Source organism: Streptomyces sp. GB4-14, assembly GCF_022696125.1.
Taxonomy (GTDB): domain Bacteria; phylum Actinomycetota; class Actinomycetes; order Streptomycetales; family Streptomycetaceae; genus Streptomyces; species Streptomyces werraensis.
In genome coordinates this window covers 3,525,703-3,750,037 of sequence record NZ_RZHO01000002.1, presented here as the reverse complement: position 1 = coordinate 3,750,037, position 224,335 = coordinate 3,525,703, and the positions used below count along the sequence as shown (strand labels likewise).

Below are 224,335 nucleotides of genomic sequence, written 5' to 3'. Positions count from 1 at the left end.
CGGGGGCGGCGGGGCCCGTGGCGGCGTCGGCGGAGGCCGCCGCCGACGCCGCCACGGAGTCGTCGGGGGCGGTGTCCGCACCCACGGAAGCCGCACCCTCGGAAGCCGCACCCTCGTCAGCCGCGTTCCCAGGAGCCGCGTTCCCGGCAGCCGTCTCGGGAGCCGTCGCCTCCCCTCGGATCAGCGCCGCCGCGTGCTCCGCGTCGGTCTCCGCGCGCAGGGCGTCCGTGAACTCGGTGTTCATCAGCCGCCGGGCGAGGGCGGACAGCAGGGTGAGGTGGGCGTCGTCGGCGCCGGCCGGGGCGGCGATGAGGAAGATCAGGTCGGCGGGCCCGTCGGGGGCGCCGAAGTCGATGCCGGCGCCGCTGCGGCCGAAGGCGAGGGTCGGCTCGGTGACGTGTGCGCTGCGGCAGTGCGGGATGCCGATGCCGCCGTCGAGGCCCGTCGGCATCTGGGCCTCACGTGCGGCGACGTCGGCCAGGAAGCCCTCCAGGTCGGTGACCCGGCCCTGGGCCGCCATGCGCTCGGCGAGGGCGCGGGCCGCCGCTTCCTTGGTGTCGGCGGACAGGTCGAGGTCGACCAGGTCCGCGGTGATGGTGTCGCTCATCGCGGGCTCCTTCGCACGCGTATCGCCCGAGTGGCCCGTACGGCGGGGCGGGCGGGGGTGGGGACGAGAGGGGGACGGGGGAGCTCGTAGGAGAGGTCGTGAGACGTGGGGTCGGTGGGTGTCATCCGGCCGCTCCGTCCAGCGGCCGGTCGGCGGGGATGTCGGCGGTGACGGTCACGGCGGCGGGGTCGAGGTCGTCGGGGGTGGGCATGACGCTGCCGGGGAGGCGTACGGCGGCGGCGCCGTGGGCGACGGCGGAGGCGAGCGCCTCCGGTCCGCGCCCGCCGGCGACGAGGAAGCCGGCGAGGGAGGCGTCGCCGGCGCCGACGTTGCTGCGGACGGCGTCGACGGGGGCGGCGCCGTACCAGGCGCCGTCGGCGTCGACGAGGAGCTGGCCGGCGGAGCCGAGGCTGGCGAGGACCGCGCGGGCGCCCGTCTCGCACAGGTCCTCGGCGGCCTTGAGGGCGTCGCCGACGGTGGTGAGGGGGCGGCCGACGGCCTCGGCGAGTTCCTCGGCGTTGGGTTTGACGACGTCGGGGTGTTCGCGGAGGGCGGCGAGCAGGGCGGGTCCCGAGGTGTCGAGGGCGATGCGCAGACCGGCGGCGTGGACGCGGGCGACGAGTTCGGCGTACCAGGAGGGGCCGAGGCCTCCGGGGAGGCTGCCGCAGCAGGCGATCCAGTCGGCGCCGGCGGCGTGGCGGCGGACGGTGTCGAGGAGGTTCTCCTGCTCGGCGGGGGTGAGGTCCGGGCCGGGTGCGTTGATCTTCGTGAGGACGCCGTCGGCCTCGGCGAGGGCGATGTTGGAGCGGGTGGCGCCGGTGACGGGGACGGGGGCGACCTCGATGCCCTGGGCGTCGAGGAGGCCGGCGACGAGGGCGCCGGGAGCGCCGCCGAGCGGCAGGACGGCGACGGTGCGGCGGCCTGCGGCGGCGACGGCGCGGGAGACGTTGACGCCCTTGCCGCCGGGGTCGACACGTTCGCCGGTGGCGCGGACGACCTCTCCGCGGTCCAGGGACGGCACCTCGTAGGTGCGGTCCAGGGACGGGTTGGGGGTGACGGTGAGGATCATGCGCGTACCACTTCCGTGCCGCCGGCCTCGATGGCGGCGGCCTCCTGCGGGCCGAGCCCGGTGTCGGTGACGAGGAGGTCCACGTCGTCGAGGCCGCCGAACCGGGCGAAGTGCTCCTGGCCGTGCTTGGAGGAGTCGGCGAGCAGCACCACGCGCCGGGCGGCGGCGATCGCGGCGCGCTTCACCGCGGCCTCGGCGAGGTCGGGGGTGGTGAGGCCGTGCTCGGCGGAGAACCCGTTGGCGGCGAGGAACAGCACGTCGGCGCGGATCTCGGCGTACGCGCGGAGCGCCCAGGCGTCGACGGCGGCGCGGGTGCGGTGCCGTACGCGTCCGCCGACGAGGTGGAGCTGGATGCCGGGGTGGTCGGCGAGGCGGGCCGCGATGGGCAGGCTGTGGGTGACGACGGTGAGCGAGAGCTCCGGGGTCAGGACGCCCGCGAGACGGGCGGCGGTGGAACCCGCGTCGACGATCATGGTGCCGTCGGCGGGGACCTCAGCGAGGGCGGCGCGGGCGATGCGGTCCTTCTCGTCGGCGGCGGTGGTCTCGCGTTCGGCGAGGTCCGGTTCGAAGTCGAGGCGTCCGGCGGGGATGGCGCCGCCGTGGACGCGGCGGACGAGTCCGGCGCGGTCGAGGGCCTTGAGGTCCCGGCGGATGGTCTCGGCGGTCACCTGGAACTCCTCGGCGAGCGAGACCACGTCGACGCGTCCGCCGTCACGGGCGAGACGCAGGATCTCCTGCTGCCGTTCCGGTGCGTACATGACCGCTGCCTCCCGGTTCCGTCCGCGCCCGCGTCTTCCGTGGCGCGTCCGTGTCCGAACGTGTGATTTCCGGTGGGAGGCTACGTCGGGATGTCCGGAAAGTAAACAGTCGAAGCCAAGAAACGGGCATGATCGGGCGTCCGACCATGCCCGTTTCCGGGTTGAGGCATCTCAGCGCGGCCCCGTCAGGGCACCAGCTCCGGCTTCTTCTCCCCCGTCACCGGCGCCTCCTCGGCGCCCGCGGCGCCCGCGGCGCCCTCGACGTGCTGCGCCGGCCGCTTCGGCAGGGCGAACATCAGCAGGAAGATCGCGCCGAGCACCGCGGCCACCCAGCCCAGGGCGTGGGTGAAGCCGTCCACGAAGGCGGGGCCCACCTCGGCGGGCGCGAGCCGCTCGTCGATGACGCCGAAGAACACCACGGACACCAGGCCGAGGCCGAGCGCATGGCCCATCTGCTGCACGGTGTTGATGAGTCCCGACGCCGATCCGGCGTGCTCGCGCGGCACCTCGGACAGCACCGCGTCGGTCAGCGGGGCCACGATGAGGCCCATGCCGGCGCCCATGACGACCAAGGGGAGCGCCATCTGCCAGGAGGTGATGCCGAGCCCGTAGTGGTCGGCCTCCGCCAGGTAGATCAGCACGCCGGCCGCCATGACCAGGGCGCCCGCCTGGAGCACCTTGCGGCCGAAGCGCGGGACGAGCTGCTGCACGGACATCCCGGCGGCCACCGACACCGCGACGGAGAACGGCACACCCGTCAGTCCGGCGCGCAGCGCGCTCCAGCCGAGCCCGATCTGCATGTACAGCGTCCAGACCAGGAAGAACACACCGAGGCCTACGCCGAACACCGTCTGGACGGCGATGCCCGCCGCGAAGCTCTTCACGCGGAACAGCGACAGCTCGATCAGCGGGGACCCGTCCCGGGCGCCCTTGGCCCGCTCGTACGCCACCAGGGCCGCGAACACGACGAGCGCGCCGGCCATCGACACGTAGCCCCACACCGGCCAGCCCAGCTCGCGGCCGCGGGTGAGCGGGTAGAGCAGCATGAGCAGGGCGAGGGTGACGAGGGCGACGCCGGGCAGGTCGAGCTTCAGGGCGCGGGGCGCCTTGGACTCGGTGATGAAGCGGCTGCCGAGGAACAGGGCGGCGACGCCCACGGGCAGGTTGATCAGGAAGATGGGCCGCCACTCGAGGCCGAAGAGGTTCCCCTCCGTCAGCAGTGCGCCCAGCAGCGGCCCGGAGACCGCGCCGAGGCCGACGATCGCGCCGAACAGGCCGAACACCTTGCCGCGTTCGTGCGCGGGGAAGGTGGCGTGCACGATCGAGAGCACCTGCGGCACCATCAGCGCGGCCATGGCGCCCTGGAGGATGCGGGAGGCGACCAGCATCTCGGGGTTCACGGCGAGCCCGCACAGGGCGGAGGCGACGGTGAAGCCACCGATGCCGACGAGGAAGACCCGCTTGCGGCCGTGGATGTCGCCGAGCCGCCCGCCGGTGACCAGCCCGGCGGCGAAGGCGAGCGCGTAGCCGGCGGTGATCCACTGGATCTGGCTGAAGGTGGCGCCCTCGTCGCGCTGGATCGACGGGACGGCGATGTTGACGATGGTGACGTCGACGAGGTCCATGAAGGCCGCGGTCATCACGATGGCCAGCGCGAACCAGCGCCGGCGGTCGCCCGTGGCGGGCTCCGGTGTCGGTGCGTGAGCGATGTCGGTGGAGTGCATGTCCGTGACGCTAGAACCCCAGTAGGTCAGATACGGTCCTAGTGGTGAGGCATGCTCGACGCATGACGACGGACACCCCGGCACGGCTGCTCCAGTTGCTCTCCCTCCTCCAGACGCCCCGCGAATGGCCCGGCGGTGAGCTGGCGGACCGGCTCGGTGTCTCCCGGCGCACGGTCCGCCGGGACATCGAGCGGCTGCGGGACCTCGGCTATCCCGTGCAGGCGACGATGGGCTCGGACGGCGGCTACCGGCTGGTCGCGGGGAAGGCGATGCCGCCGCTGGTGCTGGACGACGAGGAGGCGGTCGCGATCGCGGTCGGCCTGCGGGCAGGCGCCGGGCATGCCCTGGAGGGCGTGGACGAGGCGTCGGTGCGGGCCCTGGCGAAGCTGGAGCAGGTGCTGCCCGGCAGGCTGCGGCACCGCGTCAGCGTGCTCCAGGCCGCGACGACCCCGCTGACCAGCGGGGACGGCCCGACAATCGCCCCGGAGACGCTCACGGTGATGGCGTCCACGGTGGCCGGGCACGAACGGCTGCGGTTCTCCTACCGCGCCGCCGACGGCACCGGGTCCCGGCGCCTGACCGAACCGCACCGGCTGGTGTCCACCGGCCGCCGCTGGTACCTGGTCGCCTACGACCTCGACCGTGCGGACTGGCGCACCTTCCGTGTCGACCGGGTCAGCGACCCCTTCGCCACCGGCGCCCGCTTCACGCCGCGTGAACTGCCGACGGGCAGTGCCGCGGAGTTCCTGCGGCGGTCCGTGAACCGCGCGCTCGACTCCTACGAGATCGCCGTCACGTTCGCCGCGCCCGCCGCGACCGTCGCGTCACGGCTCCCGCCCTGGATGGGCGCGCCCGAGCCGCTGGACGAGGACAGCTGCCGGCTGCGGGCGACGGTGAGCGGTCCGAAGGACTGGATGGCGGTACGCCTGGCCATGATGGGGCACGCCTTCACCGTGCAGGAACCGCCGGAACTGGCGGAGGCGGCACGGGTGCTGGGCGCCCGGCTGACGGACGCGGCGCGCGCCGTGGAGTGACTCCCGGGCTCGCCGGTCCCCCACCCCCGTACGGCACGCCGGTCCCACCCCCGTACGGCGCGCCCGTCATCGCCCCTGCGCCGTCACCACCGCGTCCCACGGGAAGTTTCGCAGCGCGGCCAGACTGGCGGCGGCCAGTTCGGCGGGGCCGTCCGGGCCCTGCGCGGGGCAGTCGGACGCCGCCCAGTTCTCCATGGCGGTGCGGACGGCGGCGCCCGCGACGGCCGCGGCGAAGCACAGACGGGTGCGGGCGGCGACGTCGGCGTCCGGCTGCGGGGGCGGCCCACCGGTCAGCCGGTGGGCCAGCGCCTCCGCCAGGTCCCGTTCCGAGGCCCGGCACGCCTCCGCCCACACCCGGCCGAGGGCGGGGTTGTCCGCCGCGAGCCGGATGAGGGTGCGGACCCAGTTCCAGGACTCCTCCGCGACCCCGAGTCCGGGGGTGAGGGTGTGCCGCGCGGCCTCCTCGAGCACGCGCGGCAGGGGCGTCCCGGCGGGGGCGGTGCGGACCGCGTCCACCCAGCGCCGGGCGCCCAGCGCGTAGAGGGGGCCGACGGCCTCCTCCTTGGTGGGGAAGTACCGGTAGAAGGTGCGCGGGGCGACGCCGGCCGCCTGGGCGATGTCCTCGGCGCGGGTGGCGCGCAGGCCGTCACGGACGAACAGCCCGGCGGCGGTACGGGCGATGTGCAGGCGGGTCTGCGCCTTGCGGCGTTCGGTCAACGAGCCGTCGGCCGCCGGGTCTTCGGGGAACGGCGGGGTCGGCGTCGGGGTGGTGCTGCTCACGTTCGGCAGGCTATGCCCATGTGGCACAATCTGCCATCTGGCGGGCCACCCCGGGGTTCAGGTCCGGGGTGACCCGCTGTCGGCGCGGCTTCGCGTCCCGGGCCGGAAGTCCGTACCGGTCTCGGTCCGGGCACAGAAAGAGCCGGGCCCGGCGCCCGGGGGGACAGGCGCCGGACCCGGCCTGGGAAGTCCCGGCGCCGGGGGGGTGGTGCGTCGGGACGTGGTGCGTGGGCCGGCCCGGGGCCCGAGGCCCCGGAGCCTTCCGACTGCTGGGTTCTCACGTCTTGTTCCCTGGCCCCGCCGGGTTGAAGCGGCGGGGAACAGCCATGTTTGCGCGGTCTTCCGCCACCCGGCGCACGCGGCCCGTGCCCCTCACGCGACCGCGCGGGGCACGCCCGTCACGCGGGACGGCCGCGGCGCGCGCACGCGGGGGCGGGCCGCCGCACCGGCGGACGGACGCTGCCGTCACGCCGCCGCGTCGAACCCGGTGGAACGGGCCAGCTTCTTCAGCTCCAGCAGGGCGTGCTTCTCGATCTGGCGGATGCGCTCGCGCGTCAGACCGTGCTCCTTGCCGACCTCGGTCAGTGTGCGCTCCCGGCCGTCCTCGATGCCGTAGCGCATCTTGATGATGGAGGCCGTGCGCTGGTCGAGGCGGCCGATCAGGTCGTCGAGCTCCTCGCTGCGCAGCAGCGTCATCACCGACTGCTCCGGCGACACCGCGGAGGTGTCCTCCAGGAGGTCGCCGAACTGGGTCTCGCCCTCGTCGTCCACCGACATGTTCAGCGAGACCGGGTCGCGCGCCCAGTCGAGCACGTCGGTGACGCGCTCCGGCGTGGAGCCGAGCTCGGCGGCGATCTCCGCGGGCTCGGCGTCACGGCCGTGCTCACGGTTGAACTCGCGCTGCACGCGGCGTATCCGGCCCAGCTCCTCCACCAGGTGGACGGGCAGGCGGATCGTGCGCGACTGGTCGGCTATGGACCGGGTGATGGCCTGCCGGATCCACCAGGTGGCGTACGTCGAGAACTTGAAGCCCTTGCGGTAGTCGAACTTCTCGACCGCGCGGACCAGGCCGGCGTTGCCCTCCTGGATCAGGTCGAGCAGCGGCAGACCGCTGCGCGGGTACCGCCGGGCGACGGCGACGACCAGCCGGAGGTTGGAACGGATGAAGATGTCCTTCGCCCGCTCGCTCTCGTCGACCAGGGCCTGGAGCTCCTCGGGGGTGGCTCCGGCCTTGTTCTCCTCGAGGCCGTCGAGGATCTGTCGTGCGAACACACCCGCTTCGATGATCTGGGACAGCTCGACTTCCTTGGCGGCGTCGAGCAGCGGTGTGCGCGCGATCTCGTCGAGGTACATGCCGACCAGGTCGCGATCGGCGATCTCGCCGCCATGGGCGCGAACACTGCTTGCCGAGTCGACCGTCTCGCCGGAGGCGGACTGACGACGGGCGACGGCACGGGTTGCCATGCGTGCTCCCTTGCGATGATGAGGTCAGCGGGTGGTCCTGCGGACACTCGGCACGGTCTTCAGGGTCTCGTCCGGACTCTGCTCGGGTGCCCGCATCCGTAGGAAACAACGACTGGAATCAGGACAGAATTCCCAACCCGCTCCCCGATTTTTCTGATCATGCAGTACCCTGTCCGGCCACGCAGGGAGGTGCGATGCCATCGGATCACGCGGAGGTGCAGGTCAGACCGGGGGACGAGGGTGACCTCGCGGCCCTCACCGACCTCTACAACCACTACGTACGTGAGACGGCCGTCACGTTCGACACCACGCCGTTCACTCCGGCGGAGCGACGCCCCTGGCTGCTCTCCCACCCTGTAGACGGCCCCCACCGCCTGATGGTTGCCACGGACGCCGGGTCCGGCAGGATCCTCGGGTACGCCTCGTCGAGTCCGTTCCGCGCGAAGCCCGCCTACGCGACGTCCGTGGAGACGACGGTGTACGTCGCCCCGGACGCCGGCCGGCGCGGCATCGGCACCCTGCTCTACCAGGCTCTTTTCGACGCCCTGGCGGACGAGGGGCTGCACCGCGCCTACGCGGGCATCGCGCAGCCGAACGCCGCCTCGACGCGGCTGCACGAGCGGTTCGGCTTCCGGTACGTCGGCACGTACCGCGAGGTGGGTCACAAGTTCGGCCGCTGGTGGGACGTGGCCTGGCACGAGAAGGAGATGTGACACCACTCCCTCGGCGGTCCGACGCCACGTGTGCCCGTCTCAGCCGAACTGCACCGACCGCTTGGCCAGCCCCATCCAGAACCCGTCGATCACGGACTTCTGTTCCCCGAGCTCGCCGGCCGCGTCGGCGGCGCCCATGGTGACGAAGAGCGGGGCGAAGTGCTCGGTGCGCGGGTGGGCGAGCCGGCCCGCCGGGGACTTGCGGGTGAAGTCGAGCAGCGCGTCCACGTCCCGTGCCTGGAGCGCCTCCCTGCCCCACGCGTCGAACTCGGCCGACCAGGCGGGGATGCCGCCCTGGCGCAGCGCGGCGAGGTTGTGGGTGAAGAAGCCGGAGCCGACGATCAGCACGCCCTCGTCGCGCAGCGGGGCGAGGCGGCGGCCGATCTCCATCAGCTTCACGGGGTCGAGGGTCGGCATGGACACCTGGAGGACGGGGATGTCGGCGTCCGGGTACATCTCGACGAGCGGGACGTAGGCGCCGTGGTCCAGGCCCCGGTCGGGGACGTCCTGGACGGGGGTGCCGGGGGCGCGCAGCAGCTTGCGCACGGACTCGGCGAGCCCGGGGGCGCCGGGGGCGGGGTAGGTCACCCGGTAGTAGTGCTCGGGGAAGCCCCAGAAGTCGTGGACCAGGGGGACGGTCTCGGTGGCGCCGAGGGCGAGCGGGGCCTCCTCCCAGTGGGCGGAGACGACGAGGATCGCCTTGGGGCGGGGCAGGCCCGCGGACCAGGCGGCCAGCTCGCCGGGCCAGACGGGGTCGTCGGCCAGGGGCGGGGCGCCGTGGCTGAGGTAGAGCGCCGGCATGCGCTCCTGAGTGGCGGCGGTCATGACGGCGACTCCTTCCAGCGGTGCGTGCGTCGTCCGGTGTGCGGTGCGGCCGAGCGATCTACTTGAACTCTCAACCTTCACTCACGACTGTACGCCCCTTTTGTTTAACGTTCAAGAAGAACGCCCGTACAGTGGAGTGCATGAACACGGCACCCGCATCATCGGCAGCCGCCGGGGAGCCCCGCTGGCTCACCGACGAGGAACAGCGCGTCTGGCGTGCGTACGTCGACGCCACCACGCTCCTGGAGGACCACCTCGACCGTCAGCTCCAGCGGGACGCGGGCATGCCGCACGTCTACTACGGCCTGCTGGTCAAGCTGGCCGAGGCGCCCCGCAGGCGGCTGCGGATGACGGAGCTGGCGAAGGACGCCAAGATCACCCGCTCCCGTCTGTCGCACGCGGTCGCGCGGCTCGAGAAGAACGGCTGGGTCCGCCGGGAGGACTGCCCCTCCGACAAGCGCGGCCAGTTCGCCGTGCTCACCGACGAGGGCATGGAGGTGCTGCGCCGCCACGCGCCCGGCCATGTCAACGCCGTACGGCAGGCGGTGTTCGACCGGCTCACCCCGGAACAGCAGAAGTCCCTCGGCGAGATCATGGGGATCGTCGCCGAGGGACTTCAGCCGATCGAAGCGGGTGCGGACCTGCCCTGGCTCCGCTGACGCCGCGGAAGCCGGGGCAGGTCCTTCGGAACCGCTCGGAAGGGGTGTCCCCTTCCCCTCCCGCGCGGATGGCTCCGGGAGGCGGGCCCGTCGGTCAGTGCATGGCCACCGGCACGGCGGCCGCCTCGGTCTCCGCGGCCGCGTCCGAGGACCCGGCGACCGCCGTGGAGCCCGGACGGCCCGCGTTGATCAGGGTCAGGGCGACGGCCGCGGCCACCACCAGGATCCCGACCGCGAACCAGATGGCGCTGGTGTAGCCCTGCACCTGCCCCTGGAGCTGGACCAGCTGCTGCTGGGCCCGGCCGGAGGCGCCGCCGATGTGGTCGGCGACGTAGGCGGTGGTGGCGGAGGCGGCGATCGTGTTCAGCAGGGCCGTGCCGATCGCGCCGCCCACCTGCTGCGAGGTGTTCACCATCGCGGAGGCGACACCGGAGTCACGCGGCTCGACGCCCAGGGTGGCCAGCGACATGGCCGGCATGAACGCCGTACCCATGCCGAGACCGAGCAGCAGCATGCCGGGCAGCAGCACGGCCGCGTACGAGGTGCCGATCTCCAGCTGGGTCAGCAGCAGCATGCCGACCGCCGCGACCAGGAAGCCGGGGCCCATCAGCAGCCGGGGCGCGACCCGGGTCATCAGCCGGGTGCCGATCTGCGTGGAGCCCGTGATCATGCCCGCGATCATCGGCAGGAAGGCGAAGCCGGTCTTCACCGGCGAGTACCCCTTCACGACCTGCAGGTAGTAGGTGAGGAAGAGGAACAGGCCGAACATCGCGATGATCGCCAGGCCCAGCGACAGGTAGACCCCGCCGCGGTTGCGCTCGGTGATCACGCGCAGCGGCAGCAGCGGCGCCTTGACCTTCGCCTCGACGGCGACGAACGCGGCGAGCAGCACGGCCGAGGCGACGAACATGCCGATCGTGACGGTGTCGCTCCAGCCCTCGGACTCGGCGCGGGTGAAGCCGTAGACCAGCGCGACCAGGCCCAGGGTGGACAGGATCACGCCGGGGACGTCCAGCGGGGAGCGGTTGCGGCCGCCCTTGGGCTCACGGATGACGAAGTAGGCGCCGGCCGCGGCCACCACGGCGAACGGGATGTTCACGAAGAACGTCCAGCGCCAGTCCAGGTACTCGGTGAGGAAACCGCCGAGGATCAGGCCGACGGCGCCGCCGCCGCCGGCGATCGCGCCGTAGATGCCGAACGCCTTGGCGCGCTCCTTGCCGTCGGTGAACATCACCGCGAGCAGCGACAGCGCGGCGGGCGCGAGCAGCGCGCCGAACGCGCCCTGGAGTGCGCGGGCGCCGAACATCATCGCCTCGTTGGTGGCCGCGCCGCCCAGCGCGGACGCCAGCGCGAAGCCGCCGAGACCGACCACGAAGGCCCGCTTGCGCCCCCAGAGGTCGGCGATCCGGCCGCCGAACAGCAGCAGTCCGCCGAAGGCCAGGGCGTAGGCGGTGACCACCCACTGGCGGTTGCCGTCCGAGATGCCGAGGTCCTGCTGGGCGGAGGGCAGGGCGATGTTCACGATGGTGGCGTCCAGGACGACCATCAGCTGGGCGATCGCGATGAAGACGAGCGCTTTCCAGCGGTTGGCGTCCGGGCCGCCTGCGTCGGCGCGGCCCGGGGCCTTTCCGGCCGGGGAGACTGTTTCAGACATGGAAGTACCCACTTCGGGACGTGTAGCGGAATGAATGTGTGAGTAACGAAAAATCGGGCGTGTTCGGCTAACGGCGCGTCCCCGTCGACGGCCGTCGGTGCCGGTGCCCGTGGTCAGGACGGGCGGCCTGAAGGTGTCAGGAGTGGCTCAGCGGCGCAGATCCTCCACGGTCACGGCCGAACCCGGCAGGACGGAGGGGGCGGGCGCCCGCATTCCGTCCAGGAACAGCTGAAGGTGGCGGTGGACGAAACGGTCGGCGTTCATGCAGGCGGTACCGGCCGGGGGCCGGCTCAGCTGCGCGACGCCCACCATCAGGTCGCCGTACTCCACGTCGTCCCGCAGCTGACCGGCCTCACGGGCGCGGTCCATGAGCTGGGCGACGAGGCTCTCGACGCGTCGTCGCGCCTCCTCCAGGTCGGGGTGGCTCTGGTCGAAGGTGCTGGAGATCATCGGGCACAGCGCGCTGATCCGCTCGTCCCCGGCCGTGTGCGCGAAGCGCTCCAGCGCCTCGAAGGCGTCCCCGGTCTCGCTCAGCGCCTGCTCGGCCGCCCGCACCGTACGGTCCATGACGGAGCAGACGACCTCGCGCACGAGCGCGTCGCGGTCGGGGAAGTTGCGGTACACCGTGGCGTTGCCCACGCCGGCCCGGCGGGCGATCTCGTCGAGCGGGACCTCGGGCCCGAACTCGGTGAACATCTCCCGGGCGGCGGCGACGATCCGCTCCCGGTTGCGCAGGGCGTCGGCGCGGGGCCGGGGCGCCTTGCGCGTCACGGGGGTCTCGGTCGTCGCGGTCACGGTGCCCTCCTCGGAGTGTTGCTCTGACGTCTGTACTGCGTCTGCGGCGAATCCGGGGATTGTGTCCCCGGATCGTGCGGACACAGGCGTAAACGGGGAGACGATCCCCGGTTATTTCCCGCACGGGAAGTTTTTGTTGTGACGCAGGCCACACTTCGCTTCCCGCTGATGCCCACGATCGGACCACCCGGCGAGCGCACCCCCGACCCGTGACGCAGGGTGATCACGAGGGCGCAGTCGGAGACGGCGGCTGCCGTGGAGCGGAGGTCCCCCCATGCAGCCGAGCCGAGGCCGGATATCCCCGCGCCGTCTGGCCGCCCTGGGTTCCGTCGCCGCCCTCACCCTCGCGGTCTGCACCTCGGCCGGGAGCGGCCACCTCTCCCCCGCCACCACCGCCCCCGGCGCCGGCCCGAGCGCCCTCTCCCGCAGCTCCGTCCACGGCCCGTGCATGATCGGCAGCGACCGTGAGGTCCAGATGTCCGAGGGCATCCCCACGGACCCCGGCTACACCCGCTCCACCGGCACGGTCCGCGCCCTCACCCTGATGATCGACTTCTCGGACGCACCCGGCGAGGGCGACGCCCTGGACCGCTACCGCGAGTTCTTCCCGCAGACCCGCGAGTGGTTCACCACCAGCTCCTACGGCCGCCTCGACTACCGCCCCGAACTGCCCGTCCCCGAGTGGCTGCGCATGCCCAAGTCCTTCCGCCAGTACGGCATAGAGCGCGGCGCCCCCTTCGACCCCGGCTACCGGGAGCTGATCCGCGACATCGTCTCCGAGGCCGACACCGAGGTGGACTTCCAGGCGTACGACCTGGTCAACGTCCTCGTCACCCCCAACGCCGGCCCCGCAGCCCTGGACACCGTCCTGTCCGTCACCTTCGCCGGCAACGACGAGGCCCCCACCGCGGACGGCCGGCCCGTCTCCAACGCGTCGTTCGTCTACTCCCGCCAGGACGACGGCTCCGGCTCCTACGCCCGCACCGGCTACCGCGTGCTGCCCCACGAGAACGGCCACGTCTTCGGCCTGCCCGACCTCTACACCGCCGAGGGCGGCGGCGCCGTCGGCCACTGGGACATCATGAGCGAGGACTGGGGCGCCAACAACGACTTCCTCGCCTGGCACAAGTGGAAGCTGGGCTGGCTGGACACGTCCCAGGTGAGCTGCGTGGCCGAGCGCGGCTCACGGGAGTACGTCCTGACGCCGCTGGCCCGCGCGGGCGGCCCCAAGCTGCTCTTCGTCCCGCTCGACGCGCACTCCGGGTACGCGGTCGAGCTGCGCACCCGCGACGGGAACGACGAGGCGGTGTGCCGGCCGGGCGTCCTGGTCTACCGGGTCGACGCGGACGTGGACACGGGCATGGGCCCGATCACCGTGCACGACGCGACCCGGGACAGCGGAGGCTGCACCCGGGCCCCGAACGTGCACGCGGAACTGTCGGACGCGACGTTCAGGCCGGGGCAGAGCTTCGTGGACCCCGAGGAGGGGATACGGGTGGCGGTGCTGGTGGGGGACGAGGACGAGTACCGGGTGAGGGTGACGCGCACGTCGCCCCGATGAAGGGCCGGGGGCTGACCCCTCCCTTACAACTCCCCCCGCTAGGTTGCTCCTTGACAGCTGCCGGCCAGCTCTGGGAGGACCTAGTGACGGAGATATCCGCGGCATCGCTCGAGGCGCGCAAGCGCATCAGGACCGACCAGCCGCACACCGCCCGCATCTGGAACTACTGGCTGGGCGGCAAGGACAACTACCCGGTCGACCAGGCGGCCGGCGACCAGATCCGCGAACTGCACCCGGGCATCGGCGACTACGCCCTGGCCGACCGGCAGTTCCTCGGCCGCGCGGTGCGGTACCTGACCGGGCAGTGCGGCATCCGGCAGTTCCTGGACATCGGCACGGGTCTGCCCACGGCCGACAACACCCACGAGGTGGCCCAGCGGGTCGCGCCCGACTCGCGGGTGGTCTACGTCGACAACGACCCCATCGTGCTGGCCCACGCGGAGGCGCTGCTCACCAGCACGCCGGAGGGCAGCACGGCGTACCTCGACGAGGACCTGCGCAACATCGACGCGATCCTCGAACAGGCCGCGAAGACCCTGGACTTCAGCAAGCCGGTCGCGCTGGTCCTGCTGGGCGTGGTCATCTTCATCGAGGACGACGAGGAGGCGTACGGGGTGGTGCGCCGCCTGATGGACCGGCTGCCGTCGGGCAGCCACCTCGTCCTCTCCCACACGATCACCCGCCCGGACATGCCGGACGTGGACGCGGCGGTGGCCTTCTGGAACGAGAACGGCACGCCGAAGCTGACGCAGAGGACACCGGAGGCGGTGTCCCGCTTCTTCGAGGGACTCGAGCTGCTGGAGCCGGGGGTGGTGTCCTGCAACCGGTGGCGCCCGGACGACGCCTCGGGGGAGCCGGCGGCGGAGGTGGCGATGTTCGGAGGGGTGGGGCGGAAGGCCTGAGGCGAGGCGAGGGTGGGGGTGGGAGGGGACTGTTCGATCTTCGGGCCCTCCCCGACCTCCACCCACCCGGACTCCGATCCGGTACCCTGTGGATCGAGCGCCCCGGCGGTCACCGCTGTCCCCTCGACCGGGCCTGCGGCCCCGACCAGGACGCTCACGGCACGGTTTCACCGCCGGCCACGCCTTCGTAGCTCAGGGGATAGAGCACCGCTCTCCTAAAGCGGGTGTCGCAGGTTCGAATCCTGCCGGGGGCACCAGGCAAAAGGCCTCGGATCGATCATGGTCCGGGGCCTTTGACATCTTCCTTCGACATCAGCAACCGCGGTCCCGGATGCGGCTTCCCCTGGTCATTCAGGAGGGCATGAGGGCCATGCGTCTGCCAACTCGAAGGAGACAACCGTTCCGCCGAAGCGGCTCGGCCCGGAGGACCAGGACGCGGCGATGGAGTCGACCAGGAGCAGCCCACGTCCGTGAGCGTCGTCGGCGTCCGGCCGCCTGAGGCGCACGTTCGCGGAGATTCCCGGGTTGTGCACCTCCACGCGCAGTGACGACCCCTTGCGTGACCACTCGACACGAACGACCCACTCCTCGTCGGACTGTCCGTAGAGGATCGCGTTGGTGACCAGCTCCGAGATCAGCAGAAGGCAGTCATCCACCGAACAGGCGGGCTCGTACGGGGCGATGAGCTTCCGGAACCAGCGCCGCGCCCGCGGGACGGACTCCGGCGTCGGGTCCAGAACCATCGACCCGAGTCTCGGCGATCCGTCACAGGGATCACGGTCAATCGCAAACGCCATCAGCACTCTCTCCTCGCTCCTGGAAGGGAAGCCACCGCAGTCCGCATGAGGACGCCCTCGCCCAGACACGGACACGGAGATCCGAGCAACCTCTCTAGACATCCAGACCATCCCGACACATCTCTAGAGATGTCAAGCATTGAGACTGAGGACTGCCGGAACGAGGGATCGGACGGCTACACGCAGCGAGCCCGCTCCTGACCTATGGCCTAAGGTGTCTAGAGAAGCGAGGAGGGTTCCGGAATGGCTGCTACCGACGACCGTCGGCCCAAGTACCAGCGGATCGCAGACTCTTTGCGCGAGGCGATCCGGTCGGGCGAGTACGGTCCCGGTGATCGGCTCCCGGGAGAGAACGACCTCATGGCCGCGCACGGCGTGGCCCGTATGACGGCCCGGCAGGCGATCGGCGTCCTGCGGGACGAGGGCATCGCCGAAGCCCGGAAGGGGGCCGGAGTGTTCGTCCGGGCCTTCCGCCCTCTCCGCCGACGCGGGATTCAGCGGCTGGCCCGCGACCAGTGGGGCAACGGCCGCTCGATCTGGTCGGCGGACATCGAGTCCAGGGCGTTGGAGGTCGACCAGGTCTCCGTGTCCGAGGAGGCGGCTCCCGCACACATCAGTGCGGTGCTGGACCTGGCCGCCGAAGACGTCATGTGCGTGAGGCGTCGGCGCTTCGTCGTGGACAACAAGCCGGTCCTGCTCGCAACGAGCTACCTCCCGCTGTCCCTTGTGGCCGGCTCCGCCATCACCCAGGAGGACACCGGGCCAGGCGGCACCTACGCCCGACTCGCCGAACTCGGCTACGAGCCTGTGCACTTCCGCGAAGAGATCCGCTCACGCATGCCATCGCCGGACGAGCTGACGCAGCTGAGCCTGGCCCCGGGCACCCCGGTCATCCTCATCTGCCGCACCGCGTTCACCGACGAAGGCCGCCCCGTCGAGGTCAACGAGATGACCCTGGACGCCGCTTCCTACGTCCTGGAATACGACTTCGACGCATAGGCCCCGGACGCCGACACAGCACCGCTCCACTGAGCCTGATTCAGGCTATCCCTACTGGTTCAAGGCGGCTCGCTCCGCTCACCGCGCGCGGCCCGGCCCCCGGCCGGGCCTGCGCTCCTGTCTCCGCCCCGCTCCAGCCCGGCCGGCGCCCGTGCCACGCGGCAAGGGCTTTAGAATTTGACTCGCGTGAAGATATAGGTCACGAATTCACTACTTTTCGCATTCTTCTCCATGGAGCCAGCCTTTGCCTTTGCGTAGTCTCCGTAATACATCCTGAGCTCATCCAAGATAGCGTTGAGATCGAGGCTACCAAAATCCTTCCCATCTGTAGACAATTCTCGGAGTTGAGTCGGATTGTATACGCGTTTCCCGAGCAGCTTGGCTACAGCAAGCATGGACAGGTGGAATCGCAAGTTGGTCCGCTCACCTGCGGATGTCTGATGGTGTGTCGACAAGAGAAATAGATCAATCTCTTTCTGTCGACGGGCCACCCAAAGGTAGATGGGAAGATCGATCTTCTTTGAGAAGATTCGGGAGTACTCGTCGTTTCGCTTGAGCAAGCTAGATGGCCTAGCGCGAGAATTGTGCGGCTGACTAAGACCCATCGCCATGACCGCCTGCGCCAGGAGCGGGATGCCTACGATCCGCTCGGCACTCTTGCCGATATTTCGATAGTAATTCTTACGGCGATCGTAAAACCAGCCGTTGGCGAGGAAGTAGGCTTCAATCTCTCGCTGAATCTCATCAGTCGCACGTAGTGAAGCAGCAGGAACCGCAGTCTGGCGATTGGTAGCCCTGATAACCCGGTCCCGCTCCCCAGGGTCAGTAGTTACGAGGATCCTCACCAGTACTGATCGAGAAAACGCGGGGTGGTCATCTTCGACTTGGGACAATGCCCTGAAGACCGTATGTGAAGTTTGCAGGCCATTAACGATCTGCACATCGTCGAGGATGTACGTCTTCCCTACGATGGAAGTTTTCGAGCAAACGATCGTGACACCGTTGTTGAGCCACCAGAATTCTGCACCGTCCCGATCCAGCAGAGACTCCCGGATCTCTTGGTTTACCTCAACATCCCCTTGATAATCTCTCACATTCCAGTCAAAAATATGACGGCGAAGTGAGCCCATGTCATCGGTAAGGAAAGCCAGGTAGTCCTTCAGGGTAACCAAGGCGACATGACTAGTGCCGCTCGTCGCATTTTCCAGGTATGTAAGTTTTAGAGTGTACGAGGGCACGCGACTGGCGGCCTTCCAAAGCTCAGCAGCGCCTACGAAATCAACTTTCCCGATAGCGTCTGGGACGAGGTTCGAAAACTGAACCTCGAGATCCTTTGCTTTAGCCGCAACCTTGGCGTTGACGTCAGCCACCTTTCCACGAGTGACGTAGGAGAATCGCACTTCCACCGCTGGATGCCGAATGGCCAGCTTCTGTAGCGCTTTCCTGAAAATGGCAACTCGGTCTACGACGGCATCAGAATAGAGAAGCTTGAGATCCTCTTCAGATTCGCCCAAATTCAGCAATCGAGAGGTTGAGGAGGCCACGAGGTCGATAGCGGTTTCAGTAAAGGATTCCTCCTGCTTGGCCTGCACTAGCCACAAAAGAAGCCGAGTTCCCACCGCTACACTCGACGGGGAAAAGTCGGCGTCAAAGACATCGCTATCTTCTTCAAGCAGGGAACCGCCAAGGAATACGTAAGCACCGTCGATAGCCCCATCGTTTCCACCGCCCACTACCCCGCCGCTTACCTCGTCTGCAGACGGATCGAGATCTCGCAATGCCTGCTCGCACGCGAAGAGTTCGAATGCTTCATCTGCGGGAAGTGGTGTAGCGCGTTCCGCCTGCCGCTGCTGCAAAATTTGGTCCAGCAGCACGAGTTCGTTGCTTGCCATGGTTTGGCCTACCCCGCTCATCGCTCACCGTGCAAGAAGTGACCTCTAGATGCTAGGCCAGCGGGAGTTACGAGTCGCCCAAAACCCGAACTTCAACGCCAAGGAGGCAAGCGCGTCCTGGTCGCGGATCCTCCATCAGCATCCGAACTTCCCAAGCTGAGGGCTCAGGCACCGTCATCACGTGCTCGCCGTCTAACTTGCTCTGGTCGACGACGCTGGCAGCGTGGTGAAGGCCGGTGGGGGTGCAACGAGGCACACGCGCGCCTGGTCGGTCGGCGCACCCGCCATCGTGGCTGACTGTCGTCGGCTGAGGTTCGTGCCACAACCGTGCCAGATGCAGGGGTCAGACACGGTCAACGCCGGTGCCCCGCGGTCGAGTAGCCGCCCGCTTGCTCGGCCGGCGTAGCCGCAGCTCAGTACGCAGATCTCCCAGCCGCTTTCCTAAAGTGGTTGTCCAGCCCCGTGACTGAGTCCGCACCGCTTCCCCGTTCACCGTTGAGGCCCTGATCCTGGCGGTACCGTCTCGTGACTGACGCGGGAGGGAGCGGGATGACAGGTGATCTGCAGTTCAGCTGGGAATTGGGTGGTTCCGGGTGGGCGACGTATCGACTCGCCGACGGCACGTCGGAGAGAGTGGACACCGTCAGCTATTGCACTGACGCTCTCTCCGACCTGTTGCGCGGAGTGGCGGATCTCTACGGAGCAGCCGACTCCCAGCGGGTCTCCTTCGACCTCGAACCCGCAGAGGTGAGGTGGCGGCTCCGACGTCGGGGGGAGGACGTGGAGATCATCATCTACCGGTTCCCGGACATGTCCACGAGCTGGGACGCCCCCGATGACGTAGGAGCACGCTGCTGGCACTCCGCGCAACCGCGCAGCGCGCTTGGCCATGCGATCGTGGAAGCCGCCGAGGCTGTGTTGCGGACGCACGGCGAAGCTGGCTACAGGGAGAAGTGGGTACAGCATTCCTTCCCCAGCGCAGCTCTGAACGACCTTCGGCGACTGCATCTGCAAAACGACGAGTGCCGGCACGAGAGCTGCCAGGTCAGCGCTGATTCCTGACATCAGCGGCTGACATCAACGAGGCCGGACGGCGACATACAGCAGCATCCCGGCCGACTGCCGGACCAGCCCCCGATGGCTCCCGGAGCGGTTGTTGAGAACTCTCATAGCGGGTGTCGCAGGTTCGAATCCTGCCGGGACACAGCCAGAAGGGCCAGCTTAGGAAGGGTTTCCTCGCAGGCTGGCCCTTCGTCGTGTTCGAGGCCGTACCACGTCGGCTTCGCTGTCAGTCCTGACCTGTACGGTCCCGCCCATGGCTGAAAGACCGACTACGTGCTGGCGTCAAGGCATAGCGGAGGAAGCCGCGGAGATCGCCGCCGGCACCCTGGACCCCGAGTGCGCCTGCATGGCAGGGCTGTTCCCCGAGAAACTGCTCACGGCAACCGATGCAGTCCTCGACACCTTCGAGGACCAGCTTGCCGGACTTGACGATGCCAGCGACGAGCAGGTCTTCGCTGTAGTGGAGCGCGTCGTCCTGGCCCTCAACGCGGTGGATGAAGCGCACAACGGAAGCGCCTTCGAAACAGACGAGCGCGAGGAGCTGTGCGACTACATCGACCAGTCGCTCACCGAGCACGGCGTCGACGTCGTCGCACTGACCGCCCGCCACGGACTGGGCCGCTACCAACTCACGGACAAGTGGCGGAAGTGGTAAGGACGCGGACCGAGCTGGGCGTCGTACCACCGCCGCACCACAGACGCACCGGATCGAGCGGAGAACAGCGGGGAACCACGGTGAAGCCATCGGATGCGAAGAGCCTGCACCGATGCCGTTCCAGGTCATCGCTGGAACCAGCCGCAAATGATCCCAGCTTGTCAAGCTGGGTCCCGGCCGCACGACTGCGCTAGGGGCCATAGGGTCGCTGCGGAGGAGGGGAGATGTCGTCTCTGACGATCACATGGACGCTGCACAGTCACGGCTGGGCCCTCGTCAAAGTGGTTGACGAGCACGGCGAGGCAGAGGCCATCGCTTCGTACGTCACTGACGCGCCTGAGCAATTCCTCTACGCCGTTGCCCGGCTCGCCCTCGGTGACGAGAACACACGGGCAGAGTTGGAGGGAGAGCCACAGGTGTACCGGTGGTTTTTCCACAGAGACAGGGCTGTGGTCGATGTCCGCCTGGTCCTGGCCGACGACGCCCGGGTCCCGGACAGCTCGGGGGCGGTTCTCTGGTCGGGCCGCCACACCGTCATGGCACTCGCACGGTCGGTCGTCCGGGCTTTCGACCGGATCGATTACGAGCAGGGCGAAGAGTCCTACGAGGCCCAGTGGGGCCGGCCGTTCCCCCGGATCGAGCTCGAAGCCCTGCGAACCGCGATGCGGGCGCATCGGAGAGCCACTGCGGCCGCGGGCACGCCTCCCGCAGCGCCTGATGAGCGGAAGTCTGGGCTGTCTCTGGGCCGTCCGAGGCCGCTCGACAGCGGCCGATGACGACCAAAGGCGACCACGAGGCGCCCATGACGAGCTCAGCCCCGCGGATCTAGGGGCCCATCCTGCAAGCAGGGGGAACATCCGATACGGCTTCGGCGAGGATGACTGAGGAGAGGCTCTCCGCAGGAGCCACACCAACCCGAGGGGTGAGTGTCTGACTGCGTGACAACGCCCACGACCATCCGCGGACGTCTGCGGACCATCAGCCCCCACGTGGGAGTCGCGCCAACCCAAGGCGGCAGCCCCGTCCAGGTTGCGTCGGCACGAAGAGGTCGCGGGTTCGAATCCCGTCGTCCCGACAGCTGAAGCAGCAGAGATCAAGGCCCGGTTCCCTGGCCCTGATGCGTTGTGCACCCCTTGTGCGCCCTCCTCAGCCGGGGAGCTTCGCCAGCTGCGCCTCCAGAAGGGGCCGCGGGAGCGTGTCCGTGATCACCATCATCGTGGTGAGGATGTTGTCGGTGCGGACGACGGCGTAGGTCGCGGGACTGCTTACGCTGGAGAGGCTGGTGGTGAACCGGAAGCCGACGGATTCGTCGCCGAGATTCGGGGCCTGGGCTGGTTCGAGGCCGCGGTAGACCATGGGGGCGCCGAGAACCTTGAAGCTGCCCGAGCACTCCGTGAGCGCCTTGCGAATATCGTCGATCGCCGAACGGGCATCGTCTCCCCGATGCACAGTCACCCACAACCCGCCGACGGCGGAGTTCGACCCGCCAGGGCCCGAGAACTCGCGGACGGCCCGGGCGGTCGCGGGGCGCGGCGTATCGGTGAAGGCCAGCTGCGCAATGGGGAGGCACTCGTCCTTGTCGGACCGGTACGAACCCTTCGGAAGCGGGTCCTCGGCCGGCTCGGTCACCCGGAGGCCTGCGACGGTCCCCACCATGGTGAGCTCCTCAAGGGTGGCGTCGGGCAGGGAGGGCCTGGCTGCGGTCCCGCCTGCAGGGCCGCTGTACTCGGCGCTGCTGCAGGCAGTCAGGAGCAGAGCGATCGAAAGAGCAGCACCGGCAGCGGTACGGCGAAGGCGCATGAAGAGTGCTCGGATCTTTGAACCTCGCCTCCAGTGAGAGGCAAGACGAAGGTGGACAGGTCGTGTTGAGTCTCCGGCGGCGGGGCGCTCCCAGATGTTCGACAGACGAAGATCTAAGGCCAGAAGCCCTCAGGCGTCAAAACCTTCGGTAGCGCCTGGCCGTCTCCGACACCTCAAGTGCACCGGGGTCTCTCACCCATGTGCTGCCGTGCTCAAGACGGTGCGGCACGCCCCGACCCACATACGCGATCGGCGAGGCTCCATGGCGGCACAGCAGCGCCGTACCGCAACCCGGTAACCGCTCCCGTCCAGTAGCGTCTGCCTCTGCGGTCGCCCTCACCGTGTTCTCTCTGGAAGATTTGGGCGACACCGCCGCCCCTGGGCAGCCACGTCCCGGCGGGCTACCCCTCTGGCCACGTGCCCCGGCTGGGCCGCGCCCTTGACCTCAACCTTGGTTGAGGCGCAACACTCGGCGCATGGAGATGACGCAGAGCAGCACCATTCTCTTCCGTAACACCATGCGCATCACGGACGGTCACCTCGACGGTTTCCGGAAGGCCATCGCGCGGGCGGTGGCATTCGCTCAGGAGCACGGCCCTCAGCTCATGGTGGAGGTCTTCATCGACGAGGAGCGGATGCTGGCGCACAGCTTCCAGCTCTACCGCGACTCCGATGCCGTCCGCGCCCACTGGCGGCTGTCGGATCCGTACATCCGCGAGGTGATGGAGCACTGCACCGTGCAGCACTTCGAGGTGTTCGGCGCCCCGGACCATGACATCGTGGCGGCCCTCAGGACCCCCGATGGCGCGTCCTTCCCCTTCGTGGTCCTGCCGCGTCTCGCCGGCTTCGACCGTCTTCAGGAACCCGGCTCGGGGGAACCACGCCCTTGGCGGTGACGCGCCACTCTTGCCCTGCTGATCCGTGGCCGCGGGACTCGCCGCGTCCTGGCTTCGCGGGCGCGGGCCGGACCCGCTCCTCGTTCGCGCGCCGAAGCCCTCCGGCCGCGCCCGCATCCGACCTGCACGCCCAGTGCGCCGTCTCCCTCTCCGCGGTGCGCCTCCTCAGACGGCCGCGGTGTGCTCGCGCACCGCGATCCGGGCGAGCTTCGTCAGCATCATGCCGTTGCGGACCCTGACGAAGTAGTCGACGGGCAACCCGTGCATGCGTGTGCCGGGGCCTCGGAGGGGGTGCCAGTCCAGTGTGAAGAGGGTGTGCTCGCCCCAGGGCGTCAGCTTCATGGCGATGCGAGCTGCGCCGAAGGGCCCCGCCTTCGCCTCCAGTTGCAGGCGGCGTCGCGGTTCGCAGATGCGGACGACACAGGTGTCGTCGAGCGTCAGAGAGCCGGCGCCGACGCGTACCTTCAGTCGGGCGCCCACCTCCGGCCAATGCGGGTCCACTGCGAGGACCTGCTGAGTTCCCGTCACCCATTCCCCGTACCGGTGGCCGTCGGACAGCAGGCGCCAGACTTCGGCGGGCGAGCTCTGGATCAGACAACGGTTCCGGGCCACGGTCACGCTCCTGGGAGATGGGCAGCACGAAGGCGGGAACCCGCCCCCTCCGGGGCTCGAGGGGGGTCCGGTGCGACGGGTCTGCCTTGCCGGCCGTCCTGCGGGCTTGAGGCCCAGCTTCCGGCGCCTCGTGCCGCGTGCCCAGTCCGAGGGATCCAGGCGGGTGAGTGGCAGCACGACTCACTGCTCCGGACGCCGGTCGACGGCCCGCGTCGGACCGGCGTCGGGCGGGCCGTGCGCTCAGGTCGCCGGCCGACGGCCGTGAGGCGCACCTCGGAGGAGGAAGGGGCAGGGCTCCGGATGTCCGGGCCCGGTGCCGTCCGGGACCTCCGCGGAACGTGGCTGAGGGGATGACGCCCTCCTCGGGCCCGGTGACGTGTCGTGCCGTCACCCCAGCGGGTTCGTCGTGTCCCTCAGGGTCGTCAGGACCTCCGTGTACAGGCGGGACTTGATCGTGCCCAGCGTGTTGCCGGCCTTGCCGGAGAGGGACTCGGCCAAGGCCACGGCCGTGGCCCGCACATCCGCCTCCGGGACCGCCCGGTCCACGATCGACGCCGCCGCCGCGTCCGCTCCCCCGTACCGCCGCGCCGTCGTCATCGCCTCGTGCGCCGTCTGCGGGGTCAGGCGCGCGCGGATGAGGGCCGACATGCCGGGCGTGAACGGGATGTCGATGTCCGCCTCCGGGAGGCACCAGTAGCCGCGGTCCGCGCGCATCACGCGGAAGTCGTGCGCCAGGGACAGCATCGCCCCGGCCGCGAACGTGTGGCCCTGGAGCGCGGCCACCGTGATCACCGGCAGCGACAGCATCCGCGCGAACAGCTCGTGCACCGAGACCACGTAGGCGTGGTAGTGGTCCGCGTTGGCGAACAGCCACTCCAGGTCGAGGCCGTTGGACCAGAACTTGCCCGTCGCCGCCGTCACCAGGGCGCGCGGGCCCTCCGCCTTCTCCACCTCGTCGAGCGCGGCCCCGACCGCGGCGATCCAGTCGGGGTGGAAGCGGTTCTCGCCGTCTCCCAGGTCCAGGACGAAGACGTTCTCGTGGCGGTCCAGCGTGGGCATGGCGGCGCTCCGTTCACCTGTGGCCTACTGGTCGGTAACTTAAGGGGCCGGTGCAGGGAACGCAAGACGCCGCCGAACGTCGGCGTGCGTCAGGAGTAGCTGAAGTCGCCCACCGTCCAGGCGCTGACGTCCTCGATCGCCACCCGGTACATGCCGCCCGTCTCCGGGACGCCGACCGTGCCCTGGATGATCCGGGCGACGTGGAAGTGGAGGTGGGTGGGCGGGCCTTCCCGCTTCACCGGGGCGTCGAAGACGGAGGCGAACTCGGCGAGCCGGTCCGAGTCCTTCAGCACCTCCGCGACCCTCTTCCGCCACACGGATTCGGGAGCCAGCCGGCCGGTGATGACGGCACCACCGGTGACCACGGTCAAAGACATCTGGCTGCTCTGCCCCGATTCCACGCGGGCGGCGATGTCTACGATCAGCTCGTCGGGCTTCACCATGGCCCGGATTCTATGCGGGGGCGCTCCCCGGCGCGCCGCCCCCTGTCCGGGACACGACCACGGCACGCCTCTGACCTGCCCGGACAAGGTCACGGCTGTCCGGGACGGGCCCTTCCCGTTGAGTCCGGCCGCCGCCGTCCGGCAAGGTCGAGGTGTCGGCGGGGGGCACGGGCCGTGGTGAGGGGGAGACCACGGCCCGTCACCGCCGCGACGGGCCGGCACGCGCACGGTCGCGGGGTCCCGGCATGCGCGCGCCGCATGGCGGGTTTCCCCGTTGTTCAGCGTGCAACGACCGCAGCAGGATGGCACGCATGGGGAACCTGCGTGAGTCGTCTCCGTACGCGGCCGAGGATGCCGCCGGTTTCGTCGAGTCGATGAGGCGGCTCAAGGAGCTGTCGGGGATGACCTATCGCGAGCTGGAGGAGCAGGCCGGCCGGAACGGGGACGTGCTGGCGCGCAGCACCCTGGCCGACGTCCTCCGGCGTGACCGTCTGCCCCGGCCCGACGTCCTGGCCGCCTTCGTGCGCGCCTGCGGGGACGGACAGCGGGTCGGGGACTGGCTGGACGCCCGGGAGAGGATCGCGGAGGGGAGCGCGGGACGGGGCGGCGGCACGTCCGCGTCGCCCCCTGCCTCCTCCGCGTCCCCTCCCGCGCCGCGCGGGGACCACGAGGAGGTGAGTGCGGTGGGGCAGGACCGGGAGGCCGGCGCCGCCAGGACGCCACGGCGGCGTCGGCAGACCCTGCTCGCGCTCGCCGCCGTCGCCCTCCTGCTCGTCGCCGGCGCCGGTGTCCGGGCCTGGCAGTCCGGGGACGAGGACACCCGGGACGACACCCCCGTCGCCAGGGGCGAGCAGCGGGCGTCCGTCGACGGCTGGGTGACGATCCGGCCCGCCGGGCGGACCGGCCTGTGCCTCACCGACGGACGCGACCGCCACGGCGCCTACGGCAGCGCCGTCGCCGTGCATCTCCCCTGCGCCGGGGCCCCGGTGCCGCGTACGTACCTCGAACCGGCCGGCGCCGGGCTGTACCGCGTCCAGTGGCACCATCCCGAGCTCGGCAAGGGGTGTCTGACCGTCATGGACACCGGCCCGGTGAAGGGCATGCTCGAGCCGCGGGACGACTGCGCCGGCGCGACCCTCTTCCGGCTCGAGCCCGCCCCGTCCGGCGCGCCCGGTGCGTACCGGTTCCGTACGGTGCCGGGCGCGCGGTGCGTGGGCACCGCCGACGACTCGGTCACCGAGGGCGTGGAGGCCGTCCAGGAGCCCTGTGCGGACTCCCCGGACCAGTCCTTCGTCGTGCGGCCGGACTGACGTCTCAGGAGACGTTCACGCGCACCGGGTCGCCCAGCAGGCCGTCGGTGTACGTCACGTACTTCGGGGTGAAGGTGCCCTTGCCGGTGACGGTGCCGGAGATGTTCTCGCCGGGGGCGAGGTCCACCGTGTCGATCTGCTCCTCGTCCACGCCGAGTTCGACGGTGTGCTTGGTGCCGTCGGTGTCGGTGATCGTGAAGTACAGCGGGTTCACGCTCACCTCGTCGTCGCCGTCGTTGACGACGGTGACCCGCACGCTGGTGTAGTCGCTGCCGTCGGCCAGGATGCTCTTGCTGAACTCCGCGGGCTCCGCGCTGAGCTTCACCGGGCCGCCGCCCTGCTCGGGCTCCTTCTTCTTCGCATCCGGGCTCTTCTCCTTCGCCCCGGCGGAGTCGCTGACGGAGGAGCCGGCGGCCTTGTTCCCGCCGTCGTCGGAGTCGCCGCCGCTCGCCGACAGGGCGGCGATCACGACGACGAGCCCGAGAACGCCCGCACAGCCGAAGCCCGCGGACCTCAGGAAGCGGCCCCTCCTGCGGGGCGGCGGGGGCGGGGTGCCGGGGAAGCCGTACCCCGCGGGCTGCGGATACGGCTGCTGGTTCATGTGGGGCGGCTGCTCGTTCGAGTGGTTCGGCTGGGTCACCGGGATGGATCCCTCCTGGTCGTTCGCTCCGTGCGCGTAGGTGACCTGCGAGGTATGCGACCCGTTGCCCTGTACCGGACGGATTCACCCGATCGTGGTGCGGCGTCCCCGCCGCGATAATCGGGGCATGACCTCACCTCCCCTCGGCGTGGACGCCGTGCACGAGCGGCTGGCGGCCGATCTGCTCGCCGTCGGTGCGCCGTACGGCCTGGTCCTGGCCGGCGGTGAGGCCGTGCGGGCGCACGGGCTGGTGGACGCCCGGGTGAGCGAGGGCGTGGATCTGGCCACCGAGCATCCCGCGGGCATGGCCGAGATCGCCGGGGCGGTGCGGGCGGGGCTGGAGGAGCGCGGGTGGCCCGTCGAGGCGCCGACGGCCGATCCGCTGGCGGCGCGGCTGGTCGTCGGGGACCAGGAGACCGGGGCGCGGTGGCGGGTCGACCTCCGCAAGGAGGTGCTGTGGCGGCCGCCGGTGACGACCGCGGCCGGTCCGGCGCTGTCGCTGGAGGACCTGGTCGGTACGCGGGTGCGGGCGCTGGCGGACCGAGGGCTGCCGCGTGACCTCGTGGACGTGCACGCGGCCGCGGACCGGTGGAGTCCGGCCGAGCTGGAGGAGCTGGGGCGCCGGCACGCGCCCGACACCTTCGACCTGGCCGAGCTGCAGTCCCGGCTGACCGGCACGGAGTGGCTCGACGACCGCGGGTTCCGTGCGCAGGGGCTGGACGCGCCGGAGATCGAGGAGTTGCGGCGCTGGGCACTGGCCTGGGCGGACGACATCGCGGAGCGGCTCGTGGAGGGCGAGGACCCCGAGGAGTGACCCCGCGGCCAGGGTCAGGGAACGGTGGATTCCGGTCAGGGCGGCCGGATGGGCGTCGGAGCGCGGGGCTAGGGTCGGCCCCATGACGACTACCGAGAACAACAGCGCCTCGCCGCTCGATGTCGAGATCGGCGCCCTCACCGGCGGTCCGGCCGACCTGTCCCGGTACGCGGGCCGTGCCGTGCTCGTCGTGAACGTGGCCTCGAAGTGCGGTCTCACCCCGCAGTACGAGGGTCTGGAGCGGCTGCACGAGCGGTACGCGGAGCGCGGGTTCACCGTGCTCGGCGTGCCCTGCAACCAGTTCCTCGGTCAGGAGCCGGGCTCCGCGGAGGAGATCGCGGAGTTCTGCTCGGCGACGTACGGGGTGACGTTCCCGATGACCGAGAAGGTCGAGGTGAACGGGGACGGCCGGCACCCGCTGTACGAGCGGCTGGTGGGCTTCGCCGACGCCGAGGGGCACAGCGGTGACGTCCGCTGGAACTTCGAGAAGTTCCTCGTCGGCAGGGACGGCGCCGTCGTGGCCCGTTTCTCCCCGCAGACGGAGCCGGAGTCGGCGGAGGTCGTGGCGGCCGTGGAGAAGGCTCTGGGCTGACGGTTGACCTTGCCCCTGGGGCAGGGCCGAGCGTCTCCGTCACCGGGCGGAGGGACCGCCCGGTGACGGAGAATGCCGACGTGGACGAGGAACTGCTCTCCATCGGGGCGTTCGCGGCCCGCAGCCGCCTGTCGGCGAAGGCCCTGCGCCTGTACGACCGGCTGGGGCTGCTGGCGCCGGCGCGGGTCGACGCGGACACCGGCTACCGGTACTACCGGGCGGCCCAGGTCGAACGGGCCCGGATGGTGGCGCTGTTGCGGCAGCTGGACATGCCGCTGGCGCGGATCGCCGAGGTGGTGGACGCGGGCGACGGGGCGGCGCGGGCGCGTCGGCTGGACGCGTACTGGGCCGAGGTCGAGGCGCGCCACGCCTCGCAGCGGACGCTCGCCGGCTATCTCCGTGGACGGTTGTCGGGGAGGAGCCTCGAGATGTACGGGAAGTTCACGGTGGAGACGGTGGACGTGCCGGAGCAGGTGGTGATCACCGAGTCTCGGCACATCCTGGCGGACGAGCTGCCGGCGTGGATCGGAGCGTCGCTGGGACGGCTGGAGGAGGGCGCCCGCGCCTGCGGCGGGGTGACCGGGTCCCCGTTCGTCGTCTACCACTCCGAGGTGTCGGTGGAGAGCGACGGGCCCGCGGAGGCGTGCGTGCCGGTCGCCGACGAGGCGGCGGCCCGTGCGTGGGCCGCGGAGCGGGGCCGGGCGCGGGGGACGACGGTGCGGGTGGAGCCGGCGATGCGGCTGGCCCGCACCCGGATCGCCAAGGCGCAGGTCGCGCACCCGCAGATCCTGGCCGCCTTCGAGGCGGTGGAGGCGTGGATGCGGGAGCAGGGGCTGACGTACGCGGGCCCGTGCCGTGAGATCTACTTCGCGGACTGGGACGCGGCAGGCCCGGAGGACCCGGTGTGCGACGTCGCCTTCCCGGTCGCGGAGGCGTAGGCGACAGCGGGCTGAGCGACGAACGCGGTGACGTGCGGCCGGTCGCGGGGTTCCCGCGGCCGGTCCGCCGTCTCCCGGTGGGCCGGGCCGGGGGCGCCCTGCGGGCGTGGGCCGGCCCTCTCGGCAAGGACGGCGGACTCGTCGAGAGGGCCTGTCGGTGGTGCTGCCGCCTGCCGCCGGAGGGCGTCAGGACTACTTGACCGAGGCTACGAAGGCGTTCCACGCGTCGGCCGGGAACGCCAGCTTCGGACCCTCGGGGATCTTGGTGTCCCCGAGCTCCAGCGCCTCCTCGGTGGTCGACCTGACCATCACGCACGCGCCGTTGTTGTTGGTGTAGGAGGACGTCGTCCACGTTTCCGTGGCGCCCAGACGAATTGCCATGTTCGCTCCGTAGCCAGATGCTGAGTTGCTGTCACCGGCCTGCGCATTCCGGCGTGGACCGCAGAACGGATTGCGCCAACCGTCGGTGCTGGTTGGCGTGATCGACGCTACTCGTCACCTTCGGCGTCCGGAGGTGTCGTTCACTCGACCGGATGGCATATTCCGAGCGGGGCTTACGGCCGTACCTGCCGTCGGTGTATCATTCGCCGCTCCCGTAACGGGAGTTCAGCGTGCGTACTCCTTGGCGAGCCGCTCCACCAGCCGCCGCGACTGCTCCACGTTCAGCGACTGCGCCCTCAAGTGCTCGTACATCACCGTGTACTTCTGCACGTCGTGCGGCTTCTCCAGGTACAGGTCGCTGGTGACGCCCTCGATGTAGACCACGCTGGAGTCGGCCGCGTCGGCGAACTCCAGGATGGAGTACTGGCCGTTGATGCCCGCGTGCGCGCCGACCTCGAACGGCAGCACCTGCACGGTGATGTGCGGCAGCTGGCTCAGCTCCAGGACGTGCTCGAGCTGTTCGCGCATCACCTGGCGGCTGCCGACGACGCGGTGCAGCGCGGCCTCGTCGAGCACCACCCACAGGCGCAGCGGGTCCTGTTCGGCGGTGATCCGGCTCTGCCGGCGCAGCCGCACCTCCACCCGCTTGTCGTTGTCCTGCTCGCTGGACTCCGGCGAGCCGCCCTGCACGATCGCCTCGGCGTACGGGCGGGTCTGCAGCAGGCCGGTGATGATCTGCGGCTCGTACACCCGCAGCGACTCCGCGTCCGTCTCCAGACCGATGTAGACGCTGTACGGGATGTCGCCGAACGCGTGCCACCAGCCCTGCTGGCGGGAGTCCTTGGCCATCTGCATCAGCGAGTCGACGATCCGCTGGTCCTCGACCTCGTACACCCCGCACAGGTCGCGCACGTCGCGCTGGCTGATGCTGCGGCGGCCGTTCTCCAGCCGGCTGATCTTCGACTGCGACACCAGCAGCCGCTCCGCGACCTCCTCGGCCGTCATGCCCTTCAGCTCACGGAGCCGGCGCAGCTCCTGGCCGAGCCGGCGCCGCCGGACGGTGGGATTGACATTGGACGCCACGGGACGTGCACCTCCGGCTGCGTGCCTCGTACTTGCACTGTGTACCTGGACTTCGTACTGCCACTTTGTGTGTCTGCTCGATGACTCGACGACCCGTTGAGCAGACTGCCACCAACGTGCGTACTACCGCTGGGAAATGGTGGATATACGACCGGTACACGCCAGTTCACGGCCGTGCGGCCGCGCTTCGGCGTGCCCGCGGGCACGCCGAGCGGGGCGGAGAGAGCCCGTGTGTTCTCTCCGCCCCGCTCGGACAGCGGCTCCCGTGACCGGGTCTGCGGTGCCGTGGATCCGGTGGTGCGCCCTGCCGAGCCCGGGGGACGTACGGCTCAGTGGGCGACGGCGCGTGCCATGGATCCGCGGCGTGGTTGCGCCGGAACGCCGCGGGCGGGCTCCGGTGCGCCCCTGCCGCCGGGGGCCTGCCGGCCCGCCGGTGCGGAGCTGCGGCGCGGCTGGGTCGCGACGCCGTTCTGGACGTCCATCACCGCGTGTGCGACGAGTCCGCCCATCGGGTCGTGCCGGATCAGGTCCCGCAACCGGGAGCGCGAGGACCGGCCCTCGTTCCCCGGGTACAGGTGCTTGCCGAGGCCGACCGCGTGGGCCAGCGCGGCGAGCGCCGCGGTCCGCGGGTCCGGCGGGACGCCGGTGCGGATCGCGGAGTCCAGCCGGGCCCTGATCTCCCGGCTGATCTCGGTGTCCGTCGCCTGGTACCGGGTCGTCGGCAGCACCCCGCACATCTGGCCGGCCACGGCGTGCACCATGCCGCAGCGCTCCAGATGCGAGAGGTAGGTCTGGCGGAGCCCGAGACGCGGCCCGCCGATCCAGTGGACCGCCCGTACCGGAGCGCCGCGCCTTCGCAGCAACTCCAGTGCGCAGTCCAGTGTTGGGTCTCCAGTCGGCCGTGGCACCACCACGGCGATACGATCCCCGTCTGGGGCTATCCGTCCGGCCAGCGCCAGCTCCACTAGCTGTGCTCCGGCCAGACCGAGGTCGAGCGACTGCGGCTGTGCAGTGGTACCCGTGGCCGGGTCCAGTGCCAGCAGCAGAAGCTCCTCCGGAAGTGTTCTGCGGCTCCTGCCCATCCATGCCTCCCCGCGTGGATGAATGACAGGGTGACCCCTCTCACATTGGTCTGTCGAGGGTGCGTGACCGGTTCGTAGTGGAACCGGTAGGTATGTCGTTCTCGTCTACCGCGTGGGGTAAGCCCGCACACAGGACACTGGTACATGGTTCGGACAGCGCTTCGGAGCGGTGTCACGGGCGGGCGGTTCACGGTTCGGTTGGCGCACGCGGGGCGTGCGGCGCATGGAGGAGGCATCGGTGGCGGGCGAGTCCCCCGACAGGTCGAAGCAGCGCGAGTCGTCGGCAGAACAGACGTCGGGGAGCGCCGGGCCGGTTCCCGAGAAGCAGGATCCCCGCCTCGCGGTCGCCCGCGGGGAGGGCGACTCCGGGAGCAGCCGCAAGGCCGACACGGCCACGCGGGTGCTGTCGGTGCCGCAGGCCGCCAAGGGCCCCGATGCGGATGCCGAGGCCGGCGACGACGTCGATGCCGAGGGGCGTGGCGAGGGCGCGGGGGACGGTGGCGGACGTCTGCGGGAGGCCGTCGCGGCGTGGGTGCGGACGGCCGAGCCGAAGTCCGGGGACGCCGCGGAGGGCTCCTCGGACGCCTCCGGCGTCGACGGGGACGCGGAGGGCGTCGAGCCCGCCGCGAGCGACGAGAGCCCCCGTGAGGGCGGTCCCGCCGGTGAGGACGGGCGTCCGTCCGGTGGCGTGACCGAGGACGCCGCCCCGTCCGGTGACGCCGCCGCCGAGGACGACGACCAGGGCGACGGCCCGGAGGGCGAGGCGCCGAAGGGCGCGACCTCCGAGGACGAGAACGCCGAGGGCGCGGACGCCGAGAACGAAGCCGGCGAGGCGGCAGCTGCCGCGGACAAGGCCGACGAGGGCAAGGCGGCTGCGTCCAAGGCCGACGAGGGCAAGGCGGCTGCGTCCAAGGCCGACGAGGGCAAGGCGGCTGCGTCCAAGGCCGACGAGGGCAAGGCGGCTGCGTCCAAGGCCGACGAGAGCGACGCGGCTGCGTCCAAGGCCGGCGAGGGCAAGGAAGCCGCGCGCGCGGCAGGCGACGAAGCTCGCGACGGCAGGGAAGCCACGGCCGAGGCCGGCGAGGGCAAGGGCGACGGCAGGGGCAGCGGCAAGCCCGCCGCCGGTGTGGCAGCCGCGCCCGGCCACGGCGAGGCCGGTGACGGCGAGGCCGATGCCAAGGGGACCCCCAAGACCCGCGACGCCGGTACCGACGGTGGCGAGGTCGACGCCAAGGACTCCGACGCCACGCCTGACGGAATCGGCGCCGGCGCCCGGGGCGACGACAGGACCGACGCCGGCGGGAGCACCGGCAGGACCGCCGCCGGGGCTGCCGCGGCCAAGGCCGACGCCGGCGAGAGCACCGCCCAGGACGCCGACGGCACCACCGGCGGCGGCAAGGGCACCGACGAGACCGGCGACGCCGGGACCGACGGTGGCAAGCGCGACTCCGAAACCCCCGACGCCGACCGCGACGAGGACGGCCGCACCGGCGACGACGCCCCCGTCGATCAGCCCACCGCCGTGTTCCGGGCGCCCCGGCCCGCCGGGCCGGCCGTCGACCAGCCGACCACCATGCTCAAGCTGGGCGACGCCGCCGCGCGTACGGGCGCCGGTGCCGGCGAGGCCGAGCGGACCAGCAAGTTCGTCGCGCTGAAGCCCGACCCCGCCATAGGGGCCCCGCGCCAGGGCGGTCCCGCGCCGGCCGAGTCGACGACGTTCCTGCCGCAGGTCGGCCCGGAGCGGACGACGCAGCAGCCGTTGCCGCCGAAGCCGCCGCTGGACCTGCTGGCCGAGCTGACCAACACCCCGCCGCCCCCGCAGACCCCGCTGCGGACGGCCGTGCGGCGGATCAAGATCTGGACGCCGCTGGTGATCCTGCTGCTGATCGTCTTCGCGATCGTGCAGAACGTCCGGCCGCTGCCCGCCCCCACCCTGGCGCTCACCGCGGAGGACACCCACACCTTCGACGGTGACCCGGTGAAGCTGCCCTGGCCGGGCGAGGGACAGGGGTGGATGAGCGGCGACGGCATCGGCACGATGGACCACTTCGGTGAGCAGAAGCCGGTCGCCATCGGCTCGGTCGCCAAGACCATGACGGCGTACATCATCCTGCGCGAGCACCCGCTGAAGCCCGGTGAGGAAGGCCCGAAGATCGAGGTCGACGCGAAGGCGGAGGAGGAGGGCGGCTACGACAAGGACGGCGAGTCCACGCTCAACACCGTCAAGGCCGGTGACTTCCTCACCGAGAAGCAGGCGCTGTCGGCCGTCATGATCCCCTCCGCGAACAACATCGCGCGTCTGCTGGCGCGTTGGGACGCGGGCTCCGAGGAGGCGTTCGTCAAGAAGATGAACGACACCGCCAAGGAGCTGGGGATGACCAACACGACGTACACCGACCCCTCGGGGCTGAAGGAGACCACCGTCTCCACCGCCGAGGACCAGACGAAGCTCGGCATCGCGGCCATGAGGAACCCGGCCATGGTGGCCATCACCAGCGCGGCCAGCTGGACGGACCCGAGCGGGCAGTACTGGAGCAACTACAACGAGCTGCCCTACACGATGGGCGCGATCGGCATCAAGACCGGCTCCACCACCAAGGCCGGCGGCAACCTGCTCTTCGCCGCCCGCAAGAAGGTGGGCGGCCAGGAGGTCACCGTCGTCGGCGCGATCCTCGGCCAGCACAAGGGCCCGTCGATCCTGGACACGGTCAACGAGGTCAGCAAGCCCGCGCTGCGCGCCGCCCAGGACGCGCTGACCTCGGCGAACATCCTGAGGAAGGGCACGGTCGTCGGGTACGTGGACGACGGTCTCGGCGGCCGTACGCCCGTCGCCGTCACCGAGGACGTCAAGGCCGTCGGCTGGGCGGGGCTCGAGGTGAAGCTGACGTTCGCCGGGACGGAGCTGCCGCACACGGCGAAGGCCGGGACGAAGGTCGGCACGCTCACCGTGGGCGACGGCGAGAACGGGGCCGTCAAGGTGCCGGTCGCGCTGAAGGCGGACCTCGTGGAGCCCGGCTTCACGGACAGGCTGACCCGCGTCGCCTGACCCGGCAGCGGATCGACGAGGGCCGCACCCCGCGGGCCGCCGCCCACCCGGGCGGACGGTCCGCGGGGTGCGTGCTAGCGTCACGAAACGGGCAGTGAACGGGCGATGAACGGGAACACGGGGAGTGCCGAAGGTGGCGACAGCGGAGCCGACACGCGCCGACGACGCGCGCCCGGGCCCGGGAGCCGGCCCGCGAATACCCGCAGAGCACGAACCCGAGCGCGCTCCCGAAGGGACGCCGGACGGGGACGCCCCTCCCGGTGCTCCTCCGGGGGGTGACCCCCCGGGCCGGAGCGGGCGGGCGAAGGCCGCCGTCCTCGCCGTGCGCGCCCGCATGCTGCGCCACCCCGTGCTGTCGGTCACCGCGCTGTCCGGGCTGCTGCACGTCGTCTGGTTCTTCACCTTCGCGAACAGCGGCGGCGACCTCGCCGCGCAGGACGCGTGGGCCGAGTTCGTGGGCCGGCACCCCGACTCCGCGTACAACCTCGCCTGGTACGGCGGCATGCACCCGGTGTCGTACAGCGTGGTGTCGCCGTACCTGATGTCGCTGCTCGGCGTGCGGACCACCATGATGATCGCCGGCACGGTGACGGCGGGTCTGCTCACGCTGGTGCTGATGCGCAGCCGGTCCGTGCGCAATCCCCTGTGGGCCGCGCTCGCGGGCGTCTTCGCGCTGCTGTGCAACGCCGCGTCCGGCCGGGTGACGTACGGGCTGGGCACGATGTTCGGGCTCGGCGCGGTCGCGGTCGTCTTCTGCTGGCCGTACCGGTGGCGGTACAAGCGGTGGGCGAAGGCGCTGTGCGCGGCCCCGCTGGCGGCGCTCGCGACGATGGCCTCGCCGGTCGCGGGCCTGTTCGTGGGCCTGGTGGCGGTGGCGCTGTTCCTGCAGAAGCGCCGGCCGGGGGCCTGGGCGCTGGGGCTCGCGCCCAGCGCGGTGGTCGCGGTGTCGGCGTGGCTGTTCCCGTTCTCCGGCACGCAGCCGATGGGCTTCGGCTCGGTCGTCCTGCCGTTCGTGTACTCGGTGCTGGTGTACGTCCTGGTGCCGAAGGACTGGAAGACGGTCCGGATCACGGCGGCGGTGTACGGGCTCGGGGTGCTGCTGGTCTGGCTGATCAGCTCCCAGATCGGGTCGAACATGACCCGGCTCGCGATGCTGTTCGGCGGTGTGGTGCTGGTGGCGGCGCTGCCGTTCGCCGAGCCCCGGTCCCGCAGGTGGTACGCGCTGGTCGTCGCCGTGGTCGGCTTCACCTGCTGGATCGGCGTGAAGTCGGTGAACGACGTGGTGAACACGACGCCGGCCGCGTCCTGGGCGCGTGAGCTGGCGCCGCTGGTGAACGAGCTCCAGGAGGTCGGCGCCGAGCGGGGCCGGGTGGAGGTCGTCCCGGCCCGCTCGCACCGCGAGGCGTCCGCGCTGGCGCCGTACGTGAACCTGGCGCGCGGCTGGAACCGTCAGGCCGACATGGAGCGCAACCCGCTCTTCTACGACGACACCCTCAACGCGGCCAACTACCACGAGTGGCTGAAGCGCTGGGGCGTGCACTACGTGGTGCTGCCGAAGGACGAGCCGGACGGTGACGGCGGCCAGCGCGAGCGGGAGCTGGTGCAGCGCGGGCTGCCGTATCTGAAGCAGGTCTGGGGCGACGCGAACTGGCAGCTGTTCGAGGTGCAGGCGCCGACCCCGCTGGCGGAGCCCCACACGGTCGTGGAGCGCGCCGAGCAGGGTGAGTGGACGCTGCGGGTGGAGAAGCCGGGCCGGATCCTGATCCGCGTGCCGTACTCGCCGTGGCTGGGTCTGGTCGACGCCGAGGGCAAGGCGCTGGACCCGCCGCAGGAGACGGAGGAGTCCGAGAACCGTCCCGACGGCGAGCCGAAGACGTTCGAGAACGTGCACGGCTGCCTGATGGAGACGGAGGAGGACGCCAACGGCGACCAGTGGACGGTGCTGCTGGCCCCCGAGGCGGGGACGTACCGGCTGGCGGCGCCGTACAAGTGGGGTGAGCGGGGGACGCCGTGCCCCGAGGAGCTGCGCTGAGGCAGGCCCCGGGGAGGGTTCCCCGGGGCTTCTTCTTGTGCCTGCATCGTTCAGGTCAGTGAACAGAGGTCAACTTGTCGAACGTTTTTACCCTGTCTTGACCTTCCGTTTTCTTGTCGTGCTCCCGCCACAGCGCCCACGATGAGCGGGCACTTCGCACCCTTCCGATTTCCTGCCCCGCTCAGGCGAAGTGCCAACCAGCTGAGCGGTGTTCACAAGGCGGACCCTGGAAGGGGGGACATGAACGGTCTCGACTGGGCGGTGCTCATCGGCTACTTCGCCGTGATGGTCGCCATCGGTGTCTGGTCGCACAAGCGGGTGGACAACGTCAGCGACTTCTTCACCGCCGGCGGCAAGATGCCCTGGTGGCTCTCCGGGATCTCCCACCACATGTCGGGCTACAGCGCGGTGATGTTCACCGGGTACGCCGGCATCGCCTACACCTACGGCGTCACCTCGTTCGTCACCTGGTCCTTCCCCATCGCCCTCGGCATCGCCATCGGCTCCAGGCTGTTCGCCCCGCGCATCAACCGGCTGCGCTCCCGGCTCCACGTGGCCTCGCCGCTGGAGTACCTCAAGAGCCGCTACGACCTGCGCACCCAGCAGGCGCTGGCCTGGTCCGGGATGCTGCTGAAGATCGTGGACGTGGGCGCCAAGTGGGCCGCCATCGCGACCCTGCTGTCGGTGTTCACCGGGGTCTCGCTGAACCAGGGCATCCTCATCACCGGCGCGGTCACCGCCGTCTACTGCACCATCGGCGGGCTGTGGGCGGACGCGCTGACGGAACTCGGCCAGTTCGTCATCCAGCTGCTGGCCGGCATCGCGATGTTCGTCGCGGTCGTGCTGGAGCTCGGCGACCACGGCGGCTTCCTCGGCGCCTGGGACCAGCCGGAGCTGAAGGGCCACGGGGAGCCGCTGGTGGGGCCGTACGGCACGGTGTTCCTGCTGGCGTTCCTCTTCATCAAGCTCTTCGAGTACAACGGCGGGATGCTCAACCAGGCCCAGCGGTACATGGCCACCTCCGACGCGCGGGAGGCGGCACGGTCCGCACGGCTGTCGGCGGTGCTGTGGCTGGTCTGGCCGCTGGTGCTGTTCTTCCCGATGTGGATGTCGCCCCTGCTGGTCGAGTCGCAGAAGGCGGACGGGTCCGACTCCTACGCCCTGATGACCGAGCAGCTGCTGCCGCACGGGCTGCTGGGGCTGGTCATCGTCGGGTTCTTCTCCCACACGATGGCCATGTGCTCCTCCGACGCCAACGCGATCGCGGCCGTGTTCACGCGGGACGTGGCGCCGGTGCTGTCCGCCCGGGCGCGGGCGTGGGGCGAGCGGTCGGGTCTTGTCGCGGCACGGGTCACGACCGTGGTGTTCCTGGGGCTGTCCATGGCGGTGGCCACGCAGGTGGACTCGCCGACGTTCAAGGACATCATCACCGTGGTGATCAAGTGGGTGGCCGGCCTGATGGGGCCGATCGCCATTCCGATGATGCTGGGGCTGTTGCGGCCCTTCCGGCGGTCCGGGCCTACGGCGGCGCTGACCAGCTGGGGGCTGGGGCTGGTGGCGTTCTGGCTGGTGAACTATCCGGTCAACTGGTCGGTGGAGGGTGGGGTGCCGTTGGAGTACCAGGTGTCCGTTCCGCTGGCGGTTTCGCTGGTGCTCTATGTGGTGGTCGGGTTCGTGAAGCCGGAGGACACTCCGGGGAGGATGGCGATCATCGAGCGGGTCAACACGGACGACGACGACTCGGGTGCGTCGGCAGCGGTGCCGTCCCCTGCGGCGGTGCGGGACAGGACGTAGTTCTCGCCCCCGCCGCCCCTTCCCGTTCCCGTCCACAAGGGGTGCTGCCCCTTCGGCCCCGGACCTGCGGGTGGGTGGGTGGTTGCTCGCGCAGTTCCCCGTGCCCCTCGAGGGGCACGGGGAACTGCGCGAAAACCCCCGGCTCAGGCGCCCCGCGGATACCGCGAGAGCCAGGCCGGGGACGAGGTCGCCGGGGTGTGGAGGGCGGGACCCTGGGTCATCTCCATCGCGAAGTCGTCGGCCAGCTCCAGGACAGTGGGGCGGCCCTCCAGTTCGGCCAGCCAGGCCGGCGGGAGGGCCGTCTCGCCGTGCAGGGCGCCCAGCAGACCGCCCGTCAAAGCGCCGGCCGCCGCGCTGGGACCGCCGTGGTTCACGGCGAGGCACAGCCCGTGCCGTACGTCCTCCCCGACCAGCGCGCAGTACACGGCGGCCGACAGCAGGCCCTCGGCGGTGGCGTTGCCGGCCAGTTCCGCGACCCGCTCCGCTCCGGGCATCCCCTGCCGTACGGCGCCCAGCGCCCGCTGGAGGGCGTCCGTCACCGGCTGGTGGCCCGGCCGCGCGGCCAGCAGGGCGAGCGTGCGCTGCACCGCCGTGTCCAGGCTGTCGCCCCGGGCCACCGCGTGCACCAGCACCGCGTACGCGCCCGCCGCGAGGCAGGCGACCGGGTGGCCGTGGGTCTGCGCCGCGCACTCCACGGCGAGCTGCGCCACCAGCTGCGGGTCCCAGCCGACCAGCAGCCCGAACGGCGCCGACCGGGCCGCCGCCTCGGGGCCGGCCTCGCCGGGGTTCTTGGGCGCGTCCAGCGTGCCCATCGTCGCGTCGCCCAGGCCGAGGAGCAGGCTGCGGGCGGGGGCGCGGCGGGCGTACAGCCACTCCTCACGGGCCAGCCAGCCGTCCTCCCTGCGCCGCTCGTCCGGGCCCCAGTCCCGCTGCGTGGTGGCCCAGCGCAGATACGCCCGGTGCAGATCGGTCGGCGGGTGCCAGGCGCCGGTGTCGCGCCGCACCTGGGCGCGGATCAGGCCGTCCACGGTGAAGAGGGTGAGCTGGGTGTGGTGGGTGACGGCGCCGCGCCGGCCGTAGGCGGGGGCGAGGTCGGTCAGGCCCTCCGCGCCGTGGGTCCGGCGGATCGTGTCGAGGTCCAGGGTGTCCACGGGCGCGCCCAGCGCGTCGCCGACGGCCACGCCGAGCAGCGTGCCGCGCACCCGGCTGCGGAAATCCTGCTGCTCACGGCGCCCCCACACGGGCCCGGCAGTACCAGCCACCAAGACCTCCCCGGGACCGTCCGTACGTACGACGCCCAGCACTGTAATCGAACGGGGACGGTGGGCCGCGAGGCCCGATCGCCTTCCCGATCGCTCCAGGAGTGTGACCCGAGCGGCCGGGAGTCGCCCGTTCTCACCCGTCGCGGTCCTGTAGGACCCCGTCGCGCCGCTCGCGCGCCCAGGCGTAGGACGGGTTCAGCTCCAGGGCCCGTTCCAGGTCGGCGAGCGCCTCGTCGAGGTGGCCCAGACGGTGGTGGGCCGCGCCCCGGCTCGCGTACGCCGACGCGTACCCCGGGTCGAGGGCGAGGGCGCGGTCGTAGGCGTCCAGGGCCTCCCGGTCGCGGCCGGCGGCGTGGAGGGCGTCGCCTCGCTCGCAGTGGGCCCACGCGGAGTCGGGGTCGGCGGCGACGGCACGGTCGAGGGCGGCGAGACGGCCCTCGGGGTCGCCCAGCTCCCGGGCCACGCGGGCGCGGCGGACCAGCGCCCAGGCGTAGTCGGGCTCGAGGGCGAGGGCGCGGTCGAGGGCGGTACGGGCCTCCTCCGGGCGACCGAGGGCGAGGCGGACGGTGCCGAGGGAGGCCCAGGCGTAGGCGTCGGCGGGGTCGAGGGCGGTGGCCCGCTCCAGGTCGGCGACGGCTTCCGCGTGGCGCCCGAGGGGGCGCAGATACTCGCCGCGCAGGGCGAGGGTGCGGGGGTCGTCGGGGGTGAGGGCGAGAGCGTGGCCCAGCTCGACGACGGCGGCCGGACGGTTGTGCCGCGCGGCGTGCGCGAGGGCTCGGTCGCGGTGGATGCGGGCCAGGAGGGGGGCGGGCAGGGTGATCCGCGAGGGGATCGCGCCGTACACCGGCAGGCTCCGCGGCCACGCCTGGGTCTGCCGGGGCGGCGCCCCGTAGCCCGTGTCCCCGGCCGGCACGGGTCGGGATCCCGCTCCGACGGGCCGGTACGCCGCGCCCGGCTGAACCGGTCCGGCGCCCGGCTGCGCCGGTCCCGGCGAGGTCGGCGGGGTCCCCGCCCAGGTGAGCACCGTGTCGAGGACTCCCTCCGTCCCGCCGGCGGCGAGGGCGCCCGCCAGTTGTCCGCCCCACGCGACGGCGTCGAGCACACCCGCGTCCCGGCCCGCGTCCTCCAGCACCCGGATCCAGCGTCCGGCGAGCGCCTCCCCCTGGTCGCACGCCTCCACCAGGTCCTGCAGCGTGTCGGGGACCGCCGTGGGGTCGTCGGCGCACAGGCGGTGGTACAGCTCCCCGAGCCGCAGCTCGCACCAGGTCTCGTCGAGCCACAGGGTGCCGGTGTCCCGGCCGCTCTCCGTCTGCTCGCGCCACCGGCGGAAGGCGCGCGCCAGCCTGCCGTGGCCGTCCGCCCAGCCGCGCGGGGAGCGGCCGCGCTGGAGCCGCAGCATGGGGGCGCGGACGATGTCGTGGTAGCGGAGCCGGCCGCCGAGCCGGTCGGCGAACGGCAGGGTCTCCACCCAGGTGTAGAGCTCCTCGGCGCGGTCCCGGTCGCAGTTGGCGGCGACCGCGAAGACGTCCACGTCGAGGAGCCGGGGCAGCGCGCCCGCGAGGGCGGCGAACCGGCGGCCGGGGTCCTGCTCCCACTTCAGGAAGCGTTCGACGGCGGTGGCGCTCGGGTCGGTCACGTCCTCGGGTCCTGCGGGGCGGGTGCCGGCGATCGTGGACAGCAGCACCGGGAGGCCGCCGGTGAGGCGGAGCGCCTCGGCGACGACGGGTTCGGCGGTGACGCCCCGCTCGGCGAGCAGTCCGCGCGCCTCCGCCTCGGTGAACGGCTGGAGCGGCAGGGAGGTCATGAAGTCGGCGAACGTGCCCCAGCGGGCCGGGTCGGCCGGGTGCTGTCCCGCGGTGACGACGACGACCGTGTCGGGCAGGGCGCCGTGGCGGTCGGTGGTGAGGAGGTCGTGCAGCCAGGTGTCGAGGAAGGGGCCGGTGCGCTCGTAGGTGTCGAGGAGGAGGACGATCCAGGGGACGTCGGAGGCGACCGCGTCCAGTTCGTCCGCGAGGACGGGGGTGAGGACGCTCGCCGGGTCGAGGACCAGGCGGACGTCCTCGTGGCTGCGGAAGCGGGCGGCGAGGACGGAGCGCAGCCGGTCGGCGCCGTGGGCGAGCTGCTCGGGGTCGAGGACGGCGGTGAACGGGGCGACGCCGGGGACGAGTCCGAGTCCGGCGAGTCCGGCGCGGGCGAGGGCCATGCCGCCCGCGGAGGGGGGGCCGTCCGGGGCGGGGGCGAGGGCGGCGAGGGCGGCGGTCTCCGCCTCGTGCCGCCGCTCACGGTGCGTGGCGAGCGTCCGCTCCAGGTCCTTCAACCGGTGTCCCTGGGCGGCGAACTGACGGCACACCGCTTCCAGCACCTCGGGGACGGAGCCGGAGGTCTCGTCGACGTATGCCGTCAACGCGCCCTGTTCGCGGGCGAGATGCTCGAACTCCTTGACCAGCCTGGTCTTCCCGACGCCGGCGGTTCCGTGCACATGGAAGAGGAAACGGTGCCGTCCGTCGTCGGGCGAGGTGTCGAAGTTCCGCCGGAACAGCTCCCGTTCGGCACTGCGGGCAACCAGTCCGGCCCGTGTCCGCCGCCGCACCCGCTCCTGGAGAGAAACCCGGCCACGCGTCACCCGAACGTCCCTTCCCCCGCGTCACGACGGGCTCATTCTGTCGCACCTCGGTCCGGTCCGGCAGGGCGACGGCAGCCGGCCGTTCACTCCGGGTGACGAAGCGCGGCGACGACGTCGCGCCCCCGCCGGTGGAGGGTGAACGGCGTCTGCGCTTCGGGGCGGACGAGGCCGCGAAAGGGTGAAGCAGCGCGCCGGGGCGGCTAGTCCACCACGTGGACCGTGGTCCCCGCCGTGCCGAAGGTCCAGAGGGCCTTGCCGTCCTGTTTGGCGACGCGGATGCCGCCGGTCCGGGCGCCCGGGTCGGCGGGTGGGGGCGAGGAGCCGTCGACCGCGTTGGAGAAGGCGACGAAGACGCCGGACTTCTGGGCGAAGTACATGATGTGCTCCACCGGGACGCCGTCGCTGCCGGTGGTGGCCTCCGTGCGGGTGCCGATCGCGTAGGAGCCGGGGTCCGGGGCGACCGTGCCGGGCCACACCGGGAAGGAGCTGCGGGCGACGTCACTGGCGTCGACCAGCCAGACGCGCTTCTGGCCGAGGGAGTAGACGATGCGGCGGCCGGTGCCGGAGTCGGCCGGGACCGCCGGCGCCGTCGGCTTCTTCGACGGGGCGGCGGACGGCTTGGGGTCCGCCGTCGCCGTGGCCTTCGGCGGAGTGGCGGCGGCGACGGGCTTGGTGCCCTGGTCCGCCTGGACGCCCAGGACCGCCACCACGGCTATCGCCCCCGTGGTCAGCCCGGTCACCCAGGCCCACGAAGGAAGACGGGCAGACACCGGTACGCACTCCTCAGCTACCGAAAGCGGGTCGGATCATCGTACTGCCAGCCGGCACCGGTCCCGGAGTCAGTCGAGGACCGGCAGCAGCTCCGGCAGATGCCCGTCGGAGGCCTCCGCCGCGCGTCGGCGCTCCTCGGGAACCTCGCCGTACAGGGTCGTGCGCGGCTTCGCCGGGCGGCCCGCCGCCTCCGCCACCGCGATCAGGTCCTTGACCGACTTGTAGGAGCCGTAGGAGGAGCCCGCCATGCGGGAGATCGTCTCCTCCATCAGCGTCCCGCCCAGGTCGTTCGCCCCGGAGCGCAGCATCTCCGCCGCGCCCTCCGCGCCCAGTTTGACCCAGCTCGTCTGGATGTTGGGGATCCAGGGGTGGAGCAGCAGGCGGGCCATCGCCGTGACCGCGCGGTTGTCGCGGACCGTCGGGCCCGGGCGGGCGATGCCGGCCAGGTAGACGGGGGCGTTGGTGTGCACGAAGGGCAGCGTCACGAACTCGGTGAAGCCGCCGGTCCGCTGCTGGATGCCGGCCAGGGTGCGGAGGTGGCCGAGCCAGTGGCGGGGCTGGTCGACGTGGCCGTACATCATCGTGGACGACGAGCGGATGCCCAGCTCGTGGGCCGTCTCGACGACCTCGGTCCAGGTCGCCGCCGGCAGCTTGCCCTTGGTGAGGATCCAGCGGACCTCGTCGTCCAGGATCTCCGCGGCCGTGCCCGGGATGGTGTCCAGGCCGGCCTCCTTCGCCGCCGTGAGCCACTCGCGGACGGACATGCCGGTGCGGGTCGCGCCGTTCACCACCTCCATCGGGGAGAAGGCGTGCACGTGCATGCCGGGGACGCGTTCCTTCACGGCCCGCGCGATGTCGAAGTAGGCGGTGCCGGGCAGGTCGGGGTGGATGCCGCCCTGCATGCACACCTCCACCGCGCCGACGTCCCACGCCTGCTGGGCGCGGTCGGCGACCTGCTCCAGGGAGAGCGTGTACGCGTCGGCGTCGGTGCGGCGCTGGGCGAAGGCGCAGAACCGGCAGCCGGTGTAGCAGACGTTGGTGAAGTTGATGTTGCGGGTGACGATGTACGTCACGTCGTCGCCGACCGCCGACCTGCGCACGTCGTCCGCGATCCGGCAGAGGGCGTCCAGGGCGGGACCGTCGGCGTGCAGCAGGGCCAGCGCCTCGGCGTCGGTGAGCTTCGTCGGGTCGTCGGCGGCCGTGCGCAGCGCCTCGCGCACGTCGGTGTCGATCCGCTCCGGGACCATGCCGGGCGCGGCGGCCTCGCGCAGCGCGTCCCAGTCGCCGTACACCTCGTCGAAGTCCTCGCGCCGGTCGCCGGTGCGGCCCTCGGTGTCGATGGTGCGGTGCAGGTCGGTGCGGCCGGTGGCGGTGAACGCCTCGTCCGGCTCCTGCCAGGGCAGCCCCTCGGGCAGCGCGTCCGGGCGGGCGAGGCCGGTGGCCGGGTCGGCGAGCGCGTCCACGTGCGGGCGCAGCCGCGGGTCCAGCCAGGGCTCACCGCGCCGGACGAACTCCGGGTAGACGCAGAGGCGTTCGCGCAGTTCGAAGCCGGCCGCGCGGGACTGCTCGGCCAGTTCCTCGATCTGCGGCCAGGGCCGCTCGGGGTTGACGTGGTCGATGGTGAGCGGGGAGACGCCGCCCCAGTCGTCGATGCCGGCCGCGATCAGCCGCCCGTACTCAGCGTCGACCAGGTTGGGCGGGGCCTGCAGGCAGGCGGTGGGGCCGAGGACCAGTCGGGCCACGGCGACCGTGGCGACCAGCTCGTCCAGCTCCGCGTCCGGCATGCCGCGCATCGCGGTGTCCGGCTTGGCGCGGAAGTTCTGGATGATCAGTTCCTGGATGCCGTGGTGGGCCCGGGAGATCCTCCGCAGCGCGAACAACGACTCGGCGCGCTCCTCGTAGGTCTCGCCGATGCCGATGAGGATGCCGGAGGTGAAGGGCACGGAGGAGCGGCCGGCGTCCTCCAGGACCCGCAGCCTGACGGCCGGTTCCTTGTCCGGGGAGCCGTGGTGGGGGCCGCCGGGCTCGGACCACAGGCGGGTCGCGGTGGTCTCCAGCATCATGCCCATGGACGGCGCGACCGGCTTGAGGCGCTGGAAGTCGGTCCAGGACATCACGCCCGGGTTGAGGTGCGGGAGGAGGCCGGTCTCCTCCAGGATGCGGACGGAGATGGCGCGGACGTAGGCGATCGTGTCGTCGTAGCCGTGCGCGTCGAGCCACTCGCGCGCCTCGGGCCAGCGGTCCTCGGGCTTGTCGCCCAGGGTGATGAGGGCTTCCTTGCAGCCGAGCGCGGCGCCCTTGCGGGCGATGTCCAGCACCTCGTCCGGCGACATGAACATCCCGTGCCCGGCCCGGCGCAGCTTGCCGGGCACGGTGACGAACGTGCAGTAGTGGCACTTGTCCCGGCACAGCCGCGTCAGCGGAACGAACACGCTCTTGGAGTAGGTGATGACGCCGGGCCGCCCCGCCGCCTCCAGGCCCGCGTCGCGGACCCGGGCGGCCGAGGCGGAGAGGTCCGTCAGATGCTCACCGCGGGCCTGGAGCAGGACCGCGGCCTCGGAGACGTCGAGGGAGACGCCGTCGCGGGCGCGCCTCAGCGCGCGCCGCAGGGAGTTCTCGGTCGGGCCGCCGGTTCCGGACGTCGCGGAAATCGTCATTCCTTGAGCATACGTTCGGCGTGGTCAGGACCCCTGCCCGTCCACGAAAGGCTGGAGCGCGTCCAGGGCGCGGAGCGCCTCCGTCTCCCCCGCCGGCGGCAGCTGCGCCACGACCTCCTCGACGCCCAGCTCCGCGAAGTGCTCCAGTTTGCCCGCGCTGGGACGGACCGCGTACGGCACGACCTGGAGGGCGGCCGGGTCGCGGCCCGCGTCGGCCCAGGCGGCGCGCAGCGCGGGCAGCGCCTCGGTCAGGCCGCGCCCGCCGATCGGCAGCCAGCCGTCGGCGTAGGCGCAGATGTCGGCGAACAGCTTCGGTCCGGCCGCACCGCCGACCAGGGTGCGCGGGCCGCTCACCGGGCCGCGCGGCTTCTGCACCGGCTTGGGGTACGCCACGCTCGCCCGGACGCTCGCGAACCGGCCCTCGTAGGCGGTGGGTTCGTCGGCCCACAGGGCGCGCATCAGGCCGATCCGGTCCCGTACGAGCGCGCGCCGGGTGCGCCACTGGACGCCGTGGTCGGCGGCCTCCTCCACGTTCCAGCCGAAGCCGACGCCCAGGGTGAACCGGCCGCCGGAGAGGTGGTCGAGGGTCGCGATCTGCTTGGCCAGGTCGATCGGGTCGTGCTGCGCGGCCAGCGTGATGCCGGTGCCGAGCCCGAGCCGTTCGGTGACGGCCGCGGCCTGGCCGAGCGCGACGAAGGGGTCGAGGGTGCGGCCGTACTCGCGGGGCAGTTCGCCGCCCGCCGGGTAGGGGCTGGTGCGCTCGACGGGGATGTGCGTGTGCTCCGGCAGGTAGAGCCCGGCGAAGCCCCGCTGTTCCAGCTCCCGGGCCAGCCGGACCGGGGTGATCGTCTCGTCGGTGAGGAAGATCGTGACGGCGATGCGCATGGGCGGCCTTTCGTACGCGGACGACGCCCCATGCATACCCGCCCGCTCCCCTCCTGTCCATACCGACCGGTCGGCATTGCGTCGGGCGCGGCTCACGAACCCGCTCCGAAATCCGTGGATTCCCTTCCCTTCCACGGCAGTTCACTGCTCAATACAAAGGTTGCACCGCACCACCCCTGCGTCACCCAGCCCTGTCCTCACCGACACCCGGGAGCAGCAGCATGTGCGAGGAGCATCGAAGCGGCGTCGGACGGCGCGCCGTCTTCCTGACGGGCGCCGCCGCCGCGCTTACGTTGGGGAGCGTGAGCTTCGCCTCCGCGGCCGAGGGCGGCCGCAGCCAGAGCAGGACCGTGCGGGGCGCCCTGGAGCCCGGCGCCCCCGACTTCGTGTACATCCCCGTCGACGTGCCGCACGGCGTACGGGAGATGAGGGTCGCGTACAACTACGACCGACCCCAGGTCCCGCCCGGCACCGCGGGCAACGCCCTGGACATCGGCGTCTTCGACGAGCGCGGCACCGGCCTCGGCGGCGAAGGCTTCCGCGGCTGGTCCGGCGGGGCGCGCACCGAGTTCTTCGTGCGCGCCGACGAGGCCACCCCCGGCTACGTCCCGGGTCCGGTGCGCGCGGGCACCTGGCACATCGCGCTGGGTCCGTACACGGTCGCCCCGCAGGGCCTGTCGTACGAGATCACGGTGACGCTGACGTTCGGCGAGCCGGGCCGGACGCCCCGGCCGGTGTACCCGCCGGAGCGGGCCAAGGGGCGGGGGCGGGCCTGGTACCGGGGCGACTGCCATCTGCACTCCTGGCACTCCGACGGCCGCCGCACCCCCGGGGAGATCGCCGCCCTCGCCCGCGCCGCCGGGCTGGACTTCGTCAACTCCAGCGACCACAACACCCATTCCGCGCACGCCCACTGGGCAAAGGCGGCGGGCGACGACCTGCTGGTGCTGCTCGGCGAGGAGGTCACGACCCGCAACGGGCACGTGGTGGCGCTCGGCACCGACCCCGGAACCTTCGTCGACTGGCGCTACCGGGCCCGTGACAACCGCTTCGGCCGGTTCGCCCGGCGGATCCGCCGCGCGGGCGGCCTGGTCGTGCCCGCCCATCCGCACGCCACCTGCATCGGCTGCAACTGGAAGTTCGGCTTCGGCGAGGCGGACGCCGTCGAGGTCTGGAACGGCCCCTGGACGCCCGACGACGAGGTGGCGCTGGCGGACTGGGACGGCATGCTCGTCGCGTCCGTGCGGGACGGCCGCGCCTGGATCCCGGCCATGGGCAGCAGCGACGCGCACCGCGACCCGGACGTGGTCGGCCTGCCGCAGACCGTCGTCCTCGCCGACGACCTCAGCCGCCGCGCGATCCTGGACGGCATCCGCGCCGGCCGCTGCTACGTGGCCGAGTCCGCGGCCGTCTCCCTCACCCTGACCGCGGCCGGCCCGCGCGGCGAACACGCGGGAATCGGCGAGCGGCTGCGGGTGGCCGACGACTCCCCCGTCGTGGTCCGCGCCGAGGTCACCGGCGCCCCCGGCTGCACCGTCCGGCTCGTCACCGACCAGGGCGTGCTGCACACCTCCGCGCCGCTGCCGGCGAGCGGCGAGGGGACCGTGGAGTGGCGGACCACCCCCGCGTACGCCGCGTACGTGCGCGCGGAGGTGCGCCACGAGGCCGTCGCCCCGCCCCTGCCCGGAAGCCTGGCCGCTTTCACCAACCCCGTCTTCCTGGGCCGCCGGTAGGCTCGGCGCACGATGACTTCTCCCGCCGAACGCAAGTACCGCGTGGCCACGGCCCTCCAGCGCCGCGTCGGGAACCCCCTGCTGCGCCGGATGCCGTTCCAGACCCTGCTGGAGACGACCGGCCGCGTGTCGGGCCTGCCCCGCACCACGCCGGTGGGCGGGCGGCGCGCCGGCGACACCTTCTGGCTGGTGTCGGAGTTCGGCGAACGCTCGCAGTACGTGCGGAACATCAAGGCGGACCCCCGGGTGCGGGTGCGCATCCGGGGCCGCTGGCACACCGGCACGGCCCACCTGATGCCCGACGACGACCCCGTCGCCCGGCTGCGCTCGCTCCCTCGCCTCAACAGCGCCGCCGTCCGGGCGATCGGGGCCGAACTGCTCACGGTACGGGTGGATCTGGACGGATGAGGTCGCACATGTGTGGAGTCCGTGGCGGCCCGTGGCTCCCCGTGTGATCGGTGTCTCGCACGGCTGACTCCTGCGTCAGGAGAAGGCAAACTGGCGTAGTTGCTCGGAATGCATAGGGGGACTGCATGGACGGTGTGCCGCGAGGACCCGAGCAGCGGGGTCCCGGCTCCTCCCCGGAGCCGGCGGCGCTGCGGTTCGGGGTGCTGGGTCCGGTGCGCGCCTGGCGTGACGACGTACCGGTCACCACCGGCAGTCCACAGCAACGCGCCCTGCTGGCCGCCCTGTTGCTGCGCGAGGGCCGCACCGCCACGGCCGCCGAGCTGATCGACGCCCTGTGGGGCGAGGAACCGCCCTCGCAGGCGCTGGCCGCGGTGCGCACCTACGCGTCCCGGCTGCGGAAGGTGCTGGACCCCGGCGTCCTGGTCAGCGAGTCCGGCGGCTACGCCGTGCGCGGTCTCGCCGAGGGCGCCCTGGACCTCGCGGCCGCGCAGGAGCTGGCGGCGCAGGCGGACAAGGCCCGCGCGACCGGTGACCTGTGCCACGCCCGCGACCTGCTCAACCAGGCGCTGGCACTGTGGGACGGCGAGACGCTGGCCGGGGTGCCCGGCCCCTACGCGGAGGCGCAGCGCGTCCGCCTGGAGGAGTGGCGGCTGCAACTCCTCGAGACACGGCTGGACATGGACCTGGAGCAGGGCTGCCACGCGGAGGCCGTCTCCGAGCTGACCGCGCTGACCGCCGCCCACCCGCTGCGGGAGCGGCTGCGCGAGCTGCTGATGCTGGCGCTGTACCGCAGCGGACGCCAGGCGGAGGCGCTCGCGGTGTACGCCGACACCCGCCGGCTGCTCGCCGACGAGCTGGGCGTCGACCCGCGCCCGGACCTGAGCGAGCTGCAGCAGCGCATCCTGAAGGCCGACCCGGCCCTCGTCGAACCGCCCGCCAGGCTGCCCACCGCGGAACCCGCAGCCGTACGCCCGGCACAACTACCGGCTTCCGTGCCGGACTTCACGGGCCGTGCGGCGTTCGTGCGGGAGCTGGGCGAGGTCCTCGCGTCGGCCACCGGCGACCAGGCGCAGGTGATGGCGGTGTCCGCCGTCGCCGGCATCGGCGGCGTCGGCAAGACCACCCTCGCCGTGCACGTGGCGCACACCGCCCGGGACGCGTTCCCCGACGGCCAGCTCTACGTCGACCTCCAGGGCGCCGGCGCGCGCGCCGCGGAGCCGGAGACGGTCCTCGGATCCTTCCTGCGCGCTCTCGGCACCGCCGACTCGGCGATCCCGGACTCCCTGGAGGAGCGTGCGGCGCTGTACCGCTCGGTGCTGGACGGCCGCCGGGTGCTGGTGCTGCTGGACAACGCGCGCGACGCGGCGCAGGTACGGCCGCTGCTGCCGGGCACGGCGGGCTGCGCGGCGCTGGTGACGTCCCGGGTGCGGATGGTGGGCCTGGCCGGGGCGCACCTGGTCGACCTGGACGTGATGGCGCCGGAGGAGGCGCTGGCGCTCTTCACGAAGATCGTCGGTGAGGAGCGGGTGCGCTCCGAGCGGGAGGCCGCCCTGGACGTGGTGGCCGCCTGCGGCTTTCTGCCGCTGGCCATCCGTATCGCCGCGTCCCGGCTGGCCGCCCGCCGCACCTGGACGGTGTCGTTCCTCGCGGCGAAGCTCGCCGACGAGCGCCGCCGCCTGGACGAGCTGCAGGCGGGCGACCTGGCGGTCGCCGCCACCTTCGAGCTGGGTTACGGCGCGCTGGACGCGGCGCAGGCCCGCGCGTTCCGGCTGCTGGGACTGGCCGACGGGCCCGACATCTCGGTGGCCGCCGCCTCCGCCCTGCTGGACCTGGAGGCGGACGCCACGGAGGACCTGCTGGAGTCCCTCGTCGACACGTCCCTGCTGGAGTCGGCGGCCCCCGGCCGCTACCGCTTCCACGATCTCGTCCGGCTCTACGCGCGTGCGTGCGCCGAGCGGGACGAGCAGCCGCCCGCCGAGCGGGAGGCCGCCCGGTCGCGGCTGCTGGACTACTACCTGGCGACGGCGGTGCGCGTGTACGGCATCGAGCGGCCGGGCGACCGGACCGTGGCGCACCTGGAGAAGGGCCGTTTCGAGGGCGAGGAGTTCGGCGGCGCGGCGAAGGCGCTGGACTGGCTGCACACCGAGGCCGGGCCGCTGCTGGCGTGCGTGCAGCAGTCGCTGGACGCGGCCATGGTGCGGCGGGCCGTGGACCTTCTGGTCGCCACCATCGACCTCGCCGAGTCCGGGGTGGACTCGCGCCAGTACCGCAAGACAGCGACGGCCGCCTGCGAGGCGGCGGCCGCCCTCGGGGACGCCCGTGCCGAGGTGCGGGCCCGTGTCACCGTCGCCCAGGTGCTCAGCCAGGCGGGCCGGTTCGAGGCCGCCGAGGAGGAGACACGGCGGGCGGACGCGCTGCTGCGGGAGGCGGACGACCCGTGGGCGAACGGCACCGCTCCGAACCAGCTCGGCATCATCGCCCTGTGCACCGCCCGCTACGCGGACGCCGAGGGGTACTTCCTGCGCGCGATCGACGCCTTCCGCGCCGACGGCAACCGGCCCGGCGAGGCCAGCGCGGTCTGCAACCTCTCCCGCACCCTCGCCTCCATGGGCCGCAGCGGCGAAGCCGTGGAGCTCGCCCGGCGGGGCGTGGAGATCTACGACGAGCTGGGGATGTCGATGCGGCTGGCGAACGCCCGGTACGCGTCCGGGATCGTGCTCAGCCAGGCGGGGCGTTCCTCGGAGGCGCTGGCCCAGCTCGACGAGGCGCTGTGCATCTTCGCGGAGAACCGTCAGTCGCTGTGGGAGGGCACCACCCACTACCGCATCGCCGAGGTGCACCTGCGGGCCGGACGCCCGGCGCGGGCCGCCCGGCACGCCGAGCAGGCCCTGGCGATGGGCTGCATCGGCGGCGACTGGATGCGGGCCAACGCCCTCACCCTGCTCGGCCGGGCGCTGGACACCCTCGACCAGGGCGACCGGGCGCGCGCCTGCTGGCGCGAGGCGCTGACCCTGTACGACGAGACGGGCTCCGCCGAGGCCGGCCAGGTACGCCGGCTGCTCGCCCCGCTGTCGGTGGCCTGAGGGCGGTCCCGCCGGAGGCGTTCATCGAACGTTTATGGCGGGCTGCCACTCTCATGGAACGGATGCGTCGCGTCGGGGGGCAGGCGGATCCGAGGGGCTCATCTCTACTCTGAGACCCGCTGGAACACCCGTTCGGCGGCCTTCGGGGGAGTCGCCGAACGGGTCGTTCAACCGCACGGCCCAGTCCACCAGTTGGGGGTAGCACATCATGACCGAAGCCACGAGCGAGCCGGAGTTCACCACGCAGGACCAGCACGCGCCGACGCCGCCGAGCAAGGACGACCCGGAGGTCACCACGCTCGACCAGCACGCGCCGGCCCCGCCGAGCATCGGCGAGGTCACCACACTGGACCAGCACGCGCCGGTCCCGCCCGCCCTGGACCGGGACGGCCGCTGAGCCTTCTTCCCGCACGGGGACCGGCCGCGGCGGCACGGAGGGGGAGCCGCCGCGGCCGAGGCGTCGAGAGGGGCCCTGTTCCCGGTGTCGCAGACACCGGGAACAGGGCCCCTCTCAACGTGTTGTCCGGTCAGGCCGCCGGGGCGTAGGAGTCGAGCGCGCACTCCTCGATCAGCGGCACGCTCTCCGTGTCGTTCACCGGGATCCGCACCGGCGTGGTCCCGCCCGCCGGGACGAAGACCTCCTCCGTCCCGCTGTCGAGCTCCTCACCGGCGGCGTCCCTGAAGGCCACCGTGACCGAGAAGGTGCCGTCCACCGTGTCGGTGTTGGCGACCTCGACGGTGGCGTACGGCGTCTCCTCGGACGCGCAGTCGACCAGCGTCACCGTGGCCGCGTCCGGGGACATCGACGCCTCCGTGCCGCCGGAGCCGCCGCTGCCACTGCCGTAGTCGTCGTCGTAGTCGTCATCGTCGTCGTAGTCACGGTGCGAACCGCCGCTCGACGAGTCGTGGTTCTGGCTGGAGCTGCTGCAGCCGCCGCCCCCGCCGTCGCCGCTGCCTCCCCCGTGTCCGCGGCCGGTGGAGAACCCGGTGAGCGCGAGGACGACGAGCGTCGAGACGGCGGCGAGCCTGAGTGTCTTCCCCCGAGAAGTCATGACCGTCAGGCTAGCGATCTCCCTGTCACGACCATGTCACTGCCTGGCGACCGTCCCGTACCCGGCGTAGCGTCGGCCCTGAGGGCGGCGACCCTCGCCGCCCCGCAGCGGCGGCCGCCGTCCTGGCCCCTTCCGTGCAGCCGGCACGACGGCCGTCCCGCGCGTGGGCCGGGGACGGCGCGTCTCACGCCGTCCGTGCCGTGCCGGTGCCCTTCTCCGCGTCGAGCGCGTACACACAGCGGTCCTTGCTGCACGCGTACACCACGCCGTCCCGCACCACCGGGGAGCCGGTGATCTCCCCGCCGGTCGCGAGCTTCCAGCGCAGCCGGCCGTCGTCGGCCTTCAGCGTGTACAGCAGGTGGTCGCTGGAGCCGAAGTGGATCCGGCCCTCGGCGACCGCGGGCGCGCCCACGATCTCGCCGCCCGACTGGAAGCGCCACTTGGGCGTGCCGGTGACCGCGTCCAGCGTGTAGAGGCCCTTGCCGCTGCCCACGTGGACATGGCCCGCGGCGACCAGCACCGGCTCGACCGAGGAGCGCGCCTCGGTGGCGATGCGCCAGCGGTCGCGGCCGTCGGTGGCGTCCAGGGCGTACACCGTGCCGAGGTAGTCGGCGAGGTACACGCCGCCGCCGGTGACCGCGGGGCCGGGCACGAAGGAGGGCGGGCACAGGAAGACCGCCGGGGCCTCGAAGTGCCAGCGGACGTGCCCGGAGGCCGCCTCCAGGGCGAGCACCCGGGTGCCGGCGCAGACGTACACGTAGCCGTCGGGCGCGGCGGTGAGGCGGACCGCGACGCCGCCGCAGGAGGCCGCGTCGCCGATCGGGTACGACCAGCGCTCCTCGCCGGTGCGGGCGTCCAGGGCGCGCAGCCGGGCGTCCTGCCAGACGTAGGCGGTGCCGTCGAAGAGGGCGGGTCCGGCCTCCGGGGACTCGAAGTCGGTCTGGCAGCCGGTGAGTTCCCACAGCTTCTGCCCGGTGGACGCCTCCCAGCCCTGGACGCCTCCGCCGCGCGTGCCGGTCAGGACGGTGCCGCGGTCGGCCTTGAGGGAGTACACCCAGGCGTCCGTGTTCAGCCGCCACAGGTCGCCGCCCTCGCGGGCGTCGAGCGCGTAGAGGGTGGGCCCGTCGGAGGCGTGGATGCGGCCGTCGGCGACCGCCATCGACCAGGCGACGTCCCGCGTCTTGAAGCGGCGCCGGCCGGTGGCCACGTCCAGGGCGTGCACCTCGAAGGAGGTGACGTACACCAGGTCGCCGGCCACGGCGGGCGTGCCCCACACGTCGTTGGACATGCGGAACCGCCAGGGACGCCAGCCGCCGGGCTGCTCCGGCTGCGCGGCGGGCGCCGGGGGCACGGGCGCGGCGGCGGGCTCGGCGCCGTTCACGCCGGGGCGGGGCTTGGTCCAGGTCGCGGCCAGGGCGGCGGCGGGCGGGGGCGCCTGCACGGCGGCCGCGCGCGTGTCGGCGACGCGCGGGCCGGGACCGATGGGCACCGCGGCGCCCGCCAGCCTGACGGGCCCGGTGCCGGGCGCGCCCACGGGGGCAGGCCGGGGCGGGGGCGGCGGGACGACCGGGTCGTGCGGCGGCGGAGGCGGGACGTGGGGACGCGCGCCGCCCCCGCTGCGGCCGCTGTTCTGCGGCGGTCTGGCGGGGCGGCCGCCGCGGCGCGCCTCGATCAGGGCGACCGCCCGCTCGGGCAGCCACGCGGACGCCGTGCCGCTGTCGTCGGAGCCGGAGCCGAACAGGTGCGGGGCGAGCTGCGCCTGGAGGTCGGCGGGGTTGGGCCGGGCCGTGGGGTCCATCTGCATGCACGACTCGATGAGCGGCCGCAGCTCGTCCGGCAGGCCCTCGAGGTCCGGGCCCTCGCGCAGCAGCATGAAGACCGTCTCGACGGGGTTGGCGCCGTGGAACGGGGGGTGGCCGGTGGCGGCGAAGACCAGCATGGAGCCGAGGGAGAAGACGTCGCTCGCGCCGGTGACGCTGCGGGAGTCCTTGGCCTGCTCCGGGGACATGTAGGCGGGGGTGCCGACGGCGACGTTGGTCATCGTCAGGCGGGTGTTGGACACCCCGGAGGCGATGCCGAAATCGATCACCCGGGGGCCGTCCTCGACGACCAGCACGTTGGACGGCTTGAGGTCGCGGTGGACCAGGCCCGCGCCGTGGATCGACTGGAGCGCCTCGGCGACGCCCGCGGCGAGCCAGCGCACGGCCTGCGCGGGCAGCGGCCCGCACTCGTTCACTATCTCCTCGAGCGAGGGGGCGGGGACGTAGGCGGTGGCCAGCCACGGCACCGCGGCGCGCGGGTCGGCGTCCACGACGGCCGCCGTGTAGAAGCCGGAGACCGCGCGAGCCGCCTCGACCTCGCGCGTGAAGCGGACCCGGAACAGCTGGTCCTCGGCCAGCTCGGTCCTGACGGTCTTGATCGCCACCCGCCGACCGGACGCCGAGCGCGCGAGATAGACCAGCCCCATGCCGCCGGCTCCCAGCCGTCCCAGCACCTCGAACGGCCCGATTCGCCGCGGATCGTGCTGCGTCAGCTGATCCACCACTTGCCTGCCACCTCCCCGTACGCGTCGCGCCACCACCTGTGCGCGACCGTAGTGCAGCGTCTCACCACCGCACCGCCGTGGCGGCACGCACCCCGATTCTTCCTGTCCGGGCCCCCTGGTGCGAACCGGCCGACAAATCGGGTGTCCAGGTTTGCATATGACTCGAATGGACGGTCGGACGGTGTACAGGAGACGGACCGCCGCGGCGCACCGAGCGTACGGTCAGCGGCGCAGCAGCGCGAAGGACGCCCCCTGATTGTCGGTGACGACGGCCGCCGTCCCGTACGACGTCTCGAAGGGTGGAACCTGCGTGCGGCCGCCGAGCCGGGTGACCTGCTCGAGGGCGGGCTCCAGCTCCGTCACGCCGAAGTGGACGAGGAGGTGCGGCGGCATCTCGGGGGCGAAGACCTCGGCAACGGGCGCGCGTCCGAAGTCGGGGTCGGCGCCCTCGCCGAACAGGGCCTCGTGGAAGAGGTCGCCGTAGAAGACGTTGGCCGTCTCCGTGTCCCGTGCGTAGAGCTGGACCCAGGCGAAGGTGCCCGGCTCGTGGCGGCGTCCGAAGCCGGTCGCGGTCCCGGGCTGCCACAGCGAGAACACCGCGCCCTCGGGGTCGGTGACGAGCGCGGTGCGGCCGAGGTCGCCGAGCGGCGCCGGGGGCGCGACCACCTGTCCGCCGGCGGCGCGGATGCGCGCGCACAGGCCGGCGGCGTCCGGGGTGAAGAAGGACACCGTCCACACCGTGGGCAGCCGTCCGTCCGTCTTGTGCGCCAGGGAGGCGACGGGGTCGCCGTCCTTCAGCGCCCGGACCGTCCCGGTGGGCGGGCCCTCGAAGGTCCAGCCGAACAGCTCACCGTAGAACCGCTTGCCCGCCTCCAGATCGGGCAGCTGCGCGTCCACCCAGCAGGGGGTGCCCTCCATGTACTCCGATGCCCTGTTTTCGGCCATGCCGACAACGTAACCGTGCCGCCCGCACCCCGCCGACCAGGCACACCAGGGTTCCTCGGGCCCCGCACCCCATTTGCAGTCGGCCGAATCGCGCTCCCGAACCCCGTCGGTAAGCTGACGGCATGACAGGACAAGTGCGTACCGTCGACGGCCGCGTGGCCGGCAGGCGTGGGCAGGAGACCCGGCAGAAGCTGCTCGACTGCCTCAGCGAGATGCTCAGCTCGTCCCCGTACCGGGATGTCAAGGTCATCGACGTCGCCCGCCGCGCGGGGACCTCACCGGCCACCTTCTACCAGTACTTCCCGGACGTCGAGGGCGCCGTCCTGGAGCTCGCCGAGACCATGGCGGCGGAGAGCGGCTCCCTGAGCGAGCTGGTCGAGGGACGCTCCTGGAGCGGGCGGGCCGGCTGGCAGACGGCGCAGGAACTGGTCGACGGCTTCCTGGAGTTCTGGCGGAAGAACGACGCCATCCTGCGTGTGGTGGATCTCGGCGCCGCCGAGGGGGAAAAACGTTTCTCCAAGATCCGTCTGAAGGTGCTCAACGCCGTGGAGGCCTCCCTCGCCGAGGCGGTGTCCGAGCTCCAGGCGAAGGGGCGCATCGACAAGGACGTCAACCCCGGCGCGGTCGCCGGGTCCCTGGTCGCCATGCTGGCGGCCGTGGCCTCGCACCAGAAAGGTTTCTCCTCCTGGGGCGTCAAGCAGGCCGAGATCAAGCCGAACCTGGCGCTGCTGGTGCACCTGGGGGTCACCGGGCGCAAGCCGACCAAGTAGCCGCGCACGGCCCCGCTCCTCCCCCGCGACCTCGTCAGTCCTGTCATCCGGGCGGCGGTTCACTCCGGTGGACCACCGCCTGTCGCGTCCCCGGAGGCGTCCGGTTCCGACGGGTGGGGCGCGACGTGCGGAACACGCCCCGGCCCCGGCGGCGTTGTACCGCCCGGCCTCAGGCCAGAAGTGCACGCCCCGACGCCGACGACGCTGGAGGAACCGCCATGGCCCTGTCCCGTGAAGAGCGCGAACAGTTCCTGTCCGAACCGCGCGTGGCCGCGCTGGCGGTGGACGCGGGCGAGGGCCGCGCCCCGCTGACCGTGCCGATCTGGTACCAGTACGCGCCCGGCGAGGACGTGTGGATCCTCACCGGGCTGCACTCCCGCAAGAACCGGCTGCTGCAGGCTGCGGGCCGCTTCTCCCTCCTGGTGGAGCGCGCCGAGCCGACCATCCGCTACGTCTCCGTCGAGGGCCCGGTCGTCGACACCTCCCCCGCCACGATCGAGAAGCTGCGGGAGATCTCCGCGCGCTACCTGCCCGCCGAGAAGGTCGAGGGGTACGTGGACTTCGCGTGGAAGAACCACGGGGAGCAGGTCGTCGTGCGGATGCGGCCGGAGCGGTGGGTGTCGTCGGACCTGGGCTCCGTCTGACACGGCCGACAATCGGCTGCATGGAACCAGACCTTCACGAACTGCTGCGGTCCCTGCGGGTGTGGGACCCGGCCGTCACCGACCTGCGTCCCTTCGATCCGGAGCGGGCCCCCGCCGAGCCGCTGCCGCTGTTCGCGCGGTGGCTCGCGGACGCCGCCGCGGCCGGGCAGGCCGAGCCGCACACCATGTCCCTGGCGACGGCGGACGCGGACGGCCTGCCGGACGTGCGGATCGTGATGCTGCACGGCGCGGACGAGAGGGGCTGGTCGTTCGCCACGCACGCGCACAGCCGCAAGGGCGGGCACCTCGCCGCCCGCCCGTACGCGGCCCTCGCCTTCTACTGGCCGGTCCTGGGCCGCCAGGTGCGGGTACGGGGTCCCGTCACGGCCGCCCCGCCCGAGGAGGCCCGGGCGGACCTCCACGCCCGCTCCACGGGCGCGCTGGCGGCGGCCCTGACCGGCCGGCAGAGCGCGGTGCTCGCCTCTCCCGGGGAACTCACCCGTGCCTCGGAGGCCGCCTGGGAGAAGGCCCGCCGCTCCCCGACGACCCCGGCCCCGTCCTGGACCCTGTACCACCTCGCCCCGGTGGAGACGGAGTTCTTCCAGGGCGACGCGGACCGCCGCCATGTGCGGCTGCGGTACCGCCGGGAGGGGGAGGGGTGGGTGCGGGAACTGCTGTGGCCGTGAGGGAGTCGCCGTGCCCGGGGACGGGACGGTGAATCCGCGATCACGACATCATGTGATCATTCCGCAACCGATTCCGGTCTTGACCGAGACCCATCAATCCCCTGCCGGATTACGCTCGCGGTCATGGCCGACTCCACCACGTCCGCGCAGCCCACCGCGCCCTCCCGGGCGGACCGCCCCGTCTACGTCGTCGGCGGCGGCCCCGGCGGACTGTCCGTCGCGTACGCCCTGCGCGCCCGCGGGGTGCGGGCCGTCGTCCTGGAGCGCTCCGAGCGGGTCGGCGACTCCTGGCGCCGCCACTACGACCGGCTGCACCTGCACACCACCCGGCGCCGGTCGGCGCTGCCCGGCCTGCCGATGCCCCGCCGCTTCGGGCGCTGGCCGTCCCGCGACGACGTCGTCCGCTACCTGGAGAAGTACGCCGAGCACCACCGCCTGGAGATCGTCACCGGCGTCGAGGTGTCCCGTGTCGAGCGCACCGCGGACGGCACCGGCTGGCTGCTGCGCGCCACCGGCGGACGCGAGCTGACCGGCGCGGCGGTCGTCGTCGCCACCGGCTTCAACCACACCCCGCGCGTCCCCGACTGGCCCGGACGGGACGCGTACACCGGGGAGTTGCTGCACGCGTCCCGGTACCGCAACGCCAAGCTGTTCGCCGGGCGGGACGTGCTGGTGGTGGGCGTCGGCAACACGGGCGCCGAGATCGCCGTGGACCTGGTGGAGGGCGGCGCCTCCCGGGTGCGGCTGGCGGTGCGCACCCCTCCGCACATCGTGCGCCGCTCGACCGCCGGCTGGCCCGCGCAGTACTCCGGGATCCTGGTGCGCCGGCTGCCGGTGCCGCTGGTCGACCGGATCAGCCGCCTCCAGGCGCGGGTCGCTGTGCCGGACCTGTCCGAGCACGGCCTGCCCCGCCCGCAGACCGGCCTCTACAGCCGCGTGCTGGAGGGCGCGATCCCCGTGCAGGACGTCGGTCTGATCGACGCCGTGCGCAAGGGGTCGGTGGAGGTGGTCGCCGCCGTGAAGGGCTTCGAGGCCGGCGAGGTGCTGCTGGCCGACGGCGAGCGGATCGCGCCGGACGCGGTGGTGGCGGCCACCGGGTACGAGCGCGGTCTGGAGGGCCTGGTCGGGGGCCTCGGCGTGCTGGACGAGCGGGGCAGACCTGTGGTCCGCGGCGCCCGCACCCCGGCCGGCGCCCCCGACCTGTACTTCACCGGCTTCACCAACCCGATCAGCGGCAACCTCCGCGAGATGGCCCTGGACGCCCAGCGCATCGCCCGCGCGATCGCCCGCGGAGGGAAGGCGTCCCGGCTGCCGGGCGCCTGACCCTCGGGGCGCCTCAGCTCGCGGTGAGAACCGCGGGCCGCCTGCGGATCACCAGCGCCATCAGCGCGGCCGCCGCGCACAGCGCGCCCGACGCGAGCCACACCACGTCGTACGAGCCGAACGCGTCCCGCGCGAGGCCCCCGGCGAAGGCCACGATCGCCGCGCCCACCTGGTGCGACGCCAGCACCCAGCCGAACACGATGGGGCTGTCGTCGCCGTAGTGCTCCCGGCACAGCGCGAGGGTGGGCGGCACGGTGGCGACCCAGTCGAGGCCGTAGAAGACGATGAACAGCAGCATCGGCGGGTGCACGGAGGGGGCGAGCAGCAGGGGCAGGAAGAGCAGGGAGACGCCGCGCAGCGCGTAGTAGACGGCGAGCAGCCGGCGTGCGTCGAAGCGGTCCGTGAACCAGCCGGAGGCCACCGTGCCGACGACGTCGAAGACGCCGATGACGGCGAGCAGGGACGCGGCGGTGGTGATGGGCATGCCGTGGTCGTGCGAAGCGGGCACGAAGTGGGTCTGGATCAGCCCGTTGGTGGAGGCGCCGCAGATCGCGAACGTCCCGGCGAGCAGCCAGAACGGGCCGGTGCGGGCGGCCGAGCCGAGCACGGTCAGCGCGCGCCGGGCGGCCCCGGGCACGGGCGCCGGCTTGGGCACGAACTCCTTCGCCCCGTACGGCTTCTGGCCCACGTCGGCCGGGTGGTCGTGCAGCAGCAGCCAGACGAACGGCACCACCGCGAGCGCGGCGAGCGCCACCGTCACCGCCGCGGGCCGCCAGGAGTACCGGTCGACGATCCACGACAGCAGCGGCAGGAAGATCAGCTGCCCGGAGGCGGACGCCGCGGTGAGGATGCCGCTGACCAGGCCGCGCCGCTCGGTGAACCAGCGGTTGGTGACGGTGGCGGCGAAGGCCAGCGCCATGGAGCCGGAGCCGAGGCCCACCAGCAGGCCCCAGCAGAGCATGAGCTGCCAGGCGGCGGTCATCCACACGGTGGCGCCGGACCCGGCCGCGATCACGGTCAGCGCGACCGCGACGACCCGGCGGATGCCGTAGCGGTCCATCAGCGCCGCCGCGAACGGTGCGGTGAGGCCGTACAGCGCCAGGTTCACGGAGACCGCGGCGCCGATGGTGCCGCGCGACCAGCCGAACTCCTCGTTCAGCGGGTCGATGAACAGCCCCGGCACGGCGCGGAAGGCGGCGGCGCCGATGATCGTCACGAAGGTGACGGCGGCGACGAACCAGGCGCGGTGCATCCGGCGGCGGGTCGGCTCGCGGCCGCTCACGGGCGGCCCGACGGCGGCGGTCTTGCTGGTCGTGGTCACGTCGTACAGCTTCGGGGAAGCATGTCCGCTTCAACGAGTGGCCCGAGGGACAGCATTCGCTAGGATCGGGCCATGCCTTCGGACCCGGTCGCGCCCCTCCGCTCCCCCGCCGGCCACCGGCCCCACCGTGTGGCCGTCCTCGCCCTCGACGGCCTGCTGCCGTTCGAACTGGGCATTCCGCACCGCGTGTTCGGCCGCCCCCGGGACGAGCGGGGACGCCCGCTGTACGAGGTGGTCACCTGCTCGGTACGGCCGCCGGGACCTGTGGAGACGGACGCCGACTTCGCCATTCACGTGCCGCACGGCCCGGAGGTTCTGGCCACCGCCGACACGGTGATCATCCCGGCCTCCTACGAGCTGGGCCCGGTCTTCGAGCGCGGCGAGCTGACGGAGGAACTGGCCGACGCGCTCGGCCGCATCCCGCCGACCGCCCGCATCGCCTCCATCTGCACCGGCGTGTACGTCCTCGCCGCGTCCGGGCGGCTCGACGGGCGCCGCGCCACCACGCACTGGGCGGACGCGGAGCGGCTGCAGCAGCTGTTCCCGAAGATCGACGTCGATCCGGACGTGCTGTTCGTCGACGACGGCGACATCCTCACCTCGGCGGGCGTGGCGGCCGGGATCGACCTGTGCCTGCACATGGTGCGGCGCGACCACGGCGCCGCCGTCGCCAACGACGTGGCCCGGCGCACGGTGGTGCCGCCGCACCGGGACGGCGGCCAGGCGCAGTACATCCAGCGTCCGGTGCCGGACCCGCAGCAGGCGTCCACGAGCGGTGCCCGCGCCTGGGCGCTGGGCCGGCTGCACGAGCCGATCCAGTTGCGCGACATGGCGGAGCGGGAGTCGATGTCGGTGCGCACCTTCACCCGCCGCTTCCGGGAGGAGACGGGGGTCAGTCCCGGGCAGTGGCTCACCCGTCAGCGGGTGGAGCGGGCACGGTACCTGCTGGAGACCACCGAGCTGACCGTCGACCAGGTGGCGCGGGACGCGGGGTTCGGGACGGCCCAGTCCATGCGGGCCCATCTCCAGGCGGCCCTCGGCGTGACCCCCACGGCCTACCGGCGCACCTTCCGCGCGGCCTCGGAGCGCGGGGAGGCGGCGGTCGCGGTCTGAGGTCCGCGCGTCCGTCCGTCCACAGGCTGTGGACGAAGAACGCCCCGCGGCGGTGCGGCACTGCTCGCCCCGAGCACGAGAGCCCCGCACCGCCCTGCGGCTCCGGCGGCCCCGCCAGGTCCCCCGCCCCCGGGAGGCACGCGCCGGATCACGACCCACACTCGTCGAGGACTCCCGTCGCGGTGCCCTCGCCGTCCCCTCGCGGCGAATCGCTGACGCCCAGCGTGATCACCCGGTGACGGCACGTCAATACCGTTTCGACGGACGGTACGGCGTTCGCGGCAATTGCCCTGTTCATCGGCTCGGCGCACGGGAGCACACCCGGCGCACCGGATCACGCACGGCACCGGGACGCCGTCCCGCCGTGCATCCGTGCCTCCCCTCGGACGCGGCAGCCGTCGGGGCGCGGCACGCTCAGACCGCTTCGTACGTCAGCCCGTCGTACCTCACCGCGCCGCCGCCGCGGAAGGCGCGGGCGGTGCCGGACGCCTCGCCGCAGCGGTCGAGCTCGCACCAGATGCGCTTTCCCGCGCCCTCGGTGCTCCAGCCCCAGCGGTCGGCCAGCCCGTCGACGAGGGCGAGTCCGCGCCCGCCGGTCGCCTCGTCGCCGGCGCAGCGCGGCACCGGCGCCCGGCCGCTGCGGTCCGCGACCTCCAGGCGGACGGTGACCTCCTCGGCCGCGTCCGCGCCGGGCAGCGAGAGCCTCAGGACGGCCGGACAGCCCGTGTGCACCACGGCGTTGGTGACCAGTTCGGAGACGAGCAGGATCAGCGTCTCGGCCAGCGGTTCGTCGGCCCCTATGCCGGTCCCGGCCAGCCGTGAGCGGGCCCAGCGCCGGGCCCGCCCCACCTCAGCGGGGTCGGGCCGGATCTCCAGCTGCACTTGAAGCACCTGCACCGCTCACACCATCCGAACCGGCGGACACTTGGACTCGCGCCTCACGAGGGCCACGATCCTAGCCATCTTCCGCATGACCAGAACAATGGCCGGGACCGGGGTCACGGACCGTGACTCCCTTACGGGACAGCATGGTTGACGCACAGTCACCTCAACAAGCGCTTCAGGCATATTCCAGCGCGAAGGAGTACCCGTGCGGCATACTGTGCGACGCTTGCCGCGCGGACTCGCACGAAGCGCGGCACACGGCCCGTTGGCCCCAGGAGCAGCCGCAGGAACGGCGCCTCGGGCAACCGCCCCGAGGGCGGCCCGGCCGCGGCGGACACTCACGAGGACTCGCATCCCGCACAACGTACCGGAGCCGCGCCCCGACTCCGGGCCGTGACGAAGGAAGTCACCCGGCCCGGGCCTTCCGGACGCTCCGTGATCAGGAAAATGCCACGATCGGCGACATGGGCGGGGGCGCGGACACCCGGCGCGTCACTCGGGGACGGTGAAGTAGCGGGCGAACGCGGAGACGATCTCCTCCTCGCCGATCCGCCCGTCGCCGTCGGTGTCCAGCTGTGCGGCGGCCTCCGCGGCGACGCCGCCCTCCACGCCCAGCACCTGGAGCACGCGCGCGGTGTTCTCCACGCCGACGGCTCCGTCCCCGGTGGTGTCCGCGACGGCGAGCGCCGCGTGCAGGAAGGGACGGGCGATCTCGGCGAAGCGCTCCGGGTTGTCCCGCAGCCGCTTGAGCGCGCCGGTCACGAACTCCTCGCGGGTGATGCGCTGGTCGCCGTCCCGGTCGGCGATGCCGGCCATGCCCTGCCAGAACGCCTCGGCGCCGACGTACAGGGCCTGGCCCCGGTCGGAGCGGGCCGCCGTGCCGAACTCGGCGAGCAGCGCCTTGGCCGCCGCCATGAAGTCCTCGCGGTCGATGTAGCCGTTGCCGTCCTGGTCGAAGCCGGCGAAGCGGGCCGCGATCCTGCGCTCGTTGTCGCTGGTGACCATGTCTTGTTCAGGCCGCCTTAGGTCGGAGGGGTCGTCTCGCTGGGAGCGTACGGGGTGAGGGGGCGCGGGGGAGCCGGAAAGCGGCGCTTGGACCAGGACCGGGGGAACACCGGGACACACGTGTGACAGGTGTGAGCGGCACCACGTGCGGACCGCGGGGCGGAAGCGGGTGGGAAGGCGGGGCCTCAGGCCGAGAGCGGGCGGGCGTCCTCGTCGAGGGCGGACGGCACGTCCGGGTGGATCTCGAACAGCCGGCGTACCCCGAGCGCCCCGAGCACCTTGTTGACGTGGCTGCCGTCGGCGGCGCCGCGCGCGGGCAGGATCAGCCGGAGCCGGCCCTGGCAGGAGCGCAGCAGCCGGCGGGAGCCAATGAGCACACCCACCCCGCTGGAGTCGCAGAACCACACCTCGGAGAGGTCGAGGACGAGCCGGTGCCGCCCCTCCGCCACGACGTCGTGCACCCGCTGCCGCAGCACCGGGGACGTCACCAGATCCAGCTCGCCGGAGACCCGGAGGACGGCCCATTCGCCGTTCTCCTGGTCGGTCACTTCGAAGGTCACCACCACGCCCCTCGCTCGCCGAAACGGAAGCAGTACCTACGCTTCCTTGCTGCGCGGCTGCCCACCGGCCGTTCCCTGAAACACGGCCCCAGAAACGGTTACCGAACAGAAGAGGCTTGTTCTGGTCGCAACCGATCCGATTCGATCGGTTCCGATCGACACCCCACGGGGCAGACATGATCCGCACACCGTGCCACCTGCGCGGGCGGCCCCCTACCACGGAAGGCGCCGCGAGGGGCGCACATTGCCACAAAGGGGCGTGCACGCACGTCCATGGCGACTACATTCGTGGCGTCGCCGGTCACACGCCGGACCCGGGAACCGACCACCCCGGGGGTCCGCGGGACGAACAGGGGGTGAGGGGCCGCGTGCAGAAGAAGGACGTACCGCCCCGCTGGGACCGCAAGATGCAGCAGCGGCTCGCCCGCGGGGAGGCGGCCGCCCTCGGCGAGCTCTACGACCGTTTCGCCTCCCTGGTGCACGGTCTCGCCCACCGCGTCCTCGGGGACGAACACGCGGCCGACACCGTCACCCGTGACGTCTTCGCCCACGTCTGGCAGCACCCCGACACCTACGACCCCCGGCAGGGCCCCCTGCGCAGCTGGCTCGCCGCCCTGACCAACCGGCTGGCCGTGGAGCGGCTGCGCACCACCGGGACCGCCGCGCTCGCCCGGGGCGGCCCCGGCACCACCGAGGACCTGGAGCGCAAGGTCCGGCACGCCACGGTGGCCGCCCGCGCCGACTACATCGTCCAGTCCATGCCCGCGCCCCTGCGGGCCGCGCTGGAACTGGCCTACTTCCAGCGCCGGGACTACCGGCAGACCGCCGCCGATCTCGGCGTCACGGACGAGGAGGCCCGCCGCCGGCTGCGCCTCGGCCTCCAGTTGCTGGCCACGGCCCACGACGCCGGGACACCGGGCGCACCGCCCGGAATCGGGGGTGCCGCGTGAGCGGGCGCGGCGCCGGGCCGCACGACGACCGCGGATCCCTCGCCCCCGGGCCGGACGGGCTGCCCCAGGGGCCGGAGCACCAGGTGCTGAAGTCGCTGCTGGGCGCCTGGGCGCTGGCCGCCTGCGCGCCCGCCGAGGCCGACGCCGTCGAGGAACACCTCGGCGTCTGCGGTCCCTGCGCGGACGAGGCGCTGCGGCTGCGCGAGGCCGTGGGCCTGCTCCAGCGCCCCGAGAGCCTCGACCTGAAACCGGCGCTGCGCACCCGCGTCCTGGAGACCTGCCTGGAGCGGCGCCCGCCGCGCATCCCGGTCCCCGACTGGGCCGCCGCCTACGACGTCGAGACCGCCCGGCTCGACGCGCTGCTCCAGGACTTCGGCGACAACGAGTGGCACGCGCCGGTGCGGCTGCGCTGGTACGAGGGCGACGAGGCGAGCAGCCGCCGCACCACCGTCGCCGGAGTCATCGCCCACCTCATGAGCGTCGACGGGCTGGTCGCGGTCGCCCTCGGCCTGGAGGACCCCCTCGGCGAGGTCCGGCCCGAGCGGCCCACGCCGTCCGACCGCACCGAGGCGTACTGGCGGGCCGCCCGCTTCCCGCCCACCCGGTCCGTCCGCGGCCCCTGGCGGGAGCAGAGCCACCGGCTGATCCGCACGGTCTCCTGCACCGGCAGCGACACCGGCCGTACGACCGTCCCCTACGGCGACTTCGCGCTGCCGCTGCACGACGCGATGCTGGACCGGGCCTTCGAGTGCTGGGTCCACGCGGAGGACATCGCCGAGGCGGTGGACTACCCGTACGACCCGCCCGCCGGACGCCATCTGCACGACATGGTGGACCTCGCGGCCCGGCTGCTGCCCGTGGTCCTGGAGAACCGCCGTCACCACGGGCTGGCCGCGCCCGTCGAACGCCGGCTGGTCGCCGCCGGCGAGCCGGGGCGCAGCCTGCGGCTGGAGATCGAGGGGTCGGGCAGCGGGGAGTGGCTGATCCCGCTGGACTCGCCGGCGGCGAAGGGGTCGGCGGAGCACGAGGTGGCTCATGTCGCCCTGGACGGGGCGGAGTTCTGCAGGCTGGCGGCCGGTCATCTGCCGCCGCGTGAGGCTGCCGCCGGGCAGGAAGGTGACCGCGAGGCGATCAGGGACGTGCTGTTCGCCGCGGCGAGCTTGAGCAGGATGTAGCGCACGTGCGGGTGCGTCGTGGTTGCTCGCGCAGTTCCCCGCGCCCCTGAAGGGGCGCGCAGCCGCCGACGAGGCAGCAGCGGCCTGTCTCCTAGGCGAACACCACAGTCCTGCGGCCGTTCAGCAGGATCCTCCGCTCGGCGTGCCACTTGACGGCCCGCGCCAGCGCCTGGCACTCCACGTCCCGCCCGACGGCGACGAGCCCCTCGGGCGTGACGTCGTGCGACACCCGCTCGACCTCCTGCTCGATGATCGGCCCCTCGTCGAGATCCGCGGTGACGTAGTGCGCGGTCGCGCCGATCAGCTTCACACCCCGCGCATGTGCCTGGTGGTACGGCTTCGCGCCCTTGAAGCTCGGCAGGAAGGAGTGGTGGATGTTGATGATCCGCCCCGACAACTGCTTGCACAGGTCGTCCGAGAGCACCTGCATGTAGCGGGCCAGGACGACGAGTTCGACCTCGTCCTCCCGCACGATCTCCAGCAGTCGCGCCTCGGCCTCCGGCTTGGTGTCCCTGGTCACCGGGATGTGGTGGAAGGGGATGTTGTAGGAGGCGACGAGCTCGGCGAAGTCGGTGTGGTTGGACACCACCCCGGCGATCTCCACGGGCAGCGCCCCGGTCCGCGCACGGAACAGCAGGTCGTTCAGGCAGTGCCCGAACTTGCTGACCATCAGCAGGATGCGCATCTTCTCGTCGGCCCGGTTGATCTGCCAGTCCATCTGGAAGGAGTCGCCGATCGCGGCGAAGCTCGCCCGCAGCTTGTCCACCGTGACCGGGGCCTCGGCGGAGAAGTGGACGCGCATGAAGAACAGACCCGTGTCGTGGTCGCCGAACTGCTGGCTGTCCTCGATGTTGCAGCCGGTCATGAAGAGGTAGCTGGACACGGCGTGCACGATGCCCTGCTTGTCGGGGCAGGACAGGGTGAGGACGTACTGGTCGGCGGGTGCCGCGGCTCGGGTGGACTGCTCGCTCATGGGGAAAAGGGTCGCACACCCGGACCGGCGCCGGGCCGGTCGTCCCGCTAAGCGGAACGGGTCATGATGCGCAGCACCTCGAGCGTGCCGGGCGCCGCGTCCGGGTCGTCGCCGTCGCTCGCCGCCATCCGCACGTGCGCGTCGCGCGCGGCGCGCACCGCCTCGGGCCAGCCCTCGTGCTCCAGGTACGCGATGACCGGGGCGTCCGGCCCGACCTGGTGCATGATCCGCAGCACGCGCAGCACGGCGGTGTCGACGAGCGCGGCCTCCTGCGAGTCGCGGAAGATCGTGCCGACGTACTTCTCGGCGGACCAGTTGTCCAGCCAGGTGTCCTCGACCAGCCGGTACACGGCGTCGGTGACGTCCCCGTAGCCGGGCACGCCGGCCAGCCAGACGTCCCGCTGGAAGACGGGGTCGGAGAGCATGTGCAGCGCGGAGCGCACATTGCTGCGCCAGCGCCACCACGGCATGTCGTTGAGCGGCATGCCGCCCATGGTGGAGGAGCGACGGCCGCGACGGGAAGAGTTCTCCGAACCTTGCACGGTCGTCGATCGTACGTTTCCGCTCCGTACGCGCCGGACGGGCCCCCGTAATTCACCTCCGCGTCACCTCCCGTCGACCGAGCGTCACGGAGCGGTTCGCCATGTGAGGGAATGGTGCGGGGACATGACCGGCAGGCGACGCATCCGCAGCACCGTCCTCCCCCGTTCCCTCGTCCGGCCCGCCCGTGCCGGCGCCCTGCCCGCGGGCGCGCTGGCGGCGTGCGCCGCGCTGGTCGCCGGCTGCGGGATCGTCCCCGGAGTCACGGGGGGCTCCGGGGACGAGACGATCACCGTGATGACCTGGGCGCCCGAGAACACCGGCGCGACCAACAAACCCGGCATGCCCGCGTTCGCCGAGGCCTACGGCCGCTGGGTCAACGCCCACGGCGGCATCGACGGCCGCCCGCTGAAGGTGCTGACCTGCGACGAACGCGACGACGCGGTGGCGGCGGCGCGCTGCGCCCGGCGCGCGGTCGCGGAGAACGCGGTCGCCGTGGTCGGCTCGTACAGCCAGCACGGTGACGCCTTCCTGCCCACGCTGGAGGCCGCCGGCATCCCCTACATCGGCGGCTACGGACTCACCCACGACGAGTTCACCAGCCCCCTGTCCTACCCCGTCAACGGCGGACAGCCCGCGCTGCTCGCCGGGCTCGGCCGCACCCTGGCCGACGCGTGCGGACCGGTCGCCCTGGTCCGGCCCGACACCATCGCGGGCGACCAGCTCCCGCCGCTGCTGGACTCCGGCCTCGCGGCGGGCGGCCACGACCCGGCCGGCGACCTGCGCGCCGCCGAGGCCGCGACCTCCTACGGCGACACCGCCGAGCGCGCGCTGGAGCACGCGGCCGCCGGCACCGGGGAGCAGGGCTGCGTGGTGCCCGCGCTCGGGGACCGCACCGGCACCTTCATGGACTCCTTCCGGCGCGCCCGCGCCCGGCACCCCGAGGTGCGCACCGCGACGGTGCTGGGCAGCGTCGACCAGACGGTGCTGGACGCCTCCGGGGGCGCGTCGGGACCGTACGAGGGGGCGTACGTCACCGGCTGGTACCCGGAGGCGGGGGACGCGCGCTGGGACCCGATGAAGGAGGTCATCCGGGCGGAGGCCTTCGGCGACAACCGCATCGACCCGGCGGACGCGGGCGTGCAGACGACATGGATCGCCTACACGGTGCTCCGCCAGGCCGTGGAGTCGCTCGGGGACGGCGAGGTCACCGCCGACACGGTGACCGCCGCCCTGGACGGCGGCCTGAAGGTCACCACGGGCAACCTCACCCCCACCCTCCGCTGGAAGTTCCAGGACACCCTGGCCTCCATCGGCCTCCCCCGCCTGGTCAACGCGAACGTCACGCTCCACGTGGTGGAGAAGGGCCGCCTCACCGCGGCAGCGGAGGGCTTCACGGACGTGACGTCCACTTTGGAGGAGGCGGCGCTGTGAGAAGGGGCGCGGGGACCCGCGCGCCCAGCTCCCACGCGGCCGCAGCCGAGCGCGGCCCTACAGCTGCGTAGGAGTCCGCTCGGTCAGCCCGTACTGCCGAGCGATGGCATTCCACAGCTCGGACGCCTTCTTCTTCTGCTCGGTGGCGGTCCCGCTCTCCCGGTTCCCCGCAGCGGTCTGCTCGGTATTCCGGGCAGACCCCTTCTTGCACCCCTTCTTCCCCTGGGTCTGGTCCGCCCACTTCGCGTAGTGGTCGTCGGCCGAGGCGGACGCCTTCCACGCCTTTTCCAGCGCCTCGCTCAGCGCCTCGTGCTGGGGCAGCTTGTCCATGGAGAGCTGGGACAGGTCGGTCACGAGCTGCCTCCGCTGCTTCGCGGCCTCCCGCAGATCGGACGCGGCCTGGCCGAGGTCACGGCACGCCTTGACGTCCTCCACCGCGTTGATCACGCTGCTGCGGCTGTCGCCGCTGTGCGCGAGCAGCTTGTCCAGCTCGACGGCCTGCTCGCGGGCCGGGTCGGCGCTCGGCGACGGCGAGGCCTCGGTGCTCGCGGGGGCGGTCGCGGAGACGGGCTGGTTGGCGCTGCCGTCGTCGTCCTTGCTGCCGCTGCCGAGCAGGGCGCCCGCGCCGACGCCGACGACGGCGAGGCCGACGCCGACCGCGGCGATCAGCGGCCAGCGCGGGCCGCCGTTGCCGCCGCGACCGCCGCGTCCGCCGCCGTGGCCCGACACGGGCGGGGCGGGCGGTCCGGGCGGGGTGCGGTCGGCCCGGACGGGACGGCCGTAGTCCATGCGCGGCATCTGCTGTGTGGCGCCGGCCGCGCCGTCGTCGTTGCGGAAGAGGTTGTCGAACTCGGCGGGCGGCTGCCGGCCCGCGTCGCCCTGCGCGGCACCGTACGGCTGGGGCGGCCCCTGGTCGGTGACCGGGGCGATGAACTGGGTGGGCTCGGCGTCCGGGTTGCCCGGCTGCGGCAGCGGGCCGGGGCCGGCCGGCGGCTGGGCGATGCCGAGGTTGCGGGTGTGCTCCGCGTCGTGCGCGGCGGGCATCTCGGGCGGCAGCGCGCCCGGGGCGACCGGGGGTATGTACTGGGTCGCGCCCTCGTCGGCGCCGCCCGCGGGGACCGGCGGTATGACCTGCGTGGCCCCCTCGTCCGCGCCGGGCGCGGGGGGCGGCAGCGGGGCGCCGTGGGCGGGCGGGTAACCGTACCCGCCGCCGGGTGCGGCGTAGGCGGCACCGTTCTGCGGGGGCAGCTGGCCGCCCGCGGTGTGCCCGCCGTACGCGGCGCCGCCTCCGGCGGCCTGGCCGTAACCGTCCGCGGCGGCGTACCCGCCGCCCTGCCCGTACGCGTCCTGCCCGCCGTGCGCGGGCGGGTAGCCGCCCTGGGACGGGGCGCCCTCGGGCGGCAGCGGTCCGGGTCCGCCCTGGGCCTGCGCCCCGGCGTCCCAGGAGGGCTGCTGTCCCTGGTGCGGCTCAGCACCCCGGCCGTGCGGCTGCTGGGCGTGGTGGCCACCGTGCTGCTGGTTGCCCCCGTCCCATCCGGACGGCGACTGCTGCCACTGCCCCTCGTCCGGCGAGGGCCATTCCTGGCCCGCGGACGGGGCGGCCGCCTGCTGGCCGGGGCCCCAGGGGTTCCCCCAGGTCTGGCCGCCGGGCGGCGCCGACGCGGGGAACCCGCCGGCGGGCGGGCCGTCCGTGCCGCCGGGCGCGACCGGACCGGACGTCATGCCCGGCAGCAGGGGCTCACCACCGTCCGAGGGCAGCACGATGCCTTCGCGCGCTTGGCGCGCCGAGGGCTCCTCGCCCTGTCCACTCTGCGTCACCGGGACTCCTACCAATGGGGGACCTTGTGAATCGGGCTCACGCTACCGGGTCCCCGGAGCCCGGTGCCACGCAGCACAGAACCTGGCCTCCTGCCCTGTGAGCGCGGTAACAAAACCAGGTCACAGCACGCTGCTTACCTCCCCCTCTTCCCGTCCGCCTCCCGTGTCGCACGGGACTGTCACGTACGTCACGCCGCAGTCTGGAGCTCCATCCGCGCCCCGAACTCCCGTACCACCGGCTCCTCCCGGTACGGCTCGAGACGCTGCTGGAGGTCCTCCAGGTACTCCGCGCCCCGGTTGGAGCGCAGTCCGCCCAGCAGTTCCGCGGCCTTCAGGCCGGTGGCGCAGGCCTGTTCGATCTCGCGCTGCTGCACCTGGGCGGTGGCGAGCAGCACATACCCGATGGCCCGGCGCCTCGCGCGGGTGGGCGGGTGGCCGTCCAGCGACTCCCGCGCGTACCGCGCGGCGGCCTCCGCCTGGCCGAGGTCGCGGTGGCAGTGCGCCAACTCGTCGGCCAGGTACGCCTCGTCGAAGTGCGCGATCCACGGCGGGTCGTCGCCCGAGCCCGGGTCGGCGGCCTCCAGGGCGCCGACGGCCCGCCCCGCGGCGGCGTGCGCGGCCGGGGCGTCGCCCATCAGCGCGTGCCCGCGGGCCTCCGCGGCGAGGAACATCGCCTCCGCGCGCGGTGTCACGCGCCCCCGTGCGCCTTCCTGCGCCGCGCGTGCCAACTGGGCGATCTCGCGCGGGTTCCCGAGCTGTGCGGCGAGGTGGCTCATGGACGCGGCGAGCACGTACCCGCCGTAGCCGCGGTCCCCGGCGGCCTGCGCGAGCCGCAGCGCCTGGATGTAGTACCGCTGGGCCAGCCCCGGTTGGCCGGTGTCGACGGCCATGTACCCGGCGAGCTCGGTGAGTCGGGCGACGGCGGCGAACAGATCGCGCCCCACCGCCTCCCGGTACGAGCCGGCCAGCATCCCGGAGACCACGCTGTTGAGGTAGTGCACGACGACCGGGCGGACGTGCCCGCTGCCGTACTGGTGGTCCAGCGCGACCAGCGCCTCCGTCATGGAGCGCACCGCCGCCACGTCCGACTGGCCCACGCGCGGGCCGCTGTTGCGCGCGACCTGCCCGTCGGGCGCGGAGATCAGCCAGTCCCGGCTGGGCTCCACCAGCGCGGACGCGGCGACGGACGAGCCGGACAGGAAGTCCCGCCGCCCCACGTCGCTGCGCCACAGCTCGCAGACCTGCTCGATGGCTCCCAGCACCGTCGGTGAGAACTGGAGGCCCACTCCGGACGCGAGGTTCTTGCCGTTGGCCATGCCGATCTCGTCGATCGTGACCGTGCGGCCCAGCTTGCGGCCCAGCGCCTCCGCGATGACGGCCGGCGCCCGGCCCCGCGGCTGCTGTCCCCGCAGCCAGCGGGCCACCGACGTCTTGTCGTAGCGCAGGTCGAGGCCGTGCTCCGCGCCGCACATGTTGACCCTGCGGGCCAGTCCGGCGTTGGAGCATCCGGCTTCCTGGATGAGCGCCTGCAGCCGTTCGTTCGGCTGCCGGGCGACGAGCGGCCTTGCGGCCATGGCGTACCCCCTGAGGCTGCGGTGCCTGCCCACGCACCGGGTTGACGTGTTGTCCGCGGCCGTACGTCTCACGTCGTCCCGGCGAGACGTCCGGCCGGGAGGATCAATGCCCCGTCGACATACCGACAATGCGGGACATGTGAGAATTGCCGGGGTATCGACGGTTGCCGACCCCCCTCCTGGTTACCCCGACGCGGTGGCGGATCCCCCCGCGCGCCCCCATGGATGCACCCATGCGCCCCGGAGACGGGCCCGATGCCCCTCCCCCGCGCATACGGCAGGGCGTAACCCCTGGTGACGGGTGAAGTTGTGTTCATCGTGGAAGAGACGATCGCGGGCGCCGACGCCGTACAGATCCCGAAGCAGCGCGGGGAATCGCTGCTGGACACCGCCGTGCGCTATGCCGAGGAGCGCCACTGGGACGTGGTGCCGGGCACCTGGACCGAGGTCGTCGACGGGGTGCACGTCTGCTCGTGCGGTGACGCGGTGTGCTCCGCCCCCGGCGCGCATCCGGCGGAGCCCGGCTGGGCGGACCGGGCGACCGGGAGCGCCGGCGCCGTGCGCCGGATGTGGCAGCAGCGGCCCGGCGCCTCGGTCCTGCTGCCCACGGGGCGGTCGTTCGACGCCGTCTCCGTGCCGGAGACGGCCGGTCTGCTGGCGCTGGCGCGCATGGAGCGGATGGGGCTCGTGCCGGGCCCGGTGACGCTGACGCCGTACCGGCGCACGGAGTTCTTCGTGCTCCCCGGAGCGGCGGCGAAGCTTCCGCATCTGCTGCGCACGCTGGGCTGGACGGCGTCGTCGCTCGACCTGGCCGTGCTGGGCGAGGGGTCGTACGTAGCCGCGCCGCCGACCCGGGTCGGGCGTCACGGGGCCGTGCAGTGGGCCCGCCGGCCGACCCGGGAGAACCGCTGGCTGCCGGACGCGGAGGAGCTGCTGCCGTCGCTGGCGTACGCCTGCGGCCGCGACCGGTGACGGGGGGGGCGCCGCCCCGCTCCCCGGGCCCGCGTGCCGTGGTCCCGTGCCCGTAGGCTCGGGGGTCGACGGAGGGAGACGTGGTGGGCGCTGTTGCCGTACGCGTGCAGGGGCTGTGGAAGCGGTTCGGGGAGCAGGTCGCCGTCGGCGGGATCGACCTGGAGCTGCCGGCGGGGCGGTTCATCGGCCTGGTCGGGCCGAACGGCGCCGGGAAGACCACGACCCTGTCCATGGTGACGGGCCTGCTCCGCCCGGACCAGGGCACCGTCGAGATCGCCGGGCACGACGTGTGGCGTGACCCGGTGCAGGTCAAGGCCCGGATCGGCGTGCTGCCGGAGGGACTTCGCCTGTTCGAGCGGCTGTCCGGGCGCGAACTGCTCGCCTACACCGGGCGGTTGCGCGGGCTGCCCGGCGAGGAGGTCGACAAGCGGGCCACCCAGCTGCTCGACGTGCTCGACCTGGCGGGCGCCCAGCACAAGCTCGTCGTCGACTACTCCACCGGCATGCGCAAGAAGATCGGCCTTGCCGCGGCGCTGCTGCACAACCCCGAAGTGCTGTTCCTCGACGAGCCGTTCGAGGGCGTCGACCCGGTGTCCGCGCAGACCATCCGGGGCGTCCTGGAGCGCTACACCGCCTCCGGCGCGACGGTGGTGTTCTCCTCCCACGTCATGGAGCTGGTGGAGTCGCTGTGCGACTGGGTGGCGGTGATGGCCGCCGGCCGGATCCGCGCCCACGGCCCGCTCGCCGAGGTGCGCGGCGACGCGCCGACCCTCCAGCGGGCGTTCCTCGAACTCGTCGGCGCCGACAGCCGTGACGCCGGGTCCGACCTCGACTGGCTGGGCGGCGGTGCCCGGTGAGCGCGCCCGCCCTCACCCCGGTCGTCGTCCGGCTGAAGCTGTCCCTGCTGCGCAACGGCCTGCGCCAGTCCGGCGGGCGCCGCGCCGCCTGGATCGCGTCCGCCGTCGTCGCGCTGCTGTTCGCCGCGCTCCAGCTGCTCGGTCTTGTGGCGCTGCGCGGCGTCGGGGGCGCGGAGTCGCTGGTGGTGCTGCTGGTGGCGGTGCTGGCGCTGGGCTGGGCGGTGATGCCGCTGTTCTTCCCCGGCGGCGACGAGACGCTCGACCCGACCCGTCTGGTGATGCTGCCGCTGCGCCCGCGGCCGCTGGTGCGGGCCCTGCTGGCCGCGTCCCTGGTGGGCATCGGGCCGCTGTTCACGGTCTGTCTGCTGGTCGGTTCGGTGATCACGGTCGCCCGTGGCGCGGCGGCGTGGGCAGTGGGCGTCGTGGCCGTGCCGCTGGCGCTGCTGGTGTGCGTGGCGCTCGCGCGGGCCGTGGCCGCGGCGAACGTACGGCTGCTGACCAGCCGCAAGGGGCGGGACCTGGCGGTGCTCAGCGGACTGGTCGTCGCGATCGGCGCGCAGGTCGTCAACTTCGGCGCGCAGCGGCTGGGTTCCGGGGGCCTGGACCAGCTCGACCCGGTCGCGGACGTGGTGCGCTGGCTGCCGGGCGCGTCGGCGATCGGCGCCGTGCACACGACCGGCGAGGGTGCGTACGGGGTCGCCGTGGCGCAACTGGTGGTGAGCGCCGGGGCGCTCGTGGTGCTCCTCGCGCTGTGGTCGCGCACCCTGACCCGGCTGATGACCGCGCCGGACGGCTCCACGCTCCAGGCGGGCGACTCCGCGGCCCGCGACCGCCCCTCCACGGGCCTCGCGCGCCTGCTGCCGCCGGGCAGGACCGGCACGGTGATGGAGCGCAGCCTGCGCTACATCTGGCGCGACCCGAAGACGAAGGCGGCGTGGGTGACGTCGCTGGCGATCGGCCTGATCGTGCCGGTGTTCAACGCCTGGCAGGGCACCGGCTCGGTGTACTTCGCCTGCTTCGCGGCCGGGATGCTCGGCATCCAGATGTACAACCAGTTCGGGCAGGACACGTCCGCGTTCTGGATGGTCGCGATGACGATCTCCACCGCCCGCGACGCCTACGCCGAACTGCGGGCCCGCGCCCTGGCGCTGCTGCTGATCACCCTCCCGTACGCCACGCTCGTCACGGTGCTGACGACGGCGATGCTGGACGACTGGGCGCGGCTGCCGGAGGCGCTGGGCCTGTCCTTCGCGCTGCTCGGCGCGATGCTCGCCACCGGCGCGTGGACCTCGGCGCGGTTCCCGTACTCCATTCCGCAGGAGGGCTACAAGAACGTGGCCCCCGGCCAGGTGGGCCTGGCGTGGATCTCCATCTTCGGCGGCATGACGGCGGCGGCCCTCCTCTGCCTCCCGGTCATCGCCCTCACCATCTGGCTGAATCTCAGCGAGTCCGGTGACGCCCTCCGCCTGCTCCTCCTCCCGGCCGGCGCGGCGTACGGCGCCCTCCTCACCTTCGGCGGCCTCCGCCTGGCCGCCCCGCGCACGGCGGCGCGGCTGCCGGAGATCGTGACGGCGGTGAGCAAGGGGTGAGGGGCGCCTTGACGGACCCGCGCATCGAGACCGCGGTGCTGTTCGCGGGGAGCTTCGTCCCGCGCGTGACGTTCGAGGAGGCCCGCCGGGTCACGGTCCCGCTGCACGTCCTGCTCCAGTGGGACGACGAGGGCAACGACCGCGAGGCGTCCCTGGCCCTCTTCGACGCCTTCGCCTCCCCGGACAAGTCCCTCCACGCCCACATGGGCGGCCACACAGGCGTCCCGGCCTCCGCGGCGGAGGCGGCGGCGGGCTTCTTCCGACGGCATCTGACGAAGGCGTGACGTCAAGGCCCCGGGGCCCGCGGGACACCGGGCTCCGGGCCTCACTCCCCGTCGAGCGAGTCCAGGAACGGCTCGATCGCGGCGAGCCAGGCTTCGGGCTGGTCGTAGTGGACGAGGTGGCCGGCGTCGGCGACCTCGGCGTACTGGCCCCGGGGGAGGACGCGGACCATTTCCTGGGCCTCGGCGCGGCCCAGTTCGCCGTCGAGGCCACGGACGACCAGGGCGGGGCAGCGGACCTGGGCCAGTTCCTCCCAGTGGGCGTCGTAGACCCAGGTCTCGCGGGAGCGGAGCATCTGGTCGGGGTCGAAGACGGGGCGCCAGCCGTCGGGGGACTCGGCCATCACCTCGGCGTAGAACTCGCCGCGGGACGGGTTGGGGCGCTCCACCCAGGGGTCGTCCTCGCCGAACCACTTCCGTACGTCGGCGAGGGTGGCGAAGGGGACCGGCCAGGACGCGAACCACTCCGCCCACTCGCGCTGCGAGGCGCCTCCGAGGGCAGAGGCCCGCATGTCGCAGATGACCAGGCCGCGGACCAGGTCGGGGCGTTTCGCGGCCAGTTGCCAGGCGGTGAGGGCACCCATCGCGTGGCCGATGAGGACGGCGGGGCCGAGGCCGAGCTGTTCCAGGGCGGCCTCCACGTCGTCGACGTAGGCGTCGCGGGTGAAGGCGCCCTCCGGAGGCTTCTCGCTGCGGCCGTGGCCGCGCTGGTCGAGGGCGACCGCGCGGTGCCGCGCGGAGAGACGGCGGGCGGTGGACGCCCAGTGCGAGGCGCGGCCCATCAGGCCGTGCAGTAACAGCACGCCGGGCGCGTCCGGCACGGCTGTCTCCCCCGGGTCCGGTCCGGCCTTGGCCGGGTCGCCGAACTCCCAGGCGGCCAGGCGTACGCCGTCCGCCCCCGTCACGTCGATGCGTCGCGCCATGGTCTGGCACCCCCCAAGCTCGCTGCCTGCCCACTGACCCTGTCTGTCGCCGGTGCTCCGGCCCCCGCCGGCCGCCGGACTCTGCCTGTTGCCACTGCCGCACGCTATCGAATGGGTATTCGAAAATGCTCGTCTCTCCGGCAACACCCCTCGTTCGAGTGACCCCGCGCGAGGATTGACCGGCGCGGACCGGGGGAGATCTTCAGCGGGAGGCGGACCGCTCGGGGAAACCGGTCCGAGGGGAATGACCCTGAGAGCTCGGGGCTCCGGGTCAGCACAGGGGAGGACAGGCCCCGGCGCCGTGCGGCGCCGGGGCTCCTCACGTGGTCACGGCACATCGTCCCGCCCCTCCCCGGCCCGGGCGGCCTCCGCGCCACCGGGCCAAGAACCCCTCAGGTCATATGCCTCACGCGACAGCCTCGCACGCCCGCCGGGCGAACGCTGCGATTCCGCGCAACGCAGACGCGGTGGAGCCGGATCCGACGGGTGATTCGGCGCGTTCCCGTCCGGCGGGCGGGAAGCACCCCCTCCCCCGGGAGGCGGCCGGCCGCCGTCAGGGCTTCGCGACGAACACGTGCGAGGCGACCTCCGACTCCAGCTCCGCCGCCTCGCCGCTGCTGCCCACCAGCACGCCGCCCGCGGACTCCGTCACGCTCACCACCGAGCCGGGCTGCACGCCCGCCCGGCGCAGCGAGTACATCAGCTGCGCGTCCGTCTGGATCGGCTCGCCGATCCGGCGCACCACGACCGTCTTGCCCTCGGCGCCCGGGTCGAGGTCGGCGAGCGACACCATGCCCTCGTCGAGGAACGGCACCGTGCCGTCCGTCTCGCCCAGCTCCTCGAGCCCCGGGATGGGGTTGCCGTAGGGCGACTCGGTCGGGTGCCGCAGCAGCTCCAGGACGCGGCGCTCGACGGCCTCGCTCATCACGTGCTCCCAGCGGCACGCCTCGGCGTGCACCTGCTCCCACTCCAGGCCGATCACGTCGACCAGGAGACACTCGGCGAGACGGTGCTTGCGCATCACGCGGGTGGCCAGCCGGCGGCCCTCCTCCGTGAGCTCCAGATGGCGGTCCGGGGCGACGGACACCAGGCCGTCGCGCTCCATCCTGGCCACCGTCTGGCTGACCGTCGGCCCGCTCTGGTCGAGCCGCTCGGCGATCCGGGCGCGCATGGGGACCACACCTTCCTCCTCCAGCTCGAGGATGGTGCGGAGATACATCTCCGTGGTGTCGATCAGTCCGGACATACTTGCCCCTCGATGAGATCTGCGGATTGGCTCTGCCGGAAGGCTGGACGGCTCACCGGCGTGTGCGCTGGCCCGAGACTCAATTCTTACGCATACGACGGACAACCGGGCCGCGCGGCGGAAACGCGTGGCTGCGGCAGGGCCGCGGACGGGCGTCCGGACACCGTATTGACACGGCAGTGGTCCAGACCGCACGGTGATCCGCGACATGTCCGCCCCCGAAGGGAGCCGCATGAGCGACCGCACGCCCGCCGGTCAGTTCCTCGACGCCGCGATCGGGCTGCTGCGGCGGCTGCGCGACGAGGAGGCCGGGCCCATAGCGGCGGCGGGCACGATGATCGCGGACACGGTCGCCGACGGCGGACGGCTCTTCGCCTTCGGCGCGGGCCACTCCTCGCTCGCCGCGCAGGACCTCGTCTACCGCGCGGGCGGGCTCGCCCTGATGAACCTGCTCACCGTGCCGGGGGTCGTCGGCGTCGACGTCCGGCCGGCGACGCTGGGGTCCGCCCTGGAGCGGGTGGAAGGGCTCGCGGGCACGGTGCTGGACTCCTCCCCGCTGCGGGAGGGCGACCTCCTGGTGATCATCTCCCTGTCCGGGCGCAACGTGATGCCGGTGGAGATGGCGACGAGGGCGCGCGCCAAGGGCGTGAAGGTGATCGGCGTGACATCGGTGGCGTACGCGGCGCAGACGTCGCCGCGGAACCCCTCCGGGACGTTCCTCAAGGACCACTGCGACGTGGTGCTGGACTCGGGGATCCCGGTCGGCGACGCGGAACTGACCTGGGAGGGCGTCTCGGCGCCGTTCGCGCCCGCGTCCACGGTCGTCACCTCGGCCCTGCTCCAGGCGGTCATGGCCACCGCCGCGGCGGCCCTCGCCGACCGCGGCGTCGAACCGCCCCTGCTCCGCTCGGGCAACGTCGACGGCGGCCACGCCTGGAACACCCAGGTGATGACGGAGTACGGCGACCGGATCTTCTACCAGCACTGAGCCCGGTACGACCGCGGGTCGCCCCGGGCAGTCGCACGCGGCCCCGCCGCCGGCGTCCGCGCGGCACGTCCGCGCCGGGCGCGAGGGCACGGATCACCCCGCGTGGTTCCGTGCTCGCGTCCGGGCGGTTCGAGGAGGGCGACGCACGGGGGCACCTACGGCCCCGGCGCGGCCGGCCCTCACCCCTCCCCGGGCAGCAGTGCCGCCAGGTCCAGGGCCATGGCGATGTGTGCCGCCACGTCCTCGGCGTACATCGCGTCCGCGCGTTCGAAGGCCGTGCGGTTGGACGTGCGCAGAAACGTCACGGCACCGAGCGTGCGGCCGCGGCTGCGCAGGACCGTGCACAGGGCGTGGACCGTGTCCTGCGGCCACTGGCGGGCCAGCGCCCACTCGCGTGCCGCGTCACCCTTGAGCGAGCCCGCGCCGGCCCGCACCGTCCCGGCGCGCTCCACGCACTGCAGGGCCGGATGCCCGTCGGCGTACAGCGCCGGGAGGCCCGCCCGGCCGTCGAGGCGGCTGGGGCCCGGGGCGCCGGAGGGGGTCCCGGCGATCCGCACCAGGCGGACCCGGTCGGTGTCCGTGCCGCCCTCGGCGACCCGGTCGATCAACGCGTGGTCGGCGAACCCGGCGAGCGCGAAGTCCAGGTGGACCGTGGCCGCCTCGGCCGGGTTCTCGCACTCCGCCGCCGCGCGGGCGGCCCGGTGCAGCTGCTGGGTGCGGAACCGCAGCAGCGACGCCTCCTGCTCGCCCTGCCGCGCCTCGGTCACGTCCTGGAACAGCCACCCCACCCCGAGCGGCACCGGCTCCTCGGCGAGCGGCGACGACAGCCGCACGAACCCGTTCCGCCAGCAGCGCCGGCGCTCGCCCTCGGGTGTCCGCACGGCCACCCACAGTTCGGCGGGCGCGGGCGGGGCGCCCTCGGCGAGCACATGGGTGAGCGCGCTCTCGAGCTCCTCCACGCCCTGCGACAGCAGCTCCCCCAGCGGCCGCCCCAGCACCGACGTACGGCCCGCGCCGAGCGCCCGCGCCGCGTACGCGTTGACGACGGCGGGCCTGAGGTCCGCGTCGACGAGGACGACGCCCCAGCCGGCGTCCTCCAGCAGCGCCTCGCTCAGCGCGATGGAGCGCTCCAGGTCGATCTGCGCGTGGACCTCGCTGAACGCACAGTAGACCCCGGCCGGCTTGCCGTCGGGACCGCGTACGGCGGCGGACTGGGTGCGCACCAGGACCCGGCGCCCGTCCTTGGTGAGCAGCGCGAACTCGTTCACCTGCCGGCCGGGCGCGTCCATGGCCGACATCAGCCGGGCCTCGACCTCCTCGGCGTCCGCGCTGCGCACGGCCCACCCGGCGAACCCGGCGCGCCCGACCGCCTCCTCGGCGGTCCAGCCGAGGACGCGCTCGGCCTCACGGTTCCAGTGGGTCACCACGCCGTCCGCGTCGAAGGCGCACAGGGCGGCGTCCATGCCGTCGAGCAGCGCCGCGAGCAGGTCGGAGCCGGCCGGCCCCTCCCGCTCGGGCTCGGGCCCCTCCGGCCCGAGCTCGTCGGTGGCCCCACTACGCCGGGATGCACTCACCTGAACCCCCTGCAGGCTGTGTCCGCACGTACGGCACGACGATTCGCTCACCAACAATCATTCAACTTGAACGTGACCCAGCGCACATCGAGTTCCCGACAAGATTTGTGGGAATTGTTGCCTGCTCCCTCGTACCCACGCATCCACGAGGCAAAAGACCTCATGCGACGGGGCGGGGCGGACGCCGCGCCATGGGCTCGGAACGAGCGGCCGGCTGACGGCGCCCGGCCCGACGGGACGGCCGCCGACCGCGCTCCGGAAGGTCGGCACAAAAAACTGGTTGATCCTGCGGCGGGCGGTTCTTAGGGTGGCGGTACTTCGGAAAGGAGGTGGTTCGGCAGATGTATGACAACCGGACGGAAGAGGTGGCTGCGGGCTAGTGGCCCGTCGCCGTACTCGGTTCGGCGCCGGACCGGCGTGCGAGTGATGCACGCAACCGGCCCAATCCAACGCAGTCACCCGACCCGCGAGTCGCCGGTATCGTCCGGCCGGCTCCCCCCAGGGGGAACCAGACTCGCGGGTCGCCTGCGTTTCCGAAGGTTCTCCTCCCGGGCAGGGCTCAGTGGGCGAGGGACGCGTAGCCCTCGATCTCACGCGGGTCGCGCGGCCCGGGGCCCACGTAGCGGGCCGACGGGCGGACCAGCCGGCCCGTGCGCTTCTGCTCCAGGATGTGCGCCGACCAGCCCGCGGTGCGGGCGCAGGTGAACATCGACGTGAACATGTGCGCCGGAACCTCCGCGAAGTCCAGCACGATCGCGGCCCAGAACTCCACGTTCGTCGCCAGCACCCGGTCGGGGCGGCGGGCGTGCAGCTCGGCCAGTGCGGCCTTCTCCAGCGCCTCGGCGACCTCGAAGCGCGGCGCGCCCAGCTCGCGGGCGGTGCGGCGCAGCACGCGGGCCCGGGGGTCCTCCGCGCGGTAGACGCGGTGGCCGAATCCCATCAGCCGCTCGCCCTTGTCGAGGGTCTTGCGGACGTACGCCTCGGCGTCCCCGGTGCGCTCGATCTCCTCGATCATGCCCAGCACGCGGGAGGGCGCGCCGCCGTGCAGCGGGCCGGACATGGCGCCGACGGCCCCGGAGAGCGCCGCCGCGACGTCCGCGCCGGTGGAGGCGATGACGCGGGCGGTGAACGTGGAGGCGTTCATGCCGTGCTCGGCGGCCGACGTCCAGTACGCGTCGACGGCGGCGACGTGCTTGGGGTCGGGCTCGCCGCGCCAGCGGATCATGAAGCGTTCGACGACCGACTCGGCCTTGTCGATCTCGCTCTGCGGCACCATCGGCAGCCCCTGGCCGCGCGCCGACTGGGCGACGTACGACAGGGCCATGACGGCGGCGCGGGCGAGGTCCTGGCGGGCCTGCTCGGCATCGATGTCGAGGAGCGGTTTCAGGCCCCACACGGGGGCGAGCATGGCGAGCGCGGACTGCACGTCGACGCGGATGTCGCCCGAGTGCACGGGGATGGGGAACGGCTCGGCGGGCGGCAGTCCTGGCGCGAACGCCCCGTCGACGAGCAGCCCCCACACGTTGCCGAAGGAGACGTGACCGACCAGGTCCTCGATGTCGACGCCCCGGTAGCGGAGGGCGCCGCCCTCCTTGTCCGGTTCGGCGATCTCCGTCTCGAACGCGACGACTCCTTCGAGCCCGGGTACGAAGTCGGACATCAGGCGGCTCCCTCGATAGGTGGGGACAGATGGTGTTGTGGGGTGGGACGACCATGTGTCGTGGCGCGATCGGCGTGGGTCCGGGGATCCGCGGTCGGCTCGGTGAGACTCGCGGTCTGGACGTCACCCCTGTGATGCCCGGCTGGCGGTCACCCAACCGGATCAGTGCCAGCACGATATCCCCGAGTGCCAGTTTTGGGGAGGGTTCGCGGCACTGAGTGCCACCCGTGAGGTTGGGCACCGGGTGTCTGTGACGTGGGCCACCCCGACCTCGCGGCCTGGGCGGATGCGGCAGGATGACGGCGTGACCGACCGAGACGCCGTCCCCCTCGATCTCGCCTCGATGCGCAAGCAGTACCGGACCGAGGGGCTTTCCGAGACCGACCTCGCCGCCACCCCCGTCGAGCAGTTCGCGCGCTGGTTCGCGCAGGCGGCGCGGGAGGGCGGGCTGTTCGAACCGAACGCCATGATCGTGTCGACCGCGGACGCGGCGGGCCGGCCCAGCTCGCGCACGGTGCTGCTGAAGCACTTCGACGAGAACGGGTTCGTGTTCTACACGAACTACGAGTCCCGCAAGGGCCGCGACCTGGCCGCGAACCCGCACGTCTCGCTGCTGTTCCCGTGGCACCCGGTCGCCCGGCAGGTCATCGTCACCGGCACGGCGCGGCGCACCGGGCGCGACGAGACGGCCGCGTACTTCCGCACCCGGCCGCACGGGTCACAACTGGGCGCGTGGGCCAGCGGGCAGTCGACGGTGATCGCGTCGCGGGAGGAGCTGGACACGGCGTACGCCGCTCTCGCGGCACGCTATCCGGAACACGAGCGGGTCCCGGTGCCGCCACACTGGGGCGGCTTCCGGGTCGTCCCGGAGACCGTGGAGTTCTGGCAGGGCCGCGAGAACCGGCTGCACGACCGTCTGCGGTACGTCGCGGAGGCGGGGGGAGGGTGGAGAGTGGAGCGGCTGGCTCCGTGAGCGGCTGCCGCGGTGTTCTGCGCGGTGGGGGTTGTGGTTGTGGGCCTGCGGCGCAGGGTTGCGGTGCGGTGGGGTGCGCGTAGCGCCTACGGAGGGTGGGTGGTGCGGGGCCGCGGCGGGGGCGGACGTCCTCGGTCTGGCGCGATCGAGTTACTCGGCAGGGGAAGGGCGCGGACGCGCCAGCCGCTGCGGGCGCCCACCCCCACCCCGTCCCCTCCCCGCCGCGAGCGGCAGCCTGCCGCCAACGGCGGCGCGCGGCCGGATGACGGGGGCCGCGATGCCGCTAGCCGCAGGCTTTCGTACCTCCCCCCAGGGCGATGGGGGGGAGGGCGCGGCGGCACCTCGTTGGTGCCGAGGTGCGCCAACACCCCCGGCCCGCACCGACGCCGGTGCCTGGTGCCCCTCCGGAGACACACCCGCGTAGCCCCGCGCCCTGCGCGAACCCACAAGCGCCCCGGTGCGTCCTCACAGCTTGCCCCACACCCTCCTCACCCGGTGCCCGCCCAGGGCGTCGGAGAAGCGGGTCAGGAACTCCTCCGTGAACTCGGGCCAGTTCCAGAACTCGAAGCCCAGGTGGGCGAAGGCGAAGTAGTCGTCCGCCCAGCGGTACTCCGGCAGCGGGACGGACGCGGCGCAGGCGGGGCAGACGGCCTCGGCCTCTCCGGTGTCGTCCCAGTCGCGCAGGGCCGCGCCGAACGGCGCCCAGGCCTCGTCGTCCGGCTCCCACGTGTCGGTCATCAGCCGGGTCGTGACCTCGCAGCGGGGGCAGGTCACCGCCTCGGGCTCGCCCTGACCGCCGTTGAAGACGGTGCGTCCGACTTCCACGTCCAGCCCGTCGGACGGCTCCCACTCCTCGTCCTCCGGGGAACAGGCGCGGAGCCAGTTCGGGCCGGGCGGATGGCCGAGGGGCGCGCCCAGGACGCAGTCGGTCCGTTCGGCGCTCACGATGCCCTCGGAGATCAGCCAGGCCAGCCCGCGCTCCGCGTAGGTCGCCGCCTCGTCGGGCCCGGCTTCGAGGTCGACGATCGTCTGGAAGTGGTCACCCATGCCGGACACCGTAGGCCCGGCCGCTGACAGCGCCCTCAGCGCAGCGCGTCGTCCAGGAGGTCCGCCCACTGGGCGACGACCCGTTCGCGGCGGGCGGTGTCGTCGGTGAGGAGGTTGGCGAGGCCCAGGCCGCGGGCCATGTCGAGGAATCCCTGGACGGTCTCGCGGACGCCGGGGCGGGACTCGTCGGCGCCGAGGAGTTCCACGGCGATCCGGTGCGAGTCGCGTCCGACCCGCAGCTCCAGCTCGGTCACCCGCGGCCGCAGCTGCTCCTCGTTGGAGGCGGCCACCCACAGGTGCAGGGCGGCCCGGAACAGGGGCCCGGTGTAGAGGCCGACGAGGGCGGCGACCACCGCGCGGCGGTCGGAGGCCGCGGCGCCTTCGGGGAAGAGGGCGCGCAGGGCGGAGGAGCGTTCCTCGGCGACGTACTCGACGGCGGCCGTGAACAGGTCCTCCCGCGTGGGGAAGTGGTGCTGGGCGGCGCCCCGGGAGACGCCGGCCCGTTCGGCGACGACGGAGACCGTGGAGCCCGCCCAGCCGTGCTCGGCGAGGCAGGCCACGGCGGCCTCCAGCAGCCGCTGCCGGGTGGCCCGGCTGCGGTCCTGCTTGGGGACGCGTCCGGCACGGTCGGCCGTGCTCACCTCGCCCATGCCGTGCTCACACCACCCATTCCGGATCCCGTCGTTCGAGGAACGCCGTCATGCCCTCGCGCGCGGGCGCGGAGGCGAAGAGGCGTGCCGAGAGCGCGGTCAGGGCGTCCGCGTCCCGGTCGAAGGTCTCCAGCACCCTAGCCGTGAGCAGCCGTTTCGTCTCGGCGAGGGCCTCGGGGGCGGACCGGCGCAGGCCGTCGAGGACGGGGGCGAGGGCGTCGTCGACGTCCTCGCCGGCCGCCGTGAGCAGGCCGATGCGGGCGGCCTCGTCGGCGTCGAAGCGTTCCCCGGTGAGGTAGTAGCGGGCGAGGGCGCGCGGGTCGGTGCGCGGCAGCAGCGGCAGGGAGATCACCGCCGGGGCGACTCCGATCCGCACCTCGGTGAAGGCGAAGGTCGCCGCGCGGGAGGCGACGCCGATGTCGCATGCGGCGAGCAGCCCGAGCCCGCCCGCGCGGACGTGCCCGGTGACGCGGGCGACGACCGGTTTGGGCAGCTCGACGATCTGCCGGAGCAGCCCGACCAGCGCGGACGGATCGGGCGGGTCCTTGAGGTCGGCGCCCGCGCTGAACGTGTTGCCGGTGTGGGTGAGGACCACCGCGCGGACGCCGGGGTCCTTCCCGGCGTCGGCGAGCGCGGCGGCGAGGTCGCCGACGAGGGTGGCGGACAGGGCGTTGCGGCGTTCCGGGGCGTCGAGGGACAGCGTCTCGACGCCCCGGTTGCGACCGCGGCCGATCAGGGTCACGAGGGCTCCTTGTGCGCCGCCCGGAGTTCGCGGCGCAGGATCTTTCCGGAGGCGGCGCGGGGCACGCCGTCGATGAAGGTGACGTGCCGGACCCGTTTGTACGGGGCGACGCGTTCGGCGACGTACATCATGACCTCGCCCTCGGTCAGTTCCGGCGCGGAGGGGTGGCGGACGACGAAGGCGTGCGGGACCTCGTTGCCGTCCTCGTTGTAGACGCCGATGACGGCCGCGTCGGCGACCCCGGGGTGGGTGAGCAGCAGCGCCTCCAGCTCGGCGGGCGCGACCTGGAAGCCCTTGTACTTGATGAGCTCCTTCACCCGGTCCACGACGAAGAGCCACCCGTCGTCGTCGACGTGGCCGACGTCCCCGGTGTGCAGCCACCCGTCCCCGTCGATCATCGCGGCGGTGGCGTCGGGGCGTCCGAGGTAGCCCTTCATCACCTGCGGGCCGCGGATGAGGATCTCCCCGGACTCGCCGGGACCGAGGTCCTTGCCGGGGTCGTCGAGGGACACGATCCGCATCTCGGTGCCGGCGATGAGCTTGCCGACGGTGCCGGGCGGGGCCTCCTCCATGAGGTCGAGCGGTACGACGTGGGTGCCGGGCGACAGCTCCGTCATGCCGTACGCCTGCCCGACCGGCGGCAGGCCGAGACGCTGCGCGCAGGCCGCGGCGAGGCTCGCGTCCAGGGGTGCGGCGGCGCTGATGACGTGTTTCAGCGAGCTGAGGTCGTACTGGGCGACGAGGGGGTGCTTGGCGAGGGCCAGCACGATCGGCGGGGCGACGTAGAGGGCGGTGATGCGGTGGTTCTGGACGGCCGCGAGGAACTGCTCCAGGTCGAAGCGCGGCAGCACGACGACGGTCGCGCCGTGCCGCAGCGGGGCGTTCATCAGGGCGGTGAGGCCGTAGATGTGGAAGAACGGCAGCACGGCGAGCACGCGGTCGCCGGGGCCCGCCGTGATCGCCGGCTGGAGCTGGGCGAGGTTGGTGGCGATCTGCCGGTGGGTGAGCATCACGCCCTTGGGGACGCCGGTCGTCCCGGAGGAGTACGGCAACGCGGCGACGTCCTCGGCGGGGTCGATGCCGACGACCGGCTCGGGGGCCGTGGAGGCCAGCATGTCGATCAGTGAGCGGTGTCCGGGTGCGCTGTCGCAGACGAAGATCTCCTCGACGCCGCCCGCGAGTTCGGCTGCTCCGCGCGCGCTGTCCAGCAGGGGGGACACGGTGACGATCCACCGGGCCGCGCAGTCCTTCAGCTGCTTGGCGAACTCCTCGGGAGTGGCGAGCGGGTGCACGGTGGTGACGGAGGCGCCCGCGCGGGTCGCCGCGTAGAAGGCGGTGGGGAAGGCGATCGTGTTGGGGCTGTGCAGGGCGAGCACGTCCCCCTTGCGCACGCCCGCCTCGGCGAGTCCGGCGGCGACCCGCCGGTGGAAGCGGTCCAGCTGCTCGTAGGTGAGGGTGGTGCCGTCGGTGCCGTCGATCAGGGCCGGGGTGCTCCCGAACTCGGCGGCGCGGCCCAGCACCGCCTCGTGGATGGGGAGTTCGACCGGCGTGACGTCTGCGTACGCGCTGCGGAACATGGTTCCTCCAGGACGGCCGGGAGGCTTGCCGGTCGCCTAGTACGACTTGGGCAGGCCCAGGGTCTGGTGGGAGACGTAGTTGAGAATCATCTCCCGGCTGACCGGCGCGATACGAGACACGCGCGCGGCCGTTATCAGCGAGGCGAGCCCGAACTCACGGGTGAGACCGTTGCCGCCGAGGGTGTGCACGGCCTGGTCGACGGCCTTCACGCAGGCCTCGGCCGCCGCGTACTTGGCCATGTTGGCGGCCTCCCCCGCGCCGGTGTCGTCGCCCGCGTCGTAGAGGTGGGCGGCCTTCTGCATCATCAGGCGGGCCAGTTCGAGGTCGATGTGCGCCTGCGCGAGGGGGTGCGCGATCGCCTGGTGGGAGCCGATGGGCGCCTTCCAGACCGTGCGGTCGCGGGCGTACTCGACGGCGCGGGACAGCGCGAAGCGGCCCATGCCGATCGCGAACGCGGCCGTCATGATGCGCTCGGGGTTCAGCCCGGCGAACAGCTGGAGCAGACCGGCGTCCTCGTCGCCGACCAGCGCGCCGGCGGGCAGCCGCACGTCGTCGAGGGTCAGCTCGAACTGCTTCTCCGCCGCGCTGAGTTCCATGTCGATCTTGCGGCGCTCGAAGCCCGGGGTGTCGCGCGGGACGATGAACAGGCAGGGCTTGAGGCGCCCGGTGCGGGCGTCCTCCGTGCGGCCGACGATCAGGGTGGCGTCGGCGATGTCCACGCCGGAGACGAACACCTTGCGGCCGGTGAGGAGCCAGTCGCCGGTGGCGGGGTCGCGTCGGGCGGTCGTGGTGATGCGGTGGGAGTTGGAGCCGGCGTCGGGCTCGGTGATGCCGAAGGCCATGACGCGGGTGCCGTCGGCGAGGGCGGGCAGCCAGTCCCGCTTCTGCTCCTCGGTGCCGAAGCGGGCGATCACCGTGCCGCAGATGGCCGGGGAGACCACCATGAGGAGGAGGGGGCAGCCGGCGGCGCCGAGTTCCTCCAGGACGATGGAGAGTTCGAAGATGCCGCCGCCTCCTCCGCCGTGTTCCTCCGGCAGGTTGACGCCGAGGTAGCCGAGTCCGGCGGCCTCCGCCCAGAGTTCGGTGGCGGGCCTGCCCTCCTCGACCGTGCGGGTGAGGTACTCACGGCCGTATTTGTGGCCCAGGGCGGACACCGCTGCGCGGAGGGCCCTGTGTTCTTCTGACTCGATCACCGGCATGTGGGCTCCTTGGGAGGAGGGGCTGTGAGTCGTGGGGTGGGTGCGGGTTCGTTTGGGCTGGTCGCGCAGTTCCCCGCGCCCCTGGAGGGGCTGTGGCCCTCAGGGGGTTTCTTCCACTACCGCCAAGAGGGCGCCCAGTTCCACCTGTTGGCCGGGCAGTGCGTGGAGGGAGGTGAGCGTGCCTGCTGTGGGAGCGGTGATCTTGTGCTGCATCTTCATCGCCTCCAGCCAGAGCAGGGGCCGGCCCGCCTCCACCGTCGCGCCCTCGGTGACTCCCTCGGCGATGCGGACCACCGTGCCCGGCATCGGGGCGAGAAGTGAGCCGGGGGCATGACCGGCCTCGGGGGCGGGGAAGCGGGGGAGGGTGGTGAGGGCCGTGGCGCCGACGTACACGCGGTCGCCGTGGCGGGCGACCTCGTAGCGGCGGCGCACGCCGTCGATCTCCAGGATCACCAGGGACGTGTCCGCGTGCACGACCGTCACACCGTCGGCCGCCAGGCCCGAGCGTGTGTGGCGGTAACGGACCTCGTGCTCCTCGCCGTTCATCGCGTACCGCTTGACCTGCGGCTGCGAGGGCACGTTGCGCCAGCCGCCGAAGCGGGAGCGGCCGTGCGCGTCGGCGAGGGCGGCGGCGAGCGGCGCGTACGGGTCGGCGGCGGGGGCGGTGAGGGCGGACAGGTGGCGGTCGTAGAAGCCGGTGTCCATGCGGCCCTGCGTGAACTCCTCGTGGCGCAGGGAGCGGACGAGGAGGTCGCGGTTGGTGACGGGGCCGTGGATCACGGCGCGTTCCAGGGCGGCGGCCAGTCTGCGCACCGCCTCCGCGCGGGTGGGAGCGTGGGCGACGACCTTGGCGAGCATCGGGTCGTAGTGCACGCCGATGTCGTCGCCGTCGGTGTAGCCGGTGTCGAGACGTACGGCACCGGGGACGGCGAGGCGGTGCAGGCGGCCGGTCTGCGGGGCCCAGTCGTGGGCGGGGTCCTCGGCGTAGAGGCGGGCCTCGACGGCATGGCCGCGTGGGGCCGGCGGCTCGGGGTCCAGGGCGTGGCCCTCGGCGACGCGGATCTGCTGGGCGACGAGGTCGACGCCGAACACCTCCTCGGTGACGGGGTGTTCGACCTGGAGCCGGGTGTTCATCTCCAGGAAGTGCGCCCGGTCGCCGGCGACCAGGAACTCCACGGTGCCCGCGCCGACGTATCCGACCGCGCGGGCGGCGCGTACGGCGAGCGTGTGGAGCTCCCCGGTGAGCGCGTCGGTGAGGCCGGGCGCAGGGGCCTCCTCGATCACCTTCTGGTGGCGGCGCTGGAGGGAGCAGTCGCGGGTGCCGAGCGCCCACACGGTGCCGTGGGTGTCGGCGAGGACCTGCACCTCGACATGGCGGCCGTTCTCCAGGTACGGCTCGACGAAGACCTCCCCGTCACCGAAGGCGCTCGCCGCCTCCGCGCGGGCGGCGGCGAGTTCGGCGTCCAGGCCGGCGAGGTCGCGCACGACGCGCATGCCGCGTCCGCCGCCGCCCGCCGCGGCCTTCACCAGCACCGGCAGGTCGGCCTCGGTGACGTCGGTGAGCGGCTCGACGCCCATGAGCCGCTTGGCGCGCGTCTTGGACGCCATCGCCTCGACGGCCTCCGGCGGCGGCCCGATCCACACCAGTCCGGCGTCCTGGACGGCGCGCGCGAAGCCGGCGTTCTCGGAGAGGAATCCGTAGCCGGGGTGCACGGCGTCCGCGCCGGCCGCGAGGGCGGCCTTCACGATCAGGTCGCCGCGCAGGTACGTGTCGGCGGGCGCCGAGCCGGGGAGCCGTACGGCGGTGTCGGCGACGCGTGTGTGGAGGGCGCCGGCGTCGGCGTCGGAGTGCACGGCGACGGTCGCGATGCCGAGGTCGCGGCAGGTGCGGGCGATGCGGCAGGCGATCTCGCCGCGGTTCGCGACGAGGACGGAAGAAATCACGGGTTGCCTCACATCCGGAAGACGCCGAAGCCGCCGCGCGCGCCCTCGTAGGGCGCGGTGTGGACGGCGGACAGGCACAGGCCGAGGACGGTGCGGGTGTCGCGCGGGTCGATGACGCCGTCGTCGTACAGCCGCCCGGACAGGAACATCGGCAGGGACTCGGACTCGATCTGCTGCTCCACCATGGCGCGCAGCGCCGCGTCCGCCTCGTCGTCGTACGGCCGGCCCTTCGCCGCCGCGGACTGGCGGGCGACGATGGACAGCACGCCGGCGAGCTGCTGCGGGCCCATGACGGCGGACTTGGCGCTGGGCCAGGCGAAGAGGAAGCGCGGGTCGTAGGCGCGGCCGCACATGCCGTAGTGGCCGGCGCCGTAGGAGGCGCCCATGAGGACGGACAGGTGCGGGACGCGGGAGTTGGAGACCGCGTTGATCATCATCGCGCCGTGCTTGATGATGCCGCCCTGTTCGTACTCCTTGCCGACCATGTAGCCGGTGGTGTTGTGCAGGAACAGCAGCGGGATGTCGCGCTGGTTGGCCAGCTGGATGAACTGCGCGGCCTTCTGGGACTCCTCGCTGAACAGGACGCCCCGCGCGTTGGCGAGGATGCCCACCGGGTAGCCGTGCAGGGACGCCCAGCCGGTGACCAGGCTGGTGCCGTACAGCGGCTTGAACTCGTCGAAGTCGGACGCGTCGACGATCCTCGCGATCACCTCGCGCGGGTCGAAGGGGGTCTTCAGGTCGCCGGGGACGATGCCGAGCAGTTCCTCCGGGTCGTACTCGGGCGGCTCGGCGGGGCCCGGATCGGGGTACGCCTTGCGGTGGTTGAGGCGGGCGACGACCCGGCGGGCCTGGCGCAGCGCGTCCGGCTCGTCCACGGCGAAGTGGTCGGCGAGGCCGGAGACGCGGGCGTGCATGTCGGCGCCGCCCAGGGACTCGTCGTCGCTCTCCTCGCCGGTCGCCATCTTCACCAGCGGCGGGCCGCCGAGGAACACCTTGGCCCGCTCCTTGACCATGATCGTGTGGTCCGACATGCCGGGCACGTAGGCGCCGCCCGCCGTGGAGTTGCCGAAGACGACGGCGACGGTGGGGATGCCGGCCGCCGACAGCCGGGTCAGGTCGCGGAAGATCGCGCCGCCCGGGATGAAGATCTCCTTCTGCGAGGGCAGATCGGCGCCGCCGGACTCGACGAGGCTGATCAGCGGCAGCCGGTTGGCCAGCGCGATGTCGTTGGCGCGCAGGGCCTTCTTCAGCGACCAGGGGTTGCTGGCGCCGCCGCGCACCGTCGGGTCGTTGGCGGTGATCACGCACTCCACGCCCTCGACCACCCCGATGCCGGTCACGAGGGAGGCGCCCACGGTGTGGTCGCTGCCCCAGGCGGCCAGCGGGGACAGTTCCAGGAACGGGGTGTCCGGGTCGAGCAGCAGCTCGATGCGTTCACGGGCGAGCAGCTTGCCGCGTCCCCGGTGCCGCTCGACGTACTTCTCGCCGCCGCCCGCGAGGGCCTTGGCGTGCTCGGCGTCGAGTTCGGCCAGCTTGGCGAGCATCGCCTCCCGGTTCTCCCGGTGGTCCGGGTCGGACGGGTTCAGGGCGGACGCGAGGACCGTCACAGGAGCACCTCCGGGATGTCGGCGTGACGGAAGCGCAGCCACTCCCCCAGCGCCTTGGCCTGCGGATCGAAACGGGCCTGTGCGGCGACGCCCTCGCCGAGGATCCCCTCGACGACGAAGTTCAGGGCGCGCAGGTTGGGCAGCGCGTGCCGGGTGACGGGCAGGTCCCGGGCCTCGGGGATCAGCTCCCGGAACCGCTCGACGGTCAGCTCGTGCGCGAGCCACCGCCAGGCGTCGTCGGTCCGCGCCCACACACCGACGTTGGCGTTCCCGCCCTTGTCCCCGCTGCGGGCGCCGACGACCCGGCCGATCGGCGCGCGGACGGCCGGCCCCGGCGGGAGCGGCTCGGGCAGGGCGGGGGGCGGTACGGCGTCGAGGGCGGCGGTGTCCTGGGGCGGGTCCACGGTGATCCGGCGCCCGTCGTGGAGGACGGCCACATGGTGTACGTCCCCCTGGGGGACGTACGCCTCCTCGAAGACCCCGTACGGGGAGCCCTTGCCCGGTGGCGCCACCACATGGAACCCGGGGTAGCTCGCCAGCGCCAGCTCGATGGCGGCCCCGCTCAGCACCCGCCCGACCTTCTGCTGGTCCGGGTCCCGTACGACGAGACGCAGCAGCGCGCCGGCGGTCTCCTCCGTGTCGGCGTCGGGCTTGTCGGTGCGGGCGAGGTCCCAGCGCACGTCCGCGGGCGGGGACGCGGCGAGGGCCTCTCCCATCTGCTCGCGGACCAGTGCGGCCTTGGCCTCGATGTCGAGTCCGGTGAGCACGAAGACGACCTCGTTGCGGAACCCGCCGAGCCGGTTGCGGCCGACCTTGAGCGTGGGCGGCGGAGCCTCTCCGCGCACCCCCTCGATCCGCACCCGGTCGGGCCCGTCCTGGGTGAGCGTGACGGTGTCCAGGCGTGCGGTGACGTCCGGCCCGGCGTACCGGGCGCCGCCCGTCTCGTACAGCAGCTGCGCGGTGACCGTGCCGACGTCGACGAAGCCGCCGGTGCCGGGGTGCTTGGTGACGACGGCGGAGCCGTCGGGGTGGATCTCGGCGAGGGGGAAGCCGGGCCGGCGCAGGGCGCGGGGATCGCGTTCGGCGAAGAACGCGTAGTTGCCGCCGGTGGCCTGCGCCCCGCACTCCAGGACGTGCCCGGCGACGACCGCGCCGGCCAGCCGGTCGTGGTCGGAGGGCTTCCAGCCGAAGTGCGCGGCGGCGGGCCCGGTGACCAGGGCGGCGTCGGTGACCCGCCCGGTGACGACCACGTCGGCGCCGGCCCGCAGGCACTCCCCGATGCCGAAGCCGCCGAGGTAGGCGTGCGCGGCGAGGCTGCCGGGGTGGCGGGCGGTGAGGTCGTCGCCCTCGACGTGGGCGACGCGCACGGGGATGCCGAGGCGGTCCGCCAGCTGTCTCACGGCGTCGGCCAGCCCTGCCGGATTGAGCCCGCCCGCGTTGGTGACGATCCGGACGCCCTTGTCGTGGGCGAGGCCCAGGGTGTCCTCGAGCCGGCGCAGGAAGGTGCGGGCGTACCCGGCGGCCGGGTCCTTCAGCCGGTCGCGGGCCAGGATCAGCATGGTCAGCTCGGCGAGGTAGTCGCCGGTGAGGACGTCGAGGTCGCCGCCGGTCAGCATCTCGCGCAGCGCGTCGGAGCGGTCGCCGTAGAAGCCGGAGAAGTTGCCGATGCGCAGGGGCTTCGCCGTCACCGCGCGCCGTCCCCCTTCGGCTCCCGCCCGCCACCGGGCGGCCCGGCGAAGGCCTGGGCGATGTCCAGCCAGCGGTCGGCGTCGGGGCCGTCGGCGGTGAGGTCCAGGTCGGCGCGGTGGGCGCGCCGGGTGACCAGGAGGCAGAAGTCGAGGGCGGGCCCGGTGACCCGCTGGGGGGCGTCCTCGGGGCCGTACGCCCAGACGTCGCCGCCGTCCGGCGCGGTGAGCTCGACGCGGAACGGGTCGGCGGGCGGGGTGAGGCCGTGCACGCCGTAGGCGAAGTCGCGGGTGCGGACGCCGAGCCGGGCGATGTGGCGGAGGCGGCCGGTGGGCGCGCGGGTCACGCCGAGCGTGTCGGCCACGTCCCGGGCGTGCGCCCAGGTCTCCATCAGCCGGGCGGTGGCCACGGAGGCGGTGGACATCGGGGGCCCGAACCAGGGGAACCGCGCCCCGTCCGGCGCCTCCCGCAGCGCCTTCTCCAGCGCCGCGCGCCCCTCCCGCCAGCGGGCGAGCAGCGCGGCGGGCTCGGCGCGGGCGTACTCCTCGGCGCCGTCGTCGACGTACGTGTGCGGAGCGGCGAGGGCCTGCTCGACGAGCGCGCGGAAGCCGTCGGGGTCGGTGACGGCGGTCCGGGCGCAGTGGTCGGTCCAGGCGAGGTGCCCGATCTGGTGGGCGACGGTCCATCCGGCGGCGGGTGTGGGCAACGCCCACCGCTCCGGCTCCAGCCCGGCCACCAGCCGGTCGAGCTCCTCACTCTCCTCACGCAGATCGTCGATCACGGGCGTCGGATCGGACACGAGTCGCTCCCCTCGGGGCACGGACACGGCGGTGTGCGGCGTGGTGAGGAGCATGGCAGCGGTACTGAAAACAAGCAAGCGTGCTTGCATGATTGAGGCCGTCCGGAGCACGACCGACGACAAAGGCCGCGCCCTCGCCGGGGACGCGGCCTTTCTCCCCGCCTGTCAGTCCTTCCGGACCGTCATGTCAGATGGCCGAGCCGGAACGGCCGGGCTGCGGGGCGCGCGTGGCGGGACCGTGCCCCGGGACGCTTCCGGATGTCGACGCCGGCGGGGCGACGTCAGTCCTTGGTGAGGTTCGCGCCCGCCCTGACCCGGCGCCGCCCCACCTGCGTCCGCACCGCCCCCATGCTCGCCGCGATGACCAGGGCGATGGCGGCGGCCTCCGTCGCGGCGAGGGCCTGGTCGAGGACGAGGAAGCCGGCGGTGGCCGCGAGGGCCGGTTCCAGGCTCATCAGGATCGCGAAGGTCGAGGCGGGCAGGCGTCGCAGCGCGAGGAGTTCGAGGGTGTACGGCAGGACGGACGACAGCACCGCGACCGCCGCGCCCAGCGCGAGGACCGTCGGGTCCAGCAGCTTCGTGCCGGACTCCAGCACGCCCAGCGGCAGGAACAGCACCGCCGCCACCGCCATGGCGAGCGCGAGCCCGTCGGCCTGCGGGAAGCGGCGCCCGGTCCGCGCGCTGAAGACGATGTACGCCGCCCACATCGCCCCGGCGCCCAGCGCGAAGGCGACGCCCAGCGGGTCGAGGCCGCTGAAGCCCCCGCCGCCCAGGAGGAACACGCCGGTGAGGGCGAGCGCGGCCCACACGAGGTTGACCGCGCGCCGGGAGGCCAGCACGGAGAGGGTGAGGGGGCCCAGCACCTCAAGGGTGACCGCGGGGCCGAGCGGGATGCGGGCGACGGACTGGTAGAAGAGGCCGTTCATCGCGGCCATGGCGATGCCGAAGACGATCACCGTGCCCCAGTCGGTGCGCGAGTGACCGCGCAGCCGCGGCCGGCACAGCACCATCAGCACCACCGCCGCGACCAGCAGCCGCAGGGTCACCACCCCGAGCGCGCCGGCGCGCGGCATCAGCGTGACCGCGAGCGCCCCGCCGAACTGCACGGAGACGCCGCCGGCCAGTACCAGTCCGACCGGCCCGAGGGCGCCGCGGCGGCCGCCCGGGGCGCCGGCCCGCGCGGGTGCGGGGCCGTGGGCCTGCCCGGAAGCGGTGGACGAGGTGGCGGCGCTGGGGGTGGTCACGGTGCCTTCCAGGGAGGTAGGGGACGCGAGCGGTGCGAGGTGATGCGCGACTGCATCGAGTGTGCACCTCGATGTACTCACGGGTCCAGCGTATTGGACTACGTCAGCACCGTGAAGCGTTTATATACCTGACGATGCGACCCGGGTCCCGTCCGGGTCAACTCCGTCCACGGTGCGGACGTCCTACCCGGTACGGTTCCCCCTGGTGACACCCCGTCCGCTTCCCCCTTTCGACTGAGGTTCCGTGCGACGACTCCTGGTCCGTGTCTGGCGGCTCCTGCGCCCGCTGCAGAGCCGCATCGTGTGGCTGCTGCACGCCAAGTTCGTGGTCGGCGTGACGGGAGTGGTGCGCGACGACGAGGGACGGGTGCTGCTGCTCAAGCACCGGATGTGGCCGCCCGGCCGCCAGTGGGGCCTGCCGAGCGGCTTCGCGCGCAAGGGCGAGGACTTCCGGGCGACCGTGGTGCGCGAGGTCAAGGAGGAGACCGGCCTCGACGTGGAGGTCGGCCGGCTGGTCATGCTGAACAGCGGCCTGCGCACCCGCATGGAGGTGGCCTTCGAGGCCCGCCTCCTCGGCGGCGAACTGCGCCTGGACCCGTTCGAGATCCTGGAGGCACGCTGGTGCGAACCGGACGCCCTCCCCGAGGGCGTCCAGCCGGTGTGCCATCCCCTGGTGCGGGGCGGGACGACGCCCTGAGGACGTGAGGAGCGCCCCCGCGCAGGGCTACCGCACCTCGATCCCGAAGTCCTGGACCAGTTCCTCCAGGCCGCCCCGGTATCCCCTGCCGCCGAGGACGAAGTCCCAGTCGCCGCCTGCGCGGCGGCGGAACGAGCCGAGGACCAGGGCTGTCTCCCCCGCCCGGCCGTCGGACACCTCGAGACGGCCCAGCTCGGTCAGACCCGGGTCGAGGAGGCGGATGCGGGCGTCCGTGAAGCCCGCGAGGTCGGCGTCCGGGTTCACCTCCGGGTCCACGGCGGCGACCAGCACGAAGCGGTCGGCCTCGTCGGGCAGGCCGTCGAAGGCGACGCGGATCGCGGCCTTGTCGGGTGCGGTGGCCTCCAGGGCGCGCACGGCGCCGTCCGGGGTGCCGGGGTTGTTGAAGAAGACGAAGTGGTCGTCGCTGAGCACACGGCTGCCGCGGCACACCAGCGCGCACACGTCCAGCGCGACGCCGCCGGTCCAGCTCATGCCCAGGACGTTGTAGTCGTCGGGGAGCCGGTCCGCGTCCGGGTCCGCCGGACGGCCCGTGTCCCGCGTCGTCCCGTCGCCGAGCCGCCCCCGCAGCCCGTGCCGGTGGAGGAGGTCCACCAGTTCGGGGCCCGCGACGAGCTCCAGGGGCTTGCCGGCTGCGAAGGTGTGTGAGCCGGGGCCGAAGCCGGACGTCGTCACGAGGACGCCCTTGTTGGCGCCGGCGTCCTGCACGGTGCCGTAGAGGTCGCGCACGGCGGTGGGCGGCACCGTGTTCCGGTAGCGCTTCACCTGGACGACGATCTTGCCGCCCCGGATCGGCGTCGGGTCCAGCGCGTCGACGTCCACACCGCCGTCGTTGGAGCGCTGGGTGGTCACCGCCTGCATGCCCATGGCGCGGAAAAGATCGGCGACCAGATGCTCGAAGGCCACCGGGTCCATGGCGAACAGGTCGGGATCCTCGTCGCCGCCGTGGGCGACGACCCGGTTGCCGACGTCCTGCGGACGCCTTGCGGGCCGTACGGCCGCGAGTTGGTCGGGGCGTGCCGAGACCTGACCGCGCAGCGCGTCGGCGAAGCAGCTCTCCGGGTCCACCTGCGCCAGGTGCAGCTCCTGGAACACGGCGCGCTCGGCCATGACGGTGGCGAGGCAGATCCGCCCGGGCCGGCCCGTCGTCGGGTCGTGCCCGTCGACGAAGCCGTTCAGCGCCACCGACTCCAGGGCGCCCTGCTCGTCCGCGGCGAACAGCTCGTGCAGCACGAGCAGCATGCACTGGGCCAGGACCTCCCTGTACAGCGCACGCCGCCGGCCCACGGGGCGGGGCGTCTCCTTGTCCTGGTCGACGCTCGCCATGTACCGGACCGACTTGGTCTCCGGCACCACGTCGTACGCGGGCAGCTCCCAGTCCAGGACGAGCTGCCCCGCCGCCCGGTCGTAGGCCGCGGCCACCTGGCGCGGGAACCCTTCCGGCCAGGCCGTCGAGGAGTACAGGGCGGCGGAGAAGTACTCGATCACGGCGTCGGGCTCACGGCGGCGTACGCCCTCGACGGTCGCGTTGACCCCGGCGTTGTGCCGCCGCACCTCGGCCAGCTGGGCGTCGGCCCACTCCTGGTACTGCCGCTGGTAGGCGGCGAGTTGCTGCTGCCGCTGCGCCTCGGCGGCCTGCGCCGCGTGCCGGTCCCGCTCGAACCGCGCCCGCGCCTCCGCCTGGGCCTGGGCCCTGCGGTTCGCGGTCCAGCCCCCGCCCTGCGGCTGGTAGTACCGCTCGTCCGGCATGGGCACCGGCTGGGCGAGCGGTCCGGGCGCGAACGGCTGCACGGTCTCCGCCCGCATCAGTGCCGCGGCCCGGAACGGCGCCGCCCGGCACCCCGAAGCGAGCAGCTCGCGCAACGACGCGACCCGCGCGTCCAGTTCCTCCGTACGCCGGAGGGCCTCCGCCTTCCGGTACTCACGGTGGTCCCGCTCGGCGCGCCGCTGATGCGCCCGCGCCCGCTGCTCCTCCTGCCGGCGCCGCCTGGCGTCGGCCTCCTGCTGACGCTGCTGCTGCCGCTGCATCTCTGCCCAGACGCCGACAAAACCGGTGGAACGACGACTCATGCGCTGCGGGCCCTCCCCCAAGGCACTCCGGTTGTCCCCACAACCAGCTGTGACGCACGACTCTAACCAGCGACGGCTGCCCCGCACACCGGCTTGACGGAGGCTGTCCGGGGTTCGGCGCGGCCCGAAGTCCGTGGCGGTCGCCCGACCGCTTGTTAGGGTGCGCCCCGTGGCAGAGATCAGGCAGGTGCAAGTCACGTTCGACTGTGCGGAGCCCGAGCGGGTGGCCCGGTTCTGGTGCGAGGTGCTGGGGTACACCGTCGTGCCGCCCGAGGGGTACGGCTCCTGGGACGAGTTCAACCGGGAGCGGTTCCCCGACGGGGAGGGCGCCTGGTGCTCGGCGAGTGACCCGACCGGCGCCGGGCCGCGGCTGTTCTTCCAGCGGGTGCCCGAGGGCAAGACCGTCAAGAACCGCGTCCACCTCGACGTCCGCGTCGGCACCGGGCTGACCGGTGAGGAGCGGCTCGCCGCGCTGGAGGCCGAGTGCGCCCGGCTGGTCCCCCTCGGCGCCACCCGGCAGCGGCTGCTCTACGACGGCACCGACTCGTGCATCGTCATGCAGGACATCGAGGGGAACGAGTTCTGCCTCGACTGAGGCAAGGCGTCACTCCTCCTCCAGCGCCTCCGCCAGGATCTCCGCCAGGTGACGGCCCCGCACGCCCCCCAGCTGCTCCAGCTGCGTCCGGCAGGAGAAGCCGTCCGCCTGGACCACCGCGTCCTGTGGCGCCTCCCGTACGGAGGGCAGCAACTGCTCCTCCGCGCAGGCGCGCGAGACGTCCTCATGCCCCCTCTCGAAGCCGAAGTTGCCCGCGAGGCCGCAGCAGCCGCCCGCCAGCTCGCCCGTGAGGCCGGCCGCCTCCCGGAGTCTGCGGTCGGGACCGTCGCCCAGGAGCGCGTGCTGGTGGCAGTGGGTCTGGCCGGTGACCGGGCGGTTCACGGCGGGCGGGGTCCAGTCGGGGGCGTACCGCTCCAGCGCCTCGGCGAACGTCACGACACGGGACGCCAGTTGTGCCGCACGCGGGTCGTCGTGCACAAGCTCCGGGGCGTCCGTGCGCAACGCGGCGGCGCAGCTCGGTTCCAGCACCACCAGCGGCGCGTCCGTGGCGAGAACCGGTTCCAGGATGTCGAGGGTGCGCCGCACCACCGCACGGGCGCGGTCCAGTTGGCCCGTGGAGATGTACGTCAGGCCGCAGCAGACCCGGCCGCGCCGTGCCGTCAGCAGGGACAACGGAGAGCGTGACCGGGCGTCGCCCACGCGCCCGCCGGACCGTGGCCGCAGCGTCGGCGGCAGCACCACCCGCATCCCCGCCGCCTCCAGCACCCGTACGGCCGCCCGGCCCACCGACGGCGACAGATGCTCGGTGAAGGTGTCCGGCCACAGCACCACCAGTGGGCCATCGTCCTCGGCGGACCTCCGCCTCCGCCTCCACCAGCGGCTGAAAGGCTCCGTCGCCAGAGACGGGATCTCCCGCTCCCCCGCGATCCCGCCCATCCGCTTCGCCACCCTTGCGAGCGGCCGCACCGAGGCGAGCGCGTTCGCCACGCCCGCCGTCCGGGTCCGGGCCGCCCAGGACAGCCACACCGGCAGCCACCCCATCGCGTAGTGCGCGGCGGGACGGCGGCGGCCCGCGTAGTGGTGGTGCAGGAACTCCGCCTTGTACGTGGCCATGTCGACGCCCACCGGGCAGTCGGACCTGCACCCCTTGCAGGACAGGCACAGGTCGAGCGCGTCCCGTACCTCCGTGGAGCGCCAGCCGTCCGTCACCAGCTCGCCCGCGAGCATCTCGTGCAGCAGCCGGGCGCGCCCGCGCGTGGAGTGCTCCTCCTCCCCCGTCGCCCGGAACGACGGGCACATCACGGCGGACCCCGACACGGACGTCGTGCGGCACTTGGCGACGCCCACGCAGCGCCGCACCGCGGCCGAGAAGTCACCGGCGTCGGCGGGGTAGCCGAAGGCCACGTCGACCGGTTCGCGCGGGAGGGCGGAGAAGCGGAGGTCCGCGTCGAGGGGCGCGGGGCGGACCAGCATGCCGGGGTTGAGCAGGCCGTCCGGGTCCCACACGCCCTTGACCCGCTCGAAGAGGGCGACCGTCTCCGCGCCGTACATGCGGGGCAGCAGCTCCGCGCGCGCCTGCCCGTCGCCGTGCTCGCCGGAGAGGGAGCCGCCGTGGGCGACGACGAGGTCCGCCAGCTCCTCCGAGAAGCGCCGGAAGCGGGCCACGCCCGGCCCGGTCAGCAGGTCGAAGTCGATGCGGACGTGGATGCAGCCGTCCCCGAAGTGCCCGTACGGGGTGCCGCGCAGACCGTGCTCGGCGAGCAGCCCCCGGAAGTCCCGCAGATAGTCGCCGAGCCGGGCGGGCGGCACCGCGCAGTCCTCCCAGCCGGGCCACGCCTCGCTCCCGTCCGGCATGCGCGTCGCCGTCCCGCTCGCGTCCTCCCGGATGCGCCACAGCGTGCGCTGCCGGGCCGGGTCGGTGACCACCAGCGCGTCCACGACGTCCGCCGCCCGCACGATCGCCTCCGCCGCCGCGCGCGCCTCCGCCCCGGTGTCCCCGCCGGCCTCGACGAACAGCCACGCCCCTCCGCGCGGCAGGCCGGCGGCGGACGGCACGAGGTCGGCCGCCATGCCCTCCACCGTCAGCGGCCGGTACGGCAGCAGTCCCGCCGCCGCCTGCGCGGCCCCGCTCTCGTCGGCGTACGCCAGCACGGCGAGCGCGCGTGCGCGGGGCGCCCGTACGAGGGTCAGCTCGGCCTCGGTGAGCACGGCGAGGGTGCCTTCCGAGCCGCAGAGTGAGCGGGCGACGTCGGCACGGTTCTCGGGCAGCAGGGCGTCGACCGCGTACCCGGAGATGCGGCGCGGCAGATCGGGGAAGCCCGTGCGCAGGCGTGCCGACTCCCCCTCCACGAGCGCGCGCAGGCCCGCCGGGGCGCCCGCCCAGCCGGGTCCGGGGCGCAGACGTTCGCCGCGCGCGGTGATCACCGACAGGGTGCGCACGTTGTCGGCGGTGGTGCCCCAGGCGACCGAGTGGGAGCCGCAGGAGTTGTTGCCGATCATGCCGCCGAGGGTGCAGCGGCCGTGGGTGGAGGGGTCGGGGCCGAAGCGGAGGCCGTGCGGGGCGGCGGCCTCCTGGAGCCGGTCGAGGACCAGACCGGGCTGGACGACGGCGGTGCCCGCCTCCGGGTCGAGGGACAGCAGACGGTTCATGTGGCGTGTGAGGTCGAGCACGATGCCCGTGCCGGTCGCCTGTCCCGCGATCGACGTGCCGCCGCCGCGCGGCACCACGGGCACCCCGCGCTCCCGGCACACCGCGAGCGCCGCCGCGACGTCGTCGGCGTCCCGGGGCGCGACCACGCCGAGCGGAATCCGGCGGTAGTTGGAGGCGTCCATCGTGGTCAGCGCCCGCGCGGTGACGCCGAGGTCCACCTCGCCGCGTACCGCCGCGCGCAGGGCCGCCGCCAGTTCCCGCTGATCCGTCATGCCCTCAGGATGCCTCCGGCGGGGTGCGGCGCGGGCGGCGGCACACCCTCCGCGGAACCGTCCCGGGACGCGCGGCCATGGCCGTTCAACCAAGAACGGAAGCAGAATCTTCCCAAGCCGATCACGAACTCCCATATAGTGACCGCGAGTTGCGCGCAGTTGTCGGACCTCGTTCGCAAAGCGACCCCTGCATCAGGTCCGGCGTCCCATCGAACCGCCCGAGGGCCGCGCAGCCACGACGGCGCACGCCCGCGGACCCGACCGAGGACCTGACCGAGGACCTGACTGATGACCTCCCCCCTGCTCCCCGGCGACCGCCCCACCCCCCGCAGCCTGCTGCCCGCCCCCGTGCTCACCGCCGCGTTCTGCGCGGTCGCCGTCGTGGCCTCCTTCGTACTGGTCCCGCAGGCCGCGATCGGCGCGGTCCTGGTGACCGGCGTGGTCGCCTCCGTGCTGCTGTGCGCCGCCGTCACGGCCGCCGCGTACGCCCGGCTGTCGGCGCGCGCCGCCCGGGAGCGGCTGGAGGCCGTCACCCAGGACGTCGGGCGGCTGCTCCAGGAGCGGTCCCGGCTGACCGAGGACGCCCGCCGCCAGCACGAGCTGCTGACCGGCGAACTCACCCGGGAACGCGCCCGGCTGTCCGCCGAGCTGGACCAGGAGCGGGCCCATCTCGCCGAGGCGCTGGCCGACGAGCGCGACCGGCTCGCCGAGCAGCACGCGGCCGAGCTGGCCCGGCTGGCGCACGAGCGGGCCGAGGAGCGCACCCGGACCGACGACGCACACACGGCGGAGCTGGCCCGGTCCGCCGAACGGCACACCGCCGAACTGGACCGGCTCACCGCCCAGCACGCCGACGAACTCGCCAGGCTGGCCGCGGAGCACACCGAGGAGCGGGAGCGGCTGGAGGAGGAGCGCGACCGCCTGGCGCGCGAGCGGATCCGCCTGGCCGGGGAGAACGCGCGGCTGACCACCCGGCTGCGGGAGGCCGAGGGCGCCCGCGCGGCCGCCCTGGCCGCCACCGCCAACGCGGCAGGACGGATGCAGGCGCTGGCCACCGGCATGCTCGCCGACCTGCGTGCGATGGAGGAGAAGCACCACGACGAGGAGGTTCTCGCCGACCTGCTCCACCTCGACCACCGGACCGCCCAGGCGGGCCGCCTCGCCGACTCCGTCGCCGTCCTCACCGGCGCCCGCTCCGGCCGCCGCTGGGCCCGCCCCATCCCGATGGAGTCGATCCTGCGCGGCGCGATGGGCCGCATCGCCGGCTACCAGCGGGTCCGCGTCCACTCCGCCAGCGACACCTCCGTCGCCGGGCACGCCGCCGAGGGCGTGATGCACGCGCTCGCCGAACTCCTCGACAACGCCGCGAACTTCTCGCCCCCGACCGCCGAGGTCCACGTCTACGTGGAGGAGGTCCCGGCCGGTGTCATCGTGTCCGTCGAGGACAGCGGTCTGGTGATGGGCGAGGCGCAGCTGCGGCGCGCCGAGCGGGCCGTCTCCGGCGAGTCCACCGGGCTGGGCGGTCTCACCGGCACCCGGCTGGGCCTCGCGGTCGTCGGCCGGCTGGCCCGGCGGTACGGCCTGCGGGTGTCGTACCGGCCTTCCGCGCGCGGCGGCACGGGCGTGCTGGTGCTGCTGCCGCAGGACATCCTCGTGCCGGCGGACGCGGCGCCCCTGCGGCCGGTCACGGCCCCGGCGGCCCGCACCACCCTCACTGCGACGGTGAAGGGCACGGACGGCAGGGACCGGGAGGCGTCCGCACCGCAGGCCACGGAACCGTCCGCCCCGGCGGACCCGGAATCCTCCGCCCCGACGGACGCGGAACCCCTCGGCGCGCGGGACCGGAAGCCGTCCGGCCCGAAGGACGACCAGCCGTCCGCCGCCGAGGACGAACCGCTGGTCCTCCCCCGGCGCCGCTCCGTGACCGAGCCCGAGCCCCGCCACGGCGCCGCCGACGACAGCACCCCTTCCCCCGCCTCTCCCGGGACGGAGCGCCCCGCCGCCGCGCCCGTCCTCCCCGCGCCCTCCTACGCCGCCGCCCGCTCCGGCGGTGACGTGGACGCCGACCCGGTGCCGGCCCACGCGTCCGCCGACGACGACGCCCCGCCCCTGGTGCTGCCCCGCCGGCGCCGCGGCCGGACCCTCGCCGAGGCGGAGCGCCGGGCGGCAGCGGTGAGCCGTGCCGCGGAGTCCCGGCCCGCGCCCACGGCCGAGGAGACCCGGGCCCGCACCGCCCGCTTCAGCAGCTTCCGCCAGGCCGTGCGCACCCCCACCCCGGACGACACGGCCGACCCGGACGCGGGCGTCACCCCGGCCCGTGACACCACCCCCGACCCCGAGACCGCACCTCAGCCCACCCCCGTGACTTCGGAAGGCGACACCACCTCATGACCGGCACGACCACCGCGGACGAGAAGCTCACCTGGCTCATCGAGGGCCTGCTGGAGCGCACGCCGGGCGCGCGCCACGCGCTCGTGCTGTCCCGTGACGGCCTGAAACTGTGCCGCACGACCGGGCTCTCCAACGACCAGGCCGACCAGCTCGCCGCCATCGCGGCCGGCATCCAGTCGCTGTCGCACGGCGCGTCCGTCGAGTTCGGCGACGGCACCGGCGGCGTGCGCTCGGCGATGACCGAGTTCTACGGCGGTGTGCTGTTCATCGTGGAGGCCGGCGAGGGCGCGCACCTGGCCGTCGTCACCACGGAGGACGCGGACGCCGGGCTCGTCGGGCACAACATGAGCGAGCTGGTGGAGCAGCTCGGCGAGCACCTGACCGCGCAGCCGCGCACCTCATGAGCCGGCCCGGCAGGGACGACGCGCCCGACCGGCTGTACACCCTCACCGGGGGGCGCAGCCGGTCCGGGCCCGACAACCCCTTCGACCTGGTGACCCTGGTCGTCGCCGAGTGCGACCCCGTCCCCGGCATGCAGTCGGAGCACGCGGCGATCCTGCGTCTCACCGGACGGCCCACGGCGGTCGTGGAGATCGCGGCCGAGCTGAGGCTGCCGGTGAGCATCACCCGGATCCTGCTGTCCGACCTCCTCGCGGCGGGCCGGGTCAGCGCCCGCCACCCCCGCAAGGCCGCCGTACCCGACCCCGACATCCTGGAGCAGGTGCTCGTTGGACTCCGCAACCTCTGAGACGCCCGTGGCGTCCGAGACGCGCACCCCGCTGGGCGCGTCGGCCGACAACGGCCTGAAGATCGTGGTCGTGGGCGGCTTCGGCGCCGGCAAGACGACGATGGTCCGCTCCGTCAGCGAGATCCGTCCCCTCAACACCGAGGAGACGATGACCCAGGCCGGCGAGGGCGTCGACGACCTCAGCGGGGTGCGCGGCAAGACCGCGACCACCGTCGCCTTCGACTTCGGCCGCATCACGCTGGACGAGCGCAACGTGCTGTACCTGTTCGGCGCGCCGGGGCAGGAGCGGTTCTGGTTCCTGTGGGACCGGCTGTTCTCCGGCACGCTCGGCGCGGTGGTGCTGGTCGACACGCGGCGCATCGACGACTCCTGGTACGCCATCGACCGGCTGGAGAAGCACGGCACGCCGTTCATCGTGGCCTGCAACGACTTCGGCGGGCCCGTCTTCACCCCGCAAGCGATCCGCGAGGCGCTCGACCTGGACCCGCACGTGCCGCTGGTGAACTGCGACGCGCGGTCCCGGGAGTCCAGCAAGATCGTGCTGATCACGCTGGTGGAGCACATCAAGGAGCTGTACGCCGATCAGGCCCGAGCCCCCCGTCAGGAGCTGGTGTGAGTCCCGCCTCCGTCCCCGACGCCGTCCGCTTCAGCGGCCCTCTGCTGCAGGACGACCCGGCCCGCGTCTACCGCGAGCTGCGCCGCGAGCACGGCAGTGTGGTGCCGGTCGTGCTCGACGGCGACGCCCCCGCCTGGCTGGTCCTCGGCTACCGCGAGCTGCACCAGGTCACCGGCGACCCGGTGCTGTTCAGCCGCGACTCCGAGCTGTGGAACCAGTGGGACAGCATCCCCGACGACTGGCCGCTGCTGCCGATGATCGGCCGCCGTCAGCCGTCCATCCTCTACACCGTCGGCGAGCGGCACCGGGAACGGGCCGCGATGCTGGGGAACGCGCTGGAGGCGGTCGACCCGACCGAACTGCGCGGCCATTCCGAGCGGTTCGCGGACGAGCTGATCGACGCGATCTGCCCGCGCGGATCCGCCGACGTCATCGGCGAGTTCGCGATGCTGCTGCCGGTGCGGGTGCTGGCCCGGCTGTACGGGTTCCCCGACGACAAGGGTCCCGCGCTGGTCACCGCGCTCAACGACATGATCGACGGGCGGGAGCGGGCGCTCGCCGGGCAGACGCACCTGTTCACGTCGATGACGGAGCTGGTGGCCCAGCGGCGCAAGGAGCCCGCGGAGGACGTCGCCTCCCGGATGCTCGCCGACACCTCGGGGTTCACGGACGAGGAGATCGTCCAGGACCTGATGGTGATGATGGCGGCCGGGCACCAGCCGACCGCCGACTGGATCGGCAACTCACTGCACCTGATGCTCACCGACTCCCGGTTCGCGGCCTCGCTGTTCGGCGGACGCAACAGCATCGCCGAGGCGATGAACGAGGTGCTGTGGGAGGACACCCCGACGCAGAACGTGGCCGCGCGGTGGGCGTCGCGCGACACGCAGCTCGGCGGTCGCCGCATCCGGGCCGGGGACATGGTGCTGCTGGGCCTCCAGGGCGCCAACTCCGACCCGCAGGTGCGCACCGACGGCTCGGCCCTCACCGGCGGCAACAGCGCGCACTTCTCCTTCGGTCACGGCGAGCACCGCTGTCCGTTCCCGGCGCAGGAGATCGCCGAGGTGATCGCCCGTACCGGCATCGAGGTGGTCCTGGACCGGCTGCCGGACATCGACCTGGCCGTGCCGGCCGGCGCCCTGACCCGCCGCCCGTCGCCCTGGCTGCGCGGCCTGTCCGAGCTCCCGGTCACCTTCACACCCACCCCCGCTCTTGGAGGCTCGCTCGCATGACGGCTGGTACGGACCTCACCGCGACCGACACGGAACAGACCCGCATCCCCCTCGACCCGTTCGTCTCCGACCTGGACGCCGAGAGCGCCGCGCTGCGCGCCGCGGGGCCGCTGGCCGCCGTGACCCTGCCGGGTGACGTGCCCGTGTGGGCGGTGACCCACCACGCCGAGGCGAAGAAGCTGCTGACCGATCCGCGGCTGGTGAAGGACATCAACGTCTGGGGCGCCTGGCAGCGCGGGGAGATAGCCCCGGACTGGCCGCTGATCGGGCTGGCGAACCCGCCCCGCTCCATGCTCACCGTGGACGGCGCCGACCACCGGCGGCTGCGCACCCTCGTCGCCCAGGCGCTCACCCCGAGACGGGTGGAGCGGATGCGGGCCCGGATCACGGAGCTGACCGAGTCCCTGCTGGACCAGGTGGCGGCGCAGCCCGGCGACAGCGTCGACCTGAAGGCGGTGTTCGCCTACCCGCTGCCGATGTACGTCGTCGCCGACCTGATGGGGCTGGCGGAGGAGCGGCTGCCGCGGCTGAAGGAGCTGTTCGAGAAGTTCTTCTCCACGCAGACCCCGCCGGAGGAGGTCGTCGCCACGCTCACCGAGCTGGCCGGGATCATGGCCGAGACGGTGGCGTCCAAGCGGGAGAACCCGGGCGACGACCTGACGTCGGCGCTGATCCAGGCGTCGGAGGACGGGGACCGGCTCACCGACGAGGAGATCGTCGCCACGCTCCAGCTGATGGTGGCGGCCGGGCACGAGACCACGATCTCCCTCATCGTCAACGCGGTGGTCAACCTCTCCACCCATCCGGACCAGCGCGACCTGGTGCTGTCCGGGAAGGCGGACTGGTCGGCGGTGATCGAGGAGACGCTGCGCTGGTCCACGCCGACCTCGCACGTGCTGATCCGGTTCGCCACCGAGGACGTGCCCGTGGGGGACAAGGTGCTGCCCGCCGGGGACGCGCTGATCGTGTCGTACGCGGCGATCGGGCGGGACGAGCGGGCCCACGGGCCGACGGCGGGCGTCTTCGACATCACCCGGGAGAGCCCCAGCCGGCACATCTCCTTCGGTCACGGCCCGCACGTCTGCCCCGGCGCGGCGCTGTCCCGCCTGGAGGCGGGCGTCGCCCTCCCGGCGCTGTACGCACGCTTCCCGAAGCTGGACCTGGCGGTCCCGGCCGGTGAGCTGCGCAACAAGCCGGTGGTGACCCAGAACGACCTGTACGAGCTGCCGGTGACGCTCGGCGGGTGAGAGACGCGGGTGGCGGGCGGCCCTCCCCCCGGACCGTCCGCCACCCGTCCCGGTGACGCGTCTCAGCGGCGCGTCTCAGCGGACGGACGATGTTGCGCCCGCGTTTCCTCCAGCCGCTAGGCTCCCGTCGTGGCTGAGATCCGGATTCCTGCTGACATCAAGCCCGCCGACGGTCGTTTCGGTGCGGGTCCCTCCAAGGTGCGGACGGAAGCGCTGGACGCGCTGGCCGCGACCGGCACGTCCCTGCTGGGCACCTCCCACCGCCAGGCCCCGGTGAAGAACCTGGTCGGCCAGGTGCGCGAGGGCATCCGCGAGCTGTTCCAGCTCCCCGACGGCTACGAGGTGATCCTCGGCAACGGCGGGTCCACCGCGTTCTGGGACATCGCGACCCACGGCCTGATCGAGAACAAGTCGCAGCACCTCAGCTTCGGCGAGTTCAGCTCCAAGTTCGCCAAGGCCGCGAAGCTCGCCCCGTGGCTGGCCGACCCGGACGTCATCTCCGCCGACCCGGGCACGCACCCGGAGGCGGTCGCCGAGGCGGGCGTCGACGTGTACGCCCTCACCCACAACGAGACCTCCACCGGCGTCGCCATGCCGATCAGGCGCGTCGCCGGCGCCGACGAGGGCGCGCTGGTCCTGGTGGACGCCACCTCCGGCGCGGGCGGCCTCCCGGTCGACATCGCCGAGACGGACGTCTACTACTTCGCCCCGCAGAAGTCCTTCGCCTCCGACGGCGGCCTGTGGATCGGCGTGTTCTCCCCGGCCGCGATCGAGCGCGCCGAGCGGATCCACGCGAGCGGCCGGCACGTGCCGGAGTTCTTCTCCCTGCCGACGGCGATCGACAACTCCCGCAAGAACCAGACGTACAACACCCCGGCGCTGTCGACGCTGTTCCTGCTGAACCAGCAGCTGGAGTGGATCAACGGCCAGGGCGGCCTGGACTGGGCGGTCCGCCGCACCGCGACCTCGGCGCGCACGCTGTACGGCTGGGCCGAGGACATCAAGTACGCCAACCCGTTCGTCACCGACCCGGCGAAGCGCTCGGCCGTCATCGGCACGATCGACTTCACCGACGAGGTCGACGCGGCCGCCGTCGCCAAGGTGCTCCGCGCCAACGGCATCGTCGACACCGAGCCGTACCGCAAGCTGGGCCGCAACCAGCTCCGCATCGCGATGTTCCCGGCGATCGACCCGTCGGACGTCGAGGCCCTGACGAAGTGCGTCGACTACGTCATCGAGCAGCTGTAGTCCGGCTCACGCGCAAGGGGGCGCCCGGTGGATTCCACCGGGCGCCCCTTCCGTCTCACCTGCTCAGACGCCGGAACCGCCGTACCGCCAGCGGCAGGAAGAGCGCCGTCAGGATCACCGGCCACACTCCCGCCATCAGCAGCGCGTGCTGTTCGACCCACGAGTCGCCGCCGCCGACCGGCGTGCCGAAGAGTTCGCGGGTCGCCGCTGCCGTGGAGGAGATCGGGTTCCAGGCGGCCACCCAGCCCAGCCAGTCGGGCATCAACTGCGGGGCGACGAAGATGCTGGAGATCATCGTCAGGGGGAAAGCCACCGCGAAGAGGCCGCCCGCCGCCTCCGGGTTGGGGACCAGCAGGCCCAGCCAGACGCCCAGCCAGATCAGCGCGAACCGCAGCCACAGCAGCAGTCCGAACGCGGCGAGGAACTCCCAGCCGCCGTCCGGGCGCCAGCCCATGACCAGCGCGGTGAGCATCAGGATGGCCAGCTCCGCGCACGCGACGATCAGGTCGGTCACCCCGCGCCCGGCCACCACCGCCGAGGACGCCATCGGCATCGAGCGGAAGCGGTCGATGACGCCCTTGGTGGAGTCGTACACCACCACCGTCGCGGTGTTGATGAAGCCGAAGGCCATGGTCATCACGAACATGCCCGGCATCAGGAAGTCCTTGTAGTCCCCGCCGCCGGGCACCCGCATCGCGCTGCCGAAGACATAGCCGTACAGCAGCACGGAGAGGATGGGGAAGCCCAGCTGCCAGGCGATGTTGACCGGCTGGCGCTGGTAGTGGGTGAGGCCGCGGCGGACGACGTTCCAGCAGTCCGCCAGCGCCCAGTACACACGGCCGTGCCCGGCCGGTCCGGTCAGGTCGAGCGCGCTCATGCCGCCGCCTCCTTCTCCGTCGTCTCCGTGCGGTGTCCGGTCAGGCGCAGGAACACGTCGTCGAGGCTGGGCCTGCGCAGCCCGATGTCCTCGACCCGGACGCCCTCGTCCTGGAGGGTGCGGGCGACGTCCGTGAGCGCGCCGACCCGGTCGGTCACGGGGGCGTGCACCCGCAACTCCGTCTCGTCCGCCTCGGGTTCACCGTCGGCGACCCGGGCGACCACCTTCACCACGCGCGGGATGTCGGACCGTTCGGCCACCACGACCTCGACGCGGTCGCCGCCGACGCGGTTCTTCAGCCCGTCCGGGGTGTCGTCGGCGATGGACCGGCCCCGGTCGATGACGGTGATCCGGGAGGCCAGCCGGTCGGCCTCCTCCAGGTACTGCGTGGTCAGCAGCACGGTCGTGCCGCCCGCCACCAACGCCCGCACCGACTCCCAGACCTCGCCCCGGCTGCGCGGGTCGAGCCCCGTCGTCGGCTCGTCCAGGAACAGCACGGCCGGCGTCAGGATCATCGACGCCGCCAGGTCCAGCCGGCGCCGCATGCCGCCGCTGTAGTCGCCGACGCCCTTGTCGGCGGCGTCGGTCAGGTCGAACTGCTCCAGCAGCTCCGCCGCCCGCGCCCTGGCGCGCCGCCCGCCGAGGTGGAACAGCCTGCCGAACATCTCCAGGTTCTGCCGCCCGGTGAGCACCTCGTCCACCGCCGCGTACTGCCCGGTGAGCCCGATCCGCGCCCGCACCTCGCGGGCCTGCCGCGCCACGTCCAGCCCGGCCACGGTCGCCCGCCCGCCGTCGAGCCGGATCAGCGTCGACAGGATCCGTACGGCGGTGGTCTTGCCCGCGCCGTTCGGTCCCAGCAGCCCGTGCACCGTGCCCGCCCGCACGGTGAGATCGAAGCCGTCCAGGGCGCGCTTCTCGCCGTAACGCTTCTCCAGCCCCTCGGCCCGCACCGCGTACCCGTCGTCCTTCATGGGTCCCCCTTCCAGAAACCGGGTACAGCGTACCCGATTGCGCGTACGACGTACCCAGTTTTTTCGCGCGGATCTAGACTGCCCGCATGAGCGGCGGCGGAAGCGGTACGGAGACCAGCGGCAGCGGCGACATCGCGCGCACCCTCGACCTGCTCTGGGGCACCGGACAGCGGCCCAGCCGGGGCCCGAAGCCGGGACTGACCCTGGAGCGGATCGTGGAGGCGGCGATCGAGCTCGCCGACCGGGACGGCATCGGCGCGCTGTCGATGCGCCGGATCGCCACGGAGCTGGGCACCGGCACGATGTCCCTGTACCGCTACGTCCCCGGCAAGGCCGAATTGCTCGACCTGATGCTGGACCGGGTGCAGCGCCCGTCGGAGAATCCCGCGGACCTCGGCGACGGCGGCTGGCGCTCGGCCCTGGAGGCGCTGGCCCGGGCCACCCTCGCCCTCTACCGGCGCCACCCCTGGCTGCTGGAGGTCAACCAGTCCCGCCCGATCCTCGGCCCGAGCGCCCTGGACGGCATGGAGAAGGTGTTCTCCCGGATCAAGCCGATGGGCCTGTCCGACCCCGAGCTGCTGTCGGTGATCGTCATGATCGACGGGTACGTGGTCGGGGCGGCCCGGACGCAGCTGTACCAGGAGCAGGCCGAACACAGCTCGGGGCTGACGGACGCGGAGTTCTGGGAGGCCCAGCGGCCCGCCCTGGAGAAGGCGATGAGCAGCGGCCGCTACCCCGTCATGGCCGCGCTCTCGGAGGACACCTTCGACTCCGGCTTCGACCACTTCGAGTTCGGGCTCCAGCGCATCCTGGACGGCCTGGAGGTCCACGTCGCCCGGCGGGCGGGCGAACAGGGGCGCTGACGGCCCCGGTTCAGCCCCTGCGACGGCGCCTGCTCAGCCCGAACAGGGCCGCGACGACCACGGCGGCCACCACGGCTCCCCCGACCTTCACGGAGTCCCCCTTCCCGTCCCCCGAGGCGCTGTCGCCGCCGTCCGCGCGGGAGCCGGGGCCGCCGCTGGAGCCGCCCTCGTCCGCGCCGGGCGCCGGGCGGCTCACCACGCCGCTCTGCTCCCCCTCGCTGCCGAACAGCAGCCGTGAGCCGTCGGCGGAGTAGGTCACCGACTCCCCCTGCCCCTGGAGCGGCACGCTCAGCCGCCCCTTGCGCTGGAGCTCGCCGCCGTTCCAGGCGTAGTGGACGCCGCCGAAGTAGCCGCGCACGGCGAGGTCCTGGCCGTCCGGGGAGAGCGCAGCGTCGGTGGTCCACAGCTCGACGAGGGCGATCGGCCGGAACACGTTGTCGCCTTCCGGCGAGAGCTTCTCCGGACCCTCGTAGAGGTGCCCGCCGTCCTCGTGCTTGTCGATGAGGTACACCCGCCCCGTCTTCGGGTGGACGACCATCGCCTCGGCGTCGCGCGGGCCGTCGGCGTACTTCACGACGTACTGGGTGGCCTGCACGGTCGCGTCCTGGAGCCGCTTCGGCTCGGGGAGTTCGTAGATCCACACGTACGGCCAGGTGCCGCCGAGGTTGTCGCCGACGTCGGCGACGAAGAGACGGTTGCCGGGGCCGACGGAGATCGCCTCGACGTCCCGGGGCGTGCCGATGCCGGTGAGGGTGAGGCGGGCGACCGTGTCGCCGGTGCTGCTGTCGACGGCGTAGAGGTAGGGGCCGTCGTCGCTGTCGTTGTGGGTCCAGTAGACGCCGGGGTGCTGCCGGGAGGCGGCCAGGCCGCTGGACTCGGTGATGCGCGGGTCGTTGATGGTGAACCCCTCGTCCCCGTCGTCGTTGTCGGCGGCGGAGGCGGGCACGGCGAGCGCGGCCGTCAACAGGGACGCGGCGAGCAGGGCGAAGGGTCGGCGCATGAGCCAAGACTGCCATCAGCGCGGGCCCCCCGGGTGCGGGTGTCGGGGCTCACATCGCGGCGAACGGGCTGATCCACGATGATGATCGGGTGCTCAGGTTCATGCCCGTAGGTGACTCGATGACGATCGGGAGCGCGGGTGAACACACCTGGCGCTACCGCCTGTGGCAGCACCTGTGCGCCGCGTACGGCGGCCCCTTCACGCTGGTCGGCCCGCGCGAGACGCTGCACGACCCGTCCACGGACACCCCCACCTCGTACGCGTACGCCGATCCGGACTTCCCCCGGGCGCATCTGGCCGGCTGGGGCGAGGGCTGGTGCCACATGGCGCCGTTGATCGGCGACGCGGTGCGCTCCTGCCGCGCGGACGTGCTGCTGGTGTCGCTGGGCCTGATCGACCTCGGCTTCTACACCAACGCCGAGCAGACCGCGGACAACGTGCGGGCGTTCGTCGCCGAGGCGCGTGCGGCCCGTCCGAGGGTGCGGATGGCGGTGATGCCGGTGATCCGCAACATCCGGGTGGACGCGGACGAGACCTTCGCGGGGCAGGTCGGCCGGTTCAACACGCTGCTGGGCGAGACGGTCGCCGGCCTGGACACGGCGGCCTCCCCGCTGCTGCTCGTCCCGCCGCCGGCGACGTACGACTTCCACCTGGACACCTACGACGGCACGCACCCCAACGAGAGCGGCGAGCACAAGATCGCGGGGGCGTTCGCCGAGGCCATGTGGCAGGAGTGGTCGCTGGGCGGCCCGTACAAGCCGTCGTGACCCTCCCGGACCGGCGCCCTGACGCGTGAAGCGCTTGCATCGAGCGCACTCCAACACGTTGGCTGGACGTCCATGAGGTACACGCAGCTCGGACGCACAGGACTCAAGGTCAGCCGGCTCGTCCTCGGGACGATGAACTTCGGCCCGCAGACCGACGAGGCCGACAGCCACGCCATCATGGACGCCGCGCTCGACGCCGGCATCAACTTCTTCGACACCGCCAACGTCTACGGCTGGGGTGAGAACAAGGGCCGTACCGAGGAGATCATCGGCAGTTGGTTCGCCCAGGGCGGCGGACGCCGCGACAAGGTCGTCCTCGCGACCAAGGTGTACGGCAACATGGGCCCGGACGGCGAGGCGTGGCCCAACCACGACAAGCTGTCCGCGGTGAACATCCGGCGCGCGGTGGACGCCTCGCTGAAGCGGCTGGGGACCGACTACATCGACCTCTACCAGTTCCACCACATCGACCGGGCCACCCCGTTCGACGAGATCTGGCAGGCGATCGACGTCCTGATCCAGCAGGGCAAGATCCTCTACGCCGGCTCGTCGAACTTCCCCGGCTACAAGATCGCCCAGGCCAACGAGGCCGCCGCCCGGCGCGGCGGGACCATCGGGCTGGTCAGCGAGCAGTGCCTGTACAACCTCGCCGAGCGGCGCGCCGAGATGGAGGTGATCCCGGCCGCGCGGGACTACGGGCTCGGGGTCATCCCCTGGTCGCCGCTGCACGGCGGTCTGCTGGGCGGGGTCATCAAGAAGGAGGCCGAGGGCGGCCGCCGCGCCTCCGGGCGGGCCGCGGACACCCTGGCCGACCCGGTGGCGCGCAAGCAGATCCAGGCGTATGAGGACCTGCTGGAGAAGCATGGGCTGGAGCCGGGCGAGACGGCGCTGGCCTGGCTGCTCACCCGTCCCGGCGTGACCGGTCCGATCGTCGGCCCGCGCACGCGCGAGCAGCTCGACTCGGCGCTGCGCGCGCTGGAGCTGGAGCTGAGCGAGGAGCTGCTGGCCTCGCTGGACGAGATCTTCCCGGGTCCGGGGCCGTCCCCGGAGGCCTTCGCCTGGTGACGGCGGACAGGCCGTGACGGCCCGGCGGTGGCGCTACTTCCCGAGCGCCGCCGCCAGGGCCACCACGACGAACATCAGCACGAGCGCACCGGCCATGATCCGGTTCCGGGTCTTCGGGTCCACGCCGTCGAGCCTAACCGGCCGCGCCGAGTGCCCGGCGGGCGACCGCCTCGTAACGGGGCTGCTCGCCCGGAACGCCCGACCGGGGCAGGTGGCTGCGCACGAGCACCAGCTCCTCCACGGTCCAGGTGCGGCTGCGGAAATCCTCCAGCGCCGCCAGGTACGGCCGTACGTCCACGGCGTCCCGGCTGCGCGCCACGGTCAGGTGGGCCTGGTAGCGCCGGTGCTCGTCCATCGCGATGCCCGCCTTGCGCCCGGCCGCCTCGGACCGCTCGGCCAGCAGCCGCATGGTCCGCAGGTCGCCCGACGCCCCGGTCCACAGCGCGCGGCCCCGGCCGAACTGGCCGCCGCCGGACAGCGCCAGCGGGAACGGCTCGGTCCGCGCCGCGGCCCGCCCCAGGCGTGCGGTCAGCTCGGGCACGGTGTCGTCGTCCACCTCGCCGTAGAACGCGAGCGTGAAGTGCCACCCGGCCCGCTCGGTCCACCGCAGCCCGTCGGCCCCGCCCAGCTTCCGCAGCGCGCCCACCTCGACGTCCAGCGCCCCGATCACGTCCTCGGGCGGCAGCACGGCGGCGAAGAGTCTCATGCCTCCAGTGTCCCGCGTGTCCCGGTCACCGTGCGTATCGTTGTACTGCGCGGCTGTACGCATCGAGCGTCGGCCGAGGAGGAGCGCCACGATGACCGTCCTCGAAGACAGGATCGAGATGGCCGAGAGCGGCGATGAGCTCACGCTCGACATGATGTTCGAGTGGCTGGAGAAGATGCCCGTCCCCGAGGGTTACAAGGCCGAGATCGTCGGGGGGCACGTCTTCATGACGCCGCAGCGGGACACCCACTTCCAGATCATCTTCGACATCCTGGAACAGTTGCGCGCCGCGTACCCGCGCAAGCGCCTGGCTTCGGACGTACGGATCGACTTTCCCGGACGGCTGAACGGCTTCGCCTGTGACGTCGCGGCGTTCGCCGAGCGTTCGGTGAAGGACGCCAGGGGCCACTGGCAGTACCGGGACGTCGAGTTCGTCACCGAGGTCATCTCCCGGGACACCGCCGCCAACGACTACGGGCCCAAGAAGGACACCTACGCCGCCGCCGGCGTGCCGGTGTACCTGATCGTCGATCCGTACACCGCCGAGTGGCATCTGCACACGCTCCCCAAGGACGGTGCCTACCACGCGGCCGTCGGCTTCCCCTTCGGCGAGGAGATCGACCTGACCGGGACGTCCGTCGGACTGGTGCTGAGGACCGACGAGTTCCCCCGGGACTGACGGGCAGCCGGGGGCCCGGCCCGGCGGCTCACGCCGCCGGGGCCAGGGCCTTCACCCGGTCGCGCGGGACGAAGCGGACGCTGGGGTGGCCGTGGTGCCAGCCGACCGCGAGGCGGAGGCCGCCGGCGCGGGCCAGGATCAGGCCGATGACGGCCGCCGCGGTCATCGCGATCGCGCCGCCGGCCGCGAAGCCGACACGGGCGCCGTAGGTGTCGGTGACCCAGCCGACGACGGGTGCGCCGACGGGGGCGCCGCCGAGGAACACCATCATGTACAGGGCCATGACGCGGCCCCGCACCGACGGGTCGGTGGACATCTGCAGGCTGGTGTTGGTGGTGACGTTGACCGTCATCGACACCAGGCCCAGCGGCACCATGACCAGCGCGAACATCCACAGCTCGGGCGACGCGGCGGCGAGGATCTCCAGCGCGCCGAAGGCCAGCGCGGCCATGATCAGCATCCGCAGCCGGGCCGTGCCGCGCCGGGCGGCGAGCAGGGCGCCGGAGACGGAGCCGACCGCCATCAGCGTGTTGAACATGCTGTAGACGCCCGCGTCCCCGTGGAACACGTCGTCGGCGAAGGCCGACAGGTAGACCGGGAAGTTGAAGGCGAACGTGCCCATGAAGCCGACCAGCACGATCGGCCAGAGCAGGTCGGGCCGTCCGGCCACGTAGCGCAGGCCCTCACGGAGCTGTCCCTTGCCGCGCGGGGCGCGCTCCACGGGGTGCAGCTCGCGGGTGCGCATCAGCATCAGGCCGGTCAGCGGCGCGACGAAGGACAGGCCGTTCAGCAGGAACGCCCATCCGGTGCCGACACCGGTGATCAGCAGACCCGCGACGGCGGGGCCGACCAGCCGGGCGGACTGGAAGTTCGCGGAGTTCAGGCTGACCGCGTTCTGCAGCTGGCCGGGGCCGACCAGCTCGGACACGAAGGACTGGCGGGCCGGGTTGTCGACGACGGTCGCGAGACCGAGGGCGAGGGCGGCGACGTAGATGTGCCAGACCTCGACCATGCCGGTCAGGGTGAGGACGGCGAGCGCGAGGGACGTGAGGGCCATCGCGGACTGGGTGACCATCAGGGTGGGCCGCTTGCGCAGCCGGTCGACGAGGACACCGCCGTACAGGCCGAACAGCAGCATCGGCAGGAACTGCAGGGCCGTGGTGATGCCGACGGCGGCCGAGGAGCCGGTGAGGCTCAGCACCAGCCAGTCCTGGGCGATGCGCTGCATCCAGGTGCCGATGTTGGAGACGACCTGGCCGAGGAAGAACAGGCGGTAGTTCCTGATCCTCAGCGAGGAGAACATCGAGTTCCTGCGCGGCTGGTCGAGGGCGGTCTTCGTGTCGTAGGGGTCAGGTGCGGGGGCGGAAGCTGCTCCGGATCCCGTACTCAAAAGGTTCGCCTCCTGTTGCTGCGGGGGTCAGATGTGCGCCAGTTTCTCCAGCACGGGGGCGGCGGCGCGCAGGGTCGCCCACTCGTCCTCGTCGAGTTCCTCGACCAGCGTGGCGAGGAACGCGTTGCGCTTGCGCCGGCTCTCCTCGAGCATCGCCTCGGCCCGCTCGGTCTGCGTGACGACCTTCTGGCGCCGGTCGTCGGGGTGCGGCTCCAGCCTGACCAGGCCCTTGGCCTCCAGCAGCGCCACGATGCGGGTCATCGACGGCGGCTGGACGTGTTCCTTGCGGGCGAGCTCGCCCGGGGTGGCACTGCCGCAGCGGGCCAGAGTGCCGAGCACCGACATCTCGGTGGGGCTGAGCGACTCGTCGACCCGCTGGTGCTTGAGACGGCGGGAGAGCCGCATCACGGCGGAGCGGAGGGCGTTCACGGCGGCGGCGTCGTCGCCATGGCTGAGGTCCGGCATGTTTTTTAGCGTAACTCATTACTTTCGCTAAGGACCACTCGGTATGCGGCGCCCCGCCCGTGAGTCGCGCCACTCCCGCCCCGGAAGCCGCCCCCACGCGGGCGAACCCGACGGGCTGTGCGAAATCAAGACAGCCCCCGGCCGAGATCACCCATACGAGTGATCGACGCATGAAATGCCACGCGCCGCACGGTGAGGTGCGGCGACTCTCGTGGGCATGGGGACCGACGTGCTCAGCCTGCGGATAGACCACGAACTGCTCGAAAGGCTCCGCGGCCATGCCGCCAAACGCGGCATGAGCGTCCAGGACTATGTCGTCCGGACGCTCATGCGCGATGACTTCGACCAGCGGTTCCGCACCGCCGTCGAGGAGACGGAGAAGTTCTACGGCGTCACCTGAGCCCGCGCTCCGCGGGCGGGGATCAGGTCAGGCCCAGCGCCGGCATCAGGTAGTAGAAGGCGAAGACCGCCGCCACCACGTACAGCGCCGTCGGGACCTCCTTGCCGCGGCCCGCCGCGAGGCGCAGCGCCACGAAGGTGAGGAAGCCCATCCCGATGCCGTTGGTGATCGAGTAGGTGAACGGCATCATCACCATGGTGATGAAGGCGGGGATGGCGATGGTGTGGTCCGCCCAGTCGATCTCCCGGATCCCGTTGGCCAGGATCAGGAAGCCCACCGCGAGCAGCGCCGGTGTGGCCGCCTGGGACGGGACCATCGTTGCGACCGGGGTGAGGAACAGCGCCACGGCGAACAGACCGCCGGTGACGACGTTGGCGAAGCCGGTGCGGGCGCCCTCGCCGACGCCCGCGGTGGACTCCACGAACGCGGTGGTGGCGGAGGCGGAGCTGGCACCGCCCGCCGCGACCGCGACGCCGTCGATGAACAGCACCTTGTTGATGCCGGGCATCTGGCCCTCGCCGTCGGTGAGCTTGGCCTCGTCCGAGACGCCCATGATCGTGCCCATCGCGTCGAAGAAGCACGACAGCAGCACGGTGAAGACGAACAGCACGCCGGTCAGCACGCCGACCTCGGAGAATCCGCCGAACAGGCTGACCTGGCCGATCAGGCCGAAGTCGGGGGTGGCGACCGGGTTGCCGGGCCACTCGGGCGAGGTCAGGCCCCAGGAGGGCACGTCGGCGACCGCGTTGATCGCGACGGCGACGACGGTCATCACGACGATCGAGATGAGGATCGCGCCCGGCACCTTGCGCACGATCAGCGCCAGCGTGAGCAGCGCGCCGAGCACGAAGACCAGCACCGGCCAGCCGTTGAGGTGGCCGTCGGCGCCGAGCTGGAGCGGGACGGTGGTCTGCGCGGCGTCCGGGATACGGGAGACGAAGCCCGAGTCGACCAGGCCGATCAGCATGATGAACAGGCCGATGCCGATGGCGATGGCCTTGCGCAGGCCGTAGGGCACGGCGTTCATCACGCGCTCGCGCAGTCCGGTGGCGACCAGGAGCATCACCACGAAACCGGCCAGCACCACCATGCCCATGGCGTCCGGCCAGGACATGCGGGGCGCGAGCTGGAGCGCGACCACCGAGTTCACGCCGAGGCCGGCGGCCAGGGCGATCGGGACGTTGCCGATGACACCCATGAGCAGCGTGGTGAACGCGGCGGTCAGGGCGGTCGCGGTGACCAGCTGGCCGTTGTCCAGCTGGTTGCCGTACACGTCCTTCGCGCTGCCCAGGATGATCGGGTTCAGCACGATGATGTAGGCCATCGCGAAGAAGGTGGCGAAACCGCCCCGGATCTCGCGGGGCAGCGTGCTGCCGCGCTCGGTGATCCGGAAGTAGCGGTCGAGGGCGCCGGACGCGGCACCGGACCCCGGCTGCTCGGGGGTGGGCGCCTTGGCGGGGGCCGACGTGGACATGTGCAGGGACCTCATCACCGGCGGGCTCCCCCCGGAGCCGAGCCTTTGGTGTTTTCTACGAATAAAAGCGGTCAGAGGCAAACGAATTCAGTATGAACATATAACGCCGTCGACACCATCTCCGCGCGTAGACCCCCCGTGGCCGGTGTGATTCCCGCTCCACCTCCGGGGCCGTCCGGTGCGGGGCGCCACGCCTCCGGCGCTCCTCGTAAGCTGTCCGCATGGCGAAGTGGACCCCCAAGCACGAGGCGCCGGAGCCCCTGGAGGGCCCCGTGGTCGCCACCATCACCGGCGGCACGATCGTCTGGTTCGTCCTCTTCCTGGTGCAGCTGCCGTTCTACGGCTGGTTCGACGAGCACGGGCACACCTGGTGGGTGTGGACCTGCCTGGCCGGCGGCGGTCTCGGCCTCATCGGCGTCTGGTACGTGCGCCGGCGCGACGCCGCGATCAAGCGGGCACGGGCCGATGAGGCCGGCGCCGAGGAGGGTCGCGCCTCGGCGGCCCACACCGACTGAATCACGCCAACCCGGCGCTCTGAGACGGCAGTTGGCAGGGCCGCCACCGCGGTAGTACCCCGGTAGGACGGCCGTCCTCCCCTGGTCGGAACTTCCCCGCTCCAGCGGGTGAGGCACCGGATCCGCACGTACTGTCGAATGCATGACGCATCTCGATGCGGGCGACCGGACCGATGCCGTCCGGCCTCCCACGGCCACCTCACCGGCGACCGGTCTGACCTCGGCCGAAGTGGCCGAGCGGGTGGCGGGCGGACGGGTCAACGACGTACCCGTGCGCAGCAGCCGGTCGATCATGGAGATCGTCCGCGCGAACGTCTTCACCCGGTTCAACGCGATCATCGGCGTGCTCTGGGTGATCATGCTGATCGTCGCCCCGCTCCAGGACAGCCTGTTCGGCTACGTCATCCTCGCCAACACCGGCATCGGCATCGTCCAGGAGTGGCGGGCGAAGAAGACGCTCGACTCGCTCGCGCTGATCGGCGAGGTGCGGCCCACGGTGCGCCGGGACGGGGTGGCCGCCGAGATCGGCACCTCCGAGATCGTGCTGGACGACCTCATCGAGATCGGGCCGGGGGACAAGGTCGTCGTCGACGGGGTGGTCGTCGAGGCGGACGGCTTGGAGATCGACGAGTCGCTGCTCACCGGTGAGGCCGACCCGGTGGTGAAGCAGCCCGGCGACCAGGTGATGTCCGGCAGTTTCGTCGTCGCGGGCGGCGGCTCCTTCCAGGCGACCCGGGTGGGCCGCGAGGCCTACGCGGCGCAGCTCGCCGAGGAGGCGTCCCGCTTCACCCTGGTCCACTCCGAGCTGCGCAGCGGCATCTCCACGATCCTCAAGTACGTCACGTGGATGATGGTGCCGACCGCGATCGGCCTGATCATCAGCCAGCTGGTGGTCAAGGACAACGAGCTGAAGGGCTCGATCGCCCGCACGGTCGGCGGGATCGTGCCGATGGTGCCCGAGGGGCTCGTGCTGCTCACCTCGGTCGCCTTCGCGATCGGCGTGATCCGGCTGGGCCGCAAGCAGTGCCTGGTGCAGGAGCTGCCCGCGATCGAGGGCCTGGCCCGCGTGGACACCGTGTGCCTGGACAAGACCGGCACGCTCACCGAGGGCGGCATGGACGTCACCGAGCTGCGGGTGCTGGGCGACGCCGACGAGACGTACGTGCGGAAGCTGCTGGGGGAGCTGGGATCGGCGGACCCGCGGCCGAACGCCTCCCTCAAGGCGATCATCGACGCGTATCCGGACACCACCGAGTGGCGCCTCACCGACACGCTGCCCTTCTCCTCCGCCCGCAAGTACAGCGGCGCGACCCTCGACGAGGGTGACGGGCGGCTCGTCACCTGGCTGCTGGGCGCCCCGGACGTGCTGCTCCCCCACGACGACCCGGCGCTGGCCGAGACCGAGCGGATGAACCGCGAGGGCCTGCGGGTGCTGCTGCTCGCGCGCGCCCGCGACGGCGTGAACGCCGACGACCTGGCCGACCCGGCCGCCGTGGACGGCGTGCGGGCGGTGGCGCTGGTGGTGCTGGAGCAGAGGCTGCGGCCCGACGCCGCCGACACCCTGCGCTACTTCGAGGAGCAGGACGTCAGCGCGAAGGTGATCTCCGGCGACAACGCGGTGTCGGTCGGGGCGGTCGCCGGCAAGCTCGGCCTGTCCGGCACGACGGTGGACGCGCGCCGGCTGCCCGCCGAGCCGGAGGCCATGGCCGAGGAGCTGGAGGCCGGCACGGTTTTCGGGCGGGTCACGCCCCAGCAGAAGCGGACCATGGTGGGCGCGCTCCAGTCGAAGGGCCACACGGTCGCGATGACCGGTGACGGCGTGAACGACGTGCTCGCGCTGAAGGACGCGGACATCGGCGTGGCGATGGGCTCCGGCTCGGAGGCCACCCGGGCGGTCGCGCAGATCGTGCTGCTGAACAACAGCTTCGCCACGCTGCCGTCGGTGGTGGCCGAGGGCCGGCGGGTGATCGGCAACATCACGCGGGTGGCCACGCTGTTCCTGGTGAAGACGGTGTACTCGGTGCTGCTCGCGGTGCTGGTGGTGGCGACGCAGGTGGAGTACCCGTTCCTGCCGCGCCATCTGACCCTGCTGTCCACGCTGACCATCGGCGTCCCCGCCTTCTTCCTCGCCCTCGCCCCCAACAAGGAGCGGGCCAGGCCGAACTTCGTCCGCCGGGTCATGCGGTACGCGGTCCCGGGCGGGGTGCTGGCGGCGCTGGCCACGTTCGCCACGTACCTGCTGGCCCGCGGCCACTACAGCGGCACGGGGGCGCTGGGCGCGGAGACCAGCGCGGCGACGCTGACCCTGTTCCTCATCTCCATCTGGGTCCTGGCGATCGTCGCCCGCCCCTACACCTGGTGGCGCGTCGCCCTGGTCGCCGCGATGGCCGGCGCCTTCCTCCTGGTCCTGGCGGTTCCCTGGCTCCAGGACTTCTTCGCCCTGCGCCTGGTCGGCATGACGATGCCGTGGCTGGCGGTCGGCATCGCGGCGGTCACGGCGGTGGTCCTGGAGTTCCTCTGGCGCTGGGTGGACCGCAGGTTCCCGGTCTGACCGGCCCCCGGGCGTCCCGCGCCGCCCCCCTCCGCGGGGTGCGGGACGCCCGGCGTGCTGCCGCCTACTTCACGTCGACGAAGTCGGCCGCGGACGTGACGGCCGCGGAGATCGAGTTGCCCGCGTAGACGTAGCGGTAGTAGCCGTCGACGGAGGCCTTGACGGTCGTCCTCAGGTCGCCCTTGGAGTTGGTCTTGACCGTCTTGAGCGTGGTGTACGTCTTGGCGCTCTTCTTGCGGAACTGCAGCTGCACCGACTGGCCGGTGTAGTTGCCGTACTTGAGCGTCTCCCAGTTGACCCGGGTGAGCTTGCCCGTGACGGTGAGCGTCCTGCCCTTCTTCACCGGCTCGGGGGTGGCGTTGGCCGTGAGCTTGGTCGCCCGCTGGAACTTGAAGGAGCCGGACTTCTGCTTCCAGACGAAGTCGCCGTCCCTGGCGTCGATCCACGCGTCGACGTACCAGGTGCCGGCGTTGGCGTTGGTGAGGTAGTCGGTCCGCGGGTCCACGAGCACGGACGCGGTGCAGGTCGAGGTGGTGGAGCTCGCGGCCTTGCACACCGGCCTGCCGGTGGAGAGCAGACCGAGGTCCGGGCCGTACAGGTCGAACGCGTCGGCACTCAGGATGCCGGAGTTGTCGACGGCGGTGACGCTGACCTTGATGCTCTTGGCCGTGGCGCCGACGGTCACCTTGTTGTCGCCGTCGACGACCACCTTGGTGATTCTGGTGTCGCCGTACCCGCCGTCGGCCTGGGCGGCCGGGACGGCGAGGGCGGACAGGGCCAGGGCGCCGGAGACGGCGGCCACGGTGGCACGCATGCGCATGTGTGTTCCCCACGGATGGACAGGGATCCGGCGCCCGCCGTGGAGCACACGCGGCTCGGCGGGCGCCGGATCAGGATGATCGCGGAGTCTGATGACTCGTCCGATGAGATCCGCCACTCGTGTGAATGGTTGTGCGGATCATGGAGATTTGATGAAGAAGCAACTTCCGCGATCGGGCGTTATGCCCGGTATGTGGGTGACCATGGGAGTCTGCCGCCGCAGGTGATCGGAGACGGAAGACCTCATGAAGCTGCTGCCCCGGAAGAAGTCCGACGAGTCGCAGACGCGGTCGAGCAGGGGTGAGCTCGCGGCTCAGCTGGCCGCCCCGGTGCGCAGGTTCCTGGCGACCGAGGCGGGCAGCTCCGGGCTGCTGCTCCTCGCGGTGGCGGTCGCCCTGATCTGGTCGAACTCCGCCTGGTCGGAGTCGTACTTCTCGCTGTGGCACACCGAGGCGTCCGTCGCGGTGGGCGCCGCGGAACTGGCGATGGACCTGGGGCACTGGGTCAACGACGGGCTGATGGCGCTGTTCTTCTTCGTCATCGGCCTGGAGGTCCGCTACGAGCTGTCCGTCGGCTCGCTGAACGACCGCCGCCGGATCATGATCCCGGGCCTCGCGGGCGTCGGCGGCATGCTCGTGCCGGTGCTGTTCTACCTCCTGATCGCGCCCGGTTCAAAGGCCGCGGGCGGCTGGGGCATCGTCATCGGCACCGACACGGCGTTCCTGCTGGGCGCGCTCGCCGTGGTCGGCCCCCGCTTCGTCACCCAGCTGAGGATCTTCCTGCTGGCCATCACCGTCATCGACGACATCGTCGCGGTCACCGTCATCGGCGTCGTCTACTCCGGGTCGATCCGGGTGCCGGAGCTGCTCGCCGCGCTCGTGCTGGGCGCGGTGCTGTCGGCGCTGTCCCGTTTCGACGTGTGGTGGGCCGTCCCGTACGTGCTGATCGTGCTGGTGATGTGGTACCTGACCCTGAACGCCGGGCTGCACGCGTCCATCGCCGGCATGCTCGGCGGTCTGCTCATCCCCGCGCGCGAGCCGTCCCGTGAGGGCGTCGAGCAGGCGACGCGGCTGTTCCGCGCGTTCCGTCAGTCGCCCCGCGCGGACGTGGGGAAGACCGCGCGCAAGGGGCTGCAGAAGGCAGTCTCGGTCAACGAACGCCTCCAGATGTATCTGCACCCCTGGTCCAGCTATGTCGTCGTCCCGGTGTTCGCCCTGGCCAACGCGGGCGTCGACCTGCGCGGCGGCGTCCTCACCGACGCGCTGGGCTCCGCGCTCACCTGGGCCGTGGTGGCCGGTCTCGTCGGCGGCAAGTTCATCGGCATCTGGGGCGGCGCGCGGCTCGGCACCCGGTTCGGTCTGGGCGAGCTGCCCGTCGGGGTGGGTCAGGGCCATGTGCTGGGCGGCGCGGCCCTGTCCGGCATCGGGTTCACCGTCTCCCTGCTGATCGCGGGGCTCGCCTTCGACGACGAGCCGGAGCTGCTCGCCCGGGCGACCGTCGGCGTGCTGCTCGCGGCGGTGATCGCCACCCTCGTGGGCTGGCTGGTGTTCCGGCTCTCCACCATGCTGGGCGGCAAGCAGGACGCCGACCTGCCCCGCTACCTGGACCGGCTGGTCGACCCGGAGACGGACCACATCCTCGGCCCCGTCGACGCGCCGCTCACGCTGGTGGAGTACGGCGACTTCGAGTGTCCCTTCTGCGCCCGCGCCACCGGCGTCACCAAGGAACTGCGGAACCGCTTCGGCGACCGCTTCCGCTACGTCTTCCGGCACCTCCCGCTCCCCGACGTCCACCCGCACGCCGAGCTTGCCGCGCGGGCGGCGGTCGCCGCGGACGCCCAGGGCCGCTTCTGGGACATGCACGACCTGCTGTACCGGCACCAGGACGAGATGGAGTACGAGGACACCGTCGTCTACGCCATCGACCTGGGCCTCGACATGGAGAAGTTCCTGCGGGACCTCGAGTCCGACTGGGCGGCCGAACGGGTCCGCCGCGACGCCCGCAGCGCGGAGGCGAGCGGCGTCCAGGGCGCCCCGACGTTCTTCATCGGGAACCGCCGGCACACGGGCCCCTACGACGCGGAGACGCTGGCGCGGGAGCTGGAGCATCTGGAGTACGAGGGGTCCGGGGCGACACCCACGGACCCCTGACCCACGGCGCTCCGCCCCGGGCCCCGCTCCTCAAACGCCGGAGGGGCCGATTCCGGCCCGTCCGGCGCTCGAGGACGAGGTCAGTCGAACCACCGGTCCCTGGCCAGTTCCTCCGTCCGTGACGGATCCTCCAGCAGAGCCGCCACCTCGAACCGCCGCGGCCACTGCCCCGCCGCCCAGGCGAGACCCGCGGCGACGCCCTCCAGCGTCGCCGCGTGCAGCACCCCGTCGTCGGTGAGGCGCCAGTCGATCTCCACTCCGTCCACGACGAGCTCCTCGTGCTCGACGTAGGACGCCGGGGTCCGCGGGCCCAGCAGGACCCGTACCGGCTCCGGCACCTCGTGCTCCGTGCCCTCGGAGTCCACGCGGCCGGTGACGGACTCGCTGAGCCGCCGCACCTGGAACAGCTCCGCCAGTTCGGCGGCCCGCGCCGGGCGGACCGGGAGCAGGGGTACGCCGGAGGTGAACGGCAGCAGGTCGGGCGAGTCGACGACCACCGCCTCGGAGGCGTCCACCACCTCCACCCGCCCGTCGACCACCGCGCGCAGGTCGTCCGGCAGGGTCACCTGCTCGGGGTCCAGCTCGGCCAGCGCCCCGTACAGCCCGTGCAGCTGGGCCGCCGTGACCGGCCGGCCGGGGTCGGCGAGGCGTTCCAGCAGTTCGGCCGCCCCGCCCGGCTCGTCCAGCAGCGCGGCGACCGACGTGCGCACGCCCAGTGCCCGCAGCACCTGCTCGTCGTCGAAGCCGGTCGCGTCGGCCTCGTCGTACAGGCCGCGCAGCAGCGGGTCGCCGCCCGCCGCGCGCAGTCCGGCCGGGCGGCGCCCGCCGAGCACCGGATGGCCGCGCAGCCACCACGCGGTGTACGGCCGTACGGTCTCGTGGGTGCCGTCGTGGAGCAGGATCCGCACCGGCTCGACCAGGGCGTCCCGCAGCGGGGGCCGGGAGAGCAGGGCGAGCGCCTGCGGCCAGCGGTCGTCGTCCACCAGGTCCAGGTCGCGCACGGCGACGATCTCGGTGGCGACGGGCGGGACGGGCGCGTCGGGGAAGCGGTCGAGGATGTCCTCGGCCCACACGTCGACGGCGTCCAGCAGCCCGGGGTCGTCCGGCTCGGCGTAGTCGCTCTCGCGCGGCTCCAGCTCGTCCGGGTCGAGGACGACGTCGGTGGCGCGCACCAGTGCGAAGTCGACGAGCACCCCGCACGCGGCCAGCGGCTGCTCGCCCCACTTCGCGGCCAGTTCCGCGTCCACGGCGGCCAGTTCGCCCTCCCGCATGACCTGCGCGAAGGGGCCTTGGGGGTGGACGAGTTCGCAGGCCGGGGAGAGTTCGCCGTCCTCGTCGGGCAGGGCGAGCGCGCCCAGCCAGGGCTCGTCGCCGGGCTCCAGGCCCGCCTCCCGCACCAACGTCAGGACGACCTCGGCGAGTTCGTCGGCGTCGAGGGCGTCCTCCTCCCAGTTCACCCCGCCCTCGTCGTCGAGGGACGCGGCGACGGCGGCCCTCACCTGCGGGGTGGTGAGCACGGCACGCGGGGTCGCGGGCAGCGCGCCCAGCTTCTCCAGGAGCGGGTGGGCCGCGTCCGGGTGGGCGACCTTCAGGCCGAGCCGGGCCAGCAGCTCGGCGTCGAGGGCCGCGTCCGGGGTGGGCAGCAGCACCTGCCGGGGGCCGATCGTCGTGCGCCTGTCGGCCAGCGGCACCGGGAGTCCGCTGAGCCGGTCGGGATCGACGCCGGCGAGGCTGTCGTACAGCCGCCGCCACCAGTCGGGGGACTTCTCCAGGCCGGCGAGCCGGTCGACCGCGTCGGTCAGCGGCACCCGCGCGACCCCGAGGGTGCGCAGCTCGGCGCGCCGTTCCAGACCTGCGGGCAGCAGCGTGGGCAGCACCTCCGCCAGCACCCGTACGGTGTCGGCGCCCGCGCCCTCGACGATCTCGGCGTCGCGCGGGCGCAGCGCCTCGGGCAGCCCGGAGTCGTCGTCGGCGACGGGCGCGGCGGCGGGCGGCAGGAAGGCGGTGCGCGGCAGCCGCTCCAGGATGGCCGCGCGCAGGGCGCCGTCCAGTTCGCCCTTGCCGAGCGGGCCAGGGACGAGGTCGATGGCGCCCGCGGTCACCGGGCGCCAGTCGGCGAGGAGCCCGGCGTAGGCGTCGGCGGCGCGCTGCACGAGGAAGTCGGTGAGCGGGCCGGGGGCGGCGTGCCGGCGGGTGGAGTCCAGCGGCAGGGAGGCGATGAGCAGGGCGGGCACGCCGAGCGGCTCGTCGCTGGGGGTGGGCGCGTGCACCACGGCGGCGGTGCGCGGCCGGGCGGGGGCGCCGTCTGGGCCGACGGGGACGGCCCAGGTGACCGACCAGTGCGGGCGCAGCCGCTCCTCGACGGGGCGGTCGGCGAGCAGGTCGGGGGTGAGGGCGCCGTGCGCGGCGGCGGTGCGCCAGCGGGTGACGCCGTCGCGGGAGTCGGTGACCACGGTCAGGTCGCCTTCGGCGCTCCGGCTCAGCGTGCGGGGCGCGTCGTCCCCGGTCTCGACGACGACCTCCTCCAGGCCGGGCAGGGCGAGCAGCAGGGCGTCGTCGACGGCGTGCAGCAGCCGCTCGGCGAGATCGGCGGCGGCGGTGTCGCGCAGCGGCAGGATGACGGCCGTGTCGTACGGATCGGGGGCGGTGCCCTCGGCGGGGAAGGGGAGCCGCAGCAGCGGTACGTGTCCGTCGCGGCGGCGGATCTCGTCGCCGAGGCCGGGGCTGTGCCCGGCGGTGTCCCGGGCGAGGTCCCGCGCCTCGGCGAGCGACCAGCGCACCCCGCCGTGCCGGCCGACGACGGCGGGCTCGTCGGTGACGGCGAGCACCGCGGCGAAGCCGACGCCGAACCGTCCGACGGCCCGGTCGGGGGCGTCCCGCTTGGCGGAGGCGCGCAGGGTGGACAGCGACTCGACGCCGGCCGCGTCCAGCGGGGCGCCGGTGTTCGCGGCGACCAGCACCCCGTCGCGCAGGGTGAGCCGGAGGCGTCCGGGCACGCCGGCCCGGGCGGCGGCGTCGGCGGCGTTCTGCGCGAGCTCGACGACGAGCCGGTCCCGGTAGCCGCCGAGGACGAGGTCCTCCTCGGCGTTGGCGTCCTCCCGGAACCGGGCGGGGCTGGTGGCCCACGCGTCCAGGACCCCACGTCGCAGACGCGCCGTACCGAACGGGTCGGCACCTTCGGCGGCGGGCCGCACGAACTTGCTCACGTTGACTCTCCTCATCGGGCCCTGATCTGCGTGAGGTCGAAGGTACCGCTCCGCGACACCACGGGGACGCGGTGTCCGGGGCGCCGCCCACCTTGTGGATGATCAGCACTGTGCTGCTCGAATCGCTGTCCGTCGCCGCGCTGGCCGTGGTGCTGGTGTGTGCCGTCGTCCGTCCCTTCCGCTGGCCGGAGGCGGCCTTCGCGGTGCCCGCAGCCGGGGTGGTGGTCGCGACGGGCGCGATCACCACGGAGGCCGTGCGGGAGGAGGCCGAGCGGCTCGGCCCGGTGATCGGCTTCCTCGCCGCCGTCCTGGTGCTGGCCAGGCTGTGCGACGAGGAGGGCCTCTTCCACGCGTGCGGCACCTGGATGGCCCGCTGGTCGCACCACCGCCCGCGCAAGCTGCTGGGCGCGGTGTTCGCGCTGGCCTCGCTGATCACGGCGGTGCTCAGCCTGGACGCGACGGTGGTGCTGCTGACGCCGGTCGTGTTCGCCACCGCGACCCGTATGGGCGCGCGCCCCGCACCGCACGTCTACGCGGGCGCGCACCTGTCGAACACGGCGTCCCTGCTGCTGCCGGTGTCCAACCTGACGAACCTGCTCGCGTTCACCGCGACCGGCCTGACCTTCACCCGCTTCGCGCTGCTGATGCTGCTGCCGTGGCTGGCGGCGATCGCCGTGGAGTACGTGGTCTTCCGGCGCTTCTTCGCCGCCGACCTGTCGGCCGGACCGACGGCGCCGGACACGGGGGACGAGCCGGTGGAGGTGCCGCTCTTCGCCCTGGTGACGGTGGCGGCGACGCTCGCCGGGTTCGCGGTGGCGTCCGCCGCCGGGATCGACCCCGCGTGGGCCGCGGCGGCCGGGGCGGGAGTGATGGCGGTGCGGGCCCTGGCCCGTCGCCGCACCGGCGTCGTAGGGCTCCTGCGCGCGATGGACCTGCCGTTCCTGGCGTTCGTGCTGGCTCTGGGCGTCGTCGTGCGGGCGGTGCTCGACCAGGGTCTCGGCGACGCGCTGGACGCGGTCCTGCCCGACGGCACCGGGCTGCTGTCCCTGCTGGCGGTCGCCGCGCTGGCGGCCCTGCTGGCCAACCTGATCAACAACCTGCCCGCCGTGCTCGCCCTGGTCCCGCTGGCCGCGCCGTCCGGCCCCGGCGCGGTCCTCGCGGTGCTGCTCGGCGTGAACATCGGCCCGAACCTCACCTACGCGGGCTCGCTGGCCACCCTGCTGTGGCGCCGCATCGTCCAGCACCACGACCACGAGGTGAGCCTGCGGCGCTTCACCCTGCTCGGGCTGGCCACCGTGCCGGCCGCGCTCGTGGCGTCGACGGCGGCGCTGTGGCTGTCGCTGGAACTGTTCGGCACGTGAGTCCGGCCCGGGGGTCCTGTGGCGATTGCGGAGACCCACGCCACATTCGAAGAGGGCCCTCGGTGACATGCTCCACAGGCCCCGCCGGGCGTACTACGCGGAATAGTGGCGAAACGCCCGATTCGAAATCGGACATTTGCCGCACAGGCCTGATCGATCAGCTTGAAATGGGGGGTTTCGCCCCGTAGAGGGTGCTCCGTCAAGAGACGTGCATCTCATGCCGCATCTACGACGTTTCGTCGTAGGTCACACCTTTGCGGCTTTTGGGCGGTCCCGGTTACCAAGGAGCAGCCAGCACGGCACGGACCCGTTCCGCCGATGGCATCCCCCGTCCCCTCCCCCATGAGGTTTCGATGTTCGAGCGCGTCATTTCCCGTTTCCCCCGTACGACCGTCACTCGCACCCGCGCCGCCGTCCTGGCAGCCGGTCTGGGCTCCACGGCCGTCCTGGGAGCCGGGGTCGCGGTCGCCTCCTCCGGCAACTCCGCCCCGGCCGCAGCAGCCCCGGCGCAGGCCGCCGCGAAGGCGGAGGCCGCGAAGACGCAGGCCGTGAAGGCCTCGGCAGTGAAGAAGGCGACCCAGGCCGCCAAGAAGTCCACCCCGTCCTGGGTCTCCCCGGTCAAGAACTACAAGCTGTCGGCGAGCTTCGCGCAGAACGGCGGCATGTGGGCGCACAAGCACTCCGGCCAGGACTACGCCGTCCCGACCGGCACCCCGGTGATGGCCGCCCACGGCGGCACGGTCGTCAAGGCCGGCGGCAACGGCGCGGGCGACGGCCCCGCCTACGGCAACGCCATCGTGATCAAGCACGGCAACAAGACGTACTCCCAGTACGCCCACCTGTCGTCCGTGCACGTGAAGGTCGGCCAGGTCGTGAAGACCGGCCAGAAGATCGCCCTGTCCGGCAACACCGGCAACTCCAGCGGTCCGCACCTGCACTTCGAGATCCGCACGACCCCGAACTACGGCTCCGCCGTCAACCCGGCGACGTTCCTGCGGGCGCATGGCGTGTCTCTCTGACGCGCACGCGGTTTGTCGAACACCCCGAGGCTTGCCTCGGGGTGTTCGCGCATTTCAGCGCCGGGGTGCCGGATCAGGCCCCGGCCTCCGGATCCTCACGGTGCTCCGGCGGCACCGTCCAGCTCGCGTGACGAGCGCCGGGCGTACCAGGCCCCGTCACCGCGCCTCCGACGCGTACGGGACGAAGTGCGCCCAGGTGGGCGGGGTGAAGGTCAGGCTCGGGCCTGTTACGTCCTCCGAGTCACGAACGTGGACGGTGCGAGGGGTCAGGGCTGGTTCGACGCACGAGTTGCCGTCGTTGGTCGACCAGCCGGTCCGCCCGCCCGTCGAACGGCAGACGGACCCGGCCGCGTGATCATTCTCCGGACGCGTACGGCACGAACGCCGCCCACATGTCAGAAGTGAAGGCGATGCGGGGGCCTTCGCTGGTCTTGGAGTCGCGGACGTAGACAGTGCCGGGGGTCAGGGCGAGTTCGACGCAGGACTCACCGTTGGTGCCACTGCTGTAGCTGCTCTTGAACCACTCCAGGTCGGACGTGTCCCCGGCGGATCCCTTGTGAATCATGTTTCTCCCAGCAGACGCTTGAGGAAGGCCAGTGACTCCCGGGGAGTGAGAGCCTGTGCCCGGATGGTGTTGAACTGCAGCTCAAGAATCCGGAGCTGCCGGGGCTCGGAGACGGGACGTCCGTTGAACGCTCCGTCTCCGCGTCCTACGGCTGTACCATCTGCGAACTTCAGCAGTTCGATCCTGCCATCCAGGCCCGGGTGGGCGTCGCTCTTGGTCGGCATCACCTGAAGCGTGACATTCCACAACCGGCCCAGTTCAAGCAGGCGTTCGAGCTGTCGGTGCCACACCATTGTGCCTCCGATCTCACGCCGGAGCGGCGCCTCTTCCATCACGAAGTGGATCGCAGGCGCTGGATTCCGGTCGAAGACGGACTGCCGGTCCATGCGCGCAGTCACCATGCGCTCCACGTCGTCGGGCGAGTACGGCGGCTGGCATGCTTCGAACAGTGCTCGCGCATGCTCGGGCGTCTGCAACAGCCCGTGGATGCTGTTGCACTCGTACAGGCCGATCTCGACCGCCTTGCCTTCCAACTTGCCCAGCGCCCGAACCTTCTTCGGATACCGGACCTTCTTCACGTCCTCCCACGCCGCCGCGATGAGTCCGCCGGCTCCCAACACCTCGTCCGCCTTGTCCAGGAACTCCTGGCGAGGAATCCGTTTACCGCCCTCGATCTTGTAGATCATGTCCTCGCCGTAGCCGACCGCCCGGCCGAACTCGGCGGCCCGCATGCCCACCGCCTCGCGCCGCAGCTTCACTTGCCGCCCCACCGTGGTGATGACCGCGACGCCCCACTCGTCGTCCGGGTCGACCTCCCAACCGGGCTCGTCCGCCTCTTCCTTGAGCCGACCCGCCTCCGCCTCGACCGCCGTCATGCCGCACCTCTCCCTCGGAACCGTCCGTGACGCGTGACGCGTGACGCATCCCGCGCCCTACCCGCATCAACCGTCGGCACAGCCACGACAGCACCGGACAACCACCGGACAGTGACCGTACGCACGCGCTGAGTGACACTCCACGGTACGCAACTCCCGCCACGCTGAGTGATGTGAATCAACGAACTGCCGAACCAGCCGCCCCCGTCAGGAACTTCAGCGTGCTGCTGTCCGCGACCCGGCGCAGTGCCCGCCTCGCCCGGCTCCTCACGGACGCCCATCTCCGCGACTGGGGATACGACTCGGAGGCCGCACGTCACGTCGTGGCCGAACTGGCCGCCAACGCCGTCACCCACGGCCGCGTACCGGGACGGGACTTCCGTCTCGCGTTCTACGTGGTGGGCGACACGCTCCGTATCGAGGTCACCGACACCCGGGGCGATCAACTGCCCCGGCACTAACCACCCGCCACCGACGCCGAGTCGGGCCGCGGCCTCCTTCTCGTGGAGGCGCTCGCGGACCGCTGGGGCGTGTCCGAGGACCGCTTCCCGCGCAAGACCGTCTGGGCAGAGCTACGCCTTACGGCACCGGAGCCCGAGATCTGAAGCTCCGGTGCCGTCGGCGCCTTTCCCTATGAGTACTCGGGGGAAAAGAACCGCACCAAGCCCCACCTTTCCGCCCGAGGCAGTCGATCACTCGGGCGGGTGAACATCCGCCGCTCAGCTGGATTTTCGAGCCCTCAGCACCTCTACGCTCAGCGCAGCACAACCGAAAAAAACTTCGGCCCCCGCCGGGATTGCCGTCCCGAGGCGAGGGCCTGACCACCAAGGAAGAACGGACCTTCCCGATGGGTACCCAAAACCCTAGCGCGCCCTCGCGCGCCCAGTCAGCCCTCGCCGGCAATCCGACCCGATCGCGTCACCGCACCGGCGGCATCGTCCACGAGAACACCCGCCACACCACCCGCTTCACGGTGATCGGCAACCACCTCACCCAGCACCCGGAGCTCTCCCTGCTGGCGATCGGGCTCGGCTGCCACATCCAGTCGCTGCCCGCCGGCGCCCCGGCCGACATCAAGTCGCTGGCCGCCCGCTTCAAGGAGGGCACCACCCGCATCGCCGCCGCGCTGCGGGAACTGGAGGCCCACGGCTACCTGCGCCGCGAGCGCGTACGGACCGCCACCGGGCGGATCATCACCCGGACGACGTCCTGCAACCAGCCCGGTCACCGGCGCGAGGCGGCGAACACGGACTGCCCCGCACCACCGCCCCGGCCGGCCGCGTCCGACCGTGCGCCTCAGCGGCGCCCCCGTAAGGCGCTTCCGGGCGTCCCCCAGCCCACCCGGGCCGCGGCCACCGCCCTTCACCAGCAGGCCACGGACCTCCTCACCACCCTCCGCCGCCTCGACCCCCGCCTGCTGCTCTCCGCCGCCGACACCGCGCACCTGGTCCCGGTGTCATCGCCTGGCTGGAACGCGAGGTCACCCCCACCGCCGTACGGCACGCCCTCACCGCCGACCTCCCCGACGACCCCCTCCGCCGCCCCGCGGCCCTCCTGGCCCACCGCCTCACCGCACACCTCCCACCCCCGCCCCCGTACCGCGCCCCCGTCGGCCCGCCACCCGTCCGCCACCCCCTGCGCACCTGCGAGGGCTGCGAGCGCGCCTTCCGCGCCCCGGAGACGGAGACCCACTGCCGCGACTGCCGCACGACCACACCATTCACCCGTTGAGCAGGAGAAAGACACCGCGATGTTCGCGCACGAGTACCTCGGCCGCCCCGGACGACTACCCTGGCCCGTGCACTCCCGGGAGGACTCCATGAGCACGCAGGCCGACCACGGACACGAGCTGGTTCCCCGCCCCGAACAGACTCCTGACGCCCTACGGGCCGCCCTCGCCGTGGTCGACCCGCAGCGCCTGCCCGAGATGCAGCGGACGAAGGACGAGGCCTTCGCCAAGGCCGTGGAGTGGCAGTCCCTCAGCCCGGTACGGAGCTGGGTACTGGCCTGGGCACGGGACATCGAGATCGCCCGCCGTCCCGACCTCGCCGCCCGTCACGCCCGCGCCAGGAGCAACCTGGAACACGAGGACGCGGCGACCGCTCAGGAAGCCCTGCGGGAGCTGAGCGCCGTACTCGACGAAGCGATGAAGGCAGTTCGCGCTTGAGCTGGACCTGGGAGTACGTCTTCGGCGCAGAGGAAGCCGCCCGCACTGCCCCACCCGCCTTCCTCGCCGAGATCGAGCGCAAGGCCGACGAACTGGTGAGGGCCGCCGAGGCGCAGTACCTGCACGGCCCCACGCACGGCGGAGGCGACCCGAAGGGCGACGACATCGTCGTTCCCGGCGGAATGTTCAGCTACCGGATCGTCGTACGCAGCGAGCGCGTCTACGTCGTCCAGCTCACGTACCTGGGCTTCTGAGGACTCGCCCCACAACGGGCGTCGCACCCGGGACGCCCGCGACGGCGCCTTCCGCGCCCCCGGAAACGGAAACCCACTGCCGCGACTGCCGCACCGCCGGGCCGTGACCCTGACCGTGACCGGAACACGGGCCCCGTGTCAGCGCGTGAAGAAGTTGACGAGATTGCCGTCGGGGTCGCGGAAGAGCAGGGAGCGGTTGCCCCAGGCCATGGTGGCGGGGCCGTTGACGACGTCGGTGAGGGTGTCGCCCAGTTCCTTGTGGACGCGGTCCACGTCCTCGACGTGGAACTCGACGATCGCGCTGTGGTTGGCCGCCGGGCGCGCGGAACCGGGGGCGAACATCGGGACGGTGGCGGTGCCGGCGATCGCGAGGGTGGCGCCGTCGGTCCTCAGCTCGGCGAAGTGCTCGGTGGCCCAGGTCGCGGGCACGCCGAGGACACGCTCGTAGAAGGCGACGAGGCGGGCCACGTCGGCGGTGATGATGCGGACGGATGCGAACTGCATGGCGGAACTCCTCGGCCGTACGGATGGTGTGCACGGCCGACGGTAGGAGCAATACCGGACAGAAACCGCCCGGTATCCGCACTATCTTCGTACCCATGCCCCGACCCGCCGCCCGTGTGCTGACCCTGCTGGAGCTGCTGCAGTCGGGCGGCACCCGGACCGTGGCCGAACTGGCCGACCGGCTCGGCGTGGACGGACGGACCGTGCGGCGGTACGTGGACCAGTTGATCGACCTGGACGTGCCGGTGGAGTCGGTGCGCGGGCGCTACGGCGGATACCGGCTGGGGCCGGGCTACCGGGTGCCGCCGCTGATGTTCGGCGACGAGGAGGCGCTGGCGGTGCTGCTCGGGCTGGCCGCCGGGCGCCGGGCGGGGCTGACAGCGGCCCAGCGCACGGCGAACGAGACGGCGGCGGCGAAGATCCGGCGGGTTCTGCCCCGGCATCTGGCCGCCCGGCTGGACGCCCTGCTGGAGTCCCTGTCCTTCACGGAGCAAGCGGGGGCCTTCGCGAGCCCGGACGCGGGCGTCCTGCTCACCCTGGCCGACGCGGTACGCCACCGCCGACCGGTCTCGGTTCGCTACACCGACCGCGAGGGACACCGCAGCGACCGCGCCCTGCACCCGTACGGGATCGTGGCGCACGCGGGCCGGTGGTACGTCACGGGGAGGGACGCGGACCGCGACGGGGACCGCACGTTCCGCCTCGACCGCATCGAGGACGCGCGCACCCTGCCGGGCTCGTTCGAGGCGCCGGAGGGCATGGACCCGGCGGACCGCGTGGTGACGGCCTTCGCCACGGCCGACTACCGCCACACGGTGATCCTGCGCGTCCGGGCGACGGCCGAACACATCCGCGCCCGCCTGCCCGCGACCGTCGCGACCCTGGAGGAGGACGGGCCGGGGTGGCTGCGGGTCGAGATCCACGCGGAACGCCTGGACTGGCTGCCGCCCGTACTGGCCGCCCTGCACCGCCCGTTCGTGATCGACCGCCCCGGCGAACTCCGCGCCCTGATGCGCGATCTCGCCGCCCGCCTCACGGCGTACGCGGACCGGGCACCGCCGACAGACGACCACCCGGCCCGATGAACGTCACCGGCCCGGCCCGAGTCCGCACCCCAGGCGCACCTACGGGATGCGCACAAGCCCGCGACCTCAGCACGCTGCCGGTGTCCTCAGGAGTGCCCCAGGTCCGCCGACGACGCGTCCTCCGTCGCCGGGACCGAGCCGGAGTCCGGGGACGGGCGGAGGGGGAAGGGGTCGACGCGGGTCTCGTCGATGACCGGCGGGGCCGGCTGCGGGGGCTTCGGCATGACCGCGGCCTCCGAGTGGCCGCCGCAGCCGTAGGCGAGGGAGACGACCCGGCCGTCGGCCGGGGAGAACTCGTTGGCGCACACGCCGAACGCCTGGCCCAGCGAGCCGCCGATCGGGGCGAGGAAACCGCAGGACACGCAGGAGGCGGGGGCCGCCTGCGCCATCGGGGTCTTCGGGCCGAACGCCTCCTCCCAGCGGTCGGCCGCGGCGTGCAGGCCGTAACGGGACAGGACGCGGGCGCGGCGCATGCCCAGTTCCTCGGCGACCGCGGCGATCGAGCCGCGGGACGGGGTGACGGTCTGCTCGGCGGGGGTGTTGCCGGTGACCTCGGCGTCCTCGGTCTCCGCGAGGTCCGCCAGGTCCTCGGTGAGCGCCGAGTTCGGCGGCGGCTCCTCCGCGCCCGTGTAACCGGGCTCCAGGCGCAGGTCGTCGGCCTCGGTGGGCAGCAGGTCGCCGGGGCCCAGGTCGCCGGGGCGCAGCCGCTCGCTCCACGGCACCCACTCGGGGGCGAGGACGGCGTCGGGGCCGGGCAGCAGGACGGCCTCGTCCACCGTGACGACCTTGGCGCGGGAGGCGCGGGCGACGGTGACGGCCCACCGCCAGCCGCGGTAGCCGAGCTCGCGGCACCCGAAGAAGTGTGTGACGACGCGGTCGCCCTCGGAGACCATCCCCTCGTGCTCGCCCACGACCCCGGGCGCGGCGGCCTCCTCGGCTGCGGCACGGGCGAGGTCGACGGCCTCGGCGCACAGACGGTCGGGGGTGCGGCTTCGCGTTGTCGCTGCGCTCACAGGTATCGCTTCTCTCCTACGCCGTCTCACGAGTGCGCCACTCCCAGCGCGGGGGGCGGACGGAGCGGACCGGGGGACCGCGTCGACGTCCGCGCCGCATCGTGCTCGGGCGCGCCCACCATCCATTCTGCGGGATGGCTGAGATACGCACGCTACCTGCTCGCGTGCGCTGGGCCTACACCGACGGTTGTTACGGAACGGCGCGCGCCGGTTTGTCGGGCGCCGGCGGGCGTGGGCGGACGGTCCGCGGGCCGGCCGCCCACGCCCCGGGGCGTTCGGCCGTACAGTCGCACCGAAGGACCCGTCCCCGGTGTTACGGCACTACGCACCGCCATCTCGGGGCACTATGACGTCGTGGCCACCGCGAGGACACCCCAGAGCGCCACCGGTACCGGTGGGCCCACGGGGAGCAAGGGACGCGGCCGGCGCCTCGGTTCGGTCCGGGCGGGCGGCCGTCTTCGTGCGTTCGGCCGGGCGCTGCACTTCCCGGTGACCAGAACCGCTCGCGGCATCCGCAAGGTGACCCACGCGCACGGCGCGGGCGAGTCCGGTCTCGGCAAGCTGATCGAGCTGCACGGGGTGAACGGCGCGGGCGACGTGATGATCACGGTCGCGCTGGCCTCCACCGTGTTCTTCTCCGTCCCCACCGACGAGGCGCGCGGGCGCGTCGCCCTGTACCTGGCCATCACGATGGCGCCGTTCACGCTGCTCGCCCCGGTCGTCGGCCCCCTGCTCGACAAGGTCCCGCACGGCCGCAGGGCCGCCATGGCGGGCGCGATGCTGGCGCGGGCGCTGCTCGCGCTGGTGCTGTCCGGGGCGGTGGTCAGCGGCGGCCTGGAGCTGTACCCGGCGGCGCTGGGCGTCCTGGTGGCGTCCAAGGCGTACGGGGTGGTCAGAAGCGCCGTCGTGCCGCGGCTGCTGCCGCCCGCCTTCTCCCTGGTGAAGGCGAACTCGCGGGTGACCCTCGGCGGGCTGCTCGCCACGGGGATCGCGGCGCCGATCGGCGCGGGGCTCCAGCAGATCGGGCCGCGCTGGCCGCTGTACGGGGCGTTCGTGCTGTTCGTGGCGGGCATGCTGCTGTCGTTCCGGCTGCCGCCGAAGGTGGACTCCGCCAAGGGCGAGGCCGTGGCGCTGCTCGCCGCCGACGAACAGCACCTGCACGGTCCGCACCGCAAGACCGAGAAGCCCGGGCTGCGCACGGTCGGCCCGGCGGTCACCCACGCGCTGGCCGCCAACGCCTCCATCCGCTGCCTCACCGGCTTCCTCATCTTCTTCCTGGCGTTCCTGCTGCGCGAGCATCCGATGACCGGCCAGAGCGCGGCGGTGTCGCTGGGCATCGTCGGCGTGGCGGCCGGCGCGGGCAACGCGCTCGGCACGGCCGTCGGGGCGGGCCTGCGGTCCCGCGCCCCTGAGATCATCATCGTGACGGTGGTGGCGGTGGTGCTGGGGGCCGCGGTCACGGCGGCGGTGTTCTTCGGCGCGGTGCTGGTGGCGTGTCTCGCGGCGATCGCCGGGTTCGCACAGGCGCTGGCCAAGCTGTCGCTGGACGCGCTGATCCAGCGGGACGTGCCGGAACAGGTGCGGACATCCGCGTTCGCCCGGTCGGAGACGCTGCTGCAGATGGCGTGGGTGCTGGGCGGCGCGATCGGCATCGCGATGCCGCTGATCGGCACGCTGGGGCTCGCGGTGGGCGCCGCGATCGTCGGCGCGGGCTGGGTGACGACGGTCCGCGGGCTGCTCCGTTCGGCGCGTCAGGGGCACGCGGGACGCCCGCGAGTGGCGTAACGCGGGGCCACGCCGTACCCCACGTGGCGGACGGGGCACACCTGCCCGATAGCCTTCCGCCATGACCACGTTGCAATCCGCTGTGCGACGCCGCCGCGCCGTCGCCGCCGCCGGCGCCGTATCCGCCGGACTGCTTCTCCTGTCCGCCTGCGACAAGCCGACCGCGATGGCCACCGTCACGGTGGGCAGCGACTCGGTGAGCGCCGAGGCGACCTGCGGTGGCGAGGGCAAGGCCCTGACCACCGAGGCCCTCAACGAGTGCCTCCGGGACAAGGACATCGACGAGATCAAGGTCGACCCGACGGAGACCGTCCGCTTCGGCGTCGACCCGGAGATCGCCGACCACAGCTGGACGATCCTGCTGAACGGTCAGCCGCTCGTCGAGCCCATGAAGAACAACACCTACCAGACCATCCCGGGCAGCGTGTTCTTCAACGCCCAGTACGGCGCCCAGGGCGACTCGACCCTGGTGTCGATCAAGGAGGGCGGCGAGAACGAGGCCACCGGTCTGTGGTCCTTCCGGCTGAAGAAGGACGAGGGCTGATCACGTCCCTCGCACGCGTTCTCGTGGCCACCGCGGTCCCCGCCGAGCGGGACGCGGTGGCCGAGGCGTTCCCGGCGCCGGTACGGGCGCGGGAACTGCCCGGCGCGGTCGTGCACCGCGTCGCGGGCGGGCCCGACCTGCTCGCCGCCGGGGTCGGCCCGGCGCTCGCCGCCGCGTCGACGGCCGCCGCGCTGACCGCCGCCGCCCTGGACGGCCGCCCCTACGGCCTCGTCGTGTGCGCGGGGATCGGCGGCGGCTTCGCGCCGCACGCGCCCCTCGGGTCCCTCGTCGTCGCCGACGCGATCACCGCGGCGGACCTGGGCGCCGAGACGGCCGAGGGGTTCCTGCCGGTGACCGAGCTCGGCTTCGGCACCGTCACCCACCGCCCGCCCGCGTCCCTCGCCGAGGCGGCCGCCGCCGCGTCCGGCGCGCGCACCGGCACCGTCCTCACCGTGTCCACGGTGACCGGCACCGCAGCCCGCGCGGACGCCCTGCGCGCCCGCCATCCCCGCGCCCTCGCCGAGGGCATGGAGGGCTTCGGCGTCGCCGAGGCCGCCGCCGCGCAGGGCGTGCCCGTCCTCGAGGTGCGGGCGGTCTCGAACCCTGTCGGCCCGCGCGACCGCGCCGCCTGGCGCATCGGCGACGCCCTGGCCGCCCTCACCGAGGGCTTCGGGAAGCTCGCGCCCGTACTGGAGAGTTGGAACACGGCATGACCACCAGTGAGCAGCAGCGGCTGCGCATCGCCTACTCGCCCTGCCCTAACGACACCTTCGTCTTCGACGCCCTCGCCCACGGCCGCGTGCCGGGCGCGCCCGCCCTCGACGTCACCTTCGCCGACATCGACGTCACCAACGGCATGGCCGAGCGCGGTGAGCTGGACGTGCTGAAGGTGTCGTACGCGGTGCTGCCGTACGTCCTGGAGGAGTACGCGCTGCTGCCCTGCGGGGGCGCGCTGGGGCGGGGCTGCGGACCGCTGGTGCTGACCCGGGAGCCGGGCGTGGACCTCACGGGCCGCACGGTCGCGGTGCCCAGCGAGAAGTCGACGGCGTACCTGCTGTTCCGGCTGTGGACGGCGGACGTCGTCCCCGGCGGTGTGGGCGAGATCGTGGTGATGCCGTTCCACGAGATCATGCCCGCCGTACGGGACGGGAAGGTCGACGCCGGTCTCGTCATCCACGAGGCGCGCTTCACCTATCAGAACTACGGGCTGCACAAGCTCGCCGACATGGGCGAGCACTGGGAGAACACCACCGGGCTGCCGATCCCCCTCGGCGCGATCCTCGCGCGGCGCGCGCTCGGCGAGGAGATGCTGACCCGGCTCGCGGACGCGGTCCGCGCCTCCGTGCGGGCGGCCTGGGACGACCCGGAGGCCTCCCGCCCGTACGTGATGGAGCACGCCCAGGAGATGGACCCGGCCGTCGCCGACCAGCACATCGGGCTGTACGTCAACGAGTTCACCGCCGACCTCGGCGAGGACGGCTACGCGGCCGTGCGCGGGCTGCTCACCCGCGCGGCGGCCGAGGGGCTCGTACCGCCCCTCGGCCCGGACGCGCTGCGGTTCCCGTAGGGAAGGTGCGCCTAGACGTCGAGCTGGTCGGCGACCGCGCGGAGCAGCCCGGCGATCTTCTTGCCGGCCGCGCGGTCGGGGTAACGGCCCCGCTCCAGCGACGGCGTGATGTTCTCCAGCAGTGTCGTGAGGTCCTGCACGATCGAGGCCAGCTCGTCGGGCTTCTTGCGCTGGGCGGCCGCGACCGACGGGGTCGGGTCCAGGATGGTCAGGGAAAGGGCCTGGTCGCCGCGCTGCCCGGCGACCACGCCGAACTCCACGCGCTGGCCCGGCTTCAGGGCCTCGACTCCGGCGGGGAGGACCGAGGAATGCACGAAGACGTCTCCGCCGTCGTCACGGGAGAGAAAGCCGAAGCCCTTCTCGCTGTTGAACCACTTGACCTTGCCGGTAGGCACGTCTGTCCTCGTCCTCGTACTCGTCGGGAAAACTGCTTCGGAAAACGGCTCTTGATAGCACTCGGGCGGGCCCGATGACCCGCCGGTACCAAGGCTAATGGTCTTCGAGCCGGTGACAAGACGTCACCGCGTCGTTCCCTCGCGCAGGGAACTACCCTGGTGCGGTGCGTGACAAAACCCAAGCGAATTCCGCCGCGCCCGGTGACGGCCTGGTCCGTGCCGGTGCCCTCGTCTTCTTCGTCGGCGCCGTGGCCACTCTGGTCACGGTCGCCCCGCTGTTCCTCGGAACGACGCCCTTTCCGACGTACATGTTCGGATTGAGCATGCTCATGGGTGTCGGATTCGCCATCGCCGGTGCGGGCGTACTGCGTTCCGCCGCCGCGGGTCGACGGCGCGCCCGGGCCGCTCGTGCGGTTTCCGGTCAGTTGTCCGAGCAGTAGTCCGAGAACCAGCGGGGGAATTCCGTCAGATCGGTGAGGACGGTGTCCGCGCCGGCCTCCCGGAGTTCCGCCGCGTCGCACGGTCCGGTGGCGACCGCGACCGACACCGCGCCCGCGGTGCGCGCTCCGCGCACGTCCCCCGTGTGGTCGCCGACGTACACGGACGCGCCGTGCTCGCGCAGCGCCAGCGCCTTCTGCTCGGCCCACAGGTCGCCGATCACCGCGTCCGGCTCGATGCCGAGGTGCGCGAGGTGCAGCTTGGCGTTGGGCTCGTACTTCGCGGTCACCACGACCGCCCGCCCGCCCCGCGCCCGCACGGCGGCTATCGCGTCCCGCGCACCGGGCAGGGCGAGCGTCGGCGCGATCGCGTACTCCGGGTACATGGCCCGGTACAACTCGGCGACCTCCTCGACCCGCTCCGCCGGGAACCAGTTCACCAGCTCCTCCACCAGGGGCGGCCCCAGCCGGCTGACCGCGAGATCGGCATCGACGTAGGTCCCGGTCCGCTCGGCGAGAGCCACGTAACACGCCCGGATCCCGGGCCTCGAGTCGATGAGCGTCATGTCGAGATCGAACCCGACGGTGGGAGCGGCGGTCCTGCCGGACGGAGCGGGCTGAGCGGGCGGGGTCACGTTGGCCATGTGCGCCATTGTGCGCCACGCCCCTCCGGGCCCGGCCCGCCACGGCGGCACCTTCGCGGCGCCGGGTGCGGACGGTCCGTGGCTGGTCGCGCAGTTCCCCGCGCCCCTGAAGGGGGCTTCCGCCCCAGCCGCTGGGCTGCGCGAACACGCCCGGCGCGCCACCGTCCGCCCCAGCCGCGGGCAATCGTGCCGCTCGGGCGGCACGGGTGGGCGCGACGGCACCTTTGCAGCGCCGGGTGCGGACCGTCCGGGGCTGGTCGCGCAGTTCCCCGCGCCCCTGAACGGGGCTGCCGCCCCAGCCGCGGGCAATCGTGCCGCTCGGGCGGCACGGGTGGGCGCGACGGCACCTTTGCAGCACCGGGTGCGGACCGTCCGGGGCTGGTCGCGCAGTTCCCGGCGCCCCTGAACGGGCGTGCCGCCGGGGCGGCACAGGTGGGCGCGGCGGCGCCCTGCCGGCGCCGGGTGCGCGGACACCCCCGCCCGCCGGAACACCCCTCAGCGTTGCCGCTGCGACCGCCACACCAGGAACAGCGCCGACGCCACCGCCGCCGTGCGGATCACCCACGGCCAGGTGCCGGCAAGCGCCGCGTTCATCTGCCCCTCGGCGACAGGCTCACCCCACCGCCCCACCGCACGCCCCCACAGCCATACGATCCCCCCGATCAGCGACAGCCCCGGCAGGATCACCACCGCCGCCTTCACCTCCCCCGGAGTCAGCCGCCGCGAGGCATACGCGATCAGCCACCCCAGGATCAGCGCGAACCAGTTCCCCAGCACCGCCCCCACGACCAGCGACGCCGCGGCGACCAGCAGCAGCGGATTGCTCCACCGCCGCGACGGCAGCCGCAGCAGCCGCCGCCGCGCTGGCACCTCCTCGGCCGCCTCCACCACCTCGGCAGCGGGCGGGGCCTCGGCCGCCGGCTCCTCCTCCTTCGGCGCCGGCCGCTTCAAGAGCTCAGGGATCTCCACCCCGCCCACGAACCCCGGCACCTCGTCCCCCACCCCGAAGGGACCGCTGTCCACCCGCCACCAGTCGGGCTGACTCCCGCTGTCGCCGACCTCGTCGAGACCGGCCCGATGCGGCGGCGAGGGCACGTCGGCCGGAGCGGACGGCGGGGCCGCGGACGTGGACGACCGCGGCCGGGGGACGGCCTTCCGGAACACCCCGCCCGCCTTGGCCTCCCGCTGCACGGGGACACCCGTCGGCTGATCCCGTTCCGGCGCGCCCGGCGCGGAGCCGGCCGTCGAGTCCTCCGCCTTGGAGACCACCTCCGTAGGCGTCCCCATCCGCGCGATGATCCGCCGCACCGCCGCCGGCGAGTCCACCACGGCCTTGGCGCGACGCCGGTCGATCTCGTCACGCAGCTCCGCGACCAGCCGCATCCGTGCCGCCGACGGCAACTGCCGCTGCTGCGCCACGTCGCCGACGCGGCTCAGATACTCGTAGACGACCTGGTCGCTCTCGATACCCACGAAGTCCCCTCCGGGACGGATGCGTCGGGACACCGTCGCCCGACGGTACCGCGAGTGCGGCGACCTGGCCCAACTCCCGGCACGCCACGGACGTACCCACCCGCTAACGTGAGGCGGATGAGCACCGAGGAGAACCCCGCGGCGGCCCCCCGATCCCTCGCCGAGGCGCTCCGGGGGCGGGACGACGCCTCCCTGGCCGCGCTCCTGCGCGGCCGGCCGGATCTCATCACGCCCGTGCCCACGGACCTGACCCAGCTCGCCACCCGCGCGGGCACCCGCGCCTCGGTGGTCCGCGCGCTGGAGCGCCTCGACCGGTTCACGCTGCAGACCGCGCAGGCGCTGGCGGTGGCGCCGGACCCGGCGACGTACGAGGAGCTGCTCGGGCTGATGGCGGGCGACGACGGCGACCCGGCGGTGTCCGCCGCTCTGCCGCACGCGCTGGGCACGCTCCGCGAACAGGCCCTGGTGTGGGGCGGCGACGACCGGCTGCGCCTGGTGCGCACCGCCCGCGAGCTGCTGGCGCCGTCGCCGCAGCACCCGTCGCCGACCGGTCTCGGCCCGACCGTGCGGGAGGCGGGCGCGGGGATGTCGCCGGGCCGTATCCAGGAGATCCTGGCGACGGCCGGGCTGCCGTCGACGCACGACTCCGTCTCCGCGCTGGACGCGCTGGCCGGCCTCTTCGAGGACCCGGAGCGGATGCCGGCGCTGCTCGACCAGGCGCCGAGCGAGTCGGTGGAGGTGCTGGAGCGGCTGGTGTGGGGCCCGCCGTACGGGCAGGTCACCGCCGATCCGGCGCCCCGGCTGCGCTGGCTGCTCGACCGGGGGCTGCTGCTGCCGACGGCGCCCGGCACGGTCGTCCTGCCCCGCGAGGTGGCGCTGCGGCTGCGCGCCGGGCGGGCGCACCGGACGACGGAGCCGGTGCCGCCGCCCGTGGAGGCGGCCGCGGTGCACCGGCCGCAGATGGTGGACGCGACGGCGGCCGGGCAGGCGTACACGGCGCTGGCGACCGTCGAGGAGCTGCTGAAGGACTGGCACGAGGGCGGGCCCGCGGTGCTGCGGGCCGGCGGGCTGAGCGTGCGGGACCTCAAGCGGACCGCCGTGGCGCTGGACGTGCCCGAGCCGGTGGCCGCGTTCTGGGTCGAACTGGCCTACGCGGCCGGGCTCCTGGCGTCCGACGGTGAGGCCGACGAGCGGTACGCGGCGACCCCGGCGTACGACGAGTGGCTGGAGCGGCCCGCCGGCGAGCGCTGGGCGCGGCTGGCCACGGCGTGGCTCGCGGCGACCCGGACGCCGGGGCTGGTCGGGGAGCGGGACGCGAAGGACCGCACGCTGTCCGCGCTCGGTCCTGGCCTGGACCGCTCGGTCGCCCCCGAGGTACGGCACCGGGTGCTGGCCCTGCTGGCGGGGCTCCCGGAGGGCGCCGCGCCGAACACCGGGTCGCTGCTGGCGCGCCTGCGCTGGGAGCGGCCCCCGCGCGCGGAGCGGGCCGGGGGCGGCGCGTCCTCCCCGTACGCCCGCCGGACGCCGGCGCAGCCCGCCGAGGGGGCACGAGGTGCCGCGGCCCGCGCGGGCGGGTCCGGGGCGCCGGGGTATCCGGCCGACGGCGGGAGCGGGGCGGGCGGGGACGAGGACCTGCGGTCGCGGCTGGCCCGCTGGACGCTGGCGGAGGCGGAGATGCTCGGCGTCACCGGACGCGGCGCGCTCTCCTCGCACGGGCGGGCGCTGATCGGCGCGCCGCCGGCGCCCCGGCACGGGGACGCGGAGAGCGAGCCGACGGGGCCGGGCGACAAGCTGCCCGTGCACCACCGGCGGACCCCGCCGCCGCCCGCCCTCTCCCCCGCCGAGCAGGCGACCGCCGCCGCGGCCGCCGCCCGGCTGCTCGAACCCCTGCTGCCCGAGCCGCTGGACCACGTGCTGCTCCAGGCCGACCTGACGGCGGTGGCGCCCGGCCCGCTGGAGCGGCCCCTCGCCGACATGCTGGGCGTGCTCGCGGACGTGGAGTCGAAGGGTGGCGCGACCGTCTACCGGTTCACGCCCGCCTCGGTACGGCGGGCCCTGGACGCCGGGCGGTCCGCCGCCGACCTGCACGCCTTCCTCGCCGCGCACTCGCGTACGCCGGTGCCGCAGCCGCTGGCGTACCTCATCGACGACGTGGCCCGCCGGCACGGGCACCTGCGGGTGGGCGCCGCCTCGTCCTACGTGCGGTGCGACGACGACGCGGTGCTGAACGAGATCCTGGCCGACAGGCGCGCCGCCGGGCTGGGGCTGCGCCGGCTCGCCCCGACGGTGCTGGCGGCGCGGACCGACCCGGCGGCTCTGCTGGAGGGGCTGCGGGCGATGGGGTTCGCGCCGGCCGCGGAGTCCGCGGAGGGCGACGTGCTGATCGCCCGCGCGGACGCGTACCGCACACCCCCGCGCACGCCTCCCGAGCCGGTGCCGGACGGGCCGCCCGTGCCGGACGACACGTTGCTCGCTGCCGCGATCCGGGCGGTCCGTGCGGGTGATCTCGCATCCACGGCGCCGCGGAAGCCGGTCGGCGGCGGGGCGGGTGCGGCGCCGGGGGAGCTGCCGCGCACCACCGCCGCGGACACCCTGGCCACCCTGCAGGCCGCCGTTCTCACCAACGACACGGTGTGGATCGGGTACGTGAACGCGGAGGGGGCGGCCAGTCAGCGGGTCATCGCGCCGATTCGGGTCGAGGGCGGGTTCGTCACCGCGTACGACCACACGGCGGACGAGGTGCGGACGTACCCCCTGCACCGGATCACGGGTGTCGCGGAACTCGCGGACTGATGCGGCCGGCGGGCATGTGCGGGCTGCTCCGTGGCCGGTCGCTCGGTTCCCCGCGCCCCTGACGGAGTCGCGGTCCCGCGTCTCCACGAACGCTCTGGGGGACGGTGTGGAATGCGATCAGGCAAACTGGACGTTTGGCCGTGCAGTGCCCGTGCCGAGCCCGTCGCAGAAAGGCAGCCGCGCGTGAATGGTCCGCTCATCGTCCAGTCCGACAAAACCCTGCTCCTCGAGGTCGATCACGAGCAGGCCGACGACTGCCGTCGCGCCATCGCGCCGTTCGCCGAACTGGAACGCGCCCCCGAGCACATCCACACCTACCGGGTGACCCCGCTCGGCCTGTGGAACGCCCGGGCCGCGGGCCACGACGCCGAGCAGGTCGTCGACGCCCTGGTGCAGTACAGCCGCTACCCGGTGCCGCACGCGCTGCTCGTCGACATCGCCGAGACCATGGACCGCTACGGCCGGCTCAGCCTGGTCAAGCACCCCGCGCACGGCCTGGTCCTCACCACCACCGACCGCCCGGTCCTCGAGGAGGTGCTGCGTTCCAAGCGCGTCGCTCCCCTCGTCGGCGCCCGCATCGACCCGGACACCGTCGCCGTGCACCCCTCCGAGCGCGGCCAGATCAAGCAGACCCTGCTGAAGCTGGGCTGGCCCGCCGAGGACCTCGCCGGGTACGTGGACGGCGAGGCGCACCCGATCGAGCTGCACGAGAACGGCTGGGCGCTGCGCCCGTACCAGAAGCAGGCCGTGGAGAACTTCTGGCACGGCGGCTCCGGCGTCGTCGTCCTCCCCTGCGGCGCGGGCAAGACGCTGGTCGGCGCGGGCGCGATGGCGCAGGCGAAGTCGACCACGCTGATCCTCGTCACCAACACCGTCTCGGCCCGCCAGTGGAAGCACGAGCTGGTGAGGCGGACGTCGCTCACCGAGGAGGAGATCGGCGAGTACAGCGGCACGAAGAAGGAGATCCGCCCCGTCACCATCGCCACCTACCAGGTGCTGACGACGAAGCGGAAGGGCATCTACCCCCACCTGGAACTGTTCGACTCCCGCGACTGGGGCCTGATCCTCTACGACGAGGTGCACCTGCTGCCCGCCCCCGTCTTCAAGTTCACCGCCGACCTGCAGGCCCGCCGCCGCCTCGGCCTGACGGCGACCCTGGTGCGTGAGGACGGCCGCGAGTCCGACGTCTTCTCGCTGATCGGCCCGAAGCGGTTCGACGCCCCATGGAAGGAGATCGAGGCGCAGGGCTACATCGCACCCGCCGACTGCGTCGAGGTCCGCGTCAATCTCACAGACTCCGAGCGGCTGGCGTACGCGACGGCCGAGCAGGAGGAGAAGTACCGCTTCTGCTCGACGACCGCCACCAAGCAGAAGGTGACGGAGGCGATCGTCCGCCGGTTCGCCGGGCAGCAGATCCTGGTCATCGGGCAGTACATCGACCAGCTCGACGAGCTGGGCGAGCATCTGGACGCGCCGGTCATCAAGGGCGAGACGTCCAACGCCCAGCGGGAGAAGCTGTTCGAGGCGTTCCGGCAGGGCGAGCTGAGCGTGCTGGTGGTGTCGAAGGTCGCGAACTTCTCCATCGACCTGCCGGAGGCGACGGTCGCCATCCAGGTGTCCGGCACCTTCGGCTCCCGCCAGGAGGAGGCGCAGCGCCTCGGCCGTGTGCTGCGGCCGAAGGCGGACGGCCACCAGGCGCACTTCTACTCCGTGGTCGCCCGCGACACCATCGACCAGGACTTCGCGGCGCACCGCCAGCGGTTCCTCGCCGAGCAGGGGTACGCCTACCGGATCGTCGACGCGGACGAACTTCTCGCGGAGAGCTGAGAGCCTTCGCGAGCGGTCGTCACCCCTCCGGCAGGTTGAAGACCAGCGCGATCACGACGAGCCAGGGCAGCAGGGACAGCCCGGCCAGCCAGACGCGCGGCGCCGCCCAGCGGCGGGTGCGGGGCAGCAGCCACGCGGCGACACAGGCGGCCGCTCCGAGCAGTCCGCCGAGGAACAGGGTGCCGTGCACGACGTCCAGGGCGGTCGTCAGCGCCGCCGAGCAGTCGTCGGGGCCGCAGCTGTCCGTCGCCATGACGGACAGCGCGCCGAACAGCAGCGCGAGCGGGGCGAGCATCACCCCGAGCACGGTGGCGACGGCCGGCGCCACGTACGCACGGGGGTCCCGCTCGTCCCCGTGGCGCCGGTCCGGCGAGCTGTCCAGGTTCATACGGCCAGTGAAGCGGCCCCGGTGCGACTGGCGCACCGGGGCCGCTACTCAACTGTGCGGGCGTACTCGTACTCACTCGTGCCCGTGTCACTTCGGTTCGCGGGCGAAGGACGCGGTCGACCAGAAGTAGCCGAGCGCCGTCAGGGCCACGCACCAGCCCGCCGCCAGCCACCCGTTGTGCCCGATCTCGCTGCCGAGCAGCAGCCCGCGGAGGGTCTCGATGGCCGGCGTGAACGGCTGGTACTCGGCGACCGGCCGGAACCAGCCCGGCATCCCCTCGACCGGGACAAAGGCGCTGGACAGCAGCGGGAGCAGGATCAGCGGGGTCGCGTTGTTGCTGGCGGCCTCGGCGTTCGGGGCACCGAGGCCCATGCCGACCGCGATCCAGGTGAGCGCCGTCGCGAACAGCACCAGGAGCCCGAAGGCGGCCAGCCACTCCAGCGCGGTGGCGTCGGTGGAGCGGAAGCCGATCGCCACGGCGACCAGGCCCACGACGACCACACTCAGGACGGCCTTCAGCACGCTGCCGACGACGTGCCCGACGAGCACCGAGCCGCGGTGGACGGCCATCGTGCGGAAGCGGGCCACGATGCCCTCGGTCATGTCCATCGACACCGACACCGCGGTACCGATGGCGGTGGAGCCGATGGTCATCAGCAGCAGGCCCGGCACCAGGTAGGCGACGTACGCGGACCGGCCGCCGCCGCCCAGCCCGGCGCTCATCACGTCGCCGAAGACGTACACGAAGAGCAGGAGCAGCATGACCGGGGTGAGCAGCAGGTTGAGCGTGAGGGACGGGTAGCGGCGCGCGTGCAGCAGGTTGCGGCGCACCATCGTGGTCGAGTCGCGCAGGGCGAGGGAGAAGCGGCTGGGGCGGGCGGCGGTCCGGACGGCGCTCATCGGGCGATCTCCTTCGAGGGGACGGCGGACGGAGCGGGGACGACGGCGGCCTCGGTCAGGGCGAAGAAGACGTCGTCGAGGTCGGGGGTGTGCAGGGTCAGCTCGTCGGCCTCGATGCCGGCGGCGTCCAGGTGGTCGAGGATGGACCGCAGTTCACGCTGGGTGCCGTCGCTGGGGAGTTGGAGGGCGAGGGCGTCGTCGTCGCGGGACGCCTCGGTCAGCGCGGCGGCGGCGGTGCGGTAGGCGGCCGGGTCGGTGAAGCGGAGGCGGACGTGGCCGCCGGGGACGATCCGCTTGAGCTGCTCGGCGGTGCCCTCGGCGGCGATCCTGCCGTCGTGCAGCACCGCGATGCGGTCGGCGAGTTCGTCGGCCTCCTCCAGGTACTGGGTGGTGAGGAAGACGGTGACGCCGCCGGTGACGAGTTCGCGGATGATCTGCCACATGTTGTGGCGGGACCGGGGGTCGAGGCCGGTGGTCGGCTCGTCCAGGAAGATGATCCGCGGGCCTCCGACCAGGGTCATGGCGATGTCGAGGCGGCGCTTCATGCCGCCGGAGTAGGTGGAGGCGGGCTTTTTCGCCGCGTCGGCGAGGTCGAACCGCTCCAGCAGTTCGGCGGCGACCCGTCGGCCCTCGGCCTTGGGGAGGTGGTTCAGGTCCGCCATCAGAAGCATGTTCTCCTCGCCGGTGATCAGCCCGTCGACGGCGGAGAACTGCCCCGTGACGCCGATCGCGGCGCGTACGGCCTGCGGGTCGGCGGCGAGGTCGTGGCCGGCGACGCGCACGTCGCCGGCGTCCGCGGCGATGAGGGTGGAGAGGATCTTGACGGCGGTGGTCTTGCCCGCGCCGTTCGGGCCGAGCAGCGAGAAGACCGTGCCTTCGGGGACGGCGAGGTCGACGCCGTCGAGGACGGTCCTGTCGCCGTAGGACTTGCGCAGCCCGTTCGCCGCGATGGCCAGGTCGGTCATGAGGGGGTCTCCTTCAGGTGCTCGGGTGTCCGGGGTGGGGCTTGGGGTGCGAGCGGGTCACGAGCCGGCGGCGGTGATGTCGCCGTAGGCGGTGGTCGCGTGGACGGAGAGGGCGGCGGCGGCCCCGTCGGTGTTGGTGAGCGTGTTGCGGATCCGGCCGTAGCCGGTGCCGGCGTCCAGGGCGGCGGAGACCCCCGGGGCCGCGCCGACGGAGATGTCACCGTGCTCGGTGCGCAGGGTGACCGTGCCGCGCACGGCCTCGGTGACGCGGATGTCGCCCCTACGGGTGCTGATCTCGGCGGGGCCGCCCAGCCGGCCGACGCAGACGTCGCCGTCGAGGACGGCCAGGCGGGCGCCGGCGGTCTCGTCGAGCTTGACCGGGCCCTGTGCCCCTTCGAAGGTCACGTCGCCGAGCCGTCCGACGCCCCGGAGTTCCGCGCCGGCGGCCTTGCCCTCGACGTGGGAGCCGGTGGGCAGCCGGACGGTGATCTCGACGGCGCCGGACGGGCCGACGAGCTTGTTCGCGGCGGCCGGGCCCTGGATCCGCAGAACGCCGTCGCCGTGGTGGACCGTGGTCTGCTCCGCGGCCTTCGCGTCGCGGCTCTTCCCGGCGTCCGCGGGCAGGACCTCGACGACGGTGTCGGTCCGGTCGGCGGCGATGAACCGGATGTGGCCGGCGGGGACGTCGAAGAGGACGGAGACGGGGGCGGGGGTGTCGAATCGCATGGTGCGCTCCTCCGGTGCGTTGTCGTTTCTGACACCGGAAACGCTACGTTGCGTTCACAGTTACGGCAACTAGTTCGTTGCGTGCAATTGAAGTCCACGCAGCTCAGAGCGTCTAAATTGTTGCAACGAGTTGAGAGACAACGCAACAAAGCATGCCGGGTACGTTGCAATGAATTGGGATGAAAGCTATGCTGACGGCGTCACGGACCATGAAGGAGGCCGCGGTGCCAGGAGGCAGGCTCACCCAGCAGGAACGCCAGCAGATCGCGACGGGACTGGCCGACGGGCTCGCCTACGCGGAGATCGCCAGGCGTCTGGACCGCCCCACCTCGACGATCACCCGCGAGGTCATGCGCAACGGCGGACCCGCCGGCTACCGTCCCGAGCTGGCCCAGCGCGCGACCGAGCAGCGTGCCCACCGGCGCAGGCGAAGCGCGCGGCAGGCGAAGGCGGCGCCGGACGCCTACGGGCGTGACCCGGAGGCGGTACGGGAGTACGAGGAGACGCTCACGACGGTCTTCATCGCCTCGGGCACGCCCCGGATGATGGCCAGGGTCATGGCCTGTCTCACCCTCAGCGACTCCGGCAGTCTCACCGCCGCCGAGCTGGCGGAGCGGCTCGAGGTCAGCCCGGCGTCGGTGTCGAAGGCGATCGCGTTCCTGGAGAGCCAGGACCTGGTGCGCCGGTTCCGCGAGGAGGGGGGCCGCCGGGAGCGCTACGGCTTCGACGAGGACATCTGGTACCAGTCGATGGTGGCCAGCGCCCGGTCCACCGCCCAGGTCGCCGAGACCTCACGGCAGGGCGTCGCGGTCCTGGGGCGCGGCACACCGGCCGCCGTACGGCTGGAGAACGCCGCCCGCTTCCTCGACTTCGTGGCCGAGACGATGCTCCGCGCCTCCGAACAGGCGCGCGAAGTTCTCCACGCGAACCCCGCGACGGCTCCGGACGGTGCCGCCGGGCCGCGTCCGGACCGCGGGTAGCCGTCCGGCGCCGCCTACCGGTGGCGGACGCCCGCCTCCTCGCCGTACTCGCCGAGGAGGACCACGTCGAAGGCGGCGCCGAGGAAGACCTTGACGGCGCGCAGGGCGTCACCGAGGCGGTGCGGGTGACTGCCCTGGACCGGGGTCGCGCCGGCCGGGCGGGCCGGCGGCGTGGTGGGATGGATGGTCGCTGCGCTCATACCTCCATGGTTGCTCTCCGGCCCCGGTACCGGCATCGGCCCACGGGACCGAGCCGCGGGGCCGCCGCGTACACCTGCGGAACGAGCCGTCCCTCTCAGGCAGGACGGGGTGTCCCCTAGGGGGTGGGCCCCTGGTCACCCCCGATCGTGTCGAGCGCGGCCAGGTCCTCCTCGGTCAGGGTGAGCGCCGCCCCGGCGACGTTCTCCCGCAGATGCGCCACCGACGACGTACCGGGGATCAGCAGGATGTTCGGCGAGCGGCGCAGCAGCCAGGCGAGCGCCACCGCCACCGGCCGTACGCCGTGCCGCTCGGCCACCTGCGACAGCGTGGCGGACTGGAGCGGCGTGAACCCGCCGAGCGGGAAGTACGGCACGTACGCGACGCCCTGCGCGGCGAGCCGGTCGATCAGGGCGTCGTCCTGGCGGTGGGCGAGGTTGTAGAGGTTCTGGACGCAGACGAACGGCGCGATGGTCTCCGCCTCGGCGACCTGCCCGGGGGTCGCGTTGCTGAGCCCGAGGTGCCGGATCAGGCCCTCCCGCTGCAGCTCGACGAGCGTCTCGTACGCCGTCGCCAGTGAGCCCGGCCGGGGTCCCGTGGCGTCACCGAGGCGCAGGTTGACCAGGTCGAGGGTGTCGACTCCGAGGGCCTCCAGGTTGTCGTGGACGGCGCGGCGCAGGTCGTCGGGTTCGCGGGCCGGGGGCCAGCCGCCGTCGGCGTCCCGGCGCGCGCCGACCTTGGTGGCGATGTGCAGGGTGTCCGGGTAGGGGTGCAGGGCCTCGTGGATGAGCCGGTTGGTGACGCGCGGGCCGTAGGCGTCGGCGGTGTCGATGTGGGTGATGCCGAGGCGTACGGCCTCGCGCAGCACGGCGAGGGCGCCCTCACGGTCGGCGGGCGGGCCCATCACGCCGGGCCCCGCGAGCTGCATGGCGCCGTAGCCGAAGCGGGTGACGGTCAGGTCGCCCAGCGTCCAGGTGCCGCCGGGGAGGGTGGTCATAGCCGTTGCGGTCGTTCGCGTGGTGGTCATGTGCCCACCGTCCGCCGTGGACGGCGGTCCGCCCAGTTCCCCGCCGATCCTGGGAGTGACAGGACCAGGAACGGAACGCCCCGCGCCCTTACGCTGGAACGCATGTCTGAGGAGAACCGGCTCGGCGACTACCTCCGGGCGCGCCGGGAACTGGTGACGCCGGACGACCTGGGCCTGCCGTCGCACGGTGTGCGCCGGGTGCCCGGACTGCGCCGCGAGGAGGTCGCCCTGCTCGCCGGCATCAGCTCCGACTACTACCTGCGGCTGGAGCAGGGCCGCGACCGCAATCCGTCGGCGCAGATCCTCGACGCGCTCGCCCGGGTCCTGCTGCTCGACGACACCGCCACCGCGTACCTGCACCAGCTCGCCGCGCCCCGGCCGCGTACCCGGCGGCGGCCGTCGCGGCGGCCCGCCGTCCCGCCGGCCACGGCGCAGCTGCTGGGGTCGATCGGCCTGCCGGCCTTCGTGACGGACCGGACCCTCGACATCATCGCGGTGAACCCGCTGGCCACGGCGCTGGTGCCGGCCGTGCGGGTGGGTGAGAACCGGCTGCGGTCGTTCTTCCTCGACCCCGCCGAGCGGGATCTGCACGCGGACTGGGCGGCCACGGCCGCGCAGTGCGTCGCCGTGTTCCGGCGGCGGCTGGGGACCGACGTGGACGATCCGCGGGTGGTGCGGCTGGTCGGCGAACTGTCGCTCAAGAGCGCGGAGTTCCGCAAGGTGTGGGCCCGGCACGACGTGCGGCCGGTCGTGGACAAGCCGATCCGGATGAACCACCCGCAGGTCGGGGAGCTGAGCCTGACCCTGTCCAAGCTGGACGTCGACGGCCCGGACGGTCTGGCGCTCGCGGCGTACCACGCGGCACCGGGCAGCGAGGACGCGCAGCGGCTGGCGCTGCTGGCGTCCTTGACCACGGGGCCGGCGCGGCGGAGGGCATCCGGCGCGGACCGTCGTACGGGGCGCGCGGAAAACCGTTTGGACCGCCCCCGCCCCACGACCTAGAATCTCCGCTCTCTTCCCGCCTCCCTCACGGAGCGCCGCCGTCCGGACGGAAACCGGCCGGCATTTCCTTCCTCGCAGCACACCCGCAGCAGGTTTTTCGGAGGCACCCCCTTGTCCGCGTCCACGTCCGTAGACGAGCCCGTGAACGACCCCGTGGACGGTCCGGCCGCCCCGGCCGACGACCCCCTCGCCCGCGAACGCTCCCACCTCGCCGCGTCCCGCGCCGCCCTGCGTGCCATGCGGGAGGACGTGGAGGCGCTCGACATCCGCGACGTCACGGCCAACTGGGTGAACGCGGAGGTGCTGCAGCACCAGATCGAGGAACGGATCAAGGCGCTGGCCGACCTCAGCGACACCCCGTTGTTCTTCGGCCGCCTCGACTATCTGCGCGCGCCGGGCGCCGAGCAGGCGGAGGGCGCGGAGGGCGAGCGCTTCTACATCGGGCGCCGCCATGTGCACGACGCGGACGGCGACCCGATGGTGATCGACTGGCGTGCGCCGGTGTCGCAGCCGTTCTACCGGGCGTCCAAGAAGGACCCGATGGACGTCGGGCTGCGCCGCCGCTTCGGCTACACCGGCGGCGACCTCACCGCCTACGAGGACGAGCACCTCTCCGACCCGGCCGAGGCGGCGACCACCAGCAAGCTGCTCCAGCAGGAGATCGAGCGCCCGCGCGTCGGCCCGATGCGCGACATCGTCGCCACCATCCAGCCCGAGCAGGACGAGATCGTACGGTCCGGGCTGTCGGGCAGCGTGTGCGTGCAGGGCGGACCCGGCACCGGAAAGACGGCCGTGGGCCTGCACCGGGTCGCGTACCTGCTCTACGCCCACCGTGAGCGGCTGGCCCGCACGGGCACGCTGGTCGTCGGCCCGAACCGCTCCTTCCTCCACTACATCGAGCAGGTGCTCCCGGCCCTGGGTGAACTCACCGTCGCCCAGGCCACGGTGGACGACCTGGTGGCGCACGTGGAGGTGCGCGGGACGGACGACGCGACGGCGGCGACGGTCAAGGGCGACGCGCGCATGGCGGAGGTGCTGCGGCGGGCCCTGTACTCCCACGTGACGATGCCGACGGAGCCGGTCGTGGTGGTGCGCGGCTCCCGCCGCTGGCGCGTTCCGGCGTACGAACTCGAGGAGATCGTAAGGCAGTTGCTCGACCGGGACATCCGCTACGGGGCCGCCCGGGACGCCTTGCCGCAGCGGATCGCGCACGCGGTGCTGGTGCAGATGGAGCGGGCGGGCGAGGCGCCGGACGACCGGGTCCAGGACACGGTGGCGCGCAACGCGGCGGTGAAGGCCGCGGTGAAGGCGGTGTGGCCGGCCGTGGACCCGGCGAAGCTGGTCCTGCGGCTCCTGGGCGACGCCGAGTTCCTGGCGGAGCACGCGGAAGGGCTGCTCGACGAGCAGGAGCAGAAGGCGGTCCTCTGGGCGAAGCCGGCCCGGTCGGTGAAGTCGGCGAAGTGGTCGGCGGCGGACACGGTGCTGATCGACGAGGCGGCGGACCTGATCCAGCGGACGCCGTCGCTCGGGCATGTGGTGCTGGACGAGGCGCAGGACCTCTCCCCCATGCAGTACCGGGCGGTGGGCCGCCGCTGCACGACCGGCTCGGCGACCGTCCTCGGCGACCTGGCACAGGGCACCACGCCGTGGGCGACGCGCAGTTGGGAGGAGGCGCTGGCCCACCTGGGGAAGCCGGACGCGGTGGTGGAGGAGCTGACGGCGGGTTTCCGTGTCCCGACGGACGTCATCACGTACGCCTCCCGCCTGCTCCCGTACATCGCGCCGGGCCTCACCCCGGTGGCGTCGATCCGCGAGAACCCGGGCTTCTTCGAGGTACGCGGCGCTTCGGGCCCGGACGACGTGATCGCCGCGTGCCGCGAACTGCTCACCCGCGAGGGCTCGGTGGGCCTGATCGCGGCGGACCCCCGCATCCCCGCCCTGACGGAGGCCCGCCTCGGCGGGCCTGCCCCACGTGTCCCCCGGCGAGGAGACAACGGAGTCGACCCGCCTCACCCTGGTCCCGGCGTCCCTGGCGAAGGGCCTGGAATACGACTACGTCCTCCTGGACGAACCGCAGGCGGTCGTCGACGCGGAACCGGACGAACGCACGGGCCTGCGCCGCCTGTACGTGACGCTGACGCGAGCGGTGTCGGGCTTGGTCATCACGCATGGGGCACCGCTGCCGGCGCAGTTGACGGAACCCGCGCCGTAGGCGGGCGCGGGCGCGGACGGCGCCCCGCGAACGCCGGGCCGCGCGACACCACCCGCCCGGCGTCCGAGGCGCCTCAGCTCCCCAGCACGCCCCGCCACCGGCGCACGGCTTCCGCCGACACCGGCCCTGACCAGCCGTCCGGACGTGCCGCCCCGCCGATGTGGAAAGCGTCCACACCCGCGTCCCGCAGACCCGGCACATGCTCCAGCCGCAGCCCGCCGCCCACCAGCAACTGCTGCCCGTACCCGGGCTCCCCGCGGCGTGCCGCCTCCGCGCACAGCACCGGCAGGCCCGCGTCGACGCCCCGCGCCGAACCGGCGGTCAGGTAGGTGTCCAGCCCGGGGAAGTCCGCGAGCTGCTTGCGCAGGGCGTCACGGTCCGCCGCGTGGTCGATCGCGCGGTGGAACGTCCACCGGCACCCCTCCAGCTCCGCCGCGACCCGCTCCACCGCCGCCAGGTCCACCTGGCCGTCCGCGTCGAGGAAGCCGAGGACGAACTCCTCCGCCCCCGCCTCCCGCATCTCGCCCGCCGCCGCGGCCAGCCGTTCCACCGCGCCCGCCGCGAAGCCGTCCGCGAGCCGCAGCATGACCCGGACCGGGATGTCCACGGCCGCGCGGATCGCCGTCACCGTCGCCGTCGCGGGGGTCAGCCCGTCCGCCGCCATGTCGGTGACCAGCTCGAGGCGGTCCGCACCTCCCGCCTGGGCGGCGACGGCGTCCTCGACGTCGAGGGCGATCACCTCCAGGACTGCACGCTTGCTCATGGGGCCCCATTCGTCGGCTCGGAACGGCTCCTACAGGTCTAGTCCAATCCAAGCCTACGCCCGGCCCCGGCCCGCGGCTCCCCCACCTGCCCGTCAGCCGAAGATGTTCAGCTCCGCCGCGTCCACCCCGGCCAGCTCGTACGACGCCCCGTCCACCGGGCGCCCCGCGTACAGCCGCACCAGCGTCGGCCCGTCGCCGATGAACCGCGCCGGGGGCCGTTCCCCGGACGCGTCGCCCAGCCGTACCGGCTCGTCCGCGTCGTCGAGGTCCGCGTGCAGCGGCACGTGCCCGCGCGCGCTGGTGACCTGCGCCAGCAGCGCGAGCGCGAACGGCAGGCCCGAGCCGGCGTACGCCCCCGGCTCCCCGAGCGCCACGCGCACGTCCCCGGCGTGCACCCACTCGCCGAGCGCCACCGCGTCCAGCAGCCCGCCCGCCTCCGCGATGACAGGGCCGGCCCCGGCCATGCCGCGGTCCAGTTCGTCGAGAATCTCGGCGTTGGTCCAGCCGGCCCGCTCGTCGATGTCCCGCTGGTTGGCCGCCGGGGAGAACACGTCCTTCTCGTACCGGCTCTCCACCACCCGCGACAGCGCCGCCGAGCAGTGCGCCAGCACGTCCCGCACCGTCCAGCCCGGACACGCCGTCACCGGCAGCGCGAAGTCGCCGTCGCCGCGCGCCCGCAGCAGCGGCAGCAGCGCGTCCCGCTCGACGCCCAGCAGCCGTCCCGGCAGCTCGGGGTCCCGTACCTCGTGCACATCCGCAGGAGTCGTCATGCGTCCACGCTAGTGGCGGCGGCGCCGCCGGGACGGACATCGCGGCGGAACGGCCGACGGGAGTCGTTCCCGGCCGGGGCCGGTCACGGGCGGGCGGACGGGTCCGTGAGGTCCGCGAGGTCACTCAGGACCCTGGCCGCCGGCGCCGGGTCGACCAGCCACTTCAGGTGGCTGCCCGGGAGGGTCCGGACGTCGTAGGGGTTGTCCGGCGTCAGCGCGTCGCCCTCGCGGATCAGCCGGTCCTGGAGGGCGAGCGGCATGCTCGTGTCGTCGGCGAGGCGGACGTACGTCTTCGGGATCCGGCCCCAGGTCGCGGCCTGCGCCCGGTCGGCGGAGGTGCCGACGTCCAGGTTCTCGTCGGGCTGGAAGGTGTTGAGGAAGACCAGGAACTCCTCGTCGGTGCCGTCGGCGAGGAAGGCCTCCTTGAACGCCGCCAGGGCGGCCGGGTCCGCGGTGCGGAAGTTGACGCGGAGCAGGCCGAGTTCGGCGGGGTTCCCGGCCGCGGCCAGGCCGAGGGAGGCGACGTCGACCGTGGCCATCTCCGGCTCGGCGTAGTAGTCGTTGACGTCGAGCGCGACCGGGCACCAGGCGGAGACGTAGACGATGCGGTCGATCAGGTCGGGCCGCGCGTTGGCCGCGGCGGTGGCCGTGATGCCGCCCCGGCTGTGCGCGACGAGAATCACCGGGCCGTTCCGCTTCGCCCGCTCCAGGACGCCGATCAGGTGCGCGGCGTTGTCGGCGAGCGTGACGCCTTTGATCGCGCCGGGCGCGGTGGCGAGCCCTTCGGGATCCTGCGGCGCCTGGTAGGCGCGGGTGTAGGTGGCCCTAAAGCCGTGACCGGGCAGGTCGACGGCGACCGAGCGGTGTCCGAGGAGCCCGAGCTCGGCCTGGAGCGGCGCGAACGAGAACGAGTTGGCGAAGGCCCCGTGGACCAGGACGAACGTCGGCCGGCTGCTCACTGCTTACGGTCTCCTTCGGGTCGGGAGCCTGCGAGGTGGCGTACGCACGGCAGTTCGCGCTCCGGCGGATCACACTACTCAGCGGAAGATCACCGACACCAGCCGTTGTCGGCCCTTCCGTTTGTGTGCATGCCCGTAACCCGGCTTGTGTGCATGCCCGTAACCCGGCATGCGCGGTGCGCCGGGGACGAAATGGGGTTGCGCCGGGCGACCCGCCCCGAGAGGGTGCCGGGGTGACCGTCCCCCACGGGAGTTGATGTGCCGTTTTCCCACACCCCCTCCGTCAGCGCGTTCCGCCTCACGGACGAGAAGGCCGGGCCCTACGGCATCACGGCCGGCCCCGACGGCGCGCTCTGGCTCACGCTGGTGCACCGCGGCAGCGTCGCCCGCCTCACCCTCGACGGCGCGTTCGAGGAGTACGCCCTGGACGCGGCCGACTGCCGTCCCACGGTCATCGCGGCCGGCCCGGACGGCGCGCTGTGGTTCACCCGCTTTACGGACCACCGGATCGGCCGCGTCACCACGGACGGCGAGGTGACGTCCTTCCCGCTGCCGTCCTCCGACGGGGGGCCGTACGGCATCACGGCGGGGCCGGACGGCGCGATGTGGTTCACGGAGACGACCGGTGACCGCATCGGCCGCGTCACCGCCGACGGGGAGGTCACGGAGTTCGCGCTCCCGGTCGCGGGCGGTTTCCCCTCCGCGATCACCACGGGTCCGGACGGCGCGCTGTGGTTCACCCTGAACGGCGCGAACGCGATCGGCCGTATCACCGTCGACGGCGACACCGCCGTGCACCCCCTGCCCACGGACGCGGCCGGGCCGGTCGGCATCGCGGCGGACGGCGGGGCGCTGTGGTTCGCCGAGATCCTGGCGGGCCAGATCGGCAGGATCTCGCCCGACGGCCGGATCACGGAGTTCCCCCTCCCCGACCGCTCGGCCAAACCGCACGCGGTCGTCGCGGTGGCCGAGGGCGAGTGCTGGTTCACGGAGTGGGGCGCGGGCCGCGTCGGCCGCATCACCGGGACCGGCGACATCACCGAACACGCCCTCCCGGACCCGTCCTCCGAGCCCCACGGCATCACGGTGGGCCCGGACGGCGCCCTGTGGACGGCCCTGGAGACGGGCGGGGTGGCGCGGGTGGAGCGGCTGCCGTGACGCCGTACGCCGAGGATCCCGCCCGGCTGGGCGAGACCCGGCTGCCCGACGGCCGCGTCCTCGGGTGGGCCGAGTGGGGGCCTGCGGACGGCACGCCGGTACTGCTGTGTCCGGGCGCCGCCACCAGCAGACGGCTCGGTTTCGGGCCGGACGCCGTCAGGGCGCTGGGGGTGCGGCTGATCTCCGTGGACCGCCCGGGGCTCGGTGTGTCGACACCGGCGCCCGGCCGGACGTTCGCCGGCTTCGCCCAGGACATCCGTCACCTCACCGAGCTGCGAGGGCTGGGCCGCCCTGCCGTCGTCGGCAACTCCCAGGGCGCGCCGTTCGCCCTCGCGTGCGCGGCGGCAGGGGCCGTCGCGGGCGTTGCGGTCGTCTCCGGCGCGGACGAGATCGCGGCGCCGGAGTTCGCCGCCGCGCTGCCTGCGGAGGTGCGCGGGCTCGTCGAGCGGGTCACCGCCGATCCGGCCGGCGCGGAGGAGTTCTTCGCCGGCTTCGACGCGGACGCCATGCACGCCATGGTGATGAGCGCGAGCCCCGCGTGCGATCTGGCGGTGTACGCGGACCCCGGCTTCGACGCCGCCTACCGCCGGGCGCTGGAGGAGGGCTTCGCCCAGGGCGCGGCGGCCGGCTACGCCCGCGACACGCTCCTGGCCATGGGGCGCTGGCCGTTCGCCCTTGAGGACATCACCGTCCCGGTCGACGTCTGGTACGGCGACCTCGACACCAGCCACTCCCCCGACCACGGCCGACGCCTCGCCGCCCGCATCCCCGGCGCGCGTCGCCACACCGTCCCCGGCGCGGGCGGCTCGCTCCTGTGGACCCACCCGGTCCCGGTCCTCACCAGCCTGCTGACACGGACCGGGCGCGCTGCACCCCGCTCGGCAGACCGTCACCGTCAGGCCGGCGGCATGCGGCGGGCACACCGGGAAGAATGACGGCATGGCCGACACCCGAGACCTCCGTGACCGTTTCGTCCGTGCCCTGGAAGGGGCCCGGGGATCCTCGGAGGGTCCTGACCCCGTGCCGTACGCGGAGCATCTGATCGCCCGCTGGCAGGAGCCGCAGCGGCGGTACCACACGGTCGCCCACCTCACCGCGGTCCTCGACCGCGTCGACGAGCTGGCGGACCACGCCGACGACCCCGACGTCGTCCGGCTCGCCGCGTGGTTCCACGACGCCGTCTATCTGCCGGACCGGTCCGAGAACGAGGAGCGGTCCGCCCGCCTCGCCGAGCGCGCGCTGCCGGAGGCCGGGGTGTCCGCGGCGAAGACCGAGGAGGTCGCCCGGCTCGTGCGGCTCACCGTCACGCACGACCCGGCCGACGACGACCGCGACGGCCAGGTGCTCTGCGATGCCGACCTCGCGATCCTCGCCGCCGCGCCGTCGGCGTACGCCGCCTACACCGCCGCGGTCCGCGAGGAGTACCACTTCGTCCCGAACGACGCCTTCCGCGAGGGCCGCGCCGACGTCCTGCGGCAACTCCTCGGTATGCGCCGCCTGTTCCGCACCCCGTACGGCCAGGAGCACTGGGAGGCCACCGCCCGGTACAACCTGCGCGCCGAGCTGGAAATGCTGTCGACCGCGCCCCCGCCGCCCGCCTAGCCTCCCCCCATGGATGCTTCGGGAGCGGAACAGGTGGAGGCGGCCGTCGCGCACGGCACGGCGGCCCTGGGGGCGGTCACCGACCGGGACTGGACGGAGGTGAGGGCCGGGCGGCTGGAGTGGAGCTGCCGGGAGACGGCCGAGCACCTCGCGAGCGCCCTCATCGGCTACGCGGGCCAGCTCGCGGGCCGTGAACAGGAGGCGTACGCACCCTTCGACATCGCCCTGCTGGACGAGGCCGACAACGACGGCGCCCTCCGCGTGGTCTCCGCCATGGGCACCCTCGTCGCCGCCGCCTGCCGCACCACCCCCCGCTCCGTGCGCGCCTTCCACCCGTACCCCTTCCGGCACGCCAACCGTGAGGGCTTCGCCGCGATGGGCGTCGCCGAGGTGCTGCTGCACACGCACGACATGGCCGAGGGCCTGGGCATCGCGTACGAACCGCCCGCCGAGCTCTGCGAGTTCGTGCTGACGCGGATCTTCCCGCGCGTGAAGCCGGGACCCGCGCCATGGCCGACGCTGCTGTGGGCGACCGGCCGGGGCGAGCTGGAGGGGCGGGAGCCCGTCACCGAGTGGCGCTGGTGCAACAACCCGGTGCTGCGCTCCGAGCGGCTCGACCTGGAGGGCGTCACCCCCGCGGTCGCCGCGAGCCTGTCCCTCGCGGGCGACGGCGGCTTCACCTGGGCGGGCGGCGCGCCCGCCGAGGGAACGCGCGTGGGCGCCGGCATCGGCGTCAAGCAGTACGAGGAGGGCGCGTTCGTCCCGGAGTGGGGCATGTACGTGCTGGTCCGCCGGGAGGACGACCGCGCGGTGGGCGCGATGGGCTTCCACGGCGCGCCCGCCGACGGCCGGGTCGAGATCGGCTACGACCTCGTCGTGGAGGCGCGCGGGAACGGCTACGCGACCGAGGCGCTGCGCACCCTGTCGGCGTGGGCGCTCGGGCAGGACGCCGTGCACACCGTGGTGGCCGTCGTGGAGGAGACGAACGTGCCGTCGCAGAAGGTCGTCACGCGCGCCGGCTTCACCGAGGTGTCCCGCCAGGACGACCGGATCACCTACGAACTGCGCGCCTGACTCACACCCGCCGGCCCGTCCGCCCGGCCCCCTTGCGCCGCCGCAGCCCCGCCCCGTGCAGCAGCCGCACCACCTCACGGCTGCTCACCTCGACCGCGCCCGCGCGCACCGCGTCCGCGTACCGGTGCGCGGGGATGTCGTAGTGGTCGCGCTCGAAGGCGCGGCGGGGCACGCCCAGGCCGGCGGCGAAGAGGTGCAGTTCGGCGTAGGAGACGTCGCTCACCAGATGGGACCAGAGGCGGCCGTGGCCCGGCCAGGTGGGCGGGTCGATGTACACCGTCACGAGTCGTCCGTCCCGCCGAGTCCGCCGACCGCCGCGACCTTCACGCCCGCCTTGTGGCACACCCAGTGCGGGTCGGGGCCCAGCTCCGGCTCGACCTCCAGCGCGTGCGGGTCGCCGCTGCCGCACACCGGGCACAGCGGCCAGCGTCCGTACCGCTCCAGCAGGGCGTCCTGCACGTCCTGCGCGACCAGTCCGGCCAGGAAGCCGGCGCCCTCCGGCCACTGCTCGACCCACCAGCGGCGGTGCGCGACGGAGTCCTCCACCAGCGACACCACGTCCGCCTCGGCGACCCCGCGCGCCATGAGATCGGCCAGCACGAGGGCGCGCGCCGCGTGCAATTCTTGTTCCAGGGGCGGAGGGGGGCCGGGTTCGCGCTGGGGGTCCATGTCCCCATTGTGCGCACTCTTGACCAGGAGCCCGGGACGAAAATATCTTTCATTCCGTGACCAATGACGTGAAGGAAATTTTCGGGAGCGCCGGGGCCCCACCCGCCCCGCCCGCGCCCGCCGCCCTCGCGGCCAAGGTGCGCACGCTGGCCCCGTCGATGACGCGCTCCATGCAGCGCGTCGCCGAGGCCGTCGCGGACGACCCGGCCGGCTGTGCCGCCCTCACGGTCACCGGTCTCGCCGAGCTGACCGGCACCAGCGAGGCCACCGTCGTCCGCACGGCCCGCCTGCTCGGCTACCCGGGCTACCGCGACCTGCGGCTCGCCCTGGCCGGCCTGGCCGCCCAGCAGCAGTCCGGGCGCGCCCCCGCGATCACCACGGACATCGCCGTGGACGATCCCATCGCCGACGTCGTCGCCAAGCTCGCCTACGACGAGCAGCAGACCCTCGCCGACACCGCCGCCGGACTGGACACCGTCCAGCTCGCCGCCGCCGTGACCGCCCTCGCGGGCGCCCGCCGCACCGATGTGTACGGCGTCGGCGCGTCGGGACTGGTCGCCCAGGATCTCACCCAGAAGCTGCTGCGCATAGGTCTGATGGCGCACGCCCACAGCGACCCGCACCTCGCCGTGACCAACGCCGTGCAGCTGCGCTCCGGGGACGTGGCGATCGCCGTCACCCACTCCGGCACCACCGGGGACGTCATCGAGCCGCTCCGGGTGGCCTTCGAGCGCGGCGCCACGACGGTCGCGGTCACCGGCCGCCCCGACAGCCCCGTCACGCAGTACGCCGACCACGTCCTGACCACGTCCACGGCCCGCGAGAGCGAGCTGCGCCCGGCCGCGATGTCCTCCCGTACGGGCCAACTGCTCGTCGTGGACTGCCTGTTCGTGGGTGTCGCCCAGCGCACCTACGACGCCGCGGCGCCCGCCCTCTCGGCGTCGTACGAGGCGCTGGCGCACCGGCACCGGGCGACCCGCAAGGGTCCGTGAGGGCGGACCCTGCCGCGCACCGGTCGCGTGCGCGCCCCCGCCGTACCCCGTTCCGAGCCGCCGGCCCCGACCGAAAGAACACCGCCCATGACCTCCGCCTCCCGCGACCGTGATCTCCGCTCCCAGCTCGAGACCCTGACCACCGAGGCGTTCCGGCCGGAGCTGGCGGACGTCGACCGGCTGCCGACGCCGGAGATCGCCCGGCTGATGAACGCCGAGGACGCCTCCGTCGCGGGCGCCGTCGCCGAGCAGGTGCCGGCGATCGCCGCCGCGATCGACGCCGTGGCGGACCGGATGGCGCGCGGCGGGCGGCTGGTCTACGCGGGCGCGGGCACGGCGGGGCGGCTGGGCGTGCTGGACGCCTCCGAGTGCCCGCCCACCTTCAACACCGACCCGGCGCGGGTCGTCGGCCTGATCGCGGGCGGCCCTCAGGCCATGGTGAACCCGGTCGAGGGCGCCGAGGACTCCGCCGAGCTGGCCGAGTCCGACCTCGCCGCGCTCGGCCTCACCGCGGACGACACGGTGGTCGGCATCTCCGCCTCCGGCCGCACCCCGTACGCGATCGGCGCCGTCGCGTACGCCCGCGGGCGCGGGGCGCTCACCGTGGGGCTGTCGTGCAACCGGGGCAGCGCGCTCGCGGCGGCGGCCGAGCACGGCATCGAGGTGGTCGTGGGCCCGGAGTTCCTCACCGGCTCCACCCGCCTCAAGGCCGGCACGGCGCAGAAGCTCGTGCTGAACATGATCTCGACGATCACGATGATCCGGCTCGGCAAGACCTACGGGAACCTGATGGTCGACGTGCGCGCCTCCAACGAGAAGCTGCGCGCCCGCTCCCGCCGGATCGTCGCCCAGGTCACGGGCGCCGACGACGAGGCCGTGGAGCGCGCCCTCGCGGCCACGGACGGCGAGGTCAAGAACGCGATCCTGGTGCTGCTGGCCGGGGTGGACGGACCGACGGCGGCCCGGCTGCTGGACGCGGCCGGCGGACATCTGCGGGCGGCGCTGGCGGCCGCGGGGAGCTGACCGCGCGGGCTGGGATACTGGAGCGGTCCCCCACCCGGAGAATCCACCATGAACCACGCACAGCTCACCGCCCTCGGCCGGGCACTGCGTGTGCTCGGTGAGCACGGCGAGGCGCTCTCCGCCGACACCCCGGACGCCCGGCTGCACGAGGTGCGCAACGACCTGCGGCGGGCCCTGGACCTGCTGGAGGACACCGTGACCACGGCGCCGCCCAGCACGCGCTGCGCCGAGCACCCCACCGGGCCGGTCGACGAGAGCGCCCCGGACCTGTGCCTGCTCTGCGAGACCCGGCGCCGTGCCGCCCGCCGCGCCGAGTTCAACGGCCCGGCCCCGCAGACCCGCCCGGCCGGCCCCGCCCCGTCCCGGTACGGGGTGCGGGGCGACCGCCCGCAGCCGCAGCAGCGCTGGCTGCCGGAGATGTGGAACGGCCAGGCGTGGCAGCTGTGCGGCACCCCGCGCCGCGACCGCCAGGAGGCGGAACTCTTCGTCAAGGCCCAGCTCCGCACGGCCCGCCCGGCGATGGCCTACCGCGTCGTCCACGAGTTCACCGACTACGAGGTCCTGCGGGTATGGGGCACCCCGGTCCGCGTGGACATCGAACCGATGGGCAACATCTGAACCGCGCGAGCCGCACGCCACCTTGAGCAGCACGGGGTGCGCGGCGCCCCCGGGGCGTCTCATGGGTGCCGTCCGCCACCCCCGGAGCGTGCGGCTCGTCTTCCTTGGCTCCCGCCTCGAGCGGCGGGCGTGTCACCCGGCCCGGCCGCGCGCCCCCGCGTGGCAGTCGCCCGACACGGACCACGCGGCACGAAGGCGCGGCGCCCCCGCCGGAGGGGCACCGCGCCACGCCCGGAAGCCGGGCCGGACTCAGCTCAGCGACCTCAGCGACGCCGCGTCGTACGCGGTCAGCTCGTCGAAGCGGCCGGCCAGCACCTTCGCCGCCCACTCCGGGTCCTGGAGGACCGCCCGGCCCACCGCGACCATGTCGAACTCGTCGCGCTCCAGGCGGTCGAGAAGGTCGTCGATGCCGCGCAGCCCGGCGCCCTCGCCGAGGAAGGCGCGGCCGAACTCGCCGTCCAGGCCGACCGATCCGACCGTGATCGCGGGACGGCCGGTCAGCTTGCGGGCCCAGCCGGCCAGGTTGAGGTCGGAGCCGTCGAACTCGGGGAGCCAGTAGCGGCGGGTGGACGCGTGGAAGGCGTCGACGCCGGCCGTGGCGAGCGGGGCGAGGATCGCCTCCAGCTCCTGCGGGGTCTCGGCGAGCCGGGCGTCGTAGTGGTCGGCCTTCCACTGCGAGAAGCGGAAGACGACCGGGAAGCCGGGCGACACGGCCGAGCGCACGGCCTGCACGATCTCGACCGCGAACCGCGTGCGGGCCACCGGGTCGCCGCCGTAGGCGTCGGTGCGGCGGTTGGTGCCGGCCCACAGGAACTGGTCGATGAGGTACCCGTGGGCGCCGTGCAGCTCCACGCCGTCGAAGCCGATGCGCTCGGCGTCGGCCGCCGCCTTCGCGAACGCCGCCACGACGTCGTCGATGTCGGCCCGGGTCATCTCCTTGCCGCCCTCGGTGCCGTCCAGGCGCAGCCCCGACGGGCCGACCGCCGGCGCCTCGGGGAAGGGCGGCTTCCCCTGTTCACGGACCATGCCGACGTGCCACAGCTGCGGCATGATGCGGCCCCCGGCCGCGTGCACCGCCTCCGCGACCTTCGCCCAGCCGGCCAGCTGGTCCTCCCCGTGGAACCGCGGGACGCGGTCGCTGATGCCGGCGGACGGGTGGCCGACGTACGTGCCCTCGGTGACGATCAGCCCGACCCCGGCGGCGGCCCGGCGGGCGTAGTACGACACGACGTCGTCCCCCGGCACGCCGCCCGGCGAGAACTGGCGGGTCATGGGCGCCATGACGATGCGGTTGGGCACGGTCAGCCCGTTCAGGGCGACCGGCCGGGCCAGGATCTCGGCGGCACGTCCGGTGGTCTGGGAGGCGGCGACGGTCATCGGGGGATCTCCTCGCGGATACTCGACGGTATGTGTACGTGCATACAACGCACACATCGTCGAACCCGCGCGAGGCGCAGAGCATTCCCGCCCCCTCCCCGCCCCTACCCGTGACGCCGGTCACCCCGAGGCGCCCGGACACGCCGAAGGGCGGCACCCCCACTGCGGGAGTGCCGCCCTCCGGATTTCGGACGGGTCCGAACCTGACGGGTCAGGCTCAGAAGTCCATGTCACCGCCCGGCATGCCGCCGCCGGCCGGGGCCGCGGCCTTCTCCGGCTTGTCGGCGATGACGGCCTCGGTGGTGAGGAACAGCGCGGCGATCGACGCGGCGTTCTGCAGCGCGGAGCGCGTCACCTTGGCCGGGTCGATGATGCCTTCCTTGACCAGGTCGACGTACTCGCCGGTCGCGGCGTTCAGGCCGTGGCCGGGGGTCAGGTTGCGCACCTTCTCCACCACGACACCGCCCTCGAGGCCGGCGTTCACGGCGATCTGCTTCAGCGGGGCCTCGAGCGCGAGCTTCACGGCCTGGGCGCCGGTCGCCTCGTCACCCTCGAGCTCCAGCTTCTCGAACACCTGGGAGGCCTGCAGCAGGGCCACGCCACCACCGGCGACGATGCCCTCCTCGACGGCCGCCTTGGCGTTGCGCACGGCGTCCTCGATGCGGTGCTTGCGCTCCTTGAGCTCCACCTCGGTGGCGGCGCCGGCCTTGATGACGGCCACACCGCCGGCGAGCTTCGCCAGGCGCTCCTGCAGCTTCTCGCGGTCGTAGTCCGAGTCGCTGTTCTCGATCTCGGCGCGGATCTGGTTCACGCGGCCCTGGACCTGGTCGGCGGAGCCGGCGCCGTCCACGATGGTGGTCTCGTCCTTGGTGATGACCACCTTGCGGGCCTTGCCCAGCAGGTCGAGGGTGGCGTTCTCCAGCTTGAGGCCGACCTCCTCGGAGATGACCTCGCCGCCCGTGAGGATGGCGATGTCGCCGAGCATGGCCTTGCGGCGGTCGCCGAAGCCCGGGGCCTTGACGGCGACGGACTTGAAGGTGCCGCGGATCTTGTTGACGACCAGGGTCGACAGGGCCTCGCCCTCGACGTCCTCGGCGATGATCAGCAGCGGCTTGCCCGACTGCATGACCTTCTCCAGGAGCGGGAGCAGGTCCTTGACGCTGGAGATCTTGGAGTTCGCGATCAGGATGTACGGGTCGTCGAGGACGGCCTCCATACGCTCCATGTCGGTGGCGAAGTACGCCGAGATGTAGCCCTTGTCGAAGCGCATACCCTCGGTGAGCTCCAGCTCCAGACCGAAGGTCTGGGACTCCTCGACGGTGATGACGCCTTCCTTGCCGACCTTGTCCATGGCCTCGGCGATGAGCTCGCCGATCTGGACGTCGGCGGCGGAGATGGAGGCCGTGGAGGCGATCTGCTCCTTGGTCTCCACGTCCTTCGCCTGCTCCAGCAGGGCGGCGGAGACCGCCTCGACGGCCTTCTCGATACCGCGCTTCAGGGCCATCGGGTTGGCGCCGGCGGCGACGTTGCGCAGGCCCTCCTTGACCAGGGCCTGGGCGAGAACGGTCGCCGTGGTCGTACCGTCACCGGCGACGTCGTCCGTCTTCTTGGCGACTTCCTTGACCAGCTCGGCGCCGATCTTCTCGTACGGGTCCTCGAGCTCGATCTCCTTGGCGATGGAGACACCATCGTTGGTGATCGTGGGGGCGCCCCACTTCTTCTCGAGGACGACGTTGCGGCCCTTGGGGCCGAGCGTCACCTTCACGGCGTCCGCGAGCTGGTTCATGCCGCGCTCGAGGCCGCGCCGCGCCTCCTCGTCGAACGCGATGATCTTGGCCATGTGAAGTGGTCCCTCCAGGACTGGGGGTGATTCCTTCGGACCGCGCCCGCGCCCGCGACGGACGGCTCGCCGGCCGTGTGGTTCCTTGCACCACCCGGCCTGGCGGGCCTCACCGACCCGGTCCTTCGTTGTCACTCTCACCTTCAGAGTGCTAACGCCAATGATTAGCACTCGACCCCGGAGAGTGCAAGGCGCGCTCGCGGAGCGGCGCCGGATTCGAGAGGCCCCCGAGAGGCGTACGAGCCAGTCGCACCAAGGGTTCGCGCCCGCGCTCAGCCTCGGGCGAACACGGCGCGCACGGCGCGCGCGCCTAGGGCACGACGAGACACGACGAGGCACGACGAGGCACGACGAGACACGACGAAGGGCCCGCACCCCGGAGGGTGCGGGCCCTGTCGCCGGCAGAAGATGTCGCGTGCGGCTGGTAGCGCGTTCAGGCGGTGACGCGAACCATGTCGGCCTGCGGGCCCTTCTGACCCTGCGAGATCTCGAACTCGACCCGCTGGCCCTCTTCAAGGGTGCGGTAGCCGTCCATCTGGATCGCGCTGTAGTGGACGAAAACATCCGCACCACCGTCGACCGCGATGAAGCCGTACCCCTTCTCCGCGTTGAACCACTTGACGGTGCCCTGAGCCATGCCTAACTCCCCTATTACTGGCCCTTGCACAGATCCACACTTCGCGGACCCGGGTCAGACCTCACCCCCCAACGGTTGGGGGCGTGCGCCGGAACGCGTCGACCGCGGCTGAATGTATCTGTCCAACTGCCGTCTGCAACAGGTCAATCGGACGAGAAATCTGGACGCCACCGGTCCGGAATGTGGCAAGAATTCGCCAGAATTCAGGGCAAGTCGGGCCGGGCAAAGGAGACAAAAGCCGCGAAAGGAGCCCGCACTTTGGCTACATCCAGTCGGGTCTGCGGCAGGAATTCAGGGTTCTCGATCTCTGGATCGGGAGCGCGTTCCCCAACTCTACCGCGCTCAACCCCATGGAATTGCCCCCTCCGGATCTCTCACGGAGGGGGCAATGCCGTAAACGCTCGGTAACGATCATTACCGAAGGTAATGATCAGCCTCCGGCGACCGCCGGGATGATCGAGACGCCGGCGCCTTCCGGGGTGGCCGTCTCCAGCCCCTGCTCGAAGCGCACGTCGTCGTCGTTGACGTACACGTTCACGAACCGGCGCAGCTTGCCCTGGTCGTCCAGGACGCGCGCGGCGATGCCGGTGTGCTTCTTCTCCAGGTCCTGGATGACCTCCCCGAGGGTGGCGCCCTCGGCGGTGACCTCGGCCTTGCCCCCGGTGTAGGTGCGCAGAATGGTAGGGATACGAACGGTGACGCTCACTTTGAACCTCCGGTCAGGTGACAACCCCAGGGGCGCGGGGAACTGCGCGAACAACCCCCGCCGGCCCGCGGACGATGGACGAGCGGCTCTCAGACGAGCCCGGCCTCACGGAATGACTCCAGGCTGGGCCGGATCGTCGCCGTCAGCCCGGTCCCGGCCACCGCGTCCAGCGTCTTGAGCCCGTCCCCGGTGTTCAGCACGACCGTGGTGAGGGACGGGTCGAGCGCCCCGCTCTCGATGAGCTTCTTCGTCACGCCGACCGTGACCCCGCCCGCGGTCTCCGCGAAGATGCCCTCCGTCCGCGCCAGCAGCTTGATCGCCTCGACCACCTGCGCGTCCGTGACGTCCTCCACCGCACCGCCCGTGCGACGCGCGACGTCCAGGACGTACGGCCCGTCCGCCGGGTTGCCGATCGCCAGCGACTTGGCGATCGTGTTCGGCTTCTGCGGGCGGACGACGTCGTGCCCGGCCTTGAAGGCGGTGGACACCGGCGAGCACCCCTCGGCCTGGGCGCCGAAGATCTTGTACGGCTTGTCCTCGACGAGCCCGAGCTTGATCAGCTCCTGGAGACCCTTGTCGATCTTCGTCAGCTGCGAGCCGGAGGCGATCGGGACGACCAGCTGGTCCGGCAGGCGCCAGCCGAGCTGCTCGCAGATCTCGTACGCGAGGGTCTTGGAGCCCTCGGCGTAGTACGGCCGCAGGTTGACGTTGACGAAGCCCCAGCCCTCGCCGGCCGGGTCGCCGATCAGTTCGGAGCAGAAACGGTTGACGTCGTCGTAGTTGCCCTCGATGCCGACGAGCTCGCCGCCGTAGACGGCGGCCATGACGATCTTGCCCTGCTCCAGGTCGTGCGGGATGAACACGCAGGAGCGGAAGCCGGCCCGGGCGGCGGCGGCGCCGACCGCGCCGGCCAGGTTGCCGGTGGAGGAGCAGGACAGCGTGGTGAAGCCGAAGGCGCGCGCGGCCTCCAGTGCCTGGGCGACGACCCGGTCCTTGAAGGAGTGCGTGGGGTTGCCGGAGTCGTCCTTGACGTAGAGGCCGCCGGTGACGCCCAGCTCGCGGGCCAGGTTGTCGGCCTGGACGAGCTTGGTCCAGCCCGGGTTCAGGTTCGGCTTGGTCGCCACGTCCGCGGGGACGGGCAGCAGCGGCGCGTAGCGCCAGATGTTCGCGGGACCCGCCTCGATGCGCTTGCGGAGCTCTTCGGTGTCGTAACCCGAGAAGTCGTAGGCGATCTCCAGCGGGCCGAAACACTCCTCGCAGGCGAAGACCGGGCCGAGGGGCACACGGTGGCCGCACTCGCGGCAGGACAGCGCGGCGGCGGGACCCAGGTCGACGGAGTTCGCGGTGTCGGTGGTGCTTGCAACAGTCTGCACAGCCATGGAGGCGAGGCCCTTTCTCCTCATCTTCCTCACGACGCACTTCGCCGTGAGACGGATTTGGCACCTTCCCTAGCCGGGAGCCTCGCCACGTCGCGTGACAGGAACCGACTGGAGGGTTGCCGGGGCTTCATCGGGCCGTGTCCCTCTGCCCCTCTGGATGAGCGGTGTTCAGTTGTGCGCCCCGACACCCCCCGGGATGCGGGGTCCGTCGGCGCTGTTCAAGACTGTAACCGAAGGCCCGGACGGCGGAGGAAGCCGTCCGCACACCGAGATGGACCACCCCCGGCCAGTGAGGAGTCCGCCGTGCTGGAAGAAGTCGAGCGCTGGCTGATCGAGCGCTCCTGGTCGGTGTCCGACCGTCCTCTGCACCGGATCCTGGCGGCGAAACGGGCCTCCGGACAGACGGTGAGCGTGGTGCTGCCCGCGCTGAACGAGGAGGCCACGGTCGGCGACATCGTCTCCGTCGTCCGGCACGACCTGGTGCTCCAGGTGCCGCTGGTCGACGAGGTCGTGGTGATCGACTCCGGCTCCACGGACCGCACCTCCGAGGTGGCCGCGGCTGCGGGCGCGAGGGTGGTGCACCGGGACGTGATCCTGCCCCGCATACCGGCCGTGCCCGGCAAGGGCGAGGTGCTGTGGCGGTCGCTGCTGGTCACCCGCGGTGACATCGTGTGCTTCGTCGACGCCGACCTGAGGGACTTCTCCTCCGACTTCGTCACCGGCATCGTCGGCCCGCTGCTCACCGAACCCGGTCTCCAGCTCGTCAAGGCCATGTACGACCGGCCGATGACGCTGGCCGACGGGAGCACCACGGGCGCGGGCGCCGGGCAGGGCGGCCGGGTCACGGAGCTGATGGCCCGCCCGCTGCTCAACATGCACTGGCCGCAGCTCGCCGGGTTCGTGCAGCCGCTGGGCGGGGAGTACGCGGCCCGCCGCAGCCTCCTCGAACAGCTCCCGTTCCCCGTCGGGTACGGCGTCGAGCTGGGCATGCTGGTCGACGCCCTGCACCTGGTGGGCCTGGACGCGCTGGCCCAGGTGGACGTGGGCGTGCGCAAGCACCGGCACCAGGACGGGCAGGCGCTGGGCCGGATGGCCGCCGCGATCTACCGCACCGCGCAGCTGCGGCTGGCCCGCGCGCATCTGCTGCGGCCGTCGCTGACCCAGTTCGAGCGCACCGGGGACGCCTTCGAGCCCCGCACGTACTCGGTGGACACCGAGGAGCGGCCGCCGATGAGGGACGTCGCGGAGTACCAGGCCCGCCGGGTGGCCTGACCCCGACGGCCCGCCCCGCCGCCGGGTGGCCCGGCCTCGTCCACCGCCGGCCGGTGTGACGCACCGCCACGTTTGAGGCACGGGGGGCCGGGCTAGGTTGAGGCGTATGGCTTCAAGCTTCGGTGCAGCTCAGGTGCTGGTCGCCTCCAACCGGGGGCCGGTGTCGTACGCGGTCGCGGACGACGGTTCGCTGAGGAGCAGGCGGGGCGGCGGGGGACTGGTCTCCGGCCTCTCGGCCATCGGCCCCGAGTCGGGCGCCCTGTGGGTGTGCTCGGCACTGTCCGACGGCGACCGCGAGGCCGTGCGGCGCGGGGTCGGGGAGGACGGCGTGCGGATGCTGGACATCCCGGCGGACGTGCACGCGGACGCGTACAACGGCATCGCGAACTCGGTGCTGTGGTTCGTGCACCACATGCTGTACCAGACCCCGCTGGAGCCGGTCTTCGACGCGGAGTTCCGCCGTCAGTGGGCCTCCTACGAGACCTACAACCGCGCGTTCGCCGAGGCGCTGGCCGAGGAGGCCGCCGAGGGCGCGGCCGTCCTGGTGCAGGACTACCACCTCACCCTGGTCCCCGGCATGCTCCGCGAGCTGCGCCCCGACCTGCGCATCGGGCACTTCTCGCACACGCCGTGGGCGCCGCCCGAGTACTTCGCGATGCTGCCCGACGACATCGCGCGGCAGGTGCTGCGCGGGATGCTCGGCGCCGACCGGCTCGGCTTCCTCACCCGGCGCTGGGCGGACGCGTTCACCGCGTGCTGCGAGCGGTTCGCCGGCGGGCTCGGAGAGACCCGCATCGGGGTGCACGGGCTGGGCGCCGACGCGGACTTCCTGCGCGCCCGGTCGCACGAGGCGGACGTCGACGAGCGGATGGCCGCCCTGCGCGAGGAGATCGGCGAGGGGCGCCGGACGATCGTCCGCGTCGACCGCACCGAGCTGTCCAAGAACATCGTGCGCGGCCTGCTGGCGTACCGGCAGCTGCTGGACGACCGGCCCGAGTGGCGCGAGCGTGTGGTGCACGTCGCCTTCGCCTACCCGTCCCGGCAGGACCTCGCCGTCTACCGCGACTACACGGCCGAGGTGCAGCGGCTCGCCGAGGAGATCAACGAGCGGTACGGCACGCCCGGCTGGCGCCCGGTCGTCCTGCACGTCAAGGACGACTTCGCCCGCTCGCTGGCCGCGTACCGGCTGGCCGACGTGGCCCTCGTCAACCCCATCCGCGACGGCATGAACTTGGTCGCCAAGGAGGTCCCGGTGGTCTCCGACGCGGGCTGCGCGCTGGTGCTGTCCCGCGAGGCCGGCGCCCACGAGGAGCTCGGTGAGGACGCGATCACCGTCAACCCGTACGACGTCGTCCAGACGGCCGAGGCACTGCACGAGGCGCTGTCCATGCGCCCGGAGGACCGCACGGAACGCGGCAAGCGGCTGGCCGCGGCGGCGACCGCGCTGCCACCGGCGCGGTGGTTCCTGGACCAGCTCGAAGCACTGCGTGGATAGGTTGGGGCGCATGGCCAGTCAGACGGATTCCACGGACCCCGGCGACCTGCCGACGCCCGCCACGCAGGCCGGGCGGGACGGACTGGACGCCCTTCTGGCCCGCCCGGGCAAGGCGCTGATCGGGCTCGACTTCGACGGCACGCTCGCGCCGATCGTGCCCGACCCCGAGCAGGCGCGCGCCCACCCGGGCGCGGTGCCCGCGCTCGCCGCGCTCGCCCCGAAGGTCGCGGCGGTGGCCGTCGTCACCGGCCGCCCGCCGGGTGTCGCGGTCCGCCACGGCGGTTTCGCGGGCGTGCCCGGTCTCGAGCACCTGGTGGTGCTCGGTCACTACGGCGCCGAGCGCTGGGACGCGGTCACCGGTACCGTCACCGCCCCAGCCCCGCACCCCGGCGTCGCTGCCGCCCGCGCCGAGCTGCCGGGGCTGCTGGACCGGGTGGGGGCGTGGCAGGGCACGTGGATCGAGGAGAAGGGCCGGGCGGTCGCCGTCCACACCCGCAGGGCGTCCGACCCGCAGGCCGCCTTCGAGGCCCTTCGCGAGCCGCTGGCGGACCTCGCGACGCGGCACGGTCTTGTCGTGGAGCCGGGGCGGATGGTGCTGGAGCTGCGGCCGCCGGGGATGGACAAGGGGGTCGCGCTGCTGGAGTACGCGCGGGAGATCGGGGCGGGGTCGGTTCTCTACGCCGGGGACGACCTCGGGGACCTGGCCGCCTTCACGGCGGTGGACAAACTCCGCGCCTCCGGCACGCCGGGTGTGCTGGTGTGCAGCGGCAGCGAGGAGGTCACGGAGCTGCGTGAGCGTGCCGACCTGGTGGTCGACGGTCCGTCGGGGGTGGTGGGACTGCTGCGGGCGCTGGCCGGGCGGCTCGCCTGACGAGGGTTTCCGCGTCACACGCCGGAGGGGCCGGGAACCGGCCCCTCCGGCGTGTGGGGAGCGGGGTCCGGGGCGGAGCTTCGGCACGGTCACCGCTCCGCGCGCCGCGCCTCCCGCACTCGCCGCAGACGGTTCACCGTCACGGGATCGTGGGCCAGCGCCCGCGGGTCGTCGAGCAACGCGTTGAGGAGTTGGTAGTACCGCACCGGTACCAGCCCCAGCTCCTCGCGGATCACCCGCTCCTTCGCCCCCGGCGAGGCAGCCCCCCGCCGCTCCAGCGCCAGCACCGCCCGCTCGAGCTGCCCCAGCCCTTCGCTCTCGCGTTCACCCATGCCGGCAGGCTACTCCGCGCTCTCCGCCCGCACGGCCGCCGCCTGAAGCTCCCCCAGCACACCCGCCGGACTGCCCCCCGGCTCCACGGCCCGCCCGATCTTCTGCTTGATCGCCGCGTTCACCGAGGCCCACGACATCTTGCCCACCGGGTACAGCTCCGACAGCGGCAGCTGGTCGAGGAACGGCTTGAGTTCCTTGTCCTGCCCCGACGCCGCCATGGCCCGCGACGCGGAGTTGGTGACCGGCAGCAGGTCGTACTCGCGGGAGAACTTCAGCACGTTCTCCTCGCTGTAGACGAAGTCGAGGAAGTCCCCGATCTCGTCGCGGTGCCCGTTCTTCTCGAACGCCATCATCCAGTCGGCGACGCCCAGCGTGGACGGCGTCCTCCCCTCGGCGCCGGGGATCGGCACCATGCCGTACTTCACGCCCTTCTTCTGCGCCATCTCCATCAGGGAGGGGTGCCCGTTCAGCATGCCGACGTCCCCGGCGGCGAAGGCCTCGAACGCCTTCGCGCGGTCGAGCTCGCCGGGCGCGACGGGCCCGGTGAGCCCCTTGCCGACGAGTTCGTCCCGCAGCCAGCTGACGGTCTCGATGTTCTCCGTGGAGTCGATGCCGTAGGTCCCGCCGATGTCGGTGTAGCCGCCGTCTCCGCTCAGCAGCCACTGCAGGGTCTCGGCCTGGGCCTCCTCCGGGCCGAGCGGCAGCGCGTAGGGGAACTTCACCCCGTTCGCCTTGAGCGCCTCGGCGCACTCGACCAGTTCGTCCCAGGTCTCGGGCGGGGTGAGCCCGGCCTCGGCGAAGAGGGCCTTGTTGTAGAACAGCAGCCGCGTGGAGGCGGCGAACGGCATGCCGTACTGCACGCTGTTGACCTCGCCCGCGGCGGAGAGCTGCGAGAGGAAGTCCGCCTGGACGGGAATGGAGAGCAGGTCGCCGGCCCGGTAGAGCAGGCCCTGGGAGGCGTAGTCGGCGTACGCGCCGATCTGGGCCATGTCCGGCGGGTCGCCGGCGTCGACCATCTCCTTGACCTTGCGGTCGACGTCGTTCCAGGAGTAGACGCTGACGTCGATGTCCACGTCGGGGTGGTCGGACTCGTACCGCTCGACCAGGTCGCCCCAGTACTTCTTGCTGCTGTCGGCCGCGCCGTTGCCGTAGTCGGCGGCGACCAGCGTGAGGGTCACGTCGGAAGAAGCGCCGCCGACCCCGCATCCGCTCAGGACCGCTGCCAGTCCCAGCGCGGACACCGCCGCGATCGTCCTTGTCCTGACCCGCCGTCGCACGTGCTCTCCCCTGATCCGGCGCTCAGCGCCGTCCGTAGTTCCGATTATCGGATCAAGGTCTACACCACGTGAGTGGACTAGACCTCTTGCGGGTCCACGGGCCACACTGTTCCCCGTGAAACATGTCATCGCCCTCGACGTGGGCGGCACCGGGATGAAGGCCGCCCTGGTCGGGGCGGACGGCGAGCTGCTGCACCAGGCCCGCCGCCCCACCGGCCGCGAGCGCGGCCCGGACGCGGTGGTCGAGGGCATCCTCGGCTTCGCGGCCGAGCTCCGCGCCCACGGCATCCGCACCCACGGCGAACCGGCCTCGGCCGCCGGCGTCGCCGTGCCCGGCATCGTCGACGAGGCGGAGGGCGTCGCGGCCTACGCCGCCAACCTCGGCTGGCGCGACGTGCCCCTGCGCGCCCTGCTCTCCGAGCGGCTCGGCGGCGTCCCCGTGGCCCTCGGCCACGACGTGCGCACCGGCGGCCTCGCCGAGGGCCGCATCGGCGCCGGGCGCGGCGCCGACCGCTTCCTCTTCGTTCCGCTCGGCACCGGTATCGCGGGCGCCATCGGCATCGACGGCAAGGTCGAGGCCGGCGCGCACGGCTTCGCCGGCGAGATCGGCCACATCGTCGTACGGCCCGGCGGCGCGGAGTGCCCCTGCGGTCAGCGTGGCTGCCTCGAGCGGTTCGCGTCCGCGTCGGCCGTGAGCCGCGCGTGGGCCGAGGCGAGCGGCGACCCGGACGCGGACGCGGCGGACTGCGCCAAGGCCGTTGCCTCGGGCGACCAGCGGGCCGTGCGGGTGTGGCAGGAGGCCGTGGACGCGCTCGCCGACGGGCTGGTCACCGCGCTCACCCTGCTGGACCCGCGCACGCTGATCATCGGTGGCGGGCTGGCCGAGGCGGGGGAAACCTTGTTCACACCGCTGCGGGAGGCCGTCCGGCGGCGGGTCACCTTCCAGAAGCTGCCGTCCCTGGTCCCCGCGGCCCTCGGGGACACCGCGGGATGCCTGGGCGCGGGCCTTCTCGCCTGGGACCTGATCGAAGCCGCCGGCCCGTCCGTCGAGACCACTGACCCCTCGGAGGTAACCACCTGATGGCCCCCACCAAGGTTCTCACCGGTGCCCGGGTGGTCCTGCCCACCGGGACCGTGGACGACGCCCGCGTGACCGTCGAGGGCACGCGCATCGCGGCCACGGCCCCCGGCCCGTCCCCCGCGGAGGGGACGGCCGGGACGGTCGACCTGCGCGGCCACTGGCTGGTCCCCGGCTTCGTCGACATCCACAACCACGGCGGCGGCGGGGTGTCCTTCGCCGGCGGCACCGCCGAGGACGTCCTCCAGGGCGTCCGCACGCATCTGCGCCACGGCACCACCACCGTGGTCGCCTCCGCCGTCACCGGCGACCTCGACTTCCTCGCGCGGCACGCGGGGATGCTGGCGGAGCTGGCCCAGCAGGGCGACATCGCCGGCATCCACTTCGAGGGGCCGTTCATCTCCCCCTGCCGCAAGGGCGCGCACGACGAGAGCCTGCTGCGCGACCCCGACCCGGCGGAGGTCCGCAAGCTGATCGACGCGTCCCACGGCCACGCCCGGATGATGACGCTCGCCACCGAACTCCCCGGCGGCCTGGACTCCGTACGGCTGCTCGTCGAGCACGGCGTGATCGCCGCCGTCGGCCACACCGACGCCACCTACGAGCAGACGGTGGCAGCCGTCGACGCGGGCGCGACCGTCGCCACCCACCTGTTCAACGCGATGCCGCCGCTCGGCCACCGCGCCCCCGGACCGATCGCCGCGCTGCTGGAGGACGAGCGGGTCACCGTCGAGCTGATCAACGACGGCACGCATCTGCACCCGGCGGCCCTGCAGTTCGCGTTCCACCACGCGGGCCGCGACCGGGTCGCCTTCATCACCGACGCGATGGACGCGGCCGGCTTCGGCGACGGCCGCTACATGCTCGGCCCGCTGGAGGTCGAGGTCGCGGACGGCGTGGCCCGGCTGGTGGAGGGCAACTCGATCGCCGGCTCCACGCTCACCCTGGACCGCGCCTTCAAGCGGGCGGTGACGGTCGACGGACTGCCCGTCGAGGACGTCGTCGCGGCGGTCTCCGCGAACCCGGCGCGGCTGCTCGGCCTGGACGACCGCATCGGCTCGCTGGAGCCCGGCAAGGACGCCGACCTGGTCGTCCTGGACGACGCCTTCGAGCTGGTGGGCGTGATGCGCAAGGGGGAATGGGCGGTCGCTCCCCAACTGGCCTGATCCGTCCCCAGGACCGGTCCACGGTGGCCGGTCCCGGGGCTGGGCCGACCGCCTTCCTTTTGGCATGATCGTGACCCCGGGGCCACGGAAGGCAGGCAAGAGGGGGAGGTCGGCCCGGTGATTCTCACGGTCACGCTGAACACCGCTCTCGACATCACCTATCGCGTCCCTTCCCTGCGGGCGGGTGCCTCCCACCGGGTCTCCGAGGTGCTGGAACGTCCCGGCGGCAAGGGCGTCAACGTGGCCCGGGTGCTGGCCGCGCTCGGTCACGAGGTGACCGTCACGGGCTTCTCGGGCGGCCCCACGGGACGCGTCCTGCGCGACCGCCTCACCGAAGTGCCGCGCCTCACCGACGCATTGGTCCCGACTTCCGGGGCCACCCGCCGCACGGTGACCCTCCTGGACGACCGCACCGGCGCCACGACCCATCTGAACGAGCCCGGCCCGGACATCACCCACGCCGAGTGGTCCGCCTTCCAGGAGGTCTACGAGGACCTGCTCGCGTCCGCCTCCGCGGTGGCCCTGTGCGGCAGCCTGCCCCCGGGCGTCCCGGTCGGCGCGTACGCGAACCTCGTCCGCACGGCCCGCGCGGCCCAGGTGCCGGTGCTGCTCGACACGAGCGGTGCGGCGCTGCGCCGCGGCGTGGCGGGCCGGCCGGACCTCCTGAAGCCCAACACGGAGGAGCTGGCCGAACTCACCGGCTCCCACGAGCCGTTGCGCGCCACGCAGGACGCCCGCCGCCGGGGCGCCGGCACGGTGGTCGCGTCCCTGGGCGCGGACGGCCTGCTCGCGGTGACCCCGGAGGGCCGCTGGCGCGCGACCCCTCCGGCCCCGCTGACCGGCAACCCCACGGGCGCGGGCGACGCGGCCGTCGCGGGCCTGCTGTCCGCCCTGGTGGAACACCGCCCCTGGCCGGAACGCCTGATCCGCGCCACGGCCCTCTCCGCGGCCACGGTCCTCTCCCCCACAGCCGGCGACTTCGACCGCGACGCCTACGACCGCTTCCTGACGACGGTCACGGTCACGGGGGTGGCGACGGCGGCGTGAGATCAACTACGGCCGGGACACACCCTGCGCCCCGATTCGTGTAGGTCATAAGATCATCAGCGACCAAATGATCTACCTATCGCAGGGGGAACACATGCGAAAGGCGTCGGTGCTCAGGCGGGTTGCCGCAGTAGGCATGACGTGTCTGGCACTCACTGTCACGGCCACTTCCACAGCCTCGGCAGAGAATGTGCAGGCCGGTGTCTGGCAGAAGGACGGCCACGACTTCACCATACGGGCCGCCGCCAGCACCTCGGCATCCAAGATCGCAACCGTCAAGGACCCCAGGACCAAGGTTCCTTGCGGAGCGTCGAGGTGCACGCGGAACAACAACGGGGGCAAGTACACCTGCTGGTCCGGTGGTCCCACCGACAACGACTGGCTGAAGGTCCGCTGGGCCGGAAAAACCGGCTGGGTCGCCGCTCTGTGCGTCGACGTCGGACGTCTCTGACAACCTCAACGCGGCGGCCGCCGGTGTGCAGCGCACCGGCGGCCGCCGCCTAGCTGCTGCTTATTCCTTGACCTGGCCTTCCTTGATCCACACCTGGTCCAGCAGGACGTTGCACTTGTCGCCCTCGCCGCAGGACAACGAGATGGTGTTGGTGCCCTCGGTCAGGGTGGGCCAGGCGTAGGTCTTCGTCCAGCCCTTGGAGAAGTCGCCGTCCTTGGCCTTGGCCCAGTTGTCCATGTTCAACTTGCTGCCGAACGGCTTGCCGTTGACGGACAGCGTCATCGACTGGGCCTCGCCGGCCGTGCTGTAACGGAAGAAGACGGTGTACGGACCGTCCTTCGGGATGCCGTCGACGGTCCAGGTGACCGACGCCCCCGGCTGGTTGAGGTTCGTCACGTAGATGCCGCCGTCAGCCTCGGCACCTTCGACGTCCGAGGCGGTGGTGACACCCGGCGACAGACGGAGCGCCTTCGCGTCGATCGTCGGCGACTTGAACTCTTCTTCGCCGCTCTCACTCGCCGACGGGCTCGGCTCGCCGGTTGCCTGGGTGGCCGTCGGGGACGGGCCCGCCTCGTTGCCGCCCTTGTCGTCGTCGTCACCGCTGATCATGGCGATGCCGATGCCGATCACGACCGCCGCGACCACGGCGATCGCGCCGATGAGCAGCCCCTTGGTGTTGGGGCCGCCGCCGCGGGAGCCCCGGGAGGGCTGCGGGGTGCGTGCGGTGGGCGCGCCCCCGGGCAGCGTCTCGGGCGCGGCGTAGTGCGTGCTGGGCTGGCCGAAGGCGCCCTGCTGGGGCGGTGCCTGCGGGGCGGGGCCCTGCTGGCCGTACTGGCGGGAACCGACCGGCCGCACCCGGTTCACCGAGTTCGGGTAGCCGTAACCCCCGGACGGCGGCTGGGCTCCGTTGGCCTGCCCGTCGGCGTACAGATAGCCGAACGGGTCGTCGTCCTCGGGCGTGCTCGCGCCGTTGTTGCCGGGCGTCATCCCCTGTGCTCCTAGCTGCGGATCGGGTACGTACGTGCGGAGAAGCCGAGCCTACCCGGTTCCTCTGACCCGAAAGGGTGACCCGGACCGCATCAACCGGCCGACCTGCACGTCATCCGGCGCGCCGGTGCTGTTTGGGACGAGATCGTTTCTCGACGTACATCCGTTCGTCGGCAGATTTCAACACTTCGTCGGCCGTCATACCGCAGTGGGCCCATCCGATGCCGAAGCTGGCGCCGACCCGCACGGCCCGCCCCTCGGCCCGGATGGGCTGGATGATCTCGTTGCGCAGCCGTACGGCGAGGTCCTGCGCGTCGGCCCGGCCGAGCCCGTCGGCGAGGATGACGAATTCGTCACCTCCGAGCCGGGCCACGGTGTCGCCGTCCCGCACGCCGTTGCTGAGCCGCCGGGCGACCTCGATGAGAACCGCGTCACCGGCGTTGTGCCCGAACCGGTCGTTGATCGACTTGAAGCCGTCGAGGTCGCAGAAGAGCACCGCGAGCCCCTTGGTGCCGTCGTCGGCGTCCGCGGCGGGCGCGACCGTGTGCACATGGTGGTCGTAGCCGTCGTACGCGTCGCTGCCGGGCGGGAAGTCGAAGTCGTGGCCGCGGTCGAAGGCGGGCGGGCCGAAGGCGGCGTCGTGGGAGTCGAAGGACTCGTAGGGCGCCATGGAGTCCACGGCCGCCGGCAGGGTCTGCGGCTGCTGGCTGCACAGCCGGGCGGAGAGCCGGGAGCGCAGTTCGGCGGAGTTCGGCAGGCCGGTGAGCGAGTCGTGGGAGGCGCGGTGGGCGAGCTGGAGCTCGCGGCGCTTGCGCTCCTCGATGTCCTCGACGTGGGTGAGCAGGAAGCGCGGTCCGTCGGCGGCGTCGGCGACCACCGAGTTGCGCAGGGAGACCCACACGTAGGTGCCATCGCGGCGGCACAGCCGCAGCTCCGCACGGCCGCCCTCGGCGGAGGTGCGCAGCAGGGTGCCTATGTCCTCGGGGTGGACCAGGTCGGAGAAGGAGTAGCGGCGCATCGCGGAGGCGGGCCGGCCGAGCAGCCGGCACAGGGCGTCGTTGGTGCGCAGGATCCTGCCGTGCTGGTCGCCGCCCATCTCGGCGATGGCCATGCCGGAGGGCGCGTACTCGAAGGCCTGGCGGAAGCTCTCCTCGCTGGCCCGCAGCGCCTGCTGCTCGCGCTCCAGGCGGACCAGGGCGCGCTGCATGTTGGAGCGCAGCCGGGCGTTGCTGATCGCGATGGCGGCCTGGAAGGCGTACATCTGGAGGGCCTCGCGGCCCCAGGCGCCGGGCCGGCGGCCGTTGCGCGGGCGGTCGACGGAGAGCACGCCGATCAGTTCCCCGGAGGTGCCGCCGCCCTGCGGTCCGGGCGCGTACATCGGGGCGAAGAGCCGGTCGGAGGGGTGCCACTCGTCCTCGAAGCGGGGAGCGGGCCCGTCGGTGTACCACTGCGGGACGTCGTCGTCGTCGAGGACCCATCCCTCGGTGTGCGGTATGAACACCAGATCGCCCCAGCGCTCGCCCATGGTGAGCCGGCGGTCCCAGGACTCGCGGGAGCCGACCCGGCCGGTGATGAGGGCCTCCGCCGCCGAGTTCCCGGCGAGGGCGGCGACCACGAGGTCGCCGTCGGGGCGTACGAGATTGACGCAGGCCAGCTCGTACCCGAGGGCGCCCACGACGCCGTCGGCGACCGTCTGCAACGTGTCCGCCAGGCTGCGGGCCGTGTTCATGTCGGCCATGGCCTGGTGGAGTTGTCGCAGCGATGCAAGACGGACGTAGGGTTCCGACTCGGTCTCCATCCTCGCCCTCCCCCCGAGACCTCGCAGCGCATCAAGGGTCATCATCGGCGTATCGTCGCAGCAGCTTCCCCGCCACTGAATCACAGCGCGCTGCTCACCCGGTACACAGGGTCAACAATTCTTGCCCCTTGTGACTCAAGTCACAGCTAAACGTGAACAATTGCGTGGTCTACGCGCGGTATCCCGGCTCATTTCCGTGACGCGGATCGTGTGGTGATTGTGCATGAATCGTGCCCGTATCGGCCGCTGGTCCTAGGTCCCGGTTCGGGCCACGGTCCGATGTGGTGTCCGTGGAGCGGAGATTAGCGTTTCCGGTGTGCTGAACACTCCCGCCGCCCCGGCCCCGATCACCGTTCCGCCCGCCGCCCGGCATGCTGAGGGGGTGAGCAACGACGAGTTCCGTGCCGCCATGTCCCGTCTGGCCGCCGGTGTGGTCCTGGTGACCGCCGTGGAGCCGCCGCTGGACCCGGACGACCCGGGGGCGCCGGCCGGCGAGGACGTCGGCATGACCGCGACCGCGTTCCTGTCCGTCTCCCTGGATCCGCCGTTGGTGCTGGTCAGCCTGCGCACCGGCTCCCGCATGGACGAGCTGCTCGAGGAGCAGCCGCTGTGGGCGGTGTCCGTGCTGTCCGAGAGCCAGCGCCACGTCGCGGGCCGCTTCTCGATGAAGGGGCGGGTCAGCGACCGTTTGCTGTTCGCGGACATTCCCTACCGGCGCGGCGAGTACACCGGGGCCCCCTTGGTCGGCGGCGCGCTGGCGACCCTGGAATGCCGCACGGAACAGCGGGTGACGGCCGGCGACCACACCCTGGTGGTCGGCCGCGTGATGACGGCCGCCGTGCCGAGCGCGGAAGGCGGACCGCTCACCTATTTCAAGGGCCGCTACCGCCAGTTGGGCTGAGCACACCCGAAATCCCTTTTACCGCCGCCGCTTTGCCCGCCTACCCTCCCCGCATGACGACCGCCAGGGCCCCGCGCCTCGAAAAGATCACACCCGCGAATCTCGAGGCCGCCCTCGCCCTCCGGGTCCGCCCGGAACAGGAATTCGCCGTCGACCCGGTGGCCCACTCCCTCGCGGAGGCGTACGTCCGCCCCGACAAGGCGTGGCCCCGCGTGATCGTCGACGCCGACCGCGTGGTCGGCTTCGTGATGGCGTTCCTCGGCTTCGACTGGCGCGACGACGGCACCGACCTCCGCTCGGGCCTGTGGCGTCTCAACATCGCGGCGGACGAACAGGGCAAGGGGTACGGCCGCTTCGCGGTGAACGCGGTGGCGGAAGAACTACGGCGCCGCGGCACGAAGGCCCTGCACGTCACGTGGCATCCCGGCGAGCACGGCCCGGAGGACTTCTATCTCGCCCTGGGCTTCGAGAAGACGGCCGAGAAGGTCGACGAGGAGCACGTAGGAGTCCTGCGTCTGTAAGAACACCCGCGTGGCCCGCCCGCGTCTCACCAGTCCCGCGCGGAGCGCCCCCGCTTGGTCTCGGACCGCCGCTTCTTCTCCCTGAGCCGCCGCTCGTTGATCCCCCGAGGCACCCGGGTGGGCCGCCGCGGCGCGGGCGGCGGCGCCGTGGCCTCCGCGAGCAGGGCCGCCAGCCGCACGGCCGCCGCTTCCCGGTTGCGCCACTGCGACCGGTGCTCGGACGCCCGCACCGTGATCACCCCGCCGGTCAGCCGCCCCGCGAGCCGCTCCAGCGCCCGCCGCTTCCACACCTCGGGCAGCGCCTCGGTCCCGGCAAGGTCGAACCGCAGCTCGACCTGGGTGTCGCTGGTGTTGACGTGCTGCCCGCCCGGCCCAGACGACCTCGAGAAACGCCACATGAGCTCGGTCTCGGGCAGGGAGACGGAGCCGCGTACGACAAGGGGACCGGACATGACATACAGGTTCCCGCGCCCGCACCGGTCACGTCACCCGAATATCCGTACCCGGGTAAAGAAAGTAAAGAGACCCGGAACCTCGCGCACCCCCTCCGGCGTTCAAGGTGGTAGCTGTAGCTTCATAGCCGTACGCAAACGAGGGAAGGGACTCCCAACAATGGCTGTAAGCCTGTCCAAGGGTGGCAACGTCTCGCTCACCAAGGAGGCTCCGGGCCTGACCGCCGTCACCGTGGGCCTCGGCTGGGACGTCCGCACCACCACGGGAACGGACTTCGACCTCGACGCGTCGGCGATCGCGGTCAACACACAGGGCAAGGTCTACTCGGACGCCCACTTCGTCTTCTTCAACAACAAGCAGACCCCGGACAACACCATCGTCCACACCGGTGACAACCGCACGGGTGAGGGCGAGGGCGACGACGAGGCGATCAACGTCAACCTGGCGGCCCTCCCGGCCGACATCGACAAGATCGTCTTCCCGGTCTCGATCTACGACGCCGAGAACCGCAGCCAGAACTTCGGCCAGGTGCGCAACGCCTACATCCGCATCGTCAACCAGGCAGGCGGCGCCGAGATCGCCCGTTACGACCTGTCGGAGGACGCCGCGACCGAGACCGCGATGGTCTTCGGCGAGCTGTACCGCAACGGCGCGGAGTGGAAGTTCCGCGCGGTCGGCCAGGGCTACGCCTCGGGCCTCGTGGGCATCGCCCAGGACTTCGGCGTGAACGTCTGACGGACGCACCCGACCGGCCTGACGGAGCCCCCGCCCGCGTTCGCCGGGCGGGGGCTCCGCCGCGCCCGCCCGGCGGCCGCGCGCTACGTTGCCCCCGTGTTCCTCGACCCGCTGCGCCTCTCCCCGGACGGCGACCTCCCCGGCCCCGTGCTGACCGAGGTCACCGCCCTGTACGCCTCCAACCACGCCTTCCACGCCCTCAGCGGCGACTTCCCGGACCCGTACGCCATCCGGCCCGAGCAGGTCGCGGCCGAGCTCGCCCGTGAGCTGTCCGACCCGCACACGGAGGTGCTGCTGGCCCGCGAGGCGAGCCTCCTCGTGGGCATCGCCGTCACGCTCTCCGAGCACCCCGACCCCGCCGACCCCGACCCGTGGATCGGCCTGCTGATGGTGGACGCGAGCCTGCACGGCCGCGGTCACGGCCGCCGCCTCGCCGCACTCGTCGAGGACCGCCTGCGCACGGCCGGTCACACCGCCGTACGGCTCGCCGTGCTGGAGGACAACGCCCAGGGCCTCGCCTTCTGGACGGCCCTCGGCTGGACGGAGATCGACCGCCGCCGCGACCGTGGCCTCGGCCGCCCGTGCCGGGTCCTGCGCAAGCCCCTCACCGGCCCGGACACCGCCTAGGAAGCGGTCGCCGGCCGCCCCTCCCCGTACAGCCACTCCTCCCAGACCCGGGAAAAGTCCCTCTCCGGCACCTCCTTCTCGACGTACGCGGTGAAGTCGTCCGTGCTCGCGTTGGAGTGCCGGTACTTCGCCGCCCAGCCGCGCAGCAGGCGGCCGAAGGCCTCGTCGCCGGCCGTCCTGCGGACCATGTGGAGAACCATCGCGCCGCGCCAGTACACGGGCGTGGCGGAGATGTGCGCCGCGTCCGGCGGGTCGGCGGGCGGGAAGGACCAGAGCGCCGCGTCGGTCCCCGCGTCCGGGAAGTACGAGCCGGAGTACAGGCGGTCGAAGGTGCTCTGCGCGCTGCCCTCGCCGTGGTCCTCCTCCCACAGCCACTGCGCGTACGTGGCGAACCCCTCGTTGAGCCACATGTCCCGCCAGGTCCGCGGGGTGACGGAGTCGCCGTACCACTGGTGGGCGATCTCGTGGACCAGCAGCGCCGTGTCGGGGGCGCCCGCGAAGACGGGGCGGTTCTGCGTCTCCAGGGCGTACCCGGCGTCCCCGGGGCGTTCGACGATCGCGCCCGCGGAGGAGAAGGGGTACGGCCCGAACCGCCGCTCGGCCCACTCCACGACCTCCGGGAGCAGCTTCACCGGCGCGCGGCTCGCCGCCGCCTGCCGCGGGTCGACGGCGGTGAACAGCGGCAGCCCGCCGGCGGTCTCCCCGCGGTGGACGTCGTAGCGGCCGATCGCGACCGTCGCCAGGTAGCTCGCCATGGGCTCGGGAGTGTGCCAGCGGTACGTCGTGCGGCCGTCCTTCGTCTCCTGGCCGGCCGGTTCGCCGTTGGAGAGCGCCCTCAGGTCCTCGGGCGCGGTGACGGAGAGGGTGTAGGTGGCCTTGTCGGAGGGGTGGTGGTTGCCGGGGAACCAGGCCATGGAGCCGACCGGCTGGCCCAGGGCGAGCGCCCCGTCGGCGGTGGGCAGCCAGCCCTCCTCGGAGCCGTCGGGGTCGGTGACCGTCTCCGGCCGGCCCGAGTAACGCACGACGACCCGGAAGTGCGCGTCCCGGTCGAGGGCGCGTCGCGGCCGCACGGTCAGCTCCTGCCCCTCGCGGCCGAAGCGGGCGCCTGTGCCGTCGACGGTGACGGTGTCCACGTCCAGGCCCTGGAGGTCGAGGTTCAGGGCGGTCAGGTCCTCGGTGGCGCGGGCGTCGACGGTCGCGGTGCCGGTGAGCCGGCGGTCGTCGGGGTCGTAGGCGAGGGCGAGGTCGTAGTGGGTGACGTCGTAGCCGCCGTTGCCCGCCTTCGGGAAGTACGGATCGCCCGCGCCGTCGTCACCGGCCCCCTCGGCGCCGGAGCCCGGCCCGCACGCGGCGAGCGCCACCGCGAGCAGGGCGGCGGCGGTTCCGCGGCTCAGGGGGCGGGGGATGCGCACGCCGGGATCCTATGGCGGGAAGGCCGTCGGACCGTGACACCATCACCCACGTGCTCGACATCGGTTACGCCCTCTCCAACCGCTTCCCCGACCCTCCGCAGACCGACTACCGCCGCGCGGACGTCCACGCCCTGCGGCACGACCTGTTCTGCGGCGACGTCTATCTCGCCGACACCGAGTCGGACCGCGAGATCTCCACAGCCTGGGGATGGGTGCCGGTGCTCGACTTCGCGTGGGCGCTGTGCGACATCGTGGAGCGCGTCGACCGGGACCCGGCGGGCTCGCGCGCCTCACGGCCGCAGTACGCCGAACTGGACTTCACCGAGTCCACCGACCGGCTGCTGTTCGAGCGGCGCTTCGGCTGGGTCGACGTCGAGGCGGAGTGGCTCCCCGCGTCCGAGCCGCCGCTCACCTTCTCCCACGCCGAACTGCGCCGGGAGGCCCGCGACTTCCTGCACGACCTGCTGGCCGACCTGATCGACCTGCACGAAGACCTCGGCGAGAACCCGGCGGTCTGGACCCTCCAGTCCCGCTATCCCCGCGTGAGCTGACCGGGCGCCTCCCCCCTGCGGGGTGGGCCGGGGACGGTCAGGCGCCGATGCGTCCCCTCAGTTCCCGGGCCTCCTCGGTGCGTCGGTGATCCGGGCCGAGGACGGCCAGACAGGCGTCGTGAGCGGCAACCGCCCGCGCCCGCGCCTCGTCACGGCGGCCCAGCCCGAGCAGCGCGGTGGGCTCGGCCACCCGTTCGACGATTCCCTGAACCGCGCACGGTACGGGACACTCACCCCTCCACGGCGATCCCCAGCTCCCCCGCCAGCACCGGCGCCAGGTCCAGCAGCTGGGCCGTGCTGATCACCGCCCCGGACAGGCGGTCCACCCCGCGGGCGATCTCCAGCGAGGCCGCCCGGCGCAGGTCCACGTCCTTGAGTGTGGCGCCGGACAGGTCGACGCCCTTCAGCGTGCAGTCGACGAACTCCACGCGCTCCAGGCGCGCCCCGCCGAAGTCCGGCTCCACCAGCACGCAGCCCTCGAAGACCACGTCCTTGAGCGCTGCCGAGCGCAGGTTCAGGAAATCGATCTTCCCGCCCCGGATCCACACCCGCTCCAGCGCCGCCCCGTGCAGCTGCGTACCGCCGAGCCGGGCGTCGGTCAGCTCGACGTCCCTCAGGGTCGCGCCCGCCAGGTCCGTGCCCACGCCGCGGACCCCGTCGAGCGCCGAGTCCAGCAGCCGCGCCCTGGGCAGCCGCGTCTCGTCCAGCGCGCACCCCCGCAGCGCGCAGTCCATGAAGCGCGCCCCCGCCCCGTCCTGCCCGGCGAGGTCCGCGCCGGCGAACTCCAGCCCGTCGTAGTCCCCGTCCGGCTCCAGACCACCCCCCTCGAACGCCTCCAGCGGGGGCAGCCGCAGCTCCGGCCTCCGCGCCGCCCGCACCCCCGGTCTCCCTGCCGCTCCACGCACCATGCGCCCATGCTGCACCCCGCCTCTGACAAACGCGTCCGGCCTGCGGAAACGCCCGCATGTCACATCCCGGCGCCGCCCGACGTCCTGGTTGTGCACGGACCGACCGAGCCCGACCGAGGGAGAAGCCCAGTCATGCACCGCATCACCGTCGTCGGCGGCGGATTCGCCGGACTCACCGCGGCCGTCTCCGCCGCCGAGGCGGGCGCCAAGGTCACCCTGTACGAGGCCCACCACACCCTGGGCGGCCGCGCCCGCACCGCCGACGCCCCCTACCGCACCAACGAGGGCCCGCACGCCCTCTACAGCGGCGGACCGCACTGGACCTGGCTGCGCGCGAGGGGCCTGCTCGGCCCGCTCGCCCCGCTGCCGCTGCGGGAGGCGGCGCGGCTGCGGCTGCGCCACCGGGGCGCACTGCGCCGCACCCCGCCGCCCGCGATGCTGAAGCTGCTGCGCCCCGGACTGCGGGCGCCCGTGGACGCCGACTTCCTCACCTGGGCCACCGGGATCGCCGGCCCGGAGGGCGCGCGGGCCGCCGCGCACTACTCGGCCGTCGCGCTGTTCCACCACGACCCCGGCTCGCTGTCCGCCGCGTTCGTGCACGAGCGGCTGCGCCGGGCCACGAAGCTGCCGCCGGAGGCGCACTACCCGCGGGGCGGCTGGGGCGCGCTGATCGACCGGATGGCCGCCCACGCCTGGAACCTGGGCGTGCGTGTCGAGACCCTGTCCCGTGTCGAGACCCTCCCCACCGGCACCCCGGTGGTCGTCGCCACCTCTCTGGAGTCCGCCCGCCGCCTCCTCCGCGATCCCTCGCTGACCTGGCCGAGCGGCCGGACCGTGCTGGTCGACCTGGCGCTGCGCACCCGGCGCGGCGACCCGTTCGTGGTGTCCGACCTGGACGCGCCCGGATGGCTGGAACGGTTCACCGCGCAGGACCACACCCTCGCCCCGGCCGGGGAGCAGCTGATCCAGAGCCAGATCCCGGTCGGTCCTGACGCGTCGAAGGCCGAGGGCGCCGCCCGCGCGGACGAGCTGCTGGACCTGGGCTTTCCCGGCTGGCGGGAGCGGCTCACCTGGCGGCGCGAGGCGCTGGCGGACGCCCGTACCGGCGCGGTCGACCCGCCCGGCGCCACCTGGCGCGACCGGCCCGCCGTGGACCGCGGGGACGGGGTCTATCTGGCCGGGGACCGGGTCGCCGCGCCGGGCGTGCTGTCGGAGGTGTCCTTCACCAGCGCCCTGACGGCCGTCTCCCTCGCCCTCGGCCGGGACGCACTTGACCTCAAGCGCGCTTGAGGTCACACGGTGGGCACCGGGGCGCACGGGGCGCCCCGCGACCGACCCAGGGGGAGCACCATGCACGCCGTCCGACTGCACGCCTTCGGCCCCGCCGAGCACCTCACCTACGAGCGGGTCGAGGATCCGGTGCCGGGTCCCGGCCAGGTCCGGGTCGCCGTCCGGGCGGCCGGGGTCCACCTCCTCGACACCGCCCTGCGCGAGGGCCTGCGCGGGCCCGCCCCGGCCCCCGCCGAGCTGCCGACGATCCCCGGCCGTGAGGTCGCCGGGGTGGTCGACGCGCTCGGCCCGGACACGCCCGCCGAGTGGCTCGGCAAGCGGGTCGTCACCCACCTCGGCTTCGCCCCCGGCGGTTACGCGGAACTGGCCGTCGCCGACGCCGCACGGCTGCACGAGATCCCGGAGCGCCTGGACTTCGCCCAGGCCGTCGCCATGATCGGCACGGGCCGTACGACGATGGGGATCGTGCAGTTCGCCGAGCCGGGCCCCGGTGACGTGGTCGCCGTCCCGGCCGCGGCGGGCGGTATCGGCACCCTCCTCGTGCAGTACGCCAGGAACGCGGGCGCGACCGTCGTCGGCCTCGCCGGAGGCCCGGCGAAGACCGCCCTGGCCACGCAGGCCGGCGCCGACCTCGCCGTCGACTACACCGCCCCCGGCTGGCCCGCGCGGCTGGAGGAGTACCGGGGCAAGCTCACCGTCGTGTACGACGGCGTGGGCGGGGACGTCGCACGCACCCTGGTCGGCCTGCTCGCGCCGGGCGGACGGCACGTGGTGTTCGGCTGGACCTCGCAGGGCATCGGCAGCGACCGCCCGTACCTCGTCGACGGCGTCTCGGTCAGCGTCCTCGGCCCCGAGATGATGCGCCGGGCCGGCGGCGACGACCCCATGCGCACGCTGGAGTCCCGCTCCCTCGCCGAGGCGGCCGCGGGCCGGCTCACCCCCGCCGTGCACCGCTTCCCCCTCGCCCGGGCCGCCGACGCCCACCGGGCCCTGGAGAACCGGGGCACGACCGGCAAGGTCGTCCTGGAGCCCTGAAACCCGTGCACCGGCCCGCGAAATCGCGCGCGCCCCGCCCCCGTACCCCACTACCGTGCGAGGCGTGATCGACATCCCCGCGGAACTCGCCGAGGCCCAGATCAAGTTCAACAAGGAGGCCGGGCGGGCCTTCGTCGCCGCCCTCCCGGACCTCACCGCGGACTTCCTGGACCGCTGGGCACTGCGCCTCACCGGAGCGCCCATGCACGGCGTCAGCGCCCTCGTCCTCCCGGTCGACCGCGCCGACGGCACCCCCGCGGTGCTCAAGCTGCAGATCCGCGACCACGAGAGCGAGGGCGAACCGGTCGCCCTGCGCCTGTGGAACGGCGACGGGGCGGTCCGGCTGCTCGACCACGACGAGCCGACCGGCACCATGCTGCTGGAGCGCCTGGACTCCTCCCGGATGCTCGCCCACCAGCCCGACGTCCACGAGGGCGTCCTGGTGATCGCGCGTCTCCTGGCCCATCTGCACGCCACCCCGGCGCCCCCGGGGATGCGCCGCCTCGGCGACATCGCCGCGTCCATGCTGGAGCGCACGCCCGCCGTCCTCGACCGCATCCCCGACCCCGGGGCCCGCCGCCTCGTCGCCGACTGCGCGGCCGCGGTGCGCGAGGTCGCGGACGAGCCGGGCGACCGGCTGCTCCACTGGGACCTGCACGACGAGAACGTCCTCGCCGCCGACCGCGCGCCCTGGCTCGCCATCGACCCCAAGCCGCTCGCCGGCGACCCCGGCTTCGACCTGTGGCCCGCCCTGGCCAACAACTTCGATCCCGGCGACGTCCTGTGGCGCTTCGACGCGATGACCGAGGTGCTCGGCCTGGACCGCGCGCGGGCCCGGGCGTGGACGTACGGGCGGGTGCTGCAGAACTGCCTGTGGGAGACCGAGGAAGGCCGCCCCCTGGACGAGGCGGACCTCGAGATCGCCCGCCGCCTGCGCGGCCGTACGCGATGAAGGTGCCTCGGCAATGAGAAACCCGGGCCGGAGGAGGTCCCGGCCCGGGGAGTCGATGGAGCCCCCTGTCGGATTCGAACCGACGACCTGCTGTTTACAAGACAGCTGCTCTGACCATCTGAGCTAAGGAGGCAGCGCGCGCGGCGCGCGCGAGGCGCGGTCCACTGTACACAGTGCCGGTTTCGCCGAGCCACGCACTTGGTTCAGGCGCGCCCCACCTCGTACGCGAAGGTGTACGGCACCTTCGCCTCACCGTGCCGGTAGGTGAAGCCGCCCGTGCCGCGCAGCCCCGCCAGCTCCCCGGTGCCGGAGCCCGCCACGACCTCGAAGGCGCAGTGCACGGTGCCGTCGTCGGCGAAACGGCCCCGCTCCTCCAGCACGAAGGCGCCGGAGCGGCCGTCGACCTGGCCGGTGACGAGCTCCATCCCGGCGAAGGTTCCGGTGGCGGCGGTGTCGTAGGCGATCGTGTAGTCGCAGACGGTGGCCTCGGCCTCGATGCCTCCGGAGAAGGCGTTGACGACGGTGGCGTGCGCGAGCCGGGGGAAGGCGTCCTCCGGCGAGACGGGGTTCTCCTTCCAGTCGGCGAAGGTGAAGTGGCCGGCGGTCTCGGTGACGGGCATGGCGGGTCCCTTCCAGGGTCGGCTGCAACGGCGCGTCCGGTGCTGTGCCGGCCAGCTTTCCGGCCGTACCTGACACCCTCTGTCAGGTACGGGGCCACGGTCCGAGAATGGGCCGCATGCGCGCCGACCGGCTCCTCACCCTGCTCCTGCTGCTGCAGAACCGCGGCCGGATGACCGCGCCTCAGCTCGCCGCCGAACTGGAGGTGTCGGTGCGCACCGTCTACCGGGACGTCGAGGCGCTCGGCGCGTCCGGGGTGCCGGTGCGCACCGAGCGGGGACCGCAGGGCGGCTTCCGTCTGGTGGAGGGCTACCGGACGCGGCTCACCGGGCTGACCGACGCCGAGGCCGGTTCGCTCGTCCTGGCGGGGCTGCCGGGGCCTGCCGGGGAGCTCGGGCTCGGGGCGGTCCTGGCGAGCGCGCAGCTCAAGGTGGAGGCGGCTCTGCCGGAGGGGCTGGCGGAGCAGGCGCGGCGGGTCCGCGAGCGGTTCCACCTGGACGCGCCGGCCTGGTTCCGGGACGCCGACCCGGTGCCGCACCTGGCGGCGGTCGCGCGGGCGGTGTGGGAGCGGCGGGTGCTGCGGACCCGGTACGCGCGCTGGCGCGGCGAGGTGCGGCGGGAGGTGCGGCCGCTGGGGCTCGTGCTGAAGGGCGGCATCTGGTACCTGATCGCGCTCGCGGACGACGCGGTGCGCACCTACCGCGTCTCGCGGTTCCAGGAGGTGGAGGAGACCGGCGAGGAGTTCGTCCGGCCCGCCGGGTTCGACCTGGCCGCGTACTGGACGGAGTCCTCGCGGCGGCTGGAGGCGGCGCTGCGGCAGGGCACGGCACGGCTGCGGCTGTCCCCGCGCGGGCGGAAGCTGCTGCCGATGCAGTTCGGGGCGGCGGGCGCGCGGGCGGTGGCCCGGGCGGGGCCGCCGGACGCGGACGGCTGGGTGGAGGTGGAGCTGCCGGTGGAGTCGGAGGCGGTGGCCACCGGCGATCTGCTGCGCCTCGGCGTGGAGGCGGAGGTGCTGGGCCCGCCGGGACTGCGCAGGGCGGTCGCCGAGGCGGTGGCGGTCCTGGCCGACCGATACGAAGCCGGCCCACACGAAGCCGGCCCACACGAAGCCGACCGATACGAACAGGATCGAAAGTTTCCGCGGAATTCACAGCCCGGAACCTGCTGACAAGCAGGTGAACGCCAGGTACCGTCCTGAGCCAGTTCACTCGTGTGGACCACACACCACAACGGAACACCCGTCGTGGCATCACCTTCCTACTCGGATCGTCCGGCACGTTCCTGCCGGTAGAAGGGGACCATTCACATGGCCACTGTCACGTTCGACAAGGCGACCCGGATCTACCCCGGTTCGACCAAGCCCGCCGTCGACGCCCTGGACATCGAGATCGCGGACGGCGAGTTCCTCGTCCTGGTCGGCCCGTCCGGTTGCGGCAAGTCCACCTCGCTCCGCATGCTCGCGGGCCTCGAGGACGTCAACGGCGGCGCCATCCGCATCGGCGACCGCGACGTCACGCACCTGCCGCCGAAGGACCGGGACATCGCCATGGTGTTCCAGAACTACGCGCTCTACCCGCACATGACGGTCGCCGACAACATGGGCTTCGCGCTCAAGATCGCCGGCGTCAACAAGGCGGAGATCCGCAAGAAGGTCGAGGAGGCCGCGAAGATCCTCGACCTCACCGAGTACCTGGACCGCAAGCCGAAGGCGCTGTCCGGCGGTCAGCGTCAGCGTGTGGCGATGGGCCGCGCCATCGTGCGTGAGCCGCAGGTGTTCCTCATGGACGAGCCGCTGTCCAACCTGGACGCCAAGCTCCGTGTGTCCACCCGTACGCAGATCGCGTCGCTCCAGCGCCGCCTGGGCATCACCACCGTCTACGTCACCCACGACCAGGTCGAGGCCCTCACCATGGGCGACCGCGTCGCGGTGCTGAAGGACGGTCTGCTCCAGCAGGTCGACACCCCGCGCAACATGTACGACAAGCCCGCGAACCTCTTCGTCGCCGGCTTCATCGGCTCCCCGGCCATGAACCTGATCGAGGTCCCGGTCGCCGACGGCGGTGTGAAGTTCGGCAACTCGGTGGTGCCGGTGCAGCGTGACGCGCTCTCCGCCACCAGCGACAAGACCGTCACCGTGGGCGTCCGCCCCGAGCACTTCGACGTCGCCGGCGCCGACTCCGACCAGGGCGTGGCGGTCACCGTCAACGTCGTGGAGGAGCTGGGCTCCGACGCCTTCGTCTACGGCACCGCGCAGGTCGGCGGCGAGGCGAAGGACCTGGTGGTCCGCGTCGGCGGCCGTGAGGTCCCGGAGAAGGGCAGCACGCTGCACGTCGTGCCGCGCTCCGGCGAGACCCACGTGTTCTCCACGTCGACGGGCGCGCGCCTGTCCGACTGAGCGAGTTGACACCCGAGGGGCCCCGCAGCACCACTGCGGGGCCCCTCGCGTTGTCGACAAATACCCCGGGCATTCGGGCAATTTACCCCAACTCGTCAACACGCGGTGCGGAAGTCGGCATTCCTCGTCCCCCGTAACGGTGACGGAATGTTTCACCCCGGCTACCGGACGCTACCCTCACACGCGTGACGCACTCCCTTCACCCTCAGACGCGACGCGGCCGGGGCCCCGCCCGCCGGATCGGCCGTTCCCTCGCCCTCGTCCTGCCCGTCGTCCTGGTGCTCTCCGGGACCCTCGCGGTCGCGTCGGTCAACTGGTCCGGGACACCCCAGAGTCCGGTGCTCACCGCCGCCGACACGTCCGCCGCCGGCGCCTCCTCGCGGGCCGCCGCCCGCGCCCCCCAGGACGTCCTGCGGGACCACCTTCTGATGGAGCTCCAGAAGAAGGACCCGGGCGCCGCACTGACCCAGCTCCAGCAGGCGGTGAACGACCGCCCGTCCCTCGCCGAGCACTGCGCCTCCATCGCCCGCTCCCTGGGCAAGGCCGCCGTCCGCCTCTACGGCCCCACCAAGGCCCAGTCCTACGCCCGCCCGGTCTGCGACACGTCGTTCGCATCGGGAGTGGTGGCGGCCAACGGCTAGCACTCCTGCGCATCCGGTCGCGGCCGCGTCCCACCTCCGGTCCGGCAGCCGGCCCGGTCCCGGGCGCCTCACCGACGCGCGGCGACCGTCGGCCGCCCGGTGGGCCCGGTGGCCCGGTCGGCCGCGGCAGCGCCCCAACGCGCGTCGAAGAACTCCCGTTCGCCGCCACCGCGACACCGGCCCCATGCCCACCCCGCGACCGTCCGCCGGCAACGGGCCCCACACCCGCCGCCCCTCCGCGTGGCCCGGCACCCGTCGCACCCCGCCTGCTCCGGCGCGGGTCACAACTCCTCGCGGCCCGTGGCGATCGCGGGGGGCCTCGTCCGGTCCGCGGGCGCGAGGTACACACCGCTGCTCGGCATGGCAGTTGCCTCCGTCCCACCACCGCACTACGGGCGGCACCCGGCACACCCGTCACCAGGGCCGGCGGTGACGAGGGTTCTCGACGGCCTGCTGACGCGCGCCGCCCGTGTCGCGGGCAGCACGGCCCCGGCCAGCCGGGACGAGGCAACGTGGCTCCCTCACCCCGGGGGCATCCGGGGCGGGCCCCGATGACGCCCCGATGACATCGCCTCGGACGCCCCGGACCGCCCATGGTCCGCGGCCCCAGGCCGCGTAAAGTGCGGGCATGACCGATCCGCGTGCCGTGTCCCGCCCCACGCAAGCCGTAGTCCTGGCCGGCGGCCAGGGATCCCGGCTCCGTCCGTACACCGACGACCGGCCCAAGCCGATGGTCGAGATCCCCGGCACGGGAACCCCGATCATCGGCCACCAGCTGACCTGGCTCGCCGAGGAGGGCGTGACCGACGTCGTCGTCTCCTGCGGCCATCTCGCCGAGGTGCTGGAGAAATGGCTGGAGACCACCGACCTGCCCGTCTCCGTCACCACCGTCGTCGAGACGGAACCCCTCGGCCGCGGCGGCGGACTGAAGTACGCCGCCGCCCGCCTGCCGCACCCGGACCGGCCCTGGTTCGCCACCAACGGCGACATCTGGACCCGTTTCTCGCTGCGCGACATGGCCGACTTCCACGCCGAGCGGGACGCCGTCGCCACCGTCGCACTGGCCCGCCCGCGCCTGCCGTGGGGCGCGGTCCGCACCGACGGGTTCGGCCTGATCACCGACTTCATCGAGGCCCCGCCGTCCACGTTCGAGATCAACGCGGGCGTCTACGTCTTCTCCCCCGAGTTCGCCGGCCTGCTCCCGGAGCGCGGTGACCACGAGCGCACCACGTTCCCGCACCTCGCGCGCGAGCGCCGCCTCGCCGGGTTCACGATCCCGCAGGGTTCCTACTGGCGGGCCATCGACACCGCCAAGGACCTCACCGAGGCCGCCAAGGAGCTTGCCTCCCACGGGCGTTGATGCCACCGAAGCCAACAGCAGCGGGGTCCCGTACGTCATCGCGTACGGGACCCCGCTGTCGTACCGACGGGCCCTCCGCTAGCCCAGCAGGCCGCCCACCAGGCCGGGACGGTCGGAGGAGCCGCCCTCGTCGCCGCCGGGTGTGCCGCCCCCGCTGCCGCCGGAGCCGTCGCCGCCGCCCGAGGTAGGGCCCGCGGTGGTGCTCGGCGCCTGGCCCTCCGGGGAGGACTGCTGCGGCGGGGCCTGCCCGGTGCTGCCCTGGGTCTGGGTGGGCGCCCCCGTCGAGGCGCCCGCGCCCTGGGTGGCGCCGGGGGTGCTGCTCGTCCCGGCGGACGGGCCGGCCGAGCCGGACGTGGCGCCCTGCGTGGGCGAGTCGGACGCGGACGGCGTCCCCTTCTCGTCCTTCCCCTTCCGCTCACCGGACTCCTCCGGCAGCGGGGACCCCGGCAGGTTGTTGCGCGGCGCCTCGCCGGGGCCGGGCACGACCACCCGGTCCGCGTCCCGGACGGCGCCGCCGAGCAGCGCGCCCACGAGCATGCTGAACCCGCACACCACGAACGTGACGAGCGCGCCGCGGCGCAGCACGTAGCGCCGCAGGTCCCAGATGTCGGCGCGCGGCCCGAGCCGCCGCCAGGCGCGGCCCGCGAGGCCGCCGTCGACGGAGTAGACGGGCGCGCCCGCGATGATCAGCGGCGACCAGGCGGCGAGGTAGATGATGTCGGGCGTCTCGTAGACGGGGGCGCTCTTCCAGCTCACGCTCACCAGCAGCGCCGCCGACAGCATCGCCCCGACGCCGGCGGCCACCCGCTGCCAGCAGCCGAGGACGGTGAGGACACCGACGACGACCTGGGCGAACGCGATGGCGAGCCCGGTGCCGACGGGGTGGGCGAGCGCGAACTGCCGCAGCGGCTCGGCGACGTCCCACGGGTGCAGGCTGTGCAGCCACTTGACCATGGACCCGCGCGGCCCGCCGTCGAAGTGGAGCGGGTCGCACAGCTTGCTCATCCCGGCGTAGACGGAGATCCCGCCGAGGAGGACGCGCAGCGGGAGCAGCACGACGCCCAGGTTCATCCGGCGCCCGGGATAGTACGCGTGGCGCGCCGGGTCGTCGCCCCCGTGCCGCCGGGCGCGCCGGCCGCCCTCGTGCCGCTCCTCGATCTCGTACGCGGGCTCGTAGGCGTCCTCGTAGGCGTCCTCGTCGTACGCGCTGCCGACCGTGCGCATCGGGGGCAGCAGCGGCCCGTCGGAGTGGCCGCGCTGGGCGCCGACGAACGGGCTCTCCAGCGGCTGGGTGTCGTCGTCGTACCCGCTGTACCCGTCGCCGCCCTGGTGCGGAACGACCCGGGTGCTCCCGGAGTCGGTGAGCGGCTCGTCGGCGTGGCGCAGGCCCCCGTGCCGTACGGCCTGGAGGAGGCGGTGGGCGCCGGTGTCGTCGGGGGCGGACCTGCCGCTCCACACGACGGGACGGCGGCGCGGGGCGGCCGGACGCGCGCCCACGGTGGTGACGACGGGGATCCGCGCGGTGTCCGCGGCGGCGGTCGGGTGCCGTGCGATCCGCGGCGACCGGACGCCTCGCGCCGGGCCGGCCAGCTGCACACGGAAGCTGGCGTGGTTCACGATGACCTGCGCCGGATCGCTCGGCACCTTCACCATGCTCAGCGCGGGCGCGTCGTCGAGTCCCGACGAGCGGTCCCCCGTGGGTGTGCGGGGTGGTGTTCTGGTGTCCACACTCATCTAACCGAGTGACAAGGCGTTAGGACACTGCCTTGACCGGCCAGATGTGTCCGGACCGCGTCAAGCCGGTCCGGACCCTCCGGAATCCACCAAGTGGGTGACGAAGTCGCACACCCGTTCAGCTACGGCGGCGCGCCGCCTCGTAGAGCACGATGCCCGCCGCCACACCGGCGTTGAGCGACTCGGCGCCGCCCGGCATCGGGATCCGCACCCGTACGTCGCAGGTCTCGCCGACCAGCCGGGACAGGCCCTTCCCCTCGCTGCCGACGACGATCACGACCGGTCCGTCCAGCGCCTCGACGTCGCCCAGCTCGGCCTCCCCGTCGGCGGCGAGACCGACGACGAGGACGCCCGCCTTCTTGTACGCCTCCAGCGCCCGCGTCAGGTTCGTCGCGCGGGCGACGGGCGTCCGCGCGGCGGTGCCCGCGGACGTCTTCCAGGCGCCGGCGGTCATCCCGGCCGCCCGCCGCTCCGGCACGAGCACGCCGTGCCCGCCGAACGCGGAGACGGACCGGACGACCGCGCCGAGGTTGCGCGGGTCGGTGACCCCGTCGAGCGCGACGATCAGCGGGTCCTCGCCCTCGTCGTGCGCGGCGGCGACCAGGTCCTCGGGGTGCGCGTACTCGTACGGCGGGACCTGGAGGACCAGGCCCTGGTGGTTGAGGCCGTTGGTCATGCGGTCCAGCTCGGGGCGGGGCGCCTCCATGAGGTTGATGCCGCCGCGCTCGGCCGCGAGCTGCAGCGCCTCACGCACCCGCTCGTCGTTGTCGATGAACTGCTGGACGTACAGCGTGGAGGCGGGCACGCCCCCGCGCAGCGCCTCGACGACCGGGTTGCGGCCGACGACCAGCTCGGAGGCGGACCGGCCGCCGCGCCGCTGGGTGGTGCGGCCCTGGGCACGGCGGGCCTTCACCTGGGCGGCGCGCTGCTTGGCGTGCCCCTTGCGCATCTCGGCGGGCGGGGTCGGGCCCTTGCCTTCCAGGCCCCGGCGTCGCTGGCCGCCACTGCCGACCTGCGCGCCCTTCTTGCCGGACATGCGGCGGTTGTTCGCGGCCATGAGGTATCCGTCTCCGTGAAGTCGTGGGGGTGCGCCCACGTGGGTGGGCGCACCCGTGTTCGTAAGTGTGTCTGTGCAGTGTGCCGCCCGGCGGCCCGGACGGCACACTCGATCTTGCGCCCGGCCGGGACCGGGAGGCCCCGTAACGGGTCCGCGGCTGTTCCGCAGCCGTCCGCGGCGGTGCCTCAGCGGGGGCCGAGGCTCCAGCGCGGGCCCTGCGGGCTGTCCTCGATGACCAGCCCGGACTGGTTGAGCTGGTCGCGGATGGCGTCCGCGGTGGGCCAGTCCTTGCGGGCCCGGGCGGCCTCACGCTGGTCGAGGACCATGCGGACCAGGGTGTCGACGGCGCCGTGCAGGTCGTCCCCGCGGTCGCCGTCGCCGGCCCAGTGCGGGTCGAGCGGGTCGAGTCCGAGCACGCCGAGCATGGCGCGGACCTCGGCGAGGCGGGCGACCGCCTCCTCCTTGTCGTCGGCGGCCAGCGCGCTGTTGCCCTGCCGGACCGCGGTGTGCACGACGGCGAGCGCCTGCGGGACGCCCAGGTCGTCGTCCATCGCCTCGGCGAACGCGGGCGGCACCTCGGCGGCGGGCTCGACGACCCCGCCGGCCTTCTCCACCACGCGCTGCACGAAGCCCTCGATCCGCGCGAACGCGGACTCGGCCTCGCGCAGGGCCTCCTCGCTGTACTCGATCATCGACCGGTAGTGCGGGGTGCCCAGGTAGTAGCGGAGCACGATGGGCCGCCAGCGCTTGACCATCTCGCTGACCAGCACCGAGTTGCCGAGCGACTTCGACATCTTCTCGCCGCTCATGGTGACCCAGGCGTTGTGCACCCAGTACCGGGCGAACTCGTCGCCGTAGGCCTTGGCCTGGGCGATCTCGTTCTCGTGGTGCGGGAAGATCAGGTCCAGGCCGCCGCCGTGGATGTCGAAGGCGGTGCCGAGGTACTTGTGCGCCATCGCCGAGCACTCCAGGTGCCAGCCCGGGCGCCCGCGCCCCCACGGCGTCTCCCAGCTCGGCTCGCCCGGCTTGGCCGCCTTCCACATCGCGAAGTCACGCGGGTCCCGCTTGCCGGTCTCGCCGTCGCCCGACGGCTGGAGCAGGTTGTCCAGCTCCTGGTTCGACAGCTCGAGGTAGTCCGGGAACGAGGTGACGGCGAAGTACACGTTGCCGTCGGCCTCGTAGGCGTGCCCGCGCTCGATCAGGCCGCGCATCATCTCGACCATCTCGGTGATGTGGCCGGTGGCGCGCGGCTCGTAGGTCGGGGGCAGGCAGCCGAGCGCGCGGTAGCCGTCGCTGAAGGCGCGCTCGTTCTCGTACCCGATGGCCCACCAGGGGCGGCCCTGCTCGGCGGACTTGGCGATGATCTTGTCGTCGATGTCCGTGACGTTGCGGACGAACGTCACGTCCAGGCCGCGGTACTCGAACCAGCGGCGCATGATGTCGAAGTTCAGGCCGGAGCGGATGTGGCCGATGTGGGGCGCCGCCTGCACGGTGGCGCCACACAGGTAGATCGAGACGCAGCCCTGCCGGAGCGGGGTGAAGTCACGGATCTGCCGGGCGCTGGTGTCGTACAGGCGAATAGTCACGGCTCCAAGGGTAGTAGGCGCGGGGGCGTGCGGCGTGCCTCCGGCGGTTTCGGGGTCACATGTCACGTGCCGGCCCGGTGAGGCCGTGTCGCGCCCACGCGGCGGAGCCGCGTGCCGACACGGCCCCGCGCCCCTCGGGCGAGGACTCTCACCCTTCTCGGACGACCAGGGCCGTCGCCACTGCCATCAGGCCCTCGTCCCTGCCCGGGAAGCCCAGGCCGTCCGTGGTGGCGCCCGAGACCGAGACCGGGGCGCCCGCCGCCTCGGAGAGGATCTTCTGGGCCTCCTCGCGGCGTCTGCCGACCTTGGGGCGGGGGCCGACGACCTGGACGGCGACGTTGCCGATGCGGAAGCCGGCCTCCCGGACGATGCGCGCGGCCTCGGTGAGAAGGGTGACGCCCGAGGCGCCGGACCACTCGGGCCGGCTCGTGCCGAAGTGCTGACCGAGGTCGCCGAGGCCGGCGGCGGAGAACAGGGCGTTGCAGGCGGCGTGCGCGACGACGTCCGCGTCGGAGTGTCCCGCGAGCCCGGGGCCCTCGCCCTCCCACTTCAGGCCGGCGCACCACAGCTCGCGGCCGTCCTCGAAGGCGTGGATGTCGGTGCCGATGCCGACCTGCGGCAGGGGGGAGGTCTCAGAAGCCATCGTTGAGCCTCCTGCGCGCCAGGACCGCCTCGGCGAGGACCAGGTCGAGCGGGCGGGTGACCTTGAAGGCCTCCTCGTGCCCGGGGACGGTGACGACGGTGAGTCCGAGCCGCTCGACCATGCTCGCGTCGTCGGTGACGTCGTCCGTCACGGTCTCGTGGGCGCGGACCAGGGTGGCCCGGTCGAAGCCCTGCGGCGTCTGGACGGCGCGCAGCCTGGAACGGTCGGGGGTGGCGACCACGGGCTCCGGCTCGCCGGGGGTGGCGGCCGGCTCGACCTGCTTGACGGTGTCGGCGAGCGGCAGCGCGGGGACGACGGCGGGCGCTCCGTCGCGTACGGCCTCGATGACCGCGTCGACGGTGTCCACCGGGACCAGCGGGCGGGCCGCGTCGTGCACCAGGACGATGTCGTAGCCCTCGGGCAGCGCGTCCAGGCCCAGCTTCACGGACTGCTGGCGGCTCTCGCCGCCGGGGACGACCAGGACGTCGGTCCTCTCGGGCAGCGCGTGCGTGTCGAGCAGCGACTTGACCTCGCCCGCGCCGTCGGGCGGCGCCACCACGACGACGAGCGAGACGGCGCGGGAATCGGCCATCGCGCGCACGGCGTGGACGAGCATGGGCGTGCCGCCGAGCGCGCGCAGCGCCTTGGGCGCACCGGGGCCGAGCCGCACACCCCGGCCCGCGGCCGGGATGACGGCCGCTGTCCGGACCGTCGGACGGCCGGGTGCGGGGGTCGGCGAGGACGGCGGGAGCGGATCGTCAGACATGGTTCCTGTCAGGTTTGTGGGCTCGGCCTACGTGGGTATGGCCTGGGCGTGCCCCGCTCCTGTGAGCGGGGAAGTGCCGGGCGTTCCGCCTTGACCAGCCCCTTCCGTGACTCTGGTCGAGCCGATCGCCCGGGCCCGGCACGCCAGGGGTGGGGACGTGAGTGATGACACATTCCCCGTTCCGGCGCAAGTGCAGCCTACGGAGGGTGTCCGGGTACGAACATGCCGCAGCGCCCGGCGACGTCCTGGACGTCATCGGGCACCGCGGCATTTCGATGCGCTGAGTGCGCTGAGTGCTGCTCCGACGGCCGGCGTGAGGGCACGCGACGGGCGGAGCGACGACTCGGAGAACTCAGGAGGCGAGAACCTCGTCGAGCAGGGCCTCGGCCTTGTCCTCGTTGGTGTTCTCGGCGAGGGCCAGCTCGCTGACCAGAATCTGACGCGCCTTCGCGAGCATGCGCTTCTCACCGGCGGAGAGACCGCGCTCCCGCTCCCGGCGCCACAGGTCACGCACGACTTCCGCGACCTTGATGACATCGCCCGAGGCGAGCTTCTCGAGATTTGCCTTGTACCGGCGGGACCAGTTCGTGGGCTCCTCGGCGTACGGCGCGCGCAGCACCTCGAAGACCCGGTCCAGCCCGTCCTGACCGACCACATCACGCACGCCGACGAACTCCGCATTGTCCGCTGGCACACGTACCGTCAGGTCACCCTGGGCGACCTTCAGCACCAAGTAGGTCTTGTCCACGCCTTTGATCTGGCGAGTTTCGATTGCCTCGATCAGCGCGGCCCCATGATGGGGATAGACCACGGTGTCGCCAACCTTGAACGTCATGTGACAGGTACCCCTTCCGTGGCTATCCAGGGTAACACGGATACGGCGTCTTCTGAATGGCGTTTTCGCAGGTCAGGGCCATTCTCGGGGCTTGACAACAGCAACAGGAACGTGCTTCGGGCGGCTAGCGGAAGCAGGTATTCGCAGGTCGGAGCCGCTCTCCGGGGCAAGCGAAACGCGCACGTTACACCCTTCCGGAGCCCGCCACGAGCGGTCGAACAGCCCCAAATGTCCGGTTCCAGAAGTGCGACTTCCGCTACTCCGTTCGGTGAGCCGAGCCGGTTCCGGCCGATTCCGGAATTGATCACACGGTGTGAGGATCGGCGGCCGGTGATCAATTGCCGGGGTCCCCCTCATTCCTTCACCGAAATGCGCGCCCGCGTAATGAAGGGGCGCTCCGGACGGAAGTGGCGGCTGTTTACCGGCGGGTCACTTGTGGTCCGTGTGACCGGTGTGGCGTGTGTCGCGGGCGTCGGGTGGTGATCGGGTGACATCCCCGGCGCGGGCACGCCTCACGGGGACGACCCGGGTAGGCGTGGGGAGGGTCGGGTGCAGCAGCCTGCGGAAGGCTCGGTAACCTGAGGCCGCTGACAGACACTTAGGGCGGCTTTACCCGGTCGCCACACACGCTCGAGTCAAGGAGTTGCCGCCGCCGTGAGCAGCAGCCTTCGACGCGGCGCCCTCGCCGCCGCCGCCATCGCAATCTCCATCGCCTCGCTCTCCGCGTGCGCGGCCGGCAACAACGCCCAGACCCTGCAGATCCAGCCGGACAACGCGGCGACGACGGTCGGTGACATCCAGGTGCAGAACGCCACCGTCATCACCCAGCCCGACCTGGAGTCGACCGGCCCCGCCGTCATCTCCGCCACCCTGTTCAACTCGGGCGACAAGGACCAGACCCTGGAGTCGGTCACCGTCCCCGGCACCGGCAAGACCGCAGAGCTGTCCCCCGCCGAGGGCGACGGCGACCTGGTCGTCCCGGCCGGCGGCAGCCTGATCCTCGGCGGCGAGGGCAACGCCTCCGCCGTGCTGCCCAGCAGCCGTGAGGCCGTCCAGGACGGCAACGCCCAGAAGATCACCTTCACCTTCAGCGAGACCGGCGAGGTGAGCCTGCGCGCCATCGTCTTCCCGGCCGAGCACTTCTTCGAGAGCTGGGGCCCGAGCGAGGCCCCCGCCGCCGGCGCCTCCGCGTCGCCGTCGGCGGACGCCTCCGGAAAGCCGGCCGACGAGGCCACGGGCGAGGGCGAGCAGTCGGACGGGTCGGGCGAGGAGACCTCCGGCGACGAGCCCGCCGGCACGGGCGCCCCGTCGGGCACCCCCTCGGACGCGGCCTCCGCGAGCCAGGACGCGTCCGGCCACTGACAGCCGTCCACGTATCGCACGCCGAAGGGCGGGACCCCGACCGGGGTCCCGCCCTTCGCGTCGTGCGGCCGTCGTCCCGGCCCGCAGACCACGGGCCGGCAGACCACGGGCCCGCGGTCCACGGACTCGGCGGTTACGGACTCGGCGGTCTACGGCTCGAACTTGTAGCCCAGCCCGCGCACGGTCACCAGATAGCGGGGCGCTCCCGGGTCCGGTTCGATCTTGGCGCGCAGACGCTTGACGTGGACGTCGAGGGTCTTGGTGTCCCCCACGTAGTCCGCGCCCCACACCCGGTCGATGAGCTGCATCCGGGTCAGCACCCGGCCCGCGTTGCGCAGCAGCATCTCCAGCAGGTCGAACTCCTTCAAGGGCAGGTCGATCTTGGTGCCGCCGACGGTCACCACGTGCCGGTCGACGTCCATCCGCACCGGGCCCGCCTCCAGGGCCGCCGGGGCGGTCTCCTCGGGCTCGCCGCGCCGGCGCAGCACCGCGCGGATCCGCGCGACCAGCTCACGCGAGGAGAACGGCTTGGTGACGTAGTCGTCGGCGCCTATCTCCAGGCCGACCACCTTGTCGATCTCGCTGTCCTTGGCGGTCACCATGATCACCGGGACGTTGGAGCGGCCGCGCAGCTGGCGGCACACCTCGGTGCCCGGCAGCCCGGGCAGCATCAGGTCGAGAAGGACGAGGTCGGCTCCGTTGCGGTCGAACTCGTCGAGTCCGTCGGGCCCGGTGGTCGCCACGGCGACCTCGAAGCCCTCCTTGCGGAGCATGTACGACAGGGCGTCGGAGAAGGACTCCTCGTCCTCGACGACGAGCACTCGGGTCACGGAAGGACCTCCGGGGAGGGAAGCGTTGCGTATGGATCGGACGTGTGGGGGGAGGGGTGGGACGTCCCTGCGGCCTCGCCGTCGAGGCTCTCGGAGTCGTCCCGCTCGGACGGCCGGCGGCGGCGGGCCGGACGGGCCTCGGGAAGCCGCAGGGTGAAGGTGGAGCCCTGGCCCTCGGCGCTCCACACCGTGACCTCCCCGCCGTGCGAGGCGGCCACGTGTTTCACGATCGCGAGGCCCAGCCCCGTGCCGCCGGTGGCACGGGAGCGGGCGGGGTCGACACGGTAGAAGCGCTCGAAGATCCGCTCCTTGTCCTTGTCGGAGATGCCTATGCCCTGGTCGGTCACGGCGATCTCGATCAGGTCCCCGCCGGGCTGCGCGACCGAACGGACCGCGATGCCCACGCGGGTGCGGGCGGGCGAGTAGTTGACCGCGTTCTCGACGAGGTTGCCGAGCGCGGCGGCGAGCTGGCCGCGGTTGCCCCAGACCCGCAGGCCGGCGGCGCCTGCGGCGGTCATGGTGATCTCCTTGGTGCCCGCCTGGTGCCGGCAGCGGTCCATGGCCTCGGCGACCAGTTCGCCGACCGGGACCGGCTCGGCGTCCTCCAGCGGGTCGTCGTTCTGCACGCGGGAGAGGTCGATCAGTTCCTGCACCAGATTGGTCAGCCGGGTCGCCTCGATCTGCATGCGCCCCGCGAACCGCTGCACGGCCTCGGGGTCGTCGGAGGCGTCCATCACGGCCTCCGACAGCAGGGACAGCGCCCCGACGGGGGTCTTGAGCTCATGGCTGACGTTGGCGACGAAGTCCCGCCGCACGGCCTCGATACGGCGGGCCTCGGTGAGGTCCTCCACCAGCAGCAGCACCAGCCGGGAGCCGAGCGGCGCCACCCGCGCGGACACCGCGAGGGCCTCGCCGCGCCCGGTCCCCCGGCGGGGCAGGTCCAGCTCGACCTGCCGTATCTCGCCGTCCCGCCGGGTGTCGCGGGCCATCTTCAGCATCGGCTCCACGGCGAGCTTGCCGCCGCGGACCAGGCCGAGGGCGTACGCGGCCGAGCTGGCCTTCACTACGCCGTCGTGCTCGTCGAGCACCACGGCGGACGAGCGCAGCACGGAGAGCACGGTGTCGACGCCGGGCGGGAGCACGGCGTCGGTGTGCAGCGAGGTACGGGTGGGGCGCCGCTGCTCGCGTTCACTGACGCGGAACGCCAGCATGGCGATGACACCGGTGAGCAGTCCGGCGATCGCAGCCGCTGCGGCGACCGCCGCGTTCACGTCCATGCGTCCAGGTTAGGCATGGGGCGAGCGCAGCCCACAGCGCTCGGCGGGCGACCTCGGACACTCGTCGCCCAGAGTTCACCTACAGGCCAGGACCGGTTCACGCGAGGTGACGGAACCGGACGCGTGACGGACGGAACGTGGGAGCGTGGGTGGGACCCAGGCCCCTCAGAGCCCGGACCCGGACAGCCCGGACAGAGACGCACGAGAGGAATTCCGATGCGGGACGCGTACCACGAGGAACTGGATTCGATCGGCGACGGTCTGGTGGAGATGGCCCGGCTGGTCGGATCGGCGATCGGACGCGCCACGACCGCGATCCTCGACGCCGATCTGAAGCTCGCGGAGAGCGTGATCGAGGCCGACCAGAAGGTCGACGAGCTGCAGCACGACCTGGAGGCGCGGGCGATCGCCCTGCTGGCCCGGCAGCAGCCGGTGGCGACCGACCTGCGGATCGTCGTCACCTCGCTGCGGATGTCCGCCGACCTGGAGCGCTCCGGCGACCTCGCTCAGCACGTGGCGAAGCTGGCGCGGCTGCGCTACCCGGAGCGCGGGGTGCCGCGGGACCTGCACGCCACGATCCTGGAGATGGGCCAGCTGGCCCAGCGCCTGATGGCGAAGGCGGCCGAGGTGATCATCACCAAGGACGTCGACCTGGCGCTCCAGCTGGAGCAGGACGACGACGCGATGGACCTGCTGCACCGCACCCTCTTCCAGCACCTGATGGACGACCGCTGGAAGCACGGCATCGAGACGGCGGTGGACGTCACCCTGCTGGGCCGCTACTACGAGCGGTTCGCGGACCACGCGGTGTCGGTCGCCAAGCGGGTGGTGTACCTGGTCACCGGCGAGCACGCGGACGAGATCCAGGCGGATCTGCAGCCGGAGATCGCGCCGGTGCAGGGGGTGGAGGGCGGCTGAGGCCGCTGTGCGTACGGCGTGCGGGCGGCGGTCGGGGGCGCGGGTGAGCTTCCGCCGCCCCCGATGCGCCGTTGATGCGCCCGGCCGGGCGGGCGTGCAATGGGGAGCAGGTGTGCGCAGGCCCCAGCCCGAGGAGGGACCCATGGCCGAATCCCCTGGCACGACGCCCGACCCCACGCAGGAGCGCGAGACCGAGCAACCCGCCGAGGTCAGGAACCTCACCCTGATCGCCGCCTGCGGCTGCGGTTCGGGGTGCGGCTGCGGGTGCCAGTCGGGCAGCCCGTGCCAGTGCGGGTGAGATGACGGACGTACGCAGGCCCCGCGCGCCGGTGACGGCGTGCGGGGCCTGCGGCGCGCGGGCGTTCTAGGCGGTCTGCCCGGCGGGCCGGGCGGGCTCGGTGGACGGCTTCACCGGCTCGGTGTCCTTACCGGTGTCCGTCTCCGCGCCCTCCGGCAGCCGCCGCATGAGCAGCCCGTACCCGAGGCCGGCGACCGTGCCGACGACGGCGCAGGTGCCCCACAGCCAGGCGGCGCCCCAGCGGTCGATGACGAAGCCGGACAGCAGCGGGGCGACGAGGGCGGCGACCGCCCAGGACGAGGTGTAGACGCCCTGGTAGCGCCCGCGCCCGTGCACCGGGGAGAGCCGTACGACCAGACCGGTCTGGACGGGCGCGTTGACGATCTCCGCCAGCGTCCACACGCAGACGGTGAGGGCGAAGACGCCGACCGACCCGGCGAAGGCGGTGAGCCCGAAGCCGTATCCGGCGAGCAGTGAGGAGACGACGAGCATCCGGCGCGGGTCGCGGTGCTCGATCAGCCGGGTGACGGGCAGCTGGAGGACGACGATCAGGACGCCGTTGACGGCGATGGCCATGCCGAAGTCGGCGGGCGTGAAGCCGGCCTCGCCCATGGCGACCGGGAGTCCCAGGTAGCCCTGCTGGAAGACGAGGGCGATGAGGAAGGACAGCCCGACGACGCCCATGAACCGGCCGTCGCGCAGCACGGTGCCGAGGGAGACGGAGTCCTCCTTCGTGCCGCCGGTTCCGGCGGCCTTCTGCTCCGGCCGGGACTCGGGCAGCTTGACGAAGACGAGCACGGCGCAGAGGAGGGTCATCCCGGCCTCGATGAGGAAACCGGCGAGGTAGCTGACCTCGGCGATGAAGCCGGCGCCCACGGAGGAGATGGCGAAACCGAGGTTGATGGCCCAGTAGTTGAGGGAGAAGGCCCGGATACGGTCCTCCGGCCGCACGATGTCCGCCATCATCGCCTGCACGGCGGGCCGCGAGGCGCTGGACGCCATGCCGACGAGGAAGGCGACGGCCGCGATGGCGGCCGGGTCGTGGACGAAGCCGAGCAGGGCGACGGAGAACGCGGTCGCGGTCTGGGCGACGAGCAGGGTGGGCCGCCGCCCGAGCCGGTCGGTCATCACGCCGGCGCCGAGGGAGGAGATGACCCCGCCGAGCCCGTGGAGCGCGACGACGAGACCGGCGTAGGAGGCGGAGTAGCCCCGGTCGAGGGTGAGGTAGAGCGCCATGAAGGTGGCGACGAAGGCGCCGAGCCGGTTGACCAGGGTGCTGGTCCACAGCCACCAGAAGGCGCGGGGAAGCCCTGAGACGGACTCGCTCAGGGCACGTCTGACTCCGGTGACTGACATGGGTGGCCCCCCTGGCGCCCGGGCACGGCCCGGGGTGGTGTAAGCGGCTGAAGCGGCAAGCACAACTTACGAAGCCGGCCCCCCGGGTGGCCACTCGATTAACAGATCCCGTCAACCGTCCGCCAGGCGGGCAGGGCGCGCGGGCCGTGCGGGGCGTCGATTACGCTCGGGCACATGGCCGACGCACCGTACAAGCTGATCCTCCTCCGCCACGGCGAGAGCGAGTGGAACGAGAAGAACCTGTTCACCGGCTGGGTGGACGTCAACCTCACCGCGAAGGGCGAGAAGGAGGCGACGCGCGGCGGCGAGCTGCTCAAGGAAGCCGGCCTGCTGCCCGACGTGCTCCACACCTCGCTCCAGAAGCGCGCGATCCGCACGGCCCAGCTCGCGCTGGAGGCCGCGGACCGCCTGTGGATCCCGGTCAGCCGCAGCTGGCGCCTGAACGAGCGTCACTACGGCGCCCTCCAGGGCAAGGACAAGGCGCAGACGCTCGCGGAGTTCGGCGAGGAGCAGTTCATGCTGTGGCGCCGCTCCTACGACACCCCGCCGCCGCCGCTGGACCGCGACGCCGAGTACTCCCAGTTCTCCGACCCGCGCTACGCGACCCTCCCGCCGGAGCTGCGTCCGCAGACGGAGTGTTTGAAGGACGTCGTCGTCCGCATGCTGCCGTACTGGTTCGACTCGGTCGTCCCGGACCTCCTGTCCGGCCGCACGGTCCTCATCGCCGCCCACGGCAACAGCCTCCGCGCGCTGGTCAAGCACCTGGACGGCATCTCGGACGCCGACATCGCGGGCCTCAACATCCCGACGGGCATCCCGCTGTACTACGAACTCGACGCCGACTTCAAGCCGGTCACGCCGGGCGGCAAGTACCTCGACCCGGAGGCGGCCGCGGCGGCTATCGAGGCTGTGAAGAACCAGGGCAAGAAGAAGTAACGCGACACCGGTAAGCCCCCGACCTGCGAGTTCTTCGCGGGGCGGGGGCTTTTTGGTGGAGCTGGGCCGTCTTGGGCAGTCAGGTGCGCCGGCCCCAGCGGCGGACGCGGATGCGGAGAACGATCAGTAGCGCTTCGGACTTGCCCCAAGCACCCGCATCTGCTCGCGCCGTTCACTCCCCATACCCAAGGTTCCACACCACGAGCAGATGGCGACCAGGCGCAGGAGCCGCATCAACAGCGCCGGCATGGCTTTGTTCAAGGGATTGGGCAGCGGATGTCGATCGCTTTGGGAGGCGCGGGAGTTTGGCGCTGTTCGGTTGCCCAACTGCTAGAAGAGACCGACCGAGGTGCTCTCTGTGAGGTTCTCGACGATGGTGCGCAGCCACGGGCTGCGCACGGCTGGTAGCCGGACCAGGGTGTGCTGGAACGTTCCCCGGTCGGCCCGGAACAGGTGGTTGGGGAGCAGTGGGAGCGGGTCGTCGCGGAGGACGTCTTGGGGTATGCGGCCCGATGCGGGAGCGGGCAGGTAGGGCTGGGGGAAGATGAGCCACCGCCACACCCCCAGCGGCAGGGGCACCAGGTACGCCGACGCGGTCGGGCCGGTGGGGGTCCAGGTCTGGCCTGTCTGCGGATGGACCGGCACGAGAAGAATGTTGACGCCCGCGTCGGGGGAAGGCTGTCCCGGGCCGGCCAGGACGGCGTGCCGCTTCGGGGCCCCTGCGGGCAGCAGGGTGTCGAGTGCGCGTTGGAAGACGTCCGCGGTCAGACCGTCCGGGACCTTCACCGGCTGACCCTGTGAGGCGGCCAGCAGGTGGGCGAGCGCATGGCCGGCTGCCGCCTCCCACTGCGGGCTCCACGACCAGTAGTGATTCGACCCCAGCCGTCCTCCCCACGTGGCAATCGGCTCGAACGGTGGCGTCCCCTCCCCCTTGTCCGCCAGCTCCGCCCAGGAGAGGGGAGCGGCGTGGATACCGTCGACGGGGACGCGGTGCACGGTGTCCGGGCTGAGCCGCACTGCCTGCCAGAGTGAACAGTCGTCGATCCTGGTCGCCACGGGGAGGTCGCACGTCTCGCTGGCAACGTTGGGTCCGTCGGCTCCGTCGAGGCCGCAGCAGGCACCGCCGCGTTTCTCGGGGATCAGCCGGGTTCCACGGATGTCACCGGGCGCGCGATGACACTCGCCCCGGGCGTGCTGTCGGACAGGGCGTGGACCGGCGCGTAGATGCCGCGTGCCTCTGCCTCGCCCGGGTCGATCTCGTCCCACTTTCGCCACGGCCCTCCCCAGGGGTCCGGGTCGACGGCGAACGTCCCGGGCTCCATGAGCACCGGCAGCTGGGCTCCGTTCCCGTACTTCTGACGGGCGTGGACTGGCAGTGAGACCTGGGACAGCGGGGTGGTCAACTCGGTGCCACATCCGTCACACACAAAAACGAACAAATGCCCTCCGCCTGGGAAACAGACGCATCATCGCAGCTAGCCGACAGCCGGCCAACATGTTTTCTCATCCGTTGCGGGAACCACACCCGTCACCGCCGTGGAGTGTCAACGCCGCGCAGGCAAGTGCCGACCGCCGCCTCCGGCTGTGACTGCGGCAAGCGACGCACTCAGTGTTCGAATGCTCGGTGTGTTGTGGCGCCGCCCGAAGTGGTGAACATCTGCTGCCCATTCTCGGGTTCTGGCACGACTTCCGTGCAGCGGTCACGATTTGTGATCAGTGGGTGTTTAGACGGTTCGTCAGAACACGGGCCCGGGCTTGCTGGGCCGCTCTCGCCTTGGAAGCGGCGAATCGCAACAGGCCCAGGGGCGTCCGGAGACGCAGGGTGTCGGTGACAACGCTGCCGACCTCGTGGCGGTCGATGACGAATCGGTAGCTCATGCGGACCCGGCCGGGGCTACGGACCTCCCCGAAGATCTCGGCGGAGTGCGGGAGGCCGTCCGGGACGGCGGCGAGGGTGACGTCGATGATGTTGTCGTGCCGCAGGACGCCCAGGAAGCGGAATCGCTCCACGGCCGTGTAGGTCACGGTGCCGCCGTTGCGCCGCACGTCACGGACGGCAACGACGAGCGGCGACAGACCGACGTAGTGCAGCGGTTCGGCCAGGTGCGCGAAGACTTCCTCCGGCGGCGCGGCGACCTGAAACGTGTGCTTCAGTTCGGTGGACAGCACCTCGGCCCCCTCCTCGATACGGTCGCCGGCACGGTGATCCTCCCATCGCCGAGGCGGGAAGTCCGCGCACTCCGGCGGTTGGGCGGTCTGCGGGTCGGGTCAGCTCATCGGAGCCCAGCCCCGGAGTCGAGGAGAGGCGTGCCAGACGCGTGCCATATCGTGCGGGGAACCACGGGGAACAGCGGGCGATCGGTCGGCGACCAACCATCCGGGACACCGTTCGGTCCCTCAGTTAGGCAGCGAAGACCGAAGCACACGAGCTTCCAGCTGAGGTCTCACCGCTGTGTCCGCCTATCAGTCCAACCAGACGAGCACCGCGTCCTCCGCTTCGGCGGCGGCCTCGAGGAACTGAGTGAGGTCGTCGTACCAGTGACGATCCCACTCCAGTGCGCCAGGCTCGCCCCACCTGAGGGGATACACCTCGGCGTTGGTCAGTTCGGCAGGATCCACATCTCCAAGGAGCTGGTCATAGCTGGTAGCCCGCAGAGTCTCCGCTGCGAGCTTGACCCGCTCAGGTCGCAGGTACCTCGGAGGTCCGTAGCCCCAATCCTCATCCTCGGCGAACGGCTCCTCACCCTGGATCACGTTCACGGGGAACTCGACGTACGCCAGCAGGAAGCGGAGCATGTCCCACGCCTTGTACGTGCTGAAGTGACGCGCCTCGGCCGGCGCAGGCTGCGTCTCCTCCTCGGTGTTCCGGACCTCTTCAACCAAGTCCCAAGCCCACTCAGGCTCTCGGATCACCCGGCCGAGTTCAGCAGGCGTGACACGCAGGTACTCACCGATCATGCCCATGAGTAAGCGCACGCGAGTGAGCCCCCTGCCTTTCGCGAGGGGGCTCTTCTCATACCCTGGGCCGTCTCCCGGCCGGGGCGAGTTCTACTCGTACAACCAGCTGTCGTAAGGCGCGGCGTCCACGAGGTGGTACAGCCCGAAGGAGGCAGCTCCGAGGACGAGGAGACACAGCCCCGAGCGCAGGAATATCGGCCCTATGACCGTGACCGAGGCGGCCTGCGTGGTGATGGTGTTCCAGTCCCGCAGGCGTCGGATGTCCTCCTTGCTGAGCCACCAGAAGCCGGCACCGATCACAAGGAAGATCGCACCGAAGAATCCCAGGCCACTGAAGACGGCCAGGAACTCTTCTCGATCGCTGTGATCACTGATGCTCAAAGTCACCAGCATGAGCGGCACCACGCCCAACAGGCCGAAGACGACGCCTCGCCTTGCGACCTCGGCCGGCCGCAGTCGCGGCAGCCTCACCCCTTCTCGGTCCAAAGCCATGGCGAGCACCCTAGCCCGCCCGGGTCGAGCAGCCGCAACATCCCCCATGCCGCCTTGACCCTGGGTGACCCGATGAGTTCCGGCACGGTCGGGAGTCCTCAGGTGCGTCCACCTTCCGCGCATCTGGAGGCACCTTGAAGCTCTTGCTCACGTCGGGCGGCGTCACGAACCCGAGCATCCGGTCGGCACTCGTGCAGCTCCTCGGCAAGCCGATCGACGAGTGCCGTGCCCTCTGCGTCCCCACGGCACAGTGGGGTCACCCGATGTGCGGTCCGGCTTCGGTGCGGGGCCTCGCGGCCGCGGAGCCGTTGTGGCAGCACCTGACCGGTCTGGGCTGGGGGACGCTCGGCGTCCTCGAACTCACCGCGCTGCCCAGCATCGGCGCCGAGCGGTGGGTCCCCTGGGTCCGGGACGCCGACGTACTGCTGGTCGACGGCGGCGACGCGACCTACCTGTGCCACTGGATGCGGGAGTCCGGGCTGGCGGATCTGCTGCCGTCGCTGCCGGACACGGTGTGGGTGGGCGTGAGCGCCGGAAGCATGGTGATGACGCCCCGGATCGGCGCGTACTTCGTCGAGTGGCCGTCCGCCCCGGACGACCGCACCCTGGGAGTCGTCGACTTCTCGATCTTCCCGCACCTGGACGCGTTCCCGCAGAACACCATGGCCGACGCGGAGCGCTGGGCCGCGGACATCGGCGTTCCGTCCTACGCCATCGACGAACAGACGGCCGTCAAGGTCGTGGACGGCGACGTCGAGGTGATCTCCGAAGGGCGATGGAAGAGGTTCGGGTCGGAGCCCGCCCGGGCGGAACGCTGACGCCTCCCACTCGCGCGTACGGCGCGGGTGGGAGGCGTCCTCATGGCGCTCGGGTCACCGGGTGAACGTGAAGTACCTCCAGGCGCCGTGCGTCGTGGAGTTGACCGAGTCGCCCGAGGAGCCGTTGACGTAGGACGAGCGGAGGCGGGCGCGGATGCCGGACTCGCCCGGTGCCTCCAGACGTACGACCGACTTGCCCTTGGTGTTCAGGGCGAAGTACTCGGCGGCCGTGTCGCGCCAGGCGCCCGCGTACCAGACCTGCACCTGGACACGCTGGGCGCGGCCCTTGTAGTAGGTCATCGTCGTGGTGAACACGGGGTCGGTGTTCTTGCGGAAGTAGTAGTACGCCTTGGAGCCGATCTTCCCCGTCCTGTAGTGCTTCGAGACGGCGGTGGAGACCCTCACCTTGGCGTAGCCCGTGGACTTCGCGGTCTTCGAGGCGTAGCGGGCGTCGCCCGTGAACACCGCGCTGACCGTGGTGTCACGGGTCAGGGTGACGGTCGCCGACAGGTTGCCCTTGGAGTTGACCTTGCCCGTCCTCAGCAGCTTCCTGGGCTTGTCGGCGCCGAAGGGGTCCGCGTAGATCGAGACGGTGCGGTTCTTGTACGTCGTGCCGAGGTGCGCGGTGAAGGTGACCTTCTTGCCGTACGCGTACACCCTGCCGTTGTTGTTCAGGGTCAGCGAGGTCGCCTTGCGGGAGACCTCCACCGTGTCCGCGCCGGACGCCGGGGCGTGCGTGGCGTCGCCCGCCCAGGTGACCTTGTAGGTGACCTTGCCGCCGGCCGGCGGGGTGTCCGTGAAGGAGAAGCTGCCGTCCGCCTTCAGCCTGGCGGACGCCAGCGCCCTGCCCTTCGGCGACTCGACGTCGGTGCGCGTCACCGTCAGGGCCGTCCCGGCCGGGGGGAGCGTCTTCGAGGTGAGCTTGCCGGTGACGGTGAGCTTCTTGGCCCGCTCCGTCTTCGCCGGCGCCGACACCGTGAGTGCGGGCAGTTCCTTGGTGGGGTCGGTCAGGGCACGCAGGGTGTGGGTGCCGTAGGTGTTCACGGAGACGGCGAACACCCGGCTGGAGTCGGGCGCCCAGGCCAGCGCGCCGTCGACGAGGGTGTCCGCACCGCTGCTGTTGCCGGTGTTGGGGAAGTCGTACTCCCGTACCGGCACCGGGTCACCGGGCCGGTGGATGTGGACGTCGGGGTCGTACCAGGAGAAGCTGCCGCCCGCGATGCTGCCGTCGGGCGCGATGCGTACGGCGTTCGGGTAGGCCTCGATGGGATAGCCCGGCTGCTCGCTGAGGTCGGTGGCCGAGTAGGCGCCGAGGCTGTAGCCGTAGCCCTGGCCCCAGGAGGTGAGGACCTGCTTGCCGTCCGGCGTCAGGTCCAGCTGCTTCACTCCGCTGCCCACGTACGTGGTGGCGCGCAGACCGGCTCCGTCGGCGGAGACGTCGTAGACGGCGACGTAGCTGCCGCCACCGGCGACCAGGGTGCCCGGGACTGCGGGGTCGGAGGCCAGGATGCTGCTCGCGCCGTAGAAGTCGGCGTCGCCCCGCAGGCCGAGGTGCACGACGGGCTCGGGACCGGAGACGTCCAGCGAGCCGAAGTCGGCGCCGTGGGCGAACCAGACGCGGCCGTCCACCACCTCCAGGTCGCCGGGCGCCGCGCCCACCGGGTAACTCGCCGTCTGCGTGTACGTGGTGGTGTCGACCGAGACGATCCGGTCGCCCGTCGTCACGGCGGCGTACACCTGGCCGCCGTCGTCGGACACGGCGAGGCCGGACACCCCGGACAGACCGGTGAGCGTGGCCTTCACGGCGCCGCTGTAGTCGGTGACGACGATCTTGCCGCCGGTCGGGTCGGAGACGTAGACCCGCTGGTGGGTCCCGTCGACGACCATGTCGCCGACCGAACTCACCGGAAGGACCTTCGCCGAATCGGCCGCCGCCGGAGCCGCGGTGCCCCCCACCAGAGCCGCGGAACTGAGAACGACCGCGAGTGCCGTCGCGGTCGCGATGCTGCGCCTGCGCACAGGGATGAGCCCCCAAGGAAGAAGTCCGGTGCTCACCGGACATGAGGATGGAAGAGGCCGCGCGTCCCCCCTCACCCGAGACGGGTGTCGGACGCCGCCGAGGCGCAACATATGGCATGCGACTGACAATCGGGAAACGGAATAGCCGTGCCCGGCGGAGTCAGACGCGCGTGCGCCGCGCGCGGAGGTGGCGGGCGCCGAGGGCCGTCAGGGCGGCGAGGGTGACGAGGCCGGTGGCCAGGTTCACCACGAGGGGCGCCTGGGCGACGGACGCGACGAGGTTGGCCACGCCGCTGACGGCCACGACGGACCACAGGGCGGTGTGGGTCGCGGAGGTGCCGGACGCGTTGGGGTGGGCGGTCGTCATGATGCGTGCTCCTAGCGGAAGTTCGGAGGTCGGTTCCGTGGTCTCCACGCTAGGCAGCGCGACGTTCACCGTCGCCCCGGGCAGCACCCGGGTGTGCGGTACAGCAGGCTGTACTCGTCGGGCTCGATCAAAGCGGCCCCAGCCGCGAGCGCTCCATGAGGTCGATCACGTAATGGACCAGTTCGACCGGCACGGTCGTGGCCGCGAAGATCCTCCGGTCGACTCCCCTCTCCGGGTCGAAGTGCCCTGCGTAAATAAGCACGGGAGTATCGACGCGGTACTGGTCCAGCTTGCGCAGCAGTTCGATGCCTGCCCGCCGGTCACCGTCCCGCATCATGTCGCTGATGAGGACGTCGTACGACCTTCGCCGGAACAACCGCGTGGCCTCCTCGGTCGACCGGGCGAGGTCGATCTCCATGCCGGCCTTCCGGAACAGCTCGATCAGGGCGGAGTTTCTCTCAGGGTGATCGTCGACCCAGAGCACCTTGCCTCCCTGAAGTACCTCGGCGGCGTGTTCCAGCCGGCCCAGCGCCGTGCGCTTGGCGGCCGGGGGAACGGGCGCCCGGCTCTCCTCCTGTGCTCGGTCGAGCAGTTCGGCGGCGAGTTCGACCTCGATACCCAGTGCTCGAACGGCAGTCAGACGCGGCACCATCCGCTGGATGAGCGTGGTCCGCAGAGTGAGGTAGACCGTCACCGCGAAAGCGACCCAGAGCACTGCCGGCAGCGTGCCGACGATCTTGATCCATAACGCCTCGGACATAAGCACATCATCTGAGAGCCGACGCCTCATGCGTGGTCAGTTCGGCGAATTGGCGTGCTTCGAGCGCGGACACGCGAAGTGAAACGGGTGTGCCCCCTGCCCACGGACGTGCCGTGAGCGGAGGGCACAGTGCGTGAGGGCTCAGCCCCGCGCCAGCAGCTCCAGCGTGTCGATGACCCGGTTGGAGAAGCCCCACTCGTTGTCGTACCAGGCGACCACCTTGATGTGGCGGCCGTCGACGCGGGTGAGGGCCGAGTCGAAGATGGACGACGCCGGGTTGCCGGTGATGTCCGAGGAGACCAGCGGGTCCTCCGAGTACTCGAGGACGCCGGCCAGCGGGCCCTCCGCGGCCGTGCGGTACGCGGCCAGCACCTCGTCGCGCGTCACGTCACGGGAGACCGTGGTGTTGAGCTCGACGATCGACCCCACCGGCACCGGAACGCGGATCGAGTCGCCGGACAGCTTGCCGTCGAGGTTCGGCAGCACCAGGCCGATCGCCTTCGCGGCGCCGGTCGTGGTCGGCACGATGTTGACGCCGGCGGCGCGGGCGCGGCGCGGGTCGCGGTGCGGGCCGTCCTGGAGGTTCTGCTCCTGCGTGTAGGCGTGCACGGTCGTCATGAACCCGTGCTCGATGCCGGCCAGGTCGTCGAGGACGGCGGCCAGCGGCGCGAGCGCGTTGGTGGTGCAGGACGCGTTGGAGACGATGGTGTGCAGCTCGGCGTCGTACGCGTCCGTGTTCACGCCGTACGCCAGGGTCACGTCCGCGCCGTCCGAGGGGGCACTGACCAGTACCTTCCGCGCACCCGCGTCGAGGTGGGCGCGGGCGGCCTTGGCCGAGGTGAAGCGGCCGGTGGCCTCCAGCACGATGTCGACGCCCAGGTCGGCCCAGGGCAGCTGCGCCGGTTCGCGCTCGGCCAGCACCTTGATCCGGCGGCCGTCCACGACGAGGGTGTCGCCGTCGACGCTCACCGGGCGTCCGAGGCGGCCGGCGGTGCTGTCGAAGGCGAGCAGCCGGGCGAGGGCGGCCGGCTCGGTCAGGTCGTTGACGGCGACGACCTCCAGGGCGGTGTCCCGCTCCAGCAGGGCGCGCAGCACGTTGCGTCCGATGCGGCCGAATCCGTTGATGGCGATGCGAGTCATGAGTGGTGTCCCTTCCTCTCGCCATCCAGGCTCGCGCGCCGTCGGCGCCGCTGACAGTGGCGGGATCGCCATGGTTCACAAGGATCCTGCCAACCCGCCGAGCAGCGCGGGCTACTCGCCGCGCGTGAACGTGCGCCGGTACTCGCTCGGCGTCGTGCCGAGGATCCGCTGGAAGTGCAGCCGCAGGTTCGCGCCGGTGCCGAGGCCGGTGTCGGCGGCGATCTGCTCGACGCTGCGCTGCGAGCGTTCCAGCAGCTCACGGGCCAGGTCGACGCGGGCCCGCATCACCCATTGCATGGGCGTGTAGCCGGTCTCCTCCACGAAGCGCCGGGAGAACGTCCGCGGCGACACCCCCGCCTGCCGCGCCAGCACCTCCAGGGTGAGCGGATCGCCCAGCCGGTGCAGTGCCCACTCCCGCGTCGCCGCGAACCGCTCCCCCAGCGGCTCGGGCACGCTGCGCGGCACGTACTGGGCCTGTCCCCCGCTGCGGTACGGCGCCGCGACCAGCCGTCGGGCCGCGTGGTTGGACGCGGCCACCCCGAGGTCGCCGCGCAGGATGTGCAGGCACAGGTCGATCCCGGAGGCGGCGCCCGCCGAGGTGAGCACGCTGCCCTCGTCGACGAACAGCACGTTCTCGTCGACCTTGATCCGCGGATGCCGGGCCATGAGGGCGCGCGCGTAGTGCCAGTGCGTGGTGGCGCGCCGCCCGTCCAGCAGACCGGTGGCGGCCAGCGCGAACGCGCCCGTCGAGATCGCGGCGAGCCGCGCGCCCCGCTCGTGCGCGGCGACCAGCGCGTCGACGACGGCCGGCGGCGGATCCTCCCGGTCCGGGAAGCGGTACCCGGGCACGAAGACGATGTCGGCCCACTCCAGCGTCTCCAGGCCGTGCGAGACGGCGTACGCGAGACCGTCCCCGCCGGTCACCAGGCCGGGGGCCGCCCCGCACACCCGCACCTCGTACGGCATGCTCGCGCGGGTCGTGAAGACCTGCGCGGGGATGCCGACGTCGAGCGGCTTCGCGCCCTCGAGCACCAGGACGGCGACGCGGTGGAGGCGGGGCGGGGGCACGGAAAAAGCGTACGCGGCACACCCCCGCGGCCGTTGCCACGCGTCCGTCCTCACGTGTCCGTCCTCACGTGTCAGTCGTCACGCATCCGCCTTCACGGCGTCACGCCCGCCTTCACGGCGTCACGCCCGCCCTCACTGCGTCACACATCCGCCCTCACGGATGCATCCGCGCCCCCTTCAGCGCCTTGTCCACCGCGTTGCGCGGGCCGTGGACGGCGAGGCCCACCAGGTCCAGGTCGGTGGTGCGGACGGCGCGGA

General features: G+C 72.7%; 207 protein-coding genes, 2 tRNA genes, 5 pseudogenes and 1 riboswitch (2 of these 215 running past the window's edge). Of the genes and pseudogenes, 101 read left to right on the top strand and 113 right to left on the bottom strand.

The genetic code is table 11. The features are described from left to right. From ELQ39_RS18565 to ELQ39_RS18550, 4 genes are all read right to left on the bottom strand, one after another. Positions 1–607, bottom strand: partial view of a PTS fructose transporter subunit IIABC gene (locus ELQ39_RS18565; protein ID WP_242592894.1) — the 5' end (the start) only. Its footprint begins 1,538 nt before the window's first position; the window shows 607 of its 2,145 coding nt (coding positions 1–607); it begins with the start codon at positions 605–607; its stop codon lies beyond the left edge, outside the window. Between the two features lie 121 nt (positions 608–728). Next, complete coding sequence (gene pfkB / locus ELQ39_RS18560) at positions 729–1,676, bottom strand: 1-phosphofructokinase (RefSeq protein WP_190002852.1); 948 nt, start codon at positions 1,674–1,676, stop codon at positions 729–731. Then, positions 1,673–2,434, bottom strand: coding sequence for a DeoR/GlpR family DNA-binding transcription regulator (locus tag ELQ39_RS18555; protein WP_242592892.1), 762 nt, complete (start codon positions 2,432–2,434; stop codon positions 1,673–1,675). The genes pfkB and ELQ39_RS18555 overlap by 4 nt, the downstream gene beginning before the upstream one ends. Before the next feature lie 185 nt (positions 2,435–2,619). Beyond that, positions 2,620–4,158, bottom strand: a complete 1,539-nt coding sequence (locus tag ELQ39_RS18550; protein WP_242592890.1) for an MFS transporter — start codon at positions 4,156–4,158, stop codon at positions 2,620–2,622. Positions 4,159–4,220: 62 nt separating this feature from the next. On the opposite strand from ELQ39_RS18550, the gene ELQ39_RS18545 reads away from it, so the two are divergent. Further along, the gene (locus tag ELQ39_RS18545) at positions 4,221–5,192 is read left to right on the top strand and encodes a helix-turn-helix transcriptional regulator (RefSeq protein WP_225628820.1); all 972 of its coding nucleotides are present in this window, start codon (positions 4,221–4,223) and stop codon (positions 5,190–5,192) included. Between the two features lie 66 nt (positions 5,193–5,258). Here ELQ39_RS18545 and ELQ39_RS18540 read toward each other — a convergent pair whose 3' ends face one another. After that, the gene (locus ELQ39_RS18540) at positions 5,259–5,972 is read right to left on the bottom strand and encodes a TetR/AcrR family transcriptional regulator (RefSeq protein ID WP_242592888.1); all 714 of its coding nucleotides are present in this window, start codon (positions 5,970–5,972) and stop codon (positions 5,259–5,261) included. Positions 5,973–6,437: 465 nt separating this feature from the next. Further along, entirely contained in the window at positions 6,438–7,436 is a 999-nt protein-coding gene (locus ELQ39_RS18535) for a sigma-70 family RNA polymerase sigma factor (protein WP_190002857.1), read from the bottom strand. A gap of 194 nt (positions 7,437–7,630) precedes the next feature. Between ELQ39_RS18535 and ELQ39_RS18530 the strand changes: the two genes are divergently transcribed. Continuing rightward, on the top strand, positions 7,631–8,149 hold the full coding sequence (locus tag ELQ39_RS18530) for a GNAT family N-acetyltransferase (protein ID WP_190002858.1): 519 nt from the start codon (positions 7,631–7,633) through the stop codon (positions 8,147–8,149). A 39-nt stretch (positions 8,150–8,188) separates the two neighbouring features. On the opposite strand, the gene ELQ39_RS18525 is transcribed toward ELQ39_RS18530, so the two are convergent. Further along, positions 8,189–8,950 (bottom strand): dioxygenase family protein, encoded by a 762-nt coding sequence (locus ELQ39_RS18525; RefSeq protein WP_242595626.1) that lies wholly within the window; start codon positions 8,948–8,950, stop codon positions 8,189–8,191. Positions 8,951–9,114: 164 nt separating this feature from the next. On the opposite strand from ELQ39_RS18525, the gene ELQ39_RS18520 reads away from it, so the two are divergent. After that, positions 9,115–9,633: a MarR family winged helix-turn-helix transcriptional regulator gene (locus ELQ39_RS18520; protein ID WP_242592885.1), complete on the top strand. Its 519-nt coding sequence runs from the start codon at positions 9,115–9,117 to the stop codon at positions 9,631–9,633. Positions 9,634–9,727: 94 nt separating this feature from the next. Here ELQ39_RS18520 and ELQ39_RS18515 read toward each other — a convergent pair whose 3' ends face one another. Together ELQ39_RS18515 and ELQ39_RS18510 are read right to left on the bottom strand one after the other, a co-directional pair. After that, on the bottom strand, positions 9,728–11,287 hold the full coding sequence (locus tag ELQ39_RS18515; RefSeq protein ID WP_242592883.1) for an MFS transporter: 1,560 nt from the start codon (positions 11,285–11,287) through the stop codon (positions 9,728–9,730). A 147-nt stretch (positions 11,288–11,434) separates the two neighbouring features. Then, on the bottom strand, positions 11,435–12,082 hold the full coding sequence (locus ELQ39_RS18510) for a TetR/AcrR family transcriptional regulator (RefSeq protein ID WP_242592881.1): 648 nt from the start codon (positions 12,080–12,082) through the stop codon (positions 11,435–11,437). A 274-nt stretch (positions 12,083–12,356) separates the two neighbouring features. Between ELQ39_RS18510 and ELQ39_RS18505 the strand changes: the two genes are divergently transcribed. The 3 genes from ELQ39_RS18505 (at position 12,357) to ELQ39_RS18495 (ending at position 14,802) form a co-directional block, all read left to right on the top strand. Beyond that, a complete protein-coding gene (locus ELQ39_RS18505; RefSeq protein ID WP_242592879.1) occupies positions 12,357–13,643 on the top strand; it encodes a M6 family metalloprotease domain-containing protein in 1,287 nt (428 codons plus the stop codon). 83 nt (positions 13,644–13,726) lie between these two features. Further along, positions 13,727–14,545, top strand: coding sequence for an SAM-dependent methyltransferase (locus tag ELQ39_RS18500; RefSeq protein WP_242592877.1), 819 nt, complete (start codon positions 13,727–13,729; stop codon positions 14,543–14,545). Between the two features lie 181 nt (positions 14,546–14,726). Then, positions 14,727–14,802, top strand: a tRNA-Arg gene (locus ELQ39_RS18495). 90 nt (positions 14,803–14,892) lie between these two features. Here the strand turns inward: ELQ39_RS18495 and ELQ39_RS18490 are convergent. After that, complete coding sequence (locus tag ELQ39_RS18490; RefSeq protein WP_242595625.1) at positions 14,893–15,342, bottom strand: ATP-binding protein; 450 nt, start codon at positions 15,340–15,342, stop codon at positions 14,893–14,895. A 243-nt stretch (positions 15,343–15,585) separates the two neighbouring features. Between ELQ39_RS18490 and ELQ39_RS18485 the strand changes: the two genes are divergently transcribed. Continuing rightward, positions 15,586–16,341, top strand: coding sequence for a GntR family transcriptional regulator (locus ELQ39_RS18485; protein WP_242592875.1), 756 nt, complete (start codon positions 15,586–15,588; stop codon positions 16,339–16,341). A gap of 170 nt (positions 16,342–16,511) precedes the next feature. Here ELQ39_RS18485 and ELQ39_RS18480 read toward each other — a convergent pair whose 3' ends face one another. Beyond that, positions 16,512–18,233, bottom strand: coding sequence for an AIPR family protein (locus ELQ39_RS18480; protein ID WP_242592872.1), 1,722 nt, complete (start codon positions 18,231–18,233; stop codon positions 16,512–16,514). Between the two features lie 549 nt (positions 18,234–18,782). On the opposite strand from ELQ39_RS18480, the gene ELQ39_RS18475 reads away from it, so the two are divergent. The 3 genes from ELQ39_RS18475 to ELQ39_RS18465 all read left to right on the top strand — a co-directional run bounded on the left by ELQ39_RS18475 (position 18,783) and on the right by ELQ39_RS18465 (position 20,726). Beyond that, on the top strand, positions 18,783–19,295 hold the full coding sequence (locus ELQ39_RS18475; RefSeq protein WP_242592870.1) for a hypothetical protein: 513 nt from the start codon (positions 18,783–18,785) through the stop codon (positions 19,293–19,295). Between the two features lie 253 nt (positions 19,296–19,548). After that, positions 19,549–19,950, top strand: coding sequence for a hypothetical protein (locus ELQ39_RS18470; protein WP_242592868.1), 402 nt, complete (start codon positions 19,549–19,551; stop codon positions 19,948–19,950). A 224-nt stretch (positions 19,951–20,174) separates the two neighbouring features. Next, positions 20,175–20,726, top strand: coding sequence for a hypothetical protein (locus ELQ39_RS18465; RefSeq protein WP_242592866.1), 552 nt, complete (start codon positions 20,175–20,177; stop codon positions 20,724–20,726). A gap of 370 nt (positions 20,727–21,096) precedes the next feature. Here ELQ39_RS18465 and ELQ39_RS18460 read toward each other — a convergent pair whose 3' ends face one another. Further along, positions 21,097–21,606, bottom strand: coding sequence for a hypothetical protein (locus ELQ39_RS18460; RefSeq protein ID WP_242592864.1), 510 nt, complete (start codon positions 21,604–21,606; stop codon positions 21,097–21,099). 620 nt (positions 21,607–22,226) lie between these two features. Between ELQ39_RS18460 and ELQ39_RS18455 the strand changes: the two genes are divergently transcribed. Further along, positions 22,227–22,646: a hypothetical protein gene (locus ELQ39_RS18455; RefSeq protein ID WP_242592862.1), complete on the top strand. Its 420-nt coding sequence runs from the start codon at positions 22,227–22,229 to the stop codon at positions 22,644–22,646. A gap of 165 nt (positions 22,647–22,811) precedes the next feature. Here ELQ39_RS18455 and ELQ39_RS18450 read toward each other — a convergent pair whose 3' ends face one another. From ELQ39_RS18450 to ELQ39_RS18440, 3 genes are all read right to left on the bottom strand, one after another. Next, positions 22,812–23,258: an SRPBCC family protein gene (locus tag ELQ39_RS18450; protein WP_242592860.1), complete on the bottom strand. Its 447-nt coding sequence runs from the start codon at positions 23,256–23,258 to the stop codon at positions 22,812–22,814. Positions 23,259–23,645: 387 nt separating this feature from the next. Continuing rightward, a complete protein-coding gene (locus ELQ39_RS18445; protein WP_242592858.1) occupies positions 23,646–24,317 on the bottom strand; it encodes an enoyl-CoA hydratase-related protein in 672 nt (223 codons plus the stop codon). 89 nt (positions 24,318–24,406) lie between these two features. Further along, positions 24,407–24,760, bottom strand: coding sequence for a hypothetical protein (locus tag ELQ39_RS18440; RefSeq protein ID WP_190002866.1), 354 nt, complete (start codon positions 24,758–24,760; stop codon positions 24,407–24,409). Positions 24,761–25,071: 311 nt separating this feature from the next. Between ELQ39_RS18440 and ELQ39_RS18435 the strand changes: the two genes are divergently transcribed. After that, on the top strand, positions 25,072–26,070 hold the full coding sequence (locus tag ELQ39_RS18435) for a helix-turn-helix transcriptional regulator (RefSeq protein WP_242592856.1): 999 nt from the start codon (positions 25,072–25,074) through the stop codon (positions 26,068–26,070). Between the two features lie 4 nt (positions 26,071–26,074). On the opposite strand, the gene ELQ39_RS18430 is transcribed toward ELQ39_RS18435, so the two are convergent. Further along, positions 26,075–26,710, bottom strand: a complete 636-nt coding sequence (locus ELQ39_RS18430) for a DUF4352 domain-containing protein (protein WP_225641218.1) — start codon at positions 26,708–26,710, stop codon at positions 26,075–26,077. Between the two features lie 127 nt (positions 26,711–26,837). Here ELQ39_RS18430 and ELQ39_RS18425 point away from each other — a divergent pair, with 127 nt between their 5' ends. The 3 genes from ELQ39_RS18425 (at position 26,838) to ELQ39_RS18415 (ending at position 29,054) form a co-directional block, all read left to right on the top strand. After that, positions 26,838–27,524, top strand: coding sequence for a nucleotidyl transferase AbiEii/AbiGii toxin family protein (locus ELQ39_RS18425; protein ID WP_242592854.1), 687 nt, complete (start codon positions 26,838–26,840; stop codon positions 27,522–27,524). Between the two features lie 82 nt (positions 27,525–27,606). Further along, on the top strand, positions 27,607–28,116 hold the full coding sequence (locus ELQ39_RS18420; protein WP_242592853.1) for a glutathione peroxidase: 510 nt from the start codon (positions 27,607–27,609) through the stop codon (positions 28,114–28,116). A gap of 62 nt (positions 28,117–28,178) precedes the next feature. Next, positions 28,179–29,054, top strand: coding sequence for a MerR family transcriptional regulator (locus ELQ39_RS18415; RefSeq protein ID WP_242592851.1), 876 nt, complete (start codon positions 28,179–28,181; stop codon positions 29,052–29,054). A 192-nt stretch (positions 29,055–29,246) separates the two neighbouring features. Here ELQ39_RS18415 and ELQ39_RS18410 read toward each other — a convergent pair whose 3' ends face one another. The 3 genes from ELQ39_RS18410 to ELQ39_RS18400 form a co-directional block, all read right to left on the bottom strand. Further along, positions 29,247–29,435 carry a DUF397 domain-containing protein gene (locus tag ELQ39_RS18410; protein WP_019524127.1) on the bottom strand — a complete coding sequence of 63 codons (189 nt, stop codon included), beginning with the start codon at positions 29,433–29,435 and terminating at the stop codon, positions 29,247–29,249. Between the two features lie 225 nt (positions 29,436–29,660). Further along, positions 29,661–30,518 carry a helix-turn-helix domain-containing protein gene (locus ELQ39_RS18405; protein ID WP_225628804.1) on the bottom strand — a complete coding sequence of 286 codons (858 nt, stop codon included), beginning with the start codon at positions 30,516–30,518 and terminating at the stop codon, positions 29,661–29,663. A 329-nt stretch (positions 30,519–30,847) separates the two neighbouring features. Then, positions 30,848–31,600 carry a GOLPH3/VPS74 family protein gene (locus ELQ39_RS18400; protein WP_242592849.1) on the bottom strand — a complete coding sequence of 251 codons (753 nt, stop codon included), beginning with the start codon at positions 31,598–31,600 and terminating at the stop codon, positions 30,848–30,850. Positions 31,601–31,823: 223 nt separating this feature from the next. Here ELQ39_RS18400 and ELQ39_RS18395 point away from each other — a divergent pair, with 223 nt between their 5' ends. The 3 genes from ELQ39_RS18395 (at position 31,824) to ELQ39_RS18385 (ending at position 38,472) form a co-directional block, all read left to right on the top strand. Beyond that, complete coding sequence (locus ELQ39_RS18395; RefSeq protein ID WP_242592847.1) at positions 31,824–34,646, top strand: D-alanyl-D-alanine carboxypeptidase; 2,823 nt, start codon at positions 31,824–31,826, stop codon at positions 34,644–34,646. A 133-nt stretch (positions 34,647–34,779) separates the two neighbouring features. Continuing rightward, a complete protein-coding gene (locus tag ELQ39_RS18390) occupies positions 34,780–36,678 on the top strand; it encodes an MFS transporter (protein ID WP_242592845.1) in 1,899 nt (632 codons plus the stop codon). A 240-nt stretch (positions 36,679–36,918) separates the two neighbouring features. After that, positions 36,919–38,472 carry a sodium:solute symporter family protein gene (locus ELQ39_RS18385; protein ID WP_190002874.1) on the top strand — a complete coding sequence of 518 codons (1,554 nt, stop codon included), beginning with the start codon at positions 36,919–36,921 and terminating at the stop codon, positions 38,470–38,472. Positions 38,473–38,615: 143 nt separating this feature from the next. Here ELQ39_RS18385 and ELQ39_RS18380 read toward each other — a convergent pair whose 3' ends face one another. The 5 genes from ELQ39_RS18380 to ELQ39_RS18360 form a co-directional block, all read right to left on the bottom strand. Further along, positions 38,616–39,734: an ADP-ribosylglycohydrolase family protein gene (locus tag ELQ39_RS18380; protein ID WP_242592844.1), complete on the bottom strand. Its 1,119-nt coding sequence runs from the start codon at positions 39,732–39,734 to the stop codon at positions 38,616–38,618. A 133-nt stretch (positions 39,735–39,867) separates the two neighbouring features. After that, positions 39,868–42,324, bottom strand: coding sequence for a tetratricopeptide repeat protein (locus ELQ39_RS18375; RefSeq protein WP_443334362.1), 2,457 nt, complete (start codon positions 42,322–42,324; stop codon positions 39,868–39,870). A 233-nt stretch (positions 42,325–42,557) separates the two neighbouring features. Then, positions 42,558–43,127: a hypothetical protein gene (locus tag ELQ39_RS18370; protein ID WP_242592840.1), complete on the bottom strand. Its 570-nt coding sequence runs from the start codon at positions 43,125–43,127 to the stop codon at positions 42,558–42,560. A gap of 69 nt (positions 43,128–43,196) precedes the next feature. Next, the gene (locus tag ELQ39_RS18365; protein ID WP_242592838.1) at positions 43,197–45,785 is read right to left on the bottom strand and encodes a bifunctional FO biosynthesis protein CofGH; all 2,589 of its coding nucleotides are present in this window, start codon (positions 45,783–45,785) and stop codon (positions 43,197–43,199) included. A gap of 24 nt (positions 45,786–45,809) precedes the next feature. Then, positions 45,810–46,670, bottom strand: a complete 861-nt coding sequence (locus ELQ39_RS18360) for a TIGR03619 family F420-dependent LLM class oxidoreductase (RefSeq protein WP_190002878.1) — start codon at positions 46,668–46,670, stop codon at positions 45,810–45,812. A gap of 221 nt (positions 46,671–46,891) precedes the next feature. On the opposite strand from ELQ39_RS18360, the gene ELQ39_RS18355 reads away from it, so the two are divergent. The 4 genes from ELQ39_RS18355 (at position 46,892) to ELQ39_RS18340 (ending at position 52,291) form a co-directional block, all read left to right on the top strand. Further along, on the top strand, positions 46,892–48,403 hold the full coding sequence (locus ELQ39_RS18355; protein ID WP_242592836.1) for a CehA/McbA family metallohydrolase: 1,512 nt from the start codon (positions 46,892–46,894) through the stop codon (positions 48,401–48,403). Positions 48,404–48,415: 12 nt separating this feature from the next. Next, positions 48,416–48,811 carry a nitroreductase/quinone reductase family protein gene (locus ELQ39_RS18350; protein WP_190002880.1) on the top strand — a complete coding sequence of 132 codons (396 nt, stop codon included), beginning with the start codon at positions 48,416–48,418 and terminating at the stop codon, positions 48,809–48,811. A gap of 125 nt (positions 48,812–48,936) precedes the next feature. After that, the gene (locus tag ELQ39_RS18345; RefSeq protein ID WP_242592835.1) at positions 48,937–51,894 is read left to right on the top strand and encodes an AfsR/SARP family transcriptional regulator; all 2,958 of its coding nucleotides are present in this window, start codon (positions 48,937–48,939) and stop codon (positions 51,892–51,894) included. Positions 51,895–52,102: 208 nt separating this feature from the next. Beyond that, complete coding sequence (locus tag ELQ39_RS18340) at positions 52,103–52,291, top strand: sigma-like protein (RefSeq protein WP_190002882.1); 189 nt, start codon at positions 52,103–52,105, stop codon at positions 52,289–52,291. 130 nt (positions 52,292–52,421) lie between these two features. Here the strand turns inward: ELQ39_RS18340 and ELQ39_RS18335 are convergent, their stop codons facing one another. The 3 genes from ELQ39_RS18335 to ELQ39_RS18325 form a co-directional block, all read right to left on the bottom strand. Then, entirely contained in the window at positions 52,422–52,946 is a 525-nt protein-coding gene (locus ELQ39_RS18335; RefSeq protein ID WP_242592833.1) for a hypothetical protein, read from the bottom strand. 184 nt (positions 52,947–53,130) lie between these two features. Beyond that, on the bottom strand, positions 53,131–55,491 hold the full coding sequence (locus ELQ39_RS18330; RefSeq protein ID WP_242592831.1) for an outer membrane protein assembly factor BamB family protein: 2,361 nt from the start codon (positions 55,489–55,491) through the stop codon (positions 53,131–53,133). 222 nt (positions 55,492–55,713) lie between these two features. Further along, on the bottom strand, positions 55,714–56,436 hold the full coding sequence (locus ELQ39_RS18325) for a VOC family protein (protein ID WP_242592829.1): 723 nt from the start codon (positions 56,434–56,436) through the stop codon (positions 55,714–55,716). 134 nt (positions 56,437–56,570) lie between these two features. On the opposite strand from ELQ39_RS18325, the gene ELQ39_RS18320 reads away from it, so the two are divergent. The 4 genes from ELQ39_RS18320 (at position 56,571) to ELQ39_RS18305 (ending at position 59,859) form a co-directional block, all read left to right on the top strand. Beyond that, positions 56,571–57,206 carry a TetR family transcriptional regulator gene (locus tag ELQ39_RS18320; protein WP_190003103.1) on the top strand — a complete coding sequence of 212 codons (636 nt, stop codon included), beginning with the start codon at positions 56,571–56,573 and terminating at the stop codon, positions 57,204–57,206. 218 nt (positions 57,207–57,424) lie between these two features. Next, positions 57,425–57,850: a pyridoxamine 5'-phosphate oxidase family protein gene (locus ELQ39_RS18315; protein ID WP_242592827.1), complete on the top strand. Its 426-nt coding sequence runs from the start codon at positions 57,425–57,427 to the stop codon at positions 57,848–57,850. Between the two features lie 20 nt (positions 57,851–57,870). Further along, entirely contained in the window at positions 57,871–58,536 is a 666-nt protein-coding gene (locus tag ELQ39_RS18310) for a pyridoxine/pyridoxamine 5'-phosphate oxidase (RefSeq protein ID WP_242592826.1), read from the top strand. 123 nt (positions 58,537–58,659) lie between these two features. After that, the gene (locus tag ELQ39_RS18305; RefSeq protein WP_242592824.1) at positions 58,660–59,859 is read left to right on the top strand and encodes a flavin-containing monooxygenase; all 1,200 of its coding nucleotides are present in this window, start codon (positions 58,660–58,662) and stop codon (positions 59,857–59,859) included. Positions 59,860–59,872: 13 nt separating this feature from the next. On the opposite strand, the gene ELQ39_RS18300 is transcribed toward ELQ39_RS18305, so the two are convergent. Beyond that, positions 59,873–61,180, bottom strand: a complete 1,308-nt coding sequence (locus tag ELQ39_RS18300; RefSeq protein ID WP_242592822.1) for an MFS transporter — start codon at positions 61,178–61,180, stop codon at positions 59,873–59,875. Positions 61,181–61,252: 72 nt separating this feature from the next. On the opposite strand from ELQ39_RS18300, the gene ELQ39_RS18295 reads away from it, so the two are divergent. Then, complete coding sequence (locus tag ELQ39_RS18295) at positions 61,253–62,293, top strand: GlxA family transcriptional regulator (protein WP_190002890.1); 1,041 nt, start codon at positions 61,253–61,255, stop codon at positions 62,291–62,293. A 414-nt stretch (positions 62,294–62,707) separates the two neighbouring features. On the opposite strand, the gene ELQ39_RS18290 is transcribed toward ELQ39_RS18295, so the two are convergent. The 3 genes from ELQ39_RS18290 to ELQ39_RS18280 all read right to left on the bottom strand — a co-directional run bounded on the left by ELQ39_RS18290 (position 62,708) and on the right by ELQ39_RS18280 (position 64,749). After that, positions 62,708–63,175, bottom strand: a complete 468-nt coding sequence (locus ELQ39_RS18290; protein WP_190003104.1) for an ATP-binding protein — start codon at positions 63,173–63,175, stop codon at positions 62,708–62,710. Between the two features lie 495 nt (positions 63,176–63,670). Continuing rightward, positions 63,671–64,183: an EF-hand domain-containing protein gene (locus ELQ39_RS18285; RefSeq protein ID WP_190002891.1), complete on the bottom strand. Its 513-nt coding sequence runs from the start codon at positions 64,181–64,183 to the stop codon at positions 63,671–63,673. Between the two features lie 185 nt (positions 64,184–64,368). After that, positions 64,369–64,749 (bottom strand): STAS domain-containing protein, encoded by a 381-nt coding sequence (locus tag ELQ39_RS18280; protein ID WP_190002892.1) that lies wholly within the window; start codon positions 64,747–64,749, stop codon positions 64,369–64,371. 362 nt (positions 64,750–65,111) lie between these two features. On the opposite strand from ELQ39_RS18280, the gene ELQ39_RS18275 reads away from it, so the two are divergent. Continuing rightward, entirely contained in the window at positions 65,112–65,693 is a 582-nt protein-coding gene (locus ELQ39_RS18275; RefSeq protein WP_190002893.1) for a sigma-70 family RNA polymerase sigma factor, read from the top strand. Continuing rightward, positions 65,690–66,868: a maleylpyruvate isomerase N-terminal domain-containing protein gene (locus ELQ39_RS18270; protein WP_242592820.1), complete on the top strand. Its 1,179-nt coding sequence runs from the start codon at positions 65,690–65,692 to the stop codon at positions 66,866–66,868. Before ELQ39_RS18275 ends, ELQ39_RS18270 begins: the two co-directional genes overlap by 4 nt. A gap of 91 nt (positions 66,869–66,959) precedes the next feature. Here ELQ39_RS18270 and purU read toward each other — a convergent pair whose 3' ends face one another. Both purU and ELQ39_RS18260 read right to left on the bottom strand, forming a co-directional pair. Continuing rightward, positions 66,960–67,841: a formyltetrahydrofolate deformylase gene (purU, locus tag ELQ39_RS18265; protein ID WP_190002895.1), complete on the bottom strand. Its 882-nt coding sequence runs from the start codon at positions 67,839–67,841 to the stop codon at positions 66,960–66,962. Positions 67,842–67,888: 47 nt separating this feature from the next. After that, on the bottom strand, positions 67,889–68,335 hold the full coding sequence (locus ELQ39_RS18260; protein ID WP_190003105.1) for an SCO4402 family protein: 447 nt from the start codon (positions 68,333–68,335) through the stop codon (positions 67,889–67,891). Positions 68,336–68,507: 172 nt separating this feature from the next. Between ELQ39_RS18260 and ELQ39_RS18255 the strand changes: the two genes are divergently transcribed. Then, on the top strand, positions 68,508–69,815 hold the full coding sequence (locus ELQ39_RS18255) for an ABC transporter substrate-binding protein (RefSeq protein WP_225628012.1): 1,308 nt from the start codon (positions 68,508–68,510) through the stop codon (positions 69,813–69,815). 57 nt (positions 69,816–69,872) lie between these two features. Here ELQ39_RS18255 and ELQ39_RS18250 read toward each other — a convergent pair whose 3' ends face one another. Further along, on the bottom strand, positions 69,873–71,633 hold the full coding sequence (locus ELQ39_RS18250) for a hypothetical protein (protein WP_242592818.1): 1,761 nt from the start codon (positions 71,631–71,633) through the stop codon (positions 69,873–69,875). Between the two features lie 188 nt (positions 71,634–71,821). Further along, positions 71,822–73,207 (bottom strand): transcriptional regulator, encoded by a 1,386-nt coding sequence (locus ELQ39_RS18245; RefSeq protein ID WP_190002897.1) that lies wholly within the window; start codon positions 73,205–73,207, stop codon positions 71,822–71,824. Between the two features lie 309 nt (positions 73,208–73,516). Here ELQ39_RS18245 and ELQ39_RS18240 point away from each other — a divergent pair, with 309 nt between their 5' ends. The 4 genes and pseudogenes from ELQ39_RS18240 to ELQ39_RS18225 form a co-directional block, all read left to right on the top strand. Continuing rightward, the gene (locus tag ELQ39_RS18240; protein ID WP_242595624.1) at positions 73,517–74,179 is read left to right on the top strand and encodes a bifunctional DNA primase/polymerase; all 663 of its coding nucleotides are present in this window, start codon (positions 73,517–73,519) and stop codon (positions 74,177–74,179) included. Positions 74,180–74,262: 83 nt separating this feature from the next. Further along, on the top strand, positions 74,263–75,036 hold the full coding sequence (locus ELQ39_RS18235; RefSeq protein WP_190002899.1) for an ATP-binding cassette domain-containing protein: 774 nt from the start codon (positions 74,263–74,265) through the stop codon (positions 75,034–75,036). Next, the gene (locus tag ELQ39_RS18230; RefSeq protein WP_242592816.1) at positions 75,033–76,625 is read left to right on the top strand and encodes a transporter; all 1,593 of its coding nucleotides are present in this window, start codon (positions 75,033–75,035) and stop codon (positions 76,623–76,625) included. Before ELQ39_RS18235 ends, ELQ39_RS18230 begins: the two co-directional genes overlap by 4 nt. Further along, positions 76,619–76,909, top strand: a pseudogene (locus ELQ39_RS18225) (alpha/beta hydrolase); the annotation flags it as partial. The gene ELQ39_RS18230 and the pseudogene ELQ39_RS18225, both read left to right, overlap by 7 nt. A gap of 41 nt (positions 76,910–76,950) precedes the next feature. Here ELQ39_RS18225 and ELQ39_RS18220 read toward each other — a convergent pair. Together ELQ39_RS18220 and ELQ39_RS18215 are read right to left on the bottom strand one after the other, a co-directional pair. Beyond that, positions 76,951–77,829, bottom strand: coding sequence for an alpha/beta fold hydrolase (locus ELQ39_RS18220; protein WP_190002901.1), 879 nt, complete (start codon positions 77,827–77,829; stop codon positions 76,951–76,953). A 553-nt stretch (positions 77,830–78,382) separates the two neighbouring features. Next, positions 78,383–79,075, bottom strand: a complete 693-nt coding sequence (locus ELQ39_RS18215) for a metal-dependent transcriptional regulator (protein ID WP_006134258.1) — start codon at positions 79,073–79,075, stop codon at positions 78,383–78,385. Positions 79,076–79,307: 232 nt separating this feature from the next. On the opposite strand from ELQ39_RS18215, the gene ELQ39_RS18210 reads away from it, so the two are divergent. Continuing rightward, positions 79,308–80,063 carry an SIS domain-containing protein gene (locus tag ELQ39_RS18210; protein ID WP_190002902.1) on the top strand — a complete coding sequence of 252 codons (756 nt, stop codon included), beginning with the start codon at positions 79,308–79,310 and terminating at the stop codon, positions 80,061–80,063. Positions 80,064–80,242: 179 nt separating this feature from the next. Here ELQ39_RS18210 and ELQ39_RS18205 read toward each other — a convergent pair whose 3' ends face one another. Then, positions 80,243–81,637: a PAS domain-containing protein gene (locus tag ELQ39_RS18205; protein ID WP_242592815.1), complete on the bottom strand. Its 1,395-nt coding sequence runs from the start codon at positions 81,635–81,637 to the stop codon at positions 80,243–80,245. A gap of 559 nt (positions 81,638–82,196) precedes the next feature. Continuing rightward, entirely contained in the window at positions 82,197–83,297 is a 1,101-nt protein-coding gene (locus ELQ39_RS18200; protein WP_242592813.1) for a citrate synthase 2, read from the bottom strand. Positions 83,298–83,583: 286 nt separating this feature from the next. On the opposite strand from ELQ39_RS18200, the gene pdxH reads away from it, so the two are divergent. Next, complete coding sequence (gene pdxH / locus ELQ39_RS18195) at positions 83,584–84,270, top strand: pyridoxamine 5'-phosphate oxidase (RefSeq protein WP_242592811.1); 687 nt, start codon at positions 83,584–83,586, stop codon at positions 84,268–84,270. A gap of 465 nt (positions 84,271–84,735) precedes the next feature. Here the strand turns inward: pdxH and ELQ39_RS18190 are convergent, their stop codons facing one another. The 10 genes from ELQ39_RS18190 to ELQ39_RS18145 all read right to left on the bottom strand — a co-directional run bounded on the left by ELQ39_RS18190 (position 84,736) and on the right by ELQ39_RS18145 (position 96,766). Beyond that, a complete protein-coding gene (locus ELQ39_RS18190; protein WP_242592809.1) occupies positions 84,736–85,317 on the bottom strand; it encodes a hypothetical protein in 582 nt (193 codons plus the stop codon). 35 nt (positions 85,318–85,352) lie between these two features. Beyond that, entirely contained in the window at positions 85,353–85,967 is a 615-nt protein-coding gene (locus tag ELQ39_RS18185; protein WP_242592807.1) for a TetR/AcrR family transcriptional regulator, read from the bottom strand. 7 nt (positions 85,968–85,974) lie between these two features. Next, positions 85,975–86,709 (bottom strand): enoyl-CoA hydratase family protein, encoded by a 735-nt coding sequence (locus tag ELQ39_RS18180; RefSeq protein WP_190002908.1) that lies wholly within the window; start codon positions 86,707–86,709, stop codon positions 85,975–85,977. Continuing rightward, the gene (locus tag ELQ39_RS18175) at positions 86,706–88,286 is read right to left on the bottom strand and encodes a 4-coumarate--CoA ligase family protein (protein WP_242592804.1); all 1,581 of its coding nucleotides are present in this window, start codon (positions 88,284–88,286) and stop codon (positions 86,706–86,708) included. The genes ELQ39_RS18180 and ELQ39_RS18175 overlap by 4 nt, the downstream gene beginning before the upstream one ends. 36 nt (positions 88,287–88,322) lie before the next feature. Continuing rightward, a complete protein-coding gene (locus ELQ39_RS18170; protein WP_242592802.1) occupies positions 88,323–89,486 on the bottom strand; it encodes an acyl-CoA dehydrogenase family protein in 1,164 nt (387 codons plus the stop codon). Positions 89,487–89,585: 99 nt separating this feature from the next. Beyond that, the gene (locus ELQ39_RS18165; protein WP_242592800.1) at positions 89,586–91,430 is read right to left on the bottom strand and encodes an acetyl/propionyl/methylcrotonyl-CoA carboxylase subunit alpha; all 1,845 of its coding nucleotides are present in this window, start codon (positions 91,428–91,430) and stop codon (positions 89,586–89,588) included. An 8-nt stretch (positions 91,431–91,438) separates the two neighbouring features. After that, entirely contained in the window at positions 91,439–93,037 is a 1,599-nt protein-coding gene (locus tag ELQ39_RS18160) for an acyl-CoA carboxylase subunit beta (RefSeq protein WP_225628002.1), read from the bottom strand. Then, a complete protein-coding gene (locus tag ELQ39_RS18155; RefSeq protein WP_242592798.1) occupies positions 93,034–94,725 on the bottom strand; it encodes an acyclic terpene utilization AtuA family protein in 1,692 nt (563 codons plus the stop codon). The genes ELQ39_RS18160 and ELQ39_RS18155 overlap by 4 nt, the downstream gene beginning before the upstream one ends. Continuing rightward, positions 94,722–95,522 carry a TIGR03084 family metal-binding protein gene (locus ELQ39_RS18150; protein ID WP_242592796.1) on the bottom strand — a complete coding sequence of 267 codons (801 nt, stop codon included), beginning with the start codon at positions 95,520–95,522 and terminating at the stop codon, positions 94,722–94,724. Before ELQ39_RS18150 ends, ELQ39_RS18155 begins: the two co-directional genes overlap by 4 nt. A 281-nt stretch (positions 95,523–95,803) precedes the next feature. Then, complete coding sequence (locus ELQ39_RS18145) at positions 95,804–96,766, bottom strand: EamA family transporter (RefSeq protein WP_242592793.1); 963 nt, start codon at positions 96,764–96,766, stop codon at positions 95,804–95,806. 244 nt (positions 96,767–97,010) lie between these two features. Here ELQ39_RS18145 and ELQ39_RS18140 point away from each other — a divergent pair, with 244 nt between their 5' ends. Next, positions 97,011–97,463, top strand: a complete 453-nt coding sequence (locus ELQ39_RS18140) for an NUDIX hydrolase (protein WP_242592791.1) — start codon at positions 97,011–97,013, stop codon at positions 97,461–97,463. Between the two features lie 27 nt (positions 97,464–97,490). Here the strand turns inward: ELQ39_RS18140 and ELQ39_RS18135 are convergent, their stop codons facing one another. Beyond that, the gene (locus tag ELQ39_RS18135; protein WP_242592789.1) at positions 97,491–99,551 is read right to left on the bottom strand and encodes a restriction endonuclease; all 2,061 of its coding nucleotides are present in this window, start codon (positions 99,549–99,551) and stop codon (positions 97,491–97,493) included. A 169-nt stretch (positions 99,552–99,720) separates the two neighbouring features. Here ELQ39_RS18135 and ELQ39_RS18130 point away from each other — a divergent pair, with 169 nt between their 5' ends. Beyond that, on the top strand, positions 99,721–100,146 hold the full coding sequence (locus tag ELQ39_RS18130; RefSeq protein ID WP_190002918.1) for a VOC family protein: 426 nt from the start codon (positions 99,721–99,723) through the stop codon (positions 100,144–100,146). A 9-nt stretch (positions 100,147–100,155) separates the two neighbouring features. Here ELQ39_RS18130 and ELQ39_RS18125 read toward each other — a convergent pair whose 3' ends face one another. Then, a complete protein-coding gene (locus ELQ39_RS18125; RefSeq protein ID WP_242592788.1) occupies positions 100,156–103,029 on the bottom strand; it encodes an FAD-binding and (Fe-S)-binding domain-containing protein in 2,874 nt (957 codons plus the stop codon). A gap of 288 nt (positions 103,030–103,317) precedes the next feature. On the opposite strand from ELQ39_RS18125, the gene ELQ39_RS18120 reads away from it, so the two are divergent. The 7 genes from ELQ39_RS18120 to serC all read left to right on the top strand — a co-directional run bounded on the left by ELQ39_RS18120 (position 103,318) and on the right by serC (position 110,511). Next, positions 103,318–105,420: an ATP-binding protein gene (locus ELQ39_RS18120; protein WP_242592786.1), complete on the top strand. Its 2,103-nt coding sequence runs from the start codon at positions 103,318–103,320 to the stop codon at positions 105,418–105,420. Continuing rightward, entirely contained in the window at positions 105,417–105,824 is a 408-nt protein-coding gene (locus tag ELQ39_RS18115) for a roadblock/LC7 domain-containing protein (protein ID WP_190002921.1), read from the top strand. Before ELQ39_RS18120 ends, ELQ39_RS18115 begins: the two co-directional genes overlap by 4 nt. Continuing rightward, positions 105,821–106,168: a DUF742 domain-containing protein gene (locus tag ELQ39_RS18110; protein WP_137209428.1), complete on the top strand. Its 348-nt coding sequence runs from the start codon at positions 105,821–105,823 to the stop codon at positions 106,166–106,168. The genes ELQ39_RS18115 and ELQ39_RS18110 overlap by 4 nt, the downstream gene beginning before the upstream one ends. Further along, complete coding sequence (locus ELQ39_RS18105; protein WP_386056436.1) at positions 106,149–106,784, top strand: GTP-binding protein; 636 nt, start codon at positions 106,149–106,151, stop codon at positions 106,782–106,784. Before ELQ39_RS18110 ends, ELQ39_RS18105 begins: the two co-directional genes overlap by 20 nt. Next, a complete protein-coding gene (locus ELQ39_RS18100; RefSeq protein WP_242592784.1) occupies positions 106,781–108,016 on the top strand; it encodes a cytochrome P450 in 1,236 nt (411 codons plus the stop codon). Before ELQ39_RS18105 ends, ELQ39_RS18100 begins: the two co-directional genes overlap by 4 nt. Beyond that, positions 108,013–109,263 carry a cytochrome P450 family protein gene (locus tag ELQ39_RS18095; protein ID WP_242592782.1) on the top strand — a complete coding sequence of 417 codons (1,251 nt, stop codon included), beginning with the start codon at positions 108,013–108,015 and terminating at the stop codon, positions 109,261–109,263. The genes ELQ39_RS18100 and ELQ39_RS18095 overlap by 4 nt, the downstream gene beginning before the upstream one ends. A gap of 129 nt (positions 109,264–109,392) precedes the next feature. Then, complete coding sequence (serC, locus tag ELQ39_RS18090) at positions 109,393–110,511, top strand: phosphoserine transaminase (protein WP_225642390.1); 1,119 nt, start codon at positions 109,393–109,395, stop codon at positions 110,509–110,511. 55 nt (positions 110,512–110,566) lie between these two features. On the opposite strand, the gene ELQ39_RS18085 is transcribed toward serC, so the two are convergent. Together ELQ39_RS18085 and ELQ39_RS18080 are read right to left on the bottom strand one after the other, a co-directional pair. Beyond that, complete coding sequence (locus ELQ39_RS18085; RefSeq protein ID WP_242592780.1) at positions 110,567–111,388, bottom strand: ABC transporter permease; 822 nt, start codon at positions 111,386–111,388, stop codon at positions 110,567–110,569. Further along, positions 111,385–112,359: an ATP-binding cassette domain-containing protein gene (locus tag ELQ39_RS18080; protein WP_190002926.1), complete on the bottom strand. Its 975-nt coding sequence runs from the start codon at positions 112,357–112,359 to the stop codon at positions 111,385–111,387. The genes ELQ39_RS18085 and ELQ39_RS18080 overlap by 4 nt, the downstream gene beginning before the upstream one ends. An 86-nt stretch (positions 112,360–112,445) precedes the next feature. Here ELQ39_RS18080 and ELQ39_RS18075 point away from each other — a divergent pair, with 86 nt between their 5' ends. After that, entirely contained in the window at positions 112,446–113,222 is a 777-nt protein-coding gene (locus tag ELQ39_RS18075; RefSeq protein ID WP_190002927.1) for a TetR/AcrR family transcriptional regulator, read from the top strand. Between the two features lie 10 nt (positions 113,223–113,232). Here ELQ39_RS18075 and ELQ39_RS18070 read toward each other — a convergent pair whose 3' ends face one another. Next, positions 113,233–114,222 (bottom strand): WD40 repeat domain-containing protein, encoded by a 990-nt coding sequence (locus tag ELQ39_RS18070; protein WP_242592778.1) that lies wholly within the window; start codon positions 114,220–114,222, stop codon positions 113,233–113,235. Positions 114,223–114,311: 89 nt separating this feature from the next. On the opposite strand from ELQ39_RS18070, the gene ELQ39_RS18065 reads away from it, so the two are divergent. Beyond that, entirely contained in the window at positions 114,312–114,989 is a 678-nt protein-coding gene (locus ELQ39_RS18065; protein ID WP_225642392.1) for a GDSL-type esterase/lipase family protein, read from the top strand. Between the two features lie 72 nt (positions 114,990–115,061). After that, positions 115,062–116,054: an aldo/keto reductase gene (locus ELQ39_RS18060; protein ID WP_242592776.1), complete on the top strand. Its 993-nt coding sequence runs from the start codon at positions 115,062–115,064 to the stop codon at positions 116,052–116,054. Between the two features lie 133 nt (positions 116,055–116,187). Here ELQ39_RS18060 and thpR read toward each other — a convergent pair whose 3' ends face one another. Next, a complete protein-coding gene (gene thpR, locus ELQ39_RS18055; protein ID WP_242592775.1) occupies positions 116,188–116,760 on the bottom strand; it encodes an RNA 2',3'-cyclic phosphodiesterase in 573 nt (190 codons plus the stop codon). 91 nt (positions 116,761–116,851) lie between these two features. Here thpR and ELQ39_RS18050 point away from each other — a divergent pair, with 91 nt between their 5' ends. Then, positions 116,852–117,439 (top strand): Uma2 family endonuclease, encoded by a 588-nt coding sequence (locus ELQ39_RS18050; RefSeq protein WP_242592774.1) that lies wholly within the window; start codon positions 116,852–116,854, stop codon positions 117,437–117,439. A gap of 28 nt (positions 117,440–117,467) precedes the next feature. On the opposite strand, the gene ELQ39_RS18045 is transcribed toward ELQ39_RS18050, so the two are convergent. Both ELQ39_RS18045 and ELQ39_RS18040 read right to left on the bottom strand, forming a co-directional pair. After that, a complete protein-coding gene (locus ELQ39_RS18045) occupies positions 117,468–118,829 on the bottom strand; it encodes an MFS transporter (RefSeq protein WP_242592773.1) in 1,362 nt (453 codons plus the stop codon). 27 nt (positions 118,830–118,856) lie between these two features. Continuing rightward, positions 118,857–119,294 carry a MarR family winged helix-turn-helix transcriptional regulator gene (locus ELQ39_RS18040; RefSeq protein ID WP_019524522.1) on the bottom strand — a complete coding sequence of 146 codons (438 nt, stop codon included), beginning with the start codon at positions 119,292–119,294 and terminating at the stop codon, positions 118,857–118,859. Between the two features lie 217 nt (positions 119,295–119,511). On the opposite strand from ELQ39_RS18040, the gene ELQ39_RS18035 reads away from it, so the two are divergent. Beyond that, positions 119,512–119,694 carry a ribbon-helix-helix protein, CopG family gene (locus ELQ39_RS18035; protein ID WP_190002934.1) on the top strand — a complete coding sequence of 61 codons (183 nt, stop codon included), beginning with the start codon at positions 119,512–119,514 and terminating at the stop codon, positions 119,692–119,694. Between the two features lie 22 nt (positions 119,695–119,716). On the opposite strand, the gene ELQ39_RS18030 is transcribed toward ELQ39_RS18035, so the two are convergent. After that, positions 119,717–121,168: an NCS2 family permease gene (locus tag ELQ39_RS18030; RefSeq protein WP_190002935.1), complete on the bottom strand. Its 1,452-nt coding sequence runs from the start codon at positions 121,166–121,168 to the stop codon at positions 119,717–119,719. 221 nt (positions 121,169–121,389) lie between these two features. Between ELQ39_RS18030 and ELQ39_RS18025 the strand changes: the two genes are divergently transcribed. After that, positions 121,390–121,683 carry a DUF2530 domain-containing protein gene (locus ELQ39_RS18025; protein ID WP_242592772.1) on the top strand — a complete coding sequence of 98 codons (294 nt, stop codon included), beginning with the start codon at positions 121,390–121,392 and terminating at the stop codon, positions 121,681–121,683. Between the two features lie 142 nt (positions 121,684–121,825). Next, positions 121,826–124,234, top strand: coding sequence for a cation-translocating P-type ATPase (locus tag ELQ39_RS18020; RefSeq protein WP_242592771.1), 2,409 nt, complete (start codon positions 121,826–121,828; stop codon positions 124,232–124,234). Positions 124,235–124,298: 64 nt separating this feature from the next. Here ELQ39_RS18020 and ELQ39_RS18015 read toward each other — a convergent pair whose 3' ends face one another. Next, entirely contained in the window at positions 124,299–125,054 is a 756-nt protein-coding gene (locus ELQ39_RS18015; RefSeq protein ID WP_031024212.1) for a hypothetical protein, read from the bottom strand. 244 nt (positions 125,055–125,298) lie between these two features. Between ELQ39_RS18015 and nhaA the strand changes: the two genes are divergently transcribed. Beyond that, positions 125,299–127,203 (top strand): Na+/H+ antiporter NhaA, encoded by a 1,905-nt coding sequence (nhaA, locus tag ELQ39_RS18010; protein ID WP_242592770.1) that lies wholly within the window; start codon positions 125,299–125,301, stop codon positions 127,201–127,203. Between the two features lie 80 nt (positions 127,204–127,283). On the opposite strand, the gene ELQ39_RS18005 is transcribed toward nhaA, so the two are convergent. Beyond that, positions 127,284–130,409, bottom strand: coding sequence for a sacsin N-terminal ATP-binding-like domain-containing protein (locus ELQ39_RS18005; protein WP_242592769.1), 3,126 nt, complete (start codon positions 130,407–130,409; stop codon positions 127,284–127,286). Between the two features lie 98 nt (positions 130,410–130,507). On the opposite strand from ELQ39_RS18005, the gene ELQ39_RS18000 reads away from it, so the two are divergent. Both ELQ39_RS18000 and ELQ39_RS17995 read left to right on the top strand, forming a co-directional pair. Further along, positions 130,508–131,770 (top strand): SLC13 family permease, encoded by a 1,263-nt coding sequence (locus ELQ39_RS18000; RefSeq protein ID WP_242592767.1) that lies wholly within the window; start codon positions 130,508–130,510, stop codon positions 131,768–131,770. A gap of 353 nt (positions 131,771–132,123) precedes the next feature. Next, positions 132,124–132,789: a M23 family metallopeptidase gene (locus ELQ39_RS17995; protein WP_242592765.1), complete on the top strand. Its 666-nt coding sequence runs from the start codon at positions 132,124–132,126 to the stop codon at positions 132,787–132,789. Positions 132,790–132,945: 156 nt separating this feature from the next. On the opposite strand, the gene ELQ39_RS32715 is transcribed toward ELQ39_RS17995, so the two are convergent. The 3 genes from ELQ39_RS32715 to ELQ39_RS17980 are packed head-to-tail and all read right to left on the bottom strand — an operon-like array spanning position 132,946 to position 134,229. Further along, on the bottom strand, positions 132,946–133,188 hold the full coding sequence (locus ELQ39_RS32715) for a DUF397 domain-containing protein (RefSeq protein WP_443334361.1): 243 nt from the start codon (positions 133,186–133,188) through the stop codon (positions 132,946–132,948). Next, positions 133,145–133,354 (bottom strand): DUF397 domain-containing protein, encoded by a 210-nt coding sequence (locus ELQ39_RS17985; RefSeq protein WP_242592763.1) that lies wholly within the window; start codon positions 133,352–133,354, stop codon positions 133,145–133,147. Before ELQ39_RS17985 ends, ELQ39_RS32715 begins: the two co-directional genes overlap by 44 nt. After that, positions 133,351–134,229: a helix-turn-helix domain-containing protein gene (locus ELQ39_RS17980; RefSeq protein WP_242592761.1), complete on the bottom strand. Its 879-nt coding sequence runs from the start codon at positions 134,227–134,229 to the stop codon at positions 133,351–133,353. The genes ELQ39_RS17985 and ELQ39_RS17980 overlap by 4 nt, the downstream gene beginning before the upstream one ends. 173 nt (positions 134,230–134,402) lie before the next feature. On the opposite strand from ELQ39_RS17980, the pseudogene ELQ39_RS17975 reads away from it, so the two are divergent. The 4 genes and pseudogenes from ELQ39_RS17975 to ELQ39_RS17960 all read left to right on the top strand — a co-directional run bounded on the left by ELQ39_RS17975 (position 134,403) and on the right by ELQ39_RS17960 (position 136,650). After that, positions 134,403–134,834 (top strand): annotated as a pseudogene (locus ELQ39_RS17975) (ATP-binding protein). Between the two features lie 242 nt (positions 134,835–135,076). Beyond that, positions 135,077–135,960 (top strand): annotated as a pseudogene (locus ELQ39_RS17970) (helix-turn-helix domain-containing protein). Positions 135,961–136,048: 88 nt separating this feature from the next. Next, positions 136,049–136,396 (top strand): hypothetical protein, encoded by a 348-nt coding sequence (locus ELQ39_RS17965; protein ID WP_242592759.1) that lies wholly within the window; start codon positions 136,049–136,051, stop codon positions 136,394–136,396. After that, positions 136,393–136,650, top strand: a complete 258-nt coding sequence (locus tag ELQ39_RS17960) for a hypothetical protein (RefSeq protein ID WP_242592757.1) — start codon at positions 136,393–136,395, stop codon at positions 136,648–136,650. The genes ELQ39_RS17965 and ELQ39_RS17960 overlap by 4 nt, the downstream gene beginning before the upstream one ends. A gap of 138 nt (positions 136,651–136,788) precedes the next feature. Here the strand turns inward: ELQ39_RS17960 and ELQ39_RS17955 are convergent, their stop codons facing one another. Further along, positions 136,789–137,154: a VOC family protein gene (locus ELQ39_RS17955; RefSeq protein ID WP_242592755.1), complete on the bottom strand. Its 366-nt coding sequence runs from the start codon at positions 137,152–137,154 to the stop codon at positions 136,789–136,791. Positions 137,155–137,249: 95 nt separating this feature from the next. Between ELQ39_RS17955 and ELQ39_RS17950 the strand changes: the two genes are divergently transcribed. Beyond that, on the top strand, positions 137,250–138,239 hold the full coding sequence (locus ELQ39_RS17950; protein WP_242592753.1) for a helix-turn-helix transcriptional regulator: 990 nt from the start codon (positions 137,250–137,252) through the stop codon (positions 138,237–138,239). A gap of 86 nt (positions 138,240–138,325) precedes the next feature. Here ELQ39_RS17950 and ELQ39_RS17945 read toward each other — a convergent pair whose 3' ends face one another. After that, positions 138,326–139,252: a DUF3027 domain-containing protein gene (locus ELQ39_RS17945; RefSeq protein WP_242592751.1), complete on the bottom strand. Its 927-nt coding sequence runs from the start codon at positions 139,250–139,252 to the stop codon at positions 138,326–138,328. 354 nt (positions 139,253–139,606) lie between these two features. Here ELQ39_RS17945 and ELQ39_RS17940 point away from each other — a divergent pair, with 354 nt between their 5' ends. The 4 genes from ELQ39_RS17940 (at position 139,607) to ELQ39_RS17925 (ending at position 143,148) form a co-directional block, all read left to right on the top strand. Then, a complete protein-coding gene (locus tag ELQ39_RS17940; protein WP_242592749.1) occupies positions 139,607–141,037 on the top strand; it encodes an MFS transporter in 1,431 nt (476 codons plus the stop codon). Between the two features lie 61 nt (positions 141,038–141,098). Next, entirely contained in the window at positions 141,099–141,581 is a 483-nt protein-coding gene (locus ELQ39_RS17935; RefSeq protein WP_228755692.1) for a DUF2771 domain-containing protein, read from the top strand. Between the two features lie 23 nt (positions 141,582–141,604). Continuing rightward, positions 141,605–142,294, top strand: coding sequence for a futalosine hydrolase (locus ELQ39_RS17930; protein WP_242592747.1), 690 nt, complete (start codon positions 141,605–141,607; stop codon positions 142,292–142,294). Then, positions 142,291–143,148, top strand: coding sequence for a 1,4-dihydroxy-6-naphthoate synthase (locus ELQ39_RS17925; protein WP_242592745.1), 858 nt, complete (start codon positions 142,291–142,293; stop codon positions 143,146–143,148). Before ELQ39_RS17930 ends, ELQ39_RS17925 begins: the two co-directional genes overlap by 4 nt. A gap of 11 nt (positions 143,149–143,159) precedes the next feature. Here the strand turns inward: ELQ39_RS17925 and ELQ39_RS32420 are convergent, their stop codons facing one another. Beyond that, complete coding sequence (locus ELQ39_RS32420) at positions 143,160–143,543, bottom strand: cold-shock protein (protein WP_019523900.1); 384 nt, start codon at positions 143,541–143,543, stop codon at positions 143,160–143,162. A gap of 164 nt (positions 143,544–143,707) precedes the next feature. Here ELQ39_RS32420 and ELQ39_RS17915 point away from each other — a divergent pair, with 164 nt between their 5' ends. Further along, positions 143,708–143,983 (top strand): hypothetical protein, encoded by a 276-nt coding sequence (locus tag ELQ39_RS17915; RefSeq protein ID WP_242592743.1) that lies wholly within the window; start codon positions 143,708–143,710, stop codon positions 143,981–143,983. Here ELQ39_RS17915 and ELQ39_RS17910 read toward each other — a convergent pair. Both ELQ39_RS17910 and ELQ39_RS17905 read right to left on the bottom strand, forming a co-directional pair. Continuing rightward, on the bottom strand, positions 143,965–144,624 hold the full coding sequence (locus ELQ39_RS17910) for a haloacid dehalogenase-like hydrolase (RefSeq protein WP_190002953.1): 660 nt from the start codon (positions 144,622–144,624) through the stop codon (positions 143,965–143,967). The two genes, ELQ39_RS17915 and ELQ39_RS17910, sit on opposite strands and share 19 nt — an antisense overlap. Positions 144,625–145,119: 495 nt before the next feature. Next, positions 145,120–146,097 (bottom strand): hypothetical protein, encoded by a 978-nt coding sequence (locus tag ELQ39_RS17905; RefSeq protein ID WP_242592742.1) that lies wholly within the window; start codon positions 146,095–146,097, stop codon positions 145,120–145,122. Between the two features lie 117 nt (positions 146,098–146,214). On the opposite strand from ELQ39_RS17905, the gene ELQ39_RS17900 reads away from it, so the two are divergent. Then, positions 146,215–148,890 (top strand): helicase-associated domain-containing protein, encoded by a 2,676-nt coding sequence (locus ELQ39_RS17900; RefSeq protein WP_242592740.1) that lies wholly within the window; start codon positions 146,215–146,217, stop codon positions 148,888–148,890. Between the two features lie 183 nt (positions 148,891–149,073). Further along, positions 149,074–150,717 carry a DNA repair helicase XPB gene (locus ELQ39_RS17895; protein WP_190002956.1) on the top strand — a complete coding sequence of 548 codons (1,644 nt, stop codon included), beginning with the start codon at positions 149,074–149,076 and terminating at the stop codon, positions 150,715–150,717. Between the two features lie 19 nt (positions 150,718–150,736). On the opposite strand, the gene ELQ39_RS17890 is transcribed toward ELQ39_RS17895, so the two are convergent. From ELQ39_RS17890 to ELQ39_RS17875, 4 genes are all read right to left on the bottom strand, one after another. After that, positions 150,737–151,105: a hypothetical protein gene (locus ELQ39_RS17890; protein WP_242592738.1), complete on the bottom strand. Its 369-nt coding sequence runs from the start codon at positions 151,103–151,105 to the stop codon at positions 150,737–150,739. 87 nt (positions 151,106–151,192) lie between these two features. Beyond that, entirely contained in the window at positions 151,193–152,005 is an 813-nt protein-coding gene (locus ELQ39_RS17885) for an ABC transporter permease (protein ID WP_242592736.1), read from the bottom strand. Further along, complete coding sequence (locus ELQ39_RS17880) at positions 152,002–152,970, bottom strand: ATP-binding cassette domain-containing protein (protein ID WP_242592734.1); 969 nt, start codon at positions 152,968–152,970, stop codon at positions 152,002–152,004. The genes ELQ39_RS17885 and ELQ39_RS17880 overlap by 4 nt, the downstream gene beginning before the upstream one ends. A gap of 57 nt (positions 152,971–153,027) precedes the next feature. Next, on the bottom strand, positions 153,028–153,696 hold the full coding sequence (locus ELQ39_RS17875; RefSeq protein ID WP_242592732.1) for a DUF4097 family beta strand repeat-containing protein: 669 nt from the start codon (positions 153,694–153,696) through the stop codon (positions 153,028–153,030). Between the two features lie 224 nt (positions 153,697–153,920). Between ELQ39_RS17875 and ELQ39_RS17870 the strand changes: the two genes are divergently transcribed. Then, positions 153,921–154,676, top strand: coding sequence for a helix-turn-helix domain-containing protein (locus ELQ39_RS17870; RefSeq protein ID WP_190002960.1), 756 nt, complete (start codon positions 153,921–153,923; stop codon positions 154,674–154,676). A 14-nt stretch (positions 154,677–154,690) separates the two neighbouring features. Here the strand turns inward: ELQ39_RS17870 and ELQ39_RS17865 are convergent, their stop codons facing one another. Together ELQ39_RS17865 and ELQ39_RS17860 are read right to left on the bottom strand one after the other, a co-directional pair. Beyond that, positions 154,691–154,876, bottom strand: a complete 186-nt coding sequence (locus tag ELQ39_RS17865; protein WP_006133852.1) for a hypothetical protein — start codon at positions 154,874–154,876, stop codon at positions 154,691–154,693. Positions 154,877–154,992: 116 nt separating this feature from the next. Then, on the bottom strand, positions 154,993–155,901 hold the full coding sequence (locus ELQ39_RS17860; protein ID WP_242592730.1) for an aldo/keto reductase family oxidoreductase: 909 nt from the start codon (positions 155,899–155,901) through the stop codon (positions 154,993–154,995). Between the two features lie 102 nt (positions 155,902–156,003). Between ELQ39_RS17860 and ELQ39_RS17855 the strand changes: the two genes are divergently transcribed. Next, on the top strand, positions 156,004–156,903 hold the full coding sequence (locus tag ELQ39_RS17855; protein ID WP_242592728.1) for a helix-turn-helix domain-containing protein: 900 nt from the start codon (positions 156,004–156,006) through the stop codon (positions 156,901–156,903). Between the two features lie 111 nt (positions 156,904–157,014). Further along, positions 157,015–159,115 (top strand): annotated as a pseudogene (locus ELQ39_RS17850) (HelD family protein). Positions 159,116–159,188: 73 nt separating this feature from the next. Here ELQ39_RS17850 and ELQ39_RS17845 read toward each other — a convergent pair. The 3 genes from ELQ39_RS17845 to ELQ39_RS17835 form a co-directional block, all read right to left on the bottom strand. Continuing rightward, complete coding sequence (locus ELQ39_RS17845; protein ID WP_190002964.1) at positions 159,189–159,878, bottom strand: copper homeostasis protein CutC; 690 nt, start codon at positions 159,876–159,878, stop codon at positions 159,189–159,191. A gap of 93 nt (positions 159,879–159,971) precedes the next feature. Continuing rightward, the gene (locus ELQ39_RS17840) at positions 159,972–160,649 is read right to left on the bottom strand and encodes a maleylpyruvate isomerase family mycothiol-dependent enzyme (RefSeq protein ID WP_242592726.1); all 678 of its coding nucleotides are present in this window, start codon (positions 160,647–160,649) and stop codon (positions 159,972–159,974) included. Positions 160,650–160,732: 83 nt separating this feature from the next. Continuing rightward, a complete protein-coding gene (locus tag ELQ39_RS17835) occupies positions 160,733–161,608 on the bottom strand; it encodes an alpha/beta hydrolase (RefSeq protein ID WP_242592724.1) in 876 nt (291 codons plus the stop codon). A 258-nt stretch (positions 161,609–161,866) separates the two neighbouring features. Here ELQ39_RS17835 and ELQ39_RS17830 point away from each other — a divergent pair, with 258 nt between their 5' ends. Genes ELQ39_RS17830 through ELQ39_RS17815 form a run of 4 tightly spaced genes read left to right on the top strand, consistent with a single transcriptional unit; the run spans position 161,867 to position 165,442 of the window. Beyond that, on the top strand, positions 161,867–162,766 hold the full coding sequence (locus ELQ39_RS17830) for a Vgb family protein (RefSeq protein ID WP_242592722.1): 900 nt from the start codon (positions 161,867–161,869) through the stop codon (positions 162,764–162,766). Next, a complete protein-coding gene (locus ELQ39_RS17825; RefSeq protein WP_242592720.1) occupies positions 162,763–163,701 on the top strand; it encodes an alpha/beta fold hydrolase in 939 nt (312 codons plus the stop codon). The genes ELQ39_RS17830 and ELQ39_RS17825 overlap by 4 nt, the downstream gene beginning before the upstream one ends. A 4-nt stretch (positions 163,702–163,705) precedes the next feature. Next, positions 163,706–164,368 (top strand): HD domain-containing protein, encoded by a 663-nt coding sequence (locus ELQ39_RS17820; protein WP_190002969.1) that lies wholly within the window; start codon positions 163,706–163,708, stop codon positions 164,366–164,368. Between the two features lie 33 nt (positions 164,369–164,401). Continuing rightward, the gene (locus ELQ39_RS17815) at positions 164,402–165,442 is read left to right on the top strand and encodes a GNAT family N-acetyltransferase (RefSeq protein ID WP_400007860.1); all 1,041 of its coding nucleotides are present in this window, start codon (positions 164,402–164,404) and stop codon (positions 165,440–165,442) included. 1 nt (position 165,443) lies between these two features. Here ELQ39_RS17815 and ELQ39_RS17810 read toward each other — a convergent pair whose 3' ends face one another. Next, complete coding sequence (locus ELQ39_RS17810; RefSeq protein ID WP_190002971.1) at positions 165,444–165,725, bottom strand: DUF4031 domain-containing protein; 282 nt, start codon at positions 165,723–165,725, stop codon at positions 165,444–165,446. Continuing rightward, the gene (locus tag ELQ39_RS17805; RefSeq protein ID WP_225627064.1) at positions 165,722–166,111 is read right to left on the bottom strand and encodes a hypothetical protein; all 390 of its coding nucleotides are present in this window, start codon (positions 166,109–166,111) and stop codon (positions 165,722–165,724) included. The genes ELQ39_RS17810 and ELQ39_RS17805 overlap by 4 nt, the downstream gene beginning before the upstream one ends. Before the next feature lie 56 nt (positions 166,112–166,167). Here ELQ39_RS17805 and ELQ39_RS17800 point away from each other — a divergent pair, with 56 nt between their 5' ends. From ELQ39_RS17800 to ELQ39_RS17790, 3 genes are all read left to right on the top strand, one after another. Beyond that, positions 166,168–167,103 carry a MurR/RpiR family transcriptional regulator gene (locus ELQ39_RS17800; protein WP_190002973.1) on the top strand — a complete coding sequence of 312 codons (936 nt, stop codon included), beginning with the start codon at positions 166,168–166,170 and terminating at the stop codon, positions 167,101–167,103. 87 nt (positions 167,104–167,190) lie between these two features. Further along, on the top strand, positions 167,191–168,126 hold the full coding sequence (murQ, locus tag ELQ39_RS17795; protein WP_242592718.1) for an N-acetylmuramic acid 6-phosphate etherase: 936 nt from the start codon (positions 167,191–167,193) through the stop codon (positions 168,124–168,126). A 48-nt stretch (positions 168,127–168,174) separates the two neighbouring features. Then, complete coding sequence (locus tag ELQ39_RS17790) at positions 168,175–168,744, top strand: hypothetical protein (protein WP_242592716.1); 570 nt, start codon at positions 168,175–168,177, stop codon at positions 168,742–168,744. Between the two features lie 249 nt (positions 168,745–168,993). On the opposite strand, the gene ELQ39_RS17785 is transcribed toward ELQ39_RS17790, so the two are convergent. The 5 genes from ELQ39_RS17785 to thrC all read right to left on the bottom strand — a co-directional run bounded on the left by ELQ39_RS17785 (position 168,994) and on the right by thrC (position 174,683). Next, positions 168,994–170,121: an NADH:flavin oxidoreductase gene (locus ELQ39_RS17785; RefSeq protein ID WP_242592714.1), complete on the bottom strand. Its 1,128-nt coding sequence runs from the start codon at positions 170,119–170,121 to the stop codon at positions 168,994–168,996. Between the two features lie 217 nt (positions 170,122–170,338). After that, positions 170,339–171,961: a chaperonin GroEL gene (gene groL, locus ELQ39_RS17780; RefSeq protein ID WP_019523925.1), complete on the bottom strand. Its 1,623-nt coding sequence runs from the start codon at positions 171,959–171,961 to the stop codon at positions 170,339–170,341. 433 nt (positions 171,962–172,394) lie between these two features. Beyond that, entirely contained in the window at positions 172,395–172,598 is a 204-nt protein-coding gene (locus ELQ39_RS17775; protein ID WP_004986573.1) for a cold-shock protein, read from the bottom strand. Positions 172,599–173,028: 430 nt separating this feature from the next. Further along, complete coding sequence (locus ELQ39_RS17770; RefSeq protein ID WP_242592712.1) at positions 173,029–173,304, bottom strand: ubiquitin-like small modifier protein 1; 276 nt, start codon at positions 173,302–173,304, stop codon at positions 173,029–173,031. A gap of 89 nt (positions 173,305–173,393) precedes the next feature. After that, the gene (thrC, locus tag ELQ39_RS17765) at positions 173,394–174,683 is read right to left on the bottom strand and encodes a threonine synthase (RefSeq protein WP_242592710.1); all 1,290 of its coding nucleotides are present in this window, start codon (positions 174,681–174,683) and stop codon (positions 173,394–173,396) included. A gap of 17 nt (positions 174,684–174,700) precedes the next feature. After that, a riboswitch (SAM riboswitch) is annotated at positions 174,701–174,847 on the bottom strand. Positions 174,848–174,986: 139 nt separating this feature from the next. Here thrC and ELQ39_RS17760 point away from each other — a divergent pair. The 3 genes from ELQ39_RS17760 to otsB all read left to right on the top strand — a co-directional run bounded on the left by ELQ39_RS17760 (position 174,987) and on the right by otsB (position 178,321). Further along, a complete protein-coding gene (locus ELQ39_RS17760; RefSeq protein WP_190002979.1) occupies positions 174,987–175,955 on the top strand; it encodes a glucosyl-3-phosphoglycerate synthase in 969 nt (322 codons plus the stop codon). 106 nt (positions 175,956–176,061) lie between these two features. Continuing rightward, entirely contained in the window at positions 176,062–177,450 is a 1,389-nt protein-coding gene (locus ELQ39_RS17755) for an alpha,alpha-trehalose-phosphate synthase (UDP-forming) (RefSeq protein ID WP_242592708.1), read from the top strand. A 10-nt stretch (positions 177,451–177,460) separates the two neighbouring features. After that, a complete protein-coding gene (otsB, locus tag ELQ39_RS17750; protein WP_242592706.1) occupies positions 177,461–178,321 on the top strand; it encodes a trehalose-phosphatase in 861 nt (286 codons plus the stop codon). Positions 178,322–178,410: 89 nt separating this feature from the next. Here otsB and ELQ39_RS17745 read toward each other — a convergent pair whose 3' ends face one another. Next, positions 178,411–178,653, bottom strand: coding sequence for a DUF3263 domain-containing protein (locus ELQ39_RS17745; RefSeq protein ID WP_242592704.1), 243 nt, complete (start codon positions 178,651–178,653; stop codon positions 178,411–178,413). A 9-nt stretch (positions 178,654–178,662) separates the two neighbouring features. Beyond that, positions 178,663–179,931 carry an extracellular solute-binding protein gene (locus tag ELQ39_RS17740; protein WP_443334345.1) on the bottom strand — a complete coding sequence of 423 codons (1,269 nt, stop codon included), beginning with the start codon at positions 179,929–179,931 and terminating at the stop codon, positions 178,663–178,665. Positions 179,932–180,046: 115 nt separating this feature from the next. On the opposite strand from ELQ39_RS17740, the gene ELQ39_RS17735 reads away from it, so the two are divergent. From ELQ39_RS17735 to ELQ39_RS17720, 4 genes are all read left to right on the top strand, one after another. Then, on the top strand, positions 180,047–181,012 hold the full coding sequence (locus ELQ39_RS17735) for an ROK family protein (protein ID WP_242592700.1): 966 nt from the start codon (positions 180,047–180,049) through the stop codon (positions 181,010–181,012). Beyond that, entirely contained in the window at positions 181,012–182,175 is a 1,164-nt protein-coding gene (gene nagA, locus ELQ39_RS17730) for an N-acetylglucosamine-6-phosphate deacetylase (RefSeq protein WP_242592698.1), read from the top strand. Before ELQ39_RS17735 ends, nagA begins: the two co-directional genes overlap by 1 nt. A gap of 117 nt (positions 182,176–182,292) precedes the next feature. Then, a complete protein-coding gene (locus tag ELQ39_RS17725) occupies positions 182,293–183,222 on the top strand; it encodes a 1-phosphofructokinase family hexose kinase (protein ID WP_242592697.1) in 930 nt (309 codons plus the stop codon). A 190-nt stretch (positions 183,223–183,412) separates the two neighbouring features. Further along, positions 183,413–183,673: a hypothetical protein gene (locus ELQ39_RS17720; RefSeq protein WP_242592695.1), complete on the top strand. Its 261-nt coding sequence runs from the start codon at positions 183,413–183,415 to the stop codon at positions 183,671–183,673. 60 nt (positions 183,674–183,733) lie between these two features. Here ELQ39_RS17720 and ELQ39_RS17715 read toward each other — a convergent pair whose 3' ends face one another. Both ELQ39_RS17715 and cdgB read right to left on the bottom strand, forming a co-directional pair. Continuing rightward, positions 183,734–184,660, bottom strand: coding sequence for a carbohydrate-binding protein (locus tag ELQ39_RS17715; protein ID WP_242592693.1), 927 nt, complete (start codon positions 184,658–184,660; stop codon positions 183,734–183,736). 112 nt (positions 184,661–184,772) lie between these two features. Then, complete coding sequence (gene cdgB / locus ELQ39_RS17710; protein WP_190002988.1) at positions 184,773–186,458, bottom strand: diguanylate cyclase CdgB; 1,686 nt, start codon at positions 186,456–186,458, stop codon at positions 184,773–184,775. 316 nt (positions 186,459–186,774) lie between these two features. On the opposite strand from cdgB, the gene ELQ39_RS17705 reads away from it, so the two are divergent. Continuing rightward, positions 186,775–187,359, top strand: a complete 585-nt coding sequence (locus tag ELQ39_RS17705) for a flavin reductase family protein (RefSeq protein ID WP_242592691.1) — start codon at positions 186,775–186,777, stop codon at positions 187,357–187,359. A gap of 53 nt (positions 187,360–187,412) precedes the next feature. After that, positions 187,413–187,880: a GNAT family N-acetyltransferase gene (locus tag ELQ39_RS17700; protein ID WP_190002990.1), complete on the top strand. Its 468-nt coding sequence runs from the start codon at positions 187,413–187,415 to the stop codon at positions 187,878–187,880. 26 nt (positions 187,881–187,906) lie between these two features. Here ELQ39_RS17700 and arfB read toward each other — a convergent pair whose 3' ends face one another. Continuing rightward, on the bottom strand, positions 187,907–188,332 hold the full coding sequence (gene arfB, locus ELQ39_RS17695; protein WP_391675620.1) for an alternative ribosome rescue aminoacyl-tRNA hydrolase ArfB: 426 nt from the start codon (positions 188,330–188,332) through the stop codon (positions 187,907–187,909). Positions 188,333–188,492: 160 nt separating this feature from the next. Here arfB and ELQ39_RS17690 point away from each other — a divergent pair, with 160 nt between their 5' ends. Both ELQ39_RS17690 and ELQ39_RS17685 read left to right on the top strand, forming a co-directional pair. Continuing rightward, positions 188,493–189,068 (top strand): TerD family protein, encoded by a 576-nt coding sequence (locus tag ELQ39_RS17690; RefSeq protein ID WP_048459028.1) that lies wholly within the window; start codon positions 188,493–188,495, stop codon positions 189,066–189,068. Positions 189,069–189,164: 96 nt separating this feature from the next. Next, positions 189,165–189,695 (top strand): GNAT family N-acetyltransferase, encoded by a 531-nt coding sequence (locus tag ELQ39_RS17685; RefSeq protein WP_242592689.1) that lies wholly within the window; start codon positions 189,165–189,167, stop codon positions 189,693–189,695. Here the strand turns inward: ELQ39_RS17685 and ELQ39_RS17680 are convergent. Then, complete coding sequence (locus ELQ39_RS17680; RefSeq protein ID WP_242592687.1) at positions 189,692–191,107, bottom strand: M1 family metallopeptidase; 1,416 nt, start codon at positions 191,105–191,107, stop codon at positions 189,692–189,694. The genes ELQ39_RS17685 and ELQ39_RS17680 overlap by 4 nt on opposite strands. 50 nt (positions 191,108–191,157) lie before the next feature. On the opposite strand from ELQ39_RS17680, the gene ELQ39_RS17675 reads away from it, so the two are divergent. Next, a complete protein-coding gene (locus ELQ39_RS17675; protein ID WP_190002993.1) occupies positions 191,158–191,658 on the top strand; it encodes a hypothetical protein in 501 nt (166 codons plus the stop codon). A gap of 37 nt (positions 191,659–191,695) precedes the next feature. Here ELQ39_RS17675 and ELQ39_RS17670 read toward each other — a convergent pair whose 3' ends face one another. Next, positions 191,696–191,848, bottom strand: a complete 153-nt coding sequence (locus ELQ39_RS17670) for a hypothetical protein (RefSeq protein ID WP_242592686.1) — start codon at positions 191,846–191,848, stop codon at positions 191,696–191,698. 40 nt (positions 191,849–191,888) lie between these two features. Continuing rightward, the gene (locus ELQ39_RS17665; RefSeq protein WP_225627078.1) at positions 191,889–192,566 is read right to left on the bottom strand and encodes a pentapeptide repeat-containing protein; all 678 of its coding nucleotides are present in this window, start codon (positions 192,564–192,566) and stop codon (positions 191,889–191,891) included. Positions 192,567–192,698: 132 nt separating this feature from the next. Between ELQ39_RS17665 and ELQ39_RS17660 the strand changes: the two genes are divergently transcribed. The 3 genes from ELQ39_RS17660 to ELQ39_RS17650 are packed head-to-tail and all read left to right on the top strand — an operon-like array spanning position 192,699 to position 195,843. Further along, the gene (locus ELQ39_RS17660) at positions 192,699–193,856 is read left to right on the top strand and encodes an NAD(P)-binding protein (RefSeq protein WP_190002994.1); all 1,158 of its coding nucleotides are present in this window, start codon (positions 192,699–192,701) and stop codon (positions 193,854–193,856) included. A gap of 60 nt (positions 193,857–193,916) precedes the next feature. Further along, on the top strand, positions 193,917–194,891 hold the full coding sequence (locus tag ELQ39_RS17655; RefSeq protein ID WP_242592684.1) for a zinc-binding dehydrogenase: 975 nt from the start codon (positions 193,917–193,919) through the stop codon (positions 194,889–194,891). A gap of 55 nt (positions 194,892–194,946) precedes the next feature. Further along, complete coding sequence (locus tag ELQ39_RS17650) at positions 194,947–195,843, top strand: aminoglycoside phosphotransferase family protein (protein ID WP_443334344.1); 897 nt, start codon at positions 194,947–194,949, stop codon at positions 195,841–195,843. Positions 195,844–195,899: 56 nt separating this feature from the next. Here the strand turns inward: ELQ39_RS17650 and ELQ39_RS17645 are convergent. Next, positions 195,900–195,976 (bottom strand) — tRNA-Thr (locus tag ELQ39_RS17645). 70 nt (positions 195,977–196,046) lie between these two features. After that, on the bottom strand, positions 196,047–196,463 hold the full coding sequence (locus tag ELQ39_RS17640) for a DUF3224 domain-containing protein (protein WP_242592680.1): 417 nt from the start codon (positions 196,461–196,463) through the stop codon (positions 196,047–196,049). A gap of 116 nt (positions 196,464–196,579) precedes the next feature. Here ELQ39_RS17640 and ELQ39_RS17635 point away from each other — a divergent pair, with 116 nt between their 5' ends. From ELQ39_RS17635 to ELQ39_RS17620, 4 genes are all read left to right on the top strand, one after another. Then, complete coding sequence (locus tag ELQ39_RS17635) at positions 196,580–197,629, top strand: helix-turn-helix transcriptional regulator (protein ID WP_242592678.1); 1,050 nt, start codon at positions 196,580–196,582, stop codon at positions 197,627–197,629. 138 nt (positions 197,630–197,767) lie between these two features. Further along, positions 197,768–198,856 carry an ABC transporter ATP-binding protein gene (locus tag ELQ39_RS17630; protein WP_006133896.1) on the top strand — a complete coding sequence of 363 codons (1,089 nt, stop codon included), beginning with the start codon at positions 197,768–197,770 and terminating at the stop codon, positions 198,854–198,856. Positions 198,857–199,041: 185 nt separating this feature from the next. Then, positions 199,042–199,497: a hypothetical protein gene (locus ELQ39_RS17625; RefSeq protein WP_225627084.1), complete on the top strand. Its 456-nt coding sequence runs from the start codon at positions 199,042–199,044 to the stop codon at positions 199,495–199,497. Positions 199,498–200,125: 628 nt separating this feature from the next. Then, the gene (locus ELQ39_RS17620; protein WP_033276099.1) at positions 200,126–200,857 is read left to right on the top strand and encodes a nucleotidyltransferase family protein; all 732 of its coding nucleotides are present in this window, start codon (positions 200,126–200,128) and stop codon (positions 200,855–200,857) included. A 78-nt stretch (positions 200,858–200,935) separates the two neighbouring features. Here the strand turns inward: ELQ39_RS17620 and ELQ39_RS17615 are convergent, their stop codons facing one another. The 6 genes from ELQ39_RS17615 to ELQ39_RS17590 form a co-directional block, all read right to left on the bottom strand. After that, positions 200,936–202,591 carry a DoxX family membrane protein gene (locus ELQ39_RS17615; RefSeq protein ID WP_242592676.1) on the bottom strand — a complete coding sequence of 552 codons (1,656 nt, stop codon included), beginning with the start codon at positions 202,589–202,591 and terminating at the stop codon, positions 200,936–200,938. A 118-nt stretch (positions 202,592–202,709) separates the two neighbouring features. After that, the gene (gene rlmB / locus ELQ39_RS17610; protein WP_242592674.1) at positions 202,710–203,648 is read right to left on the bottom strand and encodes a 23S rRNA (guanosine(2251)-2'-O)-methyltransferase RlmB; all 939 of its coding nucleotides are present in this window, start codon (positions 203,646–203,648) and stop codon (positions 202,710–202,712) included. 185 nt (positions 203,649–203,833) lie between these two features. Beyond that, positions 203,834–205,234: a cysteine--tRNA ligase gene (cysS, locus tag ELQ39_RS17605; protein ID WP_190003002.1), complete on the bottom strand. Its 1,401-nt coding sequence runs from the start codon at positions 205,232–205,234 to the stop codon at positions 203,834–203,836. A 148-nt stretch (positions 205,235–205,382) separates the two neighbouring features. Next, complete coding sequence (gene ispF, locus ELQ39_RS17600) at positions 205,383–205,877, bottom strand: 2-C-methyl-D-erythritol 2,4-cyclodiphosphate synthase (protein ID WP_242592672.1); 495 nt, start codon at positions 205,875–205,877, stop codon at positions 205,383–205,385. After that, a complete protein-coding gene (ispD, locus tag ELQ39_RS17595; protein WP_242592670.1) occupies positions 205,867–206,643 on the bottom strand; it encodes a 2-C-methyl-D-erythritol 4-phosphate cytidylyltransferase in 777 nt (258 codons plus the stop codon). The genes ispF and ispD overlap by 11 nt, the downstream gene beginning before the upstream one ends. Positions 206,644–206,995: 352 nt before the next feature. Then, positions 206,996–207,478 (bottom strand): CarD family transcriptional regulator, encoded by a 483-nt coding sequence (locus ELQ39_RS17590; protein ID WP_003953493.1) that lies wholly within the window; start codon positions 207,476–207,478, stop codon positions 206,996–206,998. Between the two features lie 654 nt (positions 207,479–208,132). Between ELQ39_RS17590 and ELQ39_RS17585 the strand changes: the two genes are divergently transcribed. Continuing rightward, complete coding sequence (locus tag ELQ39_RS17585; RefSeq protein WP_225627088.1) at positions 208,133–208,840, top strand: DUF461 domain-containing protein; 708 nt, start codon at positions 208,133–208,135, stop codon at positions 208,838–208,840. 149 nt (positions 208,841–208,989) lie between these two features. Here the strand turns inward: ELQ39_RS17585 and ELQ39_RS17580 are convergent, their stop codons facing one another. Together ELQ39_RS17580 and ELQ39_RS17575 are read right to left on the bottom strand one after the other, a co-directional pair. Beyond that, a complete protein-coding gene (locus ELQ39_RS17580) occupies positions 208,990–209,670 on the bottom strand; it encodes a response regulator transcription factor (protein WP_026243695.1) in 681 nt (226 codons plus the stop codon). Further along, on the bottom strand, positions 209,667–210,947 hold the full coding sequence (locus tag ELQ39_RS17575; RefSeq protein WP_242592668.1) for a sensor histidine kinase: 1,281 nt from the start codon (positions 210,945–210,947) through the stop codon (positions 209,667–209,669). The genes ELQ39_RS17580 and ELQ39_RS17575 overlap by 4 nt, the downstream gene beginning before the upstream one ends. A gap of 216 nt (positions 210,948–211,163) precedes the next feature. On the opposite strand from ELQ39_RS17575, the gene phoU reads away from it, so the two are divergent. Continuing rightward, positions 211,164–211,865, top strand: coding sequence for a phosphate signaling complex protein PhoU (phoU, locus tag ELQ39_RS17570; RefSeq protein WP_033276090.1), 702 nt, complete (start codon positions 211,164–211,166; stop codon positions 211,863–211,865). Between the two features lie 142 nt (positions 211,866–212,007). Beyond that, positions 212,008–212,163: a hypothetical protein gene (locus tag ELQ39_RS17565; RefSeq protein WP_006133908.1), complete on the top strand. Its 156-nt coding sequence runs from the start codon at positions 212,008–212,010 to the stop codon at positions 212,161–212,163. 66 nt (positions 212,164–212,229) lie between these two features. On the opposite strand, the gene ELQ39_RS17560 is transcribed toward ELQ39_RS17565, so the two are convergent. Further along, the gene (locus tag ELQ39_RS17560; protein ID WP_242592666.1) at positions 212,230–213,519 is read right to left on the bottom strand and encodes an MDR family MFS transporter; all 1,290 of its coding nucleotides are present in this window, start codon (positions 213,517–213,519) and stop codon (positions 212,230–212,232) included. A 174-nt stretch (positions 213,520–213,693) separates the two neighbouring features. Here ELQ39_RS17560 and ELQ39_RS17555 point away from each other — a divergent pair, with 174 nt between their 5' ends. Then, positions 213,694–214,455: a phosphoglyceromutase gene (locus ELQ39_RS17555; protein WP_190003008.1), complete on the top strand. Its 762-nt coding sequence runs from the start codon at positions 213,694–213,696 to the stop codon at positions 214,453–214,455. A 330-nt stretch (positions 214,456–214,785) separates the two neighbouring features. On the opposite strand, the pseudogene ELQ39_RS17550 reads toward ELQ39_RS17555, so the two are convergent. The 4 genes and pseudogenes from ELQ39_RS17550 to ELQ39_RS17535 form a co-directional block, all read right to left on the bottom strand. Next, a pseudogene (locus ELQ39_RS17550) lies at positions 214,786–215,894 on the bottom strand (hypothetical protein). Positions 215,895–216,168: 274 nt separating this feature from the next. After that, positions 216,169–216,624 carry an SRPBCC family protein gene (locus tag ELQ39_RS17545; RefSeq protein ID WP_242592664.1) on the bottom strand — a complete coding sequence of 152 codons (456 nt, stop codon included), beginning with the start codon at positions 216,622–216,624 and terminating at the stop codon, positions 216,169–216,171. A 294-nt stretch (positions 216,625–216,918) separates the two neighbouring features. Further along, positions 216,919–217,413, bottom strand: a complete 495-nt coding sequence (locus ELQ39_RS17540; protein ID WP_242592662.1) for a YfbM family protein — start codon at positions 217,411–217,413, stop codon at positions 216,919–216,921. 90 nt (positions 217,414–217,503) lie between these two features. Then, the gene (locus tag ELQ39_RS17535) at positions 217,504–217,905 is read right to left on the bottom strand and encodes a DUF6336 family protein (RefSeq protein WP_242592660.1); all 402 of its coding nucleotides are present in this window, start codon (positions 217,903–217,905) and stop codon (positions 217,504–217,506) included. Positions 217,906–218,039: 134 nt separating this feature from the next. Between ELQ39_RS17535 and ELQ39_RS17530 the strand changes: the two genes are divergently transcribed. After that, entirely contained in the window at positions 218,040–218,723 is a 684-nt protein-coding gene (locus tag ELQ39_RS17530; protein WP_242592658.1) for a Type 1 glutamine amidotransferase-like domain-containing protein, read from the top strand. A gap of 54 nt (positions 218,724–218,777) precedes the next feature. Here the strand turns inward: ELQ39_RS17530 and ELQ39_RS17525 are convergent, their stop codons facing one another. From ELQ39_RS17525 to ELQ39_RS17500, 6 genes are all read right to left on the bottom strand, one after another. Continuing rightward, positions 218,778–220,628 (bottom strand): Ig-like domain repeat protein, encoded by a 1,851-nt coding sequence (locus ELQ39_RS17525; protein ID WP_337663015.1) that lies wholly within the window; start codon positions 220,626–220,628, stop codon positions 218,778–218,780. Positions 220,629–220,902: 274 nt separating this feature from the next. Beyond that, a complete protein-coding gene (locus ELQ39_RS17520; protein ID WP_242592654.1) occupies positions 220,903–221,109 on the bottom strand; it encodes a hypothetical protein in 207 nt (68 codons plus the stop codon). A 127-nt stretch (positions 221,110–221,236) separates the two neighbouring features. Then, positions 221,237–221,869 (bottom strand): response regulator, encoded by a 633-nt coding sequence (locus tag ELQ39_RS17515; RefSeq protein ID WP_242592651.1) that lies wholly within the window; start codon positions 221,867–221,869, stop codon positions 221,237–221,239. Between the two features lie 141 nt (positions 221,870–222,010). Beyond that, the gene (gene gap / locus ELQ39_RS17510) at positions 222,011–223,009 is read right to left on the bottom strand and encodes a type I glyceraldehyde-3-phosphate dehydrogenase (protein ID WP_190003020.1); all 999 of its coding nucleotides are present in this window, start codon (positions 223,007–223,009) and stop codon (positions 222,011–222,013) included. A gap of 111 nt (positions 223,010–223,120) precedes the next feature. After that, positions 223,121–224,077, bottom strand: a complete 957-nt coding sequence (locus ELQ39_RS17505) for a helix-turn-helix domain-containing protein (RefSeq protein ID WP_190003021.1) — start codon at positions 224,075–224,077, stop codon at positions 223,121–223,123. A 154-nt stretch (positions 224,078–224,231) separates the two neighbouring features. Further along, positions 224,232–224,335 carry the 3' portion of a DUF2000 family protein gene (locus tag ELQ39_RS17500; protein WP_242592650.1) on the bottom strand. Its footprint extends 319 nt past the window's final position, so the window shows 104 of its 423 coding nt (coding positions 320–423); the start codon falls outside the window, past its right edge; it ends in the stop codon at positions 224,232–224,234.

Coding starts and splice junctions, on each gene's coding strand:
- ELQ39_RS18245 (WP_190002897.1), bottom strand. CDS start 73,207: ATGGCCGCAAGGCCGCTCGTCGCCCGGCAGCCGAACGAACGGCTGCAG.
- ELQ39_RS17875 (WP_242592732.1), bottom strand. CDS start 153,696: ATGCGATTCGACACCCCCGCCCCCGTCTCCGTCCTCTTCGACGTCCCC.
- ELQ39_RS17935 (WP_228755692.1), top strand. CDS start 141,099: ATGACCACGTTGCAATCCGCTGTGCGACGCCGCCGCGCCGTCGCCGCC.
- ELQ39_RS18520 (WP_242592885.1), top strand. CDS start 9,115: ATGAACACGGCACCCGCATCATCGGCAGCCGCCGGGGAGCCCCGCTGG.
- ELQ39_RS18385 (WP_190002874.1), top strand. CDS start 36,919: ATGAACGGTCTCGACTGGGCGGTGCTCATCGGCTACTTCGCCGTGATG.
- ELQ39_RS18185 (WP_242592807.1), bottom strand. CDS start 85,967: ATGGGCGAGGTGAGCACGGCCGACCGTGCCGGACGCGTCCCCAAGCAG.
- ELQ39_RS18530 (WP_190002858.1), top strand. CDS start 7,631: ATGCCATCGGATCACGCGGAGGTGCAGGTCAGACCGGGGGACGAGGGT.
- ELQ39_RS18395 (WP_242592847.1), top strand. CDS start 31,824: ATGGAGGAGGCATCGGTGGCGGGCGAGTCCCCCGACAGGTCGAAGCAG.
- ELQ39_RS17635 (WP_242592678.1), top strand. CDS start 196,580: ATGCGCGCCGACCGGCTCCTCACCCTGCTCCTGCTGCTGCAGAACCGC.
- ELQ39_RS17535 (WP_242592660.1), bottom strand. CDS start 217,905: ATGGCTTTGGACCGAGAAGGGGTGAGGCTGCCGCGACTGCGGCCGGCC.
- ELQ39_RS18285 (WP_190002891.1), bottom strand. CDS start 64,183: ATGGTCACCAGCGACAACGAGCGCAGGATCGCGGCCCGCTTCGCCGGC.
- ELQ39_RS18000 (WP_242592767.1), top strand. CDS start 130,508: ATGATCAGCACTGTGCTGCTCGAATCGCTGTCCGTCGCCGCGCTGGCC.
- ELQ39_RS17840 (WP_242592726.1), bottom strand. CDS start 160,649: ATGACGACTCCTGCGGATGTGCACGAGGTACGGGACCCCGAGCTGCCG.
- ELQ39_RS18060 (WP_242592776.1), top strand. CDS start 115,062: ATGAGGTACACGCAGCTCGGACGCACAGGACTCAAGGTCAGCCGGCTC.
- cdgB (WP_190002988.1), bottom strand. CDS start 186,458: ATGGAGACCGAGTCGGAACCCTACGTCCGTCTTGCATCGCTGCGACAA.
- gap (WP_190003020.1), bottom strand. CDS start 223,009: ATGACTCGCATCGCCATCAACGGATTCGGCCGCATCGGACGCAACGTG.
- ELQ39_RS17790 (WP_242592716.1), top strand. CDS start 168,175: ATGAACCACGCACAGCTCACCGCCCTCGGCCGGGCACTGCGTGTGCTC.
- ELQ39_RS17560 (WP_242592666.1), bottom strand. CDS start 213,519: ATGTCAGTCACCGGAGTCAGACGTGCCCTGAGCGAGTCCGTCTCAGGG.
- ELQ39_RS18505 (WP_242592879.1), top strand. CDS start 12,357: ATGCAGCCGAGCCGAGGCCGGATATCCCCGCGCCGTCTGGCCGCCCTG.
- ELQ39_RS17700 (WP_190002990.1), top strand. CDS start 187,413: ATGACGACCGCCAGGGCCCCGCGCCTCGAAAAGATCACACCCGCGAAT.
- ELQ39_RS18485 (WP_242592875.1), top strand. CDS start 15,586: ATGGCTGCTACCGACGACCGTCGGCCCAAGTACCAGCGGATCGCAGAC.
- ELQ39_RS18040 (WP_019524522.1), bottom strand. CDS start 119,294: ATGCCGGACCTCAGCCATGGCGACGACGCCGCCGCCGTGAACGCCCTC.
- ELQ39_RS18420 (WP_242592853.1), top strand. CDS start 27,607: ATGACGACTACCGAGAACAACAGCGCCTCGCCGCTCGATGTCGAGATC.
- ELQ39_RS18035 (WP_190002934.1), top strand. CDS start 119,512: ATGGGGACCGACGTGCTCAGCCTGCGGATAGACCACGAACTGCTCGAA.
- ELQ39_RS17565 (WP_006133908.1), top strand. CDS start 212,008: ATGGCCGAATCCCCTGGCACGACGCCCGACCCCACGCAGGAGCGCGAG.
- arfB (WP_391675620.1), bottom strand. CDS start 188,332: ATGTCCGGTCCCCTTGTCGTACGCGGCTCCGTCTCCCTGCCCGAGACC.
- ELQ39_RS17995 (WP_242592765.1), top strand. CDS start 132,124: ATGTTCGAGCGCGTCATTTCCCGTTTCCCCCGTACGACCGTCACTCGC.
- ELQ39_RS18295 (WP_190002890.1), top strand. CDS start 61,253: ATGCCTTCGGACCCGGTCGCGCCCCTCCGCTCCCCCGCCGGCCACCGG.
- ELQ39_RS18110 (WP_137209428.1), top strand. CDS start 105,821: ATGAGCCGGCCCGGCAGGGACGACGCGCCCGACCGGCTGTACACCCTC.
- ELQ39_RS17885 (WP_242592736.1), bottom strand. CDS start 152,005: ATGAGCGCCGTCCGGACCGCCGCCCGCCCCAGCCGCTTCTCCCTCGCC.
- ELQ39_RS18535 (WP_190002857.1), bottom strand. CDS start 7,436: ATGGCAACCCGTGCCGTCGCCCGTCGTCAGTCCGCCTCCGGCGAGACG.
- ELQ39_RS18325 (WP_242592829.1), bottom strand. CDS start 56,436: ATGGCCGAAAACAGGGCATCGGAGTACATGGAGGGCACCCCCTGCTGG.
- ELQ39_RS17900 (WP_242592740.1), top strand. CDS start 146,215: ATGAGCACCGAGGAGAACCCCGCGGCGGCCCCCCGATCCCTCGCCGAG.
- ELQ39_RS18410 (WP_019524127.1), bottom strand. CDS start 29,435: ATGGCAATTCGTCTGGGCGCCACGGAAACGTGGACGACGTCCTCCTAC.
- ELQ39_RS18525 (WP_242595626.1), bottom strand. CDS start 8,950: ATGCCGGCGCTCTACCTCAGCCACGGCGCCCCGCCCCTGGCCGACGAC.
- ELQ39_RS18135 (WP_242592789.1), bottom strand. CDS start 99,551: ATGAGTCGTCGTTCCACCGGTTTTGTCGGCGTCTGGGCAGAGATGCAG.
- purU (WP_190002895.1), bottom strand. CDS start 67,841: ATGAGCGAGCAGTCCACCCGAGCCGCGGCACCCGCCGACCAGTACGTC.
- ELQ39_RS18215 (WP_006134258.1), bottom strand. CDS start 79,075: ATGTCCGGACTGATCGACACCACGGAGATGTATCTCCGCACCATCCTC.
- ELQ39_RS18220 (WP_190002901.1), bottom strand. CDS start 77,829: ATGGCGCGACGCATCGACGTGACGGGGGCGGACGGCGTACGCCTGGCC.
- ispD (WP_242592670.1), bottom strand. CDS start 206,643: ATGTCTGACGATCCGCTCCCGCCGTCCTCGCCGACCCCCGCACCCGGC.
- ELQ39_RS18305 (WP_242592824.1), top strand. CDS start 58,660: ATGGCCGACTCCACCACGTCCGCGCAGCCCACCGCGCCCTCCCGGGCG.
- ELQ39_RS18025 (WP_242592772.1), top strand. CDS start 121,390: ATGGCGAAGTGGACCCCCAAGCACGAGGCGCCGGAGCCCCTGGAGGGC.
- ELQ39_RS17890 (WP_242592738.1), bottom strand. CDS start 151,105: ATGAACCTGGACAGCTCGCCGGACCGGCGCCACGGGGACGAGCGGGAC.
- ELQ39_RS18020 (WP_242592771.1), top strand. CDS start 121,826: ATGACGCATCTCGATGCGGGCGACCGGACCGATGCCGTCCGGCCTCCC.
- ELQ39_RS18455 (WP_242592862.1), top strand. CDS start 22,227: ATGGAGATGACGCAGAGCAGCACCATTCTCTTCCGTAACACCATGCGC.
- rlmB (WP_242592674.1), bottom strand. CDS start 203,648: ATGGCCGCGAACAACCGCCGCATGTCCGGCAAGAAGGGCGCGCAGGTC.
- ELQ39_RS17555 (WP_190003008.1), top strand. CDS start 213,694: ATGGCCGACGCACCGTACAAGCTGATCCTCCTCCGCCACGGCGAGAGC.
- ELQ39_RS18085 (WP_242592780.1), bottom strand. CDS start 111,388: ATGAGCGCGCTCGACCTGACCGGACCGGCCGGGCACGGCCGTGTGTAC.
- ELQ39_RS17880 (WP_242592734.1), bottom strand. CDS start 152,970: ATGACCGACCTGGCCATCGCGGCGAACGGGCTGCGCAAGTCCTACGGC.
- ELQ39_RS17820 (WP_190002969.1), top strand. CDS start 163,706: ATGGCCGACACCCGAGACCTCCGTGACCGTTTCGTCCGTGCCCTGGAA.
- ELQ39_RS17855 (WP_242592728.1), top strand. CDS start 156,004: ATGTCTGAGGAGAACCGGCTCGGCGACTACCTCCGGGCGCGCCGGGAA.
- ELQ39_RS18355 (WP_242592836.1), top strand. CDS start 46,892: ATGTGCGAGGAGCATCGAAGCGGCGTCGGACGGCGCGCCGTCTTCCTG.
- ELQ39_RS17615 (WP_242592676.1), bottom strand. CDS start 202,591: ATGAGTGTGGACACCAGAACACCACCCCGCACACCCACGGGGGACCGC.
- ELQ39_RS17805 (WP_225627064.1), bottom strand. CDS start 166,111: ATGGACCCCCAGCGCGAACCCGGCCCCCCTCCGCCCCTGGAACAAGAA.
- ELQ39_RS17785 (WP_242592714.1), bottom strand. CDS start 170,121: ATGACCGTCGCCGCCTCCCAGACCACCGGACGTGCCGCCGAGATCCTG.
- ELQ39_RS18515 (WP_242592883.1), bottom strand. CDS start 11,287: ATGTCTGAAACAGTCTCCCCGGCCGGAAAGGCCCCGGGCCGCGCCGAC.
- ELQ39_RS18310 (WP_242592826.1), top strand. CDS start 57,871: ATGGAACCAGACCTTCACGAACTGCTGCGGTCCCTGCGGGTGTGGGAC.
- ELQ39_RS18075 (WP_190002927.1), top strand. CDS start 112,446: ATGAGCGGCGGCGGAAGCGGTACGGAGACCAGCGGCAGCGGCGACATC.
- ELQ39_RS17630 (WP_006133896.1), top strand. CDS start 197,768: ATGGCCACTGTCACGTTCGACAAGGCGACCCGGATCTACCCCGGTTCG.
- ELQ39_RS18460 (WP_242592864.1), bottom strand. CDS start 21,606: ATGGTGGGGACCGTCGCAGGCCTCCGGGTGACCGAGCCGGCCGAGGAC.
- ELQ39_RS17775 (WP_004986573.1), bottom strand. CDS start 172,598: ATGGCTCAGGGCACCGTCAAGTGGTTCAACGCGGAGAAGGGGTACGGC.
- phoU (WP_033276090.1), top strand. CDS start 211,164: ATGCGGGACGCGTACCACGAGGAACTGGATTCGATCGGCGACGGTCTG.
- ELQ39_RS18550 (WP_242592890.1), bottom strand. CDS start 4,158: ATGCACTCCACCGACATCGCTCACGCACCGACACCGGAGCCCGCCACG.
- ELQ39_RS17925 (WP_242592745.1), top strand. CDS start 142,291: ATGACCACCAGTGAGCAGCAGCGGCTGCGCATCGCCTACTCGCCCTGC.
- ELQ39_RS17515 (WP_242592651.1), bottom strand. CDS start 221,869: ATGTCCGAGGCGTTATGGATCAAGATCGTCGGCACGCTGCCGGCAGTG.
- ELQ39_RS18470 (WP_242592868.1), top strand. CDS start 19,549: ATGGCTGAAAGACCGACTACGTGCTGGCGTCAAGGCATAGCGGAGGAA.
- ELQ39_RS18095 (WP_242592782.1), top strand. CDS start 108,013: ATGACGGCTGGTACGGACCTCACCGCGACCGACACGGAACAGACCCGC.
- pdxH (WP_242592811.1), top strand. CDS start 83,584: ATGCGGCAGGATGACGGCGTGACCGACCGAGACGCCGTCCCCCTCGAT.
- ELQ39_RS17865 (WP_006133852.1), bottom strand. CDS start 154,876: ATGAGCGCAGCGACCATCCATCCCACCACGCCGCCGGCCCGCCCGGCC.
- ELQ39_RS18340 (WP_190002882.1), top strand. CDS start 52,103: ATGACCGAAGCCACGAGCGAGCCGGAGTTCACCACGCAGGACCAGCAC.
- ELQ39_RS17985 (WP_242592763.1), bottom strand. CDS start 133,354: ATGATTCACAAGGGATCCGCCGGGGACACGTCCGACCTGGAGTGGTTC.
- ELQ39_RS17745 (WP_242592704.1), bottom strand. CDS start 178,653: ATGGGTGAACGCGAGAGCGAAGGGCTGGGGCAGCTCGAGCGGGCGGTG.
- ELQ39_RS17845 (WP_190002964.1), bottom strand. CDS start 159,878: ATGAGCAAGCGTGCAGTCCTGGAGGTGATCGCCCTCGACGTCGAGGAC.
- ELQ39_RS18465 (WP_242592866.1), top strand. CDS start 20,175: ATGTCGTCTCTGACGATCACATGGACGCTGCACAGTCACGGCTGGGCC.
- ELQ39_RS17665 (WP_225627078.1), bottom strand. CDS start 192,566: ATGGTGCGTGGAGCGGCAGGGAGACCGGGGGTGCGGGCGGCGCGGAGG.
- ELQ39_RS18360 (WP_190002878.1), bottom strand. CDS start 46,670: ATGCGCATCGCCGTCACGATCTTCCTCACCGACGAGACGATCACCCCG.
- ELQ39_RS18435 (WP_242592856.1), top strand. CDS start 25,072: ATGGGGAACCTGCGTGAGTCGTCTCCGTACGCGGCCGAGGATGCCGCC.
- ELQ39_RS18350 (WP_190002880.1), top strand. CDS start 48,416: ATGACTTCTCCCGCCGAACGCAAGTACCGCGTGGCCACGGCCCTCCAG.
- nhaA (WP_242592770.1), top strand. CDS start 125,299: ATGAAGCTGCTGCCCCGGAAGAAGTCCGACGAGTCGCAGACGCGGTCG.
- pfkB (WP_190002852.1), bottom strand. CDS start 1,676: ATGATCCTCACCGTCACCCCCAACCCGTCCCTGGACCGCACCTACGAG.
- thpR (WP_242592775.1), bottom strand. CDS start 116,760: ATGAGACTCTTCGCCGCCGTGCTGCCGCCCGAGGACGTGATCGGGGCG.
- ELQ39_RS18015 (WP_031024212.1), bottom strand. CDS start 125,054: ATGCGCATGCGTGCCACCGTGGCCGCCGTCTCCGGCGCCCTGGCCCTG.
- thrC (WP_242592710.1), bottom strand. CDS start 174,683: ATGGCTGTGCAGACTGTTGCAAGCACCACCGACACCGCGAACTCCGTC.
- ELQ39_RS18210 (WP_190002902.1), top strand. CDS start 79,308: ATGAGCGACCGCACGCCCGCCGGTCAGTTCCTCGACGCCGCGATCGGG.
- ELQ39_RS17655 (WP_242592684.1), top strand. CDS start 193,917: ATGCACGCCGTCCGACTGCACGCCTTCGGCCCCGCCGAGCACCTCACC.
- ELQ39_RS18030 (WP_190002935.1), bottom strand. CDS start 121,168: ATGTCCACGTCGGCCCCCGCCAAGGCGCCCACCCCCGAGCAGCCGGGG.
- ELQ39_RS18545 (WP_225628820.1), top strand. CDS start 4,221: ATGACGACGGACACCCCGGCACGGCTGCTCCAGTTGCTCTCCCTCCTC.
- ELQ39_RS17950 (WP_242592753.1), top strand. CDS start 137,250: ATGCCCCGACCCGCCGCCCGTGTGCTGACCCTGCTGGAGCTGCTGCAG.
- ELQ39_RS17575 (WP_242592668.1), bottom strand. CDS start 210,947: ATGGACGTGAACGCGGCGGTCGCCGCAGCGGCTGCGATCGCCGGACTG.
- ELQ39_RS17590 (WP_003953493.1), bottom strand. CDS start 207,478: ATGACGTTCAAGGTTGGCGACACCGTGGTCTATCCCCATCATGGGGCC.
- ELQ39_RS18425 (WP_242592854.1), top strand. CDS start 26,838: ATGACCTCACCTCCCCTCGGCGTGGACGCCGTGCACGAGCGGCTGGCG.
- ELQ39_RS17620 (WP_033276099.1), top strand. CDS start 200,126: ATGACCGATCCGCGTGCCGTGTCCCGCCCCACGCAAGCCGTAGTCCTG.
- ELQ39_RS18555 (WP_242592892.1), bottom strand. CDS start 2,434: ATGTACGCACCGGAACGGCAGCAGGAGATCCTGCGTCTCGCCCGTGAC.
- ELQ39_RS18255 (WP_225628012.1), top strand. CDS start 68,508: ATGACCGGCAGGCGACGCATCCGCAGCACCGTCCTCCCCCGTTCCCTC.
- ELQ39_RS18440 (WP_190002866.1), bottom strand. CDS start 24,760: ATGGTGAAGCCCGACGAGCTGATCGTAGACATCGCCGCCCGCGTGGAA.
- ELQ39_RS17965 (WP_242592759.1), top strand. CDS start 136,049: ATGAGCACGCAGGCCGACCACGGACACGAGCTGGTTCCCCGCCCCGAA.
- murQ (WP_242592718.1), top strand. CDS start 167,191: ATGACCTCCGCCTCCCGCGACCGTGATCTCCGCTCCCAGCTCGAGACC.
- ELQ39_RS18170 (WP_242592802.1), bottom strand. CDS start 89,486: ATGCCGGTGATCGAGTCAGAAGAACACAGGGCCCTCCGCGCAGCGGTG.
- ELQ39_RS18080 (WP_190002926.1), bottom strand. CDS start 112,359: ATGAAGGACGACGGGTACGCGGTGCGGGCCGAGGGGCTGGAGAAGCGT.
- ispF (WP_242592672.1), bottom strand. CDS start 205,877: ATGGCTTCTGAGACCTCCCCCCTGCCGCAGGTCGGCATCGGCACCGAC.
- ELQ39_RS18445 (WP_242592858.1), bottom strand. CDS start 24,317: ATGCCCACGCTGGACCGCCACGAGAACGTCTTCGTCCTGGACCTGGGA.
- ELQ39_RS18365 (WP_242592838.1), bottom strand. CDS start 45,785: ATGACGATTTCCGCGACGTCCGGAACCGGCGGCCCGACCGAGAACTCC.
- ELQ39_RS18070 (WP_242592778.1), bottom strand. CDS start 114,222: ATGCGCCGACCCTTCGCCCTGCTCGCCGCGTCCCTGTTGACGGCCGCG.
- ELQ39_RS18335 (WP_242592833.1), bottom strand. CDS start 52,946: ATGACTTCTCGGGGGAAGACACTCAGGCTCGCCGCCGTCTCGACGCTC.
- ELQ39_RS17910 (WP_190002953.1), bottom strand. CDS start 144,624: ATGGCCAACGTGACCCCGCCCGCTCAGCCCGCTCCGTCCGGCAGGACC.
- nagA (WP_242592698.1), top strand. CDS start 181,012: ATGGCCCCCACCAAGGTTCTCACCGGTGCCCGGGTGGTCCTGCCCACC.
- ELQ39_RS17540 (WP_242592662.1), bottom strand. CDS start 217,413: ATGATCGGTGAGTACCTGCGTGTCACGCCTGCTGAACTCGGCCGGGTG.
- ELQ39_RS18400 (WP_242592849.1), bottom strand. CDS start 31,600: ATGGGCAGGAGCCGCAGAACACTTCCGGAGGAGCTTCTGCTGCTGGCA.
- ELQ39_RS17690 (WP_048459028.1), top strand. CDS start 188,493: ATGGCTGTAAGCCTGTCCAAGGGTGGCAACGTCTCGCTCACCAAGGAG.
- ELQ39_RS18050 (WP_242592774.1), top strand. CDS start 116,852: ATGACCGTCCTCGAAGACAGGATCGAGATGGCCGAGAGCGGCGATGAG.
- ELQ39_RS18315 (WP_242592827.1), top strand. CDS start 57,425: ATGGCCCTGTCCCGTGAAGAGCGCGAACAGTTCCTGTCCGAACCGCGC.
- ELQ39_RS18200 (WP_242592813.1), bottom strand. CDS start 83,297: ATGTCCGACTTCGTACCCGGGCTCGAAGGAGTCGTCGCGTTCGAGACG.
- ELQ39_RS18490 (WP_242595625.1), bottom strand. CDS start 15,342: ATGGCGTTTGCGATTGACCGTGATCCCTGTGACGGATCGCCGAGACTC.
- otsB (WP_242592706.1), top strand. CDS start 177,461: ATGGCCAGTCAGACGGATTCCACGGACCCCGGCGACCTGCCGACGCCC.
- ELQ39_RS18260 (WP_190003105.1), bottom strand. CDS start 68,335: ATGGGCGGCATGCCGCTCAACGACATGCCGTGGTGGCGCTGGCGCAGC.
- ELQ39_RS17715 (WP_242592693.1), bottom strand. CDS start 184,660: ATGACGCCCGGCAACAACGGCGCGAGCACGCCCGAGGACGACGACCCG.
- ELQ39_RS17955 (WP_242592755.1), bottom strand. CDS start 137,154: ATGCAGTTCGCATCCGTCCGCATCATCACCGCCGACGTGGCCCGCCTC.
- ELQ39_RS18345 (WP_242592835.1), top strand. CDS start 48,937: ATGGACGGTGTGCCGCGAGGACCCGAGCAGCGGGGTCCCGGCTCCTCC.
- ELQ39_RS18480 (WP_242592872.1), bottom strand. CDS start 18,233: ATGGCAAGCAACGAACTCGTGCTGCTGGACCAAATTTTGCAGCAGCGG.
- ELQ39_RS18120 (WP_242592786.1), top strand. CDS start 103,318: ATGACCTCCCCCCTGCTCCCCGGCGACCGCCCCACCCCCCGCAGCCTG.
- ELQ39_RS18175 (WP_242592804.1), bottom strand. CDS start 88,286: ATGTTCCGCAGCGCGTACGCAGACGTCACGCCGGTCGAACTCCCCATC.
- ELQ39_RS18115 (WP_190002921.1), top strand. CDS start 105,417: ATGACCGGCACGACCACCGCGGACGAGAAGCTCACCTGGCTCATCGAG.
- ELQ39_RS18475 (WP_242592870.1), top strand. CDS start 18,783: ATGACAGGTGATCTGCAGTTCAGCTGGGAATTGGGTGGTTCCGGGTGG.
- groL (WP_019523925.1), bottom strand. CDS start 171,961: ATGGCCAAGATCATCGCGTTCGACGAGGAGGCGCGGCGCGGCCTCGAG.
- ELQ39_RS17520 (WP_242592654.1), bottom strand. CDS start 221,109: ATGACGACCGCCCACCCCAACGCGTCCGGCACCTCCGCGACCCACACC.
- ELQ39_RS18190 (WP_242592809.1), bottom strand. CDS start 85,317: ATGGGTGACCACTTCCAGACGATCGTCGACCTCGAAGCCGGGCCCGAC.
- ELQ39_RS17755 (WP_242592708.1), top strand. CDS start 176,062: ATGGCTTCAAGCTTCGGTGCAGCTCAGGTGCTGGTCGCCTCCAACCGG.
- ELQ39_RS17660 (WP_190002994.1), top strand. CDS start 192,699: ATGCACCGCATCACCGTCGTCGGCGGCGGATTCGCCGGACTCACCGCG.
- ELQ39_RS17640 (WP_242592680.1), bottom strand. CDS start 196,463: ATGCCCGTCACCGAGACCGCCGGCCACTTCACCTTCGCCGACTGGAAG.
- ELQ39_RS17980 (WP_242592761.1), bottom strand. CDS start 134,229: ATGACGGCGGTCGAGGCGGAGGCGGGTCGGCTCAAGGAAGAGGCGGAC.
- ELQ39_RS17860 (WP_242592730.1), bottom strand. CDS start 155,901: ATGACCACCACGCGAACGACCGCAACGGCTATGACCACCCTCCCCGGC.
- ELQ39_RS18125 (WP_242592788.1), bottom strand. CDS start 103,029: ATGACGGATCAGCGGGAACTGGCGGCGGCCCTGCGCGCGGCGGTACGC.